The 230,686-nt window shown below is 52.3% G+C and carries 225 protein-coding genes, 2 tRNA genes and 1 other RNA gene (2 of these 228 only partly in view); 146 read left to right on the forward strand and 82 right to left on the reverse strand.

All coding sequences use genetic code 11. The features are described from left to right. Both FOB24_RS09610 and mntS read right to left on the reverse strand, forming a co-directional pair. Window positions 1-441, reverse strand: the beginning of a protein-coding gene (locus FOB24_RS09610; RefSeq protein WP_085047461.1) for a phosphoethanolamine transferase. It extends 1,146 nt beyond the left edge of the window; only the first 441 of its 1,587 coding nucleotides appear in the window; the start codon lies at window positions 439-441; its stop codon lies off the left edge, out of view. A gap of 276 nt (window positions 442-717) precedes the next feature. After that, window positions 718-846: a manganase accumulation protein MntS gene (gene mntS, locus FOB24_RS09615; protein WP_003831584.1), complete on the reverse strand. Its 129-nt coding sequence runs from the start codon at window positions 844-846 to the stop codon at window positions 718-720. A 186-nt stretch (window positions 847-1,032) separates the two neighbouring features. On the opposite strand from mntS, the gene mntR reads away from it, so the two are divergent. Further along, window positions 1,033-1,506, forward strand: a complete 474-nt coding sequence (gene mntR / locus FOB24_RS09620) for a manganese-binding transcriptional regulator MntR (RefSeq protein ID WP_038639127.1) — start codon at window positions 1,033-1,035, stop codon at window positions 1,504-1,506. Beyond that, a complete protein-coding gene (locus FOB24_RS09625; RefSeq protein WP_085047460.1) occupies window positions 1,503-2,612 on the forward strand; it encodes an anion transporter in 1,110 nt (369 codons plus the stop codon). The genes mntR and FOB24_RS09625 overlap by 4 nt, the downstream gene beginning before the upstream one ends. Before the next feature lie 94 nt (window positions 2,613-2,706). Here the strand turns inward: FOB24_RS09625 and ldtB are convergent, their stop codons facing one another. Continuing rightward, a complete protein-coding gene (gene ldtB / locus FOB24_RS09630; RefSeq protein WP_038643088.1) occupies window positions 2,707-3,627 on the reverse strand; it encodes a L,D-transpeptidase in 921 nt (306 codons plus the stop codon). 232 nt (window positions 3,628-3,859) lie between these two features. Here ldtB and FOB24_RS09635 point away from each other — a divergent pair, with 232 nt between their 5' ends. Continuing rightward, entirely contained in the window at window positions 3,860-5,455 is a 1,596-nt protein-coding gene (locus FOB24_RS09635; protein WP_038639134.1) for an ABC-F family ATPase, read from the forward strand. 80 nt (window positions 5,456-5,535) lie between these two features. On the opposite strand, the gene FOB24_RS09640 is transcribed toward FOB24_RS09635, so the two are convergent. From FOB24_RS09640 to FOB24_RS09655, 4 genes are all read right to left on the reverse strand, one after another. Then, window positions 5,536-6,798: a DUF1479 domain-containing protein gene (locus FOB24_RS09640; RefSeq protein WP_150344826.1), complete on the reverse strand. Its 1,263-nt coding sequence runs from the start codon at window positions 6,796-6,798 to the stop codon at window positions 5,536-5,538. Between the two features lie 154 nt (window positions 6,799-6,952). After that, window positions 6,953-7,765: a Cof-type HAD-IIB family hydrolase gene (locus FOB24_RS09645; protein ID WP_038639148.1), complete on the reverse strand. Its 813-nt coding sequence runs from the start codon at window positions 7,763-7,765 to the stop codon at window positions 6,953-6,955. 222 nt (window positions 7,766-7,987) lie between these two features. Then, window positions 7,988-10,420 (reverse strand): glycyl radical protein, encoded by a 2,433-nt coding sequence (locus FOB24_RS09650; protein ID WP_150344827.1) that lies wholly within the window; start codon window positions 10,418-10,420, stop codon window positions 7,988-7,990. Window positions 10,421-10,425: 5 nt separating this feature from the next. Continuing rightward, a complete protein-coding gene (locus tag FOB24_RS09655) occupies window positions 10,426-11,325 on the reverse strand; it encodes a glycyl-radical enzyme activating protein (protein WP_150344828.1) in 900 nt (299 codons plus the stop codon). 132 nt (window positions 11,326-11,457) lie between these two features. On the opposite strand from FOB24_RS09655, the gene fsa reads away from it, so the two are divergent. Next, window positions 11,458-12,120 (forward strand): fructose-6-phosphate aldolase, encoded by a 663-nt coding sequence (gene fsa / locus FOB24_RS09660; RefSeq protein WP_087857587.1) that lies wholly within the window; start codon window positions 11,458-11,460, stop codon window positions 12,118-12,120. Between the two features lie 174 nt (window positions 12,121-12,294). Next, a complete protein-coding gene (locus tag FOB24_RS09665) occupies window positions 12,295-13,236 on the forward strand; it encodes an Rpn family recombination-promoting nuclease/putative transposase (protein ID WP_150344829.1) in 942 nt (313 codons plus the stop codon). Between the two features lie 48 nt (window positions 13,237-13,284). Here FOB24_RS09665 and moeB read toward each other — a convergent pair whose 3' ends face one another. Further along, complete coding sequence (gene moeB, locus FOB24_RS09670; protein ID WP_150344830.1) at window positions 13,285-14,034, reverse strand: molybdopterin-synthase adenylyltransferase MoeB; 750 nt, start codon at window positions 14,032-14,034, stop codon at window positions 13,285-13,287. Beyond that, entirely contained in the window at window positions 14,034-15,269 is a 1,236-nt protein-coding gene (gene moeA, locus FOB24_RS09675) for a molybdopterin molybdotransferase MoeA (RefSeq protein WP_137347390.1), read from the reverse strand. Before moeA ends, moeB begins: the two co-directional genes overlap by 1 nt. Window positions 15,270-15,444: 175 nt before the next feature. Here moeA and FOB24_RS09680 point away from each other — a divergent pair, with 175 nt between their 5' ends. The 6 genes from FOB24_RS09680 to gsiD all read left to right on the forward strand — a co-directional run bounded on the left by FOB24_RS09680 (window position 15,445) and on the right by gsiD (window position 22,694). Next, window positions 15,445-16,233 carry an aminoglycoside adenylyltransferase family protein gene (locus FOB24_RS09680; RefSeq protein WP_121528812.1) on the forward strand — a complete coding sequence of 263 codons (789 nt, stop codon included), beginning with the start codon at window positions 15,445-15,447 and terminating at the stop codon, window positions 16,231-16,233. A gap of 189 nt (window positions 16,234-16,422) precedes the next feature. Further along, the gene (gene iaaA, locus FOB24_RS09685; protein ID WP_069323360.1) at window positions 16,423-17,388 is read left to right on the forward strand and encodes a beta-aspartyl-peptidase; all 966 of its coding nucleotides are present in this window, start codon (window positions 16,423-16,425) and stop codon (window positions 17,386-17,388) included. After that, entirely contained in the window at window positions 17,375-19,246 is a 1,872-nt protein-coding gene (gene gsiA / locus FOB24_RS09690; RefSeq protein ID WP_069323224.1) for a glutathione ABC transporter ATP-binding protein GsiA, read from the forward strand. Before iaaA ends, gsiA begins: the two co-directional genes overlap by 14 nt. A gap of 28 nt (window positions 19,247-19,274) precedes the next feature. Continuing rightward, the gene (gene gsiB, locus FOB24_RS09695) at window positions 19,275-20,813 is read left to right on the forward strand and encodes a glutathione ABC transporter substrate-binding protein GsiB (RefSeq protein WP_150344831.1); all 1,539 of its coding nucleotides are present in this window, start codon (window positions 19,275-19,277) and stop codon (window positions 20,811-20,813) included. A 46-nt stretch (window positions 20,814-20,859) separates the two neighbouring features. Next, complete coding sequence (gene gsiC / locus FOB24_RS09700; protein ID WP_069323225.1) at window positions 20,860-21,780, forward strand: glutathione ABC transporter permease GsiC; 921 nt, start codon at window positions 20,860-20,862, stop codon at window positions 21,778-21,780. A 2-nt stretch (window positions 21,781-21,782) separates the two neighbouring features. Next, entirely contained in the window at window positions 21,783-22,694 is a 912-nt protein-coding gene (gene gsiD, locus FOB24_RS09705) for a glutathione ABC transporter permease GsiD (protein ID WP_150344832.1), read from the forward strand. Window positions 22,695-22,748: 54 nt separating this feature from the next. Here gsiD and rimO read toward each other — a convergent pair whose 3' ends face one another. Then, window positions 22,749-24,056, reverse strand: a complete 1,308-nt coding sequence (gene rimO / locus FOB24_RS09710) for a 30S ribosomal protein S12 methylthiotransferase RimO (RefSeq protein WP_003831616.1) — start codon at window positions 24,054-24,056, stop codon at window positions 22,749-22,751. A 232-nt stretch (window positions 24,057-24,288) separates the two neighbouring features. Between rimO and FOB24_RS09715 the strand changes: the two genes are divergently transcribed. Both FOB24_RS09715 and glgP read left to right on the forward strand, forming a co-directional pair. Further along, window positions 24,289-24,474 carry a glycine cleavage system protein T gene (locus FOB24_RS09715; protein WP_223851239.1) on the forward strand — a complete coding sequence of 62 codons (186 nt, stop codon included), beginning with the start codon at window positions 24,289-24,291 and terminating at the stop codon, window positions 24,472-24,474. Window positions 24,475-24,526: 52 nt separating this feature from the next. Then, window positions 24,527-26,977, forward strand: a complete 2,451-nt coding sequence (gene glgP, locus FOB24_RS09720; protein ID WP_150344833.1) for a glycogen phosphorylase — start codon at window positions 24,527-24,529, stop codon at window positions 26,975-26,977. A 31-nt stretch (window positions 26,978-27,008) separates the two neighbouring features. On the opposite strand, the gene FOB24_RS09725 is transcribed toward glgP, so the two are convergent. Further along, a complete protein-coding gene (locus FOB24_RS09725; RefSeq protein WP_121528816.1) occupies window positions 27,009-27,935 on the reverse strand; it encodes a LysR family transcriptional regulator in 927 nt (308 codons plus the stop codon). Window positions 27,936-28,155: 220 nt separating this feature from the next. On the opposite strand from FOB24_RS09725, the gene bssR reads away from it, so the two are divergent. Both bssR and FOB24_RS09735 read left to right on the forward strand, forming a co-directional pair. Continuing rightward, entirely contained in the window at window positions 28,156-28,539 is a 384-nt protein-coding gene (gene bssR / locus FOB24_RS09730; RefSeq protein ID WP_038639191.1) for a biofilm formation regulator BssR, read from the forward strand. 102 nt (window positions 28,540-28,641) lie between these two features. Next, entirely contained in the window at window positions 28,642-29,739 is a 1,098-nt protein-coding gene (locus tag FOB24_RS09735) for a PQQ-dependent sugar dehydrogenase (RefSeq protein ID WP_150344834.1), read from the forward strand. A gap of 5 nt (window positions 29,740-29,744) precedes the next feature. Here FOB24_RS09735 and FOB24_RS09740 read toward each other — a convergent pair whose 3' ends face one another. Then, window positions 29,745-30,371, reverse strand: a complete 627-nt coding sequence (locus tag FOB24_RS09740; protein ID WP_121528818.1) for a glutathione S-transferase family protein — start codon at window positions 30,369-30,371, stop codon at window positions 29,745-29,747. Between the two features lie 329 nt (window positions 30,372-30,700). Between FOB24_RS09740 and dacC the strand changes: the two genes are divergently transcribed. Next, window positions 30,701-31,903, forward strand: coding sequence for a serine-type D-Ala-D-Ala carboxypeptidase (gene dacC / locus FOB24_RS09745; RefSeq protein WP_032940149.1), 1,203 nt, complete (start codon window positions 30,701-30,703; stop codon window positions 31,901-31,903). A 48-nt stretch (window positions 31,904-31,951) separates the two neighbouring features. Here dacC and deoR read toward each other — a convergent pair whose 3' ends face one another. Together deoR and ybjG are read right to left on the reverse strand one after the other, a co-directional pair. Further along, the gene (gene deoR / locus FOB24_RS09750) at window positions 31,952-32,710 is read right to left on the reverse strand and encodes a DNA-binding transcriptional repressor DeoR (protein WP_085049174.1); all 759 of its coding nucleotides are present in this window, start codon (window positions 32,708-32,710) and stop codon (window positions 31,952-31,954) included. Window positions 32,711-32,773: 63 nt separating this feature from the next. Further along, entirely contained in the window at window positions 32,774-33,382 is a 609-nt protein-coding gene (gene ybjG / locus FOB24_RS09755) for an undecaprenyl-diphosphate phosphatase (protein ID WP_038639201.1), read from the reverse strand. 296 nt (window positions 33,383-33,678) lie between these two features. Between ybjG and FOB24_RS09760 the strand changes: the two genes are divergently transcribed. Continuing rightward, window positions 33,679-34,911: an MFS transporter gene (locus FOB24_RS09760; protein WP_150344835.1), complete on the forward strand. Its 1,233-nt coding sequence runs from the start codon at window positions 33,679-33,681 to the stop codon at window positions 34,909-34,911. Window positions 34,912-34,938: 27 nt separating this feature from the next. Here FOB24_RS09760 and FOB24_RS09765 read toward each other — a convergent pair whose 3' ends face one another. From FOB24_RS09765 to FOB24_RS09775, 3 genes are all read right to left on the reverse strand, one after another. After that, complete coding sequence (locus FOB24_RS09765) at window positions 34,939-35,220, reverse strand: hypothetical protein (protein WP_085049175.1); 282 nt, start codon at window positions 35,218-35,220, stop codon at window positions 34,939-34,941. Window positions 35,221-35,328: 108 nt separating this feature from the next. Beyond that, window positions 35,329-36,144, reverse strand: a complete 816-nt coding sequence (locus tag FOB24_RS09770) for a Cof-type HAD-IIB family hydrolase (protein WP_087857578.1) — start codon at window positions 36,142-36,144, stop codon at window positions 35,329-35,331. Continuing rightward, a complete protein-coding gene (locus FOB24_RS09775) occupies window positions 36,144-37,352 on the reverse strand; it encodes an MFS transporter (protein ID WP_150344836.1) in 1,209 nt (402 codons plus the stop codon). Before FOB24_RS09775 ends, FOB24_RS09770 begins: the two co-directional genes overlap by 1 nt. Window positions 37,353-37,437: 85 nt before the next feature. Between FOB24_RS09775 and FOB24_RS09780 the strand changes: the two genes are divergently transcribed. Continuing rightward, a complete protein-coding gene (locus FOB24_RS09780; RefSeq protein ID WP_069323233.1) occupies window positions 37,438-37,986 on the forward strand; it encodes a TetR/AcrR family transcriptional regulator in 549 nt (182 codons plus the stop codon). A 5-nt stretch (window positions 37,987-37,991) separates the two neighbouring features. On the opposite strand, the gene FOB24_RS09785 is transcribed toward FOB24_RS09780, so the two are convergent. Next, complete coding sequence (locus tag FOB24_RS09785; protein WP_150344837.1) at window positions 37,992-38,906, reverse strand: LysR family transcriptional regulator; 915 nt, start codon at window positions 38,904-38,906, stop codon at window positions 37,992-37,994. Window positions 38,907-39,008: 102 nt separating this feature from the next. Here FOB24_RS09785 and FOB24_RS09790 point away from each other — a divergent pair, with 102 nt between their 5' ends. Next, window positions 39,009-39,923 carry a DMT family transporter gene (locus FOB24_RS09790; RefSeq protein ID WP_150344838.1) on the forward strand — a complete coding sequence of 305 codons (915 nt, stop codon included), beginning with the start codon at window positions 39,009-39,011 and terminating at the stop codon, window positions 39,921-39,923. Between the two features lie 13 nt (window positions 39,924-39,936). Here the strand turns inward: FOB24_RS09790 and FOB24_RS09795 are convergent, their stop codons facing one another. From FOB24_RS09795 to FOB24_RS09815, 4 genes are all read right to left on the reverse strand, one after another. Beyond that, window positions 39,937-40,734, reverse strand: a complete 798-nt coding sequence (locus FOB24_RS09795; protein ID WP_150344839.1) for an SDR family NAD(P)-dependent oxidoreductase — start codon at window positions 40,732-40,734, stop codon at window positions 39,937-39,939. A 197-nt stretch (window positions 40,735-40,931) separates the two neighbouring features. Then, window positions 40,932-41,984 carry a phage integrase gene (locus tag FOB24_RS24640; RefSeq protein WP_048233327.1) on the reverse strand — a complete coding sequence of 351 codons (1,053 nt, stop codon included), beginning with the start codon at window positions 41,982-41,984 and terminating at the stop codon, window positions 40,932-40,934. Window positions 41,985-42,066: 82 nt separating this feature from the next. After that, the gene (locus tag FOB24_RS09810; RefSeq protein ID WP_048233329.1) at window positions 42,067-43,764 is read right to left on the reverse strand and encodes a DUF4041 domain-containing protein; all 1,698 of its coding nucleotides are present in this window, start codon (window positions 43,762-43,764) and stop codon (window positions 42,067-42,069) included. Window positions 43,765-43,784: 20 nt separating this feature from the next. Next, on the reverse strand, window positions 43,785-44,381 hold the full coding sequence (locus FOB24_RS09815) for a phage repressor protein CI (protein WP_150344840.1): 597 nt from the start codon (window positions 44,379-44,381) through the stop codon (window positions 43,785-43,787). A gap of 95 nt (window positions 44,382-44,476) precedes the next feature. Here FOB24_RS09815 and FOB24_RS09820 point away from each other — a divergent pair, with 95 nt between their 5' ends. The 13 genes from FOB24_RS09820 to FOB24_RS09880 all read left to right on the forward strand — a co-directional run bounded on the left by FOB24_RS09820 (window position 44,477) and on the right by FOB24_RS09880 (window position 53,089). Then, window positions 44,477-44,698 (forward strand): regulator for prophage, encoded by a 222-nt coding sequence (locus tag FOB24_RS09820; RefSeq protein ID WP_004201303.1) that lies wholly within the window; start codon window positions 44,477-44,479, stop codon window positions 44,696-44,698. A gap of 32 nt (window positions 44,699-44,730) precedes the next feature. Next, on the forward strand, window positions 44,731-45,240 hold the full coding sequence (locus FOB24_RS09825) for a phage regulatory CII family protein (RefSeq protein WP_048233334.1): 510 nt from the start codon (window positions 44,731-44,733) through the stop codon (window positions 45,238-45,240). Between the two features lie 7 nt (window positions 45,241-45,247). Then, complete coding sequence (locus tag FOB24_RS09830; RefSeq protein WP_000956168.1) at window positions 45,248-45,448, forward strand: phage filamentation protein Fil family protein; 201 nt, start codon at window positions 45,248-45,250, stop codon at window positions 45,446-45,448. Then, window positions 45,412-45,753: a DUF5347 family protein gene (locus FOB24_RS09835; RefSeq protein ID WP_000963480.1), complete on the forward strand. Its 342-nt coding sequence runs from the start codon at window positions 45,412-45,414 to the stop codon at window positions 45,751-45,753. The genes FOB24_RS09830 and FOB24_RS09835 overlap by 37 nt, the downstream gene beginning before the upstream one ends. A 67-nt stretch (window positions 45,754-45,820) precedes the next feature. Continuing rightward, window positions 45,821-46,054 carry a DUF2732 family protein gene (locus FOB24_RS09840; protein ID WP_150344841.1) on the forward strand — a complete coding sequence of 78 codons (234 nt, stop codon included), beginning with the start codon at window positions 45,821-45,823 and terminating at the stop codon, window positions 46,052-46,054. Next, window positions 46,054-46,281, forward strand: a complete 228-nt coding sequence (locus FOB24_RS09845; RefSeq protein WP_048233339.1) for a TraR/DksA family transcriptional regulator — start codon at window positions 46,054-46,056, stop codon at window positions 46,279-46,281. The genes FOB24_RS09840 and FOB24_RS09845 overlap by 1 nt, the downstream gene beginning before the upstream one ends. Continuing rightward, window positions 46,278-47,132, forward strand: coding sequence for a DNA adenine methylase (locus FOB24_RS09850; RefSeq protein ID WP_048233341.1), 855 nt, complete (start codon window positions 46,278-46,280; stop codon window positions 47,130-47,132). The genes FOB24_RS09845 and FOB24_RS09850 overlap by 4 nt, the downstream gene beginning before the upstream one ends. Next, on the forward strand, window positions 47,129-48,127 hold the full coding sequence (locus FOB24_RS09855) for a DNA cytosine methyltransferase (RefSeq protein ID WP_048233343.1): 999 nt from the start codon (window positions 47,129-47,131) through the stop codon (window positions 48,125-48,127). The genes FOB24_RS09850 and FOB24_RS09855 overlap by 4 nt, the downstream gene beginning before the upstream one ends. A 17-nt stretch (window positions 48,128-48,144) precedes the next feature. Then, window positions 48,145-50,523, forward strand: a complete 2,379-nt coding sequence (locus FOB24_RS09860) for a replication endonuclease (RefSeq protein ID WP_150345571.1) — start codon at window positions 48,145-48,147, stop codon at window positions 50,521-50,523. Between the two features lie 158 nt (window positions 50,524-50,681). Next, complete coding sequence (locus FOB24_RS09865; protein ID WP_001154444.1) at window positions 50,682-50,870, forward strand: hypothetical protein; 189 nt, start codon at window positions 50,682-50,684, stop codon at window positions 50,868-50,870. Window positions 50,871-50,881: 11 nt separating this feature from the next. After that, window positions 50,882-51,115, forward strand: coding sequence for a DinI family protein (locus tag FOB24_RS09870; RefSeq protein ID WP_019077494.1), 234 nt, complete (start codon window positions 50,882-50,884; stop codon window positions 51,113-51,115). Between the two features lie 73 nt (window positions 51,116-51,188). Continuing rightward, window positions 51,189-51,449 carry a hypothetical protein gene (locus tag FOB24_RS09875; RefSeq protein ID WP_150344842.1) on the forward strand — a complete coding sequence of 87 codons (261 nt, stop codon included), beginning with the start codon at window positions 51,189-51,191 and terminating at the stop codon, window positions 51,447-51,449. 248 nt (window positions 51,450-51,697) lie between these two features. Continuing rightward, complete coding sequence (locus FOB24_RS09880) at window positions 51,698-53,089, forward strand: hypothetical protein (protein ID WP_087052927.1); 1,392 nt, start codon at window positions 51,698-51,700, stop codon at window positions 53,087-53,089. Window positions 53,090-53,116: 27 nt separating this feature from the next. Here the strand turns inward: FOB24_RS09880 and FOB24_RS09885 are convergent, their stop codons facing one another. Then, window positions 53,117-54,148 (reverse strand): phage portal protein, encoded by a 1,032-nt coding sequence (locus FOB24_RS09885; RefSeq protein ID WP_150344843.1) that lies wholly within the window; start codon window positions 54,146-54,148, stop codon window positions 53,117-53,119. Then, window positions 54,148-55,914 carry a terminase ATPase subunit family protein gene (locus FOB24_RS09890; protein WP_150344844.1) on the reverse strand — a complete coding sequence of 589 codons (1,767 nt, stop codon included), beginning with the start codon at window positions 55,912-55,914 and terminating at the stop codon, window positions 54,148-54,150. Before FOB24_RS09890 ends, FOB24_RS09885 begins: the two co-directional genes overlap by 1 nt. A 142-nt stretch (window positions 55,915-56,056) precedes the next feature. Between FOB24_RS09890 and FOB24_RS09895 the strand changes: the two genes are divergently transcribed. The 18 genes from FOB24_RS09895 to FOB24_RS09975 all read left to right on the forward strand — a co-directional run bounded on the left by FOB24_RS09895 (window position 56,057) and on the right by FOB24_RS09975 (window position 66,313). Then, a complete protein-coding gene (locus tag FOB24_RS09895) occupies window positions 56,057-56,890 on the forward strand; it encodes a GPO family capsid scaffolding protein (protein ID WP_001528599.1) in 834 nt (277 codons plus the stop codon). Window positions 56,891-56,906: 16 nt separating this feature from the next. Then, window positions 56,907-57,971: a phage major capsid protein, P2 family gene (locus tag FOB24_RS09900; protein WP_079893545.1), complete on the forward strand. Its 1,065-nt coding sequence runs from the start codon at window positions 56,907-56,909 to the stop codon at window positions 57,969-57,971. 3 nt (window positions 57,972-57,974) lie between these two features. Continuing rightward, window positions 57,975-58,625: a phage terminase small subunit gene (locus tag FOB24_RS09905; RefSeq protein ID WP_079893544.1), complete on the forward strand. Its 651-nt coding sequence runs from the start codon at window positions 57,975-57,977 to the stop codon at window positions 58,623-58,625. Between the two features lie 93 nt (window positions 58,626-58,718). Next, window positions 58,719-59,183: a head completion/stabilization protein gene (locus FOB24_RS09910; protein WP_063886531.1), complete on the forward strand. Its 465-nt coding sequence runs from the start codon at window positions 58,719-58,721 to the stop codon at window positions 59,181-59,183. Then, window positions 59,183-59,386: a tail protein X gene (locus FOB24_RS09915; protein ID WP_000868184.1), complete on the forward strand. Its 204-nt coding sequence runs from the start codon at window positions 59,183-59,185 to the stop codon at window positions 59,384-59,386. The genes FOB24_RS09910 and FOB24_RS09915 overlap by 1 nt, the downstream gene beginning before the upstream one ends. Window positions 59,387-59,389: 3 nt before the next feature. Next, window positions 59,390-59,605 carry an HP1 family phage holin gene (locus tag FOB24_RS09920; RefSeq protein WP_000171565.1) on the forward strand — a complete coding sequence of 72 codons (216 nt, stop codon included), beginning with the start codon at window positions 59,390-59,392 and terminating at the stop codon, window positions 59,603-59,605. Then, window positions 59,586-60,095: a lysozyme gene (locus FOB24_RS09925; protein WP_019077486.1), complete on the forward strand. Its 510-nt coding sequence runs from the start codon at window positions 59,586-59,588 to the stop codon at window positions 60,093-60,095. The genes FOB24_RS09920 and FOB24_RS09925 overlap by 20 nt, the downstream gene beginning before the upstream one ends. Window positions 60,096-60,099: 4 nt before the next feature. Continuing rightward, entirely contained in the window at window positions 60,100-60,477 is a 378-nt protein-coding gene (locus tag FOB24_RS09930; protein WP_001528673.1) for a DNZ54_00345 family protein, read from the forward strand. Then, window positions 60,474-60,902 (forward strand): Rz-like lysis system protein LysB, encoded by a 429-nt coding sequence (gene lysB / locus FOB24_RS09935; protein WP_162926034.1) that lies wholly within the window; start codon window positions 60,474-60,476, stop codon window positions 60,900-60,902. Before FOB24_RS09930 ends, lysB begins: the two co-directional genes overlap by 4 nt. Continuing rightward, window positions 60,787-61,035, forward strand: a complete 249-nt coding sequence (gene lysC, locus FOB24_RS24415; RefSeq protein ID WP_223151184.1) for an Rz1-like lysis system protein LysC — start codon at window positions 60,787-60,789, stop codon at window positions 61,033-61,035. Before lysB ends, lysC begins: the two co-directional genes overlap by 116 nt. Next, complete coding sequence (locus FOB24_RS09940; protein ID WP_079894835.1) at window positions 60,998-61,429, forward strand: phage tail protein; 432 nt, start codon at window positions 60,998-61,000, stop codon at window positions 61,427-61,429. Before lysC ends, FOB24_RS09940 begins: the two co-directional genes overlap by 38 nt. Next, entirely contained in the window at window positions 61,422-61,868 is a 447-nt protein-coding gene (locus tag FOB24_RS09945) for a phage virion morphogenesis protein (protein ID WP_046669932.1), read from the forward strand. The genes FOB24_RS09940 and FOB24_RS09945 overlap by 8 nt, the downstream gene beginning before the upstream one ends. Window positions 61,869-61,936: 68 nt before the next feature. Then, a complete protein-coding gene (locus FOB24_RS09950) occupies window positions 61,937-62,515 on the forward strand; it encodes a phage baseplate assembly protein V (protein ID WP_079894836.1) in 579 nt (192 codons plus the stop codon). After that, window positions 62,512-62,871 carry a GPW/gp25 family protein gene (locus tag FOB24_RS09955; protein WP_079894837.1) on the forward strand — a complete coding sequence of 120 codons (360 nt, stop codon included), beginning with the start codon at window positions 62,512-62,514 and terminating at the stop codon, window positions 62,869-62,871. Before FOB24_RS09950 ends, FOB24_RS09955 begins: the two co-directional genes overlap by 4 nt. Beyond that, window positions 62,858-63,766, forward strand: coding sequence for a baseplate assembly protein (locus FOB24_RS09960; protein WP_079894838.1), 909 nt, complete (start codon window positions 62,858-62,860; stop codon window positions 63,764-63,766). Before FOB24_RS09955 ends, FOB24_RS09960 begins: the two co-directional genes overlap by 14 nt. Then, window positions 63,759-64,364, forward strand: coding sequence for a phage tail protein I (locus FOB24_RS09965; RefSeq protein WP_001397640.1), 606 nt, complete (start codon window positions 63,759-63,761; stop codon window positions 64,362-64,364). The genes FOB24_RS09960 and FOB24_RS09965 overlap by 8 nt, the downstream gene beginning before the upstream one ends. After that, a complete protein-coding gene (locus tag FOB24_RS09970; RefSeq protein WP_150344845.1) occupies window positions 64,361-65,842 on the forward strand; it encodes a phage tail-collar fiber domain-containing protein in 1,482 nt (493 codons plus the stop codon). Before FOB24_RS09965 ends, FOB24_RS09970 begins: the two co-directional genes overlap by 4 nt. 9 nt (window positions 65,843-65,851) lie before the next feature. Further along, complete coding sequence (locus tag FOB24_RS09975) at window positions 65,852-66,313, forward strand: phage tail protein (protein WP_079893914.1); 462 nt, start codon at window positions 65,852-65,854, stop codon at window positions 66,311-66,313. A gap of 53 nt (window positions 66,314-66,366) precedes the next feature. Here FOB24_RS09975 and FOB24_RS09980 read toward each other — a convergent pair whose 3' ends face one another. Further along, on the reverse strand, window positions 66,367-66,972 hold the full coding sequence (locus FOB24_RS09980; RefSeq protein WP_079893915.1) for a tail fiber assembly protein: 606 nt from the start codon (window positions 66,970-66,972) through the stop codon (window positions 66,367-66,369). A gap of 72 nt (window positions 66,973-67,044) precedes the next feature. After that, complete coding sequence (locus FOB24_RS09985) at window positions 67,045-67,509, reverse strand: phage tail protein (protein ID WP_396027583.1); 465 nt, start codon at window positions 67,507-67,509, stop codon at window positions 67,045-67,047. A 126-nt stretch (window positions 67,510-67,635) separates the two neighbouring features. Here FOB24_RS09985 and FOB24_RS09990 point away from each other — a divergent pair, with 126 nt between their 5' ends. The 10 genes from FOB24_RS09990 (at window position 67,636) to FOB24_RS10035 (ending at window position 75,439) form a co-directional block, all read left to right on the forward strand. Next, window positions 67,636-68,193, forward strand: a complete 558-nt coding sequence (locus FOB24_RS09990) for a recombinase family protein (protein ID WP_053264365.1) — start codon at window positions 67,636-67,638, stop codon at window positions 68,191-68,193. An 83-nt stretch (window positions 68,194-68,276) separates the two neighbouring features. Next, on the forward strand, window positions 68,277-69,449 hold the full coding sequence (locus FOB24_RS09995) for a phage tail sheath protein (protein WP_045334072.1): 1,173 nt from the start codon (window positions 68,277-68,279) through the stop codon (window positions 69,447-69,449). A 9-nt stretch (window positions 69,450-69,458) separates the two neighbouring features. Next, window positions 69,459-69,974, forward strand: a complete 516-nt coding sequence (locus tag FOB24_RS10000) for a phage major tail tube protein (protein ID WP_032266119.1) — start codon at window positions 69,459-69,461, stop codon at window positions 69,972-69,974. A gap of 54 nt (window positions 69,975-70,028) precedes the next feature. Next, complete coding sequence (locus tag FOB24_RS10005) at window positions 70,029-70,331, forward strand: phage tail assembly protein (RefSeq protein WP_032266118.1); 303 nt, start codon at window positions 70,029-70,031, stop codon at window positions 70,329-70,331. Between the two features lie 14 nt (window positions 70,332-70,345). Beyond that, window positions 70,346-70,465: a GpE family phage tail protein gene (locus FOB24_RS10010; protein ID WP_000763315.1), complete on the forward strand. Its 120-nt coding sequence runs from the start codon at window positions 70,346-70,348 to the stop codon at window positions 70,463-70,465. Further along, the gene (locus FOB24_RS10015) at window positions 70,458-73,202 is read left to right on the forward strand and encodes a phage tail tape measure protein (protein WP_150344847.1); all 2,745 of its coding nucleotides are present in this window, start codon (window positions 70,458-70,460) and stop codon (window positions 73,200-73,202) included. Before FOB24_RS10010 ends, FOB24_RS10015 begins: the two co-directional genes overlap by 8 nt. Next, window positions 73,199-73,684 (forward strand): phage tail protein, encoded by a 486-nt coding sequence (locus tag FOB24_RS10020; RefSeq protein WP_000980407.1) that lies wholly within the window; start codon window positions 73,199-73,201, stop codon window positions 73,682-73,684. The genes FOB24_RS10015 and FOB24_RS10020 overlap by 4 nt, the downstream gene beginning before the upstream one ends. Continuing rightward, window positions 73,681-74,781, forward strand: a complete 1,101-nt coding sequence (locus FOB24_RS10025) for a phage late control D family protein (protein ID WP_150344848.1) — start codon at window positions 73,681-73,683, stop codon at window positions 74,779-74,781. Before FOB24_RS10020 ends, FOB24_RS10025 begins: the two co-directional genes overlap by 4 nt. 67 nt (window positions 74,782-74,848) lie before the next feature. After that, a complete protein-coding gene (locus FOB24_RS10030) occupies window positions 74,849-75,064 on the forward strand; it encodes an ogr/Delta-like zinc finger family protein (RefSeq protein WP_058842448.1) in 216 nt (71 codons plus the stop codon). 27 nt (window positions 75,065-75,091) lie between these two features. Further along, window positions 75,092-75,439, forward strand: coding sequence for a hypothetical protein (locus FOB24_RS10035; protein WP_150344849.1), 348 nt, complete (start codon window positions 75,092-75,094; stop codon window positions 75,437-75,439). Between the two features lie 235 nt (window positions 75,440-75,674). On the opposite strand, the gene FOB24_RS10040 is transcribed toward FOB24_RS10035, so the two are convergent. Continuing rightward, complete coding sequence (locus tag FOB24_RS10040; RefSeq protein WP_038639225.1) at window positions 75,675-77,360, reverse strand: aspartate:alanine antiporter; 1,686 nt, start codon at window positions 77,358-77,360, stop codon at window positions 75,675-75,677. 269 nt (window positions 77,361-77,629) lie between these two features. Between FOB24_RS10040 and FOB24_RS10045 the strand changes: the two genes are divergently transcribed. After that, window positions 77,630-78,010, forward strand: a complete 381-nt coding sequence (locus FOB24_RS10045; protein ID WP_061388467.1) for an inner membrane protein YbjM — start codon at window positions 77,630-77,632, stop codon at window positions 78,008-78,010. 34 nt (window positions 78,011-78,044) lie between these two features. Here the strand turns inward: FOB24_RS10045 and FOB24_RS10050 are convergent, their stop codons facing one another. After that, on the reverse strand, window positions 78,045-78,308 hold the full coding sequence (locus FOB24_RS10050; protein ID WP_016152408.1) for a GrxA family glutaredoxin: 264 nt from the start codon (window positions 78,306-78,308) through the stop codon (window positions 78,045-78,047). A 175-nt stretch (window positions 78,309-78,483) separates the two neighbouring features. On the opposite strand from FOB24_RS10050, the gene FOB24_RS10055 reads away from it, so the two are divergent. The 10 genes from FOB24_RS10055 (at window position 78,484) to rlmC (ending at window position 87,490) form a co-directional block, all read left to right on the forward strand. Beyond that, complete coding sequence (locus FOB24_RS10055) at window positions 78,484-78,774, forward strand: YbjC family protein (RefSeq protein WP_085049182.1); 291 nt, start codon at window positions 78,484-78,486, stop codon at window positions 78,772-78,774. After that, on the forward strand, window positions 78,758-79,480 hold the full coding sequence (gene nfsA, locus FOB24_RS10060) for a nitroreductase NfsA (protein ID WP_150344850.1): 723 nt from the start codon (window positions 78,758-78,760) through the stop codon (window positions 79,478-79,480). The genes FOB24_RS10055 and nfsA overlap by 17 nt, the downstream gene beginning before the upstream one ends. 57 nt (window positions 79,481-79,537) lie before the next feature. Beyond that, window positions 79,538-80,440, forward strand: coding sequence for a 30S ribosomal protein S6--L-glutamate ligase (rimK, locus tag FOB24_RS10065; protein ID WP_038639233.1), 903 nt, complete (start codon window positions 79,538-79,540; stop codon window positions 80,438-80,440). Window positions 80,441-80,530: 90 nt separating this feature from the next. Further along, the gene (locus FOB24_RS10070) at window positions 80,531-81,007 is read left to right on the forward strand and encodes a type III secretion system chaperone family protein (protein ID WP_038639236.1); all 477 of its coding nucleotides are present in this window, start codon (window positions 80,531-80,533) and stop codon (window positions 81,005-81,007) included. Between the two features lie 433 nt (window positions 81,008-81,440). After that, a complete protein-coding gene (gene potF, locus FOB24_RS10075; protein ID WP_038639239.1) occupies window positions 81,441-82,553 on the forward strand; it encodes a spermidine/putrescine ABC transporter substrate-binding protein PotF in 1,113 nt (370 codons plus the stop codon). A 138-nt stretch (window positions 82,554-82,691) separates the two neighbouring features. Then, entirely contained in the window at window positions 82,692-83,825 is a 1,134-nt protein-coding gene (gene potG / locus FOB24_RS10080) for a putrescine ABC transporter ATP-binding subunit PotG (protein WP_069323238.1), read from the forward strand. Window positions 83,826-83,834: 9 nt separating this feature from the next. Continuing rightward, window positions 83,835-84,788, forward strand: a complete 954-nt coding sequence (gene potH / locus FOB24_RS10085; protein ID WP_069323239.1) for a putrescine ABC transporter permease PotH — start codon at window positions 83,835-83,837, stop codon at window positions 84,786-84,788. Then, complete coding sequence (potI, locus tag FOB24_RS10090; protein WP_038639247.1) at window positions 84,785-85,630, forward strand: putrescine ABC transporter permease PotI; 846 nt, start codon at window positions 84,785-84,787, stop codon at window positions 85,628-85,630. Before potH ends, potI begins: the two co-directional genes overlap by 4 nt. A 59-nt stretch (window positions 85,631-85,689) precedes the next feature. Further along, window positions 85,690-86,178 (forward strand): YbjO family protein, encoded by a 489-nt coding sequence (locus tag FOB24_RS10095; protein WP_038639250.1) that lies wholly within the window; start codon window positions 85,690-85,692, stop codon window positions 86,176-86,178. A 184-nt stretch (window positions 86,179-86,362) separates the two neighbouring features. Beyond that, complete coding sequence (gene rlmC / locus FOB24_RS10100; protein WP_150344851.1) at window positions 86,363-87,490, forward strand: 23S rRNA (uracil(747)-C(5))-methyltransferase RlmC; 1,128 nt, start codon at window positions 86,363-86,365, stop codon at window positions 87,488-87,490. 141 nt (window positions 87,491-87,631) lie between these two features. On the opposite strand, the gene FOB24_RS10105 is transcribed toward rlmC, so the two are convergent. The 4 genes from FOB24_RS10105 to FOB24_RS10120 form a co-directional block, all read right to left on the reverse strand. Beyond that, a non-coding RNA gene (locus FOB24_RS10105) (RtT sRNA) lies at window positions 87,632-87,770 on the reverse strand. Window positions 87,771-87,997: 227 nt separating this feature from the next. Beyond that, a tRNA-Ser gene (locus tag FOB24_RS10110) sits at window positions 87,998-88,085 on the reverse strand. A 149-nt stretch (window positions 88,086-88,234) separates the two neighbouring features. After that, a complete protein-coding gene (locus tag FOB24_RS10115; protein ID WP_032939929.1) occupies window positions 88,235-88,912 on the reverse strand; it encodes an isochorismatase family protein in 678 nt (225 codons plus the stop codon). 16 nt (window positions 88,913-88,928) lie between these two features. Continuing rightward, window positions 88,929-89,789 carry a pirin family protein gene (locus FOB24_RS10120; RefSeq protein WP_150344852.1) on the reverse strand — a complete coding sequence of 287 codons (861 nt, stop codon included), beginning with the start codon at window positions 89,787-89,789 and terminating at the stop codon, window positions 88,929-88,931. A 108-nt stretch (window positions 89,790-89,897) separates the two neighbouring features. Between FOB24_RS10120 and FOB24_RS10125 the strand changes: the two genes are divergently transcribed. Continuing rightward, window positions 89,898-90,809 (forward strand): LysR family transcriptional regulator, encoded by a 912-nt coding sequence (locus tag FOB24_RS10125; protein WP_069323241.1) that lies wholly within the window; start codon window positions 89,898-89,900, stop codon window positions 90,807-90,809. 81 nt (window positions 90,810-90,890) lie between these two features. Here FOB24_RS10125 and infA read toward each other — a convergent pair whose 3' ends face one another. The 5 genes from infA to trxB all read right to left on the reverse strand — a co-directional run bounded on the left by infA (window position 90,891) and on the right by trxB (window position 96,715). Further along, entirely contained in the window at window positions 90,891-91,109 is a 219-nt protein-coding gene (infA, locus tag FOB24_RS10130) for a translation initiation factor IF-1 (protein ID WP_002211347.1), read from the reverse strand. A gap of 285 nt (window positions 91,110-91,394) precedes the next feature. Next, on the reverse strand, window positions 91,395-92,099 hold the full coding sequence (gene aat / locus FOB24_RS10140; protein ID WP_038639268.1) for a leucyl/phenylalanyl-tRNA--protein transferase: 705 nt from the start codon (window positions 92,097-92,099) through the stop codon (window positions 91,395-91,397). A 44-nt stretch (window positions 92,100-92,143) separates the two neighbouring features. Continuing rightward, complete coding sequence (gene cydC / locus FOB24_RS10145; protein WP_069323242.1) at window positions 92,144-93,865, reverse strand: heme ABC transporter ATP-binding protein/permease CydC; 1,722 nt, start codon at window positions 93,863-93,865, stop codon at window positions 92,144-92,146. Continuing rightward, window positions 93,866-95,632 carry a heme ABC transporter permease/ATP-binding protein CydD gene (cydD, locus tag FOB24_RS10150; protein WP_150344853.1) on the reverse strand — a complete coding sequence of 589 codons (1,767 nt, stop codon included), beginning with the start codon at window positions 95,630-95,632 and terminating at the stop codon, window positions 93,866-93,868. It lies immediately after the preceding gene. A 114-nt stretch (window positions 95,633-95,746) separates the two neighbouring features. After that, window positions 95,747-96,715, reverse strand: a complete 969-nt coding sequence (gene trxB, locus FOB24_RS10155) for a thioredoxin-disulfide reductase (protein WP_003831889.1) — start codon at window positions 96,713-96,715, stop codon at window positions 95,747-95,749. 547 nt (window positions 96,716-97,262) lie between these two features. Here trxB and lrp point away from each other — a divergent pair. The 8 genes from lrp (at window position 97,263) to FOB24_RS10195 (ending at window position 109,435) form a co-directional block, all read left to right on the forward strand. After that, window positions 97,263-97,757: a leucine-responsive transcriptional regulator Lrp gene (gene lrp / locus FOB24_RS10160; protein ID WP_002439523.1), complete on the forward strand. Its 495-nt coding sequence runs from the start codon at window positions 97,263-97,265 to the stop codon at window positions 97,755-97,757. Window positions 97,758-97,891: 134 nt separating this feature from the next. Further along, the gene (gene ftsK, locus FOB24_RS10165) at window positions 97,892-101,830 is read left to right on the forward strand and encodes a DNA translocase FtsK (RefSeq protein WP_150344854.1); all 3,939 of its coding nucleotides are present in this window, start codon (window positions 97,892-97,894) and stop codon (window positions 101,828-101,830) included. A gap of 111 nt (window positions 101,831-101,941) precedes the next feature. Continuing rightward, the gene (gene lolA / locus FOB24_RS10170) at window positions 101,942-102,553 is read left to right on the forward strand and encodes an outer membrane lipoprotein chaperone LolA (RefSeq protein WP_150344855.1); all 612 of its coding nucleotides are present in this window, start codon (window positions 101,942-101,944) and stop codon (window positions 102,551-102,553) included. Window positions 102,554-102,563: 10 nt separating this feature from the next. Continuing rightward, window positions 102,564-103,907: a replication-associated recombination protein RarA gene (rarA, locus tag FOB24_RS10175; RefSeq protein ID WP_150344856.1), complete on the forward strand. Its 1,344-nt coding sequence runs from the start codon at window positions 102,564-102,566 to the stop codon at window positions 103,905-103,907. A gap of 91 nt (window positions 103,908-103,998) precedes the next feature. Further along, window positions 103,999-105,291: a serine--tRNA ligase gene (gene serS, locus FOB24_RS10180; protein ID WP_003035737.1), complete on the forward strand. Its 1,293-nt coding sequence runs from the start codon at window positions 103,999-104,001 to the stop codon at window positions 105,289-105,291. 206 nt (window positions 105,292-105,497) lie between these two features. Beyond that, complete coding sequence (gene dmsA, locus FOB24_RS10185) at window positions 105,498-107,942, forward strand: dimethylsulfoxide reductase subunit A (protein WP_150344857.1); 2,445 nt, start codon at window positions 105,498-105,500, stop codon at window positions 107,940-107,942. Between the two features lie 10 nt (window positions 107,943-107,952). Next, window positions 107,953-108,570, forward strand: a complete 618-nt coding sequence (locus FOB24_RS10190) for a DMSO/selenate family reductase complex B subunit (protein ID WP_038639290.1) — start codon at window positions 107,953-107,955, stop codon at window positions 108,568-108,570. A 1-nt stretch (window position 108,571) separates the two neighbouring features. Further along, window positions 108,572-109,435, forward strand: a complete 864-nt coding sequence (locus FOB24_RS10195; protein WP_087857564.1) for a dimethyl sulfoxide reductase anchor subunit family protein — start codon at window positions 108,572-108,574, stop codon at window positions 109,433-109,435. A 108-nt stretch (window positions 109,436-109,543) separates the two neighbouring features. On the opposite strand, the gene ycaC is transcribed toward FOB24_RS10195, so the two are convergent. Beyond that, the gene (gene ycaC / locus FOB24_RS10200; protein ID WP_016152433.1) at window positions 109,544-110,170 is read right to left on the reverse strand and encodes an isochorismate family cysteine hydrolase YcaC; all 627 of its coding nucleotides are present in this window, start codon (window positions 110,168-110,170) and stop codon (window positions 109,544-109,546) included. A gap of 385 nt (window positions 110,171-110,555) precedes the next feature. Between ycaC and FOB24_RS10205 the strand changes: the two genes are divergently transcribed. Next, window positions 110,556-111,704 carry an MFS transporter gene (locus tag FOB24_RS10205; protein ID WP_150344858.1) on the forward strand — a complete coding sequence of 383 codons (1,149 nt, stop codon included), beginning with the start codon at window positions 110,556-110,558 and terminating at the stop codon, window positions 111,702-111,704. Between the two features lie 122 nt (window positions 111,705-111,826). Here the strand turns inward: FOB24_RS10205 and pflA are convergent, their stop codons facing one another. The 4 genes from pflA to ycaO form a co-directional block, all read right to left on the reverse strand. Then, window positions 111,827-112,567 (reverse strand): pyruvate formate lyase 1-activating protein, encoded by a 741-nt coding sequence (gene pflA, locus FOB24_RS10210; RefSeq protein WP_003035751.1) that lies wholly within the window; start codon window positions 112,565-112,567, stop codon window positions 111,827-111,829. A gap of 185 nt (window positions 112,568-112,752) precedes the next feature. Next, complete coding sequence (gene pflB, locus FOB24_RS10215; protein WP_006685273.1) at window positions 112,753-115,035, reverse strand: formate C-acetyltransferase; 2,283 nt, start codon at window positions 115,033-115,035, stop codon at window positions 112,753-112,755. A 59-nt stretch (window positions 115,036-115,094) separates the two neighbouring features. Beyond that, window positions 115,095-115,952: a formate transporter FocA gene (focA, locus tag FOB24_RS10220; RefSeq protein ID WP_032939923.1), complete on the reverse strand. Its 858-nt coding sequence runs from the start codon at window positions 115,950-115,952 to the stop codon at window positions 115,095-115,097. Window positions 115,953-116,356: 404 nt separating this feature from the next. Further along, window positions 116,357-118,117 (reverse strand): 30S ribosomal protein S12 methylthiotransferase accessory factor YcaO, encoded by a 1,761-nt coding sequence (ycaO, locus tag FOB24_RS10225; protein ID WP_150344859.1) that lies wholly within the window; start codon window positions 118,115-118,117, stop codon window positions 116,357-116,359. A gap of 135 nt (window positions 118,118-118,252) precedes the next feature. On the opposite strand from ycaO, the gene FOB24_RS10230 reads away from it, so the two are divergent. The 13 genes from FOB24_RS10230 to FOB24_RS10290 all read left to right on the forward strand — a co-directional run bounded on the left by FOB24_RS10230 (window position 118,253) and on the right by FOB24_RS10290 (window position 133,223). Continuing rightward, the gene (locus FOB24_RS10230) at window positions 118,253-118,945 is read left to right on the forward strand and encodes a DUF421 domain-containing protein (RefSeq protein ID WP_038639302.1); all 693 of its coding nucleotides are present in this window, start codon (window positions 118,253-118,255) and stop codon (window positions 118,943-118,945) included. Between the two features lie 213 nt (window positions 118,946-119,158). Next, complete coding sequence (gene serC, locus FOB24_RS10235) at window positions 119,159-120,247, forward strand: 3-phosphoserine/phosphohydroxythreonine transaminase (RefSeq protein ID WP_061381866.1); 1,089 nt, start codon at window positions 119,159-119,161, stop codon at window positions 120,245-120,247. Window positions 120,248-120,314: 67 nt separating this feature from the next. Beyond that, window positions 120,315-121,598 carry a 3-phosphoshikimate 1-carboxyvinyltransferase gene (aroA, locus tag FOB24_RS10240; protein ID WP_085049195.1) on the forward strand — a complete coding sequence of 428 codons (1,284 nt, stop codon included), beginning with the start codon at window positions 120,315-120,317 and terminating at the stop codon, window positions 121,596-121,598. Window positions 121,599-121,769: 171 nt separating this feature from the next. Then, window positions 121,770-122,453, forward strand: coding sequence for a (d)CMP kinase (gene cmk, locus FOB24_RS10245; RefSeq protein ID WP_032939922.1), 684 nt, complete (start codon window positions 121,770-121,772; stop codon window positions 122,451-122,453). Between the two features lie 113 nt (window positions 122,454-122,566). Beyond that, complete coding sequence (gene rpsA / locus FOB24_RS10250; RefSeq protein ID WP_003035776.1) at window positions 122,567-124,240, forward strand: 30S ribosomal protein S1; 1,674 nt, start codon at window positions 122,567-122,569, stop codon at window positions 124,238-124,240. Between the two features lie 159 nt (window positions 124,241-124,399). After that, on the forward strand, window positions 124,400-124,684 hold the full coding sequence (gene ihfB / locus FOB24_RS10255) for an integration host factor subunit beta (protein ID WP_003035780.1): 285 nt from the start codon (window positions 124,400-124,402) through the stop codon (window positions 124,682-124,684). A gap of 205 nt (window positions 124,685-124,889) precedes the next feature. Then, a complete protein-coding gene (locus FOB24_RS10260; RefSeq protein WP_150344860.1) occupies window positions 124,890-127,154 on the forward strand; it encodes a ComEC family protein in 2,265 nt (754 codons plus the stop codon). 36 nt (window positions 127,155-127,190) lie between these two features. Then, window positions 127,191-128,939, forward strand: coding sequence for a lipid A ABC transporter ATP-binding protein/permease MsbA (gene msbA, locus FOB24_RS10265; protein ID WP_038639312.1), 1,749 nt, complete (start codon window positions 127,191-127,193; stop codon window positions 128,937-128,939). Further along, entirely contained in the window at window positions 128,936-129,913 is a 978-nt protein-coding gene (gene lpxK / locus FOB24_RS10270; protein WP_150344861.1) for a tetraacyldisaccharide 4'-kinase, read from the forward strand. Before msbA ends, lpxK begins: the two co-directional genes overlap by 4 nt. Before the next feature lie 41 nt (window positions 129,914-129,954). Beyond that, window positions 129,955-131,187 (forward strand): winged helix-turn-helix domain-containing protein, encoded by a 1,233-nt coding sequence (locus FOB24_RS10275; RefSeq protein ID WP_150344862.1) that lies wholly within the window; start codon window positions 129,955-129,957, stop codon window positions 131,185-131,187. 51 nt (window positions 131,188-131,238) lie between these two features. Further along, complete coding sequence (ycaR, locus tag FOB24_RS10280; RefSeq protein WP_038639323.1) at window positions 131,239-131,421, forward strand: protein YcaR; 183 nt, start codon at window positions 131,239-131,241, stop codon at window positions 131,419-131,421. After that, window positions 131,418-132,164 (forward strand): 3-deoxy-manno-octulosonate cytidylyltransferase, encoded by a 747-nt coding sequence (kdsB, locus tag FOB24_RS10285; protein ID WP_087857558.1) that lies wholly within the window; start codon window positions 131,418-131,420, stop codon window positions 132,162-132,164. The genes ycaR and kdsB overlap by 4 nt, the downstream gene beginning before the upstream one ends. Window positions 132,165-132,329: 165 nt before the next feature. Beyond that, a complete protein-coding gene (locus FOB24_RS10290) occupies window positions 132,330-133,223 on the forward strand; it encodes a YcbJ family phosphotransferase (RefSeq protein WP_038639330.1) in 894 nt (297 codons plus the stop codon). Window positions 133,224-133,315: 92 nt separating this feature from the next. Here the strand turns inward: FOB24_RS10290 and elyC are convergent, their stop codons facing one another. Continuing rightward, a complete protein-coding gene (gene elyC, locus FOB24_RS10295) occupies window positions 133,316-134,080 on the reverse strand; it encodes an envelope biogenesis factor ElyC (protein ID WP_150344863.1) in 765 nt (254 codons plus the stop codon). Window positions 134,081-134,215: 135 nt separating this feature from the next. Here elyC and cmoM point away from each other — a divergent pair, with 135 nt between their 5' ends. The 7 genes from cmoM (at window position 134,216) to FOB24_RS10330 (ending at window position 144,893) form a co-directional block, all read left to right on the forward strand. Beyond that, window positions 134,216-135,019, forward strand: a complete 804-nt coding sequence (cmoM, locus tag FOB24_RS10300; protein ID WP_150344864.1) for a tRNA uridine 5-oxyacetic acid(34) methyltransferase CmoM — start codon at window positions 134,216-134,218, stop codon at window positions 135,017-135,019. Further along, window positions 135,012-136,334 carry a chromosome partition protein MukF gene (gene mukF, locus FOB24_RS10305; RefSeq protein WP_038639340.1) on the forward strand — a complete coding sequence of 441 codons (1,323 nt, stop codon included), beginning with the start codon at window positions 135,012-135,014 and terminating at the stop codon, window positions 136,332-136,334. The genes cmoM and mukF overlap by 8 nt, the downstream gene beginning before the upstream one ends. Next, a complete protein-coding gene (mukE, locus tag FOB24_RS10310; protein WP_038639343.1) occupies window positions 136,315-137,019 on the forward strand; it encodes a chromosome partition protein MukE in 705 nt (234 codons plus the stop codon). Before mukF ends, mukE begins: the two co-directional genes overlap by 20 nt. Further along, window positions 137,019-141,479, forward strand: coding sequence for a chromosome partition protein MukB (gene mukB / locus FOB24_RS10315; RefSeq protein WP_038639346.1), 4,461 nt, complete (start codon window positions 137,019-137,021; stop codon window positions 141,477-141,479). Before mukE ends, mukB begins: the two co-directional genes overlap by 1 nt. A gap of 260 nt (window positions 141,480-141,739) precedes the next feature. Then, entirely contained in the window at window positions 141,740-143,491 is a 1,752-nt protein-coding gene (gene ldtD / locus FOB24_RS10320; RefSeq protein ID WP_085049198.1) for a L,D-transpeptidase, read from the forward strand. Window positions 143,492-143,668: 177 nt separating this feature from the next. Further along, window positions 143,669-144,217: a YcbK family protein gene (locus FOB24_RS10325; RefSeq protein ID WP_003831948.1), complete on the forward strand. Its 549-nt coding sequence runs from the start codon at window positions 143,669-143,671 to the stop codon at window positions 144,215-144,217. Between the two features lie 28 nt (window positions 144,218-144,245). Further along, on the forward strand, window positions 144,246-144,893 hold the full coding sequence (locus FOB24_RS10330; RefSeq protein ID WP_038639351.1) for an MBL fold metallo-hydrolase: 648 nt from the start codon (window positions 144,246-144,248) through the stop codon (window positions 144,891-144,893). A gap of 54 nt (window positions 144,894-144,947) precedes the next feature. Here the strand turns inward: FOB24_RS10330 and aspC are convergent, their stop codons facing one another. The 4 genes from aspC to pncB form a co-directional block, all read right to left on the reverse strand. Next, window positions 144,948-146,138, reverse strand: coding sequence for an aspartate transaminase (gene aspC / locus FOB24_RS10335; protein ID WP_042309427.1), 1,191 nt, complete (start codon window positions 146,136-146,138; stop codon window positions 144,948-144,950). Between the two features lie 183 nt (window positions 146,139-146,321). After that, on the reverse strand, window positions 146,322-147,398 hold the full coding sequence (ompF, locus tag FOB24_RS10340) for a porin OmpF (protein ID WP_121528839.1): 1,077 nt from the start codon (window positions 147,396-147,398) through the stop codon (window positions 146,322-146,324). A gap of 605 nt (window positions 147,399-148,003) precedes the next feature. After that, the gene (asnS, locus tag FOB24_RS10345) at window positions 148,004-149,404 is read right to left on the reverse strand and encodes an asparagine--tRNA ligase (protein ID WP_038639361.1); all 1,401 of its coding nucleotides are present in this window, start codon (window positions 149,402-149,404) and stop codon (window positions 148,004-148,006) included. A gap of 166 nt (window positions 149,405-149,570) precedes the next feature. Continuing rightward, complete coding sequence (gene pncB, locus FOB24_RS10350) at window positions 149,571-150,773, reverse strand: nicotinate phosphoribosyltransferase (RefSeq protein WP_069323257.1); 1,203 nt, start codon at window positions 150,771-150,773, stop codon at window positions 149,571-149,573. 265 nt (window positions 150,774-151,038) lie between these two features. Between pncB and pepN the strand changes: the two genes are divergently transcribed. Then, window positions 151,039-153,651 carry an aminopeptidase N gene (gene pepN / locus FOB24_RS10355; protein ID WP_150344865.1) on the forward strand — a complete coding sequence of 871 codons (2,613 nt, stop codon included), beginning with the start codon at window positions 151,039-151,041 and terminating at the stop codon, window positions 153,649-153,651. Between the two features lie 96 nt (window positions 153,652-153,747). Here pepN and ssuB read toward each other — a convergent pair whose 3' ends face one another. Genes ssuB through ssuE form a run of 5 tightly spaced genes read right to left on the reverse strand, consistent with a single transcriptional unit; the run spans window position 153,748 to window position 157,998 of the window. Next, a complete protein-coding gene (gene ssuB, locus FOB24_RS10360; RefSeq protein WP_087857551.1) occupies window positions 153,748-154,515 on the reverse strand; it encodes an aliphatic sulfonates ABC transporter ATP-binding protein in 768 nt (255 codons plus the stop codon). After that, the gene (gene ssuC / locus FOB24_RS10365) at window positions 154,512-155,303 is read right to left on the reverse strand and encodes an aliphatic sulfonate ABC transporter permease SsuC (protein WP_038639375.1); all 792 of its coding nucleotides are present in this window, start codon (window positions 155,301-155,303) and stop codon (window positions 154,512-154,514) included. Before ssuC ends, ssuB begins: the two co-directional genes overlap by 4 nt. A 10-nt stretch (window positions 155,304-155,313) precedes the next feature. After that, window positions 155,314-156,459 (reverse strand): FMNH2-dependent alkanesulfonate monooxygenase, encoded by a 1,146-nt coding sequence (gene ssuD, locus FOB24_RS10370; RefSeq protein WP_038639379.1) that lies wholly within the window; start codon window positions 156,457-156,459, stop codon window positions 155,314-155,316. After that, a complete protein-coding gene (locus FOB24_RS10375; protein WP_087857549.1) occupies window positions 156,456-157,430 on the reverse strand; it encodes a sulfonate ABC transporter substrate-binding protein in 975 nt (324 codons plus the stop codon). Before FOB24_RS10375 ends, ssuD begins: the two co-directional genes overlap by 4 nt. Continuing rightward, a complete protein-coding gene (gene ssuE, locus FOB24_RS10380) occupies window positions 157,423-157,998 on the reverse strand; it encodes an NADPH-dependent FMN reductase (protein WP_038639389.1) in 576 nt (191 codons plus the stop codon). Before ssuE ends, FOB24_RS10375 begins: the two co-directional genes overlap by 8 nt. A 242-nt stretch (window positions 157,999-158,240) precedes the next feature. Between ssuE and pyrD the strand changes: the two genes are divergently transcribed. Both pyrD and zapC read left to right on the forward strand, forming a co-directional pair. Then, window positions 158,241-159,251 carry a quinone-dependent dihydroorotate dehydrogenase gene (gene pyrD, locus FOB24_RS10385; protein ID WP_038639394.1) on the forward strand — a complete coding sequence of 337 codons (1,011 nt, stop codon included), beginning with the start codon at window positions 158,241-158,243 and terminating at the stop codon, window positions 159,249-159,251. A gap of 165 nt (window positions 159,252-159,416) precedes the next feature. Further along, window positions 159,417-159,959 carry a cell division protein ZapC gene (gene zapC, locus FOB24_RS10390; protein ID WP_150344866.1) on the forward strand — a complete coding sequence of 181 codons (543 nt, stop codon included), beginning with the start codon at window positions 159,417-159,419 and terminating at the stop codon, window positions 159,957-159,959. On the opposite strand, the gene FOB24_RS10395 is transcribed toward zapC, so the two are convergent. After that, on the reverse strand, window positions 159,956-161,062 hold the full coding sequence (locus FOB24_RS10395) for a YcbX family protein (RefSeq protein ID WP_061381848.1): 1,107 nt from the start codon (window positions 161,060-161,062) through the stop codon (window positions 159,956-159,958). The genes zapC and FOB24_RS10395 overlap by 4 nt on opposite strands. Before the next feature lie 98 nt (window positions 161,063-161,160). Between FOB24_RS10395 and rlmKL the strand changes: the two genes are divergently transcribed. The 6 genes from rlmKL (at window position 161,161) to rmf (ending at window position 169,086) form a co-directional block, all read left to right on the forward strand. Continuing rightward, window positions 161,161-163,269, forward strand: a complete 2,109-nt coding sequence (rlmKL, locus tag FOB24_RS10400) for a bifunctional 23S rRNA (guanine(2069)-N(7))-methyltransferase RlmK/23S rRNA (guanine(2445)-N(2))-methyltransferase RlmL (protein ID WP_085048601.1) — start codon at window positions 161,161-161,163, stop codon at window positions 163,267-163,269. A gap of 12 nt (window positions 163,270-163,281) precedes the next feature. Continuing rightward, window positions 163,282-165,189, forward strand: a complete 1,908-nt coding sequence (locus FOB24_RS10405; RefSeq protein WP_121528844.1) for an ABC transporter ATP-binding protein — start codon at window positions 163,282-163,284, stop codon at window positions 165,187-165,189. 15 nt (window positions 165,190-165,204) lie between these two features. Further along, on the forward strand, window positions 165,205-166,458 hold the full coding sequence (gene pqiA, locus FOB24_RS10410) for a membrane integrity-associated transporter subunit PqiA (protein ID WP_038639412.1): 1,254 nt from the start codon (window positions 165,205-165,207) through the stop codon (window positions 166,456-166,458). Window positions 166,459-166,462: 4 nt separating this feature from the next. Next, entirely contained in the window at window positions 166,463-168,103 is a 1,641-nt protein-coding gene (pqiB, locus tag FOB24_RS10415; RefSeq protein ID WP_038639416.1) for an intermembrane transport protein PqiB, read from the forward strand. Then, window positions 168,100-168,663: a membrane integrity-associated transporter subunit PqiC gene (gene pqiC, locus FOB24_RS10420; RefSeq protein WP_038639420.1), complete on the forward strand. Its 564-nt coding sequence runs from the start codon at window positions 168,100-168,102 to the stop codon at window positions 168,661-168,663. Before pqiB ends, pqiC begins: the two co-directional genes overlap by 4 nt. Before the next feature lie 255 nt (window positions 168,664-168,918). Beyond that, window positions 168,919-169,086: a ribosome modulation factor gene (gene rmf, locus FOB24_RS10425; RefSeq protein ID WP_071888121.1), complete on the forward strand. Its 168-nt coding sequence runs from the start codon at window positions 168,919-168,921 to the stop codon at window positions 169,084-169,086. A 114-nt stretch (window positions 169,087-169,200) separates the two neighbouring features. On the opposite strand, the gene fabA is transcribed toward rmf, so the two are convergent. Beyond that, entirely contained in the window at window positions 169,201-169,719 is a 519-nt protein-coding gene (gene fabA, locus FOB24_RS10430) for a bifunctional 3-hydroxydecanoyl-ACP dehydratase/trans-2-decenoyl-ACP isomerase (RefSeq protein WP_003035875.1), read from the reverse strand. 68 nt (window positions 169,720-169,787) lie between these two features. Beyond that, window positions 169,788-171,548, reverse strand: a complete 1,761-nt coding sequence (locus FOB24_RS10435; RefSeq protein WP_150344867.1) for an AAA family ATPase — start codon at window positions 171,546-171,548, stop codon at window positions 169,788-169,790. A gap of 185 nt (window positions 171,549-171,733) precedes the next feature. Between FOB24_RS10435 and matP the strand changes: the two genes are divergently transcribed. Next, entirely contained in the window at window positions 171,734-172,186 is a 453-nt protein-coding gene (matP, locus tag FOB24_RS10440; protein WP_042314187.1) for a macrodomain Ter protein MatP, read from the forward strand. 98 nt (window positions 172,187-172,284) lie between these two features. Here the strand turns inward: matP and ompA are convergent, their stop codons facing one another. Together ompA and sulA are read right to left on the reverse strand one after the other, a co-directional pair. Continuing rightward, window positions 172,285-173,343 (reverse strand): porin OmpA, encoded by a 1,059-nt coding sequence (ompA, locus tag FOB24_RS10445; RefSeq protein ID WP_038639429.1) that lies wholly within the window; start codon window positions 173,341-173,343, stop codon window positions 172,285-172,287. 357 nt (window positions 173,344-173,700) lie between these two features. Further along, window positions 173,701-174,210, reverse strand: coding sequence for an SOS-induced cell division inhibitor SulA (sulA, locus tag FOB24_RS10450; RefSeq protein ID WP_038639432.1), 510 nt, complete (start codon window positions 174,208-174,210; stop codon window positions 173,701-173,703). Window positions 174,211-174,426: 216 nt separating this feature from the next. Here sulA and FOB24_RS10455 point away from each other — a divergent pair, with 216 nt between their 5' ends. Then, window positions 174,427-175,041: a TfoX/Sxy family DNA transformation protein gene (locus FOB24_RS10455; RefSeq protein ID WP_087857544.1), complete on the forward strand. Its 615-nt coding sequence runs from the start codon at window positions 174,427-174,429 to the stop codon at window positions 175,039-175,041. On the opposite strand, the gene yccS is transcribed toward FOB24_RS10455, so the two are convergent. Both yccS and FOB24_RS10465 read right to left on the reverse strand, forming a co-directional pair. Continuing rightward, window positions 175,010-177,172: a YccS family putative transporter gene (gene yccS / locus FOB24_RS10460; RefSeq protein ID WP_150344868.1), complete on the reverse strand. Its 2,163-nt coding sequence runs from the start codon at window positions 177,170-177,172 to the stop codon at window positions 175,010-175,012. The two genes, FOB24_RS10455 and yccS, sit on opposite strands and share 32 nt — an antisense overlap. 18 nt (window positions 177,173-177,190) lie before the next feature. Further along, entirely contained in the window at window positions 177,191-177,637 is a 447-nt protein-coding gene (locus FOB24_RS10465; protein WP_150344869.1) for a YccF domain-containing protein, read from the reverse strand. A 125-nt stretch (window positions 177,638-177,762) separates the two neighbouring features. Here FOB24_RS10465 and helD point away from each other — a divergent pair, with 125 nt between their 5' ends. Continuing rightward, window positions 177,763-179,817 carry a DNA helicase IV gene (gene helD / locus FOB24_RS10470; RefSeq protein WP_150344870.1) on the forward strand — a complete coding sequence of 685 codons (2,055 nt, stop codon included), beginning with the start codon at window positions 177,763-177,765 and terminating at the stop codon, window positions 179,815-179,817. Between the two features lie 32 nt (window positions 179,818-179,849). Here the strand turns inward: helD and mgsA are convergent, their stop codons facing one another. Continuing rightward, on the reverse strand, window positions 179,850-180,308 hold the full coding sequence (mgsA, locus tag FOB24_RS10475) for a methylglyoxal synthase (protein WP_038639442.1): 459 nt from the start codon (window positions 180,306-180,308) through the stop codon (window positions 179,850-179,852). A gap of 94 nt (window positions 180,309-180,402) precedes the next feature. Then, a complete protein-coding gene (gene csgI, locus FOB24_RS10480) occupies window positions 180,403-181,065 on the reverse strand; it encodes a curli synthesis inhibitor (RefSeq protein ID WP_038639445.1) in 663 nt (220 codons plus the stop codon). Window positions 181,066-181,237: 172 nt separating this feature from the next. Between csgI and FOB24_RS10485 the strand changes: the two genes are divergently transcribed. Further along, the gene (locus FOB24_RS10485) at window positions 181,238-181,651 is read left to right on the forward strand and encodes a CoA-binding protein (protein ID WP_150344871.1); all 414 of its coding nucleotides are present in this window, start codon (window positions 181,238-181,240) and stop codon (window positions 181,649-181,651) included. Window positions 181,652-181,754: 103 nt separating this feature from the next. Here FOB24_RS10485 and hspQ read toward each other — a convergent pair whose 3' ends face one another. Together hspQ and rlmI are read right to left on the reverse strand one after the other, a co-directional pair. Beyond that, window positions 181,755-182,072, reverse strand: a complete 318-nt coding sequence (gene hspQ / locus FOB24_RS10490; RefSeq protein ID WP_038639447.1) for a heat shock protein HspQ — start codon at window positions 182,070-182,072, stop codon at window positions 181,755-181,757. 57 nt (window positions 182,073-182,129) lie between these two features. Continuing rightward, window positions 182,130-183,341 (reverse strand): 23S rRNA (cytosine(1962)-C(5))-methyltransferase RlmI, encoded by a 1,212-nt coding sequence (gene rlmI, locus FOB24_RS10495; RefSeq protein ID WP_150344872.1) that lies wholly within the window; start codon window positions 183,339-183,341, stop codon window positions 182,130-182,132. 214 nt (window positions 183,342-183,555) lie between these two features. On the opposite strand from rlmI, the gene FOB24_RS10500 reads away from it, so the two are divergent. From FOB24_RS10500 to yccX, 3 genes are read left to right on the forward strand one after another with little or no spacing between them, the layout of a single operon-like run. Beyond that, window positions 183,556-184,107, forward strand: coding sequence for a YbhB/YbcL family Raf kinase inhibitor-like protein (locus FOB24_RS10500; protein ID WP_150344873.1), 552 nt, complete (start codon window positions 183,556-183,558; stop codon window positions 184,105-184,107). 13 nt (window positions 184,108-184,120) lie between these two features. Beyond that, window positions 184,121-184,909 (forward strand): AraC family transcriptional regulator, encoded by a 789-nt coding sequence (locus FOB24_RS10505; protein ID WP_038639456.1) that lies wholly within the window; start codon window positions 184,121-184,123, stop codon window positions 184,907-184,909. Window positions 184,910-184,954: 45 nt separating this feature from the next. Then, the gene (gene yccX / locus FOB24_RS10510) at window positions 184,955-185,236 is read left to right on the forward strand and encodes an acylphosphatase (RefSeq protein WP_085048613.1); all 282 of its coding nucleotides are present in this window, start codon (window positions 184,955-184,957) and stop codon (window positions 185,234-185,236) included. Here the strand turns inward: yccX and tusE are convergent. The 6 genes from tusE to FOB24_RS10540 all read right to left on the reverse strand — a co-directional run bounded on the left by tusE (window position 185,233) and on the right by FOB24_RS10540 (window position 191,467). Next, window positions 185,233-185,562, reverse strand: a complete 330-nt coding sequence (tusE, locus tag FOB24_RS10515) for a sulfurtransferase TusE (RefSeq protein ID WP_038639458.1) — start codon at window positions 185,560-185,562, stop codon at window positions 185,233-185,235. The genes yccX and tusE overlap by 4 nt on opposite strands. Window positions 185,563-185,631: 69 nt before the next feature. Then, window positions 185,632-186,183, reverse strand: a complete 552-nt coding sequence (locus tag FOB24_RS10520) for a LuxR C-terminal-related transcriptional regulator (protein ID WP_150344874.1) — start codon at window positions 186,181-186,183, stop codon at window positions 185,632-185,634. A gap of 10 nt (window positions 186,184-186,193) precedes the next feature. Beyond that, a complete protein-coding gene (locus FOB24_RS10525; protein WP_150344875.1) occupies window positions 186,194-187,351 on the reverse strand; it encodes a CfaE/CblD family pilus tip adhesin in 1,158 nt (385 codons plus the stop codon). A 1-nt stretch (window position 187,352) separates the two neighbouring features. Next, complete coding sequence (locus tag FOB24_RS10530) at window positions 187,353-190,070, reverse strand: TcfC E-set like domain-containing protein (RefSeq protein ID WP_150344876.1); 2,718 nt, start codon at window positions 190,068-190,070, stop codon at window positions 187,353-187,355. 72 nt (window positions 190,071-190,142) lie between these two features. Further along, window positions 190,143-190,649 (reverse strand): CS1 type fimbrial major subunit, encoded by a 507-nt coding sequence (locus tag FOB24_RS10535; protein ID WP_069323274.1) that lies wholly within the window; start codon window positions 190,647-190,649, stop codon window positions 190,143-190,145. Between the two features lie 74 nt (window positions 190,650-190,723). Further along, complete coding sequence (locus tag FOB24_RS10540; protein WP_190971853.1) at window positions 190,724-191,467, reverse strand: fimbrial protein; 744 nt, start codon at window positions 191,465-191,467, stop codon at window positions 190,724-190,726. A gap of 308 nt (window positions 191,468-191,775) precedes the next feature. On the opposite strand from FOB24_RS10540, the gene FOB24_RS10545 reads away from it, so the two are divergent. Then, complete coding sequence (locus tag FOB24_RS10545) at window positions 191,776-192,531, forward strand: winged helix-turn-helix domain-containing protein (protein ID WP_085048587.1); 756 nt, start codon at window positions 191,776-191,778, stop codon at window positions 192,529-192,531. After that, window positions 192,528-193,004, forward strand: a complete 477-nt coding sequence (locus FOB24_RS10550) for a hypothetical protein (RefSeq protein WP_038639481.1) — start codon at window positions 192,528-192,530, stop codon at window positions 193,002-193,004. The genes FOB24_RS10545 and FOB24_RS10550 overlap by 4 nt, the downstream gene beginning before the upstream one ends. Window positions 193,005-193,060: 56 nt before the next feature. On the opposite strand, the gene yccA is transcribed toward FOB24_RS10550, so the two are convergent. Beyond that, window positions 193,061-193,720 (reverse strand): FtsH protease modulator YccA, encoded by a 660-nt coding sequence (yccA, locus tag FOB24_RS10555; protein WP_003035917.1) that lies wholly within the window; start codon window positions 193,718-193,720, stop codon window positions 193,061-193,063. Between the two features lie 269 nt (window positions 193,721-193,989). On the opposite strand from yccA, the gene FOB24_RS10560 reads away from it, so the two are divergent. Beyond that, window positions 193,990-195,618: an ABC transporter substrate-binding protein gene (locus FOB24_RS10560; protein ID WP_150344878.1), complete on the forward strand. Its 1,629-nt coding sequence runs from the start codon at window positions 193,990-193,992 to the stop codon at window positions 195,616-195,618. 142 nt (window positions 195,619-195,760) lie between these two features. Beyond that, window positions 195,761-195,848 (forward strand) — tRNA-Ser (locus FOB24_RS10565). 246 nt (window positions 195,849-196,094) lie between these two features. On the opposite strand, the gene FOB24_RS10570 is transcribed toward FOB24_RS10565, so the two are convergent. From FOB24_RS10570 to FOB24_RS10580, 3 genes are read right to left on the reverse strand one after another with little or no spacing between them, the layout of a single operon-like run. Next, entirely contained in the window at window positions 196,095-197,537 is a 1,443-nt protein-coding gene (locus FOB24_RS10570) for a glucosyltransferase domain-containing protein (protein ID WP_150344879.1), read from the reverse strand. A gap of 1 nt (window position 197,538) precedes the next feature. Then, window positions 197,539-198,462: a glycosyltransferase family 2 protein gene (locus tag FOB24_RS10575; RefSeq protein ID WP_087857513.1), complete on the reverse strand. Its 924-nt coding sequence runs from the start codon at window positions 198,460-198,462 to the stop codon at window positions 197,539-197,541. Then, window positions 198,459-198,821: a GtrA family protein gene (locus FOB24_RS10580; protein WP_038639494.1), complete on the reverse strand. Its 363-nt coding sequence runs from the start codon at window positions 198,819-198,821 to the stop codon at window positions 198,459-198,461. The genes FOB24_RS10575 and FOB24_RS10580 overlap by 4 nt, the downstream gene beginning before the upstream one ends. A 271-nt stretch (window positions 198,822-199,092) precedes the next feature. On the opposite strand from FOB24_RS10580, the gene deoD reads away from it, so the two are divergent. The 3 genes from deoD to FOB24_RS10600 all read left to right on the forward strand — a co-directional run bounded on the left by deoD (window position 199,093) and on the right by FOB24_RS10600 (window position 201,925). Further along, the gene (deoD, locus tag FOB24_RS10590; RefSeq protein ID WP_150344881.1) at window positions 199,093-199,800 is read left to right on the forward strand and encodes a purine-nucleoside phosphorylase; all 708 of its coding nucleotides are present in this window, start codon (window positions 199,093-199,095) and stop codon (window positions 199,798-199,800) included. 38 nt (window positions 199,801-199,838) lie between these two features. Beyond that, window positions 199,839-200,993, forward strand: coding sequence for an MFS transporter TsgA (gene tsgA, locus FOB24_RS10595; protein WP_038639500.1), 1,155 nt, complete (start codon window positions 199,839-199,841; stop codon window positions 200,991-200,993). Between the two features lie 95 nt (window positions 200,994-201,088). Next, window positions 201,089-201,925 (forward strand): nucleoside-specific channel-forming Tsx family protein, encoded by an 837-nt coding sequence (locus tag FOB24_RS10600; RefSeq protein ID WP_069323282.1) that lies wholly within the window; start codon window positions 201,089-201,091, stop codon window positions 201,923-201,925. 42 nt (window positions 201,926-201,967) lie between these two features. On the opposite strand, the gene FOB24_RS10605 is transcribed toward FOB24_RS10600, so the two are convergent. The 4 genes from FOB24_RS10605 to dsbA form a co-directional block, all read right to left on the reverse strand. After that, window positions 201,968-202,654, reverse strand: coding sequence for a Crp/Fnr family transcriptional regulator (locus FOB24_RS10605; RefSeq protein WP_038639506.1), 687 nt, complete (start codon window positions 202,652-202,654; stop codon window positions 201,968-201,970). 107 nt (window positions 202,655-202,761) lie between these two features. Beyond that, window positions 202,762-203,055: a chaperone modulator CbpM gene (cbpM, locus tag FOB24_RS10610; protein WP_038639509.1), complete on the reverse strand. Its 294-nt coding sequence runs from the start codon at window positions 203,053-203,055 to the stop codon at window positions 202,762-202,764. Then, window positions 203,055-203,975, reverse strand: a complete 921-nt coding sequence (gene cbpA / locus FOB24_RS10615; protein ID WP_085048559.1) for a curved DNA-binding protein — start codon at window positions 203,973-203,975, stop codon at window positions 203,055-203,057. The genes cbpM and cbpA overlap by 1 nt, the downstream gene beginning before the upstream one ends. A gap of 206 nt (window positions 203,976-204,181) precedes the next feature. Continuing rightward, window positions 204,182-204,805 carry a thiol:disulfide interchange protein DsbA gene (gene dsbA / locus FOB24_RS10620; RefSeq protein ID WP_038643102.1) on the reverse strand — a complete coding sequence of 208 codons (624 nt, stop codon included), beginning with the start codon at window positions 204,803-204,805 and terminating at the stop codon, window positions 204,182-204,184. A 420-nt stretch (window positions 204,806-205,225) separates the two neighbouring features. On the opposite strand from dsbA, the gene FOB24_RS10625 reads away from it, so the two are divergent. The 7 genes from FOB24_RS10625 (at window position 205,226) to agp (ending at window position 211,630) form a co-directional block, all read left to right on the forward strand. Next, entirely contained in the window at window positions 205,226-205,588 is a 363-nt protein-coding gene (locus FOB24_RS10625) for a copper resistance protein (RefSeq protein ID WP_150344882.1), read from the forward strand. A 48-nt stretch (window positions 205,589-205,636) separates the two neighbouring features. Beyond that, window positions 205,637-207,517 (forward strand): protein-disulfide reductase DsbD family protein, encoded by a 1,881-nt coding sequence (locus FOB24_RS10630; protein ID WP_150344883.1) that lies wholly within the window; start codon window positions 205,637-205,639, stop codon window positions 207,515-207,517. Then, entirely contained in the window at window positions 207,514-208,137 is a 624-nt protein-coding gene (locus FOB24_RS10635) for a DsbA family protein (protein WP_150344884.1), read from the forward strand. The genes FOB24_RS10630 and FOB24_RS10635 overlap by 4 nt, the downstream gene beginning before the upstream one ends. Continuing rightward, complete coding sequence (locus FOB24_RS10640) at window positions 208,127-208,633, forward strand: protein disulfide oxidoreductase (RefSeq protein WP_150344885.1); 507 nt, start codon at window positions 208,127-208,129, stop codon at window positions 208,631-208,633. The genes FOB24_RS10635 and FOB24_RS10640 overlap by 11 nt, the downstream gene beginning before the upstream one ends. A gap of 136 nt (window positions 208,634-208,769) precedes the next feature. Next, window positions 208,770-209,525, forward strand: coding sequence for a sulfite exporter TauE/SafE family protein (locus FOB24_RS10645; protein ID WP_150344886.1), 756 nt, complete (start codon window positions 208,770-208,772; stop codon window positions 209,523-209,525). 68 nt (window positions 209,526-209,593) lie between these two features. Beyond that, on the forward strand, window positions 209,594-210,301 hold the full coding sequence (locus FOB24_RS10650; RefSeq protein ID WP_137347915.1) for an ArsR/SmtB family transcription factor: 708 nt from the start codon (window positions 209,594-209,596) through the stop codon (window positions 210,299-210,301). 87 nt (window positions 210,302-210,388) lie between these two features. Then, a complete protein-coding gene (gene agp, locus FOB24_RS10655) occupies window positions 210,389-211,630 on the forward strand; it encodes a bifunctional glucose-1-phosphatase/inositol phosphatase (RefSeq protein ID WP_038639533.1) in 1,242 nt (413 codons plus the stop codon). Between the two features lie 38 nt (window positions 211,631-211,668). On the opposite strand, the gene FOB24_RS10660 is transcribed toward agp, so the two are convergent. After that, on the reverse strand, window positions 211,669-211,896 hold the full coding sequence (locus tag FOB24_RS10660; RefSeq protein ID WP_038639537.1) for a YccJ family protein: 228 nt from the start codon (window positions 211,894-211,896) through the stop codon (window positions 211,669-211,671). Window positions 211,897-211,916: 20 nt separating this feature from the next. Then, window positions 211,917-212,513 (reverse strand): NAD(P)H:quinone oxidoreductase, encoded by a 597-nt coding sequence (gene wrbA, locus FOB24_RS10665; RefSeq protein ID WP_003036019.1) that lies wholly within the window; start codon window positions 212,511-212,513, stop codon window positions 211,917-211,919. A 386-nt stretch (window positions 212,514-212,899) separates the two neighbouring features. Between wrbA and FOB24_RS10670 the strand changes: the two genes are divergently transcribed. The 3 genes from FOB24_RS10670 (at window position 212,900) to rutR (ending at window position 214,847) form a co-directional block, all read left to right on the forward strand. Further along, a complete protein-coding gene (locus tag FOB24_RS10670; protein WP_003036022.1) occupies window positions 212,900-213,073 on the forward strand; it encodes a con-10 family general stress protein in 174 nt (57 codons plus the stop codon). Window positions 213,074-213,235: 162 nt separating this feature from the next. Beyond that, window positions 213,236-214,150: a DMT family transporter gene (locus FOB24_RS10675; protein WP_150344887.1), complete on the forward strand. Its 915-nt coding sequence runs from the start codon at window positions 213,236-213,238 to the stop codon at window positions 214,148-214,150. Between the two features lie 58 nt (window positions 214,151-214,208). Continuing rightward, window positions 214,209-214,847: an HTH-type transcriptional regulator RutR gene (gene rutR / locus FOB24_RS10680; RefSeq protein ID WP_038639547.1), complete on the forward strand. Its 639-nt coding sequence runs from the start codon at window positions 214,209-214,211 to the stop codon at window positions 214,845-214,847. Here the strand turns inward: rutR and FOB24_RS10685 are convergent. Beyond that, window positions 214,844-215,239: a lysozyme inhibitor LprI family protein gene (locus tag FOB24_RS10685; protein ID WP_085048551.1), complete on the reverse strand. Its 396-nt coding sequence runs from the start codon at window positions 215,237-215,239 to the stop codon at window positions 214,844-214,846. The two genes, rutR and FOB24_RS10685, sit on opposite strands and share 4 nt — an antisense overlap. Before the next feature lie 58 nt (window positions 215,240-215,297). Beyond that, the gene (gene putA / locus FOB24_RS10690) at window positions 215,298-219,260 is read right to left on the reverse strand and encodes a trifunctional transcriptional regulator/proline dehydrogenase/L-glutamate gamma-semialdehyde dehydrogenase (protein WP_150344888.1); all 3,963 of its coding nucleotides are present in this window, start codon (window positions 219,258-219,260) and stop codon (window positions 215,298-215,300) included. 421 nt (window positions 219,261-219,681) lie between these two features. Between putA and putP the strand changes: the two genes are divergently transcribed. The 6 genes from putP to phoH all read left to right on the forward strand — a co-directional run bounded on the left by putP (window position 219,682) and on the right by phoH (window position 226,759). Further along, window positions 219,682-221,190 carry a sodium/proline symporter PutP gene (gene putP / locus FOB24_RS10695; protein WP_038639556.1) on the forward strand — a complete coding sequence of 503 codons (1,509 nt, stop codon included), beginning with the start codon at window positions 219,682-219,684 and terminating at the stop codon, window positions 221,188-221,190. A gap of 950 nt (window positions 221,191-222,140) precedes the next feature. Further along, the gene (gene efeU / locus FOB24_RS10705; RefSeq protein WP_137347912.1) at window positions 222,141-222,974 is read left to right on the forward strand and encodes an iron uptake transporter permease EfeU; all 834 of its coding nucleotides are present in this window, start codon (window positions 222,141-222,143) and stop codon (window positions 222,972-222,974) included. Between the two features lie 58 nt (window positions 222,975-223,032). Further along, entirely contained in the window at window positions 223,033-224,160 is a 1,128-nt protein-coding gene (efeO, locus tag FOB24_RS10710; protein WP_150344889.1) for an iron uptake system protein EfeO, read from the forward strand. A 5-nt stretch (window positions 224,161-224,165) separates the two neighbouring features. Then, window positions 224,166-225,449, forward strand: coding sequence for an iron uptake transporter deferrochelatase/peroxidase subunit (efeB, locus tag FOB24_RS10715; protein ID WP_087856992.1), 1,284 nt, complete (start codon window positions 224,166-224,168; stop codon window positions 225,447-225,449). Window positions 225,450-225,695: 246 nt separating this feature from the next. Further along, window positions 225,696-225,992 carry a hypothetical protein gene (locus FOB24_RS24280; protein ID WP_170973269.1) on the forward strand — a complete coding sequence of 99 codons (297 nt, stop codon included), beginning with the start codon at window positions 225,696-225,698 and terminating at the stop codon, window positions 225,990-225,992. Continuing rightward, complete coding sequence (gene phoH, locus FOB24_RS10720) at window positions 225,971-226,759, forward strand: phosphate starvation-inducible protein PhoH (RefSeq protein ID WP_006685183.1); 789 nt, start codon at window positions 225,971-225,973, stop codon at window positions 226,757-226,759. The genes FOB24_RS24280 and phoH overlap by 22 nt, the downstream gene beginning before the upstream one ends. 50 nt (window positions 226,760-226,809) lie before the next feature. Here the strand turns inward: phoH and FOB24_RS10725 are convergent, their stop codons facing one another. Further along, the gene (locus FOB24_RS10725; RefSeq protein ID WP_121528864.1) at window positions 226,810-227,103 is read right to left on the reverse strand and encodes a YciI family protein; all 294 of its coding nucleotides are present in this window, start codon (window positions 227,101-227,103) and stop codon (window positions 226,810-226,812) included. A gap of 374 nt (window positions 227,104-227,477) precedes the next feature. Here FOB24_RS10725 and ccmA point away from each other — a divergent pair, with 374 nt between their 5' ends. The 6 genes in view from ccmA to FOB24_RS10755 are tightly spaced (at most 36 nt apart) and all read left to right on the forward strand, a layout consistent with a single transcriptional unit that may run on beyond the window. Further along, the gene (gene ccmA / locus FOB24_RS10730) at window positions 227,478-228,101 is read left to right on the forward strand and encodes a cytochrome c biogenesis heme-transporting ATPase CcmA (RefSeq protein WP_121528865.1); all 624 of its coding nucleotides are present in this window, start codon (window positions 227,478-227,480) and stop codon (window positions 228,099-228,101) included. Next, a complete protein-coding gene (ccmB, locus tag FOB24_RS10735) occupies window positions 228,098-228,757 on the forward strand; it encodes a heme exporter protein CcmB (protein WP_121528866.1) in 660 nt (219 codons plus the stop codon). Before ccmA ends, ccmB begins: the two co-directional genes overlap by 4 nt. 36 nt (window positions 228,758-228,793) lie before the next feature. Next, window positions 228,794-229,540, forward strand: a complete 747-nt coding sequence (locus tag FOB24_RS10740) for a heme ABC transporter permease (protein WP_087856994.1) — start codon at window positions 228,794-228,796, stop codon at window positions 229,538-229,540. Further along, window positions 229,537-229,749, forward strand: coding sequence for a heme exporter protein CcmD (gene ccmD / locus FOB24_RS10745; RefSeq protein WP_085048543.1), 213 nt, complete (start codon window positions 229,537-229,539; stop codon window positions 229,747-229,749). The genes FOB24_RS10740 and ccmD overlap by 4 nt, the downstream gene beginning before the upstream one ends. Further along, entirely contained in the window at window positions 229,746-230,222 is a 477-nt protein-coding gene (gene ccmE / locus FOB24_RS10750; RefSeq protein WP_042309391.1) for a cytochrome c maturation protein CcmE, read from the forward strand. The genes ccmD and ccmE overlap by 4 nt, the downstream gene beginning before the upstream one ends. Beyond that, a protein-coding gene (locus FOB24_RS10755) for a heme lyase CcmF/NrfE family subunit (protein WP_150344890.1) crosses the window boundary here: on the forward strand, window positions 230,219-230,686 show its 5' end (the start). 1,488 nt of this gene lie beyond the right edge of the window; only the first 468 of its 1,956 coding nucleotides appear in the window; it begins with the start codon at window positions 230,219-230,221; the stop codon falls past the right edge of the window. The genes ccmE and FOB24_RS10755 overlap by 4 nt, the downstream gene beginning before the upstream one ends.

Consider the following 230,686-nt stretch of genomic DNA (forward strand, 5'->3'; position numbering starts at 1 on the left):
CAACAAACACAGACTGTCGTACTTATTCCAACTGCGCTTCTGCGCTTCTTTTTTACGGCGTACGGCGATAACGCCGAGGGCAAAAATAAATACCCCAACCAGATAATTGTACCAGGGGAAGATGGTCAGGATCTCGGTGGACTCTTCCATATTGGTTGAATGCAGCGCCAGCAACGTATTGAAGTTAGGCGAACCGTAAGCCTGACCAAACGGAAAGTACATTGCCGCAATAAGTGAGCAAATGCCGATCAGCACTTTCTGCGCGCGCGGCGCGCTGCGCCACAGCAGTATTAATATACAGGTGAAAGCAACGCTGTAGAGCAAGCTAAGCGGATAGCCCAACGCCAGGTTGATCAGCATAGACTGTAAGAAATAGAGGCCAGTCCACGGACTAATGGCCCGGCTACGAGCAATGATTGAATCTTTGAGGGTTAAATTCATACGCCACTAATGCAAAAACGCCATGTGCTTACCCTGGCGTTAAGGGTCATTGCCTGCCTGAGAGAGCGAGAAGAGGGATAGGGTCCGCATCCGCGAGCCGCAATATACGCAGGGCTGCGAAAAGATAGAGTGTGCATGAGAGAAGGTCAACTACTACAAGGAAATTGTTTTGCGAGAGAGGTGGCAAAACTGACAAAAAGCAGGGTTATTGGGACGAAAAACACTACTGTACCCAGATGACAGCAGGGAAAGGAAGCGGCGTACCGCGACGCCGCATTATTTTTCTGAAGGTTTATCCTGCTCTGGTTTGCTGTTGATCATGTCACACAGCATAGAGATAAGCATCAACCGTACTTTAAAGGGAGAATGGCTAAACACGCGTATACACCTCTTAAATTCATTCATATAAACCTCCTGACTTCACGATCCCATCAGTCCTTGAGGGATGTCTTTATTATATACAGATATAGCACAGGCTATATTATATAGCTATTGCTAAAACGTTAATTTTTTGTGCCCACGCAACTCTGGTTTACAATGAGCGCTCTCTAATCAGATGCCGTTAACGCGTCACAGTAACGAGGAAGCAGAATGAGTCGTCGCGCAGGTACGCCAACAACAAAAAAAGTGACGCAATTGGTGAATGTCGAAGAACACGTTGAAGGATTTCGTCAGGTCCGGGAGGCGCATCGCCGCGAGCTGATTGATGACTACGTAGAGCTGATTTCCGATCTCATTATTGAGGTAGGTGAAGCGCGCCAGGTTGACATGGCTGCCCGACTCGGGGTTTCCCAGCCGACGGTTGCCAAAATGTTGAAGCGCCTTGCTTCCGTCGGGTTGATTGAAATGATCCCCTGGCGCGGTGTGTTTTTAACCGCAGAAGGCGAACGTCTGGCCCAGGAGAGCCGGGAGCGTCATCAGATTGTGGAAAATTTCCTGTTGATGTTAGGTATCAGCCCGGAAATTGCCCGCCGTGATGCAGAGGGAATGGAGCACCACGTCAGTAAGGAAACGCTGGAGGCTTTTAGCCGTTTTACGCAACAGCAAGGATCTGGCTCTGAATGAGTTTTCCTTTACTACGCGCCTTGCAGCGCGATCGTTTTTTCCAGCTGTTAATCATCGTCGGGGTTGTACTGAGCGTGTTCACGCCATTTACGCCCCGTTCCTGGCCTGGAGCGATTGACTGGCACACCATTATTACGCTTAGCGGCCTGATGTTACTGACCAAAGGCGTTGAATTAAGCGGTTACTTCGATGTGTTAGGGCGCAAGATGACCCGCCGCTTTCACACTGAACGCCAATTGGCGATATTTATGGTGCTGGCGGCGGCGCTGCTGTCGACGTTTCTGACCAACGATGTGGCATTGTTTATTGTTGTCCCGCTGACCATCACCCTGAAAAAATTGTGCGCCATTCCGGTGAATCGCCTGATTATCTTTGAGGCGCTGGCGGTAAACGCCGGATCGTTGCTGACGCCAATCGGCAATCCGCAAAATATCCTGATGTGGGGGCGCTCCGGGTTGTCATTTACCGCGTTTACGTGGCAAATGGCGCCGCTCGCGGGTGCCATGATGCTGACGCTGGTGGTGCTGTGCTGGTTCAGTTTCCCGAACAAAGCATTGCACTATCATACCGGGACGCGCGCGCCAGACTGGCAACCACGCCTGGTGTGGAGCTGTCTGGCGCTGTATATCATCTTTCTGACGGCGCTGGAGTTAAAACAAGAGCTGTGGGGTCTGGCGATTGTGGCGGCGGGGTTCATGGTTCTGGCGCGTCGCGTCATCCTCAGCGTGGACTGGACGCTGCTGCTGGTATTTATGGCGATGTTTATCGATGTGTATTTGCTGACGCAGCTACCGGCATTGCAGGGGATAACGCACCAGATTGGCACGCTCTCAGCGCCGGGTCTCTGGTTGACGGCCATTGGCCTGTCGCAGTTTATCAGTAATGTTCCCAGTACGATTTTGTTGCTGAACTACGTTCCGCCGACGCTGCTGCTGGCCTGGGCAGTTAATGTGGGTGGGTTTGGTCTGCTGCCGGGATCGCTGGCGAATCTTATCGCTTTACGCATGGCAAACGATCGACGGATCTGGTGGCGTTTTCATTGGTATTCGTTGCCGATGCTGATATGGGCGGCGCTGGTAGGGTATGTTTTGCTGCAGATGATGTAATTGATATGGTGTGCCGGATGGCGGCTGGCGCCTGATCCGGCCTACTGCGTTGGTAGGCCCGATAAGCGTAGCGCCATCGGGCATGTATAGCAGATTAGTTCAGACGAACCGGCATACCAGAACGGTTCTGTACCGCCTGCTCAACGACGGACTGATCGACATCAGACTGACCGGTGACGCTGGTAATGCTCTTGTTCAGCGTAATCGGTACGATTTCCCCGCCTTCAAACTGTGCTTCCGTGGTGGACAGCGGGTTGTGTACCTCGATGTAGCGGCTGCCGTCTGGTTCGGTAGTGGCTTTCACCGGCTCATCGATAAACTGTACGCGAGTGCCGACCGGCACATTTTCAAACAGGAATTTGATGTCGTCGTTACGCAGACGGACACAACCGTGGCTGACACGTAAACCAACGCCGAAGTTAGCATTGGTGCCGTGAATAGCATACAGACGGCCGATATACAGTGCGTACAGCCCCATCGGGTTATCCGGGCCTGCCGGAACCACGGCTGGCAGCGGTTCGCCCGCAGCGCGGTATTCCGCATGCATTTTCGCCGTTGGCGTCCAGGTTGGGCCCGCTTTCTTACGTTCTACTTTGGTGGTCCAGTTGATCGGCGTGTCTTTGCCTAACTGGCCGATACCGATCGGCAGAACGATAACGGTGTTGGTGCCTTTCGGGTAGTAGTACAGACGCATTTCAGCGCTGTTGATAACAATACCTTCATGCACGGTATCCGGCAGGATCAACTGCTGAGGAATGTTCAGTACGGTGCCGCCCTTCGGCAGGAAAGTATCCACGCCAGGGTTCGCTTCCAGCATGTTAGACAGACCCATCTGATATTCTGCCGCAAAATACTCCAGCGGTTGGGTATTGCCTTCAGGAATGGTGATGACCTGGTTTTGGCCAATCAAACGGCTACCATCGGTAGGCAGCGGGTACGTGACGGCTGAGGCAGTGTTGCAAAAACCAACTACCGCAAGTGCCGCCGCGAAAAGCGTTGTCAATTTCATATTCATCTTCATGTATGCGAGATTCAGTGCCAGGCAGGCGAGTGGGTTGAGATTTATGTAGTGTTGGGCACGCATTATATGTGCAATCTGAGCAACAAGGAATTCGGATGTGTACTAAATCACATTTTTTTCCTTTTGCTTTCACTTTCCCCCTTCAGTATGAAGGGGCGATCTTATCGTAGACTTATGGCATAATAAGCGGTTTGTCACATATTTCTTTCTCTTTCAGGATACGCCAGTGTTAGTTTCCAGCAACGTCACCATGCAGTTTGGCAGTAAGCCGCTGTTTGAAAATATTTCCGTCAAATTTGGCGGCGGCAACCGTTACGGCCTGATTGGCGCGAACGGTAGCGGTAAATCCACTTTTATGAAAATTCTCGGCGGTGATCTCGAACCGACGCTGGGTAACGTTTCCCTCGATCCGAATGAGCGCATCGGTAAGCTGCGTCAGGATCAGTTCGCCTTTGAAGAGTTCACCGTGCTTGACACCGTGATCATGGGGCATGCTGAACTGTGGGCAGTGAAGCAGGAGCGCGATCGTATATACGCGCTGGCCGAAATGAGTGAAGAAGACGGCTATAAAGTGGCTGACCTCGAAGTTCAGTACGGTGAAATGGACGGTTATTCTGCTGAAGCGCGTGCGGGCGAACTGCTGCTGGGCGTGGGTATTCCGGTAGAACAACATTACGGCCCGATGAGCGAAGTCGCACCCGGCTGGAAGCTGCGTGTGCTTCTGGCGCAGGCGCTGTTCTCTAACCCGGATATTCTGCTGCTCGACGAACCAACGAACAACCTGGATATCGACACCATCCGCTGGCTGGAGCAGACGCTGAACGAACGTGACAGCACCATGATCATCATTTCGCACGACCGTCACTTCCTGAACATGGTCTGCACGCACATGGCGGATCTGGACTACGGCGAACTGCGTGTTTATCCGGGGAACTACGACGAATACATGACGGCGGCCACCCAGGCGCGTGAACGCCTGCTGGCCGATAATGCCAAGAAGAAAGCGCAGATTGCTGACCTGCAATCTTTCGTCAGCCGCTTTAGCGCCAACGCCTCAAAATCTCGTCAGGCGACTTCCCGCGCCCGTCAGATAGATAAAATTAAACTGGAAGAAGTTAAAGCTTCCAGCCGTCAGAACCCGTTCATTCGCTTCGAACAGGATAAGAAACTGTTCCGTAACGCGCTGGAAGTGGAAGCGCTTACTAAAGGTTTTGATGAAGGCCCGCTGTTTAAAAACTTCAATCTGCTGCTCGAAGTGGGTGAGAAGATTGCCATTCTGGGCGCCAACGGCGTGGGTAAATCCACTATGCTGAAAACGCTGGTCGGTGATTTGCAGCCGGATAACGGTACCGTGAAGTGGTCCGAAAACGCGCAAGTTGGTTACTACGCGCAGGATCATGAATATGAGTTCGAAAACGATCTGACCGTATTCGAGTGGATGAGCCAGTGGAAACAAGAAGGCGATGATGAACAGGTTGTGCGCAGCTTCCTCGGTCGTCTGCTGTTCAGCCAGGACGATATCAAGAAGCCTGCAAAAGTGCTCTCCGGTGGTGAAAAAGGGCGCATGCTGTTCGGTAAGCTGATGATGCAGAAACCGAATATTCTGGTAATGGATGAACCAACTAACCACCTGGATATGGAATCGATTGAGTCGCTGAACATGGCGCTGGAAATGTATCAGGGCACGTTGATTTTCGTTTCTCACGACCGTGAGTTCGTCAGTTCTCTGGCAACCCGTGTGATTGAAATTACGCCGGAGCGCGTGATCGACTTCACCGGTAACTACGAAGATTACTTGCGTAGTAAAGGTATCGACGGCTAATTTCCCGTCGTCTTCCGCGTTACAGGTGTGATGGCTGCACCTGTAACGTGAAATACTTAGGAAATGGCGTCAGTGACACATTAAATAATACCCAGCGCGCGTTTACCGTGGATATTCAAATCCTCCAGCGTGAAGCGTCCTTCCCAGCCAGTTTCATAATCCTCGCGCGGGAAATCCCCCGGCGACGCGCCTTTTTCCAGCGCGGCCTTCACTTTGTGGGCGTAGGCCAGATTCTTTTCGCACATCGGCGCGGCAGGGATATACATCACATTGCCCCAGCCTTGCTGATTTTCCACCGGCGCGACGGAGTGGATCACATCGCAATGCCACCAGACGGAGTCTCCGGCGTCCAGTTGCGGAATACTGGTTAACGCCTCTATCAGCAGCGGATGCCATTGCGTGGAAATCGGCAGAACTCTGCCGGGCGCGACGCCGCAAAGCTCATCTTCCGGCACATCGTCAAGCAATGGACGTAATAGCACATAGGCCATCGCTTCAGGAATCGGGACTACGTGCAACAATCCCTGACCTGGCAACATATCGGACAGTGCCGTCCAGCCCTGGAAGGTACGAAATACTGAACATTTAGTGGTGTTATCTACCGTGTACTCTTCAACTTCTGTGCGATGCGCCGCCTGCCATGGATCGTAATCTTCCAGCTTGCCATTGAAAACATTCGCAAAGACCTGCTGATATGCCGGCAGAAGCCAGCGCTCCAGCGCGCCGGAATCCGTATGCGCGCCCAGCCCTTTGGACGTTGTTCCCGGCGGACGACGACGTATGCGGTCAGGATAGATGACGCTGATGTCCGGGTTAAACCATTGTTTCCCTTCGCTTGTAAACGTCCACAGGCGATTAAGGAATGACTGCGCATTGGCCATTTCTTCGCTCTGACGGGCCTGCATTTGCGCCTGGGACCAGTAGATGGGGTAGATCTCCGGTCGGGATGCGCTGAGGGTGCCAAAGAAGTTATCACCGGGGCCTTTGTAGACCTCATCGAAATGGTTTCGATCCAGGTAATCGAGCATCGACTGATCCCATGCCAGCGCCTGTTCGCGGGGGAAATGTCCCTTGATGACCACGCATCCGCGACGCTTAATCTCTTCACGCTGCTCTGCGTTTACGCGTCCCGCCTTGATATCCGCATAGGACAACGTTGGCCAAACTGGGGAACCTTGCGCTTTGAGGGCGTTGATTTCCGCCACGCGAGTGGCAATGGCATCGCTCAACTGATTGAAAATCAACTGAACATCCCCAAGCTGTGCCCGCAATTGCTGTTTCATCTGACGGATTGCCGCTTTGTGATCGACGGGCAATGTGTCGCTGGTAAACGTAAAAGCCATAACCACCTCGCATTAACTTTCATTCGAAACTAATTTATCTTACACATGCAATATAAGTTAAAAATAGGTTAATGCAAGTTTAAAAACTTGATGGTGTGCACGGAATGCATTAAGCGTGAGAACCGGAGCACGCCCCGGTTAGCAGGATTAGACGTTAGTTAAAAGGAGAGGTGTTATCCAGCACCGCCTGAATCACATTCAGCGCGCCCTGATGGTTATTGTCATCGGTCTGATAGCGGGCAATCGCTTTGATGCTCTCTGCCGCATTGGCCATGGCGAAAGAGTAATGCGCCATTTTCAACATTTCTGCATCGTTGCCGCTATCGCCAATGGCGACGACGTTTTGTGGAGACAGGTTCCAGCGTTTCAGCAGGCGGCTGATACCGTTGGCTTTATGTAAGCCCGGAATAATCAAATCGATAAACCCAAAGCCGCTGGTGACGGGCTTCATTATGCCATCCAGAGCGGTATGCAGGTGATCGATAACCAACGGGATTTGTTGGTCGGGTAAGTTCAGCGAAAACTTAAACAGCACATCATCAATGTCCTGATAATCCTTCACCGGTTTCAGGCGATGGTAGTGTTTCGACATCAATGCCACGAAAGACTCAGGAGCATTCTCACTGACGTAGGCGCTTTGCAGACCACAGGCAACAAAATTGAGCTGCTTGTCTTTGAGGAGTTCGCCAATAACAATGCGTGATTCGTGACGGGTAAGCTCGCCGTGAAACAACTGTTTGCCATGCTCATAAACCAGTGCGCCATTCTCAGCGACAAACGATATTTCGTCTTTAAGCTCCGGGAAAAAGGAGATCAGTTGGAAATACTGGTTGCCGCTGGCCACGACAAATTCAATATCTCGTTTTTTCAGTTCCTGATACTGCGCCATAAAACGTGCACGATCGTATTTCTTGGCGTCGTCGAGAAAAGTTCCGTCCATATCGGTGACGATAACTTTGATGGTCATACTTGCTCCTGGCTCATAACTGCGACCAGAAACATTCTAATAACAATGTGACCTGAAGCACAAATTTAATTTCGAATGAAAGTAAAAGGCCGGGTGGCAGCTTCGCCTTACCCGGCTAAGGGGAGAGCAGTTGTAGGCCGGATAAGCGTCAGCACATCCGGCAATGGGGAGGGTAGCGTGCTGGATGGCGGCGTGAACGCCTTATCCGGCCTACAATATTGCTTACAGCATATGCTCAGTACGCGCGATGATATCGTCCTGCGCATCCGGAGACAGGGCAGTGAAGAAGGCGGAATAGCCTGCGACACGCACCACCAGGTCACGGTATTGATCCGGGTGTTTTTTTGCTTCCAGCAGCGTTTCACGGGACACAATGTTGTACTGAATATGCCAGCCTTTGTGCTCTTCAAAGAAGGTGCGCAGCAGGATCATCAGTTTTTGCTTATCTGATTCATTCTCCAGCGTGGCCGGATTCAGCTTCTGATTTAACAACACACCGCCGAGAATGGAGCCGGTAGGCAGTTTACCCACCGAGCCAATCACCGCCGTCGGGCCGAGATGGTCCGTCCCGGAAGCCGGACTTGCGCCTTCCGCCAGCGGGGTGTGAGCTTTACGGCCATCCGGCGTTGCCATGGTTGCCGCGCCAAACGGCACGTTGGCGGAGATAGAAGAGGTCCCGGCGTAGTAATTGCCGCCAACCGGACCGCGACCATAACGTGGATTATGGTACTGTTTCAGTTCATCAATATAGGTCTGATAAGCGCGGGCTAGCAGCGTATCAACGCTATCGTCATCGTTGCCGTATTTCGGCGCGCCGTTGATCAGTCGTTGGCGTAACTGCTCATGGGTCAGACCGTCAAAATCATCGGCCAGCGCAGCGGCCAGCTGTTGTTGACCAATAGCGCCCTGTTCAAAGACCAGTTTCTTCACTGCTGCCAGGCTGTTACCGAGGTTGGCAATACCCACCTGCAAACCCGATACCCAGTCATACTTCGCGCCGCCTTGCTTAATGCTTTTCGCCCGTTCAATGCAGTCGTCTACCAGCGCGGAACACAGAATATCGTGCACGTTCTCTTCCAGCATGGTGTCGACGACATACTCAATTTCTATGGATTTACGCGTGTAGTAGCGAATCTGTGTATCCCAGGCGTCCATCACTTCATCGAAATTGTTGAAATTACCGGCCGAGAGCGCTTTTTCCTGCGGCAGGAAGACCTTGCCGCTGGTGGCATCGCGTCCGCCTTCCAGCGCCGCCAGCATCACACGGGCAAAGTTAATAAAGCTCATACCGGTACAACGATAGCCCCATTTGCCGCCAACGGCGGTTTCGATGCAACCAATGGCCGCATAGTCGTAGGCATCCTGCGGTTCAATGCCAAGCTTAATAAATTCAGGTATGACGATTTCATCGTTGTTAAAGGCTGGCATCCCGAAGCCGCAGCGAATGACCTGAACACAGGCATCAAGGAAATCGTTACTCATCCCCGCATGATAGCGCACGCTCAGGTTAGGCTGAGTAGAGCGCAGGCGGCCGCAGGATTCGAGAATGGCGTAGGAGAGCGGGTTGACGGCATCCACCGCCTGACCGTTAACCAGATTCTGTCCGCCAATGGTCACGTTCTGATACAGCGGGCTACCTGCCGATGCTTTGGAGTGGGAGCCGGAGCGGATTTTGTTCACTTCCAGCAGCTTCAGCCAGCAGCTGTGCAGCAGCTCAATGGCGTGTTCGCGATCCAGCGATTGATTCAGCTCCACATCACGACGGTAGAAAGGATAGAGATACTGGTCCATGCGACCAAACGACACTGAATGGCCGTTCGACTCAATTTGCAGGATCAACTGGATGAAGTAGCACAACTGCAGCGCCTGCCAGAACGTTTTAGGCGGCTCATGGGCAATCACATCACAGTTTTCCGCCATGGTCAGCAGCTCTTCGCGACGGCTGGCGCGGGTCTCCGTGGACGCCATTTTACGTGCCAGAGCGGCAAAGCGCTCAATATGCAGACTGACGGCCTCCAGCACGATATCAATCGCTTTCAGGAACTGATCGCCATGGAGGTCTTCCAGACAAGTCAGATTGATGCGGGAGCGACGTTCATCAACTTTGTGGCGCAGGCCGTCGAGACCTTTTTCCAGCAGCAGCGGGAAGTTTACCGCCAGGTGTGCGTCGCCGGAAGTCATATTGCCTTCGGCTTTGATAATGCCGGTTTCCAGCAGACCTTTCTGCTCGTCGGTAAACATCCCGTAGCAGCGATCCTGTACGGTCTGGCCGCGCCACCACGGGCACACCTCGTGCAATACGCGTTTGTTCTCTTCACTTACCGAAAAGCCAGCGCCCGGCCTGTCGGCGAGGTCATCGATCTCTTTTTCAATCCAGGAGACGGTGTATTCCGGGAAGATCGGTGCAGCGCGCACTTCGCTCGCCTGGTTGCCGATAATCAGTTCGTCATGCTTGATCCAGATAGTACGTTCCGCCAGATGATGGGCCAGCGCCAGCGCGCGGCGTACTGGGATCGGCTTATCCAGATGTTGTTGATACATCTCGGTATAGTGCTGGGCGCGCTCGGTGCAAACCGGCGGCTTCACGATGTGGATCAGGGCTGTTTTATGCGCTTTGATACGGTCGCTGAGTGTGTCCAGTTTCAGAGTGGTCATGGCGATTATCCTCGTAGGGTCGCGGTTAAACCTTTATGGCGGGCATACTGCTGAGCAAATTCGAGCAGGGCAGGCGCCTCAAGCGGTTTATCCGGTGCGTTGTAGGGTTGACTGAGTAAGTGGTATTTATTGATGCCCAGGGTGTGATAGGGCAAAAAATGGATCTCTCCGACGTGAAGCTCGTCGGCAGCAAAATCGGTAATAGTCTGGATGGCGGCTTCGTCAGCGTTGAAACCCTGAATCAGCGGTACGCGGATAATCATTTTTTTACCCGCAGCGGCCAATTTTTTCAGATTGTCTAATACACGAGAGGCACTGCCATCGGTCCACTGCTTAAACGGCGCGTCGGCGACATGTTTTAAATCAGCCAGGAACAGATCAACGTAAGGTAATGACGGCTCGATATACTTCCACGGCACATGCAGACAGGTTTCGATCGCCGTATGAATGCCCGCATCGTGGCTGGCCTTGAATAATTCTGCCGCCAGTTCTGGCTGCATAAACGGTTCGCCACCGGAGAGGGTGAGCCCGCCACCGCTACGATCGTAAAACGGTTTATCACGCAGTACGGTCGCCATGATGTCGTCCACGCTTTTTACCTCTCCGCAGACGGTCAACGCCTGGGTTGGACAGCAGTCCGTCAGGGCGGCGAAAGCGTCATCGGTCAGTTTTTCGCGATGAATAAGCAGACCGCTCAGCGCTCGCTCAATCACCGCAGGTGCCGCCTGAGCACAGAGATCGCAACCGTCGAGACACAACCGTGCGTCGTAGAGCAGGTCCCGTGTGCGGGCGCGGCTTTCCGGATTCTGACACCAACGGCAGCCCAGGGAGCATCCCTTAAGGAACACCACGGTACGGATACCGGGACCATCATGCGTGGAATAGCGCTGGATATTGAAAATCATAAGCGGCCTCTCTTCTTTCGTATAAAGATTAAATTACTTTCGAATGAAAGCTATATTGACGTGCGTCAACTAACCGTGAGGTTTCGCCGTGCTACCTTTTATTCATGCTAATTATTCGTTTGAGGAAAGGTTATGGAACTCTATTTAGATACGTCTGATGTTGCCGCTGTCAAAGCTCTGGCGCGTGTTTTGCCGTTGGCTGGGGTGACCACTAACCCGAGTATTGTGGCGGCTGGTAAAGAGAGGCTGGAAGTGTTGCTGCCGCAACTGCAGGAAGCGATGGGGGGACAAGGCCGGCTGTTTGCACAGGTGATGGCGACGACCGCCGAAGGCATGGTCAATGATGCGCGTAAACTGCGGGCAATTATCGCGGATATCGTGGTCAAAGTACCGGTGACGGCAGAAGGTCTGGCGGCAATTAAACTATTGAAAGAAGAAGGGATCCCGACGCTGGGTACCGCGGTATACGGTGCTGCTCAAGGGCTGTTAGCGGCGCTGGCGGGAGCGGAATATGTTGCGCCATACGTAAACCGCGTGGATGCGCAGGGGGGAGATGGTATTCAGACGGTGACCGAACTGCAAACCTTACTGAACATGCATGCGCCGCACGCCAAAGTACTGGCAGCCAGCTTCAAAACGCCGCGTCAGGCGCTGGATTGCCTGCTGGCAGGCTGCGAGTCCATCACGCTGCCGCTGGACGTGGCGCAGCAGTTTATGACCTCTCCGGCTGTGGATGCGGCGATTGTGAAGTTTGAGCAGGACTGGCAGGGGGCGTTTGGACGGACGTCGATCTAGTTTTAGGTCGGATTACTCCGGCATATTTGCGTAGGTGATTCCGTTAAAATGAATCTGTTGCAGTTAAGAGCAATAAACTGCGAATCCCCCTCGTAAAACCGGTAAAGCCTGCATGCTACCCGTCATCGCGACGGGTACATTCACGTCATCATGTTTATCAGGTGACGGACCGCCATGAAAAAAACACCTACAGCCACACCGCACGATGCGCTGTTTAAAACATTTTTAAAATACCCTGCCACAGCCCGTGATTTTATTGAAATTCATCTTCCTCCCACGCTACGGGCGCTTTGCGATCTGGCGACGTTAGAACTGCAACCTACCAGTTTTATTGAAGAAAACTTACGCGCATATTATTCAGATGTGCTTTGGTCGATGAAAACCAGTGAAGGGGAGGGTTATATCTATGTCGTGATTGAACATCAAAGTCGTCCTGATGTGCATATGTCGTTTCGCCTGATGCGTTATGCGATAGCGGCAATGCAAAGCCACCTTGACGCCGGGCATACCCGCTTACCGTTAGTCGTGCCGATGTTGTTTTATCATGGCGTCGATACGCCTTATCCCTTCTCTTTATGCTGGCTGGATGAGTTTGATAATCCGCTCCTGGCGCGCCAGCTTTATTTGTCGGCATTTCCATTGGTGGATATTACCGTGATCCCGGATGAAGAAATTATGCAGCACCGGCGTATCGCACTGCTGGAATTGATTCAAAAGCATATTCGCCAGCGCGATTTATTAGGACTGGTGGACAATCTGGCTACGCTGCTGGTTACAGGAAGTGCTAATGACAGCCAGCTAAAAGCGCTGTTTAATTATCTGCTGATCCAGCATGGTCACAAACCGCGCTTTGGGCGATTTATGCGTAAGCTGGCGCAGCAGGTACCCGAACACAAGGAGCGTACAATGAATATTGTTGAAAAAATACGTAGGGCAGGGGAGCGAAAGGGGCTACGGAAAGGCATGGAGCGCGGTCATGAAAAAGGTTTAGCTGAAGGTCGTCGCGAGGAAGCGCAGCGCATTGCCCACTCAATGCTGGCCGATGGTCTCCCACGGGAGCTTATCGTGAGAATCACCGGGCTATCTGAGGAAGATATTAAATCTTTGACGCATTGAATGTATGTTAATACAGCCCCGGAAAATAAATGCCGCCGGGGCTTACCGTTACTGCCCGCACACCTCACATCCCGGGTTACGCATCAGCTTCATTTCGCGAAACTGGCAGGTCATGGCGTCGTACATGACGATTTTTCCAGATGCGGGTTTACCGTAGTTTGCCAATAATTTAATGGCTTCCATGGCCTGTAATGAGCCGATCACGCCGATTAGCGGAGCCATTACGCCAGCTTCCACGCAGGTGAGGGCATTTTCACCGAACAGGCGGCTCAGGCAACGGTAGCAGGGTTCGCCTTCCTGATAGGTAAAGACGGTAATTTGTCCTTCCATGCGAATTGCCGCCCCGGAAACCAGCGGAACCTTTGCGCTAAAGCATCCGGCATTAAGCTGATTGCGGATGCTGACGTTATCCGTACAGTCCAGCACCAAATCGTGTTTGGCGATCAGCGCGTGAATTTCGCTATCATCCAGCAGCGCATTCACTGGCGTAATGGCGATATAAGGATTAATCCGCGCCAGCGCGTCGCGGGCGGATAGCACTTTCGGTTGCCCTACGGTTGCATCGCTGTGCAGCGTCTGACGCTGGAGGTTCGACACGGAAACGGTGTCAAAGTCGAGCAGCGTTAAATGTCCGATGCCTGCGCCTGCCAGGTATTGGGTCGCGGCGCAGCCAAGTCCCCCCAGACCAACGACCAGTACCCGCGCTTCCTTCAGCGCTTCCTGACCTTCAAAATCGAAGCCGCGCAGAATGATTTGCCGGTTATAGCGCATCATCTCCTGGTCGCTGAGTTCCGCCATTACAGACCTCCAAACAGCGCGTTAAACGGCTCGACTTCAACCCACTCTCCGGCTTCAACGTTACCACGATCGCGTTCCAGCACGATAAAACAGTTGCCGAGGCTAAAGGAGCTAAAAATATGTGAGCCCTGGTGTCCGGTGGTGGTGACTTCCAGTTCGCCTTCTGCGGTGCGCTGCAATACGCCACGTTGAAAATCCAGACGGCCTGGCGTCTTCTTCAGACGTGACGCGGTGCGTACGCGTTGACGAGGAGGCAACCCACAGCCCGTGTTGCCGCTAAGCTTCGCCAGCATTGGTTGCACCAGTTGATAAAAGGTGAGGGCTGCTGACACCGGGTTACCCGGCAGGCCGCAAAACCAACTGTTGCTTAGTTTGCCAAAGGCGAACGGTTTGCCCGGTTTGATGGCCAGCTTCCAGAAGGCAATTTCTCCCAGTTCCTCCAGAATGGTTTTGGTGTAATCCGCTTCACCGACAGAAACGCCACCGGAGCTGATAACGACATCGGCCTGGCTGTCGGCTTCAATAAACGCCGCGCGTAGCGCGTTGGGATCGTCGCGAATAATCCCAAGGTTGATCACCTCGCAGCCCAACTGTTGCAGCATCAGGTGAACGGCCAGACGGTTGGTGTCATAAATCTGTCCGTCGCCCAGCGGTTGACCCGGCAGTTGCAGTTCATCACCGGTGGAGAACAACGCCACCCGGACTTTGCGCACAACAGGCACATCAGCAATACCGAGCGAAGCCAGAACCGGGAGCTCGGCGGTTGTCAGGCGGGTCCCGGCGGGGAAGACGACTGCACCGTTTGCAATATCTTCACCGCGCAGACGAATATTTTGTCCGCCGCGGACTTCGGCGGTAAAACGTACACCGTCATCGGTTTGTTCCGTTTGTTCCTGCATGACCACCGCTTCACAACCGGCAGGCACCGGGGCACCGGTCATGATGCGGATACAGGTCCCCGCGGGCCATTCGCCGTGAAAAGGCTGTCCGGCAAAGGCTTTGCCTGCTACCGCAAGCGGCAGACCCGAGCGTAAATCGTCTAATCGCACCGCATAGCCATCCATTGCCGAATTATCGAATCCTGGTACATCAATGGGGGAAACGACGTCGGCGGCCAGAATGCGGCCAAAGCATTGAACCAGCGGCAGCGTTTCGACGGCGGTGAGCGGGGTAATACGCGACAGCATCTGAGAGAGAGCCGTTTCAAGCGGCATCAGTCCGGCGGTAAATTCCATGAGAAGACTCCTGCGGGCAAAATCGAATCCGGCCATTATGTCAGAAAATGGCCGCGGACAGTATGCTACCTCAGGCTTAGAATCAGATCTGATCAAGGTTTCATGCCAGAGGATAGCGCCACAGGAAAAATGCAGTATAGACTCAATATTTCCGCTCTTTTCCCCAGGGGGCTAAATGGCTACTCCTATTCCGGACGCAATTCGACGACAGGTGAATGCCGCCAGTGCGCTCATCCGCCAGCTTTTCGAAGAGAATCTCGTGGCTATTCATCTGTATGGTTCTGCTGTCGACAGCGGTTTAAAACCTCTCAGCGACATTGATTTGTTGGTCACCATACGGGAACCAATGGATGCCCGGTTAAGAGAAACCGTGATGCGGGAATTGCTGACCATTTCAGCGCCGCCCGGGACTTCAGAGCGTTATCGCGCGCTGGAAGTCACCGTTGTTGTGTACTCGCTGATCGTACCGTGGCAATTCCCACCCGTAAGAGAAATGCAGTTTGGCGAGTGGTTGCGTGAGGAGATCGGCGCCGGCGTGTTTGAACCGGCGCTGGCGGATGCTGATCTTGCCATTTTGCTGACCCAGGCCCGGCGCGCCAGCGTACCGTTGTTCGGTGACCCCGCTGATATATTTTTCAACGCCATTCCTGCCAATGATGTCTTGAAAACGTTTCGACATACTCTTGAACAGTGGCAAGAACCCGCAGATTTAGAGGGTGATGAGCGCAATATTATTCTGGCTCTGGCGCGTATCTGGTACAGCGTCGTGACCGGCGATATTGTCGCTAAGGATGAGGCCGCGTCGTGGCTCATGCCTAAATTGCCCGTTGAGCATGCTGACACGCTGCAAGCTGCATGTGCGGAATATCTGGGGGGGGCCAAAACGAACTGGGTTGAATCCATGCCGTCAGTACAACGGTTTGTATGGTATGCAAAAAAACAGATTACCGATCTGCTTGAATAGGTTATTCAACGTCGTCGGGGATTCATTCCTGTTAACTCCATCTGAATGACCTGACAGCATCGATTATGAGAGGCAGGCCTTTACCTTTACATGACGTCTGCATCTTTCTATATTCAAAAATCGAATCAATAAGTCACCGAAATTCTGATATTTATAACCCCGGAACCGGTCACCTTAATGGACGAAAAAATGGGTAAAGCAGTTATTGCAATTCACGGCGGCGCCGGGGCTATTACCCGTGCACAGCTGAGCCAGGAGCAGGAGTTGCGTTATATACAGGCGCTGTCAGATGTTGTCGAAACCGGTCAGCGGATGCTCGAAGAGGGGCGTAGCGCACTGGATGTGGTGACCGAGGCCGTACGTCTGCTGGAAGAGTGCCCGCTGTTTAATGCCGGAATTGGCGCAGTATATACCCGTGATGAAACCCATGAGCTGGACGCCTGCGTGATGGACGGTAATACCCTGAAAGCGGGAGCCGTCGCGGGAGTAAGTCATCTGCGAAATCCAGTTCTCGCGGCACGCCTGGTGATGGAACACAGCCCACACGTCATGATGATAGGTGAGGGGGCAGAGAATTTTGCCATTGCGCAGGGTATGGAGCGCGTTTCGGCGGATATTTTCTCGACGCCAGAACGCTACGCTCAACTGCTGGCGGCGCGAACGGCGGGTGAAATGGTGCTGGATCATAACGCTACCCCACTGGATGAGAACAACAAAATGGGTACCGTGGGGGCGGTTGCGCTGGATATGTCTGGTAATCTGGCGGCGGCGACATCGACTGGCGGGATGACCAACAAATTGCCGGGCCGGGTGGGTGACAGTCCACTGGTTGGCGCAGGCTGTTATGCCAATAACGCAAACGTGGCGGTTTCCTGCACCGGAACCGGAGAAGTCTTTATTCGTGCGCTGGCGGCTTATGACATTGCGGCATTGATGGATTATGGCGGCCTGAGTTTATCTGAGGCGTGCGAGCGTGTGGTGATGGAAAAATTACCGGCGTTGGGCGGCAGTGGCGGCTTAATTGCTATCGATCATGAGGGCAATGTCGCCTTACCGTTTAACAGTGAAGGCATGTACCGTGCCTGGGGATACGCGGGCGATACGCCAACCACCGGTATTTATCGGGAAAAAGGAGATACCGTTGCCACACAGTGATGAGCTTGACGTCAGTGACGTGCTGGCGGTGAGTAACCTGAACATTGCCTTTGAACAGGAACAGCAGCGCGTAAGTGCGGTGCGTAATCTGTCATTTCGCCTGAAGCGTGGCGAAACGCTGGCGATAGTTGGTGAGTCCGGTTCAGGAAAGTCGGTCACGGCTTTGTCGCTGATGCGTCTGATAGAACAGGCTGGCGGTGAGGTGAGCTGTGATGAAATGCTCCTCCGACGCCGCAACCGCCAGGTTATTGAGCTGGGTGAACAGAGCGCATCACAGATGCGCCACGTGCGCGGCGCGGATATCGCGATGATCTTTCAGGAGCCGATGACATCGCTAAATCCGGTGTTTACCGTGGGTGAGCAGATTGCCGAGTCTATCCGTTTACACCAGGGGGCCAGTCATGAAGAGGCGATGCTGGAAGCTAAACGGATGCTCGATCAGGTCCGTATCCCTGAGGCGAAGGCGATTTTATCGCGTTATCCGCACCAGCTTTCCGGCGGCATGCGCCAGCGCGTGATGATCGCCATGGCGCTGTCGTGCCGCCCTGCGGTACTGATTGCCGATGAGCCGACCACCGCGCTGGATGTCACTATTCAGGCGCAGATCCTGCAACTCATAAAAGTGTTGCAGCAGGATATGTCGATGGGGGTGATCTTTATTACCCACGATATGGGTGTGGTGGCGGATATTGCCGACCGTGTGCTGGTAATGTATCAGGGTGAGGCGGTTGAAACCGGCAGCGTTGAGCAGATCTTTCATGCTCCCCAGCATCCCTATACTAAAGCGCTGCTGGCAGCCGTACCGCAGCTTGGCGCCATGAGCGGACAAGAGTATCCGCGCCGTTTCCCACTTATTTCTTTACACGATCCCAGTCATGTTGAACCGCAAACCGAGCAGGACACCGTGGTTGAAGGCGAGCCTATCCTACGGGTACGCAATCTGGTGACGCGTTTTCCTCTGCGCAGCGGCATTCTTAACCGGGTAACCCGTGAGGTGCATGCGGTGGAAAACGTCAGCTTTGACCTGTGGCCGGGAGAAACACTCTCGCTGGTGGGCGAGTCGGGCTGCGGCAAGTCCACCACAGGGCGGGCGTTGCTGCGCCTGGTTGAGTCTCAGCGTGGAGAGATCATCTTCAACGGACAGCGGATTGATACCCTCGCCGCCAGCAAACTGCAGCCGCTGCGCCGGGACATTCAGTTCATCTTCCAGGACCCTTATGCATCGCTCGATCCTCGCCAGACGGTGGGATATTCCATTTTAGAGCCGTTACGGGTGCATGGATTACTGCAAGGCGATGCGGCGGCAAAACGGGTTGCCTGGCTGCTGGAGCGCGTAGGATTGCTCCCTGAGCATGCCTGGCGCTATCCGCACGAGTTTTCCGGCGGTCAGCGTCAGCGTATCTGCATTGCCCGGGCGCTGGCGCTCAATCCCAAGGTAATTATTGCCGATGAGTCGGTCTCGGCGCTGGATGTCTCGATTCGTGGGCAAATTATCAACTTGTTGCTCGACCTGCAGCGCGAAATGGGGATCGCATACCTGTTTATTTCCCACGATATGGCGGTAGTGGAGCGGATCAGTCACCGTGTGGCGGTGATGTATCTGGGGCAGATCGTCGAGATCGGCACCCGGCGGGCGGTATTTGAAAATCCACAGCATCCGTATACGCGCAAACTGATGGCGGCAGTACCGGTTGCCGATCCATCACATCATCGGCCCCAGCGCGTGCTGTTATCGGATGATATCCCCAGCAATATCCGCAAGCGCGGCGAAGAGATTTCCCCCGTGTCACTACAATTAGTTGGCCCGGGGCATTATGTCGCGCGTCCACAACCAGAAAATGCGCTTTCGCGTTTATAACAGGCAGACAGGGTTTAAGGAGAATAACATGACAAAAATTGTTGCTCGAAAATGGCTGGTTGCTGTGGGAGTGGCCTCGGCGCTGGCCGCCGCACCGGGCTGGGCCGCCAAAGACGTGGTGGTGGCAGTGGGATCTAATTTCACCACGCTCGACCCCTATGACGCGAACGACACGTTGTCGCAGGCGGTAGCAAAGTCGTTTTATCAAGGACTGTTTGGCCTTGATAAAGAGATGAAGCTGAAAAATGTGCTGGCGGAGAGTTATACGGTTTCTGATGATGGCCTGACTTACACCCTTAAGCTGCGTCAGGGCGTGAAGTTTCAGGATGGCACTGACTTCAACGCCGATGCGGTCAAAGCTAACCTCGATCGGGCCAGTAATCCGGAAAACCATCTGAAACGCTACAACCTGTATAAAAATATTGATAAAACCGAGGTTGTCGACCCGTCGACGGTGAAGATTACGCTGAAGCAACCGTTCTCGGCATTCATCAATATTCTGGCGCACCCGGCAACGGCGATGATTTCGCCTGCCGCGCTGGAGAAATACGGTAAGGAGATCGGCTTTCATCCTGTCGGCACCGGACCGTATCAGCTTGAAACCTGGAATCAGACGGATTTTGTCAAGGTTAAGAAGTTCGCGGGCTACTGGCAGCAAGGGTTGCCAAAGCTGGACACGATTACCTGGCGTCCGGTGACCGACAACAACACGCGAGCGGCCATGCTGCAGACCGGGGAAGCGCAGTTTGCCTTCCCGATCCCTTACGAGCAGGCGGCGTTACTGGCGAAGAACAAAAACCTGGAACTGGTGGCCAGCCCGTCTATCATGCAGCGTTATATCAGCATGAACGTCACGCAAAAACCGTTCGATAACCCGAAGGCGCGTGAGGCGCTGAATTATGCCATCAACCGTCAGGCGCTGGTGAAAGTCGCTTTTGCCGGGTACGCGACGCCTGCCACCGGTGTTCTCCCGCCATCGATTGCCTATGCGCAAAGCTATACGCCGTGGCCTTACGATCCGGCGAAAGCGCGCGAGTTGCTGAAAGAAGCGGGTTACCCTAATGGTTTTACCACCACGCTATGGTCTTCGCATAACCACAGTACCGCGCAGAAAGTACTGCAATTTACCCAGCAGCAGTTGGCACAGGTGGGCATTAAGGCGCAGGTAACGGCGATGGACGCTGGTCAGCGAGCGGCGGAAGTTGAAGGTAAAGCGCAGAAAGAGAGCGGAGTGCGGATGTTCTACACCGGCTGGTCTGCTTCTACAGGTGAAGCGGACTGGGCGCTGTCGCCGCTATTTGCATCACAAAACTGGCCGCCGACGCTGTTTAATACGGCGTTCTACAGCAATAAGCAGGTGGACAGTGATTTAGCCGCGGCTCTGCAAACCAACGATCCGGCGCAGAAAGCGAAGCTCTACAAAGATGCGCAGGATATCATCTGGAAAGAGTCGCCGTGGATCCCGCTGGTAGTGGAAAAACTGATTTCGGCGCACAGCACCAGGTTGACGGGATTCTGGATCATGCCGGATACCGGATTTAGCTTTGATGATGCGGATTTAAAATAAGCGATGCATTCGGCCCCGTAATGTAGGGGCCGGCGAAGGGAGCGTGATGCTTAACTATGTTTTCAAGCGCCTGCTGGGGTTGATCCCAACGCTGTTGATTGTGGCGGTGCTGGTGTTTTTATTTGTTCACCTGCTACCCGGCGATCCGGCCCGGCTGATTGCCGGACCGGAAGCTGACGCTGAGGTGATTGAACTGGTGCGTAAGCAACTGGGCTTGGACCAACCGCTGCATATTCAGTTCTGGCATTACATGACCAACGTGTTGCAAGGCGATTTTGGAACCTCGATGGTTTCTCGCCGCCCGGTTGCGGAAGAGATTGCCAGCCGTTTTATGCCATCGCTATGGCTGACAATTGCCAGTATGGCGTGGGCAGTGTTATTTGGCATGACGGCGGGGATTATCGCCGCCGTGTGGCGTAATCGCTGGCCGGACAGGTTAAGTATGACGCTGGCGGTCACCGGGATCTCTTTTCCGGCTTTTGCGCTCGGCATGCTGCTTATGCAGATATTTTCCGTTGAACTCGGCTGGTTGCCCACCGTGGGCGCTGACACCTGGCTGCACTATATCCTCCCGTCTATTACGCTGGGGGCGGCGGTGGCTGCGGTGCTGGCCCGCTTTACCCGTGCTTCGTTTGTCGATGTGCTCAGTGAAGATTATATGCGCACCGCGCGAGCTAAAGGGGTGAGTGAAACCTGGGTGGTGTTGAAACATGGTCTGCGTAACGCGATGATCCCGGTGGTTACCATGATGGGGCTACAGTTTGGTTTTTTACTCGGCGGCTCAATCGTGGTTGAGAAGGTGTTTAACTGGCCAGGGCTTGGACGACTGTTAGTGGACTCAGTCGAAATGCGCGACTACCCGGTGATACAGGCCGAGGTGCTGTTATTCTCTCTGGAGTTTATTCTTATTAATTTAGTGGTGGATGTACTCTACGCCGCCATTAATCCGGCTATCAGGTATAAGTAAGGATGCGATTTTTTAACTGGCGCCGACAGGCGATTTTAAATGCGATGCCCCTTGTTAAGCCAGAGCATATTCGCACGCCGTGGCATGAGTTCTGGCGTCGTTTCCGCCGCCAGCGCATGGCGATGATCGCGGGATTGTTTGTCCTTATCCTGATTATGGTGGCGATTTTTGCCCGCTGGCTGACGCCATTTGATGCCGAAAACTACTTCGATTATGACCGTCTGAATGACGGGCCGTCGATGCTGCACTGGTTCGGCGTTGACTCCCTGGGACGGGATATCTTTAGCCGTGTGCTGGTTGGGGCGCAAATCTCGTTGGCGGCAGGGGTCTTTGCCGTATTTATTGGCGCGACGATTGGCACCGTGCTGGGGTTACTGGCGGGATACTACGAAGGCTGGTGGGATCGACTGATTATGCGCATCTGCGATGTACTGTTCGCCTTTCCGGGTATTTTGCTGGCGATCGCTGTGGTGGCAGTGCTGGGCAGCGGTATTGCCAACGTGATTATTGCCGTGGCTATTTTTTCTATTCCGGCCTTCGCGCGCCTGGTGCGTGGGAATACGCTAGTGCTGAAGCAGCAGACCTTTATTGAATCTGCGCGCAGTATTGGCGCCAGCGATGCAACCATCATCTTTAACCATATTCTGCCGGGAACGGTCTCATCGATTGTGGTCTTTTTTACCATGCGAATTGGCACGTCGATTATCTCTGCCGCGAGCTTGTCATTTCTGGGATTGGGCGCGCAGCCGCCGACCCCGGAGTGGGGGGCAATGCTCAATGAGGCGCGGGCCGATATGGTGATTGCGCCGCATGTGGCGATTTTCCCGGCGGTGGCGATATTTCTGACGGTGCTGGCGTTTAACTTACTGGGCGATGGCCTGCGCGACGCGCTGGACCCGAAGATAAAAGGATAAACCACAGGCCGGATAAGACGTAACGCTTATCCGGCCTACGTTGGGTTACGCTATTTAAACGCGGGTGCCCCACAGATCGTATTCATCTGCGTTTTCGACCTTCACGCGGATGATATCGCCAGGTTTCACCTTGGTTTCGCCATTCAGGTATACCGCGCCATCGATTTCCGGGGCGTCAGCCATACTGCGACCAATCGCGCCTTCTTCGTCAACTTCATCAACGATAACCAGAATTTCGCGGCCCACTTTCTCCTGCAAGCGTTCAGCAGAGATCTGCTGTTGCAACTGCATAAAGCGGTTCCAGCGTTCTTCTTTCACCTCTTCCGGGATTTGATCCGGCAGGTCATTGGCGCCAGCGCCTTCTACCGGGCTGTACTTAAAGCAGCCGACGCGATCCAGGCGTGCTTCCTTCAGGAAGTCGAGCAACATCTGGAAGTCTTCTTCTGTTTCACCCGGGAAACCAACAATGAAGGTGGAGCGCAGCGTCAGTTCAGGACAGATTTCACGCCACTGCTTGATGCGCGCCAACTGTCTGTCCACGGAGCCTGGGCGTTTCATCAGCTTGAGAATACGCGGGCTGGCATGCTGCAGCGGGATGTCCAGATACGGCAGGATTTTGCCTTCCGCCATCAACGGGATCACGTCATCAACGTGCGGGTAGGGATAGACGTAATGCAGACGCGTCCAGATCCCCAGTTTTGATAACTGTTCGCACAGATCAACCATGCTGGTTTTGACCGGCTCGCCGTTATGGAAACCGGTGCGATGCTTCACATCCACGCCGTACGCGGAGGTATCCTGAGAAATGACCAGTATCTCTTTCACGCCCGCATCTACCAGACGCTTGGCTTCGCTGAGTACGTCGCCGATCGGACGACTCACCAGATCGCCACGCATCGACGGAATAATGCAGAACGTGCAGCGGTGGTTGCAGCCTTCAGAAATTTTCAGATAGGCATAATGGCGCGGAGTCAGCTTGACGCCCTGCTCAGGAACCAGACTCTGGAACGGGTTATGCTTTGGTTTTGGCACATAGTGATGAACGTGCTCCAGAACCTGTTCATAGCTGTGCGGACCGGTGATTTCCAGCACTTTCGGGTGGACTTCACGGATCTGATCGACTTTCGCGCCCAGACAGCCGGTAACGATCACCTTGCCGTTTTCGTTCAACGCTTCGCCGATTGCTTCCAGGGACTCCTGAACCGCGCTGTCGATAAAGCCGCAGGTGTTAACGATAACCATATCCGCGTCGTCGTAGCTTGGCACAACATCATAGCCTTCGGTACGAAGTTCGGTCAGGATGCGCTCAGAATCGACGAGGTTTTTCGGACAACCTAGTGATATAAAACCAATTTTTGCCATTTTCTTATACTGTACATTGCTCGTAATCGGGGGATTATACAGATGCCGTCACGGTACATCTATATCTGATCGGCATAAGACCGGGAGAATAAAGACCAATACCTATAAATAGTGGATCGGTTAGCGGAAGGTGTTTAGCGAGTCTAATTCCGGCTTTAAGTGTCACTTCTTGGCTGTAGAAATTAATTAGCGTAAATTTTTATCTCGTCGAGCGTTATTAATGAGGTTAAATTTGAAAGATATTGTTTTGCAGTCGAAACTTGAAATGGCTAAAACTCTTTATGCTAATGGTGTGAGTTTATATTATATCTCACTGGCCACAGGCTTAAGTTGGCGTGCATTAATGACAGAATTAACGTTTATCGCCAGTCATGAAATTATTCGGCAAAAAACTGACGCTCGCAAACCCGGAGTTTAAATAATTCACCTGTCTATTACCCATCCTGCAAAATTTGAAAGGTAACGTTAATATGTATATTTCGCCACTGCCGCTCGCGGCGGACTCTGATGTTGATAAACTGAGAGATGATATTGCTAATAAACTTTTATTTACTATTGGCAAAGATCCCGCCATCGCCACGAAACGGGAGTGGCTTAATGCGACGTTATATGCGGTACGCGATCGAATGGTCGAGCGCTGGCACCGTTCTAATCGGGCACAATTCTCTCAGGATGCGCGCCAGGTTTATTATCTGTCGATGGAATTTTTAATTGGCCGTACGCTGTCTAATGCGTTGCTCTCGTTAGGTATTTACGACGAAGTCAGAAGCGCGCTTGAGGCAATGGGGCTGGAACTGGAAGAGCTGATTGACGAGGAAAATGATCCCGGACTTGGGAATGGCGGCCTTGGACGACTGGCGGCTTGTTTCCTTGATTCGCTGGCAACGCTTGGCCTGCCGGGATGCGGATACGGCATTCGCTATAACTACGGTATGTTTAAACAAAATATTGTCGATGGCGTGCAAAAAGAGTCGCTGGACTATTGGTTAGAATATGGTAATCCGTGGGAATTCAAACGTCATAATACGCATTATAAAGTGCGCTTTGGCGGGCGACTGCAACAAGAAGGGAATAAAACCCGCTGGCTAGAAACTGAAGATATTCTGGCGGTGGCCCATGACCAGATTATTCCCGGCTATGCGACGGACACCACCAATACATTGCGGTTGTGGAACGTTCAGGTAAATAGTGAGGTCAATGCGGGCAAACTGAATCAGCAGGAAGACTTTGCTACGGAAGTGGAAAACAAATATCACTTCGAGCGGATCTCGCGAGTTTTGTACCCGGATGATTCGACTGATGCAGGGCGAGAACTGCGTTTACGCCAGGCCTATTTCCTGGCCTCGGCCACGATTCAGGACATCCTGAGCAGACATTATCAGTTGCACCGCACATACGATAATCTGGCCGATAAAATCGCTATCCACCTCAATGATACGCATCCGGTGCTGGCGATCCCTGAGCTGATGCGTTTGTTGATCGATCATCACCAGTTTAGTTGGGATAACGCGTTTGACGTGACCTGTCAGATTTTTTCTTATACCAACCATACGTTGATGAGCGAGGCGCTGGAAACCTGGCCGGTAGAAATGTTAAGTCGAATTTTACCGCGTCATTTGCAGATTATTTTTGAGATTAACGACCGCTTCCTGAAGACGTTACAGGAGCGCTATCGCGATGACAGTGAACTGTTGCAGCGCGTATCGCTGATTGATGAATCTAATGGGCGCGTGGTGCGCATGGCCTGGCTGGCGGTGGTTGTCAGCCATAAGGTAAATGGCGTGTCGGCGTTGCATTCAAAACTGATGACCGACTCTCTGTTTGCTGATTTTGCGCGTATCTTTCCTCTGCGTTTCACCAACGTAACCAATGGTGTCACGGCGCGGCGTTGGCTGGCGCTGGCTAATCCTCCGCTTGCCAATGTGCTGGATGAGAATATTGGTGAAAGCTGGCGGACCAAATTAATGCAATTGGGCGAGTTAAAGCAATACATAGATTATCCGACGGTGAATGAGGCGGTACGCCGGGCGAAGTATGAAAATAAGCAGCGACTGGCGCAACATATTGCCGCCCATTACGGCGTGGTGGTGAATCCAGATGCGTTGTTTGATGTGCAGGTGAAACGTATTCACGAATACAAGCGGCAGCTTATGAATGTGCTGCATGTGATCACGCGCTATAACCGGATTAAAGCCGCGCCGGATGCCAACTGGGTTCCACGGGTGAATATTTTTGCCGGAAAAGCCGCCTCGTCTTATTATATGGCGAAGCAAATTATCCGCTTAATTAACGATGTGGCGCAGTTAGTCAACAATGACCCGCAAACAGGCGGCAAACTGAAGGTGGTTTTCATCCCGGATTACAGCGTCAGTCTCGCACAGCTAATTATTCCGGCTGCCGATCTGTCAGAGCAAATTTCCCTGGCCGGGACGGAAGCCTCCGGGACCAGCAATATGAAGTTTGGTATGAATGGCGCGTTGACCATCGGTACGCTCGACGGTGCGAATATTGAAATGCGCGAGTACGTTGGGGAAGATAACATCTTCATCTTTGGTAATACGGCTAATCAGGTTGCAGCCTTACGACGCGATGGCTATGACCCGCGACGCCTCTTTGAAAATGATGAGGAACTGCGCCTGGCGCTGACGCAAATCGGTACGGGTATGTTCAGTCCTCAGGAGCCCGGACGTTACAGAGACGTGCTGGATTCATTAATCAATTTTGGCGACAACTATCAGGTGTTGGCGGATTACCGCAGCTATGTGAACTGTCAGGATGCGGTGGATGAGCTGTATCGAACTCCCCGGGAGTGGACGACCAGGACGATGCACAATATTGCCAACATGGGGTATTTCTCATCGGACAGAACGGTGCAGGAATATGCCGACCATATCTGGCGCATAGCTAAAATTCACGTATAGCAATTTTCCCAACGCTGAGCCTCCCTGGTTTTCATAACAGGGAGGCGGTTTGCAAATCGGCCAGAATGGGGGAGAGGATCTTATGGGTATTGCTGTCTTTGCGCGATGAAGCAAACACGCTAAATTGCGGCAGGGGAAACGGCGTGTTTATTTTTTTCAGCCCATACAGATGAGCATGTGTTGCAAATACCTTTTCCGGGATCACACCTATACAATGGGTATTGGACACAATCGTCAGTATCGCCGTAAATGATGAGGTCAGCAGGCAGCGATCCCCGGATCTGAATTTTTTATCCACAATACTGCGATGGTAAATGATTTTTTCATTCTTGGTATTATAACCCACCAGGTTCGCGTTTCTGAATTGTGCTTCGCTAATGGAACTACCGTATAAATCGTTATTCTGCGACGCTACCAGTACCAGGCGCATATCGCATATTTTCTGGCATGAAAGGCTTGCTGACTCAACGGAAAAAGTTGAAAAAATGGCATCCGCCTGGCGCATATTTAATAACTCAATAATGCTCTGTTCATTCAGGTCGGCGGTGAGATGCAAGAGACTGATATCGGCGTCGGTATCGATTATCCTCGCGGTAACGTCGGGAATGACGATAGGGGAAATAAAGGATTCCGTATAGAGCGTTAGCCTTTTTTTGGCGGCAGGCGTGGAAAGCGGCATCAGCAACGACAGTTTGTCGATAATAGGGATCGTTTTATCATAAAGCTCATCAGAGTAGACCGTCGGTAACAGCGCATTTCCGCTGCGGACAAACAGATTATCTCCCATCATTTCGCGCAGTTTTCTCAAGGACTGGCTGACGGCAGAGGGTGAGATATTCAACATATCTGCGACTCGGGAGATACTGCCTACGCTATAGATCAAACAGAAAATCGTCAGCAGATTGAGATCAATTTTTGAGAGCGTGCGAATTTTCTCTGCATCATTTGCTTTCGACATAGACCCCTCATAATCAGCACTACGGCAGTAATCACATCAGGTATAGCAAAAAATGTCATGCCAGCGGGAAACTGACTCTTTTCGCTAAGCGCATCGCCTGGAGTTGTAACATTGTAAATTATGTTAATCAATTGAGCTTTGTTGATGTAGGACATCTATTTGTTCAAAAAACAACCATACTATTAAGTTGCACCATGGTTGGAAAGAGGAGGAACAAAGTATGGTTGTTGACAGACTGAGAACCGATCTTCTCAACAAATTGATAAACGCCCGTATCGAACTTGCCGCTTATCTGCTGTTGAGAAAAGCGAAAGGCTACATGTCAGTCAGCGAGAGCGATCGTCTGCGTGATAATTTTTTTGTGCTGAATCGCGAATTGCACGAGCAATCACAGCTTCACGGTATGCATCTTGATCAGGAAGAGTGGAATGCCCTTCATCGTGCTGAAGGGGCGTTAGCCGCCGCCGCTGTTTGTCTTATGAGTGGACATCACGATTGTCCAACTTTTATTGCCGTTAACGCAGATAAACTGGAAAACTGCCTGACAACGCTGACGCTGAGCATCCAGTGTTTGCAATCTTATCCAACGCTGGAACACGTCTGAATCAGGGGGAGGGCGCTCCCCCTTTTCGTTAAGATTATGTAAATGTGAAGGGGTAATTCCCCCTGCTGGCTACGCTTTATGCAGAGCCATTAAGGAGGTGTTATGCGTCGACTCTTTCTCTGTGCTATCCCACTTGCGCTATTTTCCTCTTATGCCGCCGCGGTAAAGGTGGAGGTGCTGCAAACCAAACTTGATCACCCGTGGTCGCTGGCTTTTTTACCCGATAATCGCGGTATATTAATTACCCTTAAAGGCGGTCAGCTTCGACTTTGGCAACCTGATAAGGGGCTTTCCGACCCGCTGACCGGCGTACCTAAAGTCTGGGCGAATGGTCAGGGAGGATTGTTGGATGTGGCGTTAGCGCCTGATTTTGCACAATCCCGGCGAGTGTGGCTCAGCTTTGCTGAAGCCGACAGTGAAGGTAAAGCCGGCACGGCGGTAGGTTACGGACGCCTGAGCGACGATCTCAAACACCTGCAAGCGTTCCAGACCGTTTTTCGCCAACAGCCGAAGCTCTCAACCGGAAACCATTTTGGCGGGCGCATGGTGTTTGATGGCCATGGCTATCTGTTTATTGGCCTGGGTGAAAATAACCAACGTGCAACCGCGCAGGATCTGGATAAATTGCAGGGCAAGGTGGTACGTCTGACCGACGAGGGCAAAACACCGCCGGATAATCCGTTTGTGAATCAGGCGGGGGTGCGGGCAGAAATTTGGTCGTATGGCATCCGTAATCCACAAGGTATGGCGATGAATCCATGGAGCGATGCGCTGTGGCTCAATGAGCATGGTCCGCGCGGAGGCGATGAAATCAATATCCCCGCAAGAGGCAAAAACTACGGTTGGCCGATCGCGACCTGGGGGATTAACTATAGTGGTCTCAAAATTCCCGAAGCAAAAGGCCAAATTGTTGCGGGTACTGAGCAACCCATCTTTTACTGGGAAAAGTCACCGGCGGTCAGCGGGATGGCTTTTTATCATAGCGATACCTTCCCGCAGTGGCGGCAGAAGTTATTCATTGGCGCATTGAAAGATAAAGAGGTGATCGTGCTGAGCGTCAAAGGGAATGCGGTCACGGAGGATGGTCGCATTTTACAGGATAGAGGGCAGCGGATCCGCGATGTGCGCGTCGGACCAGACGGCTATTTGTACGTGTTAACCGACGAGTCCGACGGGGAATTATTGAAAGTGAGTCCCTGAGCTGATTAGCTGACCGGGATCATTACCACTTTTTGAAATGCCGGGCGTTCAGTCAGTTGCTGATACCAGCGTTCCAGGTGTGGACGCGGGGTCCAGGTGAGACCAACGTTGAACAGGTTATAGACGAATGGCGCAATGGCGATATCCGCCGTGCCGAATTCCGCTCCGGAGAACCACGGCTGGTCCGCCAGCGCGTTATCCAGAATAGCAAACAGGTTATCGCAAACCTGAGTACTTGCCTCAATGGCTGCCATGTCGCGCTGATCGACCGGCGTTCTGACCAGACCAAATAAGATAACCCGGTGCGTAGGACTCAGCGTCTGGTTCGCCCAGTCCATCCATTTTTCGCCGACAGCACGCGCGGCCGGGGCGTCAATCCATAAGCGATTTTGTCCGTACTGAGCCGCCAGATAACGGACTATAGTATTGGATTCCCACAGGACAACGTCCGTTTCATCATCGCGTAGCAGTGGGACCAACCCGTTCGGGTTCATCGCCAGATAGCCGGCGTCGCGGTTACCGCCATGCTGCCCGCCCGCCAGAATTTGGTTATACGGCAGTTCCAGTTCTTCAAGCGTCCACAATACTTTTTTTACGTTGGTCGAGTTATTGCGACCCCACAGTGTAATCATAGTAACCCCGCAAATTAATTGAGCAGCTTCATGGCTGCAGATACCCTCTGACTCGCTCACATGGTGGGGTAAACCTAATATTTACGCAACAACGTCTAAAAAAATCGTGCCAGGGGCAGCGCTGCGCGGCGTTATTGCATAAACTTTAAAAACTTTACCAACTTACGGTTTCTTTAAGCTCGTTAGTGCGTTATTACTCACCGCACTTATTTTACACGTCATCCATCAGACTTTTTCTGCAATGGGTTGGCCGAGGTTGTCTGGCCAGTTTTGTGTAAACACGGTGTGGTATGACGTGGTTTTTTAGAATGGATACTCGGGTGGCATTTATGACGCAATACTTCTCTTCACTTCGCAGCTTTGCTGCAGGTTCTGCACTCTTAATCCTTTTGGCGCCGACCGTACAGGCGGCGGAGCAACCCACGGCTCCTCCGAGCGTGGACGCGCGTGCATGGATCCTGATGGATTACGCCAGCGGCAAGGTGCTGGCGGAAGGTAATGCTGATGAGAAACTGGATCCTGCCAGTCTGACCAAGATTATGACCAGCTATGTGGTCGGTCAGGCGCTGAAGGCCGGAAAAATTAATCTCAACGACATGGTCACCGTGGGCAAAGATGCCTGGGCGACCGGTAATCCGGCCCTGCGCGGTTCGTCGGTTATGTTCCTCAAACCTGGCGATCAGGTTGCGGTATCCGATCTGAACAAAGGCGTTATCATTCAGTCTGGTAATGATGCCTGTATCGCACTCGCTGATTACGTTGCCGGGAGCCAGGAGTCCTTCATCGGTCTGATGAACGGTTACGCGAAAAAGCTGGGACTGACCAATACCACGTTCCAGACGGTGCATGGCCTGGATGCGGCAGGGCAGTTCAGTACCGCGCGTGATATGGCGTTGCTTGGCAAGGCGTTAATCCACGATGTGCCCGAAGAGTACGCTATTCACAAAGAGAAAGAGTTTACCTTTAATAAAATTCGCCAGCCGAACCGCAACCGTCTGTTGTGGAGCACCAACCTGAACGTGGACGGAATGAAAACCGGTACCACAGCGGGCGCAGGTTATAACCTCGTCGCTTCCGCGACCCAGGGGGATATGCGCCTGATCTCCGTCGTGCTGGGAGCAAAAACCGACCGTATCCGTTTTAATGAATCCGAAAAGCTGCTGACCTGGGGCTTCCGCTTCTTTGAAACCGTTACGCCGATCAAGCCGGATGCCACCTTCGTGACTCAGCGCGTCTGGTTTGGCGATAAGAGCGAAGTCAATTTGGGTGCCGGGGAAGCGGGTTCGGTTACCATCCCGCGCGGTCAGCTTAAGAACCTGAAAGCCAGCTTTACGCTGACCGAGCCACAGTTAACCGCGCCGCTGAAAAAGGGGCAGGTTGTGGGGACTATCGACTTCCAGTTGAACGGTAAATCTATCGAGCAACGTCCGTTGATGGTGATGGAAGCGGTGGAAGAGGGTGGTTTCTTTAGCCGGATGTGGGATTTTGTGATGATGAAGTTCCACCAGTGGTTTGGCGGTTGGTTCTCTTAATCTAACCGATTGCCGGATGGCGCTACTATCGCTGTCCGGCAGTATCACCTAATACAACAGCTTTATGCGTTGCGCCTTAGCGTATTCCACAAACTCATCGTCGGGGCGGCTATCACTGATGATGGTATCAAAACGTTTTAATTCCCCCATCCTCGCAGGACGTACCTTCCCAAACTTGCTGTGGTCGACCACCAGAACGTGATGCTGCGCCATCGACATTGCCCAGTGTTTTACTGCTAACTCTTCCAGATTAAAACAGGTCGCGCCTTTCTCAATGTGCACGCCTGCCGCGGAATAAAAGGCGATATCCGGGCACAGATTATTCAGTGTTTCCTGAAAATCGAGCGGTTTGAAGATGGCGTTACTGGCATGAAATTCCCCGCCACACAGAATGACGCGACACTGCGGTTTTTCCTGCAATACCAGAAACGTATTTAGCGAGTAGCAGATTGCGGTGAAAGGCAGGTCATTGTCGATAGCCTCAATAATCCACGGCGTGGTCGTGCCGCAGTCGAAAAAGATGGTCTGATGCGCCTGTACGAGGCTCGCCGCCTGCTGGGCGGCACGGCGCTTTTCATCAACCAGACGGGATTTTTGATCGCTGATTAAATAGTGGTTGGCGCTGCGGGGCTCCAGAACAATATAGCCCCCGAGCAAGACGACAGGCGCATTGTTATTATTCAGGTCGCGACGAATGGTCATCTCAGATACGCCCAGCAGCGTCGCGGCTTCTTTGAGGTGTAATTTATCGCTGCGTTTCAGCGCCTGTAGCAACTGACCAATACGCTCGTCGCGTCGAGTTTCCATAGTTCCCCTGGAGAGTAGTATAAGTGCTCGTATTGCGCCTAATACTACTCTTTTTACCGTGGGTTAGTCACGCACCCAGCCTTTACGGATGGGCAGAGCGAAACAGGTGCGATAGCAGGTCTGCAAGCCGAAATATAGGGTGGCGCCGAACCGTTGCCAGATCATCTGGGCGCTCAGGCAGCCGATCAGCCCAGCCAGGAATCCACCCAGCATATCCAGCGGCCAGTGTACGCCAAGGTAAACGCGCGACCATGCAATCGCCACGGCGACAACCATCAGCAGCGCGCCAGTCCACAGACGATGCCAGAACAGGAAAGCCAGAGCAAAAGTAAAGATAACCGTGCCGTGATCGCTCGGGAAAGAGTCATCCGCCGCATGGTGGAGGAAGTTGTACCCAATGTGGTTAACGAACGGACGATCGTGGGGGAACAGATGCCCCATCAGCCATGAAATAGTCAGGCCGACTGCCAGCGCTATCGCCATTTTTATGACCAACTGGCGCTGGAGAGTAACCTGAGCGCGCGGTCCCCAAAGCCAGAGAATAACGGCTAACAGCGGGACAATGCTGATTAAATCTTTGGCAATAAATATGGCGAGCGAGATAGCCCATTGCGCAGAGTCCGGCGTGGCATTGATGAGATAAAAAAGCGAGTTGTTCAGATTTTCCAGCATAACGTCCAGACTCAGTGTAATTGTTAAAAGGCCCATAGGGGGAGAGCATAAAATTGCTGTTACAGGATAAAAAGCGGTCTTGTCTTATTTGTCTGCTAAATGACTATTTTTAAGACAATTAATGGGACTTATTGAGCATGATAGCGGCCTCAACTTAAATTAACCTTAAAGCAAAATGTTCTTGAGCAAATGAATGTAAAAATGTGCGCATTTTGCTTTCAAATCACATAATTCACTATCACCGGTACGGCGCATTTATTACACTTTGCGCGTTTTTTCCTTTCCTAAGAGACTGCATGCAAAACCGTTTATCTTCAGGCGCCCGGTTGGGGCGTCAGGCATTACTTTTTCCTCTCTGTCTGGTGCTTTACGAATTCTCTACTTATATCGGTAACGATATGATCCAACCTGGAATGTTGGCGGTGGTGGAGCAATATCAGGCCGGATTAGACTGGGTACCCACTTCCATGACTGCCTATCTGGCGGGTGGCATGTTTTTACAGTGGCTGTTAGGACCGCTGTCGGATCGTATTGGTCGTCGCCCGGTGATGTTAACCGGTGTGCTGTGGTTCATCGTGACCTGCCTTGCGACTCTGCTGGCACAGAATATTGAGCAATTTACCTTTCTGCGTTTCTTGCAGGGGATAAGCCTGTGCTTTATCGGCGCGGTAGGTTACGCCGCAATTCAGGAATCTTTTGACGAAGCGGTATGCATTAAAATTACCGCGCTGATGGCAAACGTGGCGCTGATTGCGCCGCTGCTGGGACCGTTAGTTGGCGCGGCCTGGGTGCATGTTCTGCCGTGGGAAGGGATGTTTATCCTGTTTGCCGCCCTCGCAGCTATCTCCTTTTTTGGCCTGCAACGCGCGATGCCGGAAACGGCGACCCGGCTTGGTGAAAAACTGTCCATTAAAGATCTGGGTAAAGATTATAAGCTGGTGCTAAAAAATGGGCGTTTTGTTGCCGGCGCGCTGGCGTTGGGTTTTGTCAGCCTGCCGTTACTGGCGTGGATTGCCCAGTCGCCGATTATTATCATCAGCGGAGAACACCTCAGCAGTTACGAATATGGCCTGTTGCAGGTGCCGATTTTTGGGGCGCTGATTGCCGGTAACCTGGTGCTGGCGCGTCTGACTTCGCGCAAGACCGTGCGTTCGCTGATTATCATGGGTGGCTGGCCTATCGCCGTCGGGCTGGTGATTGCCGCGGCGGCCACGGTGGTGTCATCCCATGCGTATTTGTGGATGACGGCGGGTTTGAGTATCTATGCGTTTGGCATTGGCGTGGCGAATGCGGGGCTGGTCCGCCTGACGTTGTTTGCCAGTGAAATGAGTAAGGGTACGGTTTCTGCCGCCATGGGCATGTTGCAGATGCTGATTTTTACCGTCGGTATTGAGTTGAGCAAACATGCTTATCTGCTGGGAGGAAACGGCTTGTTCAGCCTGTTTAATCTGGCAAGCGGCGTACTGTGGCTGATATTGATGGTTATCTTTCTGAAAGATAAACGGGTAGGGAATTCCCGGGAAGGCTGAAGCCCGGTTGCCCGGGCTTCGCAAAACTTAGTGGTGATCGTCAATCTGATGTTCGATGATCATCCCTTCACCTACGCTGGCAACATGTCGCGCATAAGGATGCGCGCGATAGACCGGGGCCGGGGCAGGTGCCGGCGCAACATACACCGTTTGCGGCGCGGTCGTCACGCTGACCGCCTGCGGAACGCTGACGGAAGAGGGCACGACCACCACTTTATAACCGCTTGGCACATCCACGGTAACGCTTTGCGCAAATGTTGTTCCGGTAAAGCCCAGCAACAATGTCGCCATCAGTACACTTTTCTTCATGATCCGCTCGCCTGAAGTAATCACCGGAGGTAATAATCCAGTGGAGTTAATTTGAGGCGGATTATGAATAGATCATATCATCATTTTGTTGCCGTCTGTGCTGAGGCGTTAATGCGTAAACGGCGCTTCGTTTTTTAATACGCGGTCGATAACATCCAGCACACCCTCTTCATTGTTCGATCCCGCGCGATATTTTGCCGCCTGGACAACCGGTTCGTGAGCGTTGGCCATTGCGAAACTAAATCCCGCCTGACGCAGCATCTCAATATCATTTCCGCCATCGCCAAACACAACAACCTCGTCGTCGCTAATATTCCAGCGTTGTTGCAGCAGGCGCAGACCGTTTGCCTTATGCACACCTGGAATAATTAAATCGATGCTGCCGTAGCCGGTATGCACCGGTACCATGATATCGCCAATTGCCTCATGGAGATCGGCCTGCACCTGCGGGATACGGTCGTCTGAAATATTCAGCCCGAATTTGAAAAAAACGTCGTTGAGATTGTCAAAATTATCTACAAACTCAAGACGATGATAGTACATGGCGGAAACGGATTTATGCTCATCGCTGTATTTTTTGAGCGTATAGGCGCTGTTTTTACCGCAGGCGATAATGTCGATGTCCGTACGGGTCAACAGATGATCCACGATGGCCTTGAAATCGTCTTTTGCCAGTTCACCGTTAAAAATATCTTTCCCTTCACTGACTACCCAACCGCCGTTTTCAGCGACAAATGAGATTTCATTGGCCAGTTCAGGGAAAAAGGAGATGAGCTGGTAATACTGGTTGCCGCTGGCGACGACAAAACGGATGCCTTGTTTTTTCATCTGATGGTATTGCGCCATAAACCGCTCACGGTTATAGGTTTTTTGGTCGCTTAAAAAAGTGCCGTCCATGTCGACCGCAATTAATTTGATGCTCATTAGCTGTTCTCCATCACAGGGGTATTTTTGAGATCCGGTTTCGCCACCGCTTTCGCGACGATGGCGGCGATAAGCACCAGCGCCAGCACCACCAGCATAGCGCTGCGCAGGCCGTAGTGTTCACCCAGATAGCCGAGCAGCGGCGGCCCTACCAGGAACGCCAGGTAGCCGGTGGTCGCCACAACGCTGACGCGGGTTGGCGCATCGGGACCGGTGTCGCTGGCGGCTGAAATGGTCAGCGGGAAGCCGAGCGATGCGCCAAGCCCCCAGAGAATAACGGAAACACCCGCGACCCATGTGCTATCGACAAAAATAATCAGACTGATGCCAAGTGCACCCATCAGCGCGCTGGCACGCACTACCGCGACGCGGCTGTAGCGGTCGATGAACCAGCCGCCGGTGAATCGACCCACGGTCATCCCCAGCGTAAAACCAGCATAAATCAGCGAGCCTGATGTCGGGCTAAACCCGTGGCCATCCACCATTAGCAGTGGCAGCCAGTCGTTGGCCGAACCTTCAGCAAACGCCATTGCCAGCACTACGACGCCAATCAGCAGCAACTGAATGTCGCGATAAAAAGGCACGCCTTTTTCGCTGGAGTGAGCGCCGTCAGAGGCATTCTTGCCCGTGCCGTCTGGAATGGCCTTGATGGCGATAAAGATAGGCGTGATTGCCACCATTGCCGCCAGTAAAATATGTAAAGTCGCTGGAACGCTGAAGGCGGTAAGCATCATCCCGACCCCGGCACCCGCCAGCGTTCCCAGACTGTAAAAACCATGCATCATCGGCAGCACGGTTTTGTTCATTTCGCGCTCAACTGCCGCGCCTTCGACGTTGATGGCGACTTCCGCCGAGCCAAAACTGGCGCCAAACACGCCCAGGCCAAACGCGAAAAGCCATGCGGAATGCAACCAGAGCGCTGCGCTGAGGATAGCCATCCCGAGGACTGCACAGGACATGGTGGTGCGGATCACTTTACGCGTGCCAAATCGTTTCACCAGCCAGGCCGAACAAAGAATGCCACTCATCGAACCAATTGAGAGTCCAAACAATACCGCGCCCATTTCGGCGGTGGAGATGGAGAGGATATCTCGGATGGCAGGAGTACGCGTTGCCCAGGAAGCCATTAGCAATCCGGGTAAAAAGAAAAACGTGAAAAGCGCCCAGGTGCGACGTCTTAAGGCTTTGCGTGATGAGATGCCAGTCATGAATTCGAGCCAAAGAAAAGAGGGAAGAAGACAACATTAGCAAGACTGTGTACATTTGTACACAAATGCAAGGAGAGGAAATGCAGTGCGACGCGCGAACGATCCGCTACGGCGGGAAAAGATAGTTCAGGCCACCCTGGAGGCGGTAATAGCCTACGGTGTCCATGGGGTTACGCATCGAAAAATCGCCATGATTGCCGGGGTGCCGCTGGGTTCAATGACCTATTATTTCTCAGGAATAGATGAGCTTTTAATGGAGGCGTTCGGGCGCTTTACTGACACAATGTCTCAGCAGTATCAGGCTTTTTTTGCCGACGTTGCGGATGCGCAGGCAGCCTGCCATGCCATTACCGAGATGATTTACAGCTCCCAGGTTACGACGCCCGATAATATGGAACTTATGTACCAGCTGTATGCTTTCGCCAGTCGCAAACCGACGTTGAAAATGGTGATGCAAAACTGGATGTTACGCAGTCAACAAACGCTGGAACAATGGTTTGAACCGGTAACTGCGCGGGCGCTGGATGCGTTTCTCGAAGGAATGACGCTGCATTTTGTCACCGACAAAAAACCGCTGTCGCGGGAGGATATTCTGGTGATGGTGGAGCGTATTGCCGGATTGCCGCAGAGATAACATTATCAAAATGGTTTGTCGAGGCGGGTAACGGCCTGACGTAAAAAATCGATGACTTTCATCGCCGCTGGCGTCAATGGTCGGGCGGCTATTTTTACCGTCCCGACATCCATATAAGTAATAAAATCATCAATCGTTCTGTGCATAACGCGCAGACCATCCAGTGACCACGGGCGATACACCAGGTCGGATAAAATGGTTATGCCTCTGCCTTTTGCAACCAGGCTTCTTATGGCTTCAAAAGAGTTGCTGCGAAAACTGATATTGGGCGTATAGCCACGCTGCTGCCAGTAATCGATGATTACGTCAGGGTACTTATCGGTTTCCAGCAGTAAAAATGGAAGCTTCTCGACGTCTTTTAAACGGATCGATGCCTGGCTCTGTAGCGGATGCCCAATAGACGTCCACAGGCGGCGCTGTGAACGAATAAATGTTTCGATCTCCAGGTCGTTATCATGGCTGATATTTGAGGTCAGAAGCAGACAAAAATCGACCTTGTGTTCCCGGAGCGCCTGTACCAGTTCCGGTGCTGTAGCTTCATAAAACACGATCTCCAGCAAAGGAAAACGTCGTTCAATATCGTTGAGTATATCCGGGATAAGATAAGCAGAGAGCGTTTCGGCAATGCCTATGCGCACCGTGCCGGTAAGAATTTCACTCCTGTCATGCAGGTCGTCAACAGCCGAGTGGCTACTGTTGATGATGTTGCAGGCATGTGCCAGAAAGCGCTCGCCCTCGGCGGTGAGCTTCACCCCTTTGGGGTAACGTACAAATAGCTGCACGTCTAATGCTTCTTCCAGATTCCGCATGGCAATAGTCATTGATGACTGAGAAATATGACAGCGCGCAGCAGCTTTGGAAATTTGTAATGTTTCTGCAAGTGCGATGTAAAACTCAAGTTGCCTTAGCGTAAATTTCATAGTTTTAATCTATGCACATGGATAAAAACGTTATATTAGCATTCATTTTCACGCCGCCGTAGCCTTGTGGTCATACCGTACAACTGACAATAAGGCGCATTTATGCCCTATCTTTTACTCAGTCTGGCTGCCTGTTTTTGGGGTGGAAATTATGTGATTGGTCATCTATTGGTCGCTGAAGTTGATCCCATTGTTTTATCAGCGGCACGCTGGATATTTACCGCGTTATTATTGATGGCGCTCTATTTTCGTCAGGTCGCAGATCAATGGCCGGTGATAAAAAAATCCTTTGGTACTATCGTCTTCCTCGCGCTTTGTGGTCAGGTTCTTTTTCCCTTAACGCTGTATATCGGCCTGCAATATACAACCTCGCTCAATGCGGCGATTTATATGTCCACCACCCCGGCGCTCGTTCTGTTAATCAATAAGTTCTTTTTTAAAGAGCGGATTTCTGCGCGAAATATAGCCGGTGTGATCCTGAGTACTGTTGGTGTTATCTGGCTGGTGTCGCAGGGCGATATGATACACGCGCGGGTATTTGCACATCTGAATCAGGGCGATGTCTGGACCATGGGGTCGGCGGTAAGTTGGGCTGTTTATTGTGCTTTTTTGCGCATTAAACCGCGTGAGGTGAAGGGAAACGCCTTTGTCGCCGTGAGCGCGCTGCTCGGTGCGATGGTGCTTATTCCGGTACTGGCTGTGGAGCTGATGCGCAATGGTATGCCGGGCTGGGATAGCTATGCCAATACAGGCGTTATTACTGGGCTGGCATACCTTGTTATTTTTCCTTCCTGGCTGTCATATCTGTTATGGAACAAAGGGATTAGCGCCATTGGCGCAACCCGCGGAGAGATATATTCACACTTGATCCCACTGAGTGGCGGATTATTTAGCGTTATGTTTTTGCACGTCACTCTGCATTCATATCATCTGGTGAGCGCGTTGGTTATTATGTGCGGTATAGCATTGTGTTCCCGCCCGAGTGCAAAAAAAGGCTCGCAGCAGCGCACGGCGTAAAAAAGCGAGTAAATTAGCTTACAGTTGCGCCCCCGGTAATATTTACTACTGTGGCGGTTATTGCTCCGGCATGGTCTGAAGTCAGAAAGGTTGTAATCTCAGCGATTTGTGCCAGCGTAGGCAGGCGTCCGATCATGGTGCCTTGTGCCGCACCGCCTAACCATTGTTCGACGGTTAAACCCATTGACTGCGCTTTCGCGGTGAAAATCTCCCCGGTATAGGAACCGGCCGCTACCGCATCCACAATCGCATGCGAGCGCACGCCGACGACACGAATGTTTTTTGGTCCCGTCTCGCTGGCAAGCGCTTTAATAAACGCTTCTGTCCCTGCACAGCCGACGATATGGCCGAGATGCCCGGGCATCGCCATCGGGGCGGCGGGCGCAACGATGGTGAGAATGACGCCAGCTCGATTGCCGCCCATGTGCGGCGTTACGGCTTTTGCGATATTGAACTGCGCCGCAAGGAAAGGGGTGATACCACTCATAAACTCAGAGAGGGATAATGCGTCGATGCGCTTGCCCTGTTCATGCATAAAGCCGGTCGCGTTAACCACCACATCAATTCCACCGGTTTGCTGTACCAGGCGGGTAACTTGTGTTGAGGTGTCGTGCTCGTCGAGCACATCGGTGATAAACGTATCGACGGTACCCCCCGCCATTCGCAGGCGACTGGCCGCCCAATCAAGCTTTTCCTGACAGCGCGCGCCCAGGCATACATGGCCACCTTCGCGTGCCATCGCCTGTGCAACCGCGCTACCAATAGCACCGCTGCCGCCGAAGATCACCGCAACCTTTCCAGTAAGCAACATAGTAAACTCCCGTCACCTTTAAGCACCGATTAAAAGTATGTGCCATAACCGGCGTGCTGCAAATTTTGGAGGGATGGCGGGGAGAAGGGGGGGATAGCAAATTTCAGGCAACAAAAAACCCATTTATGTAAATGGGTTAGTGAAAACAATGAGTTGCAAGATAATCAATAAGTTAGTTTGGTGATGAGAAGTGACGATTACGGGGTATTGCCAGCCGCTGCCGCCACTTTGTCGCCACTTGGCAACGTAGCCAACGGGTTAAAGCGCAGGGCGGTTTCAAGGTGGTCAGGCGCAAGATGAGCATAGCGCATGGTCATTTTTATGTCGTGGTGACCCAGGATTTTCTGGAGGGCAAGGATGTTCCCACCTGACATCATAAAGTGTGCTGCAAACGTGTGGCGCAGAACGTGGGTAAGCTGCCCGCGAGGAAGCACGATGGAAGTTTTATCCATCACAGATAAAAACTGAAAGTAGCAGTCAGTAAAGAACTTGAAGCCGTCCAGGGCAATGATTTCCTCATACAACTCTTTGCTGATAGGAATGCTGCGGTTTTTTTTGCCTTTGGTCCTGACGAACGTGATTCGATACTTTGTAACTTGAGAGCGAGTGAGGTTCACTGCCTCGCGCCAGCGTGCTCCGGTGCTCAGACAGATTTTAACGACCAGAGCGAGCAGGGGGCTTTGGCGGTTGCAGTCGTACAAAAGCTCAGTAATTTGTTCATGCGTCAGCCAGGCCATCTCCTTTTCTGCGATGGTAAATTTGCGCATGTTCTCCAGCGGGTTGGGCGCTGTCCATTCACCTAGTCGGGCCAGCTCGCTAAAAACGCCGCTAAGGTAGCTTTGCTCAAGGTTGATAGTTACCGGGCTGGCACCTTTCTTCCACTTGTCGCTAAAGTAGATTTCCCCTGTAAGGCGTTTATCGCGGTAGTGCGCGAACAATTTGGAACTGAGATCGGTTGCGAGAGGGTTTCCGAGTGCATCGACCATCAGGACCAATTTGTCGTAAACATGCTCGCCAGCTGTCAGGGATTTGCCGTGCAGTTTGAACCAGAGTTCAACCACGTCTTTCAGAGTTCGACGGTCTACCGATTCACCCAGCCAAGGCTTAGCTTCTGCCTCATCCATCGTGTGACGCTCAAAAGCTAATGCTTCGCCTTTGGTAGCGAACTGTTTACGCACACGACGCCCGCTGCGTCCGGCAGGGTAGCATTCACAAATCCATTTTCCGGTGTCGAGTTTACGTACTGCCATAAAAAAGCCCTCATGTCTGAGGGCTAAATTTAACTGTATATTCAACCAGTGGTCAATGTATGATTAACGTAAATCATACATGCTATGCAACGATTAGTTCTTCGTTTTCTTCTGTTACTGCGTTGCGCGCATTCTCAATGGCTAAAGACTCTCTATACTCTTTAGCTTCTGCAAACATTGTCCAATGTGCATTAATGTTCATGTTTTCAATAGTAGACTTAATATCCTTTATGCCAACATTGAAGAACTCTTTGCGTGAGTTAACCTTGTTCAATTGCTTGTCGTTAAATACTTTATGCAAGTGGTTTTCTAATGATGGAGCATCATCACTGTAGATCATTGCATGTACATCGAATGAGAATGGCACACTGGCATCGCCAAGTTCACGAATGCGATCCAATGGCTCAAGGCGGCGTGTCATCCCAATTTTATATACATTTTCGCCGAAGGAACCGATGTTACTAATAACATAAACATGGCCTGAGCGTGTTTGCTGTGCCATTGAAATAGCTCGCTGGTTTTTGGCTTCAGCCTCTTCATATTTAGCTTGTAATTCAGCCAATTTCTGTTCGAGAACTAAGCGTTGCTCTTCTCCAGCGAGCATTAATTCTTTGGTCGCCTTATCAATGGCCTGCTGAATGGCTTTTTCTTCTTTTTCAGCTTCTTTTATTGCTTTTTCATACTCTCTGCGAGCTCTTTCCTCTTCGCGAAGTTGTTCTTTAATTCTTCTTTGTTCTTCTTTCTCTTCAAGCATAATTTCATTAACTGCAACACCCCATTTTAGTTCATTAAGTCGTGCTTGAAGATATATGTCACTTATTTTAGCCGACCTAAATGCAGAACCGTTATAATTAACTAGCTGAAAGGCATCTTTTATTTCCTGGGATAGTTTACCGAAGTTGTTATGTTTTATTTTTGATAGAATAGTGTCTACTTTTCCATTGAAAGCATCCAAAACAAAGTTGATTGCAGTAGTGCGTCTATTCTGTTCAACATAATCACACGAGGCTGCTTTATTAGTTCTTATTAATGAATCTGTTAATTCTCTAGCTTTTTTCAACTCCTTACCTGCATCTGTAAACTCATAATTTTCCGCCAACTCATCAAGTACACTGCGATTAGGAATTATCCATTCATCCCCATAGCCATCAATTTTATTCTTCATTGATTTGGCAACGGATTCATATCTTTCTGCAAATTCTTTCGCTTCATAAGCTGACCCAGCAATCTCCTTTGCCCTTTCTTCAGCATTTGAAATTATTTTTACTGCATTATCATTAGCATTTGAGATCAGTTCATTCGCTTTACTGTTTGCATTATCAAGGCGTTCTTTGGCTTTCAAGCGTGCATCGCGAGCGTCTTTGGTGATAGCTATTGCTTCGCTATTTGCATTGCTTATTGTGAGCTGAGCTTGATTATGTGCTTCGTTTACTGTTTTAGCTGCCATTATTTGAGCTGCTTCTATTTTCTGTTTAGCTATAGAGTCGGCTGTCTTAATCTTTTTCTCTGCATCCTGTACCGCGCTGTGTAATTCTGCATATTGCCATAGGGGGGCAGCTCTTCCTTCTAACTCAGAGTGCTCACGTATAGCTTGAGCTATTTTTTTATCGGACTCGATCAATTGATTTGTTAGAGAGTCTCTTTCTTTTTTTAAGTTATCATTCTCTAATGATAAGTTTGTGACGGTTAACTTATTTTTCTTGGCTATTTTGTACAAGATAATAGCCAAGACGGGCGAGGATAATGCTAAAAATAATACTATTATAAGAAATAAATCCATTTCTAAGTCCTTTTATTCTATCAATTTGAAACAGTTGTGCTTCTCACATATGCGATAACTTCTATATCTGAAAAAGCACATTCAAAACTATTATCTACAGTAGAAATTTTAATCATGCTCTTAGGCAGCCTGGTGATGAGCCTAATGGAATAAGTTCCATCAATGTTGATCAACCAGTACCCATCAAGCACTTCTGCAAATTTTTGCTCACAGATGTATGTAGTAGGTCCGTCCAGAACAACAATCGGTGCAGAAAGCTTCGCGGGAAGAAATGACGCGTCAAATACACATGAGCCATCTTCAACCATTTTTCCCGCAACCAGACGAAACTTCACGAGCTCTTCAGTGGTTGCTGTTTGAGAACTTAGCTTAAGACCTTGCCCGGTGGTCAACCAATTGAGCGAAGTGCCTGTTTCCAGGGCACATTGAATTATCCAATCTGCGGGGAAGGTATCTCGCAGGTATCTATTAGCCAATGTGCTTTTTGACACTCCTAAGTGGTCAGCAAGGGCCTGCCGAGTTGTAAATCCATATGCCTCGACCAGTCGCTCAATCGCAGCCTTGCCACCCTGATTGGGATTTATTTTGATCTCATTTGGGTACTTTGATGTTGACATATCTCTTATGCGATCCTAGTATCAATTTCGTTCCCATTTGGGGACTTGTCACGATTACTACCGGCTCACCACAAGCCAATAGGAGATGTTGCATCATGACCCCTAACATTTCAATCACTCTGAATACACCGCACGTCACAATTGAACGCTACAGCGAGCTAACAGGACTGCCTGTAGACACCATTAACGACATGCTCGCTGATGGTCGTTTGCCTCGCCACCGTCTGCGTAAGGACAAGAAGCGCGAGAAAGTGATGATTAACATCGTCGCGCTTACTGTTGATGCGCTTTCTGATTGCAATGTAGCTATTAGTTAGTTCCATTTTGAGATACATCGGAGTCTCTTGCTATGTTTGACTATCGAGTTTCCAAACACCCGCATTTCGATGATGCCTGCCGTGCCTTTGCCTTACGTCATAACATGGCGAAGTTGGCAGAACGCGCTGGCATGAATGTCCAAACCCTGCGCAACAAGCTAAACCCGGAGCAACCTCACCAGCTTACCGCGCCGGAAATCTGGTTACTTACCGATCTTACTGAGGACTCAACTCTGGTTGACGGTTTTCTGGCGCAGATTCATTGCCTGTCTTGTGTCCCAATAAATGAAGTAGCAAGCGAGAAAATGCCGCATTACGTGCTGAATGCAACAGCAGAGATTGGCCGGGTTGCTGCCAGCGCAGTTTCTGGTGAGCTACAAACCACCGCCAGCCGGCGCCAGGTTATCGACAGCATCAACTCTGTCACTCGTTTGATGGCACTCACCGCTGTTTCATTGCAGGCGCGTTTGCAGGCTAACCCGGCGATGGCAAGCGCGGTAGATACCGTGACGGGCCTCGGCGCTTCGTTCGGTCTGATCTGAGGTGGTTATGCTGACTAAAGAACCATCTTTTGCATCACTGCTCGTTAAGCAAAGTCCTGCAATGCACTGCGGTCATGGCTGGATTATGGGGAAGGATGGCAAGCGCTGGCATCCATGCCGCTCTCAGGATGCGCTGCTGGCTGAGCTGTCCACTAAAAAGCAGGGGAAACCATGGCTATTGAAGGCGATGCTGCGACTGTTCCGCTAAGCGCTGGCCTCCGCCTTAATGGGTTAAACCACATCGCGGAATTAAGGGCGAAAGTGTTTGGCTTAAATATTGATTCAGAACTGGAGCGCTTTATTAGCGATATGCGGGACCAACGGGATATTAACCATGAGCAGAATAAACGCGCACTAGCCGCAATATTCTTTATGGCAAAGATTCCGGCGGAACGTCATAGCGTCAATGTTAGTGAGCTGACGACTGACGAAAAGCGGGAGCTGATTAAAGCAATGAACCATTTCCGTACAGTGGTGAGTTTATTTCCAAATCGGCTAGCCATGCCGAATTAACCCACAACCGAAATTAAAGGCGTAAACCCGCCGGGCTTCTTATTGCCCAAATTCAGGAGAAACAACAATGCGAAATATTGAAACCCGAATCACCAAAACAGGACCAGATGATGCTGGCCTTAACCAGATGCTGACTGATGCGCGCTTGGAAGAACGCCGTGCACGTGCTGCGGCAATGGCAGCCCGTCTTGATAGCCTGGCTTGCCATATCACGTCACGCCAGCTTAATCACGTTGAAGCGGCGGAGCTGCTGCGTATTGCGGCTGAAAACATTCAAAACGAAGCGCAGGAGATCCACTGATGGCTGATTCAATGGACCTTGTACAGCAGCGCGTTGAAGAAGAACGTCAGCGCCACATCCACACCGCCCGCAACAGAACGCCAGGCGTTTCCCGTGTGCTTTGCATTGATTGTGAGGCACCGATCCCGCCAGAACGTCGCCGCGCTATTCCGGGCGTGCAGTGCTGTGTCACTTGTCAGGAGATTACGGAGCTGAAAGGCAAACATTACGTAGGGGGTGCTGTATGAGCACTATCCTGAAATGGGCGGGTAATAAAGCCGCTATCATGGCGGAACTGAAAAAACACCTTCCAGCAGGCCCGCGACTGGTTGAACCTTTCGCGGGTTCCTGTGCTGTGATGATGGCGACAGATTATCCTCATTATCTTGTCGCAGATATTAATCCTGATTTGATTAATCTTTATCTGATGATTCAGAAAGACCATGAGGCTGTCATTCAGATAGCTAGGGAGTTATTTAAAGATTTTAATTCGGATGTTCAGTATTACCGTGTCCGCCAGCATTTCAATTACTCAATTTCTAATGAAGTAGAAAAAGCAGCATATTTTCTATATTTAAATCGCCATGGCTATCGTGGCCTTTGCCGTTATAACCAGAAGGGTGAATATAACAATCCATACGGACATTATAAAAAGCCGTACTTCCCCGAAAACGAAATACGCGCTTTTGCCGTGAAAGCTAAACGTGCAATGTTTATTTGTGCCAGTTTTGAGGAAACACTGGCGCTGCTGCAGGCTGGTGATGTTGTTTATTGTGATCCGCCATACGATGGCACATTTAGCGGTTATCACACTGCCGGTTTTACAGAGGACGACCAGTATCATCTGGCGTCTATTCTTGAGCGCCGGTCATCAGAAGGTCATCCGGTTATCGTGTCCAACAGCGACACGTCCCTGACCCGTTCTCTCTATCGCAATTTCTCCCGCTATCAGCTGACGGCAAAGCGCAGCATGGGTGTGGCTGCCGGTGATGGTAAGTCCGCCGTGGAAATCATCGCTACTTCTAAACCTCATCACTGGATTGGTTTTGACCCTGCTGGCGCTCCTGATTGCTGCGTTAAGTATGAGGTGCGGGCGTGAGTGCGTGGGCTTATTACAACGAGATAGACCCGTTTGCAGCTGCGCGGCTGCGTGTACACATGGCTGCCGGTCGCATTATGCCGGGTGTTGTAGATGAAAGGAGTATTGAAGATGTCAGACCCGATGATTTACGAGGATTTGCTCAGGTCCATTTCTTTGCAGGGGTTGGCATTTGGTCATATGCCCTGCGCCGTGTGGGCTGGGAAGACAGCAGAGAAGTCTGGACAGGTTCCTGCCCATGCCAGCCTTTCAGCGCGGCAGGCAAAGGAAAAGGATTTGCTGACGAGCGGCACTTATGGCCCGCCATGCATTGGCTGGTCGGGCAGCGTCGCCCTGTCGTTGTCTTTGGCGAGCAATCTGCAAGTGCTGACGCAAATGACTGGATCGACCTTGTACAGACTGACGTGGAAGCCCTGGGTTATGCCTTCGGGGCGAGTGCGTTTCCGGCTGCGAGCGTCGGTGCCCCGAACATCCGGGACAGAACTTATTGGGTGGCCCACACCCACAGCGAATGCCTGGAAGCATCCCAGCAACGCGGGCCGTCAGGGAGGATTGAACTTGCAGACAGCTGCGCAGCTTTCGGGCTGGACAACTCCGAGCGCCAGCGACAGCAGGCGGGGAGGGCGGGGGATTACCGCGGGCATGTCCGGCAGCAGCCTTGCGCAACAGGTAAAAATGGCTGGCTGGCCTACGCCAACAGCCAGCGACCACAAGGGGGGATATCCTGGGGGGAGGATTCGCAACGGGAAAATATCGACAGATCGTCTGGATGTGGTGGCACAGATTGCAGGCCCGGTCCGGTTAACGGCTTCTGGAAAGATGCTGACTGGCTCAAATGCACAGATGGAAAATGGAGGCCAGTTAAATCCGGCCTTGAGCCTTTGGTTAATGGGGCTGCCTCCAGAGTGGGACGAATTCGAACCTACGGAAACGCCTTAAACGCAGAGGCGGCAGTAGTATTCATCAAGTCTTACATGATGGGGGCTGGACTGTGAAGTTGACCAGCTTCGAAATGGTGGCGGCCGGCGGTTCGAATGAGGCCGCCGCAGCCTTTCCATGGAATACCCCAAAAAAAGCGGTTAACCCCTATCTGGACCCGGCGGAAGTTGCGCCGGAGTCTGCGCTTTCAAACCTCATCGCTCTGTACGCTGCGGATAACGAGCAGGAGCATCTGCGCCGTGAGGCGCTGAGTGATAAGGTTTGGGAACGTTATTTCTTCAATGAATCCCGCGATCCTGTCCAGCGTGAAATGGAGCAGGATCGGCTGATTAGCCATGCCAAAATGGCCCGCGAACAGCAGCGCGTTAATCCCGATTTGGTGATTATTGCCGATGTTAGCGCCATGCCTGCCCATATCAGCAAGCCTTTGCTGGAGCGGATTAAATACTTCCATAGCCTGGGCAGGGCTAAAGCTTATTCCCGCTATCTGCGCGAAACAATCAGGCCTTGTCTGGAGCGGCTGGAGCGCGTGCGTGACAGCCAGGTGTCTGCGTCTTTCCGGTTCATGGCGAGCCAGGACGGGCTGGAGGGGCTGCTGGTACTGCCTGAAATGAATCAGGAGCAGGTCAAGCGCCTTTCCACGCTGGTTGCGGCACATATGAGCATGTGTCTTGATGCGGCCTGCGGTGATCTGTTTGTCAGTGACGATGTTAAACCAGAAGAAATCCGCCAGGCATGGGAAAGGGTTGCTGCAGAAGCCATGCGCCTTGAGGTCATCCCGCCTGCCTTTGAGCAGTTGCGCCGCAAAAAGCGCCGCCGCAAGCCGGTGCCTTATGAACTGATCCCACCGTCGCTGGCGCGCATGCTGTGCGCGGACTGGTGGTATCGCAAATTGTGGCAGATGCGCTGCGAGTGGCGGGAGGAGCAGCTGCGCGCCGTCTGCCTGGTCAACAAGAAAGCGTCCCCGTATGTCAGCTATGAAGCCGTGATCCACAAACGCGAGCAGCGCCGCAAATCGCTGGAGTTCTTCCGCTCGCATGAACTGGTCAACGAAGACGGTGACACGCTGGATATGGAAGATGTGGTGAACGCCAGCAACAGCAACCCGGCGCACCGCCGTAATGAAATGATGGCCTGTGTTAAAGGGCTGGAGCTGATCGCGGAAATGCGCGGAGACTGCGCCGTGTTCTATACCATCACCTGCCCGTCACGCTTCCACGCAACCCTCAACAACGGCAGACCTAATCCGAAATGGACCAGCGCCACGGTCCGGCAGAGCAGTGACTATCTGGTTGATACATTCGCCGCTTTCCGCAAGGCCATGCACAAAGCAGGGCTGCGCTGGTACGGCGTCCGCGTTGCAGAGCCGCACCATGACGGCACTGTGCACTGGCATCTTCTGTGCTTTATGCGCAAAAAAGACCGTCGTTCCATCACCGCGCTGCTGCGTAAGTTTGCCATCCGTGAAGACCGCGAGGAGCTGGGCACCAATACCGGACCGCGCTTCAAGTCCGAGCTAATCAACCCGCGCAAGGGCACACCGACAAGCTACATCGCCAAATACATCAGTAAGAACATCGACGGGCGCGGGCTGGCTAAAGAAATCAGCAAAGAAACCGGCAGATCACTGCGTGACAGCGCCGAGCATGTCAGCGCCTGGGCGTCACTGCACCGTGTCCAGCAATTTCGTTTCTTTGGTATTCCGGGGCGCCAGGCATACCGCGAGCTGCGCTTGCTGGCTGGTCAGGCGGCGAGAGTACAGGGCGAACGCAAAGCGGGGGCGCCTGTACTGGATAATCCACGTCTGGATGCGGTACTGGCGGCTGCAGATGCGGGTTGCTTTGCCACCTACATCATGAAGCAGGGCGGTGTACTGGTTCCCCGCAAACATCACCTTGTCCGCACTGCTTATGAGCTTAACGACGAACCGAGCGCCTACGGCGATCACGGTATCCGTATCTATGGCATCTGGTCCCCGATTGCAGAGGGCAAGATTTGCACGCACGCGATGAAGTGGAAAAAGGTTCGTAAGGCCGTTGACGTTCAGGAGGCGGCAGCCGACCAGGGCGCTTGCGCCCCTTGGACTCGTGGCAATAACTGTCCCCCTGTTGATAATCTGAACAAATCAGGGGGTGATTTACCCGATATTAAAACCATGGGTGAGAAGGAGCTGCAGGAATATCTCCACAACATGGGCCAGAAGGAACGGCGGGAGCTGACAGCCAGGTTGAGACTGGTAAAACCGAAGCGGAAAAAAGCATACATACAGAGTATTTCGGAGCAGCAGCGCCTGCAGCTTGAGGCAGAACTGACTGCCAGAGGGTTTGAAGGTAGTGCATCTGAGATTGATTTGCTTCTGCGTGGCGGCAGCATTCCATCCGGTGCCGGTTTACGTATTTTTTACCGTAACCAGAGGCTGCAGGAAGATGACAAATGGCGTCAATGGTACTAAGGATGCTGTTTAACATTTCGTGCTTTATTGACTGGAGTCAGTACATCCAATTAACTGACAAAAAAGAGTTTTACATTTTTTCTTTCCTACTATACTGTTTATATAAACAGTGGGTATATATACAGTGTTTGTGTATCCGTGTAATGATAGGAGGGAAGATGCAGGACTATCTTTTGGAGTCATTGAAGCTCCAGCGTATTGATTTTTTTATCAAGCTTGTAGCGGCTAGTGAGTGCAGCGACGAAGAAAAGCGGCTGGCTATCCAGTGGGTGTCCGAACTGACAGACGAGTTGATGGCGAAAATTCGCAGCCATGAATACAGCCGGTCAATGGACGTTACCAGTTAAAGGGAATCTGTATGCGCATTGAAATAATGATCGATAAAGAGCAGAAGATAAGCCAGGCCACACTGGAAGCCCTTGAATCCGAGCTTTACCGTAATTTGCGCCCTCTGTATCCCAAAACAGCAATTCGTATCCGTAAGGGCAGTGCCAATGGTGTTGAACTGAGCGGGTTAAAACTGGATGAAGACAAAAAGCGAGTGATGGAAATTATGCAGCAGGTCTGGGAGGACGACAGCTGGTTACATTAGATAACGTTGTGAGAGGCAGAACGTAGTTCTGGCGCTCGCAAGGTTGAACAACGAGCTATGCGAGGCGTTAGCTATGGGGTCTAAAGACAACAAGTATCAAATTGTATATCGCGGTCAAACGCTGGAAACAATCATTCCAGGTCAGTGGGTTTTCTTTCAACGCCCAAAAGAGTGCGGCGGCGGATACTGGATGGGAAGAACTTATGATGACTTTTTCTGGCTTGAGCTGGAGTATCCGGTGTCTTTATCTGATGGACTTGGTTACTTGATAGTTATTACGAAAGTCGAAGCCACAAGTCATGAATTTGATGCAAATTATTCTCTGTTTGACTGATTTCGTCGTAGTGCATGACTATGCCGCATGAAAACGCATGATCGTTTAAGGATCGTTTATGCTGAGGCCCGCCAGAACTGGCGGGCTTTTGCCCGTCTCATGCAGGTGCATGAAAACCACTACATAAAGCGGGCAGGCGTGGCGGGGATACGAGCGCGCGGAACGGGTAGTTATACCAAAAATTTGGTCTTATGATATCTTTATCAGATTACTCTGGAAGTTCTATATCGTCATAAAGGATTTTTTGAATGAACGAAAAACTAATCGAATTAAAAGAAAAGCTAGATAACTTGCATACAACACTTAATGGCCTTGTCTTCCCGATAGAAAATTTTATAGAACTTGGGCCATACACTTTTCCTTTTATGCATAAAGAGGACCTTATAGAGCTGCCTAAAATGTTATCTGATAAAATTAATCAGATGCAGGAGTTTGTGCCGTCTTCAGATGATATAGAAGTTATTGATGCACTCATTTACACTCTTGATCATGCTCAACCGAATATTGATCATATAAATCATGGCAATCCACCAGTTCTGCAGACAGCAATTCCATCTTATGTTATTTCAATGTTGTATATCTCTCAGAGACTTAATGAGCTTTTTTCATTCGAACGACTTAAAGATAGAAATTTATTGCCGAAACAAATATTGCGCAGATTAGAATTATATAATTCCGGAATATCTGCAATAGAAATGAAAACTGGCAATATAGAAGAGAAGATTAAGACTATAAATGAGGCATACGATGCTGCGGAGAATTTGCCGACAACAGTAAAAATGCTTCGTGAAACAAATGATGAAGTCAAAGAGGTTCACAATAGCGCTGTCGAATATTGTAAGAATATTAATGGAATGCTTAAAGAAACTGAGGAAAGTTTCAAAGTTGTAGAAGAGGCAAGACAGGAAGTTTTGGCATTAAAAGAAAACGCAGCTGGTGATGCTAAAGATTATTTGTACTCTTTGCGTGAAGAGGCCCAGGGTTATATAAATAAATGCGAAGAGGCATTTAGGACTACAACTTCAAAAGGCTTAGCAGGGGCATTTCAAGATAAAGCAGAAAAATTAAACCGGAGTATACGATGGTGGGTAGGTGGGCTGGTAGGAGCATTGGTTGCCGGTGCCGCTGTGGGCTATACGCGTTTACATGCTCTTGAAGCATACCTGTCAAATCCTGATTCATCAGGTATAAAGTTAACTATTCAACTCTTACTCTCAATTTTGAGTGTTGGGGCACCATTATGGTTTGCGTGGTTAGCAACGAAACAAATTGGTCAGCGGTTTAGATTGGCTGAGGATTATGAATTCAAAGCATCTGTATCCAAGGCTTATGAAGGGTATAGAAGAGAAGCGGTTCAGCTTGATAGCGATTTTACCCAAAGGTTATTTGGTAATGCACTGACTCGACTGGAAGAACCGCCATTAAGATTTGTTGAAGAAGCCACTCATTCGTCACCAATAATGGAAATGCTATCATCCGAGAATTTTAAGATATTCTTAGCAAATGGTGGTGATAAAGTTGACTCGATTTTAGAAGGCGTTGGTCTTTCTAGAAAAAATAAAGTAGAACATGTGCACAAAGTAAATAAGGATGTTCCTCAGCCTGTAAATGAAACCTCTACTAAACCAGGAAATGAATAGGGAAAGGGGGCTTAGCCCCCTTTTACATCAGAGAACATACTCATTAAATTTAATTATTTCATCGTCTAACCAGGTGTTCAGTTCAAGTATTTTTTTTTGTAAAGGTATTAACTCATTTCTAACAAAGACTTTGCTTGCTTTTTCTACATCACCAAATCCGCCAACATTACTTGGCATTATGCCCATCATCTGCGGCGGTACGCGGTGTGCTGCCATCATGTCATCACGGCTCACATTCTTGATGTTCAGAAACTCATCCTTTGCAGCAACCTCCGATAACGGGATGATCTGGATGCCGTCCTTTTTACCGTTGGGTGAATACATAAACAGGTTGCGGAAGTTACCCGGTCCTTTGGCGCTTTTCATTGCCTGGCGGATATTGTTCACATCCTCCTGGTTCTGTGCAGCGTCGGTCATGTACATGATGAAACCCGCGTGGCTGCCGTTGATGTAATACTTCCGGCGGAACAGCGTTGCGGACTCGTTGAGCAAGGTTGACGGAATGGCGGAGAGATAGCCGGGCAGCCCGTAGATCTCCTGGTTAATATCCGGCTCCATAAGGTGAAAGATGTTGCCCTGTGTAAATTCATAGGGCTGCGTGGTCAGGCCGTACTGCACAAACCAGTAGGTGTCGAGGTCCACGCCACGGCGTGTGTACTTCGCCAGTGCTGGCTCCAGTGAGAGAACGCCGCCGAGCCGGTTGGTGCGCTTTTCCAGATAGGCGTTACCGAATACCAGATAATCCTGAACGAAACGGGCAAAAGCCTGCTGGCTGAGCAGGCGGTGCGGGATGTACGTACTGCTGAGAATGTCACGTTTAACCGCTATCGGTGAGCTGTGATGCACAGCGGCGCGGTAGGTTCGCGCCAGCCCGTCAAAGCTTACTGGCGGCTCATACCATCTGTCCATCTGTACGCATTCCACATAGTCCAGCAGCTCGCGGCGGTCCAGCACCGGGATCGGGTCACCAAAGCTGAAAGCCTCGGCAGTTACGCCTGCGTTTTCAGGCGCCGTAGCTTCTGTTGGCGTTGAGCTGGTTAAGGCTTCGGGTTCACTCATCAAAAAATCTCCACAATATTGCTGGTATTGGCGGATTCGCCCTGCAGCGGTTCGTTAAACAGTGCGTGCATCGTTGCCCAGGCCAAATCTGCGTGGCTGGCTTCTTCGCTGCGGCTGGCTTCGTAGGTAGGGCGGTTGCCGCTGGCGGTGGTGGCCCGGCGGATAGCCATAAAGGACTGCGCGATGTCAGTGTGTCCGGCATCAAACTCCAGACGGCGGTGGCTGATGATGTCGTAGGCCTTGAGCACCAGGGCGTTTTTGACGTTGGGGTTGTAGACAAACTCCCGCACGGCAGGAAAGAACGCTTTCACGTTCTCGTAGACACCGTGACCGACGCCGGTCGAGTCGATGCCGATATAGGTCACGTTGTACTGCTGCGTCAGTTTTTTAATGGCGTCAGCCTGGGCGCGGAAGTCCATCCCGCGCCACTGGTGTCGCTCCAGAATGCGGAACTTGCCGCCCGGCACGGTTGGCGGTGCCACCACCACGCACCCGGCGCTGTCACCGTTCTGCGTGCCTTTCGCCGGGTCGTATCCGATCCAGACTTCGCGCCAGCCAAACGGGCGCAGCGCCAGAGCCTGAAAATCGGTCCAGACTTCCCAGCTGTCCACCATGCACGCCTGCAGTTCGCTGAGCGGGAATACTGACGCCAGATCGTCAATAAATTCGCACATCAGCAGGTTCTGGTATTCGTCCGGGCTGTACTCCATGCGCAGCTGGTCGAGGTCGAACAGGTTACAGCCGCCGCGCACCGCATCCTCCACGGTGACGATCTGGCGGTACTGTCCGTCAGGGCAGAGCAGGCCGCGCGCAAGGTTGCTGTGGGTCAGGTCAATATCCACTTTGTCCGCTTTGGCACGGCCCCGGTTAAACAGCGCGCCGGACCAGAACGGATAGGCACTGTGGGTCAGGCTGGACGGCGTGGAGAAGTAGGTTTGTCGCCATTTCTTGTGAATGGCCATACCGGAGGCAACCTTGCGCAGATCCTGGAATTTCGGTATCCAGAAATATTCATCAAGGTACAGATTGCCGTGGTAGCTCTGCGCCGTGCGGGCGTTTGTGCCGAGGAAGTACAGGCACGCGCCGTTGCTGAGCGTCATCGGGTCGCCTTTCAGTTCAACATCCACCTCTTTTGCAAAGTCGATGATGTACTGCTTAAAGACGTGCGCCTGCGCCTTACTGGCTGAGAGGAAGATCTGGTTGCGCCCGGTGGTGATGGCATCAATCAGCGCTTCGCGGGCAAAAAAGTATGTTGCCCCAATCTGACGTGATTTAAGCAGGTTGCGAATGCGGTGTTTTACGCCTGCCTGCCACCAGTGGCGCTGATATTCAAACATGCCGTTGCGGAAGATTTCTTCCAGCTTTTCGGTCTGTTCATCGGTGAAAACATTCTTTTCGGGCTGGCGGCGCGGCCCTTTGTTACGGTTGGCAACTTTCGGGTTTAAGTCTGCTTCGTTGCCGCCATCGTTAAATTTACCGATCCGGGCGTGGCGCTCTGACTGGCGCGCCAGCAGGTCAATTTCCTTGAAGTCTTTCCCTTCTTTCTGCTCCTTCATAATGAGCTGGCAGTAACGTGCGGCGGTGGTGAGCTGCATCTGATCCAGCGGCCCATAGTCGCCCCACTTGTCGCGCTTCTTCCAGCTGTGAACGGTTGCAACTTTCTCGCCCAGCATTTCAGCAATGCGGGCTACGCGGTATCCCTGAAAGTACAGCAGCATGGCCTGCCGACGGGGATCGAGGTCTGCGGGGGTCAGTGTCGTGTTCATGGCCCAAACATACGGCCTTGGATGGAGGCTTTCCCCGGCTGCGGTTTGTGTGGTTTACCGTACAAATACAGCGCGTTGTCTCACTCCCCCCATCACCGCAAACATAAGGCTCCAGTAAGTTATTTCTAACGGAGCACGGCTCATGACAGTGAAAGCAAAGCGTTTCCGTATCGGGGTGGAAGGTGCCACCACTGACGGGCGCGAGATCCAGCGTGAATGGCTGGTACAGATGGCTGCCAGCTACAACCCGACGGTCTATACCGCGCTGATTAACCTTGAGCACATCAAGTCTTATCTGCCGGACAGCACCTTTAACCGCTACGGCAGGGTGACGGGGCTGGTTGCAGAAGAAATCCAGGACGGCCCACTGGCGGGCAAGATGGCGCTTTATGCCGATATCGAACCCACGGACGCCCTGGTGGAACTGGTGAAGAAAGGCCAGAAGCTTTTCACCTCCATGGAGGTCAGCACGAAGTTTGCCGACACCGGCAAAGCCTATCTTGTGGGGCTGGGTGCGACGGACGATCCTGCGAGCCTGGGCACCGAAATGCTGGCTTTCAGCGCCAGTGCAGCACATAACCCGCTGGCAAACCGTAAGCTGAACCCTGAAAACCTGTTTTCGGAAGCGGTTGAAACGCTGATTGAACTGGAAGAAGCCCAGGACGAAAAGCCGTCCCTCTTTGCCCGCGTCACCGCGCTGTTCACCAAAAAAGAGCAGACCGACGATGCGCGATTCTCTGATGTGCATAAAGCCGTGGAGCTGGTCGCTACTGAGCAGCAGATCCTGAGCGAGCGCACTGACAAATCCCTGTCCGATCAGGACCAGCGCCTTTCTGAGCTGGAGTCCTCCCTGCAGGAGCAGCAGACCGCCTTTGCCGAGTTACAGCAGCAGCTGAGCCGTGAAGACAGCCGCAAAGATTACCGCCAGCGCGCGCCGGGCGGTGACGCACCGGCAGGCACCCTGACCAATTGCTGATGGAGCATAAAACCCGATGAAAAAGAAAACCCGCTTTGCCTTTAACGCTTACCTGCAGCAACTGGCGCGCCTGAACGGTGTGGAAGTTGAAGAACTGTCCAGCAAGTTTACCGTGGAGCCGTCCGTGCAGCAGACGCTGGAAGACCAGATCCAGCAGTCCGCCGCTTTCCTGACGGTTATTAACATCACGCCGGTCACTGAGCAGTCCGGTCAGTTGCTGGGGCTGGGCGTTGGCAGCACCATTGCCGGAACCACCGATACCACCACCAAAGAGCGCGAGCCTACCGATCCGACGCTGATGGAAGACGTGGAATACAAATGCGAGCAGACCAACTTTGATACGGTGCTGACCTACGCAAAACTGGACATGTGGGCGAAATTCCAGGACTTCCAGGTGCGTATTCGCAACGCCATCGTCAAGCGTCAGGCGCTGGACCGCATCATGATCGGCTTTAACGGCGTGAAGCGCGCCAAAACCTCCAACCGTGCTGAAAATCCGCTGCTGCAGGACGTCAATAAAGGCTGGCTGCAGAAAATCCGCGAAGACGCGCCGGATCACGTCATGGGCAGCAAAACCGCAGAAGACGGCACCACTACTGCAGAACCAGTAAAAGTAGGTCCGGGTGGTAAGTATGTAAATCTTGACGCGGTGGTGATGGATACCGTCAACGAGCTGATCGATGTGGAGTATCAGGATGATGACGAGCTGGTTGTTGTCTGCGGACGTGAACTGCTGTCTGACAAGTATTTCCCGCTGGTCAACAAAGAGCAGGACAACAGCGAGAAAATCGCCGCCGATCTGATCATCAGCCAGAAACGCATGGGCGGCCTGCAGGCTGTGCGCGCGCCTTTCTTCCCGGCAAATGCCCTGCTGATCACCCGTCTGGATAACCTGTCCATCTACTGGCAGGAAGATACCCGCCGCCGTTCAGTTATCGACAACCCGAAACGCGACCGGATTGAAAACTTTGAATCCGTCAACGAGGCGTATGTGGTCGAGGACTACCGCTGCGCGGCGCTGGTAGAAAACATCGAAATCGGTGATTTCAGCGCGCCTGCCGCACAGGAAAGTGGGGAGTAACGCATGAGCCTGAGTCCCGCACGGCAGCACCGCCTGCGCATTCAGGCTGAACAGGCCGCCCGTGAGGGCGGCAGTGTTCGCCATGCGTCGGGCTATGACCTGATGCTGCTGCAGCTGGCAGAAGACCGCCGCCGCCTCAAGGGCGTCCAGTCCACGGTGAAAAAGGCGGAAATCAAGGTGGAACTGCTGCCGAAATATTCCGCCTGGGCGGAGGGCGTGCTGGCTGCCGGAGGTGCGCAGCAGGATGACGTGCTGATGTACGTGATGCTGTGGCGTATTGACGCCGGTGATTATGCCGGTGCGCTCGAAATCGGGCGCCATGCGCTGCGCCATGGCTGGGTGATGCCTCTGGGCAACCGTAACGTGCAGACCGTGCTGGCAGAAGAAATGGCAGACGCGGCGCAAAGCGCTCTGCTTGCCGTTGCCGGTTTTGATGCCGATCTGCTTCTGCAGACGCTGGACCTGACCACCGATCTGGATATGCCGGACCAGTCGCGGGCGCGCCTGCATAAAGCCATCGGCGCTGTACTGAGCGAAAGCAACCCGGCGTCTGCCCTGAATCACCTTAACCATGCGCTGCAGCTTGATCCCCGCTGCGGTGTGAAAAAAGAAAAGCAGCAGCTGGAGCGCAGACTGCGCAATGACAGCCGCTAACGAACGTGCCCCGCGCACGGGCGGCACGGGATGGCGAAAGGCACTGCCACATCAAAATTCCGTCCACCGCCCACTTATTCAGGAGAAAGCTGCATGAAGTTTGTTGCGCCAGAACAGGCACCGGAACAGGCGGAGGTCATCAAAAATACGCCGTTCTGGCCTGATGTGGATCTGTCGGAATTTCGCAGTGTGATGCGCACTGACGGCACGGTGACGCCGCCACGTTTAAAGCAGGTCGTGCTGACGGCAATTTCTGAGGTTAACGCTGAGCTGTTCGACTTCCGCAACCGTCAGCAGATGCTGGGCTGGCGGACACTTGCTGAGGTTCCCGCAGAAATGCTGGACGGCAAAAGCGAGCGTATCCGGCACTACCACAACGCTGTTTTCTGCTGGGCGCGCGCCGTGCTCAATGAGCGTTATCAGGACTATGACGCCACGGCGTCAGGTGTGAAGCGAGGGGAGGAGCTGGCGGAGGCCAGCGGCGATCTGTGGCGTGATGCCCGCTGGGCCATCAGCCGGGTGCAGGATGCACCGCACTGTACGGTGGAGCTTATCTGATGAAAGTGCGTGCGCATCAGTATGACACGGTGGACGCGCTTTGCTGGCGTCATTACGGGCGTACGCAGGGTGTTACTGAGCAGGTTCTGCAGGCAAATCCGGGGCTGGCTGAGTACGGCCCATTTTTACCGCACGGGCTGCAGGTGGAGCTGCCGGACATTACGGCGTCAACCACGGCGCAGACCGTCCAGTTATGGGACTGAATTATGACGCTTGAACGAATCAGCGCCTTTATCACTTACTGCATCGCCGTGCTGCTGGCATGGCTGGGCGATCTGTCGCTCAAGGATGCGTCAACGGTTGGCGGCGTACTGATTGGTGTGCTGATGCTGGCTATCAACTGGTACTACAAACACCAGTCTTTCAAATTGTTACGTGGCGGCAAAATTTCGCGGGGGGAATATGAATCCTTCAATCGTTAAGCGCTGCCTTGTCGGGGCGGTGCTGGCTATCGCCGCCACGCTGCCCGGTTTCCAGTCGCTTCATACCTCCGTCGAGGGGCTGAAACTGATTGCCGATTACGAGGGATGCCGCCTGCAGCCTTATCAGTGCAGTGCGGGCGTGTGGACTGACGGGATCGGCAATACGTCCGGTGTGGTGCCGGGCAAAACTATCACGGAACGGCAGGCGGCGCAGGGACTTATCACCAATGTGCTGCGCGTGGAGCGGGCGCTGGAAAAATGTGTGGTGCAGCCGGTGCCGCAAAAGGTCTATGACGCGGTGGTGTCGTTTGCTTTCAACGTGGGCACCGGCAACGCCTGCAGCTCCACGCTGGTTAAGTTGCTGAACCAGCGGCGCTGGGCGGATGCCTGCCATCAACTGCCGCGCTGGGTATATGTCAAAGGTGTGTTTAATCAGGGGCTGGACAACCGCCGCGCGCGGGAAATGGCCTGGTGCTTAAAAGGAGCATAACGGAATGAAAAAGAAAGTCATGAGCGTTTTTTTCCAGCTGGCATGGGCTGCGCTGTTGGTTATCAGCCTGCTGTATCCGCGCAGCGTTGCGCCGGTTCTGGTTGGTGCGTCTGTCTGGGTATCATGCTTCCTCGCCTGGCTGCTTGCTGCGCTGTGCGCTGTGGGGTGGTTCGCCGGAGATCGGGCGCGCGATGAGGTCAGGGCGGCATTGCTGAAATTCAGGGCGCACCCCGTAAAACCCGTGCGTACATGGGTAATCAGGCTGCTTATTGTTCTGTGCCTGGCGTTTTCTGGATGGGTGATCACCCTGGTGTTTTACCTGCTGACGCTGGTTCTGTATCAGATTGCCCGCGCGCCGCTTCATGAGCCGATGGCGGCCTGATGCGTGCGCTGGCGGTAGTGCTGGCGCTGGCACTTGCGGCGCTGGGCTGGCAGTCGTGGCGGCTTAACAATGCCAGCCACACTATCGAGACGCAGGGCGCGGCGCTGAAAAGCAAAACGCAGGAGCTGACGAAGAAAAACAGCCAACTGATCGGCCTGTCCATTCTGACCGAAACCAACAGCCGGGAGCAGGCGCGGCTTTATGCGGCAGCGGAACAGACCACCGCACTTCTGCGCAGCCGCCAGCACCGGATCGAGGAACTGAAACGTGAAAACGAGGATTTGCGCCGCTGGGCTGATACTCCTTTGCCTGCTGACATTATCCGGCTGCGGGAGCGTCCGGCCCTCGCCGGAGGTGCAGCTTACCGTGAGTGGCTGTCCCAGAGTGACGCAGTGCCGTCTGGAAAGGTCAGCGCCGCGCAGTAACGGCGATCTGAACGCGGTGCTGGATGAAACCGAGGCCGCCTGGGCGGTCTGTGCTGACAAAGTGGACACGATTATTGCGTGTCAGGAGCGAGACAGTGAACAAACCGCAGTCCTTACGCAGCGCCCTGAATAAAGCGGTTGCTTATGTCCGCGACAACCCGGACAAGCTGCACCTTTTCGTTGATAACGGCTCACTGGTGGCAACCGGTGCCAGCTCTATGTCATGGGAATACCGCTACACCCTGAACGTGGTGATCGAGGATTTCAGCGGCGACCAGAATCTGCTGATGGCTCCTGTGCTGCTGTGGCTAAGTGCCAGCCAGCCGGACGCCATCAACAACCCGGAGCTGCGCGAAAAACTGTTCACCTTTGAAGTGGATATTCTGCGCAACGATGTGTGCGATATCAGCCTGAACCTGCAACTGACGGAGCGCGTGCTGGTCAGCACTAACGGCAGCGTGTCAAGCGTTGAAGCGGTGCCGGAGCCGGACGAACCCGAAGAAATGTGGACGGTGAAACGTGGATGAACTGCAGAGGGTGGACGACTGGCTGACGGCGCTACTGGCGAATCTGGAGCCTGCCGCGCGCAGCCGTATGATGCGGCAACTGGCGCAACAGTTGCGCCGGACGCAGCAGCAGAACATCAGGCTGCAGCGTAATCCTGACGGCAGCGGCTATGAGCCGCGCCGGGTGACAGCCCGCAGCAAGAAGGGACGCATCAAACGCCAGATGTTTGCAAAGCTTCGCACCACAAAATACCTGAAAACCACCGCCAGTGCGGACTCCGCCAGCGTGCAGTTTGATGGCAAGGTGCAGCGCATTGCCCGTGTTCACCATTATGGCCTGCGGGATCGCGTCAGCCGAAAAGGCCCGGAGGTTCGCTACGCAGAGCGCCGCCTGCTGGGCGTGAATGAAGAAGTGGAAACCGTCACCCGTGACACCATGCTGCGCTGGCTGGCGGGGTGATCTTTGTGCCACCGCTGGTACAAGCGCCCGCGCTGCCTCCCTTTTCCCTCTGATGGCAACCTTTCGTTATGAATGCACAACTGACCGAAATTATGCGCCTTATCACCAACCTGATCCGCACCGGCACCGTGACCGAAGTGGACCGGGAAAACTGGCTGTGCCGGGTGAGAGTGGGCGAGCTTGAAACCAACTGGATTAACTGGCTGACGCTGCGTGCCGGTGGTGCCCGTACATGGTGGTGTCCGTCGCCGGATGAGCAGGTGGTGGTGCTGAGCATGGGGGGCAATCTGGAAACAGCTTTTGTGCTGCCCGCCATCTACTCCAATCAGTTTCCGCCGCCGTCGGATTCGGTGGACGGTTGCGTGACGGAGTACCCGGACGGGGGATGGTTTGAGTATGAACCCGCCACCGGACGATGGCATGTCAGGGGCATCAAATCCATGGTGATCGAGGCATCAGACAGCGTCACCTACAAAACCGGTGAGTTTGTGGTGGAGGCTGACACCACGCGCATTAACAGCGAGGTGGTGATCAATGGTGGCGTCACCCAGGGCGGTGGCGCGATGAGTTCCAACGGGATCGTTGTTGATGACCATGAGCATACTGGTGTTCTGAAAGGCGGCGCTAACACCGGAGGTCCGGTATGACATTGTATATCGGTATGAGCAGGAATGACGGGCAGGCCATTGCAGATACAGACCATCTGCGCCAGTCGGTGCGGGATATTCTGCTGACGCCGCAGGGCAGCCGTCTTGCCCGCCGGGAATATGGCTCCCTGCTGTCTGCCCTGATTGACCAGCCGCAGAACCCGGCGCTGCGCCTGCAGATTATGGCTGCGGTCTATGTGGCCCTGAGTCGCTGGGAGCCACGTCTTACGCTGGACTCCATCACCATCAACGGCAATTTTGACGGCTCTATGGCGGTTGAGCTTACCGGACACAGCAATAACGGCGCGCCAGTTTCCCTTTCCGTATCAACAGGAGCAGACAATGGCAGTCATTGATCTTTCCCAACTACCGCCGCCGCAGATTGTGGACGTGCCGGACTTTGAGGCATTGCTGGCAGAACGCAAGGCCGCCTTTGTAGCCCTTCATCCGGCTGATGAACAGGAGGCTGTTATGCGCACGTTAGCGCTGGAGTCAGAACCTGTCACTAAACTGCTGCAGGAAAATACTTACCGCGAAATCCTGCTGCGCCAGCGTATTAATGAGGCTGCGCAGGCGGTCATGGTGGCCTATTCCATGGGAAATGACCTTGAACAACTGGCAGGTAACTGCAACGTGAAGCGCCTGACAGTAGTCCCTGCCGATAATGACGCGGTGCCGCCGGTCGCCGCAGTGATGGAAAGTGATGAAGCATTACGCCAGCGCATTCCTGCAGCATTTGAGGGGCTGTCCGTTGCAGGGCCGACGGGAGCCTATGAGTTCCACGCCAGAAGTGCCGACGGGCGCGTGGCTGATGCCAGCGCAACCAGTCCTGCACCGGCTGAGGTGGTGCTTACCGTACTGAGCCGCGAGGGTGATGGTACGGCAGGGGCTGACCTGCTGGCAGTGGTTGAACAGGCGCTTAACAGTGAAAAGGTTCGCCCGGTGGCAGACCGCCTGACGGTGCGCAGCGCTGAAATTATTCCGTACAGCGTGGACGCGACGATCTTCCTTTATCCTGGGCCGGAGGCTGAGCCGGTGATGGCAGAAGCAAAAGCCAGTCTGCAGAAATACATCGCCAGTCAGACGCGGCTGGGACGTGATATCCGCCGCAGCGCCATTTATGCCGCGTTGCACGTGGAGGGCGTCCAGCGTGTGGAGCTGACGTCCCCGCAGGGTGATGTGGTGCTGGATAAGACGCAGGCGGCATCCTGTACTGAATGGAGCGTCACCAACGGGGGCACGGATGAATAGCCTGTTGCCGCCGGGTTCGTCGCCGCTTGAGCGCCGACTGGCGCAGACCTGCAGCGGGATTTCCGATCTGCAGGTATCGCTGCGAGATTTGTGGAATCCGGCAACCTGTCCGATCAGATTCCTGCCCTATCTGGCCTGGGCGTTTTCTGTTGACCGCTGGGATGAAAGCTGGACAGAAAGCGTCAAGCGCCGCGTTGTGCAGGACGCGTTTTATATCCATCAGCACAAGGGGACAACCAGCGCCGTGCGGCGCGTGGTGGAGCCGTTCGGCTTTCTGATCCGCATCATTGAGTGGTGGCAGACTGGCGAAACACCGGGGACGTTCCGTCTGGATATTGGCGTGCAGGACCAGGGCATAACAGAAGAAACCTATCTGGAGCTGGAGCGTCTGATCGGTGATGCCAAACCGTGCAGCCGTCATCTGGTTGGCATGTCCATCAACCTGCAGACAGGCGGCCCGTATTTTGTGGGTGCAGCCACTTATACCGGCGAAGAAATCACGATCTACCCGTATATAAACGAAACCATTATTTCCGGCGGCACCGCTTATGAGGGCGGCGCGGTCCATGTTATTGACACGATGAGAGTGAACCCATGAGCGCAAAATTTTATACCTTGCTGACGGATATCGGCGCGGCGAAACTGGCAAGCGCCGCTGCGCTCGGTGTCCCACTAAAAATTACCCATATGGCGGTGGGCAGTGGTGGCGGTGTGCTGCCCACACCCAACGCGCAACAGACCGCGTTAGTGGCTGAGGAACGCCGCGCAGCGCTGAATATGCTGTATATCGACCCACAGAACAGCAGCCAGATTATTGCTGAGCAGGTGATCCCGGAAAATGAGGGCGGGTGGTGGATCCGTGAAGTCGGCCTGTTTGATGAAACAGGTGCGCTGATTGCTGTGGGAAACTGCCCGGAGAGCTACAAGCCGAAGCTGGCGGAGGGCAGCGGACGCACGCAGACCGTGCGAATGGTACTGATTACCAGCAGCACCGATAACATCACCCTGAAAATTGACCCCGCTGTGGTTCTGGCAACCCGCAAATATGTGGATGACAAGGTGCTGGAACTTAAGGTGTATGTGGATGACCTGATGGCAAAGCATCTTGCTGCTGTTGATCCTCATTCGCAGTATGCACCAAAAGACAGTCCGACTCTGACAGGCATGCCTAAAACGCCAACGCCACCGGCAGGAAACAACAGCACCCTGATTGCCAGTACAGCCTTTGTACAGGCCGCTATTCTTGCCCTGATAGGTGGCGCACCGGCAACGCTGGATACGCTGAAAGAAATTGCGGCAGCTATCAATAATGACCCGAATTTCAGTACCACCATTAACAATGCGTTGGCACTGAAAGCACCACTGGCAAGCCCAGCCCTGACCGGAACGCCAACGGCTCCGACTGCGGCGCAGACTGTGAACAATACGCAGATTGCCACTACAGCATTTGTGAAGGCAGCTATTGCCGGGCTGGTTGGTTCATCGCCGGAGGCGCTGGACACACTGAATGAACTGGCAGCTGCGCTGGGGAATGATCCTAACTTTGCGACAACAGTGATGAACGCGCTGGCGGGGAAACAGCCCCTCGATGCCACTTTGACTAACCTCAGCGGGAAAAGTGTTTCAGCCCTTCTACAATACCTTGGTTTGGGGGAAGGCTCCGCGTTGCCGGTAGGTGTGCCAGTGCCGTGGCCCCTCCCGAACCCACCGGAAGGCTGGCTGAAATATAACGGCGCACCCTTCGATAAAAATACATTTCCGAAATTAGGGGCCATTTATCCGGCTGGCGTATTACCTGATTTACGGGGTGAATTTATTCGCGGCTGGGATGATGGAAGAGGGATCGATAATAGTAGGGCATTACTTAGTTTTCAGGCAGCAACATCTTTCACACAGTATGCTGGTAACTATGACGTAGGCTCCGGTCATGCAATAGGTAATCATGATGGTGTGGTCGATTACAGTCCTGGATTTTCCAGATTTCCTTATCCCGGCCCAGCTGTTGGTGATGGTGTTAATCATGTAACACTCAGACCTCGTAACATTTCATTCAACTACATCGTTCGTGCAGTTTAAAACGTTGGTTTGGGAGAAGGCTCCGCGCTACCGGTGGGCGTACCGGTTCCGTGGCCTCTCCCGAACCCACCGCAGGGATGGCTAAAATATAACGGCGCACCCTTCGATAAAAATACATTTCCGAAATTAGGTGCAGTTTATCCGGCTGGCGTATTACCTGATTTACGCGGTGAGTTTATTCGCGGCTGGGATGATGGGCGGGGAGTGGATGCAGGGAGAATCATATTAGCTCAGCAGGGTGATGCTATTAGAAATATTACAGGTTTCGTGAGTGGTTCTTCTGGCGTTTCGTTTGATAGTTTTTCTGGTGCTTTTTACGATTCGGGGGTAAGAAGCGGCAGAAGGCCTGAGAGTACGACTATTGTTGATATGAATGATGATTTTGCTTTTGATGCTTCCCGGGTAGTGCCAACTGCAAATGAAAATCGCCCGCGAAATCTTGCATTCAATTACATAGTTCGTGCAGCTTAAATGAAAAGCCGTCTTAATGTGGTCAGTCCATAATGACGGCTTAATCATCTTTATCAAATTGAGGGCGGCTCAGGTAGTATCGCAGTTGGAAAATCTGAGGGTTTAATGGCATTCAGCGCATCAATATAATCAAGCCACAGGTTAAACTTGCTTGTTTCTGTTTCGCTCATTCGATTGAGTTGTAACTTTGAAGGCCAGTTATTTTTATTAATGACCGCATTAGCCTCATCAATCAGCGCCTGAATTTTCATTTCAAATGCCTGAACGTCAGCAACTCTTTTTGCATCGATGTCCGTTATCCACTCAGTACCATTCCAGACATCAAATTCAGTTTCTGGCGCAATTGTGGTGGTATTTTCTGGAAGCTCTCCTAAAAACCGAACAGTGATTTTCTCCCCTGTATCAGTTTTATAAACTTCTGCTTCACGGTGATCTTCAACATACTCCCAGCCGTTCAGATCTTCATTACGACAAATAGCAAAGCCAGCCTTGAATTTGCCGGGTTTATCAGTACAGGAATGGGCAGGCACGCCCACGCCTTCTGCAAGATATTCAACGGTTGATGACAGGTACTCACGGGTGATGGCATCATAGTTATAAACAGTGATTTCACCTGCCGATGATGCGATCCCATATGTATTCAAAATAGCTTCACTCATTCTCTTATCCTTCGTGCTGGGGCAAGATTCTACTATACTGAGCGTCCTCACTTATTCTTGATATTGATGTTGTTACATAGCCCTCACAATGTAATTAAATGACAGGTTACGTGGGCGGTTTTCATTTGCAGTTGGAACCATCAAGGAAGCATCAAAAAAAAGCGAAGCAAATCTATCGTCTGTCGCTCCAATAGCAACATCTACTTGAGCGGCATACGATCCAAACTCACCGTCAGTGCGGAAAGCACCTGTTGCCCCTGCATTAAAAAGCCTTGCTGATGTAGCTGCATTTCGTCCCTGAACCCCACCAGTGATATTTCTAATAGCATCACCCTGCTGAGCTAATATGATTCTCCCTGCATCCACTCCCCGCCCATCATCCCAGCCGCGAATAAACTCGCCGCGTAAGTCGGGTAATACGCCAGCCGGATAAACTGCACCTAATTTCGGAAATGTATTTTTATCGAAGGGTGCGCCGTTATATTTTAGCCATCCCTGTGGTGGGTTCGGGAGGGGCCACGGCACCGGTACGCCCACCGGCAGTGCCGAACCTTCTCCCAAACCAACATTTAGCCAAAGCCAGTATTGAATCAGTTACGTAGCAAATGATTCCAGCATCTGAAAATCATGGCATGCTGTTTACCTTTTAAGAGGTTATTTTTCATGCAAATAGGCTATGTGAGGGTGTCAACAAATGACCAGAACACTGCTTTGCAACGTGATGCACTGGAACGCTCAGGATGTGAGCTAATTTTTGAAGACAAAATGAGCGGAAAAACAGCAGACAGGCCAGGGCTAAAAAGGTTGCTCAGGACGTTATCAGAGGGAGACACGCTGGTTGTATGGAAGCTCGACAGGCTGGGAAGAAGCATGCGACACCTTGTTACCCTGATAGAAGAACTCCGGCAGCGCGGAGTTAATTTCCGCAGTCTGACTGACAGCATAGACACCAGTACGCCAATGGGGCGGTTTTTCTTTCACGTTATGGGGGCACTGGCGGAGATGGAACGCGAGTTGATAGTGGAACGAACCCGTGCGGGACTGGAAGCTGCAAGAGCTAAAGGCAGGATTGGAGGGCGAAGACCAAAACTGACGCCAGAGCAATGGGCACAGGCTGGCAGGTTACTTGCTGCAGGTGAAACACGGCAGCGGGTTGCTTTAATTTTTGATGTGGGGATCTCGACGTTATACCGCAAATATCCTGCGACATTGTGTGATTAACAGGACAACGCCGCACAGCTGTCTGCGTGACGTAATCAATACAACATAGGGCGAAGCCTATTCCAATCAGGAGGTTCGCCGCTATGGCTCAGGATTACCACCACGGGGTGCGCGTTGTTGAAATCAACGAGGGCACCCGATCCATTACCACGGTGAGCACCGCCATCGTGGGCATGGTCTGCACCGGCGATGATGCTGATGCGTCTATGTTTCCCCTCAACAAGCCGGTTCTGCTGACCGATGTGCTGACCGCCAGCGGCAAAGCGGGAGAGTCCGGCACGCTGGCCCGTTCGCTGGATGCGATTGCAGACCAGGCTAAACCCGTGACCGTCGTTGTGCGCGTGGCGCAGGGCGAAACCGAAGCGGAAACCACCTCCAACATTATCGGCGGTGTGACTGCTGACGGTAAAAAAACGGGCATGAAAGCGCTGCTATCGGCGCAGTCGCAGCTCGGTGTCAAGCCGCGCATTCTCGGTGTGCCGGGACACGACACGCAGGCAGTTGCCACTGAGTTGCTGAGCGTGGCGCAGAGTCTGCGCGGGTTTGCCTATCTGTCCGCCTACGGCTGCAAAACGGTAGAAGAAGCAATTGCCTACCGTGACAATTTCAGCCAGCGCGAGGGGATGCTGATCTGGCCTGACTTTATCAACTTTGACACTGTGCTGAATGCAGACGCGACAGCTTACGCCTCCGCCCGTGCGCTCGGCCTGCGAGCCAAAATTGACGAGCAGACCGGCTGGCACAAGACCCTGTCCAACGTGGGCGTGAACGGTGTCACCGGCATTTCCGCTGATGTGTTCTGGGATTTGCAGGACCCGGCAACCGATGCGGGACTGCTCAACCAGAATGACGTCACCACGCTTATCCGCAAAGACGGCTTCCGCTTCTGGGGTTCCCGCTGCCTCAGTGACGATCCGCTGTTTGCCTTTGAGAACTACACCCGCACGGCGCAGGTGCTGGCTGACACCATCGCTGAAGCGCACATGTGGGCGGTGGATGGCGTGCTCAACCCATCGCTGGCCCGTGACATTATCGAAGGTATCCGCGCCAAGCTGCGCAGCCTTAAAACGCAGGGCTACATCATCGGTGCAGACTGCTGGCTGGATGAGTCGGTGAACGATAAAGACTCCCTGAAAGCAGGGAAACTCACTATCGACTACGACTACACGCCGGTGCCGCCGCTTGAAAACCTGATGCTGCGCCAGCGCATCACCGATCAGTACCTGCTGGATTTCTCCAGCCAGGTCAGCGCGTAAGGGGACACCATGGCTTTACCACGTAAGTTAAAACACCTGAACCTGTTCAACGACGGGAACAACTGGCAGGGGATTGTCGAGTCTCTGACCCTGCCGAAATTCACCCGCAAGTTTGAGAAGTATCGCGGCGGCGGTATGCCGGGCGCGGTGGATGTGGACATGGGGCTGGATGACGGCGCACTGGACACGGAATTTTCAATCGGCGGCACCGAACTGCTGTTATTCAAGCAGATGGGCAAGGCAACCGTTGACGGCATCCAGCTGCGTTTCACCGGCTCTATTCAGCGTGACGATACTGGCGAAGTGCAGGCCGTTGAGCTGGTTGTGCGCGGGCGTCATAAAGAAGTGGATTCCGGCGAGTGGAAAACCGGCGAGAGTAGCGCCACCAAGGTCAGCAGTACTAACAGCTACGCGAAGCTGACCATTAACGGTGAGGTGCTCTATGAGGTCGATCTGGTCAACATGGTTGAAATCGTTGACGGCGTGGATCTGATGGAAGAACACCGTAATGCCCTCGGCCTCTGATTAACCTTAACGGCGCGGGCAGCCGCGCCAGTATTTCATTAACAGGATACGAACATGAGCGACAAGCTGACTGAAAAGACCGTAAAACTGGATACCCCCATCATGCGCGGTAAAACTGAAATTACCGAAATTGTGCTGCGCAAGCCGCAGTCCGGCGCACTGCGTGGCACCCGTCTGCAGGCCATTATGGATATGGACGTGGGCGCGATGATGACTGTGATCCCGCGAATCTCCACTCCGACGCTGACCGCGCAGGAAATGGCAGAGCTGGACCCCGCCGATCTGACAGCAATGGCTGTAGAGGTGGTGACTTTTTTGTTGCCGAAGTCGGTGCTTGTCGATTTGCCGACAACCTGACGGTTGATGATCTGGTGGCAGATATTGCCACCATCTTTCACTGGTCGCCGTCCATCACTGACGTTATGCCGCTGACTGATGTGCTGGAGTGGCGGCATAAGGCAATTCAGAGAAGCGGGGCCAGCGATGAGTGATAATAACTTGCGACTGCAGGTAGTTCTGGGGGCGGTGGATAAGTTAACCCGCCCATTTAAAAATGCACATGCTGGCTCTAAGGAGCTGGCATCAGCTATTCGACAAACCCGCGATCAGATTAAAAAGCTGAGTGATGCTGGAGGTCAGCTTAAATCTTTCGATCAACTAACTAAAAGTGTTAGCCGTACTGGTGCCGAACTGGATCAGGCGAGGCTACGCGCTCAAATGATGACGCGCGAAATGTCATCTTTGGAATCCCCGACAAAAAAACAAACGCAGGCGCTGGAAGCTCAGTGGCGTGCTGTTTCACGTCTTGAACAAAAACAGCAACAGGAAACTCGCCAGATGGCGGCAGCCAGGGCTGAGCTTTATCGGCTGGGGTTATCTGCTGGGGGCGGAGCGCGTGAGACGGCACGGATTGCACGAGAAACTGAGCGGTATAACCGACAGTTGGCTGAGCAGGAGCGCAGGCTGCGTGAAGTTGGCGAGCGTCAGCGAAAGCTCAACGCCATCAAAGCCAAGGCTGAAAAGACCCGCGAGTTAAGGAACTCTCTGGCAGGTAATGGTGCAGGGGCGATGGCGGCTGGGGTAACTACTGGCATGACGTTGTTGGCTCCAGTAAAAGCCTATTCAGAATCAGAAAATGCAGCGAATCAGCTCGCCGGCTCAATGATGGGACCGGGCGGAAAGGTAGCGCCTGAATTTGAAAAAATTAACCGGCTTGCAGTTGCTTTGGGCGATAAGCTGCCGGGAACAACGGCCGACTTTCAGAACATGATGACTATGCTACGCCGTCAGGGTATGTCGGCGCAGGTCATCCTGGGCGGCTTGGGAGAGTCAGCAGCTTATCTTGGCGTGCAGTTACAGATGGCTCCCACTGCAGCAGCTGAGTTTGCGGCTAAGTTACAAGATGCTACTCAGACCTCCGAAAAAGACATGATGAATCTGATGGACGTGATCCAGAAAGGATTCTACGCGGGGGTAGATTCAGGAAATATGCTGCAGGGGTTCTCAAAAATCAGCAGCGCGATGGATATTATTCATAAAAAGGGATTGGACGCGGCTAAGACATTTGCTCCTCTATTAGTTATGGCTGATCAGGCTGGTATGGCTGGAGAGTCAGCTGGTAATGCCTACCGAAAAGTATTTCAGTCCGTCATGAATACGGAAAAAGTGAAGGATGCTAATGATGAACTAAAAGGCACTGGCGTTAGGTTCGATTTTACTGATGGAAAGGGGGAGTTTGGCGGGCTGGAGAAAATGTACACGCAATTAGCTCAACTCCAAAAGCTTAATACTGAGAAAAGGTTAGCTACGTTAAAAGGTATTTTTGGGGATGATGCGGAAACGCTGCAGGTGCTAAATATTATGATTACCAAAGGCATCTCAGGGTATCGTGAAACGGCTTCAAAGCTACAAAATCAGGCTTCTCTGCGCGAGCGTGTTGATGCCTCCTTGAATACTCTTGGTAATAAATGGGAAGCCGCTACAGGTTCCTTTACCAATGCTATGGCTAGTATCGGTGAAACAGTTGCCCCTGCATTGAAGAAGCTGGCTGACTGGTTGGGTGAACTGGCTTCGCGTCTGGATGGTTTTGTTAAACGACACCCTCAATTGACCTCTGCGCTGTTTAAGCTGGCAGCAGGCTTTGCCATTGTTGCCACCGCCGCTGGGGTTGTTTCACTGGCACTGGCGTCTGTGTTAGGGCCAATGGCAGTAGTGCGAATGAGCGCAGGGGTGATGGGGCTAAAATTTTCATCTGCATTTGGTCTTATTGGGAAAGCAATAAGTTCTGTTGGCAAGTCAGTTATATGGCTGGGCCGATTGATGTTTGCAAACCCTATACTGGCTGTCATAGGGCTGATCGCCGCTGGTGCTATTTATATCTGGCAGAATTGGGACACTCTTGGGCCAAAGTTCAAGGCCATGTGGGATGCCGTATGTAATGCCACAGGTACGGCATGGGAGGGGATTAAGTCACTGTTCTTTAATTATACCTTGCCGGGATTAATAGCTAAAAATTGGGATGCAATAAAATCTGGCGTTTCTGACGCGTGGGCCAATATCAGACAATCTATTAGTGATAAATGGAATTCGATCCTGGCTGATGTTGCCGCGCTTCCTGCGAAGTTTCAGGACATGGGCAGCGCCATTATTGACAGCATTCTCGATGGAGTTAATGCCAAATGGGAGACACTCAAAAGCAAGCTTTCCTCAGTCACCGATTATCTGCCTGACTGGATGACCGGAAATAATAAAACACAAGGTAAAGCACAGGTGCAGGTGGTTGGTGGAGCAGCAGCTGCTGCCGTTCCGTTTGCCGGGATGTATGACAGTGGTGGGATTATTCCGCGCGGTCAGTTTGGTATTGTTGGGGAGAACGGCCCTGAAATTGTGAACGGCCCCGCAAATGTGACCAGCAGGCGGCGCACTGCCGCGCTGGCTTCCGTCGTTGCAGGTGTCATGGGCGTAGCGGCAGCGCCTGCAGAGGCTGCTCCACTACATCCTTACAGTCTGCCTACTGTGGCATATAAACAAAGCCAGCCTGCGAAATCTGCCAGTGCGCCGCCAGTGATGCACTTTGAGACTCACGCGCCGATCACTATCTATGCTCAGCCAGGGCAGAGTGCGCAGGATATTGCCCGTGAAGTGGCACGTCAGCTTGACGAGCGGGAACGCAGGGCCAGGGCAAAAGCACGCAGCAATTTCAGCGATCAGGGGGGGTATGAATCATGATGATGGTGCTGGGTTTATATGTATTTATGTTGCGCACTGTCCCTTATCAGGAGTTGCAGTATCAGCGCAGCTGGCGACATGCCGCCAACAGCCGGGTGAACCGCCGCCCGTCAACGCAGTTTCTTGGCCCCGATAATGATTCACTGACACTGTCCGGGGTTCTGCTGCCGGAAGTGACCGGAGGCAGGCTGTCATTGCTGGCGCTGGAGTTGATGGCAGAGCAGGGCAAAGCGTGGCCTTTGATTGAAGGCAGCGGAACCATTTACGGCATGTTTGTTATTGAAAGTCTGAGCCAGACAAAGACGGAGTTTTTTGCAAGCGGAATGCCCAGGCGCATTGAGTTTACGATCACCCTCAAACGGGTTGATGAATCGCTGTCTGACATGTTCGGGAGCCTGAGTGACCAGCTCAGCAACCTGCAGGACTCTGCTGCCTCTGCGATTGGGGGGATTAAGAACACGGTAGGAGGATTGCTGCAGTGAACGTTAATTCTGATCTTCTGAATCTGAACAGCAAAAGCCCGGCTTTCAGTATCGTCATTGAAGGTAAGGACGTGACGACCGTGCTGGATACCCGCCTGATGAATCTGACGCTGACGGATAACCGGGGCTTTGAAGCGGACCAGCTTGATCTGGAGCTGGACGACGCCGACGGGCTGATCGCCCTGCCGCGACGTGGGGCAGTGATTCAGCTGGCGCTGGGCTGGAAAGGCCAGCCGCTTTTCCCTAAAGGGGCTTTTACTGTGGATGAAATTGAACACAGCGGTGCCCCTGACCGGCTGACCATCCGGGCGCGTAGCGCAGATTTCCGTGAAACCCTCAATACACGGCGCGAAAAATCATGGCATCAGACAACGGTGGGGGAGGTGGTAAAGGAAATAGCCGCCCGGCATAACCTCAAAATGGCGCTGGGTAAAGACCTGACGGATAAGGCGCTGGATCATCTGGACCAGACCAATGAAAGCGATGCAAGTTTTCTGATGAAACTGGCGAGACAGTATGGGGCGATTGCTTCCGTTAAGGACGGGTATCTGCTGTTTATCCGGCAGGGACAGGGAAGAACGGCGAGCGGCAAGCCGCTGCCGGTTATCACCATCACGCGCAAAGCCGGTGACGGTCATCGGTTCACCCTTGCTGATCGTGGTGCCTATACCGGTGTTATTGCCAGCTGGTTGCATACGCGTGAACCCAGGAAAAAAGAGACAACCAGTGTTAAGCGTCGTCGAAAGAAAACCACCACACCCAAAGAGCCGGAAGCAAAACAGGGCGATTATCTGGTGGGAACGGATGAAAACGTGCTGGTTCTTAATCGTACCTACGCCAACCGGAGCAATGCAGAGCGCGCAGCAAAAATGCAGTGGGAACGTCTGCAACGTGGGGTTGCTTCATTTTCCCTGCAGCTCGCTGAGGGGCGGGCTGATCTCTATACGGAAATGCCGGTGAAGGTTACAGGGTTTAAGCAGCCGATCGATGATGCAGAATGGACCATTACCACCCTGACGCATTCTGTCAGCCCGGATAATGGATTGACGACCAGCATGGAGCTTGAAGTGAAAATAGATGAGTTCGCGATGGAATGATTAGTTCCAAATTGCGAACATTGATGTATCATTATTGCGAACTGGTTAATAATGAGGGCTGATTATTATGATGAATTGTCCTATGTGCGGGCAGGCTGCACATACCCGAAGCAGCTTCCAGGTTTCCAATGAAACCAAAGAACGCTACAACCAGTGCACTAACATCGAGTGCGGGCATACTTTCGTGACGCATGAGACTTTTGTGCGCTCAGTATGCCGTCCTCAAAAAATCAGCGCAGCACCGCCTCATCCAAAAGGTATGCAGGAACAATTTGCTTACTGAACCCGACCCGCCTTTGGCGGGTTTTTTATGGCTGATGAGCAATGTGCAAAGTGGATGAGTGTCGATTTGTTAGCTGTAAACCATTTCGGATCGTCTAAGCATGCTACTTTTTCAAGCATCTGTAACGCCGAGGTGTGCAAGTATGGAGAAGCTATGAGTTCTGGTAAATATTGGATAAGCAATAACTACATTTACGGGCCGAAGGAGTCCGGTCGCTTCTGGATTTCAGGTGGGTACATCTATGGGCCAAGAAATTCAGGGAAGTATTGGATAAGCGGAAACTACATCTATGGCCCCAAGCATGGCGGTAAGTTTTGGATTAGTGGTGGTTATATCTACGGACCTTCTGGGTTGGAACTGCCTTGGTTGTCGTAGCGCTGCCGCCATTTTGTCGCCACTAACACCTAAGCAACGCTCTAACTTACTAATTATAAAGCTTACGAATTTCAGGCAACAAAAAACCCATCAACCTTGAACCAAAACGGCGGGGTTGATGGGCTCCACAAATTGGGGACATCAAAGAAAAGCAGTGGCAATAGTTATGACTGACACCTTGAAGAAAAGTTCTGCTGAACTGCAAAAAATTTTCTTTTAAGGGTAATTTTCAGTGCTAACCAAGGCCTGGCCAGACGATGACGATGAGTGTCCCCGCCAATGTCAGCAGAACGTTGGCAATGGCGTAGGTGCCAGCATAGCCTAATGCCGGGATGTTGCTGCGGGCCGTGTCGCTGATGATTTCCATTGCCGGAGCGCAGGTACGCGCACCCATCATGGCGCCAAACAGCAGGGCGCGGTTCATGCGCAATACGTAAGCGCCAAACAAGAAACAAATAACAACCGGAACCAGGCTCACAATCAGACCGGCAATCAGCATTTGACCACCCACGGCGCCAAGACCATTGCCAATGCCGCTACCCGCGCTTAAACCGACGCCTGCCATGAATACCATCAGACCAAACTCTTTCACCATGTTCAGCGCGCCCTGCGGGATGTAGCCAAACGTAGGATGGTTGGCACGCAGGAAGCCCAGCATAATCCCGGCGAACAGTAATCCAGCCGCATTCCCGATGCCGAAGCTGAAATTGCTGAACTGGAAGGTGATCATCCCAATCATCAGACCAATGATAAAGAAGGCGCAGAAGGCCAACAGATCGGTCACTTGACTGTGAATGGAAATGAAGCCGATACGATCTGCGATCGTTTTAACGCGACGGGCATCACCGCTCACCTGCAACACGTCACCTTTATTGAGCACGACGTTGTCATCAATAGGCATTTCGATCTGGCTGCGGATCACGCGGTTGAGGAAACAGCCGTGGTCGGTCAGTTTCAACTGGGCCAGGCGACGACCAACGGCATTGTGGTTTTTCACCACAATCTCTTCCGTGACGATACGCATATCGAGCAGATCGCGATCGAACACTTCTTTGCCGTTACGGAAACTGGGATCGAGGCGGGCATGCGCGTCTGGATAACCTACTAAGGCTATTTCGTCGCCCATTTGCAGCACTGCGTCACCGTCCGGGTTAGCCAGGATGCCGTTGCGGCGGATGCGTTCAATGTAACAGCCGGTCTGACGATAAATACCTAACTCGCGCAGGTTCTTACCATCAGCCCATGCTACCAGCTCCGGGCCCACGCGGTAGGCGCGGATCACTGGCAGATAAACCTTACGGTTGGCGTCAGTGTCCAGACCTCGTTCACGCGCAATTTGTTGGGCGCTGGTTTGCAGGTCCTGATGCTGAAGTTTCGGCAGGTAGCGCGCACCGACAATCAGACTGACCAGTCCAATCAAATAGGTGAGGGCGTAACCCAGACTCAGGTTATCAAGGGCGGTGGAAAGCTGCGCGCCTGCCATCCCGGAATGGCGCAAGGTATCGCCTGCGCCGACCAGCACCGGCGTGGAGGTCATCGAACCGGCCAGCATACCCGCCGTCAGGCCGATGTCCCAGCCAAATAGCTTACCCAGCCCCAGGGCGATCAGCATTGCGCTACCGACCATCACCAGAGCAAGCATTAGATAATTTTTCCCATCGCGAAAAAAAATCGAAAAAAAGTTGGGGCCGGCTTCGACGCCGACACAAAAAATAAACAGCATAAAGCCGAGATTTAATGCATCGGTGTTAATACTAAAGTGCTGCTGACCTAATAATAGGGACACCACTAAAACGCCAATGGAATTACCGAGTTGGACTGAACCCAGGCGTAATTTACCCAGGCAGAGGCCCAGAGCCAGGACCACAAATAATAACAGGATGTAATTCCCATTTAACAAATCTGCGACGTTTATATTCACTGAGGCTAACTTCTTGTTTACTAGTAAGCTATTGAAAGAAATGGCAATTTACGCTAATGTTTTTGCCAGAAATTAAGGGGCGACAGCACCGCACACAGCCCCGATTAATGCAGCATAACAATATATGCGGATAGTTTAATCTCATTACGTATCAACGGCTATAAGAATCGTGTGGGTGTGTTTTTGGCATGGAATGCCGAGTTACTTTATCTGACTGGACGCCTGCGGGCGAAAAGAGTGTTCGATAGAGAATGTGTCAGGAGGAACGATTGAAACATAAGCAAAGTTGGGCGGGGGCGATCTGCTGCTTTGTGCTCTTTATTGTGGTGTGTCTTTCATTAACGCTAAATGTGAAAGGGGCATTCAGAGCGGCAGGGCATCCTGAGGTCGGGTTGTTGTTTTTTATCTTGCCTGGTGCTGCAGCAAGCTTTTTCTCCCACCGTCGGGAGGTGCTCAGACCTCTTCTGGGTGCAATGTTGGCGGCGCCATGCTGTCTGTTGCTAATGCGGTTCGTTTTTATGCCGACGCGTTCATTGTGGCAAGAACTGGCGTGGTTATTCAGTGCGGTGTTTTGGTGCGCGCTTGGCGCATTGTGTTTTTTGTTTATCAGTAGCTTGTTCAATCAGCATCAACGACGGAAAAAGAACTGATCACGCCCTCCTGCGGAGGGCGTAGAAACAGCTATCAGGCGAACAGATTCATATTCTCTTTTGCCCACGCCTCAAAATCCGTGCAGCCGCCGATGTGTTTTTGATCAACAAAAATCTGCGGAACGGTTTCAACCGGCTTACCTACCGTCTTTTCCAGATCGGCTTTCGTAATACCTTCGGCATGAATATCAATGTAGCGGAAGTTAAAATCGTCATGCTCATTGCTTAATTTTTCTGCTAATTCTTTTGCGCGCACGCAATACGGGCACCCTGGACGACCAAAAATAACGGCAAACATCTCTCTCTCTCCTCGAACTTATCAGGCCGGATGGCGAATACTTATTATGATGCCGCGATTTGTGACGGATGGAAAGCAGGTTCGGCCTGTTGCTTTGATATCCTCAAGCTATAACTGTTAAACACGACGAGCCGGAACGTTTTATAATAAAAGCCATTTCGCCGGGAGACCGCTTATGCGCACCATTGGTGTATTACCGAAAAGCGTATTGATGCTGGAAATAATGGGGATGGTTTTGTTATCGCTGGCGCTGCTGTCGCTTAACGATTACCTGACCTTACCCGCGCCGCTTAACAGCCCGCTCGCCTTAGTTGTGATGATATTTCTGGGCGTACTGCTGATGCTCCCTGCCGCGGTGATGTTGATGTGGCGCATTGCTCAACTGCTGGCGCCGCAGCTCCTGTCGCGCGCTCCCGACGATTCTTCCCGTTCAGACAGAGAAAAAAGAGATGACGCCAACCATTGATTTAATCCGCAGCCACCGTTCTATTCGCCGTTTCACCGAAGAAGCTATTTCTGACGCACAACGAGAGGCGATTATTGCCGCCGCTCAGGGCACCTCAAGCTCCAGTTTTTTACAGTGCACAACGATTGTTCGGATAACCGATAAAACCCTGCGTGAATCACTGTCTACCTTATCTGGCGGTCAAAAGCACGTGGCGCAGGCCGCTGAATTCTGGGTGTTTTGCGCTGACTTTAACCGTCATTTGCAGATTTGCCCTGACGCGCAGTTGGGGCTGGCAGAACAACTGCTGCTGGGCGTGGTTGATACGGCGATGATGGCGCAAAATGCGCTGACGGCGGCAGAATCGCTGGGACTTGGCGGTGTGTATATAGGTGGGTTGCGTAACAATATTGAGTCGGTCACGGAATTATTGAAGTTGCCGCAGCATGTTCTGCCGCTGTTTGGTTTGTGCCTTGGCTGGCCTGCGGATAACCCGGATATCAAGCCGCGCCTGCCTGCGTCGCTGGTTGTGCACGAAAACCAGTATCAGCCGCTTGATACAGACGTTTTGTCGCAGTATGACGAACAGCTTGCGCAGTACTATCTGGCTCGCGGTAGTAATACGCGTCGTGACACCTGGAGCGATCACATTCGTCGAACCATCATTAAAGAAAGTCGCCCCTTTATCCTGGAATATTTGCATAAACAGGGATGGGCCACGCGCTAAAGATTTCAACCCAGTGTATGATACGCCTGCTTTTACCAGGTCATTGAGAGGTGCAGGGTGAAAATTGCCATTTTGTCCCGGGACGGAACGCTCTATTCTTGTAAGCGCCTGCGTGAAGCGGCGATGCAGCGCGGTCACCTGGTTGAAATTATCGATCCGCTTTCTTGCTATATGAACATCAGCCCGGCGGCGTCATCTATTCATTACAAGGGCCGCCAGCTTCCTCATTTTGACGCGGTGATCCCACGGATTGGTTCAGCGATTACCTTTTATGGTACGGCGGCACTGCGTCAGTTTGAAATGTTGGGTAGCTATCCGTTAAATGAATCGGTAGCGATTACGCGCGCGCGCGATAAGCTGCGTTCGCTGCAGTTGTTGGCGCGTCAGGGAATCGATTTACCCATTACCGGGATTGCTCACTCCCCGGACGATACCAGCGACATGATTGATATGGTTGGCGGCGCGCCGCTGGTGGTGAAACTGGTTGAAGGTACACAGGGGATCGGCGTGGTGCTGGCGGAAACGCGGCAAGCCGCGGAAAGCGTCGTGGATGCGTTTCGTGGGCTGAATGCTCATATTCTGGTTCAGGAATATATCAAAGAAGCGCAAGGGCGGGATATTCGCTGTTTCGTGGTGGGAGACGAGGTGGTGGCCGCCATTGAACGCCGGGCGAAAGAGGGCGATTTTCGTTCTAATCTCCATCGCGGCGGGGTTGCTACGATTGCGAATATCACGCCGCGCGAAAGAAAAATTGCGCTCAAAGCCGCTCAGACTATGGGGCTGGATGTTGCAGGTGTGGATATTTTGCGTGCAGAACGTGGGCCGCTGGTCATGGAGGTTAACGCTTCTCCGGGACTGGAAGGGGTCGAGAAAACCACCGGGATAGACATTGCCGGCAAGATGATCCAGTGGATCGAGCGCCATGCTACGCCTGAATTTTGTCTTAAAATCGGCGGCTAAACACAATATCGATTGCGATCGTGGTATGACACGCTCTTTTTGCGTAAGCTGTGCCGGTATTTTTTTCATCAATAGAGGTCGCACATTATTATGACATCACTGGTCGTTCCCACTCTGGATACGTTGCGTCAATGGCTCGACGACCTGGGCATGAGTTTTTTTGAATGCGATACCTGTCAGGCGCTGCATTTACCTCATATGCAGAACTTTGACGGCATCTTTGATGCAAAAGTTGATTTGGTGGATAACGTCATTCTGTTTTCTGCAATGGCGGAAGTCAGACCTTCCGCACTGTTGCCACTGGCCGCCGATTTGTCCGCGATTAATGCCAGTTCGCTGACGGTAAAAGCATTCCTGGATATGCAGGATGATAATCTGCCAAAGCTGGTGGTTTGCCAGTCTTTATCCGTTACGCCGGGCGTAACGTTTGAACAGTTTGAGTGTTTTGTTCGCCAGAGCGAAGAGCAGATATCGATGGTGATCCTCGAAGCCGGGGCGCATCAGCTGTTATTTAACGCTGAAGACGATACGCAAAACAGCAATGCTGAAGTCCATTTCCTCCATTAATTCTCCCTGAATCTGGACACATTTTGCGCAGCCGCTACCAGAGCGGTTGCGTACTGCCTGTTTTTATTCTGCGTTTAACCTTTTATTAAAGAATTATTCACTTCCATTCTGCTCCTTCCGCTTTATGTCATAGACAATTCCTGCATAAAAAATTGATAAAAGACGTTTTTTAATCTGGGCTATATCCACAAAACCTGGCTAAAGTTATTCTTGCGAAGCATATAGACGTCAATTCTCGAACTGCCCCGTGTGACCTGAGCTGTGACTACAATACGTGGTGAATGAGTGAGCGGATATCTGCGCGCGATAGCGGCATCGGGAGAGGACTCTCTTTTCATTGATACCGCATGAAAGAATATGCACGTTTCTTGCATATCATTAGAGTGTGACATTTTTGTTCGTTTGTTAACGAACTTTCAGAAGGAAAGAGATTATGACCGCCTTAAATAAAAAATGGTTATCAGGCCTGGTTGTGGGTGCTCTGATGTCCATCTCTGCCGGCACGCTCGCTGCTGAACAAAAAACGCTGCATATTTATAACTGGTCTGATTATATTGCTCCGGATACGGTGGCTAACTTTGAAAAAGAGACCGGAATTAAAGTTATCTATGACGTATTTGATTCCAATGAAGTACTGGAAGGTAAGCTCATGGCGGGTAGCACCGGTTTTGACCTGGTTGTTCCTTCCGCCAGTTTCCTCGAACGTCAACTGACCGCCGGCGTCTTCCAGCCGCTGGATAAGAGCAAACTACCGGGCTGGAAAAACCTCGATCCTGAGCTGCTGAAGCTGGTGGGTAAACACGATCCGGACAACAAGTTTGCGATGCCGTATATGTGGGCAACAACCGGCATTGGCTATAACGTGGACAAAGTGAAAGCGGTGCTGGGGCCAGATGCGCCGGTTGATAGCTGGGATCTGATCCTCAAACCGGAAAATCTGGAAAAACTCAAAAGTTGCGGTGTCTCTTTCCTTGATGCGCCTGAAGAGGTGTTTGCTACCGTGCTGAACTATTTGGGTAAAGATCCAAACAGTACCAAAGCAGATGATTACACCGGACCGGCGACCGACCTGCTGTTGAAACTGCGTCCGAATATTCGCTATTTCCACTCTTCGCAATATATTAACGACCTGGCAAACGGAGATACCTGTGTAGCAATTGGTTGGGCGGGGGACGTATGGCAGGCGGCGAACCGTGCAAAAGAAGCGAAAAATGGCGTCAATATCTCTTTCTCAATTCCTAAAGAGGGGGCGATGGCGTTCTTTGACGTGTTCGCAATGCCAGCCGATGCCAAAAACAAAGAAGAAGCCTATCAGTTCCTCAACTACCTGCTGCGTCCTGATGTGATTGCGCATATTTCCGACCACGTGTTCTATGCCAATGCCAACAAAGAAGCGACGGCTCTCGTCAGTCAGGAAGTTCGTGATAACCCTGGTATCTACCCGCCTGCGGATGTGCGCGCCAAGCTGTTCACGCTGAAAGTACAGGATCCGAAGATCGACCGTGTCCGTACCCGAGCGTGGACGAAGGTAAAAAGCGGAAAATAACCTGATGTTTGGGACATGACCCGGCAGGATTTATGCCTGCCGGGCAGTGTTGATCCTAAACACTCCTAACCCGGCAATACGCACCACCGTGGTGCGTTATTTGCACCGTTTCTTTGTTTTATGCCGGAGAGCACCTGAGTGAATGATGCAACCCCACGCCCACACGCGAAAATCCGCAAGGCGCTGACCCCGCTGCTTGAAATTCGCAACCTGACCAAGTCTTTCGACGGGCAACACGCCGTCGATGACGTCAATCTTACTATCTACAAAGGTGAAATATTTGCCCTGCTCGGCGCATCCGGCTGTGGCAAATCGACTCTGCTGCGCATGTTAGCGGGATTTGAACAGCCGACAACCGGGCAAATTATGCTTGATGGCGTCGATTTAGCGCACGTCCCGCCTTATCTGCGACCGATCAATATGATGTTTCAATCCTATGCCCTGTTTCCGCACATGACGGTAGAGCAGAACATTGCCTTTGGCCTCAAGCAGGACAAGCTGCCAAAAGCTGAAATTGCCAGCCGGGTGAATGAGATGCTGGGCCTGGTGCACATGCAGGAATTTGCCAAACGCAAACCGCATCAGCTTTCCGGCGGTCAGCGTCAACGTGTGGCGCTGGCGCGTAGCCTGGCGAAACGGCCGAAGTTGCTGCTGCTGGATGAACCGATGGGGGCGCTGGACAAAAAGCTCCGTGACCGGATGCAACTGGAAGTGGTGGATATCCTTGAACGCGTCGGCGTGACCTGCGTGATGGTAACGCACGATCAGGAAGAAGCCATGACGATGGCAGGGCGGATTGCGATCATGAACCGTGGGAAATTTGTGCAGATCGGCGAACCGGAAGAGATCTACGAGCATCCGACTACGCGCTATAGCGCCGAGTTTATCGGTTCGGTTAACGTCTTTGAAGGACTACTGAAAGAACGCCAGGAAGATGGGCTGATTATTGAGTCTCCTGGACTGGTGCATCCGCTGAAAGTAGATGCAGATGCGTCTATTGTCGATAACGTCCCAGTGTATGTTGCGCTGCGCCCGGAAAAAATCATGCTCTGTGAGGCTCCTCCCCCAGACGGTTATAACTTCGCGGTAGGCGAAGTGGTGCACATTGCCTATCTGGGCGATTTATCGGTGTATCACGTACGTTTGAAAAGCGGCCAGATGCTGAGCGCTCAGCTACAAAATGAACATCGTTATCGCAAGGGATTACCTACCTGGGGTGACGAGGTCCGTTTGTGCTGGGATGCAGACAGTTGTGTGGTGTTGACGGTTTAAGGAGCGAAGATGAGTACACTTGAACCTCCGGCGCGCGTGGATAAAGCTGGGCGATTCACGCTGCTTATGTCGCGGCTGCAAATGAACCACGGGCGCAAGCTGGTGATTGCGCTGCCGTATGTGTGGCTGCTGCTCCTGTTTCTTCTGCCGTTTCTGATCGTCTTCAAAATCAGTTTGGCTGAAATGGCGCGGGCTATTCCACCGTATACCGACCTCGTTTCATGGGCTGACGATCAGCTATCCATCACGCTCAACTTAGCCAACTTCCTGCAACTAACGGACGATCCGCTCTATTTTGATGCCTACCTGCAATCTTTGCAGGTGGCGGGGATTTCGACGATCTGTTGTCTGCTGTTGGGCTATCCGCTGGCGTGGGCCGTCGCACACAGTAAACCCTCGACACGCAATATTCTGTTACTGCTGGTGATCCTGCCGTCCTGGACGTCGTTTTTGATTCGCGTGTACGCCTGGATGGGGATCCTGAAAAATAACGGTGTACTGAATAACTTTCTGATGTGGCTGGGCGTTATCGATCAACCATTGACGATTCTGCACACCAATCTGGCGGTCTATATCGGGATTGTTTACGCCTATTTACCCTTTATGGTGCTGCCGATTTACACCGCGCTGACGCGTATTGATTATTCGCTGGTAGAGGCGGCGCTGGATTTGGGCGCCCGACCGTTGAAAACCTTCTTTAGCGTGATTGTGCCATTGACCAAAGGCGGGATTATCGCCGGATCGATGTTGGTGTTTATCCCGGCTGTGGGTGAGTTTGTAATTCCGGAACTGCTGGGCGGCCCGGATAGTATCATGATTGGTCGCGTGCTGTGGCAGGAGTTCTTTAATAACCGCGACTGGCCGGTGGCATCTGCCGTTGCCATTATTATGCTGCTGTTACTGATTGTGCCAATCATGTGGTTCCACAAATATCAGCAAAAAAGCATGGGGGAACACGGATGAATAACTTACCGGTCGTGCGTTCGCCGTGGCGTATTTTTATCCTGGTGCTGGGCTTTACCTTCCTGTACGCACCGATGCTGATGCTGGTTATCTATTCGTTTAACAGCTCGAAGCTGGTAACGGTCTGGGCGGGGTGGTCAACGCGTTGGTATGGTGAACTTTTCCACGATACCGCGATGATAAGCGCCGTTGGCATGAGCTTAACGATTGCTGCGGGTGCGGCGACGATGGCGGCAATCCTCGGCACTATAGCCGCCGTGGTAATGGTGCGTTTTGGCCGTTTTCGCGGATCGAATGGGTTTGCTTTTATGATTACCGCACCGCTGGTTATGCCGGATGTCATTACCGGTTTATCACTGCTGCTGCTGTTTGTGGCGCTGGCGCATGCCATCGGCTGGCCTGCGGATCGCGGTATGTTGACCATCTGGCTGGCGCACGTCACCTTCTGTACGGCGTACGTGGCGGTGGTGATTTCCTCACGGTTGCGCGAACTGGATCACTCCATTGAGGAAGCGGCGATGGATCTTGGCGCCACGCCGCTGAAGGTCTTTTTCGTTATCACGCTGCCGATGATTATGCCTGCGGTGATCTCCGGCTGGTTACTGGCCTTCACGTTGTCGCTTGATGATCTGGTTATCGCCAGCTTTGTCTCTGGTCCTGGCGCCACAACATTACCGATGCTGGTGTTCTCCAGCGTACGTATGGGGGTTAACCCGGAGATCAACGCGCTGGCGACGCTGATTCTTGGCGTGGTAGGAATCATCGGATTTATCGCGTGGTATCTGATGGCGCGAACAGAAAAACAACGGATTCGCGATATCCAACGTGCAAGACGCGGCTGAAAAAACTAAAATCTGCCAACCTGTCTATACGGCGCCGCTGTGGTGGCTGCGCCGTTTTCATGGAAGACGACGCGTTGGGATTTTTTAAGAAATCATCCACATCACATGCTCGCTTAAACGTCCCTGCGTTGGTGCAGGTGGCGGCGCTGGCTATTATCATGATCCGCTGTCTCGATCTGTTGATGATTTTTAATACGCTAGGGTTGCGCGGAACCAGCGAATTTATTCATCGCAGCGTGCAGACCTGGAATTTGACGCTGGTGTTTCTGGGCAGCCTGGCGCTGCTGTTTATTGAAATCTACTGCGCATTTTCGCTGGTGAAAGGACGTAACTGGGCACGTTGGGTTTATCTGTTGACCCAGATTATCGCCAGCGTTTATCTGTGGGCGGCCTCGTTGGGTTATGGTTATCCGGAACTGTTCAGCATTGCGGGAGAGTCCAGACGTGAGATCCTGCGTACGCTGGTGATGCAAAAGTTGCCGGATATGCTGGTGTTGCTGCTACTGTTTGTTCCCGCGTCCAGTCGGCGGTTCTTCCGTTTGCAGTAAATGTGGTCGGTGTTGTTTGTAGGCCGGATAAGGCGTTTACGCCGCCATCCGGCACCGACGCCGCACAATTGCCTGATGGCGACCCTAACGCGTCTTATCAGGCCTACGAAAGCTCAGGCCTGATATGCATCCCGAATGATTTTACGTATATAATCTCCGCCCTCGATCACGTAAAGGTTTTTGTATGCAGTGCGCACTCTATGACGCCGGTCGCTGTCGTTCCTGTCAGTGGATTGAACAGCCGGTTTCCCACCAACTCACCGCCAAAATGGCCGATTTACGCCAACTGCTTGCTGAACATGCGGTGGCGGAGTGGCGCGCGCCGGTCAGCGGCCCGGAACGCGCTTTTCGCAACAAAGCCAAAATGGTGGTCAGCGGCAGCGTGGAAAAACCACTGCTTGGGATGCTGCATCGTGACGGTACGCCGGAGGATTTGTGTGATTGTCCGCTCTATCCTGCGTCTTTTTCGCCCGTATTTGCCGCGCTCAAACCGTTTATCGCCCGTGCGGGGTTAACGCCCTATAATGTGGTGCGTAAACGCGGGGAGCTTAAATATCTGCTGTTAACGGAAAGCCGGTTTGATGGCGGTATGATGCTGCGCTTTGTCCTGCGTTCAGACGCCAAACTGGCGCAGTTGCGTGCAGCGTTACCGTGGTTGCAGGAACGGTTGCCACAGTTAAAAGTGATCACTGTGAATATTCAACCGGTGCATATGGCGATTATGGAAGGGGAGACAGAAATCTTCCTCACCGAACAACAGGCGCTGGCGGAACGCTTTAATGATGTGCCGCTGTGGATACGTCCGCAGAGCTTTTTCCAGACCAACCCAGTGGTGGCGGGACATTTATATGCCACCGCACGCGACTGGGTGCGCCAGCTTCCGGTTAATCATATGTGGGATCTGTTTTGCGGCGTAGGAGGGTTTGGTCTGCATTGCGCCACGCCGCAGATGAAACTGACAGGTATTGAAATCGCGCCAGAGGCGATTACCTGTGCGAAACAGTCGGCGCAGGAGCTTGGGTTGCAAAATCTGCGTTTTCAGGCGCTGGATTCGACTCAGTTTGCTACCGCCCAGGGCGAAGTACCCGATCTGGTTTTGGTGAACCCACCGCGTCGCGGGATTGGCAAATCGCTGTGCGATTTTCTTTCCCGCATGGCGCCACGTTTTATTGTCTATTCAAGCTGCAATGCGCAAACTATGGCGAAGGATATTCACGAGTTGCCAGGGTATCGCATTGACCGCGTTCAGCTTTTCGACATGTTCCCACATACCGCGCATTACGAAGTGTTAACGCTGCTCAGTCGACACTAACCCCATGCCTGATGGCGCTTCGCTTATCAGGCCTACGAGGAGGGGCATGACTGTAGGCCGGATAAGGCGCTTGCGCCGCATCCGGCAAATACAATATACGAAAAAAAAGCCCGTACTTGCGTACGAGCTCTTCTTAAAATATGGCGGTGAGGGGGGGATTGACTCGCTTTGCTCGCCCCTTCGGGGCAGCCCGTTCGCGATGCTCCCGGTCTGTCCAGCTGGCTGCGCCAGCAGTCGAACCCCGGTCGGGGCTTCTCATCCCCCCGCAGACGTGCAATATGCGAAAAAAAAGCCCGTACTTGCGTACGAGCTCTTCTTAAAATATGGCGGTGAGGGGGGGATTGACTCGCTTTGCTCGCCCCTTCGGGGCAGCCCGTTCGCGATGCTCCCGGTCTGTCCAGCTGGCTGCGCCAGCAGTCGAACCCCGGTCGGGGCTTCTCATCCCTCCGCAGACGTGCAACATGCGAAAAAAAAGCCCGTACTTGCGTACGAGCTCTTCTTAAAATATGGCGGTGAGGGGGGGATTCGAACCCCCGATACGTTGCCGTATACACACTTTCCAGGCGTGCTCCTTCAGCCACTCGGACACCTCACCATATTGTATTGCTGCCTGACCGCTTGGGGGGCAACGGGGCGCTACTATAGGGAGTTGCGCTAAAACGGTCAAGCAGAATTTACATGTTCACTGTTGTTTGGTTACGCAGTGTACATATTCCTCCGCCCGGACTGGCGCGGAGGATATAATTAACGCTGAGAGTCCAGTTTTTCGCCGTTGGTCACGACTTCCTGGGCTTTGCTGTAGCTTTCTATCAGCAACTGATACGCCGGGAAGACTTTGGTATACACTTCAGCCCATTCAGCGGCGTCTTCACGGTTCCATGTCCCCTGAATTTCAGAAGCGACGGCAGCGGTATCCATCGGCACGACGCCAGCCTGAACCACGCGTGCCAGGGTAATTTCCTGCGCCATTTTGCTGTAGGTGCCGGAGGCGTCGATTACCGCGAAGACCTTATAACCTTCAGCCACTGCGCTGATGGCCGGGAAAGCCATGCAGACGCTGGTGATCGTACCGGCGATAATCAGCGTCTTACGACCTGTTGCTTTTACCGCTTTAACGAAGTCTTCGTTATCCCAGGCGTTGATTTCGCCTTTACGCGCCACGTATTGGGCGTGGGGCGCATTGGCATGGATCTCAGGGATCAGCGGGCCATTAGGTCCCTGCGGTACAGACGCCGTGGTAATCACCGGCATTTTCGCCAGGGTGGCCATTTTAGCCAGCGCAGCAGCACGCGCACGCAGCTCTGGCATTGGCATATCGCCGACGGTCTGGAAAAGCCCGCTCTGATGGTCGATAAGCAGCATGACGGAATCATTCACATCGATGACCGGACGTGAACCATTAAAGTTTGCAGGACTGGACATATTCTTCTCCTTCGATTCAGATTTGGCCAAAACGGCCGGAGTTAAAATCGCGTACGGCTTCAGCGATTTCTTGTTTCGTGTTCATGACAAACGGGCCGTAACCTACAATTGGCTCGTTCAACGGTTCGCCAGACAGCAGCAGCACGATGGCATCGCTGGTGGCTTCAATGTGCAGCGTTTTCCCCTGCTGGCTTAGCACCACCAGTTGCGCTTCGCTGGCTGGCGTGGTGCCGTTTACGGTGATATTGCCTTTCAATACCACCAGCGCGGTGCTCCATCCTTCAGGCTGAGACAACGCGAGCTGATGATTACGTTGCAGTCGCATATCCCAGACGTTCAGCGGCGAAAAGGTATGTGCAGGCCCTTTGGTTTCCTCGTAGCTACCCGCAATAACGCGAACGCTTCCTGCTTCATCAGGCAGAGCAACCGTTGGGATAATATCGCTGGTGATGCTCTGATAACCCGGCGTGGCCATTTTGTCTTTTGCCGGCAGGTTGACCCACAGCTGTACCATTTCCAGTTCGCCGCCCCGACGGGTAAATTCCGGTGAATGGAACTCTTCGTGCAAAATTCCTGCACCTGCGGTCATCCACTGCACGTCGCCGGGACCGATAATGCCGCCGCGACCGGTTGAATCACGATGTTCAACTTCACCGCTGTAAACGATGGTCACCGTTTCAAAACCACGGTGAGGGTGTTCGCCGACGCCGCGCTTTTCGTTACCCGGTGTGAACGTATGCGGACCGGCGTAATCCAGCAGCAGGAATGGACTTAACTGCTCTGCATGAGACTGGTAAGAGAACATTGAGCGAACCGGAAATCCATCGCCAACCCAGTGCGGGCGAGGTGCGGTGTAGACGCCTGTTACTTGTTTCATTTGTGTCTCCTCAGTGGCGTTATCTTGATGTGAATAAGCTTATATTCATGACAGCGAATTGAGTAGTCGCTAAAATGGTCTTCACTGTCTCATAAATAGGACAATAAAATGACAAAGCCGGATCTCAATGATTTTGCCTGGTTTGTACATGTCGTAGAGGAAGGTGGTTTCGCGGCGGCGGGACGTGCGCTTGATGAACCGAAATCAAAACTGAGCCGACGTATTGCGCAACTTGAAGAGAGGTTGGGGGTTCGACTTATTCAGCGAACCACCCGGCAGTTTAACGTGACTGAAGTCGGACAAACCTTTTACGAACACTGTAAGGCGATGCTGGTGGAAGCGCAGGCGGCGCAGGATGCCATTGCGGCTTTACAGGTTGAGCCGCGTGGCGTTGTGAAGCTGACTTGTCCGGTCACCTTGTTGCATGTGCATATTGGGCCAATGCTTGCCCGATTTATGGCGCGTTATCCCGATGTATCCGTGCAGCTTGAGGCGACGAACCGTCGCGTTGATGTTATCGGTGAAGGTCTGGACGTGGCGATTCGCGTCAGACCTCGTCCATTTGAGGATAGCGACCTGGTGATGCGGGTACTTGCAGACAGGGGACACCGGTTATATGCCAGCCCGCGATTAATTGAACAAATGGGCGCGGTTAACTCCCCGGCGGAATTGACCCGTTGGCCGGGCCTGAGTCTGGCATCGGGTAAACATGTGCATCGCTGGGAGCTATTCGGCCCACAGGGCGCACGGGCGGAGGTGCATTTCACGCCGCGAATGATCACCACTGATATGCTGGCGTTACGTGAAGCCGCGATTGCCGGCGTGGGGGTTGTACAACTTCCGCAACTGATGGTGAAAGAGCAATTAGCGGCGGGTGAACTGGTGGCATTGCTCGACGGTTGGGAGCCCAAGCGGGAAATTATTCACGCAGTCTTTCCGTCTCGTCGGGGATTACTGCCCTCGGTACGCGCCCTGGTGGATTTCTTAACAGAAGAATATGCGCGGATGATTGAGGATTAAATACAGATCCTCAGCCTATAAAAAAGGCCGGTTAAACCGACCTTTTATTATCTGGACGCCATCATGGTGGCGTGAAAACAATCAGCGACTACGGAAGACAATGCGGCCTTTGCTCAGGTCGTACGGGGTCAGCTCAACAGTCACTTTGTCGCCCGTCAGGATGCGGATATAGTTTTTGCGCATTTTACCGGAGATGTGTGCAGTAACCACGTGACCGTTTTCTAACTCTACGCGGAACATGGTATTAGGTAACGTATCGAGAACGGTACCCTGCATTTCAATATTGTCTTCTTTGGCCATCTAATCCTCTGGGGTATCACTACCGTAATTTGAACCGGCAAGATAATGCCGAAGTTCTTTTAATAAGTAAAGATTTGTGCGTTTAAAACACAGCAAATCGGGTTTGGCGCATTACTCTGACCACCCACGGCAAAGCTGCACGTAAAGCGCAACGTATAAGGGAACGAGGAGATAAACGATAGGCGTTGCCTGGCGCGAACTGTTCCTTAACGGCGGCGGGGTAATGGGCTAAACCAACTCTGCGGCACAATTATAACACCCCGACAAAAAATGTGCCGAAAACATTCACCCCTGAGGCGAAAATAACGTCCTTGGTATCCAGAAGTGGCTCGGTAGCCGCTGCTGACGCAGTCTGCTCAGCTGCTCAAGGTACTCCCGCCGCGGGGTTTCGATGGCGCCCAGGGATGCTGTGTGGCTATTTAACACCTGGCAGTCGATTAATTTTCCGCCCTGACGGATAAATTCCGCGCAAAAAACAAGTAGTGCGGTCTTGGACGCATTTTCCTGACGACTGAACATTGATTCGCCACAAAACAGCGTACCTTGCGCTACGCCATACATGCCGCCGACTAATTCATTTTGTCGCCATACTTCAATTGAGTGCGCATGTCCCAGTTCGTGTAGCCGATGGTAAGCGTCCACCACATCGTGTGTGATCCAGGTACCTTCTTCCCGATCGTTCGCACAGCCTTCAATTACCTGACCGAACGCGTAGTTGAGCGTCACACGATAAGGCGAATTTTTATGAAAGCGTTTCATGCTGCGACTGAGGTGAAAGTTCTCAGGCCAAAGAATGGCGCGCGGATCGGGTGACCACCAGAGAATAGGGTCACCGGGAGAAAACCACGGGAAAATACCGCGCTGGTAGGCCATCAACAGGCGGGCAGGGCTAAGATCGCCTCCCAGCGCCAGTAAACCGTTAGGCTCGCGTAAAGCGCCTTCCGGTGATGGGAAGGCTATAGAATGGCGGGACAGTTGCACCAGGCGCATGACAGCGAAACTCCACTACGCGAGTTTGATCGTTCAATAATAGCTTACAGACGTTGCTTAAACTGGTAATAACGCCCCTGCCTGGCTAACAGATCTGCGTGATTACCTTGCTCAATAATTTGTCCGTTGTCCATCACTATTATTTGATCAAAACGCGACAATCCGCGCAGACGATGTGTGACCATCAGCACGGTTTTATCCCGCATCACATCGCCAATTAATTCAAGCATTTGGCTTTCTGTTGTGGCATCAAGCCCTTCGGTAGGCTCATCCAGCAGCATCAGCGGGGCATCATGCAGCAAGGCGCGGGCGATAGCCAGACGGCGGAGCTCGCCGCCGGAAAGCTGACGACCGCCTTCTCCCAACCAGGCGTTGAGCCCATCGTCTTCAAGCAGTTTTTCCAGACCGACGCGGCGCAGGATCGCGGATAATGCTTCATCGCTGGCGTGCGGAGCTGCCAGCAGCAGGTTATCGCGAAGCGTAGCGCTAAACAGATGTACGCGCTGTGGCACGACGCTGATGATTTGGCGCAACGTGGCTTCATTCAGGGCTGAAAGCGGTCGATCGTTAATCAGGATTTCGCCACTCTGCGGATCCCATGCGCGGGTCAGCAATTGCAGCAACGTTGACTTTCCGCAGCCGGTGCGACCTAAAATAGCGATGTGCTCACCGGGTTTTGCCAGTAAAGAAAGGGTGTCGAGTGCTTTTTGCGTCTGCCCCGGATAGCTGAATGAGACCTCACGCAGGGTAAGAGTGAGCTGCTCAGAAACCGGAGATTCGGTATCCGGGAAGGTGACTTCTGGCTGCTGTTCGGTCAGTTCGGTGATGCGTAATGCAGAGGCGATAACCTGGCCGAGATGCTGAAACGCGCCGGTGACAGGCGCTAATGCCTCAAACGCAGCCAGCGCACAGAAGACAAACAGCGCGATTAGCGCGCCTGGCTGGGTATTTCCGCCCACGTCGCCTGAGGCCATCCATAACATCATAATCACCGCCAGCGCGCCGATTAACAGCATGATCGCCTGCGACAGTGCCGTTAATTCGGACTGACGTCGCTGCGCTTCATGCCACTGCAATTCGGTGGCTTCCATTTGAGCCCGGTAGCGTTCACTGGCGCCGAAGATAGTTAATTCAGCCTGGCCCTGCAGCCAGGAGGTTAATTGCTGACGATATTGCCCACGCAAATGCGTCAGGTTTTGCCCGGTACTTTTGCCGGCCTGATAAAAAAGTGGAGGCAGAATGAATAAGGTCAGCAGCATAATACCGCCGAGGGTGACAGCCAGCGTGAAATCGAGAACGCTCAGTCCCAGCGTGACCACCATGATGACGACAAACGCTCCCACCAGCGGAGACAGAACGCGTAAATAAAGATGATCGAGCGTGTCGACATCAGCGACGACGCGGTTAAGTAATTCACCTTGTCTATAGCGGGACAGGCCAGCAGGGGAGAGCGGTAGCAGCTTGCTGAAGGTATAAATCCGCAGGTGTTGCAGCACTCGGAACGTGGCGTCGTGACTGACCAGGCGCTCGAAATAACGGCCTGCGGTTCGGGTGATTGCCGCACCACGTACGCCCGCGGCGGGGAGCATATAGTTAAAACTGTAAATTCCAGTGACGCCCACCACCGCAGAAGCAGACAGGAACCAACCTGAGAGCGTCAGCAAGCCAATACTGGCCAGCAGCGTAACGATCGCCAGAACGATGCCCAGCGTTAACATCCATTTGTGACGTTTATACAACGTCAGATAGGGTAGCAAAGCGCGCATTTAGATATCCTCCTGACGATGAGCCAGTAGTGTTGCAAAAGCACCGTTGGCAGCGCTAAGTTCAGCCCAGCTACCTTGTTCAACGATCTGACCATCCTGCATGACCCAGATAGCATCCCAGTCGGCAAGATCTTCAAGCTGGTGCGTCACCATCAGCGTGGTCTGGCGGCGCGATGCTGCGTTCAATGCCTGCATCACGCGTTGTTCACTGTGGGCATCAAGGCTGGCTGCGGGTTCGTCCAGCAGAAGCAACTGACATGGATTAAGTAACGCGCGCGCCACGGCCACGCGCTGCGCTTGACCAACAGAAAGTCGGGCCGCCTGATCGCCGACTGGCGTATCTACGCCCTGCGGCAGCAGCGGTAAAAACTCGCTCACCCAGGCGCTGTCGAGTGCGGCCTGAAGCTGTTCTTCACTGGCATCGGGCCGTGCCAGCAGTACGTTTTCGCGTAACGTGGCGGCAGGAAGCTGCGGGTTTTGCCCAACCCACGACAGCTGTTTGCGCCAGGAATCAGGCGACAGGTCGCGTAGTTCAAAACCGTTAATCCGCAGCGACCCTTGATAAGAAAGAAAGCCGGACAGAACATTCAGCAGCGAACTTTTTCCGGATCCGCTACGTCCTACCACTACCGCACGTTGACCTGCTGCCAGGGTAAAGTTGAGCGGTCCCGCAAGCACTTTGCCTTCCGGCGAGGTGATGACCAGACCTGCAGCCTCAATTGAAACGGCATCTTTCGTCGCCAGCTCAATCTCACCACGCTCAGGGTGCGCCAGCGGGGTTTCCATAAAGGTTTTCAGACTGTCTGCTGCTCCAACGGCTTGCGCTTTGGCGTGATAAAACGTCCCGAGATCGCGCAGGGGTTGGAAAAACTCCGGTGCCAGAATGAGCGCCAGGAAACCGGACGCCAGCGTGACGCCCATACCGTAGTGGCCGAAGTCGAGCTCGCCGAGGTAGGAAAAACCGAAGTAAACCGCGACCAGAGCGATAGACAACGACGTAAAGAACTCGAGGACCCCGGATGACAGGAATGCCAGGCGCAGGACTTCCATCGTGCGCTGGCGGAAATCCTGTGATGCTGCGCGAATACTTTCTGTTTCGGCTTCACCGCGGCCAAATATTCTCAGCGTTTCCATACCCCGGAGGCGATCGAGAAAATGACCGCTTAGTCGGGCAAGCGCCTGAAAGTTGCGGCGGTTAGCGTCGGCTGCGCCCATACCGACCATCGCCATAAACAGAGGGATTAGCGGGGCGGTTCCGAGCAGAATAAGAGCGGCTACCCAGTTTGACGGAAAAACGGCCGCCACAATCAACAGGGGAACGCATACGGCCAGCGCCATTTGCGGCAGATAACGCGCATAGTAGTCATGCATATCGTCAATCTGCTCGAGGATCAGGGTCGCCCAGCTCCCGGCTGGTTTACCCTGTATCCAGGCCGGACCCGCCTGTTGCAGGCGATCGAGAACCTGGCGACGAATCTCAAAGCGAATATGTTGCCCGGCGTGAAACCCGACGCGTTCGCGCAACCAGACGACCCATGCGCGCAGGATGAAAACCAAAATCAGCACGATGAAAGGGAGCAGAAGCGCTTCCCGGGGGATATTGCCCATGATCATATGGTCCAGAATTCGGGCCATGAGCCAGGCCTGAGCGACAATTAACAGGCCGCTCACGAATCCCAGCAGGCGTGAAATGTTCAGCCATCGTTGGGATATTACACTTTGCTGTTTTAACCAGCGGGTCAGCTCTTTTTGACGGGTTTTATTCATTGCACGCTTAGCAGGTGAGTTATTGGAATTTTTGGGCAGGACAATGTTACAACGAGGCAAAAATAAAGGCGACTTATAGTCGCCTTTTTTACTTTTGTTACTGATTTGTAAAACTTATTTGCAAGCGTCTGCCAGACCGTCGAGATAACGTTCTGCGTCAAGCGCAGCCATACAACCCGTGCCAGCAGAAGTGATCGCCTGGCGATAAATATGGTCCATCACGTCACCCGCTGCGAAGACGCCAGGAATGCTGGTTTGCGTCGCATTGCCGTGAATACCAGACTGAACTTTGATGTAGCCGTTTTCCAGTTCGAGCTGACCGTCGAAAATGGCGGTATTCGGGCTGTGACCGATGGCGACAAACAATCCCGCAACGTCAAGTGATTCAACGTTGTCAGTATTTTGCGTATCGCGCAGGCGCAGTCCGGTTACGCCCATTTGATCGCCAGTCACTTCTTCCAGCGTACGGTGCGTATGCAGCACGATGTTGCCGTTTTCCACTTTATCCATCAACCGCTTGATAAGAATTTTCTCAGCACGGAAGCTGTCGCGACGGTGAATCAAATGTACTTCAGATGCGATATTCGCCAGATACAACGCTTCTTCAACAGCGGTATTGCCACCGCCGATCACCGCAACTTTTTGGTTACGGTAGAAGAAACCGTCGCAGGTGGCGCAAGCGGAAACGCCGCGGCCTTTAAATGCTTCCTCTGAAGGCAAACCCAGGTAGCGTGCGGACGCGCCAGTGGCAATGATCAATGCGTCACAGGTGTATTCACCGCTGTCGCCGGTCAGGCGGAAAGGACGGTTTTGCAGATCAACTTTGCTGATGTGATCAAAAATGATTTCTGTCTCAAATTTGGTCGCATGTTCGTGCATACGTTCCATCAGCAATGGGCCAGTAAGATCGTGCGGATCGCCAGGCCAGTTTTCCACTTCTGTTGTTGTGGTCAGCTGACCACCTTTTTCCATACCGGTAATCAGTACCGGTTGCAGGTTAGCGCGTGCAGCGTAGACCGCAGCGGTATATCCCGCAGGGCCTGAGCCCAGAATAAGAAGTTTACTGTGTTTGGTTGCGCCCATGAGATCCCCATAGTTGTTGGCAGGCAATGAGCAGGATTGTAGGGAATTTACAGGCGTAAAAAAAGAGTATGGCGATTTTGTTAACAATATGTGTAATAGCGGAAACCGATGAACGACAGATTGAGTCGTAATACTATAACGATTTCTACTTAAAATCGGTCAGTTATAAGGTGATAAAATGACGAATTTCCATCACTGCGACTGAATAACTGGCATGTTGTACTAAAAATCGATGTTTTGCTTTGACAATCCCCTGCTGTTTTGCGAAAACATTCAAGGAAGAAAAAAACTGTGTCATGTATGTGCTGCATAATCATGCATGTAGATACCATGTTTACCGTGTTAGCGAAATCTACGCATGGTGTGGACAGATGCCATTCGTGATGTCGATAGCCGCCGACAGGCAACGGTCTTCTCACCATAAACCCAGACATTGCAAGCCGTAAATCCCTCTGGGCTGCGGTTTATTTTGATGGGGAGCGACTCTGAACAGTGATGTTAGTAGAGTCAGGCAGGAGTAGGGAAGGAATACAGAGAGACAATAATAATGGTAGATAGTAAGAAGCGCCCTGGCAAAGATCTCGACCGTATTGATCGTAACATTCTTAATGAGCTGCAAAAGGATGGGCGTATTTCTAACGTCGAGCTTTCTAAACGTGTGGGACTTTCACCGACGCCCTGCCTTGAGCGTGTGCGTCGGTTGGAAAGGCAGGGTTTCATTCAGGGCTATACAGCGCTGTTAAACCCACATTATCTGGATGCATCACTTCTGGTTTTTGTTGAGATAACTCTGAATCGTGGCGCCCCGGATGTGTTTGAACAATTTAACTCTGCAGTACAAAAACTTGAAGAAATTCAAGAGTGTCATTTAGTTTCCGGTGATTTCGACTATTTGCTGAAAACACGCGTACCGGATATGTCAGCATACCGTAAGCTGCTGGGGGAAACCCTGCTGCGTCTGCCTGGCGTAAATGACACACGTACTTATGTAGTAATGGAAGAAGTCAAACAGAGCAATCGTCTGGTAATTAAGACGCGCTAACACGGAACAGGTGCAAAATCGACGCAGTTTGATTACACTCCTGTTAATCCATACAGCAACAGTGCCGGGGCAACCCGGTGCTGTTGTCCGTTTTAGCATCGGGCAGGAAAAGCCTGAAACCTGGAGAGCCGTTTTTGAGCCAGGAATACACTGAAGACAAAGACGTCACATTGACGAAGTTAAGCAGCGGGCGCCGACTTCTGGAAGCGCTACTGATCCTTATTGCCCTTTTTGCCGTCTGGTTGATGGCTGCCTTACTCAGCTTTAACCCTTCGGATCCCAGTTGGTCGCAAACCGCATGGCATGAACCTATCCATAACCTGGGAGGCATTCCCGGTGCATGGCTGGCGGACACGCTGTTCTTTATTTTTGGCGTCATGGCCTACACCATTCCGGTCATTATTGTCGGCGGCTGCTGGTTTGCCTGGCGACACCAGGCCAGCGACGAATACGTCGATTATTTTGCTGTTTCATTGCGCATTATTGGCGTTCTGGCCCTGATCCTCACCTCCTGCGGGCTGGCCGCAATTAACGCCGATGACATCTGGTATTTCGCCTCTGGCGGGGTGATTGGCAGTCTGCTCAGCACTACGCTGCAGCCATTACTGCACAGTAGCGGCGGTACGCTTACGCTTTTGTGCATCTGGGCTGCGGGATTAACGCTGTTTACCGGCTGGTCATGGGTGAGCATTGCGGAAAAACTGGGTGGCTGGTTACTTAATATCCTGACATTTGCCAGCAACCGTACCCGCCGCGACGATACCTGGGTCGATGACGAAGAATATGAAGATGAAGAAGAGTTTGTCGACGCCGCTGATGGTAAACCCCATGAATCGCGTCGGGCTCGAATTCTGCGCGGTGCGTTAGCGCGCCGTAAACGCCTGGCTCAGAAATTTACCAATCCGCTGGGCCGTCATACTGATGCTGCGCTGTTCTCCGGCAAACGCATGGATGATGAAGACGACATTGAATACAGCGCCCGTGGCGTGGTCGCCGATCCGAACGATGTGCTGTTTTCCGGTAATCGGGCAACATTGCCTGAATACGACGAACTCGATCCACTGCTGAACGGTCATTCGGTGACAGAGCCGGTAGCTGCCGCAGCAGCAGCCACAACGGCATCGCAGGCCTGGAGCGCGCCGGTTGATCCGCTGTTGCAAACGTCGCCAGTTACCAGCACCGTTATGGAACAATCGACGCCAGCCGTTGCCTGGCAATCCGCGCCTGGCCCGCAAACCGGTGATGCGGTGATTGCGCCTGCGCCTGAAGGTTATCCGCAGTCAGCCGAATATGCTCAGCCTGCGGTGCAGCAGCCGTATGAGCCATGGCAACAGCCGGTTGCACAGGAGAATCCTCAGCCGGAATATTACGCACCGCAAACGTCTGAACCGGTGTATGCGCAACCCGCCGCGCCGCAGCCGCAGGAATTCACCGCGCAGCAAAACTGGCAGCAGGAACCTGTTTATCAGCCGGAGCCTGAGCCGCAACCGGTCTATCAGCAGGAGCCTGGCTTCCAACAATCTTCCGCGTTCCAGCAACCGGTGGTTGAACAACCTTCTGTAGTGGAACCTGAGCCAGTTGTTGAGGAGACGAAACCCTCTCGTCCGCCGCTCTACTATTTTGAAGAAGTCGAAGAGAAACGAGCGCGCGAGCGTGAGCAGTTGGCCGCCTGGTATCAGCCTATTCCAGAACCCGCTCAGGAGCCCGAGCGTGTTAAGCCGTCTATGCCATCTATGCCGACGGCTGCCTCCATTCCGCCCGTTGAGTCTGTTGCTGCCGTTGCGCCGCTGGCTGCCGGGGTGAAAAGCGCCGCTTCTGGGGCAAGTGCCGCTGCCGCAGCACCTGTGTTTAGCCTTGCGGGTAGCGGTGCGCCGCGTCCGCAGGTGAAAGAAGGGATTGGCCCGCAACTGCCGCGCCCGAATCGTGTGCGCGTGCCTACTCGTCGGGAGTTAGCATCGTATGGCATAAAACTGCCGTCACAGCGTATGGCTGAAGAGAAAGCTCGCGAAGAGCAGCTTGATACCAATGCGTACAGCGACGATGAAATTGATGCAATGCAGCAGGATGAGCTGGCACGTCAGTTTGCCCAGTCTCAGCAGCACCGTTATGGCGATGATTATCAGGACGATACCCATCAGACTGATGACGAAGATTTGGCCGCAGAAGCGGAACTGGCTCGCCAGTTTGCCTCGTCCCAGCAGCAGCGCTATTCCGGCGAACAGCCTGCCGGGGCCAATCCGTTCTCGCTTGATGACTTTGAATTTTCGCCAATGAAAACGCTGGTGGATGACGGTCCGCATGAGCCGCTGTTTACGCCAGGCGTGATGCCGGAGCCTGCGCCGCAGCACCAGGAACCAGTCGCACCGCAGCAGCATTACCAGCAGCCGGCACAGCCTGTCGCACCGCAGCAGCATTATCAGCAGCCGGCACAGCCTGTCGCACCGCAGCAGTATTATCAGCAGCCGGCACAGTCTGTCGCACCGCAGCAGCATTACCAGCAGCCAGCACAGCCTGTTACACCGCCGCCGCAGGATAGCCTGATCCATCCACTCTTGATGCGTAACGGCGACAGCCGTCCGGTTCAACGTCCGAGTACGCCGCTGCCATCGTTAGATCTGCTCACGCCGCCGCCGAGTGAAGTTGAGCCGATTGATACTTTTGCACTGGAACAAATGGCGCGTCTGGTGGAAGCGCGTCTGGCGGACTTCCGTATTAAAGCTGATGTAGTGAACTACTCTCCAGGGCCGGTCATTACCCGTTTTGAACTAAACCTGGCACCAGGGGTTAAAGCGGCGCGCATTTCCAACCTGTCACGAGATCTGGCGCGTTCGTTGTCGACCGCTGCGGTCCGCGTGGTCGAGGTCATTCCTGGTAAACCGTATGTCGGACTGGAATTACCGAATAAAAAACGTCAAACCGTTTATCTGCGCGAAGTGTTAGATAACGCGAAATTCCGTGATAACTCGTCCCCGTTGACTGTGGTGCTGGGTAAAGATATTGCGGGCGAACCGGTTGTTGCCGATCTGGCGAAAATGCCGCACCTGCTGGTGGCAGGGACTACCGGTTCCGGTAAGTCTGTTGGGGTGAACGCCATGATCCTCAGCATGCTGTATAAGGCGCAGCCAGAAGACGTTCGCTTTATCATGATTGACCCTAAAATGCTGGAGCTGTCGGTTTATGAAGGCATTCCGCATCTGCTGACTGAAGTTGTGACCGACATGAAAGATGCTGCCAACGCTTTGCGCTGGAGCGTCAATGAAATGGAACGTCGCTACAAACTGATGTCGGCGCTCGGCGTACGTAACCTTGCCGGTTATAACGAGAAAATCGCCGAAGCAGCTCGTATGGGACGTCCGATCCCGGACCCGTACTGGAAGCCGGGCGACAGCATGGACGTTCAGCATCCAGTGCTGGAAAAACTGCCGTATATCGTTGTTCTGGTGGATGAATTCGCCGATCTAATGATGACCGTAGGTAAGAAAGTGGAAGAACTGATTGCACGTCTGGCGCAAAAAGCGCGTGCGGCGGGGATCCACCTGGTGCTGGCAACCCAGCGACCATCCGTTGACGTCATTACCGGTCTGATTAAAGCGAATATCCCGACGCGTATTGCCTTTACCGTGTCCAGCAAAATTGACTCGCGTACTATCCTTGATCAGGGCGGCGCGGAATCGCTGCTGGGGATGGGCGATATGCTCTATTCGGCGCCGAACTCGACGATTCCTGTGCGTGTACACGGTGCCTTTGTTCGTGACGAAGAAGTTCATGCGGTGGTTCAGGACTGGAAAGCGCGCGGTCGTCCACAATATGTTGATGGCATTACCTCAGACAGCGAAAGCGAAGGTGGCGCTGGCGGCTTTGATGGTGGCGAAGAGTTAGATCCGTTGTTCGATCAGGCGGTGAACTTTGTTACCCAAAAACGCAAAGCTTCCATCTCCGGTGTTCAACGACAGTTCCGTATCGGCTACAACCGAGCGGCGCGCATCATCGAACAGATGGAAGCGCAGGGAATTGTCAGTGAGCAAGGGCATAATGGTAATCGTGAAGTGTTGGCTCCGCCGCCCTTCGATTGATTGCAAAGTTAAGTAATTCAGTATTATCTACTTTCCTCATGCTGTTTTTTGGCCTGAAATGGATAGCAGAGGGATCTCCCCGTTGGGAGTGACGTATTTTGAGGAATAACGATGAAAAGAATCGCAATCACCTGTGCATTACTGTCGAGCTTTGTAGTGAGCAGCGTCTGGGCTGATGCTGCCAGCGACCTGAAAAGCCGCCTGGATAAAGTCAGTAGCTTCCATGCCAGCTTTAAGCAAAAGGTTACGGACGGTAGCGGTGCGGCAGTGCAGGAGGGGCAGGGTGATTTATGGGTTAAACGTCCTAATCTGTTTAACTGGCACATGACGCAGCCTGACGAGAGCATCCTGGTCTCCGATGGTAAAACGCTGTGGTTCTTTAACCCGTTTGTTGAACAAGCTACTGCAACCTGGCTGAAAGACGCCACCGGCAACACGCCGTTCATGTTGATTGCGCGTAACCAGGCCAGCGACTGGCAGCAGTACAACATTAAGCAAAACGGCGATGATTTCGTGCTGACGCCGAAAACCAGCAACGGAAACCTGAAACAGTTTACGATCAATGTTGGGCGTGACGGGACGATCCATCAGTTTAGCGCCGTTGAGCAAGACGATCAGCGCAGCAGCTATCAACTGAAATCGCAGCAGAATGGCGCGATTGAACCATCTAAATTCACCTTTACCCCGCCACAAGGTGTAACGGTTGACGATCAACGTAAATAGAGGCGTGTGAGTGAGCAATCTGTCGCTCGACTTTTCTGATAATACCTTTCAGCCACTGGCCGCGCGTATGCGGCCAGAAAATTTAGCGCAGTATATCGGCCAGCAGCATCTGCTGGCTACGGGTAAGCCTTTGCCCCGCGCCATTGAGGCCGGGCACCTGCACTCTATGATTTTATGGGGACCGCCGGGAACGGGTAAAACCACCCTTGCTGAAGTTATTGCCCGTTACGCTAACGCCGATGTTGAACGAATTTCGGCGGTCACCTCTGGCGTAAAAGAAATTCGTGAAGCGATTGAGCGTGCGCGTCAGAACCGTAACGCTGGCCGACGCACAATACTGTTTGTGGACGAAGTCCATCGATTTAATAAAAGCCAGCAGGATGCGTTTTTACCGCATATTGAAGACGGTACAATTACGTTTATTGGCGCTACCACCGAAAACCCCTCGTTTGAATTGAATTCGGCGCTGCTGTCGCGGGCACGCGTTTATTTGCTGAAATCGTTAACCACCGATGATATTGAACAGGTGCTTGACCAGGCGATGTCTGACAAAGCGCGTGGCTACGGCGATCAGGATATTGTTCTGCCACAAGAGACGCGTCGGGCGATTGCTGAATTGGTTAATGGTGATGCGCGGCGGGCGCTGAATACGCTGGAAATGATGGCCGATATGGCCGAAGTTGATGATTCCGGCAAGCGCGTATTAAAAGCGGAATTGCTGACCGAAATTGCCGGTGAACGCAGCGCGCGCTTTGATAATAAAGGCGATCGCTTTTACGATCTCATCTCCGCCTTACACAAGTCGGTACGTGGTAGCGCGCCGGATGCGGCGCTCTACTGGTATGCGCGAATCATTTCCGCTGGTGGCGATCCGCTGTACGTTGCCCGTCGCTGCCTGGCGATTGCCTCTGAAGATGTGGGCAACGCAGATCCTCGCGCTATGCAGGTGGCGATTTCCGCGTGGGATTGTTTCACTCGCGTGGGACCCGCGGAAGGCGAGCGGGCAATCGCTCAGGCGATCGTCTATCTGGCCTGTGCGCCGAAGAGTAACGCGGTTTACACCGCCTTTAAAGCCGCGCTGGCCGACGCCCGTGAACGTCCGGATTACGACGTTCCCGTTCACCTGCGCAATGCGCCGACTAAGCTGATGAAAGAGATGGGCTACGGTCAGGAGTATCGTTACGCGCATGATGAACCAAATGCCTATGCCGCCGGAGAAGTGTACTTCCCCCAGGAAATGGCACAAACGCGCTATTATCGCCCCACAAACAGAGGTCTTGAAGGCAAGATTGGCGAAAAGCTCGCCTGGCTCGCCGGACAGGATCAAAATAGCCCTATAAAACGCTACCGTTAGTGTTATCGTTGCGGTAATGTTGTCTCTGTATCCCTGTGACCGCAGGCTGTGGTCACTTTTCCCATTTTAATTCGATAAGCACAGGATAAGCATGCTCGATCCCAATCTGCTGCGTAATGAGCCAGACGCAGTCGCAGAAAAACTGGCAAGCCGGGGCTTTAAGCTGGATGTAGATAAGCTGCGCGCTCTTGAAGAGCGTCGTAAAGTTCTGCAGGTACAAACTGAAAACCTGCAGGCAGAGCGTAACTCTCGATCGAAATCCATTGGCCAGGCAAAAGCGCGCGGGGAAGATATCGAGTCTTTACGTCTGGAAGTGAACAAACTGGGCGAAGAGCTGGATGCCGCGAAAGCTGAACTTGATACCTTACAGGCCGAGATCCGCGACATTGCGCTGACCATTCCTAACCTGCCAGCGGATGAAGTTCCGGTGGGTAAAGATGAAAATGACAACGTCGAAGTCAGCCGCTGGGGTACACCGCGTGAGTTTGATTTCGAAGTCCGCGATCATGTTACCCTGGGTGAAATGCACACGGGTCTTGATTTCGCCGCTGCGGTGAAGCTTACCGGCTCTCGTTTCGTGGTCATGAAAGGGCAGATCGCACGTATGCATCGTGCGCTGTCTCAGTTCATGCTGGATCTGCATACCGAACAGCATGGTTACAGCGAAAACTATGTTCCGTATCTGGTTAACCATGACACGCTGTACGGTACCGGGCAACTGCCGAAATTCGCTGGCGATCTGTTCCATACCCGTCCGTTGGACGAAGAAGCTGACAGCAGCAACTACGCGCTGATCCCAACGGCCGAAGTTCCGCTGACTAACCTGGTGCGTGACGAAATCATTGACGAAGATGTGCTGCCGATCAAAATGACCGCGCATACGCCGTGCTTCCGTTCTGAAGCAGGCTCTTACGGTCGTGATACCCGTGGTCTGATCCGTATGCACCAGTTCGATAAAGTTGAGATGGTGCAGATTGTTCGTCCGGAAGATTCAATGGACGCACTGGAAGAGATGACCGGCCACGCCGAGAAGGTTCTTCAACTGCTGGGTCTGCCGTACCGTAAGATCATTTTGTGCACAGGCGACATGGGCTTCGGCGCATGCAAAACCTACGATCTGGAAGTGTGGATCCCAGCGCAGAATACCTATCGCGAAATCTCATCCTGCTCCAACGTGTGGGATTTCCAGGCGCGTCGCATGCAAGCGCGTTGCCGCAGCAAATCCGACAAAAAGACCCGTCTGGTGCATACCCTGAACGGTTCCGGTCTGGCAGTTGGACGTACGCTGGTGGCGGTAATGGAAAACTATCAGCAGGCAGATGGCCGCATTCAGGTTCCGGAAGTATTACGTCCGTACATGAATGGCCTGGAATTCATCGGCTAACCTATCTTTCTATGCTAAAAAGCGCCTCAGGGCGCTTTTTTTATGCCCGTTTGACGTCGGACAATAACCCTTACCTACATAGGAGTAATACTGCCTTCGAATGAAAGTCAGTATCTACCAGTCTGTATAGTGATACTAGCGATATATAAAAATATATACAACGAGTATTTATTTTTTGTTTATTGTGAGCAGCAGAGTGAGCCCCTATGAAAACTAAGATCCCCGATGCCGTGCTGGCAGCTGAGGTTAGTCGCCGCGGTTTGGTAAAAACGACGGCGATAGGCGGGCTGGCGGTGGCCAGTAGCGCGTTTACCCTGCCATTTACCCGTATTGCAAACGCTGCAGAAGCCATTAATCCCACGCAGCGCAATGAGAAAGTCATCTGGAGCGCGTGTACGGTGAACTGCGGTAGCCGCTGTCCACTGCGGATGCATGTGGTAGACGGTGAAATAAAATATGTCGAAACCGACAACACAGGTGATGATAACTATGACGGCCTGCACCAGGTGCGTGCTTGTCTGCGTGGTCGCTCCATGCGTCGTCGCGTTTATAATCCCGATCGTCTGAAATACCCGATGAAACGTGTCGGTAAGCGCGGCGAAGGTAAATTTGAGCGCATCAGTTGGGATGAGGCGTACGAGATTATTGCCAGCAACATGCAGCGTCTGATTAAAGACTATGGTAACGAATCTATCTACCTGAACTACGGCACCGGCACGCTAGGTGGCACCCTGACACGCTCCTGGCCGCCGGGTAAAACCCTGGTGGCACGTCTGATGAACTGCTGTGGTGGGTACCTGAATCACTACGGGGACTACTCTTCGGCACAAATCGCTGCCGGGTTGAACTACACCTACGGCGGCTGGGCCGACGGTAACAGCCCGTCCGATATAGAAAACAGCAAGCTGGTGGTGCTGTTCGGTAATAACCCTGGTGAAACCCGTATGAGCGGGGGCGGGGTAACCTACTACCTTGAACAGGCGCGCCAGAAATCCAATGCCCGGATGATTATTATCGATCCCCGATATACCGACACCGGCGCGGGGCGTGAAGATGAATGGATCCCGATCCGTCCTGGTACAGATGCGGCGCTGGTTAATGGTCTGGCGTATGTTCTGATCACCGAAAACCTGGTGGACCAGGCGTTCCTCGACAAATACTGCGTGGGTTACGACGAGAAAACCTTACCGGCCGATGCGCCGAAGAATGGCCACTATAAGGCGTATATTCTTGGGGAGGGGACAGACGGTATTGCCAAGACCCCGGAATGGGCGGCGCAGGTTACCGGTATTCCCGCTGACCGTATCATCAAACTGGCGCGTGAAATTGGCAGCGCTAAACCGGCATACATCAGCCAGGGTTGGGGGCCGCAGCGTCATGCTAACGGTGAAATAGCGACCCGCGCTATTTCTATGCTGGCCATTCTGACCGGTAATGTTGGTATCAACGGCGGCAACAGCGGTGCGCGTGAGGGTTCATACAGTCTGCCGTTTGAGCGTATGCCTACGCTGGAAAATCCTGTTGAAACCAGCATCTCAATGTTTATGTGGACGGACGCTATTGAGCGTGGCCCGGAGATGACGGCGCTGCGTGACGGCGTTCGCGGCAAAGATAAGCTTGATGTTCCGATTAAAATGATCTGGAACTATGCTGGTAACTGCCTGATTAACCAGCACTCTGATATTAACCGTACGCACGAAATCCTGCAGGATGAGAAAAAGTGCGAGATGATCGTGGTCATCGACTGCCATATGACCTCCTCGGCGAAATATGCGGATATTTTGCTGCCAGACTGTACCGCTTCCGAACAGATGGACTTCGCGCTGGATGCGTCCTGCGGAAACATGTCCTATGTGATTTTCACCGATCAGGTGATCAAACCACGTTTCGAATGCAAGACTATCTACCAGATGACCAGCGAGCTGGCGAAACGCCTTGGCGTCGAGCAGCAGTTTACCGAAGGTCGTACTCAGGAAGAGTGGATGCGTCATCTGTATGAGCAGTCGCGTAAAGCCATTCCTGAACTGCCTGGGTTTGAAGAGTTCCGCAAACAAGGCATCTTTAAGCAGCGAGATCCTGAAGGGCATCACGTGGCGTACAAAGCGTTCTGTGAGGATCCCAAAGCCAATCCGCTCACCACGCCGTCGGGTAAGATCGAAATTTATTCGCAGCAGCTTGCCGAGATCGCGGCAACCTGGGAACTGCCGGAAGGGGATGTGATCGATCCATTGCCGATTTATACCCCTGGCTTTGAAAGTTTAGACGATCCGCTGGTAGAGAAATTCCCGCTGCAACTGACCGGCTTCCACTACAAATCTCGCGTTCACTCGACCTATGGCAACGTAGATGTTCTGAAAGCATCCTGCCGCCAGGAAATGTGGATCAATCCGTTGGATGCGCAGCGACGTGGCATTAACAACGGCGACAAAGTACGCATCTTTAACGATCGTGGCGAGGTGCATATCGAAGCGAAAGTGACCCCGCGTATGATGCCCGGCGTGGTGGCATTAGGCGAAGGGGCCTGGTACGACCCGGACACGAAGCGTGTGGATCAGGGCGGCTGTATTAACGTCCTGACGACTCAGCGTCCTTCTCCTCTCGCGAAGGGGAATCCGTCACATACGAACCTTGTTCAGGTTGAAAAGGTGTAAGGAGTAACCGATGACAACCCAGTATGGATTTTTTATTGATTCCAGCCGTTGCACCGGTTGCAAAACCTGCGAACTGGCCTGCAAAGACTTCAAAAATTTAACCCCGGATGTCAGTTTCCGCCGCATTTACGAGTACGCGGGTGGCGACTGGCAAGAAGACAATGGCGTCTGGCATCAAAACGTCTTTGCCTATTACCTCTCTATTGCCTGTAACCACTGTGAAGACCCGGCCTGCACCAAGGTGTGTCCGAGTGGCGCGATGCACAAACGTGAAGATGGCTTTGTCGTCGTGGATGAAGATGTGTGCATTGGCTGTCGGTATTGCCACATGGCCTGTCCTTACGGTGCGCCCCAGTACAATGCTGAAAAAGGACATATGACCAAATGCGATGGCTGCCATGAACGCGTCGCTGAAGGTAAGAAACCTATCTGCGTTGAGTCCTGCCCACTGCGTGCGCTGGATTTCGGTCCGATTGACGAACTGCGCAAAAAACACGGTACTCTGGCCGCGGTTGCGCCACTACCGGGCGCGCACTTCACCAAACCGAGCATTGTTATCAAACCTAACGCCAATAGCCGCCCGACCGGGGATACCACGGGTTATCTGGCCAATCCGAAGGAGGTGTAAGATGGGAAGTGGATGGCATGAATGGCCGCTGATGATCTTCACGGTCTTCGGACAGTGTGTGGTTGGTGGCTTTATCGTTCTGGCGTTGGCGTTAATGAAAGGGGACTTACGTCCTGAATCACAGCAGCGGGTAATCGCCTGCATGTTCGGGCTGTGGGTACTGATGGGTATTGGCTTTATTGCTTCTATGCTCCATCTGGGCTCGCCGATGCGTGCCTTTAACTCGCTCAATCGCGTAGGCGCTTCTGCGCTGAGCAATGAAATCGCCAGTGGTTCAGTGTTCTTTGCCATTGGCGGCGTCGGCTGGCTGCTGGCGATGTTGAAAAAAATGCCGCCCGCACTACGCAATCTGTGGTTAGTTGTCACCATGGTGCTGGGCGTCGTTTTTGTCTGGATGATGGTACGTGTGTATAACACCATTGATACCGTGCCGACCTGGTACAGCGTCTGGACGCCGCTGGGTTTCTTCCTGACGCTGTTTATGGGCGGTCCGCTGCTGGGATATCTGCTATTGAGAATTGCCGGTATTGACGGTTGGGCGATGCGTCTGCTGCCTGCCATTTCGGTTCTTGCTCTGGTCATAAGCGCCATTATGTCTGTAATGCAGGGGGCCGAACTGGCGACGATCCACAGTTCGATTCAACAGGCGTCTGCGCTGGTTCCGGATTATGGCTCACTGATGGCCTGGCGGATCGTGGCACTGGCGTTAGCGTTGTGCTGCTGGATTGTACCGCAAGTCAAAGGTTACCAACCCGCAATACCACTGCTTTCCGTCGCGTTTATTCTGTTGATAGTCGGCGAGCTGATTGGTCGTGGCGTGTTCTATGGCCTGCATATGACTGTCGGTATGGCGGTTGCAAGCTAATTCATAATATGCCGGATGGCGGCTCGTGCCTTCTCCGGCCTACAGATCCGTAGGCCTTAACGCGCGCGCCATCAGGCATTATGTTACGCCAGGTTTTTCCCCGGTTTTTTATTTCTGTTTCGTTAACGTATCGTAGCTGGTCATCAGATTGCGATAATCCGGAATGTGATTAGAGAACAACGTCGCCAGCCCTTCGATATCGTTACGCCAGTCACGGTGTAGTTCACACGCGACGCCGAACCATGTCATCAATTGCGCGCCAGCCTGCGACATCCGATCCCATGCTGAATGGCGGGTGATTTCGTTAAATGTACCTGAAGCATCAGTGACGACAAAAACGTCAAACCCTTCTTCTATCGCGGAGAGCGCAGGGAAGGCGACACAAACTTCCGTCACGACCCCAGCAATGATCAACTGCTTTTTACCAGTCGCTTTCACCGCCTTCACAAAATCTTCGTTATCCCACGCGTTGATGTTTCCCGGGCGAGCAATATAAGGCGCATCGGGGAATTGAGCTTTCAGTTCCGGTACCAGCGGTCCGTTCGGTCCTGTTTCAAAACTGGTGGTCAGAATAGTCGGGAGCTTGAAGTATTTTGCCAGATCACCCAGGGCAAGCACGTTATTCTTGAATTTATCGGGATCGATATCCCGAACCAGAGAGAGCAAGCCAGCCTGATGATCGACCAGCAATACTGCCGCATTATCTTTATCAAGTCTTACGTAAGGTTTCGTCATGATATTTCTCCTGTTCGGCATCGGTGCGGGAAATTTGATGAGTTTAAGTCTGGAGAAAGAACGGTATCCGGACTGGAAGTATAAATAAGAACTGACTGTTCTATTTCGAAGACAATACCGCTCTGCATCTCGCATAGAGTTTAGTAAGAAATAAAAGTAAGGGGAGTCCATGAAATTTTTCGACTGAACGTAACGTGAGATTTTTGTTTTAGATCAATAAAAACAAGCAGATGTGTTTTTGTATTTTTTATCTATTCACATTAAGAATCAGTAATGCAAATCGATCGTCAGAAAAGCGCCTCAGCCCTTTGATTACGCCGATTGACAATGTTTTTGGCAGTGGCATGATGCGCATGAAATTTGAACTTCCTCACGGTTTTTATTCATGTCCATCTATACCCGTCCCGTCATGCTTCTGCTGTGCGGGCTGCTTCTGTTGACCCTGGCGATCGCCGTGTTAAACACGCTCGTCCCGCTTTGGCTCGCCCATGCAAATCTGCCAACCTGGCAGGTCGGTATGGTGAGTTCGTCCTACTTTACCGGTAATTTGGTAGGGACGTTGCTGACCGGGTATTTAATTAAACGCCTTGGATTTAACCGCAGCTATTACATCGCCTCGTTTATTTTTGCCGCGGGCTGTGTTGGGCTGGGGGTTATGGTTGGATTCTGGAGCTGGATGAGCTGGCGCTTTATTGCCGGCGTTGGCTGCGCCATGATTTGGGTGGTAGTGGAAAGTGCGCTGATGTGCAGCGGGACTTCGCGCAATCGCGGACGTTTGCTTGCCGCCTATATGATGATCTATTACGTGGGGACGTTCTTAGGACAATTGCTGGTCAGTAAGGTATCAACAGAATTGATGAATGTGCTGCCGTGGGTGACGGGAACCATCCTGGCTGGCGTTCTACCGCTGCTCTTTGCGCGCATCGCCAATCAGCAGAGTGATGAACAGCACTCAACCCCTATTGTATCGATGCTGAAGCTGCGACAGGCGCGTCTGGGCGTTAATGGCTGCATTATTTCCGGGATTGTGCTGGGCTCTTTGTACGGCCTGATGCCGCTGTATCTGAACCATCAGGGAGTAAGCAATGCCAGCATTGGTTTCTGGATGGCGGTTCTGGTTAGCGCCGGTATTCTGGGGCAATGGCCGATTGGCCGCCTGGCGGACAAGCTGGGACGCCTGCTGGTCTTACGCGTCCAGGTGTTTGTGGTGATCGTCGGAAGTATTGCTATGCTGAATCAGGCGGCGATGGCCCCTGCATTATTTATGTTGGGTGCGGCAGGTTTTACTCTCTATCCGGTCGCGATGGCCTGGGCCTGTGAAAAGGTGGAACATCATCAACTGGTCGCCATGAATCAGGCTTTGCTATTAAGCTATACCGTTGGCAGTCTGCTTGGCCCTTCGTTTACCGCAATGCTGATGCAGAATTACTCAGATAGCTTGCTGTTTATCATGATTGCCAGCGTATCGTTTATTTATCTACTGATGCTGCTGCGCAAGACGGGCCATACGCCCAATTCTATCGCGCATATTTGACCTGTTTTAACAGAATGCGAACAGGTGTACTTGTTGGCTGGGATTGATTTTCCCGCTGCTGGCGAGAAGAGGGCGTTAAGAAGGCATGAGGTGGGTAACTGGTTTGTTACCCACCTTAAGACTTAATACATCACTTTATGACCATACTGCTCAAGGATGCCTTTCACTCGCTCCATGGTCTCTTTCTTCGGCGGCTTCACACCATCGAGTTTGTACTCTTCGCCCATCGCTACCCATTTGTGTTTGCCCAGTTCGTGGTAAGGTAGCAGCTCGATTTTTTCAACGTTGCCCATATCGCGGGTAAATTCGCCCAGACGGTGCGCGGAGTCGTCATCGTCAGACCAGCCTGGCACTACCACGTAACGGATCCACACTTTAATGTCTTTGTTCGACAGGTAACGAGCAAATTCCAGCGTGCGATGGTTAGACACGCCGACCAGATTCTGGTGGATTTCGTCGTTCATCTGTTTGAGATCGAGCATCACCAGGTCGGTGACTTCCAGCAGTTCATCAATTACCGGATCGTAGCGGCGAACAAAACCGTTGGTGTCCAGGCAGGTGTGAATGCCTTCTTTTTTACAGGCGCGGAACCAGTCACGTACGAACTCAGCCTGCAGGATGGCTTCACCGCCGGATGCCGTCACGCCGCCACCGGAGGCGTTCATAAAGTGGCGATAAGTCACCACCTCTTTCATTAATTCGTCGACAGTGACTTCTTTACCGCCGTGCGTATCCCATGTGTCACGGTTATGGCAATACAGGCAGCGCATCAGGCAGCCCTGGAAGAAGGTAATAAAACGGATGCCCGGGCCGTCTACAGTGCCACAGGATTCAAAGGAGTGAATGCGACCAATAACTGACATTGCGGTGTTTCTCCAGATGTGGCCCATCCGGGGCCTGTGTTAGTGCACAGTTATTAACTGTGTCGAGTCTGTTTTGGCTGCTATCCATAAGTATAGATAGCTGACAAAGCAGGCTATTAAAAAGGCCCCACTTACGTGGAGCCTTTATTGTACGCTTTTTAAAGTACGATTTCAGTCAAAACCAATTACATGGTCTGAGTGAAGGTACGAGTAATAACGTCCTGCTGCTGTTCTTTAGTCAGGGAGTTAAAACGTACTGCGTAGCCAGAAACGCGGATGGTCAGCTGCGGATATTTTTCCGGATGTTCCATCGCATCCAGCAGCATTTCACGGTTCATGACGTTCACGTTCAGGTGCTGACCACCTTCGATGGACGCTTCGTGGTGGAAGTAACCATCCATCAGACCAGCCAGGTTAGTCTTACGAACTTCGTCGTCTTTACCCAGTGCGTTCGGAACGATAGAGAAGGTATAAGAGATACCATCTTTAGCGTAAGCAAACGGCAGTTTAGCTACGGAGGTCAGAGAGGCAACAGCACCTTTCTGGTCACGACCGTGCATTGGGTTAGCACCCGGTCCGAACGGCGCGCCAGCACGACGACCGTCTGGGGTGTTACCCGTTTTCTTACCATAAACCACGTTAGAGGTGATGGTCAGAACAGACTGAGTCGGGATAGCGTTACGGTAAGTAGTCAGTTTCTGAATTTTCTTCATGAAACGTTCTACCAGGTCAACCGCCATGTCATCTACACGAGAGTCGTTGTTACCAAACTGCGGGTATTCGCCTTCGATTTCGAAGTCGATAGCCAGACCGTCTTCGTCACGAATCGGTTTAACTTTCGCATATTTGATTGCAGACAGGGAGTCAGCAGCAACGGACAGACCAGCGATACCACACGCCATGGTGCGGATAACGTCACGGTCGTGCAGCGCCATCAGAGAGGCTTCGTAGCTGTACTTGTCGTGCATGTAGTGGATTACGTTCAGCGCGGTGACGTACTGCTTCGCCAGCCAGTCCATGAAGTGATCCATGCGGTCCATCACTTCGTCGAAGTTCAGAACGTCGCCTTTGATCGGTTCAGATTTAGGACCAACCTGCATTTTCAGTTTTTCATCAACGCCGCCGTTGATTGCGTACAGCATGGTTTTCGCCAGGTTTGCACGCGCACCGAAGAACTGCATTTGTTTACCAACAACCATCGGGCTTACGCAGCAAGCGATAGCGTAGTCGTCGTTGTTGAAGTCCGGACGCATCAGGTCATCGTTCTCGTACTGCAGAGAAGAGGTGTCGATGGACACTTTAGCGGCGAATTTCTTGAAGTTCAGAGGCAGTTTTTCAGACCACAGAACGGTGATGTTCGGCTCCGGAGAAGGACCCATGGTGTACAGGGTGTTCAGGAAGCGGAAGCTGTTTTTGGTAACCAGAGTACGGCCATCAACGCCCATACCACCGATAGATTCAGTTGCCCAAATCGGGTCACCGGAGAACAGTTCATCATATTCCGGAGTACGCAGGAAGCGAACCATACGCAGTTTCATGACCAGGTGGTCAATCATTTCCTGAGCGTCTTGTTCAGTGATTTTGCCTGCTTTGATATCACGTTCGATGTATGCATCCAGGAAGGTGGATACGCGACCGAAGGACATTGCTGCGCCGTTCTGAGATTTAACCGCGGCCAGGTAGCCGAAGTAAGTCCACTGGATAGCTTCCTGAGCGTTGGTAGCCGGACCAGAGATATCGCAGCCATATTTCGCTGCCATTTCTTTGATCTGACCCAGCGCGCGGTGCTGTTCAGCGATTTCTTCACGCAGACGGATAGTCGCTTCCAGGTTTACGCCGTTTTCCAGATCAGACTGCAGGGAAACAAACTGTGCGTATTTGTCTTTCATCAGGAAGTCGATACCGTACAGCGCAACGCGACGGTAGTCACCGATGATACGGCCACGGCCATACGCATCTGGCAGACCAGTCAGAACACCGGATTTACGGCAGTTCAGAATGTCTTTGGTATAAACATCGAATACGCCCTGGTTGTGGGTTTTACGGTATTCGGTGAAGATTTTTTTCAGCATCGGGTCCAGTTCGCGATTGTACGCTTTGCAGGAACCTTCAACCATTTTGATGCCGCCGAACGGAATGATCGCACGTTTCAGCGGAGCTTCAGTCTGCAGACCAACAATTTTCTCCAGCGCTTTGTTGATGTAACCAGCGTCGTGAGAAGTGATGGTAGAAGCAACGGAGGTGTCAAAGTCAACAGGCGCGTGAGTGCGGTTTTCCTGTTTAACGCCTTCCATTACGCTGTCCCACAGCTTGGTGGTCGCGTCAGTAGCGCCAGCCAGGAAGGACTCGTCACCCTCATACGGAGTGTAGTTTTTCTGAATGAAGTCACGTACGTTTACTTCATTCTGCCAGTCACCTTTGGTAAAACCTTCCCAGGCTGTGGCTAACTTTTCATTAAGCTCGGACATGTAACACCTACCTTCTTAAGTGGATTTTTTATTTACTGCGTGTAATGGGCATCAACAGATTAATGATGATCGTTACCACGCAGGTAAATGACCCAGTATGTCAACCCGACCAACAAACCGCCGCCGATAATATTACCGATCGTAACCGGAATCAGGTTATCGGTGATGAAATTCATCACGGTCAGGTGAGAAAAATTCTCCGGAGAAGAACCGACAGCGGTCCAAAATTCCGGGGTGGCGAAATCGCGTATTACAATACCCATAGGGATCATAAACATGTTTGCGATACTGTGCTCAAAACCGCTGGCAACAAACATTGCGACCGGTAATACCATGATAAACGCTTTGTCCATCAGGCTGCGACCTGAGTAGCTCATCCATACGGCCAGACACACCATCAGGTTAGCCAGGATACCGAGGCTCACCGCTTCAACAAAAGTATGGTGTACTTTGTGGTCGGCTGTTTGCAGGACGTTGAGTCCCCACGCGCCGTTGGCGGTCATATACTCGCCGGAAAGCCACATAAGTAACACGAAGATCAGGGCGCCAATCAGGTTGCCGACATAAACGTTAAGCCAGTTTTTAGCCAACTGTCCCCAGGTAATACGACCACTGGCTTTAGCAACAACAATCAGTACGGTTGAGGTGAAGAGGTCTGCACCACAGATAACACAAAGGATCAGCCCCAGGGAAAAGCAGATACCACCTATTAATTTTGCCATGCCAAAAGGCATGGTGCCGGTACCGGTTGTGGCGGTGATATAGAAAACAAAGGCAATTGAAATGAATACACCGGCAGTAATTGCCAGATAGAACGTCTTAAGCGGATGTTTCGTTGCTTTATAGACGCCTGCTTCTTCGGCAACTTTGGCCATTGCAGCAGGAAGTAAAAGATCAAAAGGGTTGTCAGCTTTCACACTAACTCTCTCTTTATTAAGTCGGCGACGAGATACTAACAAAGCATTATAGATGAGAATTTGATATAGATCATATCTCGCCTGGCTTATAGGCCCGCAAGACGCATGGTTTTTATGCAAATGCGGAGTAAATTATTGATTATCCATGTAAAAATAAATTTTAAAAATTATAAAGTGAGTTGAATTTTTTCTTTCAGCCTCCTGCTGGACAGTTAATTAATATGGAGTAATTGAGATAAAAAGCCACATTAATAAGCTAATTTTTTTAATATCAACTACTAATATTTAACCTTGCTTTTACATTTATTTTTTGATTTGACCAAAATAAAAAACAGGGCGCTTAAAGCGCCCCGTAATATAGCCCAGACAATACATTTAGCCTACTTAACGCAGGCTGTTTGGCACTATTTTGACCAGTGCGCCGCTTTCGCGCGCTGCAGTTTTTCATAGGCTTTCAGCAGAGACTGATGCGCCGGGAATGCGTGCAGATCGTTGTCTACTGGCTGAAGGCCATAAAAAGCGGCTTCACCACTCAATGCCGCACTTGCCGCTTCAACCGCATCGGCGCCGTACATGCGGACAAAGGCGTTCAGATATTGCAGCGGCTGACGCTCCTCTTCCTGCGACAATAGCAGCAGCGTTTGCAGGCAACGGTAGTAGTTTGCACGTTCAGCGCTAAACACGGAGGCGTTGAATTCCATCGTCCATTCTGTCCATACCAGCGCTTGCTCCAGGTCACCACCGGCCAGCGCCAGCATTACTTTGAGCTCGCCAATGCGCAGGGTATACCAACCGTTATCTGCGCCGGTCGCCAGACCAAGCAGTTCGCGTACGCGGGTGAAGTCGTCAAAACCTTCTTCATCCAGTTGTTCGAGCAGATTGAGATAGTCTTCTTTATCCCACTCACTGCCTGGCAGAGAGAGGATCGTTTCGCGCAGATGCGTACCCATTGCGTTGTTGGCTAACCACAGATCTTCAGCCGGGTAGATGTCAGACATCCCCGGAACGATAATGCGGCAGGCGTATACCCCCAGATGTTCGTAGTCGGCGATATACACTTCTTTATCTTCTGCGTTGAAGATGGTCATCAGGGTGGCGAACTCTTCTTCCGTAGTGCCGGAGAAATTCCAGTCAACGAACGGATAATCAGCATCCTGCTTGAACAGATCCCAGGAGATCAGACCGCTGGAATCAATGAAGTGGGTTTCAAGGTTAGTGTGTTCAGCCACTTCTTCATCGTCGAAGGTTGGCGGGGTGAAGACATCAAGATCTTTCAGACCACGACCCTGCAGCAGTTCGGTAACGGTACGCTCCAGCGCAACGCCGAAATCCGGGTGCGCGCCGAAGGACGCAAAGCAGGTACCGTTGGCCGGGTTGAACAGGACAACGCAAATCACCGGGTATTTGCCGCCCAGCGAGCCATCGTAGGCGAAAATTGGGAAACCTTCCGCTTCCAGTGTGGCGATGGACTCCACTACCGCCGGGTAACGCGCCATCACCTCGGCCGGGATTTCCGGCAGGCTGATGCTTTCCGCGATAATGCGGTTCTTCACATAACGTTCAAAGACTTCAGACAGGCCCTGAACGCGCGCTTCGTTAGGCGTGTTACCCGCAGACATACCGTTAGAAACGTACAGATTGCCGATAATATTCATCGGAATATAGATAGTCTGGTTATCAGACTGACGGGTAAACGGCAGGCCGCAGACGCCACGATCTTCATTTCCGGATTGCAGGTCGATAAGCATGCTTCCGGTCAATTCGTTTTCTGGATCGTAAAACGCGCGCAGACGCGCATCCAGCAGACCTTCCGGCACGTCATCGTCTTCCGTCAGCGGGAACCATTTTTCGTTCGGATAATGCACGAACGGGCCGTTGGCGATGGTTTCGCCCAGCCAGAAATCCGCAAAGAAGTAGTTCGTAGACAGACGCTCAAAATATTCGCCCAGCGCGGAGGCCAGCGCCGCTTTTTTCGTCGCACCTTTACCGTTGGTAAAGCACAGCGCGCATTCTTTGTCGCGAATATGCACAGACCAAACGTTAGGCACAGGGTTCAACCAGGAGGCTTCTTCAATCTGAAAACCAAGGTCGAGTAATTTTTGCTGGAAGCGAGCGATGGAGTCTTCCAGAGCGGCATCTTTGCCGGGAATAAATGTTTGCGTCATGAAAATCACTTTTGTCGTACGGAAAGCGCGCAATGATACGGGTTTTCAATGAACGGCGCTATCGCCGCCGGAGCCCAGGCGTAAATAAAACTATTGGCTATGCTTTCACACAGTCAACAATGTTAAGAGCACAAAATGAAAGCATTCGATTTACAGCGTATGGCACTGGATAAGGTGCCAATGGAGTTTCTTGGTGAGGTTGCGCTGCGCAGTCTCTATACCTTTATATTGGTTTTTCTGTTTTTAAAGCTTACAGGGCGGCGTGGCGTACGGCAGATGTCGCTTTTTGAAGTGCTGATTATTCTTACGCTGGGCTCAGCGGCGGGCGATGTGGCGTTTTATGACGATGTGCCGATGATTCCGGTGCTGGTGGTTTTTATTACCCTGGCGCTGCTGTATCGTCTTGTCATGTGGCTGATGTCACACAGCGAAAAGCTGGAAGATCTACTGGAAGGTAAGCCAGTGGTCATCATTGAAGACGGTGAATTGTCATGGTCAAAGCTTAATCGCGCCAATATGACGGAATTCGAATTCTTTATGGAGCTGCGTTTGAACGGCGTAGAGCAACTGGGGCAGGTGAAACTCGCTATTCTGGAGACGAATGGGCAGATCAGCGTTTACTTCTTTGCCGATGAAGACGTAAAACCGGGACTCAGCATTCTGCCTAAACACTGTACACAGCGATTTAAGGTGGTGCCTGAAACAGGCGACTATGCATGTGTACGGTGTAGTGAAGTGGTGCAAATGAGCGCGGGGGATCATCAATTATGTCCGCGCTGCGCAAATCCAGAATGGTCGAAGGCCAGTCGGGCAAAACGGGTCACCTGACAGCGAAAATCTCGGTTTTTACCCGTCAATCCGATAGATTCTGTTGTGTGACCTATGACTCATTTTTACCCCGCTCAGTTTTACCCATTGCGGCGCGTGTCACTGAATGATAAAACCGATATCCACAGGAATAACTTATACCCAATGTCTGTCACAGGATTATCGTCAATGACAGGATGTTGATTGGATAACAACACAACGTGGTGAGGGGAAATGGCTCAGGTCTTCAATTTTAGTTCAGGTCCGGCAATGCTACCGGCGGAAGTACTTAAACTGGCTCAACAGGATCTTCGCGACTGGAACGGTCTTGGCACGTCGGTCATGGAAATTAGCCACCGGGGCAAAGAGTTTATCCAGGTGGCAGAGGAAGCAGAGCAGGATTTTCGCGATCTCCTCAGCATCCCCTCTAACTATAAAGTGTTGTTCTGTCATGGCGGTGGCCGTGGGCAATTCGCCGGTATCCCGTTAAATATTCTCGGTGATAAAACGACAGCGGATTACGTCGATGCCGGTTACTGGGCCGCCAGTGCGATTAAAGAAGCGAAAAAGTACTGCACGCCAAACGTTATCGATGCCAAAGTCACCGTTGACGGTCTGCGCGCTGTTAAGCCAATGAGCGAATGGCAGCTTTCTGACAACGCCGCGTACCTGCACTATTGCCCGAATGAAACCATCGATGGCATTGCGATTGATGAAACGCCGAACTTTGCCAGCAATGTGGTGGTTACGGCGGATCTCTCTTCTACCATCCTCTCCGCGCCGCTTGATGTTAGCCGCTATGGCGTAATCTATGCCGGGGCGCAGAAAAACATTGGTCCCGCCGGACTGACGATTGTTATTGTACGCGAAGATCTGCTGGGTAAAGCGCATGTTTCATGCCCGTCAATCCTTGACTATACCGTGCTAAATGACAACGACTCCATGTTCAACACGCCGCCAACCTTTGCCTGGTATCTGTCTGGCCTGGTCTTTAAGTGGCTCAAAGAGCAGGGCGGTGTTAATGCGATGAATAAAATTAACCAGCAAAAAGCAGAGCTGTTGTATGGCGTGATCGACAACAGCGACTTCTATCGTAACGATGTCGCGAAGTCGAACCGTTCACGTATGAACGTCCCGTTCCAACTGGCTGACAGCGCCCTGGATAAACTCTTCCTGGAGGAGTCTTTCGCTGCGGGTCTGCATGCGCTGAAAGGGCACCGTGTGGTCGGCGGTATGCGTGCGTCTATCTATAATGCGATGCCGCTCGAAGGCGTAAAAGCACTGACCGATTTCATGGTCGATTTCGAACGCCGCCGCGGTTAATCTGCTGTACTTTCATCCCCACAGTCCGCCTGTGGGGTTTTTATATCTGTTTTGAGAGTTGAGTTTCATGGAATCCCTGACGTTACAACCCATTGCGCGGGTGGATGGCACCATCAATCTGCCTGGATCCAAAAGTGTTTCTAACCGCGCTTTGCTGCTGGCCGCATTAGCAAATGGCACCACTGTCCTGACCAACCTGCTGGACAGCGACGATGTCCGCCATATGCTCAATGCACTCAATGCGTTAGGGATTAGCTATACCCTTTCCGCCGATCGCACCCGCTGCGAGATTATCGGCAACGGCGGCGCATTACATGCCGAAAGGGCAGTGGAACTGTTTCTTGGCAATGCCGGAACCGCAATGCGTCCGCTGGCCGCTGCGCTGTGCCTTGGCAGCAATGACATCGTGTTGACAGGCGAACCGCGCATGAAGGAGCGCCCGATTGGCCATCTGGTTGATGCGCTGCGCCAGGGGGGAGCCAACATTGAGTACCTGGAACAGGAAAACTATCCGCCACTTCGTTTGCGCGGTGGTTTTAGCGGCGGTCAGGTTGAGGTGGACGGCAGCGTATCCAGCCAGTTCCTCACTGCGCTACTGATGACTGCACCGCTGGCGCCGCAGGATACAACGATCGCCATTAAAGGCGAGCTGGTATCTAAACCTTATATTGATATCACCCTGAATCTGATGAAGACGTTTGGTGTTGAAATTGAGAATCAGAACTACCAGCGCTTTGTCGTGCAGGGGCAGCAGCAGTATCAGTCTCCGGGCGCCTATCTGGTTGAGGGCGATGCTTCTTCTGCTTCATACTTCCTCGCGGCGGGCGCCATTAAAGGCGGCACGGTTAAAGTCACCGGGATTGGCCGCAACAGTATGCAGGGCGATATTCGCTTTGCTGATGTACTGGAGAAAATGGGCGCGACCATTACCTGGGGTGATGATTTTATTGCCTGTACTCACGGCGAACTGAACGCAGTGGATATGGATATGAACCATATTCCCGACGCGGCGATGACTATTGCCACGGCCGCGCTGTTTGCTAAAGGCACCACGACCCTACGCAACATCTACAACTGGCGCGTCAAAGAGACCGACCGTCTGTTTGCGATGGCGACGGAATTACGCAAAGTGGGCGCGGAAGTTGAAGAGGGGCATGACTTCATCCGCATCACACCACCAGCGACGCTGAAGTTTGCGGATATCGCAACCTATAACGATCACCGTATGGCGATGTGTTTCTCGCTGGTGGCGCTGTCTGATACCCCTGTGACCATTCTTGACCCCAAATGTACCGCCAAAACTTTCCCGGATTATTTCGAACAGTTGGCGCGTATTAGTACACCTGCCTGATTTTATTGCCGCACTACCCGGTGCGGCACATTCTGCCATCTCCGATTGTCTATTTCTTCTACACTCAGCTTCAATGATTCTGCATTTTTCACACAAAGATAACGATCGTTGTCGTTGGCGCGTATAATGCGCGGCGTTCACGTTAACGTATGCCCGTTTAAGGAGAAAAAGATGACGGCAATTGCCCCGGTTATTACCATTGATGGCCCAAGCGGTGCAGGTAAAGGCACCTTGTGCAAGGCAATGGCGGAAGCATTGCAGTGGCATCTGTTAGATTCAGGCGCGATCTATCGCGTACTGGCGCTCGCAGCGTTACATCACCATGTCGATGTCACCTCTGAAGATGCTCTGGTACCGCTTGCCTCACACCTGGATGTGCGTTTTATCTCAACGGACGGCAACCTGGAAGTCATTCTGGAAGGTGAAGATGTTAGTGGCGAAATCCGCACTCAGGAAGTGGCGAATGCCGCATCCCAGGTGGCTGCTTTTCCCCGCGTGCGCGAAGCGCTTTTACGTCGTCAACGCGCGTTTCGCGAAGCACCTGGACTGATTGCCGACGGACGCGATATGGGAACCGTCGTGTTCCCGGATGCGCCGGTGAAAATTTTTCTGGACGCCTCCTCGCACGAACGTGCGCATAGACGTATGCTACAGTTGCAGGAGAAGGGCTTTAGTGTTAACTTTGAACGCCTTTTGGCCGAGATCGAGGAACGCGATTACCGCGATCGTAACCGTGCTGTAGCGCCGCTGGTTCCCGCTGCTGATGCTTTAGTTTTGGATTCAACCCGATTAAGCATTGAGCAAGTGATTGAAAAAGCGTTACAATATGCGCGCCAAAAACTGGCACTCGCTTAAGCGCGACCGAATTTGCAGTACCCCCGTTGCAATGGACTGACAGCGGGTATGTTAAACAACCCCATCCGGCATGGAGCCAGGTGGACGTTAAATATGAAACCTGAAGATTAAACATGACTGAATCTTTTGCTCAACTGTTTGAAGAATCCTTAAAAGAAATCGAAACCCGTCCGGGTTCCATCGTTCGTGGTGTTGTTGTTGCTATCGACAAAGACGTAGTACTGGTTGACGCTGGTCTGAAATCTGAGTCCGCCATTCCGGCAGAGCAGTTCAAAAACGCCCAGGGCGAGCTGGAAATCCAGGTTGGTGACGAAGTTGACGTTGCTCTGGATGCAGTAGAAGACGGCTTCGGTGAAACCCTGCTGTCCCGTGAGAAAGCTAAACGTCACGAAGCTTGGATCACGCTGGAAAAAGCTTACGAAGAAGCTGCAACCGTTACTGGTGTTATCAATGGCAAAGTCAAGGGTGGCTTCACTGTTGAGCTGAATGGTATTCGCGCGTTCCTGCCGGGTTCCTTGGTAGACGTTCGTCCGGTCCGCGACACGCTGCACCTGGAAGGCAAAGAGCTTGAGTTCAAAGTCATCAAGCTGGATCAGAAGCGTAACAACGTTGTTGTTTCCCGTCGTGCCGTTATCGAATCCGAAAACAGCGCAGAACGCGATCAGCTGCTGGAAAACCTGCAGGAAGGCATGGAAGTTAAAGGTATCGTTAAGAACCTCACTGACTACGGTGCATTCGTTGATCTGGGTGGCGTTGACGGCCTGCTGCACATCACCGACATGGCATGGAAACGCGTTAAGCATCCGAGCGAAATCGTAAACGTTGGCGACGAAATCACTGTTAAAGTGCTGAAGTTCGACCGCGAGCGTACTCGTGTATCTCTGGGCCTGAAACAGCTGGGCGAAGATCCATGGGTAGCTATCGCTAAGCGTTATCCGGAAGGTACCAAACTGACTGGTCGCGTGACCAACCTGACCGACTACGGCTGCTTCGTTGAAATCGAAGAAGGCGTTGAAGGCCTGGTTCACGTTTCCGAAATGGATTGGACCAACAAAAACATCCACCCGTCCAAAGTTGTTAACGTTGGCGATGTAGTGGAAGTTATGGTTCTGGATATCGACGAAGAACGTCGTCGTATCTCCCTGGGTCTGAAGCAGTGCAAAAACAACCCATGGCAGCAGTTCGCGGAAACCCACAACAAGGGCGACCGTGTTGAAGGTAAAATCAAGTCTATCACTGACTTCGGTATCTTCATCGGCCTGGACGGCGGCATCGACGGCCTGGTTCACCTGTCTGACATCTCCTGGAACGTTGCAGGCGAAGAAGCAGTTCGTGAATACAAAAAAGGCGACGAAATCGCAGCAGTTGTTCTGCAGGTTGACGCAGAGCGTGAGCGTATCTCTCTGGGCGTTAAACAGCTCGCAGAAGATCCGTTCAACAACTGGGTTGCACTGAACAAGAAAGGCGCAATCGTAAACGGTAAAGTCACTGCAGTTGACGCTAAAGGCGCAACCGTAGAACTGGCTGACGGCGTTGAAGGTTACCTGCGCGCTTCTGAAGCTTCCCGTGACCGCGTTGAAGATGCAACTCTGGTTCTGAGCGTAGGCGACGACGTTGAAGCTAAATTCACCGGCGTTGATCGTAAGAACCGTGCAATCAGCCTGTCTGTTCGTGCTAAAGACGAAGCTGATGAGAAAGATGCAATCGCAACTGTTAACAAACAGGAAGATGCAAACTTCTCTAACAACGCAATGGCTGAAGCTTTCAAAGCAGCTAAAGGCGAGTAATATCAAGTTCTCTAAATCCTTTGTGCCGTTAACAGCACAAAGGGTGACGAGTAGCTTGACAGATTACAGGATTCGTCCTGTAATCAATGACAAAGGGCGGCTACGGCCGCCCTTAATCAATGCAGCAGCTAATTATGCCTTTAAGGAACCGGAGGAATCATGACCAAGTCAGAATTGATTGAAAGACTTGCAACCCAGCAACCTCATATTCCCGCGAAAGCGGTTGAAGATGCAGTAAAAGAGATGCTGGAACATATGGCCTCGACTCTTGCGCAGGGCGAGCGTATTGAAATCCGCGGTTTCGGCAGCTTCTCTTTGCATTACCGCGCACCTCGCACCGGACGTAATCCGAAGACCGGCGATAAAGTGGATCTGGAAGGGAAATACGTTCCGCACTTTAAACCAGGTAAAGAACTGCGCGATCGCGCCAATATTTACGGTTAAGTTTTTAGCGAGACTTAACGCCGAGGAAAGCACCTGCATGGGTGCTTTTTTCATTTCTGCAGGCCCATACTGGAATCCCCATCCCAATTAATTCGCATGTTACATCCGCCGCCAAAGATCAGCGGAACGCGTGCCGTATAACAGTAAATTGTCGCCAGACAACCGTTGAGTATTACTACACACTCCCCGCAACAGGGAGGTATTGATGAAAATAACAACGGTGAGTACGTGTGCATTGTGCGGCATTCTTCCTCTGATGCTATTACCCGCGCTACCTGAGATGCTGAGCATCAGCGTTGTATTTTGTCTGGCATGTCTGCTCTGCCTTTTTCCCCACAAACATATGCGTTTCGCCGGGTTGACCCTGCTGTTTTTTCTTTGGGGAATAATGGCGGCGAAAGATGCACTTTGGGCGGGTAATACGCTTCCTGCTAAAAACCAGCAGGCAATTGTGCGCATAACCGGAACCGACAATATGACCACGCACTATGGTCAGATCACGCACCTGCAGGGGCGGCGAATCTTTCCTGCGCAAGGAATTGTGCTGTATGGGCAGTACCTGCCCGGCGACGTTTGCGCGGGCCAGACATGGGCGATGACGCTAAAAGTTCGCGCCGTACACGGTCAATTAAATGAGGGAGGATTTGACAGTCAACGTCACGCGTTAGCACAGCATCGGCCGCTGACGGGACGGTTCTTACAGGCTTCGGTCATCGCGCCACACTGTAGTTTACGTTCGCGATATCTTGCCTCGCTGAAAATGGCACTCGCCGACTATCCCTGGCAGCAGGTCATACTGGGGCTGGGAATGGGAGAGCGCTTGTCCGTGTCACAAGAGGTAAAAGCCATTATGCGTGATACCGGCACGGCGCATTTGATGGCTATCTCCGGGCTGCATATTGCGTTTGCCGCACTTTTGGCGGGAGGACTGATTCGCGGTGGACAATTTTTTATGCCAACCAGATGGATTTGCTGGCAGGTTCCATTGATTGGCGGGATTATCTGCGCGACATTTTATGCATGGTTAACGGGGCTTCAGCCCCCTGCATTGCGCACGATTGTCGCGCTGATGGTCTGGGGGGCGCTGAAGCTAAGCGGCAGGCAGTGGAGCGGATGGTCGGTCTGGGTCTGTTGTCTCGCAGCCATCGTGGTGGCTGATCCTCTCGCTATTCTGTCACAAAGTCTGTGGTTGTCTGCTTTTGCCGTCGCGGCGCTGATATTCTGGTATCAGTGGGTACCTTTACCTGCCTGGTCGCTCTCTCGCATTGGACGCATACTGCTGGCGCTCGCTCATCTGCAACTGGGTATCACGATTCTGCTTTTGCCTGTGCAAATTTCGATGTTTCACGGCATAAGCCTGACTTCATTGGTGGCTAATATATTTGCCGTACCGCTGGTCACGTTTATTTCCGTACCGCTGATACTAGCCGGCATGCTCGTACATTTAACCGGTCTGGGAGGGCTGGAGTCGGGGTTGTGGTATTTAGCCGATCGGTCTCTGGCGCTGTTATTTTGGGGACTTAATGCTCTGCCTCAAGGCTGGATTAATATAGATGCCCGCTGGCAATGGCTTGCATTGGCACCTGGGCTGATGCTCATTGCATGGCGACTGACTGCCTGGCGTACTCTACCGATGCTTTGTTTCACGGCGCTATTTTTGCTGAGTGAACCGCTCTGGCGAGCGCCACGCACGGACGCATGGCAAGTGCATATGCTGGACGTCGGGCAGGGACTGGCGATGGTGATCGCCCGCAATGGGAAAGCGATTCTTTATGATACGGGTCTGGCATGGCCCGAGGGCGATAGCGCACAGCAACTGATCATTCCCTGGTTACGCTGGCACAACCTCGAGCCTGAAGGGGTTATTTTAAGTCACGAGCATATGGATCATCGGGGAGGGTTGCGCTCGCTGCAACAAGCATGGCCATTCTTATGGATAAGAAGCCCACTAGGCTGGAAAGGTCATCTCCCGTGTTTTCGCGGGGAACGCTGGCAATGGCAAGGATTAACGTTCAGTGCGCACTGGCCGGTGCGCGGAAATACAGCGCAAGGGAATAACCAATCCTGCGTGGTTAAAGTCGATGACGGACATCAGAGTATTCTTCTGACCGGGGATATTGAGTCTCCCGCTGAACAAAAAATGCTAAGTCACTACTGGTCGCATCTGCAGGCTACTGTTATGCAGGTTCCACACCATGGCAGCAATACATCATCATCACTGGCGCTGATTCAGCGAGTTGGCGGACAGGCGGCATTAGCCTCGGCATCCCGTTATAATGCATGGCGACTGCCTTCCTGGAAGGTGAAGCGGCGCTATCGGCAACAAGATTATCAATGGCTGGATACGCCACATCAGGGGCAGATTACGCTGGATTTTTACCCGAAAACCTGGCAAATACGCAGCATGCGGGATCAGATTTTACCCCGTTGGTATCATCAGTGGTTTGGCGTGTCGGAGGATAACGGGTAGAATATGCGGCTATTCTAACAAATGCTGGTTTTTTGAATGCATAACGATAAAGATCTCTCTACGTGGCAGACGTTTCGCCGACTATGGCCAACCATAGCGCCTTTTAAATCGGGTCTGATCGTGGCGGGTATAGCGTTAATCCTTAACGCGGCCAGCGATACCTTCATGTTATCGCTCCTTAAGCCATTACTGGATGATGGTTTTGGTAAAACTGACCGCTCGGTGCTGTTGTGGATGCCGCTGGTGGTCATTGGGCTGATGATAGTTCGTGGCTTAACCAGCTATGTCTCCAGCTACTGTATCTCATGGGTGTCAGGCAAAGTGGTTATGACCATGCGCCGCCGCCTGTTTGGTCACATGATGGGCATGCCAGTCTCCTTTTTTGATAAACAGTCTACAGGTACGTTGCTGTCACGTATTACCTATGATTCAGAACAGGTTGCGTCATCGTCTTCCGGTGCGCTGATCACCGTGGTACGTGAAGGGGCGTCAATTATTGGCCTGTTCATCATGATGTTCTATTACAGCTGGCAGCTGTCATTGATCCTGATAGTACTGGCGCCAATTGTGTCAGTGGCGATTCGTGTGGTTTCTAAGCGCTTTCGTAGCATCAGTAAAAATATGCAAAACACCATGGGGCAGGTTACGACCAGTGCGGAGCAGATGCTGAAAGGCCACAAGGAAGTTCTGATTTTTGGTGGTCAGGAAGTCGAAACCAAACGCTTTGATAAAGTCAGCAACAAGATGCGCTTACAGGGGATGAAGATGGTTTCCGCCTCTTCTATCTCCGATCCTATCATCCAGTTGATTGCGTCTCTGGCTCTGGCCTTTGTGTTATATGCAGCCAGTTTCCCAAGCGTCATGGAAAACCTGACGGCAGGGACCATTACCGTTGTCTTCTCGTCAATGATCGCGCTGATGCGTCCGTTGAAATCGCTGACTAACGTCAACGCGCAGTTCCAGCGTGGTATGGCGGCATGCCAGACCTTATTTACGATTCTGGATAGCGAACAGGAGAAAGACGAAGGTAAACGTGTTATCGAACGCGCTACCGGCGATCTGGAATTCCGCAATGTGACCTTTACTTATCCAGGACGTGAAGCCCCTGCGCTGCGTAACATCAACCTGAATATTCCGGCGGGTAAAACCGTCGCTCTGGTTGGGCGTTCGGGTTCAGGTAAATCCACCATCGCCAGCCTGATCACGCGCTTCTACGATATCGATGAAGGGCAGATTCTGATGGACGGACACGATCTGCGCGAATATACCCTCGCATCCCTGCGCGATCAGGTTGCTTTGGTTTCGCAGAATGTGCACCTGTTTAACGATACGGTAGCCAATAACATCGCCTACGCGCGTACCGATTTATACAGTCGCGAACAGATTGAAAAAGCGGCGCAGATGGCCTATGCCATGGATTTCATCAATAAGATGGATAATGGTCTGGATACGGTGATTGGCGAAAACGGCGTACTGCTTTCCGGTGGACAGCGCCAACGTATCGCTATCGCCCGTGCCTTACTGCGTGACAGCCCGATCCTGATCCTTGATGAAGCTACGTCGGCTCTCGATACTGAATCCGAACGCGCGATTCAGGCGGCACTGGATGAGCTACAGAAAAACCGTACTTCTCTGGTCATTGCACACCGTCTTTCTACCATTGAGCAGGCGGATGAAATCATCGTGGTGGAAGACGGGGTGATTGTTGAGCGCGGAACCCATAACGAGCTGATTGAGCAACGCGGCGTGTATGCGCAATTACACAAAATGCAATTTGGTCAATGATCGCACGTATCTGGTCTGGTGAATCGCCGCTGTGGCGCTTATTACTTCCACTCTCCTGGCTGTATGGCCTGGTGAGTGGGGGGATCCGCTTATGCTACAAACTTGGGCTCAAGCGCGCATGGCACGCGCCGGTACCAGTTGTCGTAGTGGGAAACCTTACCGCAGGCGGGAACGGTAAAACGCCGGTGGTGATTTGGCTGGTTGAACGACTACAGCAACGTGGTATCCGCGTGGGCGTGGTTTCTCGTGGTTATGGCGGAAAAGCCGCGGCTTACCCGCTGTTGCTGACAACGGATACCACGACTGCAGAAGCGGGCGATGAACCGGTGCTCATCTACCAGCGCACCGGCGTGCCTGTAGCGGTCTCTCCGAACAGAGCGGATGCGGTAAAAGCTATTTTGGCGCATCATGATGTGCAGATTATTGTGACGGACGATGGTCTACAGCACTATCGTCTGGCGCGAGATGTTGAAATCGTGGTGATTGACGGCGAGCGTCGATTTGGCAATGGCTGGTGGCTTCCTGCCGGTCCAATGCGGGAACGCGCAGGTCGGCTTAAATCGGTGGATGCGACAATCGTTAACGGCGGCAGTCCACAGCCGGGGGAGATTCCCATGCGACTTGAACCAGGGCTGGCCGTTAATTTACGCACGGGTGAACGCCGTGATGTGGCACAGCTAACCAATATTGTCGCCATGGCGGGTATTGGTCATCCGCCACGTTTTTTTGCCACGCTTGAAGCGTGCGGAGCCAAACCACAAAAATGTATTGCGCTGGCAGATCATCAATCTCTGACCTACAGTGACGTCAGTGCGTTTTCAGACGCAGGGCAAACGCTGGTGATGACGGAAAAAGATGCGGTTAAATGCCGCGCATTTGCTGATGATAACTGGTGGTATTTACCTGTGGACGCACATTTGTCAGGCGAACGGCCTGATGTGTTGCTGGATAGCTTAATCTCGCTGACTCGCTAACGGATTCAAGCTGCGGCAGCGAATCATTTATGAGGTCATAAATGTCGTTGCCGCACCTTTCTCTGACGGATGCTCGTCATCTTCACCTTGCCGCTCAAGGTCTGCTGAAAAAAACACGCCGCCGGGCATCTCCTGCCGATATTCTTGCCACCATTTCGCGCATGTCTTTATTGCAAATCGATACCATCAATATTGTGGCGCGCAGTCCTTACCTGGTGCTGTTCAGTCGTTTAGGTGATTATTCCCCGCAATGGCTGGATGACTCGCTACGGCAGGGTGAACTGATGGAGTACTGGGCGCACGAGGCCTGCTTTATGCCGCGCAGTGACTTTATGCTGATACGCCACCGCATGCTGGCACCGGAGAAAATGGGCTGGAAATATAAAGCGGCGTGGATGGCAGAACATGCCCATGAGATTGAGCAGTTACTCCAGCATATCCATCATAACGGACCGGTACGCTCAGCCGATTTTGAACATCCCCGTAAGGGGGCTAACGGTTGGTGGGAATGGAAGCCGCATAAGCGACACCTTGAAGGACTGTTTACTGCCGGGAAAGTCATGGTGGTGGAGCGGCGTAATTTCCAGCGAGTCTATGATTTAACCCATCGCGTCATGCCGCATTGGGATGATGAACGTGACAGGCTTTCACAAGAGGAAGCCGAAATTGTCATGCTGGACAACAGCGCCCGTAGTCTGGGGATTTTTCGCGAACAGTGGTTGGCAGACTACTATCGTTTGAAGCGTCCGGGATTAAAAAACTGGTGTGATGTGCGCAAGGAACAGCAACAAATTATTCCGGTCGACGTTGAAGGGCTGGGAACCCTGTGGTTGCATAGCGATCTTCAACCGCTGCTTGAGCAGGCATTGTCGGGTAAATTAACAGCAACGCATAGCACGGTTTTATCGCCGTTTGATCCGGTGGTCTGGGATCGTAAACGGGCAGAGCAGTTATTCGATTTTAGCTATCGGCTGGAATGTTATACGCCAGCAGCGAAACGACAATACGGTTATTTTGTCCTGCCTTTACTGCATCATGGGCAGTTAGTGGGGCGGATGGATGCCAAAATGCACCGTAAAACAGGTGTACTGGAGGTGATTTCGCTATGGTTACAGGATGGGGTCAAACCTGGCATTACTCTGCAAAAAGGGTTGTTCCAGGCGATTGATGATTTTGCCCGCTGGCAGCAGGCAACGCGCGTGACGCTGGGGCGCTGTCCTGAAGGTATATTTGCTGGTGTACGTCATGGCTGGGAAATAGCCCCAGCCCGTTAAGCGATTATGTTAATATTTACGGATTCACAATCCGGTCCATCTGGAGGAACTATGGATCATCGTCTGCTTGAAATCATTGCCTGCCCGGTATGCAATGGCAAACTCTGGTTTAACCAGGAAAAACAGGAACTAATTTGTAAACCGGATAACCTTGCTTTCCCACTGCGTGATGGCATTCCCGTTTTACTGGAAACCGAAGCTCGCGTTCTGACTGCGGATGAGAGTAAATCATGAGTTTTGTGGTCATTATTCCTGCGCGTTATGCGTCCACCCGTTTGCCGGGCAAGCCGCTTTTGGATATCAACGGCAAGCCGATGATCGTGCATGTGCTGGAGCGTGCGCGTGAATCTGGCGCTGAGCGCATTATCGTTGCCACCGATCATGAAGATGTCGCTCGTGCGGTAGAAGCGGTGGGAGGGGAAGTTTGCATGACCCGGGCCGATCACCAGTCTGGTACCGAGCGTCTGGCGGAAGTCGTCGAGAAATGTGGCTTTAGCAATGATACCGTTATTGTGAACGTTCAGGGTGATGAGCCGATGATCCCAGCGGTCATTATTCGTCAGGTGGCCGAAAATCTGGCGCAACGCCAGGTTGGCATGGCGACCCTTGCGGCTCCCATTCATAATGCGGAAGAAGCATTCAATCCGAATGCGGTTAAAGTCGTTCTGGACAGCGAAGGCTATGCGCTCTATTTTTCGCGCGCAACGATTCCCTGGGATCGCGACCGTTTTGCCAAAAGCCTGGAAACGGTAGGCGATACCTTCCTGCGTCACCTCGGTATTTACGGTTATCGCGCCGGTTTTATTCGCCGCTATGTTAACTGGCAGCCCAGCCCGCTTGAGCATATTGAAATGCTGGAGCAACTGCGTGTGCTGTGGTACGGCGAAAAAATTCACGTGGCCGTCGCTAAAGAAGTACCGGGTACTGGCGTAGACACTGCTGAGGATCTTGAACGCGTTCGCGCTGAAATGCGTTAGTTTTTCTCATGGCACTCCACCCATAATACCGCCTATTTTTGGGAGGAGTGTCGTATCGTTACGTTTTCCCTGTGCTTTTCTTTTCATCAATTGATCTCATCCGGGTGACATCTGTCTGCGCGACGCTCATTATGAAAGCAGTAGCTTTTATGAGGGCAATCTGAAATGGAACAGTTGCGTGCCGAACTCAGCCATCTGCTGGGTGAAAAACTCAGTCGTATTGAATGCGTGAATGAGAAAGTGGATACCGCCCTGTGGTCACTGTACGACAGTCAGGGTAATCCGATGCCGCTGATGGCGAGAAGTTTCACCACGCCGGGGATGGCGCAGCAGCTGGCATGGAAAACCTCCATGCTGGCGCGCAGTGGCACGGTACGTATGCCGGTCATTTATGGCGTCTTAACGCATGAGGAGCATCCCGGTCCTGATGTGCTCCTGCTTGAGCGTCTACGCGGCGTGCCGGTGGAAGCGCCTGCCCGAACGCCCGAGCGCTGGGAACATTTAAAAGATCAAATCGTAGAAGGTTTGCTGTCATGGCATCGGCAGGACAGCCGCGGCTGCGTGGGAGCGGTGGATAACACGCAAGAGAACATCTGGCCGTCCTGGTATCGCCAGCGTGTCGAGGTATTGTGGAGCACGTTGAATCAGTTCAACAATACTGGGCTGACGATGCAGGACAAGCGGATTCTGTTCCGCACCCGTGAATGTTTACCCGACTTATTTGCCGGATTTAATGATAACTGCGTGCTGATCCACGGCAATTTCAGTTTACGCAGCATGCTCAAAGATGCTCGTAGCGATCAGCTCCTGGCGATGGTGGGACCGGGCTTGATGCTGTGGGCGCCAAGAGAATATGAATTGTTCCGCTTAATGGATAATGCGCTGGCGGAAAGCCTGCTTTGGCAATATCTGCAACGCGCGCCAGTGGCGGAGTCATTCATCTGGCGGCGCTGGTTGTATGTGTTATGGGATGAGGTGGCGCAACTGGTCAATACCGGACGCTTTAATCGTTCCAACTTTGATCTGGCGACAAAATCCCTGCTGCCGTGGCTCGCCTGATCAACACGTGAACACCGTATCCGGCCTGGAATTCTGCGCTGACCCGTAGGCCTGATAAGACGCGATAGTGTCGCCATCAGGCAATATTTCGGTCAATGTTCCGCTCCCTTCAGCCACTGCCAGATGCGCCCCAGCGTTTCGTATCCGGCACGATCGCTGTGCATCAGCCAGACCGGCGAGGGAATTGCCCGCTCCCATGGATTAAGCGGGGAATCAATCGCTAACTGATTGGCAGGTGCTGGCAGCGGATGTAGCCCGGCCTGCTGGAAGAAAATCATGGCACGCGGTAAGTGCGATGCGGAGGTCACCAGCAGAAACGGCGCGTTGCCGATGGCCTGCTTTACTGCCGCTGCTTCTTCTTCAGTATCTTTGGGTTGATCCAGCGTGATGATGTCACCAGCCGGCACCCCCAGCGACTGCGCTACGCGGGCGCCAGCTTCCGCGGTACTAACGTTATTCGTTTTTGCGGCGGCACCGGTAAAGATAAGTTTCGACCCTGGATTCGCGCGCCATAGGCGAATACCTTCATTCAGGCGTGGAAGGCTATTGTTAATCAGGTTTGAACTCGGCGCCCACTGAGGGTTCCAGGTATATCCCCCGCCCAGCACCACAATGTATTCCACTTTTTGCGTATCCTGCCAGGTGGGATAGCTGTCCTCAATGGGCTTCAGCAGACTGTCGGCGACGGGTTGTAAACTCAGGAGTAATAGCGCCAGCCAACTCAGGCTGATACACACTTTCCCTGTTTTTTGAAAGCGGCTAAACCAGACCAGCGCCAGGCCAATACCCATCATTGTTAGCATCAGCGGAAGCGGCAGCATCATACCGCCAATCACTTTCTTCAGCGTAAAAAGCATCCTTTTTGGTTCCTTTTTTAACCATACAGCAGGGGATCTGCAGGGATATTACACCAGGAAGGTTCATTCTCGGCGCGGGTGTGACAAAATAGCGGTTTTACTTAGTCACCCTAAAGCCAGTATGTGGAGAGCCCGATGCGGGATCGCAATTTTGATGACATTGCAGAGAAGTTTTCCCGTAACATTTACGGCACCACCAAAGGCCAATTAAGACAGGCTATTCTTTGGCAGGATTTGGATCGATTATTGGCGACATTCGGCGAGCAGCAATTGCATATTCTGGATGCTGGCGGCGGTGAAGGGCAAACGGCCATCAAGATGGCGCAACGTGGGCACTTCGTGACATTATGCGATCTGTCAGGCGAAATGATCGCCCGTGCGCGACAGGCGGCAGAGGCAAAAGGTGTGAGCGGAAACATGCATTTCATACAATGCGCCGCTCAGGACGTTACTGCGCATTTGGAAACCCCGGTTGATCTGATATTGTTTCATGCTGTGCTGGAATGGGTGACGGATCCCGTCAGCGTGTTGCAGACGTTGTGGTCAGTATTGCGTCCCGGCGGCGCGCTGTCGTTAATGTTCTACAATGCTAACGGTCTGTTGATGCATAACATGGTCGCAGGGAACTTTGACTATGTGCAGGTGGGGATGCCGAAACGTAAAAAGCGTACGCTTTCACCGGACTACCCACGCGATCCGGGGCAGGTTTACCAGTGGCTGGAACAGATCGGTTGGCAGATAACGAGTAAAACGGGCGTCCGAGTGTTTCATGACTATCTGCGGGATAAGCATAAACAACATGACGACTATGAAATGTTACTTGAGTTAGAAACGCGCTATTGCCGCCAGGAACCGTATATCAGCCTTGGGCGCTATATTCATGTCACCGCGATTAAAAGTCCGGCCCGAGCCGCAGATGCAAGGATAACCTATGAGTGAATTTTCCCAGACAGTCCCCGAACTGGTTGCCTGGGCCAGAAAAAATGACTTCTCCATCTCTCTGCCGGTAGACAGACTTTCGTTCCTGCTGGCGGTCGCCACTCTGAACGGCGAGCGACTTGACGGCGAGATGAGTGAAGGTGAGCTGGTGGATGCGTTCCGCCATGTGAGTGATGCGTTTGAGCAAACCAGCGAAACCATTGGCGTACGTGCTAACAACGCGATTAACGATATGGTGCGTCAACGTCTGCTGAACCGCTTTACCAGCGAGCAGGCGGAAGGCAATGCCATATATCGTTTAACGCCGCTCGGGATTGGCATCACGGATTACTACATACGTCAGCGCGAATTCTCTACGCTGCGTCTTTCAATGCAACTGTCGATTGTTGCAGGCGAACTGAAGCGCGCGGCGGATGCGGCAGCGGAAGGCGGCGATGAGTTCCACTGGCATCGCAATGTTTACGCGCCATTGAAATATTCGGTGGCGGAGATTTTCGACAGTATCGATCTCACCCAGCGCATCATGGATGAACAGCAGCAGCAGGTGAAAGACGATATCGCGCAGTTGCTGAACAAAGACTGGCGGGCGGCGATTTCCAGCTGTGAACTGCTGCTTTCTGAAACTTCCGGGACGCTGCGCGAACTGCAGGATACGTTGGAAGCGGCGGGGGATAAGCTACAGGCAAACCTGCTACGAATCCAGGATGCCACGATGGCGCATGACGATTTGCATTTTGTCGACAGGCTGGTGTTTGACTTACAAAGTAAGCTCGACCGTATTATCAGTTGGGGCCAGCAGTCTATTGATTTGTGGATCGGTTACGATCGCCATGTGCATAAGTTTATCCGTACCGCGATTGATATGGATAAAAACCGCGTCTTTGCCCAGCGTTTGCGCCAGTCCGTGCAGACTTATTTTGACGATCCATGGGCGCTGACTTATGCCAACGCCGACCGTCTGCTGGATATGCGTGATGAAGAGATGGTCCTGCGTGACGAAGAGGTCACCGGTGAGCTTCCGACAGATCTGGAATATGAAGAATTTAACGAGATCCGTGAGCAACTGGCGGCGATCATCGAAGAACAGTTGGCTATCTACAAATCCAGACAAACGCCACTGGATCTCGGTTTGGTAGTGCGCGAGTATCTGGCGCAATATCCACGTGCGCGTCACTTCGACGTCGCGCGTATTGTTATCGATCAGGCGGTACGTCTTGGCGTAGCGCAAGCAGATTTCACCGGACTGCCAGCCAAATGGCAGCCGATTAATGATTACGGAGCCAAGGTACAGGCGCATGTCATTGACAAATATTGAACAAGTGATGCCGGTAAAGCTGGCGCAGGCGCTGGCGAATCCGTTATTTCCGGCGCTGGATAGCGCCTTACGTTCGGGCCGACATATCGGCCTGGATGAACTGGATAATCATGCCTTCCTGATGGATTTTCAGGAATATTTTGAAGAATTTTATAGCCGCTATAACGTGGAACTGATCCGCGCGCCGGAAGGATTCTTCTACCTTCGTCCGCGTTCAACGACGCTCATTCCGCGTTCGGTTCTGTCCGAACTGGACATGATGGTGGGTAAAATTCTTTGCTATCTCTATCTCAGCCCGGAACGCCTGGCGAATGAAGGGATTTTTACCCAGCAAGAGTTATACGACGAGTTGTTGACGCTGGCGGATGAAGCGAAACTGCTGAAGCTGGTGAACAATCGTTCAACCGGTTCGGACGTTGACCGTCAAAAGCTACAGGAAAAGGTACGTTCTTCGCTAAACCGTCTGCGTCGCTTAGGTATGGTGTGGTTTCTGGGTCACGACAGCAGCAAATTCCGTATTACGGAATCGGTCTTCCGCTTTGGCGCGGACGTACGCACCGGTGACGATCCGCGCGAAGCACAGCGTCGCTTAATTCGTGATGGCGAAGCAATGCCGGTCGAGAACCGCCTGCAGCTCAACGATGAGCCCGAAGAGAATCAGCCGGACAGTGGAGAAGAAGAATAATGATTGAACGCGGTAAATTTCGCTCACTTACGCTGATTAACTGGAATGGCTTTTTTGCCCGTACGTTCGACCTGGATGAATTGGTCACCACGCTGTCCGGTGGTAACGGTGCGGGAAAATCCACGACCATGGCGGCATTTGTTACGGCGCTCATCCCGGATTTAACCCTGCTGCATTTCCGTAATACCACCGAAGCCGGTGCGACCAGCGGTTCACGTGACAAAGGTCTGCACGGTAAGCTGAAGGCGGGGGTCTGTTACTCAATGCTCGACGTCCTCAACTCCCGCCATCAGCGCGTGGTTGTCGGCGTTCGTCTGCAACAGGTTGCCGGTCGCGATCGTAAAGTGGATATCAAGCCGTTTGCCATTCAGGGGCTGCCGATGTCGGTGCAGCCCACTCAGTTGGTTACGGAAACGCTGAACGAACGCCAGGCGCGCGTCCTGTCTCTCCCTGAGCTGAAAGAAAAGCTTGATGAGATGGAAGGCGTGCAGTTTAAGCAGTTCAACTCGATAACGGATTATCACTCGCTGATGTTCGATCTGGGCATCATTGCCCGTCGTCTGCGCTCTGCGTCCGATCGTAGTAAATTCTATCGTCTGATTGAAGCCTCGCTGTATGGCGGTATCTCCAGCGCTATTACTCGCTCGCTGCGTGATTACCTGCTGCCAGAAAACAGCGGCGTACGCAAAGCGTTCCAGGATATGGAAGCCGCGCTGCGTGAAAACCGCATGACCCTGGAAGCGATTCGCGTAACCCAGTCTGACCGCGATCTGTTTAAGCATTTGATCAGCGAAGCGACCAACTACGTGGCAGCGGATTATATGCGCCATGCCAACGAGCGCCGTATTCATCTGGATAAAGCGCTGGAATATCGTCGTGAACTGCATACCTCACGCAAGCAGTTGGCTGCTGAGCAGTATAAGCACGTGGATATGGCGCGCGAACTGGGCGAGCACAACGGCGCGGAAGGCGATCTGGAAGCTGATTACCAGGCGGCGAGCGATCACCTCAATCTGGTGCAAACCGCGCTGCGTCAGCAGGAAAAAATTGAACGCTATGAAGCGGATCTCGAGGAATTACAGATCCGTCTCGAAGAACAAAATGAGGTCGTCGCGGAAGCCGTTGACCGCCAGGATGAAAACGAAGCCCGTGCGGAAGCCGCTGAGCTGGAAGTGGATGAGCTGAAAAGTCAGCTTGCCGATTATCAGCAGGCGCTGGATGTCCAGCAAACGCGAGCTATCCAGTATACCCAGGCGATTCAGGCGTTAAGCCGGGCCAAAGAGTTGTGCCACTTACCGGATCTGACAGCCGACAGCGCTGCCGAATGGCTGGAAACCTTCCAGGCCAAAGAGCAGGAAGCCACAGAAAAACTGTTGACGCTGGAACAAAAAATGAGCGTGGCGCAAACCGCGCACAGCCAGTTCGAACAGGCTTATCAGCTGGTGGCGGCGATCAACGGCCCACTGGCGCGTGGTGAGGCCTGGAGCGTGGCGCGTGAACTGCTGCGGGAAGGCGTTGAGCAGCGTCACCTGGCGGAACAGGTTCAGCCGTTGCGTATGCGTCTTAGCGAACTGGAGCAGCGTCTGCGCGAGCAGCAGGACGCCGAGCGGCTGTTGGCTGAATTCTGCAAACGCCAGGGTAAACAGTTCGATATCGATGAACTGGAAGCGTTGCATCAGGAGCTGGAAGCGCGCATCGCCGCCTTGTCGGACAGCGTATCCTCAGCCAGTGAACAGCGAATGACGCTGCGTCAGGAACAGGAACAACTGCAGTCGCGTATCCAGCATTTGATGAAACGCGCGCCGGTCTGGCTGGCCGCGCAAAATAGCCTGAATCAACTTAGCGAACAGTGCGGCGAAGAGTTTACCTCCAGCCAGGACGTGACCGAGTATCTGCAGCAATTGCTGGAGCGCGAGCGTGAAGCCATTGTTGAGCGCGATGAAGTTGGCGCGCGCAAAAACGCGGTTGATGAAGAAATTGAACGTTTAAGTCAGCCGGGCGGGGCGGAAGATCAGCGTCTGAACGCGCTGGCGGAACGCTTCGGCGGCGTGCTGCTGTCTGAAATTTATGACGACGTTAGCCTTGAAGATGCGCCGTACTTCTCCGCGCTGTACGGTCCGTCGCGCCATGCTATCGTGGTGCCGGATCTGTCGCTGATTACCGAACAGCTTGAAGGACTGACGGATTGTCCGGAAGATCTCTATTTTATCGAAGGGGATCCGCAGTCGTTTGATGACAGCGTTTTCAGCGTTGATGAGCTGGAAAAAGCGGTGGTGGTGAAAACCGCCGAACGTCAGTGGCGTTATTCCCGCTTCCCGACGGTGCCGATTTTTGGCCGCGCCGCGCGCGAAAGCCGTATCGAAACCCTGCATGCCGAGCGTGAAGGGCTGTCTGAACGTTTCGCCACGCTCTCTTTTGACGTCCAGAAAACCCAGCGTCTGCATCAGGCGTTCAGCCGCTTTATCGGCAGCCATTTGTCGGTGGCGTTTGAAGCCGATCCAGAAGCGGAAATTCGTCAGTTGAACAGCCGCCGCGTTGAGCTGGAGCGTGCGCTGACCAATCATGAAAATGATAATCAGCAAAGCCGTATGCAGTTTGAACAGGCGAAAGAGGGGGTTTCCGCGCTGAACCGCCTGCTGCCGCGTTTGAATCTGCTGGCCGATGAAACGCTTGCCGATCGCGTGGACGAAATTCGCGAGCGTCTGGATGAAGCTCAGGAAGCGGCGCGTTTTGTGCAGCAGCACGGCAATCAGTTAGCCAAACTGGAACCGATGGTTTCGGTTCTGCAAAATGACCCTGAGCAGTTTGAACAACTGAAGGAAGATTACGCCTATTCCCAGCAGATGCAGCGTGATGCGCGTCAGCAGGCGTTTGCGCTGACAGAGGTCGTACAACGTCGGGCGCACTTTAGCTATTCCGATTCAGCCGAAATGCTGAGCGGCAACAGCGATCTGAACGAAAAACTGCGCCAACGCCTGGAACAGGCGGAAGCTGAACGTACCCGCGCTCGTGAAGCGCTGCGCAGCCACGCCGCGCAGTTAAGCCAGTACAACCAGGTCATGGCGTCGCTGAAAAGCTCCTATGACACTAAAAAAGAACTGCTCAACGATTTACAACGTGAACTGCAGGATATCGGCGTTCGTGCTGACAGCGGTGCGGAAGAGCGTGCTCGTATTCGTCGGGATGAACTGCACGCGCAGCTCAGTAACAACCGTGCGCGCCGTAACCAGCTGGAAAAAGCGCTGACCTTCTGCGAAGCGGAGATGGACAACCTGACCCGCAAACTGCGCAAACTGGAACGCGATTATTTTGAGATGCGCGAACAGGTAGTGATGGCGAAAGCCGGCTGGTGTGCCGTGATGCGCATGGTGAAAGACAACGGTGTTGAACGCCGTCTGCACCGTCGCGAGCTGGCATATCTTTCTGGTGATGAACTGCGTTCGATGTCGGATAAGGCGCTCGGCGCGCTGCGTCTGGCGGTGGCGGATAACGAACACCTGCGTGATGTGTTGCGCATGTCTGAAGATCCGAAGCGCCCGGAGCGTAAAATTCAGTTCTTTGTCGCGGTTTATCAGCATCTGCGTGAACGTATTCGTCAGGATATTATTCGTACCGACGATCCGGTGGAAGCGATTGAACAGATGGAGATCGAACTGAGCCGTCTGACGGAAGAATTAACCTCGCGTGAACAGAAGCTGGCGATCAGCTCCCGCAGCGTGGCAAACATCATTCGTAAGACGATTCAGCGCGAACAAAACCGTATTCGTATGCTGAACCAGGGGCTGCAAAACGTGTCGTTTGGCCAGGTCAACAGTGTACGTCTGAATGTCAATGTGCGTGAAACGCATGCCACCTTGCTGGACGTACTTTCCGAGCAGCATGAACAGCACCAGGATCTGTTTAACAGCAACCGTCTGACCTTCTCTGAAGCACTGGCGAAGCTGTATCAGCGACTGAATCCGCAGATTGATATGGGGCAACGCACGCCGCAAACCATTGGTGAAGAGCTGCTGGACTACCGTAACTATCTGGAAATGGAAGTCGAGGTTAACCGTGGATCTGACGGTTGGCTGCGTGCTGAATCTGGCGCACTGTCCACCGGTGAAGCGATCGGGACCGGGATGTCTATTCTGGTGATGGTTGTGCAAAGCTGGGAAGACGAAGGTCGCAGACTGCGTGGGAAAGATATCTCGCCATGCCGACTGTTGTTCCTTGATGAAGCCGCACGACTTGATGCCCGCTCCATCGCGACCCTGTTTGAACTGTGCGAGCGTTTGCAGATGCAACTGATTATCGCGGCACCGGAAAACATCAGCCCGGAGAAAGGCACCACCTACAAACTGGTGCGTAAAGTCTTCCAGAACACCGAGCACGTTCACGTGGTGGGGCTACGCGGGTTTGCCCCGCAGTTACCTGAACCACTGCCGGGAACTGAAGACGCTTCCTCACAGGCAAGCTAACGAAGAAGGCGGCTAAATAGCCGCCTTCTGCTTTTCTGAAAAGCACGTAATGCCTGGTGTGATTTCTTTAGACTTCTTTACATTAGGTTAGGCAAAAACTATTTGATGTTTATATACTAAAGGTAAGCCTAACGCATCGCAGGCTTGCTCGTCATACTTCAGCGTGTATTGGCGTTTTACAGGTCCGACCCCAACTAACTTAGGGGGAATGCATACGGCCTGGCTATTCAAAGTATGATAAAGAAAACAGGGGGCAAGGGATGTTGCTTAATAAAATGTGTGGTCGTCGGCTCTCGGCAATCAGTTTGTGCCTGGCCGTAACATTCGCTCCACTGTTCAATGCGCAGGCCGATGAGCCTGAAATGATCCCTGGCGATAGCTCAGCGTCCGTCAGTGAACAGCCTACGGCGTTATCGCAACCGCAGGTTCAATCTTCCGCCACTGCTATTATGGCGGGTATTCAACCGCTGCCAGAGGGCATGTCTGTCGATAAGGCGCGCGCCGACTTACAATCTCAACTTCCAGCGGGCTTCACGCCGGTATACATGAGTCAGTTGGAGCTGCTGTACGCTGCGCGCGATATGAAACCGATGTGGGAAAATCGTGATGCGGTAAAAGCATTTCAGCAACAGTTAGCCGAGGTGGCGATTGCTGGTTTCCAGCCGCAATTTACCACTTGGGTCGCATTGCTGACTGATCCGGCGGTAACCGGTCAGGCGCGAGACATCGTACTTTCTGATGCCCTGATGGGATATCTGCACTTTATCGCGAATATTCCTGTCAAAGGTAATCGCTGGCTCTACAGTAACAAGCCCTATGCGCTGGCAACTCCGCCGATTTCCGTGATCAACCAATGGCAGGTGGCGCTGGATAATGGCCAGCTGACGTCGTTTATTGCCAGCCTTGCGCCTCAGCATCCGCAGTATGCAGCCATGCATGAATCGTTGCTAAAACTGGTGAGCGATACGCGTCCCTGGCCGCAGTTAACCAGTACCGCGACGCTGCGTCCTGGCGAGTGGAGTAACGACATCCCCGCGTTGCGTGAAATTTTACGCCGTACCGGGATGCTCGAATCAGTCGTCAGTACGGCAGCTAAAGAAGGGCGTAGCGCTTACGGCAGTGAACTGGTCGAGGCGGTGAAGCGGTTTCAGACCTGGCAGGGGCTGGGGGCTGATGGCGCAATTGGACCCGCGACACGTGACTGGCTGAACGTAACGCCCGCGCAGCGTGCGGGGGTGCTGGCGTTGAATATTCAGCGTTTGCGCCTGCTGCCGAGTGACTTATCTACCGGTATCATGGTCAATATTCCTGCCTACTCGCTGGTCTATTACCAGAACGGTAATCAGGTGCTGGCCTCCCGCGTCATCGTCGGGCGTCCCGATCGTAAAACGCCGATGATGAGCAGTGCGCTGAATAATGTGGTCGTGAACCCGCCGTGGAACGTCCCGCCGACGCTGGCACGAAAAGATATTCTGCCTAAGTTGTGGAATGATCCGGGATACCTTGAGCGTCACGGCTATACCGTAATGCGCGGCTGGAATAGCAAAGAGACAATAGATCCGTGGCAGGTTGACTGGGCGACCATCACCGCATCCAATCTGCCGTTCCGCTTCCAGCAGGCGCCGGGCGCGCGTAACTCACTCGGACGTTATAAATTTAATATGCCGAGTTCAGATGCTATTTATTTGCACGATACGCCGAATCACAATCTGTTCCAGAAAGATACGCGGGCGCTTAGTTCAGGCTGCGTGCGTGTGAATAAGGCATCTGAGCTGGCGAATATGCTGTTACAGGATGCGGGATGGAATGATTCGCGCATCTCGGACGCCCTGAAGCAAGGGGATACACGGTACGTGAATATTCGCCAGAATATTCCGGTCAATCTCTACTACCTGACCGCGTTTGTGGGAGCGGATGGTCGGACGCAGTATCGTACAGATATTTACAATTACGATCTGACAGCGCGATCCAGCGCACAAATTGTGTCAAAAGCCGAACAATTAATCAGATAAATGAAGCAGTTCGAGGAAAATGATTGTCGTAAGTTATGTCGGAAACGGGGCAAAATGGCTGTAAGCCCCGTATTTCCTGGGGTTGGGAGCCTTGACGTAGACTACTTAGCCAGATAAGGTTTCCCGCGTGCGCTAGAGCATACATACGATAACATTGACCTTGTAGATCTTAATACCATGGACAAATTTGACGCTAATCGCCGCAAACTGCTGGCGCTTGGTGGCATTGCCCTCGGCGCTGCCATCCTGCCTACGCCCGCGTTTGCCACACTCTCTACCCCACGTCCGCGTATCTTGACTCTGAATAACCTGCATACCGGTGAGTCAATAAAAGCAGAGTTTTTTGATGGCAGGGGCTATATTCAGGACGAATTAGCAAAACTTAACCACTTTTTCCGTGATTTTCGGGCCAATAAAGTGAAATCCATTGACCCGGGATTGTTTGACCAACTCTTCCGTCTGCAGGGCCTGCTGGGCACGCGTAAACCCGTACAGCTGATCTCTGGCTATCGCTCAATCGATACCAATAATGAACTCCGTGCGCGCAGCCGTGGTGTCGCTAAGAAAAGCTACCACACGAAAGGCCAGGCTATGGATTTCCATATTGAAGGCATCGCATTAAGTAATATTCGCAAAGCTGCGTTATCTATGCGCGCAGGTGGTGTAGGATACTACCCCAGCAGTAACTTTGTGCATATTGACACCGGACCTGCACGGCACTGGTGATCCGTAAGCTTAATGAAACAGGAGCTGTATGAACTATCGTATTATTCCGGTCACTGCATTTGCCCAGAACTGCTCGTTAATCTGGTGTGAGCAGACTCGTCTGGCCGCGCTGGTCGATCCCGGCGGCGATGCCGGGAAAATCAAACAGGAAGTGGATGCCAGCGGTCTGACGCTTATGCAGATCCTGCTCACTCATGGTCATCTTGACCACGTTGGGGCGGCGGCTGAACTGGCACAGCATTATGGTGTCCCGGTTATTGGCCCGGAAAAAGAAGATGAGTTCTGGCTACAGGGGCTGCCTGCTCAGAGCAGGATGTTTGGCCTGGGAGATTGTGAGCCGCTGACGCCCGATCGCTGGTTGAATGAAGGCGACCGGATAAGCGTGGGCAATGTGACGTTACACGTACTGCATTGTCCGGGCCACACGCCGGGGCATGTGGTCTTCTTTGATGAGCAGTCAAAATTACTGATTTCGGGTGACGTGATTTTCAAAGGCGGCGTAGGACGCAGCGACTTCCCGCGCGGCGATCACAGCCAATTGATTGATTCAATTAAACGTAAACTGTTGCCGTTGGGCGATGACGTGACGTTTATTCCGGGCCACGGTCCACTTTCTACGCTGGGTCACGAACGGTTGCATAACCCGTTCCTGCAGGATGAAATGCCTGTCTGGTAAAAGCGCAGATAAATAAAAAGGCCGCGATTGCGGCCTTTTTTTGTGCGCTATTGATTACAGTACTGCGACAATCGCTTCGCACAGCGGCGCCATGTTATCTGGCGTCATTCCGGCTACGTTTACACGTCCGGAAGCGACGGCATAGACACCAAACTCTTCACGCAGACGCAGAACCTGTTCTTTAGTCAGGCCGCTGAATGAGAACATGCCGTTCTGTTTGATGATAAAGCTGAAGTCGCGGCTTGCACCTTTCTCCTGCAGCGTATTCACGAACAGTAAACGCATGCGCTGAATGCGTTGGCGCATATCAGTCAGCTCTTGTTCCCAGATGGCGCGCAGCGCGTCGTTGCTCAGAATCGTAGCGACTACGGATGCGCCGTGTGCCGGCGGGTTGGAATAGTTAGCACGAATGGCTGATTTCATCTGGCTAAACGCGCGGTCAACGGTTTCAGCATCGGCTGCAACCAGCGTACAGGCGCCTACGCGCTCATTGTACAGACCAAAGTTCTTGGAGTAGGAGCTGGCGACGATCAGCTCTTTGTGCAGCGCCGCGAATGCGCGCAGACCTTCCGCATCTTCTTCCAGACCACGGGCAAAACCCTGGTAGGCGAAGTCAAACAGCGGCAACCAACCTTTATCGACGGAAAGCTGAGCCAGCGTTTGCCACTGCTCCAGTGTTGGATCGATACCGGTTGGGTTATGGCAGCAGCCGTGGAATAACACCACGTCGCCGGCCTGCGCTTCGCTGAGGCTTGCCAGCATCGCATCAAAGTCTAAAGAGTGGTTTGCCGCATCGTAATAATTGTATTCACGAACTTCCAGACCGGCAGAGTTAAAGACGCTCTTATGGTTCGGCCAGCTTGGATTGCTCACCCAAACGCGTTTAGCCGAGGTGTTTTTTGCCAGGAAATCAGCTGCTACACGCAGTGCGCCAGTACCACCAGGGGTCTGTGCTGTACGTGCGCGTTTGTCGTTGATAAGCGAACTCTCTTTACCAAACAGTAATTCCTGAGTGCAGCGACCAAACTCTGGAATACCGTCAATGCCAAGGTAGTTTTTGGTGGTTTCATTTTCCAGTATATATTGCTCGGCTTTTTTAACGCTGGTCAGTACCGGCGTTTTGCCTGTCTCATCTTTATATACACCGATCCCGAGGTTTATTTTTCCTGGGCGGTCATCGGCACGAAACAAATCAGCCAGACCCAAAATAGGGTCGGCAGGAGCGGCGGTAATGTTCTCAAACATGACGAGGTTCCATAGTGATTACAGAAGGGAAGTCCGCTATCAGGTTAACGGTAGATTTACAAAATGCCAACCGTTACTGACGAAAAGCTGAGGTGTTTTTTTAAGACGCAAGAATCCGCTAGCAGAGATAAAAAAACAGGACCGAAGTCCTGTTTTTTAGGCATTTAACAAAGAGGTCTGCTATTAGAACTGGTAAACGATACCTACTGCGACGGTGTCGTCAGAGCCTACGCCCAGTTTGTTGTCAGAATCGATCTGGTTGATGATGTAATCAACATAGGTGGACATGTTTTTGTTGAAGTAGTAAGTCGCACCCACTTCGAAGTAGTTCACCAGATCTACGTCACCGATACCTTCAATGTCCTTACCTTTAGATTTGGTATAGGCGAGGGACGGACGCAGGCCGAAGTCGAACTGATACTGGGCAACCAACAGCACGTCTTCAGTTTTGTTGGCATAACCGTTAGCGATACGGGTAGCGTTGTGGGTTTCGCTGTAGTTCGCCGCCAGGTAGATGTTGTTCGCATCGTACTTAACGCCGGTCGCCCACTGCTCAGCTTTGTCGCCATGGCCGCGCAGAGCCGGGTTTTGTTGAGCATCGGTACGGTCAGCCGCACCGTAAGCACCTACGATACCGAAGCCGTCGAATTCGTAGCTGATAGAACCGCCAACGCCATCACCGTTAGAGCGACGAACGTCATCACGCTCATTTTTGCCCAGGTACTGAACGGCGAAGTTCAGGCCTTCAACCAGACCGAAGAAGTTGGAGTTACGGTAGGTTGCGAGACCGCCGTTACGCTGGGAGAAGAACTGGTCAGAAGCAGCGGTATCACCACCGAATTCTGGCAGCATATCGGTGTAACCCAGCGCATCGTATACGACGCCGTAGTTACGACCGTAGTCGAAGGATCCCGCGTCGCCGAATTTCAGACCAGCGAACGCCAGACGGGTTTTGTTGCCTTTCTGGGCATCGTCACCGCCTTCTGGGTTATTGCCGCTGAACTGGTATTCCCACTGGCCGTAACCGGTCAGTTGGTCGTTAATCTGAGTTTCCCCTTTGAAACCAAGACGGGCATAGGTCTGATCGCCGTTAGGCGCGTAGGCGTTATCACCGTTGTTCTTGGAAAAATAGTGCAGACCCACAGCTTTACCGTAAATGTCTACTTTGTTGCCATCTTTGTTATAAACTTCTGCAGCGTTAGCTGCCCCGGCTACCAGCAGAGCAGGGATAACCACTGCCAGAATATTGCGCTTCATCATTATTTATTACCCTCATCGGTTTTTATATGACACCTGCCACTGCCGCCAATAAATTCCGTCAATTAAAATTTACGGAACTATTGATGAGAGTTTGGTGTCTTTATGTGTCTGACAGGCATCTTTCCATTCAAACTATCGTTTCGCTACTCTCAAAGTGCTACAAATATAAAGATTTGGTTTCAAAAAGAAAAAATGTGTAACAAAACGTTATTTTTATGCAACTTTGTGAACAACTTCAAACTTCAGATGTCTCTGCGCTAAAAATCACCCCTGTTATTTCTATTTATATGATTTTCTTATATTTAATTTTGCTAAGACCGCTTTTTCTTCGCGATGACTAAAAGAACTGATTTAACTGAAGGTGATTTATGGACATCTGGACAGCCATGTGAAAGGTTAAAAAATGTACTATTTAATCAGAAAATGCTAATCCACAATAAAACTGCTGATTATTTTTTGTTCGAATGTGTTGCTGTGAAATATTACGTAACAGGAAGAGGGGAGGCGAAGGGTTGTATTTAACGTGTTATGGGGATCCCTGTAACGTGGCGCGGTTACAAAAAAGGCCAGCAATGAATGCTGGCCTTTGGATTAAAAATTCAGTTTTAGAAGCTGGCGTTACGCGGAGTACGCGGGAACGGAATGACATCACGGACGTTCTGCACGCCAGTAACGTAGGCAATCAGACGCTCGAAGCCTAAGCCGAAGCCGGAATGCGGAACGGTACCGTAGCGGCGCAGGTCGCGATACCACCAGTAATCTTCTTTATTCAGACCCATCTCCAGCATACGGGCATCCAGCACGTCCAGACGCTCTTCACGCTGAGAACCACCGATGATTTCACCGATTCCCGGAGCCAGTACGTCCATTGCCGCAACGGTTTTACCGTCTTCGTTAAGGCGCATATAAAACGCTTTGATATCTTTCGGGTAGTTTTTAACCACGACCGGCGCTTTAAAGTGCTCTTCAGCAAGATAACGTTCGTGCTCGGAAGAGAGATCCACACCCCAGTAAACCGGGTTTTCAAACTGTTTGCCGCATTTTTCGAGAATGCTTACCGCGTCGGTGTAGTCCACCTGCGCGAAGTCGGCGTCAATGAAACGTTCCAGGCGTGAAATCGCGTCTTTGTCTACGCGTTCAGCGAAGAATTTCATATCATCCGCACGCTCTGCCAGTACGGCCTTGAAAGCATACTTCAGCATGGCTTCAGCGAGGCCTGCCACGTCGTCCAGATTGGCGAAAGCCACTTCTGGCTCCAGCATCCAGAACTCTGCCAGGTGACGGCTGGTGTTAGAGTTTTCTGCACGGAACGTCGGGCCAAAGGTATAAATTTTGGACAGGGCGCAGGCGTAGGTTTCGCCGTTCAACTGACCAGAAACGGTCAGGAAGGCTTCTTTACCGAAGAAGTCCTTATCGAAGTCGACTTTTCCCTGATCGTTACGCGGCAGGTTTTCCAGATCCAGCGTAGAAACACGGAACATCTCACCAGCGCCTTCCGTATCGGAAGCGGTGATCAGCGGCGTGGATACCCAAAAGAAACCCTGCTCGTGGAAAAAACGATGCAGTGCTTGCGCCAGCGTATGACGTACACGCGCTACCGCACCAATCATGTTGGTACGCGGACGCATGTGCGCCACTTCACGCAAATACTCAATGCTGTGACGCTTGGCCGCCATCGGGTAGGTGTCAGGATCTTCAACCCAGCCCGCGACTTCAACCTCAGTGGCCTGAATTTCAAAGCTCTGTCCCTGTCCAGGCGACGCAACGACTTTACCCGTTACGATAACTGAACAGCCGGTTGTCAGGCGCAATACGTCCTGATTGTAATTGGGCAGAGAATTATTGATGACGGCCTGTACAGGATCAAAGCAGGAACCGTCATAAACGGCGAGGAAGGAGATGCCAGCTTTTGAATCTCGGCGGGTACGTACCCATCCGCGCACGGTGACTTCGCTGTCAACGGCTACGCGGCCCTGGAGTACGTCGGCTACAGGCACAACGCTCATAATATTCTCTCTGTTAATAGTCGGATATATAAACACATGTCCACCCGTAATGGGGGGGATACCTATGTTACCTGGCATCTGCAATCAGACAAGCAGAATTCGTTGCTGGAGTGAAAGATTTCGGAAATAAACGCGAAAAGGGAGCCGATGTGGCTCCCTGTGAAGATTAACTGGCTTTTTTAATATGCGGCAAATCGAAAGCTTTGCGCAACGCACGAACAAACGCTTTATCGTGGCAGATGGTTTTACCGGGGCTATCAGATAACTTCGCTACCGGTTTGCCGTTACATTCCACCAGCTTGATAACAATATTGAGCGGCTTAACCTGCGGAATATCACACGTTAGCCGTGTACCAATGCCAAAACTCAACTGTACGCGAGAAGAGAAGTGGCGGTAGAGCTCAATCGCTTTTTTCAGATCGAGGTTATCGGAGAACACCAGCGTTTTGCTCAGCGGATCAATCCCCAGTTTTTCATAGTGGGCAATGGCTTTTTCACCCCATTCAACCGGATCGCCAGAGTCGTGACGTAAGCCCTGGTAACGGGTCGCAAATTCAACGCCAAAGTCGCGTAAAAACGCATCCATGGTGATGCAGTCCGTCAGCGCAATCCCGAGTTGGTCAGGATACTCATTTAACCATGCGGCCAGCGCAACGCGCTGGCTGGTGGCAAGCTCCGGGCTGATTTGCTGATGAGCCTGGAACCACTCATGCGCTTGCGTACCCATCGGGGTTAATGACAGACGACGGGCGAGATCGTAGTTGCTGGTGCCGACAAACCAGGATTCTTGCTGCAGGCGTTTAACAATGGCCTGCTGTACTTCGCGTGAAAAACGACGGCGCGTACCGAAATCCATCAGATGGAAGCGGGACATATCGACATCTTTCGTTAAAGCAGAGAATTCGACTAGTTTGCTTTCCAGCTCATGGAGTGCCTGTGGGACGCCTGATTCGGGCGAACGGTAACGGTGCACCAGTTCGCTGATAACCGCCAGCAGCGGGACTTCCCACATGATCACTTCACGCCATGGACCGGTTAAGCGGATGTTCAGCTTGCCGTTATCGTTGGTGACGCACACCTGTTCCGGGTTATAGCGGAAATCACGTAACCAGGCGAGGTAATCAGCTTTAAAGAAAGGCAGGCCGGAGAGCCACTGGTACTCGTCCTCCTGCAGTCGCAGGTGCTGCATGGCATTCACCTGCTCACGAATAGCATCGGCATAAATACCGAGCAGGTCATCGCCACGGCAACGAAATTCAGCCGCTACTTGTACATCATAGTAGTGGTGAAAAACGGCTTGCTGCATATGCAACTTATAAGCGTCTGTATCCAGCAGCGAGTGCAGAACAGGAGAAGCGAATTGTGTCATAGGTGCGCAGTAGCATCCTCTCACGGGAGCGTTTAGTACAATAAACAACTAAGAAAACCGCTGGAGTATACCCTGTTTAGCGATTTATTGAACCCCGATCACACCATAAGCTGTCTTTCTGGTCGAGGGCAATTCGTGCCGCGTGTTATGAAAATGTAGCAAAAAGGGTGTTTGTGCCTGAAAAGATGAACATTCTGCGTAGCGCGATTTACGCAACAGGAATAGACTGAAGCCGAGACTCTACAAAGATGCTAAAGGTTTTTTTATGACACAACAGCCACAAGCCAAATACCGTCACGACTATCGTGCGCCGGATTACCAGATTACTGATATTGACTTGACCTTTGACCTGGATGCTGAAAAAACCGTGGTCACCGCCGTGAGCCAGGCTGTCCGTCATGGTGCGTCCAGTGCGCCGCTGCGCCTGGATGGCGAAGATCTGACCCTGGTGACAATCCACGTGAACGACGAGCCGTGGACAGAGTATAAAGAAGAAGAGGGCGCTCTGGTCATCAGTCAGTTGCCGGAACGTTTTACGCTGCGTATCGTGAATGAAATTAGCCCGGCGGCCAATACCGCGCTGGAAGGACTGTATAAGTCTGGCGATGCGCTGTGCACCCAGTGTGAGGCAGAAGGGTTCCGCCATATTACCTGGTATCTCGACAGACCCGATGTTCTGGCGCGTTTTACCACCAAAATTATCGCCGATAAAACCCAATATCCGTTCCTGCTCTCTAACGGCAACCGCGTGGCGCAGGGTGAACTGGAAAACGGTCGTCACTGGGTGCAGTGGCAGGATCCGTTCCCGAAACCGTGCTATCTGTTTGCGCTGGTAGCCGGTGATTTCGACGTCCTGCGTGACACCTTTACCACCCGCTCAGGACGTGAAGTGGCGCTGGAACTGTATGTCGATCGCGGCAATCTGGACCGTGCGCCGTGGGCAATGACCTCGCTGAAAAACTCCATGAAATGGGATGAGGAGCGTTTCGGCCTTGAGTATGACCTCGACATCTATATGATTGTCGCCGTCGACTTCTTCAATATGGGCGCGATGGAGAATAAAGGTCTGAACATCTTTAACTCCAAATATGTGCTGGCCCGCACCGATACGGCCACCGACAAAGACTATCTCGATATTGAACGCGTTATTGGTCACGAATATTTCCATAACTGGACCGGCAACCGTGTGACCTGTCGCGACTGGTTCCAGTTGAGCCTGAAAGAAGGTTTAACCGTGTTCCGCGATCAGGAGTTCAGTTCCGATCTCGGCTCACGTGCGGTAAACCGTATCAGCAATGTACGTACCATGCGCGGCCTGCAGTTTGCCGAAGACGCCAGCCCGATGGCGCACCCGATCCGCCCGGATATGGTTATCGAAATGAACAACTTCTATACCCTGACCGTGTATGAAAAGGGCGCTGAAGTCATTCGTATGATCCACACTCTGCTGGGGGAGACTAACTTCCAGAAAGGGATGCAGCTGTACTTTGAGCGTCATGACGGCAGCGCTGCTACCTGTGATGATTTCGTGCAGGCGATGGAAGATGCGTCCAATGTCGATCTCTCTCATTTCCGCCGCTGGTACAGTCAGTCCGGTACGCCGATTCTGACCGTGCGTGATGACTACAATCCGTCAACGGAACAATACACGCTGACTATCAGCCAGCGTACGCCAGCCACGCCGGATCAGGCCGAGAAACAACCGCTGCATATTCCTTTCGCCCTCGAGTTGTATGACAACGAAGGGAAAGTGATCCCGCTACAAAAAGGCGGGCATCCGGTGAATGCTGTGCTCAACGTGACCCAGGCAGAACAGACGTTTGTCTTTGATAACGTGTACTTCCAGCCGGTTCCGGCACTGCTGTGCGAATTCTCCGCACCGGTAAAACTGGAATACAAATGGAGCGATCAGCAACTGACCTTCCTGATGCGTCATGCGCGTAACGATTTCTCTCGTTGGGATGCGGCGCAAAGTCTGCTGGCGACCTATATTAAGCTCAACGTTGCCCGTCATCAGCAGGGTCAGCCGTTGTCGCTGCCGGTACATGTGGCCGATGCTTTCCGCGCGATTTTGCTCGATGAGAAAATCGATCCGGCGCTGGCGGCAGAGATCCTGACGTTGCCTTCGGTAAATGAAATCGCCGAACTGTTCGATATCATCGATCCGGTCGCGATAACGGAAGTTCGCGAAGCATTGACCCGCACGCTGGCGGCTGAGCTGGCGGATGAATTCCTCGCTATCTATAACGCTAATCATCTTGACGAGTACCGCGTTGAGCATGCTGATATTGGTAAGCGTACGCTGCGCAATGCCTGCCTGCGCTTCCTGGCCTTTGGCGAAACCCATCTGGCTGACACGTTGGTTAGCAAGCAGTACCGCGAAGCGAACAATATGACTGACGCCCTGGCGGCGCTGTCCGCTGCGGTGGCGGCGCAACTGCCATGCCGTGACGCATTGATGCAGGAGTATGACGATAAATGGCATCATGACGGTCTGGTGATGGATAAATGGTTTATCCTGCAATCCACCAGCCCGGCGAGAAACGTGCTGGAAACGGTACGCGGTCTGCTGGAGCATCGTTCCTTCAGTATGAGTAACCCGAACCGTATTCGTTCCCTGATTGGTGCTTTTGCGGGCAGCAACCCGGCGGCTTTCCATGCGGAAGATGGCAGCGGCTATCAGTTCCTGGTCGATATGCTGACTGAGCTGAACAGCCGCAATCCGCAGGTGGCGTCACGTCTGATTGAGCCGTTGATTCGTTTGAAACGTTATGATGCCAAACGTCAGGCGAAGATGCGTGCGGCGCTGGAACAGTTGAAAGGCCTCGAGAATCTCTCCGGCGATCTGTTCGAGAAGATTGACAAAGCGTTAGCCTGAAACGTTGACCTGTAATTTTGTAGGCCGGATAAGGCGGTAACGTCGCCATCCGGCAAAAGGCCCGGTAATCGCTATCGGGCCTTGTTTTCTGAGTGGTTATCCATGCCGACGGATCGGTTGTTCCGTCTCGCCGCGTTTCATCACCCGGTTCAACACTTCCGCTTCCAGCTCGGCTAACCGCACCGATCCCAAACGGCGGGGGCGCTGAATATCCACCGTCAGATCCAGCCCGATTTTACCCTCTTCGATCAATAGCACGCGGTCTGCCATTGCGACGGCCTCACTGACATCGTGCGTCACCAGCAGCACCGTAAAGCCGTGGTCCTGCCATAGCGAGACGATCAGATCCTGCATCTCAAGACGGGTTAACGCATCCAGCGCGCCGAGCGGTTCATCCAGTAACAGCAGGCCAGGGCGGTGAATTAATGCCCGCGCCAGGGCCACGCGCTGTTTTTGGCCGCCAGACAGGGCGGCAGGCCACTCCTGTGCCCGGTTTTCGAGGCCAACAGCGGCCAACGCATTACGGGCCGCATCGCGCCATTGACCTTTCAGCCCCAGACCAACGTTATCGATAACCGTTTTCCATGGCAGCAGGCGCGCATCCTGAAACATCATGCGCGTATCATCCTGAATCTCTGCCAGCGGGGTAGTTCCGGCAAGTAATGCGCCTGAAGTGGGCGATTCCAGCCCAGCCAGCAGGCGCAGCAAGGTGCTTTTGCCACCGCCACTGCGGCCCACTACGGCAACAAATTGCCCTGCCGGAATATGCAGATCTAATTGATTCAGCACTGTATTGGCGGCGTATTGTTTGGTCACGGCGCTCAGCAAAAGCGGCGTACCCTGATTCAAGCGAGCGGTATTCATACAGTAGCCTCCTTCACATGGTAAGCCGGGTTCCAGCGCAGCCAGACTCGCTCCAGCAGTTGGGCGCTGACATCGGCAAGTTTGCCGAGCAGGGCGTAGAGAATGATGGCCACTACCACCACGTCGGTTTGCAGAAATTCTCGCGCATTCATCGCCAGATAACCAATGCCGGCATTGGCGGAAATGGTTTCCGCAACGATCAACGTCAGCCACATCAGTCCGAGAGCAAAACGTACGCCAACCATAATCGAGGGCAGGGCGCCGGGGAGGATCACATGGATAAACAGTGAAAAGCCGGACAATCCATAGCTGCGCGCCATCTCCACCAGGCCGCGATCGATATTGCGGATCCCGTGCCAGGTGTTGATGTAAATCGGGAACAGTGTGCCCAAGGCGACGAGAAAGATCTTCGCCGATTCATCAATGCCGAACCACAAAATCACCAGCGGGATCAGCGCCAGATGGGGAACGTTGCGCAGCATCTGTATCGACGTATCCAGCAGGCGTTCCCCCCAGCGTGAAAGACCGCTGATGAGTCCCAGCGTCAAACCCAACGATCCACCGATCGAGAATCCGATCAGCGCGCGCCAGGAACTGATCGCCAGATGCTGCCAAAGCTCGCCACTGGCGGAAAGTGTCCAGAAGGCTTCGACAACGCCTTCCGGGGAGGGCAGGATGCGGGTGGATAGCCAGCCCATTGACGAGGCTATCTGCCAGAGCGCCACCAGACCTACCGGCAAAAACCAGGGTGCGAGGCGCAATAGCCACCTGTTTTTCGGTGTTGTCATCAGCGTGTCCTTAGCTTTGCGCGACCTTACGGGGAATAAATTCGTTAGCCACCGCTTCGCCTTGTTGGTGCAGACGCTGTGGCTGTGGAATTTCAGGTATCGAAACATCCAGATGCGGGAACAGTAGCTCGCCAACTTTGTACGCCTCTTCCAGATGCGGATACCCCGACAGCACAAAGCTGTCGATACCCAGCGCGGCGTACTCGTTTATGCGCGCTGCGACGGTCGGGCCGTCGCCGACCAGCGCGGTTCCGGCGCCGCCACGCACCAGCCCAACGCCTGCCCACAGGTTCGGGCTTATTTCCAGTTTGTCGCGTTTACCGTTGTGCAGCGCGGCCATCCGCTGTTGGCCAACCGAATCTGTTCTTGAGAAGGCGGCCTGGGCTTTGGCAATCGTGTCGTCATCAAGATGCGAAATCAGACGCTCCGCTGCCTGCCACGCCTCATCCGTCGTCTCCCGCACGATCACATGCAAACGAATACCAAAGCGGATCTTGCGTCCAAGCGCTGCTGCTTTGGCTCGCACTTGCTCAATCTTCTCTTTCACCTGTTCAGGCGGTTCGCCCCAGGTCAGATAGAGATCAACCTGCTCGGCAGCCAGGTCTTGCGCGACATCGGAAGAACCGCCGAAATAAAGTGGCGGCCAGGGTTGTTGTACGGGAGGAAAAAACAGCTTCGCGCCGCGGACGTGCATATGTTTGCCGTTGAAATCCACCGTTTCCCCCTGTAACAGCCGACGCCAGATCTGGGTGAATTCAGCAGAAGCTTCATAGCGCTCGGTGTGATCAAGAAACACGCCGTCGCCAGCCAGCTCCTGTGGATCGCTGCCGGTCACCAGGTTAAACAGCGCCCGGCCGTTAGAGAGTCTGTCGAGCGTTGCAGCCTGGCGTGCGGCAACCGTTGGCGAGGTTACGCTTGGACGCAGCGCGACCAAAAACTTGAGCCGCTGAGTAACAGGGATCATGGAGGCGGCTACCAGCCAGGCATCTTCACAGGAGCGACCGGTTGGGATCAACACGCCGGTAAATCCCAGGCGATCGGCAGCCTGCGCGATTTGCTGCAGATAACTGTGATCGACCGGACGCGAGCCTTCTTCCGTCCCCAGATAGTGGCCATCCCCGTGGGTGGGTAAAAACCAGAACATGTTCAGACTCATAATTTTGCTCCTGTCTGCTGAGTGGGTTGCCAGATACGCTGGCGAATATCGATTTTTTTCGGCACCAGACGATTGTCATAAAACAGATCGGCGGTTTGTTGTTGCAGGGCGGCAACCGAGGCGCTGACGGGTGAGATGGTCGTTGGCGGCCGGTGATCAAGATAAGACGCAATCACCGGCTCTGGCAGTCCCATGGTTTTGGCCAGCAGGGTAATACTTTGCTGGCGCTGGCTGAGAGTTAACGCATCAGCCTGGCTAAAGGTATCCAGCACGCCAAGAACAAACGCGCCATTTTTCTCGGCATAAGGACGCGCGGCGAGATAAAAGGAGCCGGTCTGTTTGAGGTCTGAGCCATCTTTTAGCACGCGCACATCACCCTGCAGCAACGCGGCGGAATAGTAAGGATCCCAGATAGCCCACGCATCAACGTTACCTTGCTGGAAGGCTGCTCTGGCATCTGCGGGTGTCAGATATGTTGGTTGAATATCGGTAAATTTCAGCCCGGCCTGTTGTAAGGCTCGCAGCAGTAAATTGTGGGCGCTGGAACCTTTCTGGAAGGCGACTTTATGCCCTTTGAGCTGCGCAACGCTCTGGATCGGGCTGTTTTTGGGCACCAGAATCACTTCGGCTTTTGGTTTGGGCGGCTCGACGCCAACGTAAACCAGATCGGCTCCGGCGGCCTGGGCGAAAATCGGCGGAATGTCACCGGTACTGCCGAGATCGATACTGCCAATATTGAGTGCTTCCAGCATTTGCGGCCCTGCCGGAAACTCAATCCACGAGATTTTGGTCTGTGGGTAGCGTTTCTCCAGTAACTGATGGCTTTTTGCCAGCACCATACTGACGCTTCCTTTCTGGTAGCCTATGCGCAGCGCGTCTGGTGCAGACTCTGCGGCATGGACGAGCGTTGAAAGTGACAGCAATCCGGTCAACGCCAACCACGGCGTGTGACGCTTGAGCAGATTAAGCATGGGCGGCACCTCGCAGAGCATTCAATTGAGGAAGTTGGACATCACGACGATGCAACGCCAGCCAGAAGGTGTCGAGCGCATTGTCCAGACGCAGTTGCAGGTTGGGCGTAAACTGCGGTTTATGCTGATAATCAATGACCTGTGAATCATCAGCAAAAACACCGTGCAGGATTTCCTGGGCTTTTAACGCGCTCAGCACCGGCTTAAGCGCGTAATCAACGGCCAGTAAATGCGCCACGGTACCGCCTGTTGCCAGCGGCAAAACCACTTTTCCTTCCAGTGCGCGTTCGGGAAGCAGATCGAGCAACGTTTTCAACGCTCCGGAGTAAGCTGCTTTGTAGACCGGCGTTGCAACAATCAATCCGTCGGCGTCGTGCAGTTGTTCGACAAAGGTTTTCAGCGCCGGGCTGTCGAAGCGCGCATAAATCAGGTCTTCTGGGGCAAAGTTGTGCAGATTCCAGTGACAGACTTCAACATCCTGGTCGTTCAGTTTTTCCCGGGCGTATTCCAGTAAGGCGCTGGAGCGAGAGGGGAAGCGTGGGCTTCCCGCCAGAGTAATGACGCGCATAATTTCAATCTCCACTTATAACTAATTGTTCGCTTTTATTTAACATTGATAACAATTTGTGCAGTCTGGCAGAGAGATTTTGTTTATCGAAATGATTTATACGGGATAGAAAAGTTGAAAAATGAATAAAACGGCAGAAGCAGGAAAACGATTGCTATTTATTGCCGCAGGTCAATTCCCTTTTTGCTCGCGATCGCACATAATACGCCCCCGGTTTGCACACCGGGAATCCAGGAGAGTTCATGTACTACCCCTTCGTTCGTAAAGCCCTTTTCCAGCTCGATCCTGAGCGCGCTCATGAATTGACATTCCAGCAGTTACGTCGCATTACCGGCACGCCGCTCGAAGCGCTTGTCCGCCAGAAAGTACCCGCAAAACCGGTTACCTGTATGGGGCTGACGTTTAAAAATCCGCTCGGGCTTGCTGCCGGACTGGATAAAGACGGGGAGTGCATTGATGCGCTCGGTGCGATGGGATTCGGTTCAATTGAAATTGGTACCGTGACGCCACGCCCTCAGCCCGGGAACGATAAACCACGTCTGTTCCGTCTGGTGGATGCGGAAGGTTTGATCAACCGCATGGGATTCAATAACCTGGGTGTTGATAACCTGGTAGAGAACGTTAAGAAATCACATTTTGACGGCATTCTCGGCATTAATATTGGTAAGAATAAAGATACTCCGGTAGAAAACGGCAAAGATGACTATCTGATTTGTATGGAAAAAGTCTATGCTTATGCCGGTTATATCGCGATTAATATCTCTTCACCGAATACGCCGGGATTACGCACGCTGCAATACGGTGAAGCGCTGGATGATCTGCTGACGGCAATTAAAAATAAGCAAAACGATCTGCAAGCGATCCACCATAAATATGTTCCGGTGGCCGTAAAGATCGCGCCGGATCTTTCCGTCGAAGAACTGATCCAGGTTGCCGACAGTTTAGTTCGGCATAATATTGATGGTGTAATTGCAACTAACACCACTCTCGATCGTTCTCTCGTACAGGGAATGAAAAATTGCGATCAAATGGGGGGACTGAGCGGTCGTCCGTTACAATTAAAAAGTACAGAAATTATTCGCCAGTTGTCTCAGGAATTAAATGGTCAGTTACCGATTATTGGCGTTGGCGGTATTGACTCGGTGATTGCCGCGCGCGAGAAAATAGCCGCCGGCGCAACCCTCGTACAGATTTATTCGGGCTTTATTTTTAAAGGCCCGCCGTTGATTAAAGAAATCGTCACCAATATCTGAATGCTACCATAATCACAATCCAGGGCTTTATTTCTAGCCCTGGTTGTTTTATATTCCTTTACTGTTGCTTATTTAAACATTCTGAGCTTTTATTATTAGGGCAATAAACGAAGCGGCAAAAGGATACTGTCGTAACGGCGATGATTAAGGAAAGGAGAGAAACTGATGCGAATTAAACCCGACGATAACTGGCGCTGGTATTATGATGAAGAGCACGATCGTATGATGCTCGATTTAGCCAATGGTATGTTATTCCGTTCGCGTTTTGCTCGTAAAATGCTCACGCCTGATGCCTTTACTCCTTCCGGATTTTGCGTTGATGACGCCGCGCTTTATTTTTCCTTTGAAGAAAAATGCCGCTATCTGGATTTAGCGAAAGAACAAAAAGCGGAACTGGTGCTCAATGCGCTGGTGGCTATTCGTTATCTTAAGCCGCAGATGCCAAAAAGTTGGCACTTTGTCGCCCACGGCATTAACTGGACGCCAGTGCCAGGGGACGCTGCCTGTGTCGATTTAAGCGATACCGATGAACAGGTAAACCTGTTAGTGGTTGAGCCGGGTGAAAACGCCGCGCTTTGTCTGCTGGCGCAACCGGGCGTGGTGATTGCCGGACGCACCATGCAGCTTGGCGACGCAATTAAAATCATGAATGACAGACTGAAACCGCAGACAATTGTTGACAGTTTCAGCCTTGAGCAGGCGGTTTAACTTTCCAGCCTGATTGCCGTTTTGGGCACACAACTGCAGCACAGAATTGTCCCGTCATCTCCCATCGCTGATTTTTTCAGCGGGCTCACTTCGCCTTCTACCAACCGAATTCGACAGCATCCGCAAATTCCCGCCCGACATGAGTAGGGAACCCGGATACCCTGGTTTTCCAGCTGTTCAAGCAATACCTGCTGATTATTTCCGCGAAAGGTCTGTCCCTGCCACTCGATAAGCACCGTGGCATCGGGTTGTTGCACCGGGGCAGTATCATCGGTTTCTGCCGCGCCATATACTCTGGCCGGACCGGTGGACAGAATTTCAACCTCGTCGCCGACGCGAATCACGCCACTGTTACGCGCAATGAGATTCTGACCAAAATCGACATCGCCGTTATCCGTCGCAGTGCGAAAGCTTTGCAGCGTGGCCAGCGGTTCGCCGGACGGATGCTTCTGACCTTTTTCAGGGCTGACGGTGGTGAAAATGCAGCGGCTACAAGGTTTAGCCACGTCAAAAATAACCTCGCCAATGCGGATCACTTTCCAGGTATCTTCTTCCCAGGCGGCAGCGCCTGAAACCACCAGATTGGGGCGAAACTGCTCCATTTTTACGCTTGCCGGGCAGCGCTGTTGCAAATCGCGCAATGACGCTTCGTTAGTTAAAAGGTAGGGATAACCATCGGCAAAGGATAACGGAACATCATCGCGGCGCTTCACTCGGCGCGTCAGCTGCGGACCAACCCAGCGAAGCTGCACGTCACGGGAGAAAAAACCGCTCAGCCACTGGTTGATAGCCGCTGGCGCAATACGCGCGGTAAAATGGTTGCCCCACACTTCCGTCGGCGCATCCTGCAGGGCGAAGTCGGCAAATCGCACAAGCGCGCTGCTACCGTCTGGCGCCGTAAGATGCAATCCATCGTGGAAAGGGGAAGGGGTAAAACGCACCATCTGTGGGAACTGTCGGGCGGTAATGAACGTCCCGTCGGGTTCGGTAATCATAAATATGCGATCAAAGGCGAGACCACTAACGTCTGCCAGAGCGTGGGTAAGCCCAATACCGCGCATTGATTTAACCGGATGAATAAAAAGTCGGGTTAACGTGACCACTGTACAGCCCCTCGAGCGAAAATAAGCCTTCAACTTTATGACATACCGCCCATATTAGCTATAATGCGCAGCAATTTTCTCGGAGTAAAAGTGACATTATGAATTCTCTGTTTGCCAGTACGGCCCGCGGGCTGGAAGAGCTGTTAAAAACTGAACTGGAAAACCTTGGCGCGCTGGAGTGTCAGGTCGTTCAGGGTGGGGTCCATTTTAAGGGCGACACGCGGCTTGTTTACCAGAGCCTGATGTGGAGCCGCCTGGCCTCGCGCATTATCCTGCCGATGGGAGAGTGCAAGGTCTACAGCGATCTTGATCTGTACCTCGGTGTTCAGGCAATCGACTGGACAGAGATATTTAATCCGGGCGCTACATTTGCGGTGCATTTTAGCGGCCTGAACGAAACCATTCGTAATAGTCAGTACGGGGCGCTGAAGGTAAAGGATGCGATTGTCGACGCCTTTACCCGTAAAAATCTGCCGCGTCCGAATGTGGATCGTGAATCTCCGGATCTGCGCATTAACGTGTGGCTGAATAAAGATACCGCCAGTATTGCGCTCGATCTGAGCGGTGATGGCCTGCATCAGCGTGGGTATCGCGATCGCGCAGGTCAGGCGCCGATTAAAGAAACGCTGGCTGCCGCCATTGTGATGCGTTCAGGTTGGCAACCGGGCACGCCGTTACTCGATCCGATGTGTGGCTCCGGTACACTGCTGATTGAAGCGGCGATGTGGGCAACCGATCGTGCGCCTGGTCTGCACCGTGGTTATTGGGGCTTTAGCGGTTGGGCGCAGCACGATGACGCTGTGTGGCAAGAGGTTAAAGCCGAAGCGCAGGTGCGCGCGCGTAAGGGTCTCGCAGACTACACCTCGCACTTCTATGGATCTGACAGCGATGCTCGCGTAATTGAAAAAGCACGCAGTAACGCCCGTCGCGCCGGCATTGCCGATCTGATGACGTTTGAAGTTAAAGATGTCGCCAAACTGAGCAACCCGTTACCGAAAGGACCGTACGGGACGGTTATCAGCAACCCGCCGTACGGCGAACGTCTGGATAGCGAACCGGCGCTGATTGCCCTGCACAGCCTGCTGGGGCGCACAATGAAAAACCAGTTTGGCGGCTGGAATCTGTCCCTGTTTAGCGCCTCGCCGGATTTGCTCAGCAGCCTGCAATTACGTGCTGATAAGCAGTTTAAAGCGAAAAATGGTCCGCTGGATTGCGTGCAGAAGAACTATCACGTTGCAGAAACCACCGCCGACAGTAAGCCTGCCACGGTCGCGGAAGATTATGCCAACCGCCTGCGTAAGAATCTTAAGAAGCTGGAAAAATGGGCGCGTCAGGAAGGTATTGAATGCTATCGCCTGTACGATGCCGACCTGCCGGAATACAACGTGGCGGTAGATCGCTACGGTGACTGGGTCGTGGTGCAGGAATACGCGCCGCCGAAAACGGTCGATGCGCAGAAAGCGCGTCAACGCCTGTTCGACATCATTGCCGCTACGCTCTCGGTACTTGAGATTGCTCCGAATAAACTGGTGCTGAAAACCCGTGAACGTCAAAAAGGCAAGAACCAGTATCAGAAGATGAATGAGAAGGGTGAATTCATTGAGGTAAGCGAGTACAACGCTCGTCTGTGGGTGAACCTGACTGACTATCTTGATACCGGTTTGTTCCTCGATCACCGCATTGCGCGTCGCATGCTGGGTCAGATGAGTAAAGGTAAGGATTTCCTCAATCTGTTCTCCTACACCGGTAGCGCCAGCGTTCATGCCGGACTGGGCGGCGCGCGGAGCACCACGACGGTTGATATGTCGCGTACCTACCTGGAATGGGCTGAACGCAACCTGCGTTTGAACGGCCTGAGTGGTCGCGCTCACCGTTTAATTCAGGCCGATTGTCTGGGCTGGCTGCGCGATGCCAATGAACAGTTCGATCTGATTTTCATCGATCCGCCAACGTTCTCTAACTCTAAACGCATGGAAGATTCGTTTGATGTGCAGCGCGATCATCTGGCGCTGATGAAAGATCTGAAACGTCTGTTACGTAAAGACGGGACGATCATGTTCTCCAACAACAAACGTGGATTCCGTATGGATCTCGAGGGTCTGGCTGAGCTGGGATTGAAAGCACAAGAAATTACCCAAAAAACGCTTTCCCAGGACTTTGCCCGTAACCGTCAGATCCACAATTGCTGGCTGATTACCGCAGCCTGAAAGGATAAGTAAATGTCATTGATCAGTATGCATGGTGCATGGCTGTCGTTCAGCGATGCGCCCCTTCTTGATAATGCGGAACTGCATATCGAGGATAACGAACGCGTCTGTCTGGTAGGCCGTAACGGCGCGGGCAAATCGACGCTGATGAAGATCCTGAACCGTGAACAGGGTCTTGACGACGGGCGTATTATTTATGAGCAGGATCTGGTCGTCGCGCGTCTGCAACAGGATCCGCCGCGTAATGTCGAGGGCAGCGTGTATGACTTCGTTGCCGAAGGTATTGAGGAACAGGCTGAATACCTGAAGCGGTATCATGATATTTCGCGCCTTGTCATGACCGATCCCAGCGACAGAAATCTGAATGAGATGGCGCGGGTTCAGGAAATGCTCGATCACCACAATCTGTGGCAGCTCGAAAGTCGCATTAATGAAGTGTTGGCGCAACTGGGGCTGGATCCTAACGCCGCGCTTTCGTCGCTGTCTGGTGGTTGGCTGCGTAAAGCGGCGCTGGGCCGCGCGTTGGTGAGTAATCCGCGCGTATTGCTGCTCGATGAACCGACGAACCATCTGGACATTGAAACAATCGACTGGCTGGAAGGGTTCCTGAAATCCTTCAACGGGACAATCATTTTCATTTCCCACGACCGTTCATTTATTCGCAACATGGCGACGCGTATTGTTGATCTTGACCGCGGCAAACTGGTGACCTATCCGGGGAACTACGATCAGTATCTGCTGGAGAAAGAAGAAGCGCTGCGGGTAGAAGAGTTACAAAACGCGGAGTTTGATCGCAAGCTGGCGCAGGAAGAGGTTTGGATCCGCCAGGGTATCAAAGCGCGTCGTACCCGTAACGAAGGCCGTGTGCGCGCCCTGAAAGCGATGCGTCGCGAGCGCGGGGAACGTCGCGAAGTGATGGGCACGGCGAAGATGCAGGTTGAAGAGGCGAGCCGTTCGGGCAAGATTGTCTTCGAAATGGAGAATGTGGATTATCAGGTTGATGGTAAGCAACTGGTAAAAGATTTCTCTGCACAGGTGCAGCGCAGCGACAAAATTGCGTTAATTGGCCCTAACGGTTGCGGCAAGACGACGCTGCTCAAACTGATGCTAGGCCAACTGCAGGCTGACAGTGGACGTATTCATGTTGGGACCAAGCTGGAAGTGGCTTATTTCGATCAGCACCGGGCTGAACTGGATCCGGATAAAACCGTGATGGACAATCTGGCCGAAGGTAAACAAGAGGTGATGGTCAACGGTAAACCCCGCCATGTGCTGGGCTACCTGCAGGACTTCCTGTTCCACCCGAAACGGGCGATGACGCCAGTACGCGCGCTCTCCGGTGGGGAACGAAATCGTCTGTTGCTGGCGCGTTTGTTCCTGAAACCCAGTAATCTTTTAATTCTCGATGAACCAACGAACGATCTTGACGTCGAAACGCTGGAACTGCTTGAAGAGCTGATTGACAGCTATCAGGGCACCGTACTGCTGGTGAGCCACGACCGTCAGTTTGTGGATAATACCGTTACGGAATGTTGGATCTTCGAAGGCGGTGGTAAAATTGGTCGTTATGTCGGCGGTTACCATGACGCGCGCAGCCAGCAATCGCAGCATGTGGCGTTTAAACAGCCCGTTGTGAAAAAAACAGAGGAAGCTGTTGCTCCTAAAGCAGAAATTGTCAAACGTGGCACGAGCAAACTAAGCTATAAACTGCAGCGCGAACTGGAGCAGCTCCCCGCATTGCTTGAAGAACTGGAAGCTAAGCTGGAAACATTACAAGCTCAGGTTGCTGACGCCGCTTTTTTCAGTCAGCCGCACGAGCAAACGCAACAAGTTTTAGCTAATCTGAACGAAGCGGAACAAGAACTTGAGCAAGCCTTTGAGCGCTGGGAGTATCTTGAATCTTTGAAGAATGGCGCATAATTTAAAGGAGCACATATGTGCGAACATCACCATGCCGCGAAGCATATTTTGTGTTCGCAGTGTGACATGCTGGTGGCGTTACCGCGCCTTGAGCATGGTCAGAAAGCGGCATGTCCACGATGTGGCACTACGTTAACGGTTGAGTGGGACGCGCCGAGGCAGCGTCCTACTGCCTATGTTTTAGCAGCGCTGTTCATGCTGCTTTTATCAAACCTCTTCCCTTTTGTGAATATGAACGTCGCAGGGGTAAGCAGCGAAGTGACGTTGCTGGAAATCCCCAGCGTGCTCTTCTCTGAAGATTACGCCAGCCTCGGCACGTTTTTTTTATTATTCGTCCAGTTGGTTCCCGCGTTTTGTTTACTGACTATTCTGCTGCTGGTGAACCGTGCCGAAATGCCTGGCTGGCTAAAGGCCAGGCTTGCGCGCGTCCTGTTCCAGTTGAAAAGCTGGGGGATGGCGGAAATCTTCCTCGCCGGAGTGCTGGTCAGTTTCGTTAAGCTGATGGCTTATGGTGATATCGGCGTGGGCAGCAGTTTCATCCCATGGTGCTTCTTTTGTGTACTACAGCTACGGGCGTTTCAGTGCGTTGACCGCCGTTGGCTGTGGGATGATATTGCGCCAATGCCTGTCATTAACCAGGAATTAAAGCCAGGCGTGCCCGGCATCCGGCAGGGGTTGCGTTCTTGTTCCTGCTGCACCGCGATTCTTCCCGCTGACGAACGGGTGTGCCCGCGCTGCGAGACGAAAGGCTACGTGCGTCGCAAAAACAGTCTGCAATGGACGATGGCGTTATTGTTCACGTCAATCATGCTTTATCTTCCTGCCAACATCCTGCCGATCATGATTACCGATTTGCTCGGATCCAAGTTGCCGTCAACGATTCTTGAAGGCGTGGTTTTGATTTGGAGCGAGGGCTCTTATCCGGTGGCGGCGGTTATCTTTATCGCCAGTATTATGGTGCCGACGTTGAAAATGATTGCCATTGCCTGGCTATGTTGGGATGCCAAGGGGCACGGCAAACGTGACAGTGAACGTATGCACTTGATTTATGAAGTGGTGGAATTTGTCGGTCGCTGGTCAATGATCGACGTTTTTGTGATTGCGGTACTCTCTGCGCTGGTGCGCATGGGAGGGTTAATGAACATTTATCCTGCAATGGGTGCTTTGATGTTTGCTTTAGTCGTCATTATGACAATGTTTTCTGCGATGACATTTGATCCGCGTCTGTCGTGGGACCGTGAACCAGAACCAGATCATGAGGAGTCCTGACAGCATGGAATCTAAAAGTGGGGAAGCCAAAGTGCAGAAGGTGAAAAACTGGTCGCCCGTGTGGATATTCCCGATCGTTACTGCGCTTATTGGCGCGTGGGTCCTGTTTTATCATTACAGCCATCAGGGGCCGGAAGTCACGCTGATTACCACCAATGCCGAAGGGATTGAAGGCGGCAAAACGACGATTAAAAGCCGCAGCGTGGATGTCGGCATCGTCGAGAGCGCGACTCTGACGGATGATTTGACCCATGTGGAGATTAAAGCTCGTCTTAACTCCGGAATGGAAAAGCTGCTGCATAAAGACTCTGTTTTTTGGGTGGTGAAGCCGCAGGTTGGTCGTGAAGGTATCAGCGGCCTGGGCACGCTATTGTCCGGGGCATATATTGAACTGCAGCCCGGCAATAAAGGGAATAAGCTGGAAAATTACCAACTACTGGATTCACCGCCGCTGGCACCGCCAGATGCGAAAGGGATCCGCGTGATACTGGACAGTAAAAAAGCCGGGCAGTTAAGCCCCGGCGATCCGGTATTGTTCCGTGGATATCGTGTGGGGTCGGTTGAGACCAGCACCTTCGATGCGCAAAAGCGTACTATCAGCTACCAGCTTTTCATTAATGCGCCTAACGATCGTCTGGTGACCAGCAATGTGCGTTTCTGGAAAGACAGTGGGATCGCCGTGGATCTTACCTCCGCAGGTATGCGTGTGGAAATGGGATCGCTCTCCACGTTGTTTGGCGGTGGCGTAAGTTTTGATGTGCCAGAAGGTTTAGAACAAGGTGAGCCGGTTGGGCAACAGTCCGCGTTTAATCTTTATGACGATCAAAAAAGTATTCAGGATTCCCTGTATACCGATCATATTGACTACCTGATGTTCTTTAAGGATTCGATTCGTGGTCTGCAGCCAGGCGCGCCGCTGGAATTCCGCGGCATTCGTCTGGGGACGGTGAGTAAAGTACCTTTCTTCTCACCGAACATGCGTCAGGTATTTAACAATGATTACCGCATTCCGGTGTTGGTACGCATCGAGCCTGAGCGCCTGAAAGCACAGCTGGGCGAGGACACTGATGTTGGCGCTCATCTGGAGCAATTGCTCAAACGCGGATTACGCGCATCGCTGAAAACCGGGAATCTGGTGACCGGCGCGCTGTATGTCGATCTCGACTTCTACCCGAAAGAACCACCGATTAGTGGTGTACGAGAATTTAATGGTTATCAGATTATCCCGACGGTGAGTGGCGGTTTAGCGCAGATCCAGCAGCGCCTGATGGAAGCGCTGGATAAGATTAATAATCTGCCGTTGAACCCGATGATTGAGCAGGCGACCAATACGTTGTCAGAAAGCCAGCGTACGATGAAGCATCTGCAAACCACGCTGGATAATATGAATAAGATCACATCCAGCCAGTCAATGCAGGATCTTCCGGCGGATATGCAAAATACGTTGCGTGAACTTAATCGTAGCATGCAGGGCTTCCAGCCGGGCTCGGCAGCCTACAACAAGATGGTGGCGGATATGCAGCGTCTTGATCAGGTACTGCGCGAACTGCAACCGGTACTGAAAACGTTGAACGATAAGAGCAATGCGCTGGTATTTGAAGCGAAGGACAAAAAAGATCCAGAGCCGAAGAGGGCGAAACAATGAAAAAGTGGCTAGTGGTGATGATGGCGGTCTGGCTGACGTCATGCAGCTCCAGCGGAGAAAATAAAAGCTATTACCAGCTTCCTATCGCGCAAGGGGGCGTCCAAAGCTCCGCCAACCAGGGTAACCGGCTGCTGTGGGTTGAGCAGATTGCGGTGCCGGACTATCTGGCGGGTAATGGGGTGGTTTACCAGACCAGCGATGTGCAATATGTGATAGCGAATAATAATCTCTGGGCCAGTCCTTTAGATCAGCAATTGCGCAATACGCTGGTGACGAACCTCAGTATGCAATTACCTGGCTGGGTTGTCGCTTCGCAGCCGCTGGGAAGCACACAGGACACGCTGAACGTCACTGTGACCGGCTTCCACGGTAGGTACGATGGGAAGGTTATTGTCAGCGGAGAATGGTTACTGAATCACCAGGGGCAGTTGATCAAGCGTCCGTTCCACATCGAAGCAGTGCAGACCAGGGACGGCTACGATGAGATGGTGAAGGTTCTCGCCAGCGCCTGGAGTCAGGAAGCGACGGCCATAGCTCAAGAGCTGAAACGCATCCCTTAAGCTTAAATAATTGTAAATTATGCCGCCCCTGGTTCATTGCCCGGGGCGGTTTTTTTTATTTTTTAGCCGTGGAGATAACTGTTCTGTCTGATTTTTTTTGTACAAATGATTTCGCGGGTAGCTCACAAATATGACACTGGCGTGAATTTTGCGCATTGACGAGCCTGATGTTTAGGGGTATTCGTTTAGTGTGATTGCACACTTAGTAATCACTGTTTTCTTTTCCACCAGAACTAAAGATGAGGGAAACGAGGCATGAAGAGACAAAAACGAGATCGCCTGGAACGGGCACATCAACGTGGATATCAGGCCGGCATTGCCGGACGCTCAAAAGAAATGTGTCCCTATCAGGCGCTGAATCAGAGATCATACTGGCTGGGAGGCTGGCGAGAAGCCATGGGGGATAGGGTTTTAATGGCCTGATTCTGTCTCTTTAGATAAAAGAAACCTCCGCAGAGCGGAGGTTTCGCCTTTTTGCAGACCGGATAAGGCGTTTACGCTGTCATCCGACAACGACGCAACGCCTGATCTCTGCGATTAGAACGCGGAAGTGTCCTGGAAAAGACCCACTTTCAGATCGTTTGCGGTGTAGATCAGACGACCATCAACCAGCACTTCGCCATCAGCCAGGCCCATGATCAGGCGACGGTTAACGATACGTTTGAAGTGAATGCGGTAAGTGACTTTCTTCGCAGTCGGCAGAACCTGACCGGTGAATTTCACTTCGCCTACGCCCAGCGCACGGCCTTTACCTTCGCCGCCCAGCCAGCCGAGATAGAATCCAACCAGCTGCCACATGGCATCCAGACCCAGGCAGCCTGGCATCACCGGATCGCCGATGAAGTGGCATCCGAAGAACCACAGGTCCGGGTTAATATCCAGTTCAGCTTCAACATAACCTTTGTCAAAGTTGCCACCGGTTTCGGTCATCTTAATGACACGGTCCATCATCAGCATGCTTGGTGCAGGCAGTTGCGGGCCTTTTGCGCCAAACAGCTCACCGCGACCAGAGGCAAGAAGGTCTTCTTTTGTATAGGATTCGCGTTTATCTACCATGTTCTCTGTAAGCCTTATTTTATTGAAGCACGCAGGATAGCTAACACGTGTACGCTGAACAAGTCCGATCAGTTCGGAATAATCCAGTTCAGCCAACGTAGCGGCCATGGAAAACGGTGACGGCCTTCCTGTTGCGTTGCTGTCGCAATACGTTCCTGGATGGTTTGCATCAGCGTTGTCTGGCCTTCGCCATCCCACACCAGATTTAGTAATAGCGGCAATGCATCGGTTACGTCGTCCACCGCCCAGATAGTGAATTTTTCTTCTTCTATGGCCTGTAGCAGTGCCGGTTGCAGGCTCAGGTGTCTGACATTAGCTGATGGAATGATAACGCCCTGAGTACCTGTCAGCTCACGCTGCTGGCAGATGGCGAAGAAACCTTCAATTTTCTCGTTAAGACCGCCGACAGGTTGCGCCCGACCAAATTGATCGACAGAACCCGTAATGGCGATGCTTTGATTCACAGGGACGTCGGCGAGGGCGCTAATCAATGCGCACAATTCCGCCATGGACGCGCTGTCACCATCAACTTCGCTGTATGATTGTTCAAAGGTCAGCGAGGCCGAGAAGGGAATTTGCTGCTCAAGCTGGAGTTCAGACATCAGGAACGCCTGCATAATCATCATCCCCTTGGCATGAATATTTCCTCCCAGCTCGGCTTTGCGCTCAATATCTGTGAATTCGCCATCGCCAATATGCACCACGCAGCTGATACGTGATGGTTCTCCAAACGCGCGAGGATGACCCGGAAACTCAATGACCGACAGGGCGTTGATCTGACCAATTCGCTCGCCTTCCGTTTCAATAAGGATTTGCTCTTGCAGGATCTCATCCTGCATACGTTCGGCCAGGAATCCTTCTCGCCATTCGCGCTGCGCCAGCATCAGGCTGAACTGTTCCGCTGTGCAGGTTTCGCTCTCGCATAGCGGGGCCACTTCTTTGAACTGTCGGATGATCCACAAGGGGTTAAGCGGCAACGTATCCTGTTCGCCGGTATAGCGCACCGCTTCGCGGATTAGAACCTGCCAGGCATCAGGCGCGGGGTAGGGCAAATTGTTGCGCGTGGCGGTATGCGTTACCCACTGGCACCACTGTGTCATGGTTTCGGCATCGACTATCTGCAGGTTGTCTTCAAATTCGCTGTAGATGGCCTGCTCAGCCAGTTCTGGCTCCATGTCCTGAAAATCTGCCAGTGATTCACGCTCCCCGACTAAAATCACTTTCAGTTTAAGCGGCATCGGCGGAACGGAAACGGGCAATGGGCGAGACTCATCAAAAGCTACCCAGTCAAAGCGCTCGTGGCTGACAATGGCTTTCAGACGCATCCACAACAGCGGTTGTGCCAGCAGAGTGCGTAATGAGATAACCAACACCCCACCATTCGCCTGATGCACCAGACCTGGTTGCAGGGAAATATCGCCATTGAACTGACGCAGGCAGCCAAACAGTTGCTCGGCTTCAACCCAGTCAGCGTTGACCACCTGAGTTAGCGTCGCAAAATTGTCTTCTGCTTTTTCCGCTGTACGATAGCGGATAGTGTGACCAGAGATATCATAATGACCCCCAGTCAGGCGTCCTGCGTCCGTGTGCAGTGTATGTGCAGCAGTTGCAATAAGGTTAAGGTATTCAAGCTCTTCCGGTGCTTTTACCAGCATGAACGAGGACGTCGTCCAGTGCTGCAGAAGCTGCTCTAGCGCGAATTGTAAACGTGGCTGAGTATCACTAAGTAAGGTATCGGTGTCGTCAGTGACGTGCGGCTGTGCAAATACTTCCTGATAACTGTCGGTATCAGGAACCAGATCACGCCATGCAAGTTTCGTAATGGTCAAAGTTGATGTTTTTTAGTCTGTTGTTAAAAACGAGATTATACCGTAACCCTCATCACTACACACCTGGAAAGCACCGCGAAACGGAAGTGATGACGCGCGGCAGTTCACAGGCTGGATATTCTTTTCTTCAGTTGCTCAAAAAGCTGATATTCTGATAAGAGTTACACGGTAACATTGAGATCGCAATGAAATATCAACAACTTGAAAATCTTGAAAGCGGCTGGAAGTGGAAGTACCTGGTGAAGAAGCATCGTGAGGGGGAATTAATAACCCGTTACGTAGAGGCCAGCGCTGCCAAAGAAGCCGTTGATTTATTGCTAACCCTCGAAAATGAACCGGTTCGGGTCAATACCTGGATTGAAGAACACATGAACCCTGCGCTACTCAATCGTATGAAACAGACCATACGGGCGAGGCGCAAGCGGCATTTTAATGCTGAGCATCAGCATACACGAAAGAAATCTATCGATCTGGAATTCATGGTTTGGCAACGCTTAGCAGGCCTTGCGCAGCGGCGCGGTAAAACGCTTTCTGAAACCATTGTGCAACTGATTGAAGATGCGGAGCATAAAGAGAAGTACGCGAATAAAATGTCAACCTTAAAACAGGATTTACAGGCACTGCTGGGAAAAGAGTAGTGGCAGGGTGGTTTAATGGGTGACGTAGTAGTGTGCTTTGATTAAAACACAGATGAAAAAAAACCCCGCGATGCGGGGTTTTTTTATAAGACGATAACTTAAGCCTGAGGCTGAGTTACAACGTCTTTGATACCTTTAACTTCGATCTCAACACGACGATCCGGAGCCAGGCAGTCGATCAGTGCAGCGCGAGCTTTCACGTTGTCACAGGTGTTGCCAGTAACCGGGTTAGATTCGCCCATGCCACGTGCAGAGATTTTGTCAGAAGGAATACCTTTAGAGATCAGGTAATCAACAACGGACTGAGCACGTTTCTCGGACAGACCCTGGTTGTAAGCGTCAGAACCGATGCGGTCAGTAAAGCCCAGAACCACTACGGAACCGTCTTTCGGATCCAGGTTGCTCAGCTGGCTGTACATCTGGTCCAGAGCCTGCTGGCCTTCTGGTTTCAGAGTTGCTTTGTTGAAGTTGAACAGAACGTCAGACTTCAGAGTGAAGTGCTTGGTCTGTACTTCTGGAGCCGGAGCTGGAGCAACAACTACTGGAGCTGCTTCTTCCTGCTGGCCGAAACGGTAAGAAACACCAACGCTTAACAGACCGTTATCCGGACGACCGCCAACGGTGTTCGCGTCACCGATGTTGTTGGTCCACTGGTATTCCAGACGGGTAGCGATTTCAGGAGTAATTGCATACTCTACGCCACCAGCGAATACTGGGGATACACCAGTGTCGTGGTCTTTGAAGCCGGTGTTGTTTTTAGCGTCTGCACGCCAAACCATACCACCCAGACGGGTATAAACGTCCAGATCGTCAGTGATTGGGTAACCCAGTTTAGCGGTCAGCTGAACGCCCTGAGCTTTGAAAGCGCCGTTGTTGTGAGTCTGGTCAGTGTAGCCTTTGTACGGCATACGGCCTAACCAGTCATAACCCATTTCGAAACCAACGTACGGGTTAACCTGATAACCACCGAACGCACCAGCACCCAGTTGGCTTTCGTGGGTAGGGCCGGCGTTGTTGATCTGGTTGTTGCCAATATCATGGTACTGAGACCAGCCCAGTTTAGCACCAGCGTACCAGGTGTTATCTTTCGGAGCGGCCTGCGCCACGGTAGCGAAACCAGCCAGTGCCACTGCAATTGCGATAGCTGTCTTTTTCATTTTTTGCGCCTCGTTATCATCCAAAATTCGCCATGAATATCTCCGAAGAGAGATAACACGGTTAAATCCTTCACCCGGGGACCAGTTCAATAGTTACTCTACCGATATCTGCGGCTTACGCCGAGCACCCCTGGCGATGTAAAGTCTACAACGTAGTTGAAAACTTACAAGTGTGAAGTCCGTCAGGCATATGAAAAAAAAAGGCTTGTATACATAATATTTAACATTTATTGATGTCTAAATGCACTGGAGATTTCCTGAAAACCGCTTGAGACAGGCGTTCGCACGAAAAACGCGTTAAAGCTCAAAGGCAAATTGAAGCATGAAAAAAAATTCCAGGATAAATCCTAATTTTACTCAATGATACAAATTCGAGTGAATTTTTAGCCCGGAATGCTGTCTCCCCGCAAGTGACTGTGCGCGAACAGGACGCATGATAAATCCCATAGCATTTCCTTCTTCAGCCGCTTTAACCAGTTCAGCGTGTTCGTCTTCCGTTAACTCTTCTCCCAGCCAGCCGATAACGACGCTGTAATTACCTGTGCGCAGCGCACGGATCATCGATTCCAGCGTATTGCAGGGGGAGAGTTGGCGAATCTGCATCACTTTTGTCAATGGAAGCCCGGCCGACTGTACCCACTCCCGACTTAATTTTTGCTGAGGCGTCAGCCACAGCTGCCAGCGTGATTGCTGCCCTAACTGCTGCAGCAGGGGAAGCAGCAGTAGTTGCGTCATCATGGGCTGGTCCTCGCGATAGACCACTTCACTGATAAGCCCAGCGGTTGCGTTCTCTGATGAAACGCGCGCAATGTTGCTTGATGTGGAAGAGAACGACGAAGAACGATTTGCATAGCCTGAAGTGTACATAATCAATCCAGCCCTGTGAGTTACTGTATGGATATACAGTAACCCTGCTATCAATAAAGATCAACCTTATTTTCGGAAACAGGTTCGCAATTTTTAGTCGTAGTTACGGGAAAAATAAAATTCATCTTGCCCCGTACGAATAAGTTGCCTATTTTCGTCATTAACGGATCTGTTATTGAAAATCATTTGCTTACGTTATGATTTAAAAGGATTTTTATGAAAGAACTTTCTTATGCAAAGATCTATAAATCACAAGAATATCTGGCGTCTCTGGGAACAATTCACTATCGCTCATTATTTGGCAGCTACAGTTTGACGGTTGGGGATACGGTCTTTGCTATGGTCGCCAGCGGTGAGTTATATCTTCGGGCCTGCGAACAGAGCGTACAGTACTGTGTAAAAAATTCGCCTGTCTGGCTGACATTTATAAAGCGCGGGCGTCCGGTGGTACTCAACTACTATCAGGTGAATGATGCGCTGTGGCAAAACCAGCAGCAGTTGGTGTCGTTATCGCGGTACTCATTAGATGCTGCTGTTAAGGAAAAACAGAGTCGCTTTGCTCAACATCGTCTGCGGGAACTACCAAATATGACGTTTCATCTGGAGACCCTGCTAAATGAAGCAGGAATTAAAGATGAGGGAACATTGCGAACGTTGGGCGCCCAAATGTGCTGGCTGAAACTGCGGCAAAATAATCCAGCCCTGACGGTAAAAATACTTTATGCCCTTGAAGGCGCGGTCGGTGGCGTGCATGAAGCTGCGCTCCCGGCGGTCCGTCGCCAGGAACTGGTGGAGTGGGTCAGTTCCCTGACGCCGAAGCCGGGGTATTAGAAGGCAGCACGGCAATTTGCTGTTGTAATCGCCGGATTTCCGGTAGCAGGGCGATCAATAGCCCAACTTGCTGTATAACAAGCGGTTCTTTACTATCCGGACTTGGCTCAAGATGCTGAATTCGATGCTTCAGCCCCTCCAGCGCCTGGTAGACGCGCTGTTCGTCTGCGGGTTGATAGTGAAGCGCGTCATCAACATAGCAGACGGCATCATCCAGTAATGCCAGAACTTCCGGGTTGGTTAACTGTTCGCGGTGTGCGCCAAGGGCGGAAATGTAACTGGTAAACGTATGATTGAGGCACAGCAAGCGAAATGCTGTTTCTCGCGTTTGGGCCGTGACATCCGGTTCACTCGACATGTTCGACACCACGGAGGCAAGCTCTGCATCACGATTGTGCGCGTCACGACGGGCGATACGGTATGCCATACGGTTATCACGACCCTGATGATATTGTTCGAGAATAGCATCAAGGTAACGACAGTTTGCGTCAGTGGCCCGCTCAATGACACGCGGCAGGTTACGAAAACGCCAGTCAGGCCAGATGAAACTCACGGCAGCCCATGCGATGGCACACCCTATCAGCGTATCGATAACGCGCGGCAGCGCAACTTCGAAACCTTCACCGAGCAGATTAAAGCACAGCAGTACCAGCAGCGTGATAAACATCGTGGCGTGCGCATACTGGACGTTGCGAAAGGCAAAAAACAGTACGCCAGTGATCACCAAAAGTATCAACTGACCTTCCAGAGAGGGAACGAACCACAGGATAGGTAAACCAATGGCGATTCCTACCAATGTACCGATAATCCTTAGCGCCAGGCGATGTCGGGTAGCGTTGTAGTTTGGCTGACAGACAAACAGACTGGTCAGCAGGATCCAGTATCCGTGGTTCATCCCGGTAATCTGGATAATGGCATAGCCGACACAAAGCACCAGCGACATGCGTACTGCATGGCGAAACAGGGCTGACTCAGGCGTAAAATTACGGCTCAGACGTAACCAGATATCGCTGAACCCATGCGGACTGTCATCGGCAAGCTGATTTTCAGACTCATTACGCGAGAGTACCTGAGCCTGTTCTGACTCGATGGTGGCCAGTTGGGCGTCGATAGCTCGCAGGTTTGAGAGTAAAAATCCCAGCGTGTTGAGCAGGTCTGCAGGCGCACCGCTCGCACGCATACGCTCCAGGGCGGCATCTATATGCGTGAAGACGCGCTCAAAGTGCGGATCGTGCTGGTAAGGCGTGCGTAATAAAATACAGCGGGACAACTGGGTGCAGGCTTGCCCCTGCATCGACATCAAGCGCTGGAAGCGAAACATCACGTCGCTGTGACGGAAATGGTCGCGTAGCGTTTGATACTGAATATGGGAGGAGCTGGCGCGTTCGTGAATATCCTGCGCTACAAAATAGTAATGTAGCGTGCGACGCGTTCCGCGCTGACCGCGGTCGCCGCGCAGGCGAGTCAGTAACGATACCTTTGTCTGGTTTAGCGTCGCCATCAATTGCCCATTAGCGAGGGCCAAATCATACAACGGCGCCTGGCTTTCATCTTCAATGTCGGGATCAAAAAGGCGTGATTTCAGTTCCAGGTAGTGCGCTAACTGTTCGTAGCTACGCGCCAGATTGTCCTGCAGTGGGCGGATGGGGAACAGAAGATGCCCGGTCAGCGTCAGAAGGTTGTACCAGATAGCGCCAGCGAGCAACAGGATCGGCTGCTGATACCACTGATCGTAAAGCGACGTTCCCAGCATGGTATAAATGGCAATCAACAACGCCCCAAAGGCGATGGTTGCATAGCGCTGGCCCAAGCCCCCCAGCAGAATGAAGCCGCTGGTGGAAAGCGTTAACCCAATGGCAAACAGCCATGGCCATGGGAAGAGCAGTTCTACGGAAGCCGAGGCAATAAAAAAGCAGATCAACGTAATGATCAAATTGCGCAGTCGGCCAGCGAGGCGATCGTCCAGATCGGTCAGCGCGGCAGCGACCATACCCAGCGTGAGCGGGATGGTCAGCTTAACATCGCCCAGCCACCAGGGTAGCGCTGTTGTGCCACAAAGCGCGATAAAAATTCTGACGTAGTACAGCCAGGTGCTGTTCCAGGTATAGCGTTTAAGCAGCGGACTTAACATAAAGGCCATCAGTCCTGATTATTCAAAGCGACGGCGCGCATTGGCTTCACGCGCAGCGCGGGCAACTTCGACTGAAACCACCCGACGCCCCACCGGCCAGAGCGCAATAGCGGCAATTTTAAAGTTCGCAATGCCCACCGGAATACCAATAATCGAAATGCACTGGGCAATGCCGGAAACAATGTGCATCAGGCACAGCCACCAACCGAAGAAAATCAGCCAGAAAATATTGAGCAATGTGCCACTGGTATTAAGAAGCACATTTTTCCCTGCCGGATTAAGTTCATCGACATGAATCGCTTCGTTGCCATAGGGAAATAGCGAGAGTCGGGTTATTTCCCAGCATGACCGGGTCAAGGGTAAAGTAAAAATAAGCACAATACTGACCAGCGTAGCCAATAACCAGGCTAAGGTGGTGGCGAACCCACCTAGCACAAAATTTAAAATATTCAGAACAGTACGCATAAACCCTCGATTAACTCTGGTTTTCTGTGAATTCGGCAATTGTAACGTTTTTTTGGGCTGGAGCACGTTTTCTCTGGCGGTTACACTGATATGCAAACCTCTTCGTGTGGATCCGCTTGAGTCTTATGGAACTGAAAGCAACTTCTCTTGGAAAACGTCTGGCGCAACACCCTTACGATCGGGCCGTTATTCTCAATGCCGGGATTAAAGTTTCCGGCGATCGTCACGAGTATCTTATTCCCTTCAACCAGTTATTGGCTATTCATTGCAAACGCGGCCTGGTGTGGGGAGAGCTGGAGTTTGTGCTTCCGGATGATAAGGTGGTACGGCTTCACGGCACAGAATGGGCGGAAACCCAACGCTTCCATCACCATTTAAATACGCTCTGGCAGCAGTGGAGCCAGGAAATGAGTGAGGTGGCTGCTGGAGTGTTACAGCAACAATTGGATGCGATTGCAGCCCGGACAAGTGAAAATAAATGGCTGACACGTAGCCAAACCTCAGGATTGCAACAGCAGATCCTCCGTGCCTTTGCGGCGTTGCCGCTACCGCTGAAGCGGCTGGAAGAATTTGAAAATTGTCGTGAAGCGTTACGCCAATGCCAGGCATGGTTGCAGGATATTGAGGCCTGTCGTTTACAGCACAATCAGGCCTATACCGATGCGATGCTGGCAGAGCATGCCGAGTTTTTCCAGCACATTGAATCTTCGCCGCTGAACCCTGCCCAGGCTCGCGCGGTGGTGAATGGTGAGCAAGCCTTATTGGTACTTGCCGGGGCGGGAAGCGGCAAAACATCGGTTCTGGTTGCCCGTGCGGGCTGGCTGTTGGCGCGAGGCGAGGCGGCGGCAGAACAAATTCTGTTGCTGGCGTTTGGTCGTAAAGCGGCTCAGGAGATGGATGACCGCATCCGTGAACGTCTGCATACGGATGAGGTCACCGCGCGGACGTTTCATTCACTGGCGCTGCATATCATTTCGCAGGGCAGCAAAAAAGTCCCGACAGTTAGCAAGCTGGAAAATGACGCCGTTGCGCGCAGCAAACTCTTCATTACTACCTGGCGTCAGCAGTGCAGCGAGAAAAAAGCGCAGGCCAAAGGTTGGCGACAATGGTTAGAAGAAGAGATGCAGTGGCCAGTACCCGAAGGTAACTTCTGGGACGACGAAAAGTTACAGCGGCGTTTGGCCTCCCGGCTCGATCGCTGGGTTAGCCTGATGCGTATGCATGGCGGAGCGCAGGCGGAGATGATTGCCAATGCTCCGGAGGAGATCCGCGACCTGTTCAGTAAACGCATAAAGCTCATGGCGCCCCTGCTCAAAGCCTGGAAGAGCGCCCTGAAGGACGAGAATGCCGTCGATTTTTCCGGGTTAATCCATCAGGCCATTGTTATTCTGGAAAAAGGGCGGTTTATCAGTCCCTGGAAGCATATTCTGGTCGATGAATTTCAGGATATTTCTCCTCAGCGTGCCGCCTTGTTGGCCGCGCTACGCAAGCAAAACTCGCAGACTACGCTGTTTGCCGTAGGCGATGACTGGCAGGCCATTTACCGGTTTAGCGGGGCGCAACTTTCGCTGACCACGGCATTCCAGCAAAACTTTGGCGAGGGCGATCGCTGTAATCTGGATACGACTTACCGTTTCAATAGCCGTATTGGTGAAGTCGCAAATCAGTTTATTCAGCAGAATCCCCATCAGCTTACGAAACCGCTCAACAGCCTGATGACAGGGGATAAAAAAGCCGTCACCTTGCTTGATGAAAACCAGTTGGATCTGTTGCTGGATAAACTGTCGGGTTTTGTGAAAACAGAAGAGAGAATTCTGGTCCTGGCGCGATACCATCATCTGAAACCGGCCAGTCTGGAGAAAGCCGCTACCCGCTGGCCTAAGCTACAGCTGGATTTTATGACTATCCATGCCAGTAAAGGACAGCAAGCGGACTACGTTATTGTCGTCGGTCTTCATGAGGGTAATGATGGCTTTCCTGCGCCAGCCCGCGAGTCGATTATGGAAGAGGCGCTGCTCCCGGCGGTTGAAGATTTTCCGGATGCCGAAGAGCGAAGGTTGCTGTATGTGGCACTAACGCGCGCACGTCACCGGGTGTGGTTGCTGTTCAATAAAGAAACACCATCGTGTTTTGTTGATGAGCTTAAGCGACTGGATGTCTCGGTGACGAGGAAACCCTGAAACGCAGGCGGTAGTTGCCGCCTGCCTGGGCATTATTTGAGGCGTTCTGCCAGATAACGGGCGTAATCCGGGATCAGTATGTCCGTCTCATCGTTGAAGTTTGGCGACTGGATAATAAAATCTGCCGTCGACACGTTGGTGGCGACCGGAATGTTCCAGACTGTGGCAAGGCGCAGCAGGGCTTTGACATCAGGATCGTGGGGAACGGCGTTGAGCGGATCCCAGAAGAAGATCAGCACATCTATTTTCCCTTCTGAAATCAGCGCGCCCACCTGCTGATCACCCCCCATTGGACCGCTCAGCATTGCGTTGACGTCCATTCCTGTCGCGCGTTGAATTAAGTTTCCTGTTGTTCCCGTGGCATACAGAACGTGTTTTTCCAGTAACGGCTGGTGGCGTTCCACCCAGCTCATCAACATATTTTTACAGTGATCGTGTGCCACCAGCGCAATATGCTTACGCGCTGGCAATGTGCGAGTCGTTAATTCCATAGTACAGCTCCCAAGTTAACCTTGTTACAGAGTACTGGAAGCACTTGACGCTGCAAGAGAAAGACAAAAAAAAATGCGTCTGTGAACATAAATGTCATGAAGAAGGCTGTTTCTGGGCCCATTGCAGAAAGTTACTTCGCGTTTGGGCGTCGGCCTGCTCAAACCAAAATTTTAATCGTTGCTCGGTCAGCGTTTGCGACTGAGGCGGCACCCGATCCAGTTCAGATACCCCAGAAAGCAGCGAGCTGTCGTCGGCCATCATGGTGGCGAATTGTGGCAATGACGCATGTTTAGCCGCTTTGTTATAGCGCTCAGTTTCCATTTCATAATCCACGATTTTCGCCGTGGAGGTGATTGACAGAATATCCAGCTTAACGGGGATGGGCATGGCGTCCCCATCCAGCAGTTCCACACGCGGTGCATCATCGAAATGTGATGCGTCCCGCTCATTGTTCAGACGCGGAAGGTGAAAATTAACCTGGCTGACGAGCTGGGTATCAAAGCTGATAACCAGCGGAGGGGAAATATACAGACGTTCTTCGTGGCTGGACAGGCGAAGGGTTTTTTCTACGCGAAATACAAGCTGGTGCCGACCATTTTCCAGCTCAATACTGTCGGCGCCACGCAGTAATGAGCTGGAGACTTTTTTTCCATCCAGCACCAGAAGATCAATTTCACTCGACAGACGCAAAGAGGTGGCAAAAACAGTTACCGGCAAACACAGAGCAATCAAGGCTGTCATAATGCCGGCTTTCATAGGTTTCTCCTGTCCAGAAAATATCTGCATCAGATGTATCTAATTTTTTCACTGGTCACGTTTACTAACATATAGACATATTTTTGAGTTTAGCTCTCATGCGCCAGTATGGGATGAATGGTTGCAAGGCCAGGTTTGTCGTACACTTTGTTAAACAGCCTGGAGGAAGACGATGAAAGAGACCGATATTGCTGGCATTTTGAGATCTACCCGTACGATTGCACTGGTTGGTGCAAGCGATAAACCCGATCGTCCAAGCTATCGGGTAATGAAGTATTTACTCGATCAGGGCTATCACGTTATCCCCGTTTCGCCAAAAGTTGCCGGGAAAACGCTGTTGGGGCAGCAGGGGTACGCGACGCTGGCGGATGTGCCGGAGAAAGTGGATATGGTTGATGTCTTTCGTAATTCTGAAGCGGCGTGGGGCGTTGCTCAGGAGGCTATCGCCATCGGTGCGAAGACCTTATGGATGCAGCTTGGCGTAATTAACGAGCAGGCAGCCGTACTGGCACGTGACGCGGAGCTGGCGGTGGTCATGGATCGCTGTCCGGCGATTGAGATCCCGCGGCTGGGACTGGCGAAGTAAGGTTGTGTTGTTGCCTTAGGCACGTTGCTCATCCGGCCCGTGTTGCTGGGCGGATGAGCAGCATAAACCCGATACGCGAATGGCCATCGGGCTTGTGTTCGCATCAATTACGCAGACGCGGAGCCTGAAGCTGTTTACGGATTGTTCGCGCCAGTTCATCCATCGACGGTTGCTCCGGATGTTCTTCCTGTAGCTCGCCACTCAGCTGTGCTTCGGCCAGATACGTATGCACCGGCAGACCATTATCGTCTTCCATCACCACGTGATACCAGGGAGCGGCGCGAAGTTCGTCGTTAACCGCCAGCTCATCGGCTGACGGTTCATCAAGCGAATATTCCGGGTCGATATCCACGACCACTCCGAGGTAACCTAACAGGGAATGGCGGACCTGCTGGCCGATACCGAATTTGCTGGCAATCATAGTCACCTCCCGGGAAATAGATACCCTCTATGTAAGGGTAATATTCCACTTTTCAAGTTACATGATGCGACAGGCAAACCCTTTCAGATACAGCCCTTCCGGGTAGGTAGCGATCACCGGGTGATCGGCGGCCTGACGGAACTGCTCTATAAATTGTACATCACGACCAGCATCTATTGCGGCATCAGCGATGATTTTCTGAAATAAATCGGTGGTCATCAGTCCGGAGCAGGAGAATGTCAGCAATACGCCGCCGGGGTTGAGCAACTGAATAGCCAGCATATTGATGTCCTTATAGCCGCGGCAGGCGCCCATTAACTGGCTTTTGTTTTCGACGAACTTCGGCGGATCCATCACAATGACATCAAATTTCTCACCGCGATCGCGATAAGCGCGCAGCAGTTTGAATACGTCATCACGCACAAATTCGGCTTTGCTCAGATCCAGCTTGTTCAGTTCTACGTTCTGGCGGGCAATATCAAGCGCTTCCTGAGAGGTATCGACGCTGACCACCTGACGGCATCCGCCCATTAATGCCGAGACCGCAAAGCCGCCGGTATAAGAGAAACAGTTCAGAACCCGTTGATTTTCTACATAACGACGTGTGGCCAGACGGCTGTCGCGTTGATCAAGGTAATAACCGGTTTTGTGACCGTGCTGAATATCAACCAGCAGCTTCATCCCGTGCTCTTCGATAGGCAGCAGGGCTGGCGGCAATTCGCCCGTTACTGGCCCTTGGGTCAGCTCCATACCTTCTTTTTTACGCACGGCCACGTCGCTACGGTCATAAATAGCGCAGTCCGGGAACACAATTTGCAGAGCGCTAATCAGCGCGGCGCGTTGAAATTCAGCACCGGCGCTGAGCAGTTGCAATACCAGAAAGTTGGCAAAGCGGTCAATGGTGATGCCCGGCAGACCATCGGATTCTCCTGCGATCAGACGATAGCTGTTCAACCCGTCTTTTTTCGCTAGCCAGTCGCGCCATGTTTGCGCCTGTTGCAGACGACGGGTGAAGAAATCAATATCGATGGATTCAGACTTGTCGAATGTCCAGACGCGGGCACGGATCTGCGACGCAGGTGAGTACGCGCCGCGTGCTAACCATTTACCCTGATGGTCAACAATATCGATGGTTTCACCGAGGTTGGCTTTACCTTCCATACGTGCGACAGCACCGGAAAATACCCACGGATGGCGGCGCAGTAATGATTTATCGCGCCCTTTGGCTAACACTAAACGAGGATAATGTGGAATTGTAGATTCAGTCATGCGGAGCAACCTCTCACAAACAGTGACGCGGGCTGGAGTAAAGTACCAACCTGAAACCATTAAAATAAAATGGCGCGTAGAGTAGCACAGATGATGAGGTCAATCATCAGCGTATGGCGCTGGGCGTTTCGGCACAAAACGCTATCACAGAGGCACAGTTTCTTTTATACCCACCGTTTACATTGCTATTTCTTAATCAGAAAAAGGAAATGTAATGAAAGCTGTCTACTCTCTGGCTACCGCCGCTATTGTCGCGTTGAGTTTTGATGCCTCTGCCGCCTCGACATTTCGCCTCAGCAGCGCCGATATACCCGCTAACCTGCAATTAACTCAAAAACAAGTGTTTAAGGGGTTTGGCTGCAGTGGCGACAATATTTCCCCGCAGCTGAGCTGGCAAAATCCGCCAACTGATGCCAAAAGTTTTGCCATTACGCTGTTTGATCCTGATGCGCCAACGGGAAGCGGCTGGTGGCACTGGACCATCGTAAATATTCCGGCTCAGGTCCACACGCTTCCTGGCGGAGCCAGCATGGATAAGTTACCCGCTGGAGCAGTTCAGGGACGCAATGATTTCGGTTATGCTGGATTCGGCGGCGCCTGTCCACCACCGGGCGATAAACCTCATCGCTATCAGTTTACCGTGTGGGCGTTAAATACCGACGCGTTGCCAATTGACAGTAACGCCAGCGGTGCGCTGGTCGGTTTTATGCTGAACAGCCACGTGATTGCCAAAGCGGAATTAACCGCCACTTACGCAAGAAAATAAAGAGGATAAACTGGTGCAGGATGTCCATTTTCGCCATAACAACCTTACCACCGCTGAGGTGCGTTCCGGCCATCTGCACCGCCTGCACCAGGTTAAACTGTTTTCTGCTGCTATTTGCCATATTACGCAGGGAAGTAAGGTCATTATTCAGGATGACAATCGTCTGGTTGCAGGGCCGGGTGAGCTGATTATCATCCCGGCGAATACGCCTCTGGAGATTATTAATCAGCCGGAGCAGGGAGCATTTCGCTCGGATTTGCTGTTGCTGTCGGCGAGCATCATTAGCACGTTTAAAAATAACTGGGTCAAGGATTTCCCTCCGGCAAAATTGACGTCGCTATGCACGCCCATGAGTAACGGACTGGCATTTATGTGGGAAAGCCTGCTGGACGCTGTACGCCAGGACTTACCTGCAAAATTGCAGGAGCATCAGGCGATGGGATTATTGCTGGCGCTACTGCATGATGGTGTGGCGGGGCCTCTGCTTATCGAGCGACGGTTTAATCTGACTGAACAGGTGCGACAACTTATTATGTTATCCCCTGCTAAGCTATGGACAGCTCAGGAGATTGCCGGTCACTTGTCCATCGGTACTTCAACATTACGCCGACGATTACAGATGGAATCGCAGAGTTACCGGCAGATAGTCGAAGAGGTGCGCATGTCCTGTGCGCTCTCTCAACTACAATCGACCACGCTGCCGATTGGCGAAATTGCGTTACGCTGTGGCTATCTGTCAGGCTCACGATTTACCGCAAGATTCCGCCAGCATTACGGATGCCTGCCGAAACAGGTGCGCTGAGGCCTTGTAACTGTTCCTTCATTTATGTTGATTAGGAGAACCGCAATGTCGAAAGTCTGCATAATCGCCTGGGTCTATGGTCGGGTTCAGGGGGTAGGATTTCGCTACACCACGCAGCATGAAGCGCAACGACTGGGATTGACCGGATACGCTAAAAATATGGATGATGGCAGCGTAGAGGTTGTCGCCTGCGGCGAAAGCGAGCGGGTGGAACAGCTAATGAAGTGGTTAAAAGCCGGAGGCCCGAGCAGCGCCAGGGTAGAACGGGTTCTCAGTGAACCACACCGCCCTGGCGACGAGCTAAAGGGATTTAGTATCCGCTATTAAATACATTTGACCGGTTTCGGCAGGCCGGCAATTTTAGTCGCCTGCTTGGCCGGACCTTTTGGGAACAGACGGTAAAGATAACGGCTGTTGCCTTTCTCTTCGCCAAACTTGTTGGCCATCGCTTTTACCAGCATGCGGATAGCGGGGGAAGTATTAAACTCCAGATAAAACTCGCGTACGAAACGCACCACTTCCCAGTGTTCAGGGGAGAGGTCGATACCTTCGTTTTCGGCGATTTTCTCCGCCAGCGGCTCGCTCCACAGCGTGGTATCTTTCAGATAGCCTTCGCTATCGGTCTCAATTTCCTGGCCTGCAAAAATGAACATAGTGCTCTGTCGATAAAGTAAAAACCGCCCCTAGTCTAGCAAATAAGGGGCGGCGTGAGAAACCTTGCCCTACAGAAGAAGCTGTAGCAGATTGTTGGCATTAAGCTTCTTCAGCGCGTTACATTTATACGTCGATACCTGCTTTTCGCTAATCTGCGTCATATGTGCAACATGTTTTACCGATTGTCCGTTAACCAGCCTGTCGAGAACATTGAACTCCATGCCTGTCAGACAACAGTTCAGGCTGCGTACCCGACGGGGCTCTTTTGCGAACATATACGCCGCATCCACGACGGCAAGTCGGTCATCAATGATATACAAGATCAGCGTGGTAAAACGCTTTCGCAAATGCGTTGCCAGTGCCCAGCCTTTTTCATTGCACACCAGATAAACGCTTCCCTCCCAGCACCTGGCCTCCAGTTGCAGCAGAATGTCGACCAGCGCCAGATGCGTTCTCGTGACGGAAAAGCGGCAACGTACAACGAGGGTGTCGCAGGCCAGCAGCGAACGACGCCACTTTACCGTGCCGCACTTCACCTGAGTGGGCGCGTTACGACGCAGAAGGGCATAGCGCAACCCTTCGGCATAAAAACGATTATTATCAAGAATGACGTAATTCACGGCGGCCTCTTTATAACGTACTGGGCGTGTAAATAATGCGTAGCGTACCGGTGTAATCCCCGGCATTTTTGCTGCTGGCGGCAAAGGCAGGCGTTTTCAGGATAATAGGGGCGGGTACGCACAGTACGCCCTCGCGCCCGCCGGGCAGCACGACCTGACGCAGATACTGTGGATCGTTGGTGCCTTGCCAGACCACGGTTTTACCGTTAGCGACAGTTTCGGTTGCGCCAGTGATGGGATTGGTGACAAGGACCTGATAGTCGAGACGATCCCGCGCATCGGTCTGACTTCCGCCACGTCGCCGGATTGAAAACGCGCCTTCGGTACGGCCTGAAGCGTTGAGCTCGTTGTCCTCAAACCGCAGATAAGTGCGAGTGCTGGTACTGTTTTTTCCGTCGTACAAGCACATATCCAGCGTGTTTTCCCCCTGGATCTCGCTGCCGCCGGGCCGCCCCGGGAAGTTGGTCAGGTTGAGGTTAACGATAGGCGTTGAGTGTGGAAATGCGGGCAGATAAATCTGCTGATTACCCGGATCGACCACCTCAATGCGAATATTTGCCTGCCAGTTGGCGATGGTGAGATAGCCAGGACATCCGACATTCACGTCATTGTAGTCGCCGCTACAGTCGGCGCTCCCCCATTGACGCAGGTTCTGCTTCAGCGTGGCGGTCCAGATACCCGGTAGAGTGAGCTTATCCAGTTCGCTTTTCACAATATAGAAATCGAAATAGGGCTCTCTGTTCCATTCCGCAATAACTTTTGTCCCTCCCGCGACAAAACTGGCAAAGGTAAAGACTTTGTTACTGATAAACAGGTAGTGATCGCCATACACCTTGATATCTACCGTTTTGCGGGTAAGGGCATGTGTAAAACGTAAATTGATGGCATAAGGCGCGGCCGGGTTCGCCGAGAACCACACCGGGGCGGTCATACAGGCGCCATAGGTGGTATCGGTACGGGATAAGCAGGTCAAGGTATTGCGTCCCCACTTTTGCGGATCGGCGGCATCATAGCCACTTGGTTCATGAAGCCAGATATCGAAACGCGCGGGTGGTGCCATGCGATCGTAGCTTATACCGACGCTGGAGTTTCTTCCGGCCGGGGCGCCGGCCAGCGTCTGGCCAGCCCACAGGAGCAGGAAAAGTAAAATAATAAGGCTTTTGTTCACATCATTTCCCTTTAGTGAGGTTGTCTGCGTTCATGGCAGTCGGGCCGGTCGGCACGCTACGTCCGGCGAGCATTAGCTGCGCCTGTTGCTGGACCGTATCCGGCAGGGCAGAGAAGGTTAATTCCCGGCAAGGGATCGACCCGACATAACGCACGACGTCGCGCATACTCTTCACGTTTAGCGCGCACTGATAAAACTGCTGCTGACGCACCAGGTAGAGGTTATGCAGCAGAGCGTTGCTTTGGGCGCTAAACCCGCCGTTGCCAAGGTCGCTCCAGCCGTTTACGTTCAGGGGCACGCCGCCAATAAACGGCGAATGTTGTTCGTCGGTTAACTGGCCGAGCCATGTGTAGCTTGCGGTGGTTTGCACGTGCCGACGGAGCAGTTTGCCTGGCACCATAAACAATGTTCTGCTGCCGGAACCTTGTGTGATTTCACTGCTGGCACCTCGGGAGACATCCAGCGATTCGTTAATCGTCAACGTCGTCTGCTGATAGCCAGGCACGGCGAAGAGGGCGCGGCTATTGCCTGGGATATCTGCGCTGCCGCCGTTATCCAGCGACACAGCGACGCGCGGATCCTGGGAATCTTCCGGCGTGGCAACGTTAACCGCGATGGCTGAAGCAGGGCGTCCGTCGCTCCAACGGCCCAGCCACAGGCCAGAGCGAGATAGCGCGAGCGTTGAACTGTAATTGCCGCTGCTGCTCAGAGTATGACGCCCATCCTGACGATCCCAGGCGTCGCTGACGGTCAGACTACCGTTGCCATAGCGTCCGCCCTGGCGCGTATAGGCAGAGGCATTGAGCGAATCGCTGTTAATGCCTGACGCGCTCAGTCCATACTCATTTTCACCACGTGCATCGGCATACCAGTTGTGCGCCACGTTGTAGCTCAGTTGGTTTTTTTCATGCTGCTGGTGCTGCCACGTCGCGCCAAGCGAGGTATAACTCGTCGCATCGCCCTGACGGTTATGCGCCATTGACAGGCTTACGCTCAGGTAGCCGCCTTTATCCCTACCTGCGCGGGAGTCATCGTTTCGCATGAAAAGGTTAATGCTGCTGTTGATGTTCAGGCCGCGAGCGTTGAAAGCTGTACTTAAGCCGCCCTGCCAGGCCCGCGTGCGCGAGCGGGTCATATAAACCGACTCCCATGGCAAGCCCGCATCGTGGCGATCGTCACTGTCCGGGAGTTCCCGACGAGCAACGTAACGTCCTTCGTTGCGGTTATCTGAATACCCCAGACTCGCGTACCAGGTGCCGACAGGGACGGAGAACATGACCGACAGGCTTCGGTAACAGCCATTCACGGCGTCAAACCCTGCGCTTCGGGTATTGCAGTTTTCTGCGGATAACGCGTTGCGATAGAAGCTCAGTGAAAAACCGTCGTTATAGCTGATTTGCTGAATATTGCCGCGTTGACCTTCGCTGCCGTATAGGTAGCTAAAGCGGGTACTTAGCACGCCATCGATCGGGCCGGTGTTGAAACCACGGCTCCAGTCGAGCGCATTTTCCAGAAAACGCTGGTTTTTTTTTATTGTTGCGCCGCTGGTCAGCGCCAGCGTCGGAGTGACAGGCAGGCGGATGCCCGCTTGCGCGACCGCGCTGCGTTCGTCGTTTTGATCGTTATTGTCAGTTTCGCCTGCCTGCAGGAACCACTCGACGCGATCGAAAGGTGTAATGCCGGTTCGGGTAAACGGTACCTGCTCGGTGCGCGTCAGCCGGTTATTTTCATAGACGGACAACGTCACGGTATAGCTCCCGTCCGGGAACGAACGGGTGTCCAGGGTCTGCGCCCCGGCATTCAGATAAAAACTGGCCAGCAGTTGATTACCCCGGCGGGCGTCAATACGCGCATCATGAGAAAGCAATACGGTGATAGGCGTACCCTTTGACTGCTGAACCGGATTGATCCATGCCCTTGTTGAGCCTGTGCGCAAGCCGCGAATTTTACCCAGCGGCAGTTGGCTGAGATTGATATTCCCGCCGGCATTGCTGAACAGATCGCGAGTGTCCATCTCGCCCAACTGAACATAGTATTGGCGCCAGATATCCTGACGAAACCAGGCATTGTTGACGGTTATCTCCTGTTGCTGCTGGTGCTTCGAACGTTGCCCCATCCAGGTCCAGTCGAGGTTAAAGTAGCCGTCCTGGGTGAGTGCCAGCGCGCCATTGCCCTGAACGGTGGCTGACTGGTAATCCCTGTCGGCAACAAAATTGATATTCTGCTGATGGATTAACGCATTCTCGGTGTCCTGCGTGGGCTGATACCACTGGCTTTCAGTGGTTTGTTTAGGCAGAAATTTCTTGTCGAAAAAAAGATTAATACGGGCGTTATTTTCATCATAGATAATGGCCGCGCGCTGGGTATCAAGGTAATCGCATCCCGTTGCGGAGCCATTGCTGCTGCATGCCAGATTGCCGTTACGGGCCAGTGGAACGGCCAGGGCTGCCGACACGGTGGCAACGAGGGCAGGATCGTCATTAAACTGCCGTTTGATGGCCGTGACCACGGTTTCAGGCGCGACAAAACTTACTGTTTCAAGCGTGATATCCGTTTCAAAAAGGCCAAGCGACTCGCCATAGAGATTGACTTCTGTCCACAGGCGCTGTGTTTTCGCCAGATCTTCAAAACCTGCCGGGACGGCCATCTCTGCGCAGGCGAGTTGGATGGATGCGGGTAACAAAGCAACTAAGAGGAGAGTATTTCTGTGAAACGCCATGACCGAGCCTCGACATCATCCTGACGTCAGAGGGTGGGCACCCTCTGACGTTATTCCTTAGGTACTGTGGTGTTACGCACCGCCTTCCGTGGTTGTCGCCTGCGTCAGCATCAGGCTGACAACGCCGCTGTACTGACCGGTTTTCAGAATGCCTTTGGTGGTTTGCGAAATGGTCAGCGGCAGTACTGCGGAACCGTTTTCAATGCTGCCAGGGAACAGTTCAGTTCCGGTAAATTCAGCATCGGTGGTAGACAGTGTTTTATCACCCAGAATGACCGTCATCGGTACAATCTGGTCACCATCCGTGTTGGTGAGTTTTGCCGCACTAACGAGGCGCACTTTGACGTTGCTGGTGGCGGAGTTAGACCACACCTTGGTGTTAAGACGGTAGCTTTCCAGACCACGACCAGGCAGGTACTGCATATCGATGCTGGCCGGCAGCGGCGTGTTATCGGCCTGGGTCATATCCAACTGTGAGTCAACGCTGGCGTTAACGGTAATATCTTTTTGAATTGCCAGCGCGCTAAAGGACGAGGTCATCGCGGCAACGATCATCAGAGGTTTAATATACTTACGCATTGATATCTCCATATTTACAAATGAGCACCTTGGCTCTTTCAACGAACTACGTGGGTTTTTACTGTGATGTCGTGTTATTGCACGACGGGTAAGTCAGCTTCTTCAGCGGTTTTATTTACCCAGTTGAAGTAGCGGAATTTATATTTCTGGCCATGGCTCATTGTGAGTGTTTTTAATTTCCGTTCAGTGTCCGGATAAATCGTCGCGTCTTCTTTTATCCATTTACACGATGAATTTGCATCACAAATACCAATCTCTCTGAGCGGTACACGCAGCGTGCCATTGTTTTTTAACGTCCCGCGGCGAGGGTCGAACGACAGTGAAATTACGTTTTCTTCTGGAGCAATATGGACCAGTGCGCCCCAAATCACGTTGACGCCCAATGTCGCCATCGCGGCAGGGCTTTCTGCCTTGCCCGGAATAATGCTGTCTGGTTGTTTTACCCCTTCAAAATAGACGCGCCAGGTGGTCTCTTTTTTCGGAGGCATAAGCGATATCAACCGAACTACGCGCATCGCGCCGGCCGCGAGGGCAAATTTTTCGGGCGTAACCACCACGCCATCTTCTTTCCATGACGCCACGTCAATTTCTTTTTCCTGAGCCGTGCCGGGATTAAGAATTTTCTTTTGCCTCACCCGAATGAACTGAATATCATCCGTTTTTGAAGCCACCTTAATTTGCGCCGCACCGGAACTGTCTACATTCAGTTCCATGGGATACACGCTCATATTGGCCATTGTCATTTCTGAGAAAAATGGCAATGACAGCGCGGCGACATAAAAGGCGGTTATCATGCTCACTCTTTTTTTCTGTTTCACAATCAGTCTGCCTGCTCTGAGTTTAAAGGCGGCGCGTTAACACCAGGACACCGTCTGCTTTCGTATCGCTTCAGGGCAGGGAAACTTTAACCAGAACAGCGGTTTGTGAAAATTTGTATTAGTTAACTCGTTATATACAGTTTTTTATCCTGCTTTTTTGGCTTTAAGGTTGTATAGTTAAGCGAAAATACCGCGGCCAAGGATGGGAAGAAAATTCCTTCTGATGAAAAAACAAGCAGATCAGGAGGTGGTTTTCATGTCGATGTACCAGGGAATAAAAAGCATGCGGTTACAGCCGAGAATAAAAGATGTTTTTTATATGCAATAATTCGTTGTTATTTGATCCTGAAGCACATGCAATAAGCCTTGTTGGACAACCTGAGACTGTATTAACACTTTCGGCGCCAGCCGTTCGTCTTTTACAGGAATTTATTAAACACCGAGGACGCGACCTGAGCCGGGAGGAATTGATCACTCGCGTATGGGAAGAGTTTGGCTTTACGCCATCCGGAAATAATCTTAATAAAGCGGTAAGCGAACTGCGTAAAAGCTTCCAGTCTCTGGGAGAGGGGCACGAATTTATCGTCACTGTCCCGCGCTATGGATTCCGTTTTGATGCCGATGTGATTTTTCAGCCTGGTGAGAACATTCAAACCGCTGAGCCGCAATCCCCTTCCATGCAACCAGACATACAGCCCCGGCGCACTTACCTGAAAAGGTGGTTGATTATAGCGACATTGATCGTCGCAGCGTTGGGGGCGGGCATTTACCTTAGCCGTCCGCAGGAGATAACCGTTCCGGCGAAATTAAAGCCGGTCGAGGAAAAAATCGCACGTTGTAGTGTCTGGATTATCAACGATCATGGACGACCGTTAGTGCTCTCGAAATTAGCTGAGCGACTGGAGGCCAATAACGTGGCTTGTGAGCGCGAGGAGTACGATATTTATTATTTCAGCGCTCGTTTTTCGCTCGCCACCGCCGATGAAATGTTCATCGGTGCCTGCCCGGTCAGTAAAACCAGCCTGTGCAAGACTATTCGCTATAAAAGTGGGGCCGAAAAATGAAAATAAGGCTTCTTTTTGGATTGGGCGGTGCTGTGGTTGGCGGCGCGCTGGCGCTTTTCTACTATTGCGGCGCGGTCGGCAAAAGCGATGTGCTGGCCTGCAGCACTGAATTTAACTTTACGCGCAATGAGGGAAAAACAAGTGAAGTGAAGGTCAATACCATTGCCCAGTTCTATTTTCATCGGGACGGTACAGGCTTGACCACCTACAAAGGTGCGGCAAGAGCTGGGGGGCAAAATTTGATTATTGACAGGGATGTAGACTTTACGTGGGAGCGGCGGGACGATGACAACGTCATTGTATTGAGTTACACCAAAACCTGGCGTCGACACAATGACAATACCCCCGATGCCCAGTGGGGAAGCTTCGCCTGGCCGACCGCTCGCTACTACCTGACGATTTCTGAACTTTCACCCGCCGTGTGGCTGATTCAGGACCGGCGTTATCCTACCTATATCTGCCGGAGTGAATAAGGTATAAAAAAAGAGAATGCCATTGGCATTCTCTTTTTTCGTATCAGTGATGCTGCTTAATCGCGGCTGGCGAAGCCCAGAATGCTCAGCAGGCTGACGAAGATATTGTACAGCGAAACGTACAGGCTAACAGTGGCGCGGATGTAGTTGGTTTCACCGCCACGGATGATATTGCTGGTTTCAAACAGGATTGCGCCTGAAGAAATCAGAATAAACACCGCGCTGATCGCCAGATGCAGTGCCGGCAGTTGCAGGAAGATATTCGCAACCATACCGATCAGCACAACCACGATACCTGCCATCAGCATCCCGCCGAGGAAGGACATATCTTTCCGTGTGGTCAGCACATACGCAGAGCAACTGAAGAAGACCAGCGCCGTACCACCCAGCGCCATGCCGATAACGTCACCCATCCCTGCAGACAGGTAGGTATTCAGAATTGGCCCCAGAATGTAGCCCAGGAAGCCGGTAAAAGCGAAAGCTGACAGAATACCAACGGGTTTATCCGCCGTTTTATAGGTCAGGAACATCAGACCATACATACCCACCAGCGTCAGGATCAGTCCCGGAGAAGGCAGCATCAGCACCGTACTGGCGGTCGCAGTGATCGCCGAAAACGCCAGCGTCAGGCTGAGCAGGAAATAGGTGTTGCGCAGCACCTTATGTGTGCTGAGTAGCGATGTACGATCGCGCGAAGAACTAATAATACGATCCATGAGTCACTCTCTTATGACAGATGTAATTAATGATGAAGGATAATGAAATCAAGGGGAATGACACAGCGGTTTTACCCATCTTTACGCAGTTTAACCCGCCAGGCTTAAGCATATTATTTCAGCAAAAGCTCCCGAATCAGATGTTAGCACTGTATGTGTAAAAATGCCTGTTAGATATCGGCCAGGTTACTGAAAAATATTGCGTAATTCCCGTTTCTCTCTGACAGTGACAGCGGTGTCATCATAAACAGAGCAATAAGGTAAAGGGAATGACTCAAGATAAAACGAAGAGATTTACATTTACGCTGTTGGCTGTCTGTTTGATGTCGGTAAACGGCGCGGCGAGGGCGGCAAATGTTCCGGCAGGAACAGTACTTGCAGAAAAACAGGAACTGGTCAGAAATAACGGCAGCGAACCGGCGTCGTTGGATCCGCATAAAGTCGAAAGCAACGTGGAGTTTAATTTAATCAGCGATATGTTCGACGGACTGGTAGCGGTTAAGCCGGATGGGTCTATTGAACCCCGTCTTGCCGCCTCCTGGGAGAATAAAGGTAACACCGTCTGGACCGTTCATTTACGTCCGGGCATAACCTGGTCGGATGGATCGGCTATCACCGCACAGGATGTCGTCTGGAGCTGGCAGCGCCTGGTCTCGCCGCAAACGGCTTCACCATATGCCTCGTATCTGGGCAATATGCACGTGGCGAACGCGGTCGATATTGCTCAGGGTAACAAAGATCCCGCTACGCTAGGGGTCAAGGCCCTGGATGATACCACGCTGGAAATTACCTTAACGCAACCGACGGCGGCATTTTTGGCGATGCTGGCGCACCCGTCGTTGGTCCCGCTCGATAAAGTGCTGATTGGCCGTTTTGGCGATAAGTGGACCCGCCCAGAGCATATTGTCAGCAGCGGAGCGTACAAATTATCGCAGTGGGTGGTCAATGAGCGCATCGTTGCCGAGCGTAACCCGCATTACTGGGACGATCGGCACACGGTCATTAATAAAGTCACTTACCTGCCTATTAGTTCAGAGTCTGCTGACGTGAACCGCTATAAGGCGGGTGAGATTGACATTGTGTATAGCGTACCGGTCAATCAGTTTGCACAGTTGAAAAAGACCATGGGCGATGAACTCCATGTCTCGCCTCAGCTTTCAACCTATTACTATCAGTTCAATACGACCAGAGCGCCCTTTAATGACCCGCGCGTGCGTCGTGCGCTGAATATGGCGTTGGATAAAGACATCATTGCGCAAAAGGTGATGGGCCAGGGGCAACGTGCGGCGTGGGTTATCAGCCAGCCTGAAATAGGTGGGGTACAACTGCATGCGCCAGAGTATGCGTCGTGGCCACTCGACAAACGCATTGCTGAAGCTAAAAAACTGCTCACGGAGGCCGGGTATGGTCCTGACCATCCGCTAAGCTTAAATCTGCTCTACAACACCTTCGAAACGCACCAGCGTATTGCGATTGCCGCATCGTCAATGTGGAAGAAAAATCTTGGCGTTGAGGTGAAGCTGCAAAATCAGGAATGGAAAACCATGCTGGATACTATGCACACCGGTAATTTTGACATTGTGCGCTATGCGTGGATAGCCGACTATGACGATGCCTCTAGTTTCCTCAATATTTTCCGCACCGGGGACAGTGAGAATACCACCGGGTACAGTAGCCCCGCCTTTGATGAAGCGATGCATAATGCAGCGAAAGCAAGTTCACTGGAAGAGCGAGGTAAAGACTACCAGCAGGCTGAAGATCTGTTAGGTGAGGATGTACCTGCTATTCCGATTTATCACTATGTTCGCACTCATCTGGTGAAGCCGTGGGTAGGAGGATTTGCGCCGGATAACCGCGGAAATTACTACACCAAAGATATGTACATCAAAAAACATTAAGCGTGGTAGCCGCTACTTGTGCTGAATAAATGGCCAATTTGTTTTTATTTCAGTCGATTAACACTATTTTGGCTGTTTTTCAGGCAAACGAACACATTGGTACTTTACAGGTCCGTTCGGGATGTTTATAGTGCGCCTCATTGGAAGCGTGGCCGAGCGGTTGAAGGCACCGGTCTTGAAAACCGGCGACCCGAAAGGGTTCTAGAGTTCGAATCTCTACGCTTCCGCCAAACATGAAAAGGGGTTACCGAAAGGTAACCCCTTTTTGCTTATAAGGGAAATGCGAAAACTGTTACTGTGAGAGTTGGTAATGTTACGTCGCCTGGAATTGGTAACTGAAGGGCATAACCGAGTAACCATCATACTTACCACTTCAGCCCAGGCGAGCTCTGGGTAACTTCTTTTTCGCTGGATATGATTGCTGCTGACTCTTCGAAAATAAAGCCCTCAACATTAAGTGTGAGGGCTGGTAATAATTAATTGTTATATTTTCCTAAAAACACGATGGCGTTATTGTCCGAAATGAATAATGTATAATATTCATTTGATGATACCGGCTTAATACCTTTTTTTATCATATCAGATAGTCTATTTTTGTTTTCTTGCTCATCCCCATAACCATGAAGGGTTTGCGTGAACCCTTTGTTGACCAATTGATATGACGCTAAAAACTCAGTGGCGGGAAAAACGAAATAGCCTATAAGTGGTTTATTATCTATTAATAATTTTGCTCTTTCATTTTTATTCAATTGGCCTACAGTACCAATGGAAGCGATGTCTTTATGAGTGGCAATGTCTTGCGCAATCATGTTAAAAACAAAATCTTCATATTCTTGTTGTGACTTCATAGCGTTGCTTAATTGAGCGCTAAAAGCAAGCGAAGCAATGACTGGGATCAGTGCAGCGTATTTAAAACGAGGAGCGAAACGCATAATCGGTATAGCAATTATAACCAGTATAACTGAAAACGAGACTAAAGTACGGGGAAGTACTGGTGCGTCCTGAAGTAATAATGTTGGTCCCATAAGTGAAATAATGAATATTAAAAAGGAGATAGCGCCATACAAAATAAATGTTGCTATTTGCTTAATATTAGTACGGTAAGCAATGAGCATAAACACGCAACTGATAAGTATTGGGATTGCGAAGTAAATGTAAACCGGGTGATAGAGATAAGAAAGAACCATTTCTTTTAAGGCAATTAATGTTTTGGCCAGATGCTCCAATCCACTCTGGTCTGGATGTATTAATTCTGCTCGAGAGTTATTTTTGGGCGAAAAGAAAAGCATATAGATAAGAAAAAATGATACGAATAAAATTGTTTTCTTGCATAAGAAAAATATCGATTCCTTGATCTTTATATCTTTTTTTGTTGCGATGATGATTACATCAATTGCAAGCAAGCCAATAAAAATATTGGCACATGGTTGATATAAGGTTAAAGATAATACGCCAGTTACTAATTTTGTTGCAATCTCTATCCTCTGGTTTTTATTTTTATAGGTATATGCAATCACCGCAAGGAAAAAGGCAATCGACATTCCGAGACTATCATATCTGTACGCAATATTCTGCAAAATGAATGGATTGAATATTAAAAGTGCTGCCACCATGTTTGCGTTCGAAATGTCTGATTTAGACAGGTGCTTACTGAGCGCAAGCGAAGATGCACCTAAGAAAATACATGATGCGAGCATTGTATAAGGAAACAGGTCAAGATTATAGTGCCCACTGGCAGAAAAAAACCTTGTTAAAATATCTGCAAAAGGTCGACCTAAACCACGCCAGCCGTAATATCCAGTTATAGATCTATCTAAGTCATCTCTATAATATATGCCTGCCTGGATTAAGGGATAGATAAACAACAGGGCTAATCCTGAGTAAATAAACAATACTTTTTTATCGTATCTGGAGAACATTTTAAATCCTGTCTTGTTTTTTAACTATATAGCGTGGCCGTTGTTTGGTTTCGATGTAGATTCTACCTATGTACTCACCGAGCACACCGATACCAATTAACTGAATCCCACCCAGGAAAAGGATTGAAACAATAATAGATGGGTATCCCGCAACCGGATTTCCCCAAAAAATCTTGTCTATAATCATCCATGCACCGAACAAGAAGGATACGGCGGCTACAAAAAAACCAATGTAGGTCCATATCCGCAATGGAAACGTTGAAAAACTGGTAATACCCTCCAGGGCAAGATTCCACAATTTCCAGCCATTAAATTTTGATTTACCAGCAATGCGTCCTGCTCGTGTGTACTCAACAACATCAATACTGCCACCGACCCAGCTAAGCACACCTTTCATAAAGAGATTACGTTCCGGCATAAGTTTGATGTTATCAACTACATCGCGGGACATAAGTCTAAAGTCACCAACGTTTTCTTCGATCTTCGGATCGCTTATTTTATTGTGTAATTTATAGAACCACTCAGCGGTTTTACGCTTCAGTTTTCCATCCGTGGAGCGGTCTGCACGCTTTGCCAGCACAATATCTGCGCCCGCAAGCCACTTATCGACCATCAATGGAATTATTTCGATTGGATCCTGTAGGTCAACATCGATCGGAATAACTGCTTCACCAGAGGAACGCTCAAGGCCTGCAAAAATTGCTGGTTCTTTTCCAAAGTTGCGCGTAAATGAAATGGGGACGACGAGCTTATCAGATACGGCGAGAGCATTAATGATGGATTCTGTAGCGTCTTTGCTACCGTCGTTGATAAACACAATTTCGACATCATATTTTTTTAGTTCTTCATGCCCACGCACCGTGTTGTAGAAAATAGGTATAGTATCTTCTTCATTGAACACCGGCACAATCAGAGAGATTTTCATTTCGGATCCCTAAAAACAATGAACCTTGAGTATAAGAAGCCACATACCAGGCTGATACAGGAGAACTCTATCAACGTTATGAGAGGGGAAATGTTGTAGTGATCGGATACCTGACCAGAGATAAAGCTCAGTAGCCCCATAAATCCAACAAATAGCACATACCCTCGGCTGGTGGCTTTTGCACTAAATGTAAATTTTGCGTTGGCAAAAAATGAAAATGTCACAGCTATCAAAAACGCCACCACGTTGCTCACGGCCTGGTCATTTTTCATGATGTATACCATGATGCCGAACACCGCCCAATGTAATGCCGTGTTTACAATCCCTACGGAAATGTAGCGTGAAAGTAGCTTTATCATAATTAAGAAAGGTCTAATAGAAAGTGTGCGAGTTTAACATTGATGCAAAACGAGAGCGACACCTCGACTTTGACCTTTCGCAGAGGCTTGTTTTGCGATACCTCCGAGCGACTGTGCCGGGGGCGCGGTTTTCCGCTGAGCCACAAGACTGCAACACTAACTCTCAGAAATGAGAGGCCGATCCTCTGAGCAGGACTTTTGTCCTCAATCCCCTGCAAACGTCTGGTTACAATCCCTGCATATTTTCAATACCCATAATTCAGGAATTGTTATGACTGCACATATTAATGCTAAACCGGGTGATTTTGCGCCAACTGTGATTATGCCGGGCGATCCGCTACGCGCGAAATTTATTGCCGAAAACTATTTAATGGATTACCGCGAAGTTACCAATGTGCGCAATATGTTGGGCTATACCGGTCTTTATTTTGGACAACCCGTTTCGGTAATGGGGCACGGAATGGGCATTCCTTCAATGACGCTTTATGCCCATGAGCTGGTACATGACTTTGGTGTGCAGAGAATTATTCGCATCGGTAGCATGGGGGCGACACAACATCATGTCAAAATGCGCGATATTATCCTTGCCGTCGCTGCCGGAACGGATTCCGTTACAAATTTAAAACGTAGCGCGGGCTACGCAATGGCGACGTCTGCGCATTTTCCACTATTACAGCAGGCGTGGATGTTGGCACAAAAGGCCGGAATCGATATTAAGGTCGGTAACGTCTTCAGTGGCGATCTTTATTATGACCCTGACGAAAATTTAATTCCGGCACTGGAAAACTTCGGTGTACTGGGGGTGGATATGGAAGTGGCAGGACTCTATGCCCTGGCGCATCAGTTTAGTATTGAAGCACTGGCTATTTTAACCGTATCCGATCATTGCCTGACAGGAGAAGAAACGACGGCAGAAGAACGACAGTTAACCTTTAAAAATATGATTGAGCTGGCGCTAAATACTGCCGTTACGGCTTAGCCCTGACTTCTAATTGAACCAATCAGAGATGGCATTATATGAAGAATAAAATAGCACTTACGCTGATTAGTTTTCTGGCAAATTTTATAATGGCAGGGTTTGCCAGTCAGTTCGGCATGCTGATTGAACCGATTGCAGTACGCTACAGTGCCGATGTAAATACAGTCGCCTCGATATTTTCGTTACTCAATGGCGGAGCATTAGCCGGGACTATCGCCGCCTTTTTCCTGATAGAAAAAATTGGTGTGAAGCGTATGACGCTCATTATCTACTCGATAGTGTTCCTCTGCGCGCTGGCGATGCACGTAAGCCCCGGCTTATGGCCGGTGATGGTCGCCATGGCCTTAGTGGGATTCTGTGGGGGGATTGGCCTGTGCGTGGCGGGAACGATCGTGGTTTCGGTTTGGCAGGATCGCATTCAGAGCACAATGCTGGTGGTACAGGATGCCACCTTTAACGTGGCGGGCGTGGTTTTTCCGCTGATCACTACCTTTGCCCTGACGCATAATATGTCGTGGAGTTATAGCTACCTTAGCGTTGGCATAGTGGCCTTACTCACGCTGGGGGTTGTGATGCTAACCCGCTTCAATGCCTGTGAAACGGCTCCTGAGGCGGATCGCACAGACGCAGTGAAATCAGAGTGGAATCCTGGGATTATTAGCGGCGGTATAGGTCTGTTTTTAGGCATGCTGGCGCTGTACACCTTCCTCACCTGGGCGCCGTTATTTGTGAAGAACAAGTTTGGTATTCCGTTTGAAGAGGCCGGGAATATTATTACCCAATACTGGGGGGCTGCGCTGGTGGGGGCGTTAGTCTCTACCGTGATTGTTGCCCGGGTGAAGATCCATTATTTTCTGCTCAGTATTATTCTGCTGGCGTGTGTGATTACCACTATTATCGTTACGAAAGAACAGATCTCTGGGCTTGATTATCTTGCCTACAGTTATGGGTTTGTCTGTGCGGCATTGTATAACTCCTTTATTGCTTATGGTGTTTCTTTTGTGAAGCGCGCGAGTAGTCAGAACGTTTCATATATTTTAATTAGTGGTAGTGCCGGGGCCATGTTTAGTCCGGCGATCAGTGCCCTGATGGAAAAAACGATGGGACTGCAGAAAATTATGTATGCAATACCGGTGTTGTATTTAATTATCTTCGTCATGCTGATGGGGACACTCAAACTCAAACGTAAATAAATACAGTAATAACGCTTACCTCCTTAATTAGATAGCCAGCCGCCACACCCTTTATCGGGTGGGGCGACTCACAACCTTACTCAAAGGAATTGAAAATGCTGAAGAAAAATATATCAATGCTTAAAAAAACAGTTCTGGGTACTGTATTTGCTATCAGCTGCACGCAAGCACTTGCGGCTGATTATACTGATGGCAATATTCGCAAAAATGATTTTAACTGGATGCAATTGAATTTAATGCAAAGTGTGGATGCGAAAGTACCGTATGGTATTCGTAATGACACCTATCTGGAACTGGAGTTCGGTGCACGTTCCGGGATTATCGACCTGTATGGTTATGTCGATTTTTTTGATATTTTAGACAGCAAGCAGGACGACCGTCACGGTGGCGATAACTTCTTCGCCAAGATTTCCCCGCGGTTTTCCCTGGATGCTATTTTTAATAAAGATTTATCCGTGGGGCCGTTTAACGAATTCTATATCGCGACGGTGAATAACATTGGCGATCGGGAATTGTTTGAGCATTACGTTGGTTTAGGTACGGATGTTAAGGTTCCATGGTTTGGTATGATGGGAATGAACATCTATGCACACTACGTTCGTGAAAACTACGGCGCGGATAACGAAGGTAAGTGGGATGGTTACATGTTCTCGACCAACTGGTCGACGCCGTTCTATACCTTCGCCAACGGCAGTTATCTCAATTATCAGGGATACTTTGACTATCAGTTTGCCGCTAACAAGATAGCTAACCAGCCGCTATACAGTAATAACGCGATTGAATGGTATAACGGCATTTACTGGCATTCAGAGCACTACGCGGTAGGTTATGGATTGAAGTATTTCCGCAATATGGCATTGATGGAAAACCATGGTGGAGCAGGGCGCACCACCGGTCTTGGTCACTATTTCAATCTCACCTATAAGTTCTGATAGCGACCCGACGGCACACCAACACTCAGAATGGTTGGTGTGTCAGTCAATGATGTCGTTGCCGAGAAATTGGCGTAAACCTTCCAGATCCTTAATTTCCAGACCTTGTTTCGTGCGCGTTACCAGCCCGGCATCCGTCAACGCTTTTACCGCCCGTCGATATACCCTGTCGGTGGTGCCGAATCGCTCCGCTTCCTGATATTTTTTATGAAAACCATCCATCGGTTGCTTGTTCTGATGCTGGCGATACAGGTCGTACGCGACGTTGTGTACGATCGGGTAGAGCATCCGGTGCAGGAAAATTTCTAACATATCCTGATAGTCAACGGCCATCGCGCTGGCGAAAAATATCGCCAGTCTGGGGTGTTGGTTCAGCGCCTCTTCCAGGCGTTCACAGCTACACACCGCAACGGTCAGCGGCTCTTCGGCTACGATATCCAGTTGGCAGCGGTAACCGGTAAAAAACTCCATTTCTCCAAACAGTTGCTCATCACATTCCATTGCGCCCAGTTGAAAACGGCGCCCATTCTCAGCGCTGTAGCGCAAAGAAATTCTGCCCGACTGCACCATAATCAGGCGATCAACAATTTGTCCCTGGCGATAGAGATATTCATCTTCCTGGATAATCTGGGTTTCAGAGAGCAACTCCAGGAATATTTTCTCGATTAAGGCATCATCCTGCTGCCAGATATTGTGAAAACGACCTTTGGTAAGGGGTTTTAGCTGCATGGCCTAACGTCTTATGGTTTGAGATATTTCTTTTTCTGACTGTATGCCATCTGTTGAGTAATGTCATTAAACGTGAGCAGGGCCAGCGCGATGCTGACCCCGACGTATTAAGGATGGCTGATAAAGCGAGACAGGCGTTGGCGCAACACGCGGTTTTCCTGACGCAACTGCGCGTTCTCTTCTAACAATGTCAGCGCAACGGCGATTCCCGGCCAGTCAAGCTCCAGCTCCTGGCGCAGGCGCATTGCGCGTCGCATTACGGTCAGGGCATGATCGTCAAAGGTCTCGTCTTCATGGGGTTCAATCACCCCTAAGCCGACAATCTCATGCAGTTCCTCTTCTGATACACCGGTGTACAGACAAAATTCGGTAATGCTAAAGGTGACGGTGACGTTAGCCATTATGCTTTCCCCCACTCTTTGCGCGGATCAAAGGTCTTTTGTGCATCTGCCAGCTGTTGCCACAGGGTGGCTGTGTTGTCGTCAGGTTTCGGCGGCATCACGATTTTGATCACCGCGTACAAATCGCCGGTATGTTTTTTACTCACCAGACCTTTGCCTTTAATGCGTAACCGCTGCCCGGCCTGACTGCCTGCAGGGATGGTTAACAGGATGCTTTCTTTCAGCGTAGGTACGGTCACTTTCGCGCCCAAAGCGGCTTCCCACGGTGCTACGGGAACGACAACTTCCAGATCCTGATTGACGATATCAAACAGTGGGTGCGGTGCGATATGAATCACCAACCACAAATCACCGTTCGGCCCTCCGTTTTCACCAGGGGTACCCTGGCCTTTCAAACGGATACGCTGACCGTTGCCCACGCCTGCCGGGATTTTCACGTTCAGTGTTTTGGGAATTTCCCGTTCAACCATGCCGAAGGCATTGTAAACCGGCAGGTTGTAACTGATAGTGCGGCTGTGCTCAGTGAGCGTTTCTTCGAGGAATACGGCAACTTCAATTTCAATATCATGTCCGCGACTGGCATGGCGCTGTCGCGTGTGGTGTGCATGCTGACCAAAAATGGAGGAGAAAATATCGTCGAAATCTTCGGCGCTGTAGTTTTGATTCTCTCCTTGCTGGAATTGACGGTTGAACTGAGGGTCGTTGCGGTGCTGCCACAACTGGTCGTACTCGGCGCGTCGCTGTTCATCACTCAGTACTTCCCAGGCTTCAGCGACCTCTTTGAACCGGGCCTCTGCGTCAGGCTCTTTGCTGACATCAGGATGGTATTTACGGGCGAGTCGACGATAGGCGGTCTTGATTGTCTTGAGATCGTCTGTCGGTTTCACGCCCATAATGGCGTAATAATCCTTTAATTCCATAGCGTTCTCTCGTGTAAATCAACACTTGCAGAAGGTGAACCCTGACAAAAGGTGTCACCGCTAAGTTTAGGGTAATCCTGATAACGGCGAATGCCAACCGGGAAGAAAGGATATCGGTATAAACGATGCTGTCGTCGCACCACCAACAGCGCGTTGCAAGGTGGTGGCGTCTGTTGTGTGGTGCGAATAGTCGGATTAGCGAAATATCAGGATTTGGTCATCAGGAAGCGGACCGTGTCTGCATAGTTCTGTACGAAAGAATTAAGGTCATCTGATTTCAGTCCCTTCGGATTGATCATATATTTACCGTTAATAAAAATGGCAGGTACACCTTTTAAATCCACAGCTTTAGCCATTTCCTGTTGTTTGGCGGTGAGTGATTTCACGGCAAAGCTATTCCACGCAGCATCATAATCGCTGGCGCTGACGCCGGCGTTGATAAATACGTTACGAATATCGTCTGCTGTCTTAATCGTTTGTTTTTTCTGCACGGCATCAAAAAGCAATGGTTTCACTTTGTCCTGCACGTTCAGGAGAATGGCGACTGACCATGCATGCGTCATGTCTTGCCCCAAAGGGCCTAAAAAATCGACGTGATACTCGGTGAGTTTGACATCAGCAGGCAGAACTTTTTTTACGTTATCAGTCACTTTAAACACTTCATCATATTGATAGCATGAAGGGCAGTAAAACGAGAAAAACTTCAGCGCTGCCGGTGCTGTAGCGACGGGTTTTTCCAGTGAGATAAATTCTTTGCCGTCGGTAAATGTTGCGGCCTGAGCGCTGACTGTGAAAAGTAATCCAATCAGGGGTAATAAATATTTTTTCATTTCCATATACTCTAAATAACATTTATTAAACATGTTGTTCTTGAAATGAACGGGTGTCCATTACGTTATGCTATAATACGATACTCACATTGAAAATGTGCTGAACCTTACTTTCATTTACGCATCAATACATGGCAGTACATTCGAAGTGTCTTTTTTCTGCTGGTGTTAAATATTATCGGGTACCCTTTATAAATGATGAATAATAACTGGTGTAACATTTTAAGGGGGTATTTAATCCGCAATGTTATATTGTAATAAGTAATGCTGAAAATATGATGAATAATCATTTCACATATAGCGTTTTTATTGCGCGAGGGCGTGTATGACCTTCAAATAACAGGACATAACTTTACAGCGCAAAGGTTGCTAAAACCTGGCGAGTGGTTAAGATAACCCGCATCAATCAGTGAGGGTAGAATGGCGAAACGTCAACGGCTGGGATGGTGGTTCCTCTGTCTGGCATGTGTTGTGGTGATGGTTTGCACCGCGCAACGCATGGCGGGCCTGCACGCGTTGCAGATGAACACCGTTGCCACCAGCGTTGTCACAAGCGAACAAGCGCAACCTGATGAGGCTGCCCCGGTTACCCCTTGTGAACTGAGCGCGAAGTCGTTACTGGCTGCGCCGCCGGTACTGTTTGAGGGCATTATTCTGACTCTGTGTCTGCTGCTGTCGCTACTGGCACCAGTGCGGGCGTTTCGTTTACCTTTTTTCCCACCGCGAGCCATCTCGCCGCCCACTCTCAGGGTACATCTCCGATTTTGCGTCTTCCGTGAATGACAGAACAGCCGTTGCTGACTGTTAGATAATTATTCACGGAGAAAAACTATGATGACTGTTTTCAGGCAGGCGCTGCTCTGTCTGTTATTACTCTGGCTGCCCGTATCCTGGGCGGCTGACCCCGGCTGGCTACGTTCACCCGATAACGATCACGCCAGCGTGCGATTACGCGCCGATACCTCAGCCGCCGGTGAAACCCGTTTGCTGCTGGATGTTAAACTGGAAGATGGCTGGAAAACCTACTGGCGTTCGCCGGGTGAGGGGGGCGTTGCGCCGTCTATCGCCTGGAAGGGCGAAATGCCGACGGTCGACTGGTTCTGGCCAACCCCTGCGCGTTTTGAGGTCGCCAATATCACCACCCAGGGGTATCACGATCGGGTGACGTTCCCGATGATGGTGCGCGGCAGATCGCCCGCCACGCTTAGCGGCGTGTTGACACTATCCACCTGTAGCAACGTTTGCCTGTTGACGGATTTTCCTTTTTCCGTGACGCCCACCGCCGAGGATCCGACTTTTGCGCATGACTATGCTCAGGCGATGGGGCAGATCCCGCTCGCCAGTGGCCTGACTGATTCTCTTCATGCCGGGGCGCGTGCTGGAGAACTGGTCGTTGAGGCGCAGCGCGCCGGAGGCTGGACTGCGCCAGGGCTGTATCTGGATGCCGTAGATGATGCGGATTTTGGTATGCCGCAAATCCAGGTTGACGGGGAAACGCTACGCGCCACGGTACCTGTCCATGATGGCTGGGGGGAAGGCGCGCCGGATCTGCGCGGTAAGTCGGTCACGCTGGTTTTGGCTGATAATGGCGTGGCGCAGGAAAGCCGTCTTGCGATTGGCGAAGCGCCAGCCATCGATAACGCTTCGCTTCCGCTGTGGCAGGTGGCGCTAATGGCGTTACTGGGCGGGTTGATTCTCAACCTGATGCCCTGCGTGTTACCGGTGCTGGGTATGAAGCTGGGTTCGATTTTACTGGTTGAGGAAAAAAGCCGCCGCCAGATTCGCCGTCAATTCCTCGCATCGGTAGCCGGAATACTGGTCTCCTTTATGGCGCTGGCGCTATTGATGACGGTACTGCGGTTAACCAATCAGGCGCTTGGCTGGGGGATCCAGTTCCAGAATCCGTGGTTCATCGGTGTCATGGTACTGGTGATGCTGACGTTCAGCGCCAGCCTGTTTGGGTGGTTTGAGTTCCGCTTGCCTTCAGCGATGACCACCACGCTGGCGACACATGGCGGCAACGGCCTGGCGGGACATTTCTGGCAAGGCGCATTTGCGACCCTGCTCGCCACGCCATGCAGCGCCCCGTTTCTGGGCACGGCTGTGGCGGTGGCGCTGACGGCCTCATTGCCGACGCTGTGGGGACTGTTTATCGCGCTAGGTCTGGGGATGAGCCTGCCGTGGCTGCTGGTGGCCCTGCGTCCCGGTCTGGCGCTGCGCCTGCCGCGACCGGGGCGCTGGATGAATATCCTGCGGCGTTTGCTTGGCGTGATGATGCTGGGTTCGGCTATCTGGCTTGCGACATTGCTGCTCCCGCATTTAGGGCTGGCAGGGCAAAGTAGCGCTAAAGAGAGCGTGAACTGGCAACCGCTTAGCGAGCAGGCGATTGAAGAGGCGCTGGCGCAACACAAGCGTGTGTTTATTGACGTCACGGCGGACTGGTGTATTACCTGTAAGGTAAATAAATACAACGTCTTGCATAAAGATGACGTCCAGGCCGCGCTGCAGCAGCCGGATGTTGTGGCGCTGCGCGGCGACTGGACCCTCCCTTCTGAAACCATCACCGAATTTTTGAAAAAACGCGGCCAGGTTGCTGTGCCGTATAACCAAATTTATGGCCCCGGTCTGCCGGAAGGTCAGGCGTTGCCAACGTTGTTAACCCGCGATGCGGTACTGCAAATGTTGAATGATGCTAAAGGAGTCACCCCATGAAGATGATGATTGTTCTGTTGTTAAGCCTGTTTTCCGCCGTCAGCGTGGCGAAAGAGCCTGCGCCATTTACCCCGGAGCAGGAAAAACAAATCGAAGCGCTTATTCAGGAAGCCCTGTTTAACGATCCCAACAGCCCACGAATTGGTGCAAAGCAGGCGAAACTGACGCTGATAAACTTTACCGATTACAACTGTCCATACTGCAAACAGCTCGATCCGATGCTGGAGAAAATTGTGCAGAAATACCCTGACGTGGCGGTGGTCATTAAACCGCTGCCATTTAAAGGGAAAAGTTCGGAACTGGCGGCGCGGACCGTGCTGACTACCTGGCATCAGCATCCGCAACAGTTTCTGGCGCTGCATGAAAAGCTGATGCAGAAGAAGGGCTATCATACTGACGTGAGTATCAAGCAGGCCCAGGAAAAAGCGGGTGCCACTCCGGTGACGCTGGACGCGCAAAGCGCTGAAACCCTGAGTACGAATCTGCAACTGGCGCGACTGGTCGGGGTGCAAGGTACTCCTGCAACGATTATTGGCGATGAACTCATTCCGGGCGCAGTACCATGGGAAACGCTTGAGGAAGTCGTAAAAGAAAAACTGGCGGCAGCCAATGGTCAGTAAGCTACGCCGCTGGCTGCGCGAAGGGGTGATCTTACTGGCGTTGTTGGCCGGTGTGATGCTGCTGATGGATGCCTGGCGTGCCCCGCAGCTCCCTGCCTCTTTTGACAGCACACCTTTACAAACGCTGGATGGTGAAACCGTCACGCTGGCGGCGCTGAGTCAACACGAGCCAGTATTGCTCTATTTCTGGGCCAGCTGGTGCGGCGTGTGTCGCTTCACGACGCCGGAAGTCGCCAGGCTACGTTCGCAAGGGGAAAACGTGATGACCATTGCGCTACGCTCCGGCAATGAAGCTGAGGTATCCCGCTGGCTGTCGCGAAAAGGCGTGGACTTTCCGGTCATCAATGATGCAAACGGGGCAATTTCCCGCAGTTGGGCAATCAGCGTCACGCCCACGCTGGTGGTAATGTCGCAAGGCCGGGTGGTGTCTACAACCAGCGGCTGGACCAGCTACTGGGGCATGAAGCTTCGGTTGTGGTGGGCGAAAATGTTCTAATATTTGTGCCGGGGAACCCCGGCATTTTTTTATGCTGCCGCCGCTAAAACGGGAGGACATATTTCGTTGTCTGGCGAAGCAAGCAGAGTGATTGATGTTCAGAATGAGTCACCTTCTCTTTGCAGGAAAGTGCAATATGACGAGTTCTGTAGCGTTTGGACCTTCTCTGGTAATGATGATTGCCGCCACATTTGTCCTCGCCGGCATGGTGAAAGGGGTCACCGGTATGGGGTTACCCACCGTGGCGATGGGGATCCTCGGATCGCTTATTTCGCCGGTTGCCGCGGCGGCAATGCTGCTCTTACCCTCGCTTATAAGTAATTTGTTCCAGTTTGGCGGCGGCGGTAATACACGCAGATTGCTCAAACGGCTGTGGCCAATGCTGTTGACGGTAGTGGTGGCGACCCTGCTTGCCAGCGCCTGGATTACCGGCGGCGACACGGCCCGTACCCAGTTTGCGCTCGGCGTAGCGCTGGTGGCTTACGCCATCTGGACGTTGGCGGGTAAGACGATCGCGGTGGCCGCGCACCGTGAAAAAACATACTCCCTTGTTGTTGGATTCGTTACCGGCTTGCTGACCGGCGGAACCGGCGTATTTGTGATGCCTGCGGTGCCCTGGATCCAATCCCTGGGTTTTGAGAAAGATGAACTGGTGCAGGCGCTGGGGATCTCTTTCACATTTTCAACGCTGGCGCTGGCGCTCGGACTGTGGTGGCATAATGCGCTGCCCGCACAGTCGCTGAGCTTATCGGCGTTGGCCATTGTGCCTGCGCTGATTGGTCAGTGGATGGGGACTCGTGTGCGACGGGTTATATCTCCGCTGGTGTTTAAACGCAGTTTTCTGTTGTGTTTGCTTGGACTGGGTGTAGAGATGATGGTGCGTGCGGCGTGACCCTTCGGTGACTTTCGCGCGTTTTCATGGCATCGTTAATTCAGATATTTAGCGCCAACGAGGTCACTATGGCATCCGTGATGTTAAAGGAAGAAGAGGGCGAGCTGGAGTCGCGCATGGCGCTCACTGCGGCAGTCATGGCCGATAAATCGCGCTCGCGTATGCTGTGTGCGCTGATGGATGGCCGCGCCTGGACCGCGACCGAACTTAGCGCCGTAGCGGATGTATCCGCTTCGACCGCCAGCGCGCATCTGGCGCGTTTGTGCGAACAACATTTTGTGGTGGCGCTCGCTCAGGGAAGGCATCGTTATTTTCGCCTCGCAAGCGCGGAGATTGCTGAACTGCTGGAACGACTGATGGGGGTGGCGTGGGCGACATCTCCCCCTCGAAAAATCACCACGCCCCTAAGTTTGCGGCATGCCCGCACCTGCTACGACCATCTCGCCGGAGAAGTGGCGGTGAGACTGTTTGACACGTTCGTTTCCCGTCAGTGGTTAACGCCGGATGGTGAAACGCTAACTGAACTCGGGCAGGAAAAACTGACGGAAATGGGGATCGTCCTCTTTACCGGCTCGTCACGGCGGAAATTAGCCTGCGGTTGTCTGGACTGGAGTGAGCGACGTTACCATCCTGGCGGCGTGCTTGGCGCAACGCTGTTACGTTGGTTTACCGAACAAAAGTGGATTAAAACGCAGACCGGTAGTCGCCATGTCACCTTTACCCCACCAGGGATCCGTAAACTCAATAGCGAGTTCGGTATTAAAACAACACGGTAGATGCCCTGTTTTGCGAAAGCGTTCCCGGAAAAATGTCCTGTTTCTGTCACACTCTGTTGTGATTGATAACAACAAGAGGTCGTAGGGATGAATAAATCGTTAATCGCCGCAGCCGTGGCAGGGGCTGTATTAGTGTCAGGCGCCGCGTACGCGCAGACCGCGCCGGAAGGCTACCAGCTTCAGCAAGTATTGATGATGAGTCGGCATAACTTACGTGCACCTTTAGCCAATAACGGCAGCGTTCTTGAGCAGTCCACGCCTAAACAATGGCCGGAATGGGATGTTCCTGGCGGGCAACTCACCACCAAAGGCGGCGTGCTGGAAGTCTATATGGGTCACTACATGCGTGAGTGGCTGGCAGAGCAAGGGATGGTAAAAACGGGCGAATGTCCGGCTCCGGACACGGTCTATACCTATGCGAATAGCCTACAGCGTACGGTTGCTACGGCGCAGTTCTTTGTCACCGGCGCATTCCCGGGGTGCGATGTTCCAGTTCATCATCAGGAAAAAATGGGCACTATGGATCCCACCTTTAACCCGGTGATCACCGATGATTCTGCCGCCTTCAGCCAGCAGGCTGTCCAGGCGATGGAAAAAGAGCGCAGCAAAATGCAGCTCAGCGACAGCTATCAATTGCTTGAGCAAATGACAGACTACAAAGACTCGCCATCCTGCAAAGAAAAACAGCAGTGTTCCCTGACCGACGCCAAAGATACGTTTAGCGCCAAATACCAGCAGGAGCCGGGGGTGTCAGGACCATTAAAGGTGGGGAACTCGCTGGTCGATGCTTTCACGCTGCAATATTACGAAGGATTCCCGATGGACCAGGTCGCCTGGGGGGAAATTAAGTCCGATCAACAGTGGAAGGTGCTGTCGAAGCTGAAAAATGGCTATCAGGACAGCCTGTTCACCTCGCCGGAAGTGGCGCAGAACGTCGCCAAACCGCTGGTGAAATATATTGATAATGCGCTGGTCACCGAACGCATGAAAGCACCGAAAATAACCGTGCTGGTGGGGCATGACTCAAACATTGCTTCGCTGCTCACCGCGCTGGATTTCAAACCGTACCAGCTTCACGATCAGAACGAGCGTACGCCGATCGGCGGGAAGATTGTCTTCCAGCGCTGGCATGACAGCAAGGCGAATCGTGATCTGATGAAAATCGAATATGTCTATCAAAGCTCGCAGCAGTTGCGTAATGCGGATGTTCTGACGCTGAAATCCCCGGCGCAGCGCGTGACGCTGGAGCTGAAAGGGTGTCCGGTAGATGCGAACGGCTTTTGCCCAATCGATAAGTTCGATAGCGTGTTGAATGAGGCGGCGAAGTAAAAGAAAAACTCCCCCGTGCGAGCGGGGGAGTCAGAGCGCTAGACGTTTTTGCGTTCGATAGTCTGTTCACCCCAAAAGAGCGAATCTTTGTCTGTTTTCTCAAAGGCTTTGATGAGCACCTCATCGCTACCTTCTTCCCAAATTTTTTCCGCCAGTTTCTCGTCATAATGCGCGACTTCAAAAATGGCTTCGGCTATTTCCGGCGATGTATTGCGCAGACTTGCCCATTCACCGACGTGATGGGCTTTCGCTTCTTGAGTTGGCATTCGAATCCTCCTGTTGAAGATTAGCCGTTGAGTTTTACTGCCAGACCTGCGACATATTCACCCTGATAGCGGGCGATAGACAACTCTTCCTGACTTGGCTGACGGGAGCCGTCGCCTCCGGCGATAGTGGTTGCGCCGTAAGGCGTACCGCCGCGAACCTGTGAGACATCAAACAGCTCTTGCGCTGCGTAGCCGATCGGCACAATCACCATCCCATGATGGGCAAGCGTCGTCCAGGTTGAGGTAATGGTTTGTTCCTGACCGCCGCCGGTCCCCGTTGAGCTGAATACGCTGGCGAGTTTGCCGTACAGCGCGCCGGAAGCCCACAGCCCGCCGGTCTGGTCAAGGAAAGTACGCATCTGGCCGGACATATTGCCAAAGCGTGTGGGGGTACCAAAAATGATGGCATCGTAATCAGCCAGTTCTTGCGGGGTGGCGACTGGTGCATTTTGTGTTTTACCGCCCGCCTTGAGGAAAATCTCAGGCTGCATGGTTTCCGGTACACGCTTAATGATGACTTCCGCGCCGTCTACCTTATTCGCGCCTTCTGCAACTGCATGGGCCATAGTTTCAATGTGTCCGTACATGGAATAATAAAGCACCAGAACTTTTGCCATTTTACACTACTCCTCGAGTTAACCGTGTCCGTAGCGATTCGCTACCTACCTATAAAGATATGACGTACTGTCAGGAGTGCAAATTTCACAAACACTTCTTTGATTTATAACAATTTTTATAACATCCTCTTTTGTTGCAAAATGATACATATTTAACCGCGCGATATTTGTTAGTCATAAGAAAGGCTTATTGATTTCTTCTTGTTATTATTTTGATCATGCAGCGGATCCTGTTGCAGGATATTACAGTTTGCTGGTCAACAGGCCGGTCTTCGCTAAGCTTAATTCCACGCAGTGAAAACAAGGGCCTCGCCCAGACGCTGCGTTGAGGTATCACTCCTCAGTACCTATGCAATATGATGTCTAATCAATGACGGAGGTCAGTAATGGCAAACCATCGAGGCGGTTCCGGTAACTTTGCGGAAGACCGCGAAAGAGCATCAGAAGCAGGTCGAAAAGGTGGCCAGCATAGCGGGGGCAACTTCAAGAATGACCCGCAACGCGCTTCAGAAGCAGGCAAGAAAGGGGGCAAAAATAGCCACGGCAACAATAAATCGTAATTATTGCATTGCCTGTTAGTTATGTCGTGACGGTCTCGTGTTTCATCTTAGCCGTCACGAAGCCACCGCCGCCGGGAGCATCCGGCGGTTTTTTTTGTCAGCAAGGTTGAACTGTAACAAAACGCAACGCAGACTAATGACATTCTGTTAATCGGGTGTCTCATGTCTTTACTTTCTCGTTATTCCTTTTCTGTTAAACCTCAGGAGGCGATCCTCATTGTGATCACCATGTTCTGGGGTGGAACGTTTTTGGCGGTGCAATATGCCGTTACTTTGAGCGGGCCCTTTTTCTTTGTCGGTGTGCGTTTTGCTACTGCCGCGCTGGCCGTTGCGCTTCTGTCGTGGCGAACGCTGCATAAGCTGACCTGGCTGGAGTTTAAAGCTGGCGTGGCGATCGGCATTGCGATAGCGCTGGGCTATAGCCTGCAAACCTGGGGCTTGCAGTTTATTCCCAGCAGTAAATCGGCGTTTATTACCGCGATGTACGTACCGCTGGTGCCGCTGTTGCAATGGCTGTGCCTGGGGCGTATGCCTGGCCTGATGCCGTGTGTCGGGATTGTACTGGCCTTTATCGGGTTGATTTTTCTTGCCGGACCGGGGGGAAATTTACTGGCGCTGGGTGAAGGTGAGTGGATCACGCTCGCGGGCGCGGTGGCGATTGCGGCAGAAATTATTCTGATTAGCGCGTGGGCGGGAAAAGTAGATGTGCGTCGGGTAACGGTGGTGCAACTGGCAACCGCTTCTGTGGCGGCGTTTATTGCCATGGCCCCGGCAGGAGAGTCTGTACCGCCGATGTCGACAGGATTGCTGGTGGTCGCGCTGGGATTAGGAATTTTTAGCGCGATTATTCAGGTCACCATGAACTGGGCGCAGCGCAGCGTTTCGCCGACGCGGGCGACGGTCATCTACACCGGAGAGCCGGTGTGGGCGGGGATCTTTGGTCGTCTGGCGGGTGAACGCCTACCGCTACTGGCTTTGTTAGGCGCAGCATTCATTATTGTTGGCGTGCTGGTCAGCGAACTGAAGTTCAAGGAGAAAAAAGCGCAGCCGCAGGCGGCGCCTCCTGAATCGCTTTAATTTAACCATTCACCGTGTGATTTGGTATGCTGACGCCCTCACAAGAAGGAGAGGGCGCATGGTCCAACGCGCAGAGAAAAAAAACGGTAAACGCTCGCAGGCCGTCAGTGCAAAACGTCAGGCTATTTTAACCGCGGCATTAAATATCTTCTCCCAATATGGGATCCATGGTACGCGTCTGGAACAGGTAGCAGAGCAGGCGGGGGTGTCAAAAACGAATCTGCTCTATTACTACCCGTCAAAAGAGGTGCTCTATATTGCCGTTTTACGGCAAATCCTCGACATCTGGCTGGCACCGCTAAAGGCGTTTCGCGAAGACTTTGCGCCGCTGGTGGCCATTAAAGAATATATTCGCCTGAAGCTGGAAGTGTCGCGCGATTACCCGCAGGCTTCCCGGTTATTCTGCATGGAGATGCTGGCGGGCGCGCCATTGTTGATGGCTGAATTAACGGGCGATCTTAAAACGCTGATTGATGAGAAATCGGCGTTGATTGCCGGATGGGTCAGCAGTGGGAAACTGGCTCCTGTCGATCCGCACCATCTGATTTTCATGATTTGGGCTTCAACACAGCATTATGCAGACTTTGCCCCACAGGTAGAGGCGGTAACGGGCGCAACGCTGCGTGATGAAGCCTTTTTTAACCAGACCGTTGAGAGCGTACAGCGGATGATTATCGAAGGGATCCGCGTGCGTTAGCTGGCAGGCGGTAGCGGACAGCTTAAATCGCCTTCTTCACACTGTAGAAGCGAGGCGAGAAACGCTTCGCGCTCGTTGGTCTTATCCGTTAAACACTGGCTGGAAATCATCGCCTGGGCGCTTCCGCCTTCGGTACCGGAACTGATTAACGCACAGTCTGCATCGCGCAGGGTTATCCACGAAGTTTGCGCTTTTTTCAGTAAATCGCGCTGGGTCGGGGCGGCGCGCTTCAGCGCATTCTGATACGTTTCATTAAGTTTGGCGTCGGCCGCTTTAAACTGCTCTGCCGCACAGGTGTTCATTTCAGCTTGATTATTCGCGTTGGCGCAGTCATCTGCCAGCGCCTGGCCGCTCAGCAGCAGCGCTGCACATGTCAGTAAAATTCGTTTCATGTTTCCCTCTGACTTTATAAAAAAGGCCCCGTTACCGGAGCCTTAATTAACCACAACCTTAGCCGATTGTCATCAGGCTGGCGTTGCCTCCGGCGGCGGCGGTATTGACGCTCAGGGAGCGTTCAATATACAGCCTTTCAAGCAGGATATTGCTTTCGCCGCGGGCAAAGCCCTGAACCGACACAATCGCTCCTTCACGGGCCGCCACCGCTTCACACAGCGCGCGAAGCTGATCGGAATCGCCATGGAAAATCACGGCATCAAACGGCTGCATGGCGATGTTGTCCGCTTTGGCAAACTGAATCCGCCCGGAGACTGCAACTGGCAGACGTTTTGCCAGTTCACGATGGAACGCATCATCCGGCCACAGGATCAAGCTTCCCACCGAAGTCACAGCGGCAACCTGCACCAGCGCATCCTGCTCGTCATCAGCGATACACAGTACGCGCTCGCGCGGTAACAGCGTCCAGGTATTGCGCTCGCCGGTTGGTCCTGGCAGCAGACGTTGCGTTCCGGCCTGCGCCAGTTCACCAAACTGCTGGCAAAGCGCACGCAGCGACGGACGATCGGCGGCCCATTCGGTGAGTGCTTCCAGCGGTTGCACGAGAGCCGCTTTGAGCTGCGCATCGACAGGATAGTCTGCATCCTGACGGGCAAGCGTAATGCCCAGCGCATTCTCCGGGCGATTAGCCAGCAGGCGGTACAGGTACAGCGGTCCACCTGCTTTTGGTCCGGTTCCTGACAAGCCTTCGCCACCGAATGGTTGCACCCCGACGACGGCGCCAACCATATTACGGTTAACGTACAGGTTCCCCACATGTGCAGATCCCGTGACCTGAGCGATGGTTTCATCGATACGGGTGTGGACGCCCAGCGTCAGGCCGTAGCCGGAGGCATTAATTTGTTCAATCAGGCTGCCCAGATTGTTACGGGTGTAACGCACGACATGCAGTACCGGACCGAACACCTCTTTTTGTAATTCATCGAAGCTTTCCAGCTCGATAAGCGTCGGAGCGATAAAGGTACCGGTTTGCCATTCCCGCGCATCGTCACTGTTCTCACGCACGGCCTGGAATACCGGACGTCCTTTGGCGCGCATGGCCTGAATATGGCGCTCAATATTGGCTTTGGCTTCTTCATCGATAACCGGCCCAATATCGGTAGTCAGGCGACCCGGATTACCCATGCGGCATTCCGCCATCGCCCCGCGCAGCATTTTCAGCGTGTGGTCGGCAATATCATCCTGCAGACACAGGACGCGCAGCGCGGAGCAGCGCTGTCCGGCACTGTCAAAAGCAGAAGCCAACACGTCGACCACCACCTGTTCCGTTAACGCTGAGGAGTCGACGATCATCGCGTTCATGCCACCGGTTTCGGCGATAAGTGGGATTGGACGGCCCTGAGCATCAAGGCGGGTCGCAATATTGCGTTGCAACAGCGTGGCGACTTCCGTCGAGCCGGTAAACATCACGCCGCGTACGCGCTCATCGGAAGTGAGCTGCGCCCCGACGGTTTCGCCCTGGCCTGGCAGCAGTTGTACCACGCCTGGCGGTACGCCCGCTTCGAGTAAAATAGCGATACCCTGGGCGGCAATCAGCGGGGTTTGTTCCGCTGGTTTTGCCAGTACGCTGTTGCCTGCGGCCAGCGCGGCGGCAATCTGTCCGCTGAAAATGGCCAGCGGGAAGTTCCACGGGCTGATACAAACTACCGGGCCTAACGGACGGTGGGTTTCATTATCGAAGTCATCGCGTACCTGGCCTGCATAATAGTGCAAGAAGTCTACCGCTTCGCGCACTTCTGCAATGGCGTTGCTGAAGGTTTTACCCGCTTCGCGTACCAGAATGCCAATTAATTGCTGCATCTGGCCTTCCATCAGAACGGCAGCGCGATGCAAAATAGCGGCGCGCTCTTGTGGCGGCGTCGCAAACCAGATTGGCGCATTATTGACGGCGTTTTGTAATGCCTGTTCCACTTCGCTGTGAGTCGCTTCACGCACGTAGCCGACAATGTCTTTTGGCTCGGCCGGGTTAACGACCGGCGTCATTTCACCGTCAGCAACCGGCTGCTCGAGAATCGGTTTGGCATGCCATTTTTGCAGCGCGCTATTGAGCAGGGCAGAGGACAGCGAGGCCAGACGATGTTCGTTAGCCAAATCCAGTCCGCCTGAGTTTTCCCGGCCTTTACCGTACAGGTCGCGCGGCAGGGGAATCTTCGGATGCGGTAAACCTGTCTGGCCTTCCTGTTGCGCCAGTTTTTCCACAGCTTCGACCGGATCAGCAACCAGTTCGTCCAGCGGCAAAGTGGTGTCAGCAATGCGGTTGACGAACGAGGTGTTGGCGCCGTTTTCCAGCAGACGACGCACCAGGTACGCCAGCAGGGTTTCGTGTGTACCTACCGGCGCATAAATACGGCATGGACGGTTCAGTTTGCCATCCGCGACTTTGCCCGTAACCTGCTCGTACAGGGGTTCGCCCATACCGTGCAGGCACTGGAACTCATACTGACCAGGATAATAGTTTTGCCCCGCTAACTGATAAATCGCCGCCAGCGTGTGGGCGTTATGGGTGGCGAACTGCGGGTAGATCAGATTCGGTACGGCCAGCAGTTTTTTCGCACAGGCCAGATAGGAAACGTCGGTATACACCTTACGGGTATAAACCGGATAGCCTTCCAGACCGTCCATTTGCGCACGTTTGATTTCGCTATCCCAGTATGCGCCTTTAACCAGACGGATCATCAGGCGGCGGCGACTGCGGGTGGCGAGATCGATCAGATAGTCGATAACAAATGGGCAGCGCTTCTGGTAGGCCTGGATAACAAAGCCGATACCGTTCCAGCCCGCCAGTTCGGGTTCGAAGCACAGTTTTTCCAGCAGATCGAGGGAGATCTCCAGTCGGTCAGCCTCTTCGGCGTCGATATTAATACCGATGTCGTACTGACGGGCCAGCAGTGTTAACGATTTCAGGCGCGGATAGAGTTCATCCATCACGCGGTCATATTGCGCGCGGCTATAGCGCGGGTGCAGCGCCGACAGCTTAATAGAGATACCGGGCCCTTCATAAATGCCGCGTCCGTTAGACGCTTTACCAATGGCGTGGATCGCCTGCTGGTAAGAAACCAGATAAGCCTGAGCATCAGCGGCGGTTAGCGCCGCTTCGCCCAGCATGTCGTAGGAGTAGCGGAAACCTTTTTCTTCCAGTTTACGTGCGTTAGCCAGCGCTTCGGCGATGGTTTCTCCGGTGACGAACTGTTCGCCCATCAGGCGCATCGCCATGTCGACGCCTTTACGCACTAAAGGTTCGCCGCTCTTGCCGATAATACGGTTGAGCGAGCGGGAGAGGCTGGCTTCGTTATGCGTAGAAACCAGACGACCGGTAAACAACAGTCCCCAGGTCGCCGCGTTAACGAACAGAGACGGGCTACGCCCAATGTGCGACTGCCAGTTACCGTTGCTGATTTTGTCGCGGATCAACGCATCGCGGGTTGCCTTATCGGGAATACGCAGCAGGGCTTCCGCCAGACACATCAGCGCCACGCCTTCCTGCGAAGAAAGGGAGAACTCCTGCAATAAACCTTGTACCATTCCGGCGCGACCGCTGGCGGTCTTCTGGTTACGCAGTTTGTCGGCCAGATCGTACGCCAGCTTATGCGCCTGCTCGGCGATGGGTTGCGGCAGACGTGCCTGCTCCATCAGCATTGGCACGGCGTCGGTTTCGGCGCGGCGGTACGCGGCGGTGATTGCCGCACGGGAAACGGACTGCGGCAGAATTTGTTCGGCAAATTCCAGAAAAGGCTGATGCGTTTCATTCTGCGGCGTGGTTGACTCCTCGCCCTCATTCGCCGCGCCTGCCAGCAGTGCCGGCAGTTCAGGAAGCGCATCGTCATTTTCCAGTCTTTCAAGATAATTAAAGATGGCTTGTTTAATCAGCCAATGCGGTGTGCGATCGATTCGTGATGCGGCTGTTTTAATACGCTCGCGAGTGGCGTCATCCAGCTTAACCCCCATCGTGGTGGTTCCCATGCCGTTTACTCCTGTTGTACTGAAATACGGGTCTGATAGTTACCGAGAAATATCCACTATGTTGCAACTTTGTGCAACCGTGTTAAATGTGACGTGGTTTGCAAGCTTGAAAATGAATGAAATGTTAATAAAGTTGGTGTTCGTGACAGGGCGAATAAAAATTACGGAATCTTTTTCTCTGCGGTAGTTAACACTTTTCAAAGGTGCAACCAAGAAAAGTGTGAGAGAGTGCAACCTACAGAAAAATGCTATCTACTCTGGATCAATTTTGATGTAAATGGTGTGTTAAATCGATTGTGAATGACCATCGCTTCCGGCAGGATACGGTCGCCTGGTAAACATAGATATCTTTGCCACGTTCCGGCAGGGTAATAAAACGGCAAGCCACGGCATTGCTGATACATAATTTTGGAGAGTTTTGATGGCTATTAGCACACCGATGTTAGTGACATTCTGTGTCTATATTTTCGGCATGATATTGATAGGGTTTATTGCATGGCGTTCAACCAAAAACTTTGACGATTACATTCTGGGTGGACGCAGTCTGGGTCCATTCGTGACCGCGTTATCCGCTGGCGCATCCGATATGAGTGGCTGGTTGCTGATGGGGCTGCCAGGCGCAATTTTCCTGTCGGGGATTTCAGAAAGCTGGATCGCCATTGGCCTTATTTTGGGCGCATGGATCAACTGGAAGCTGGTGGCCGGACGTTTACGCGTACACACCGAATACAATAACAATGCGCTGACGTTACCGGATTACTTTACCGGTCGCTTTGAAGATAAAAGCCGCATTCTGCGGATTATCTCCGCGCTGGTTATTCTGCTGTTTTTCACCATCTATTGTGCTTCAGGGATTGTGGCAGGGGCGCGTCTGTTTGAAAGCACCTTTGGCATGAGCTACGAAACAGCACTGTGGGCGGGGGCGGCTGCGACGATCATTTATACCTTTATCGGTGGTTTTCTGGCGGTAAGCTGGACTGATACCGTTCAGGCCAGCCTGATGATCTTTGCTCTGATCCTGACACCGGTCATGGTCATTATCGGCGTGGGGGGATTCGATGATTCGCTGGAAGTGATTAAACAAAAGAGCATTGAGAACGTAGACATGTTCAAAGGGCTGAATTTTGTTGCCATCATTTCTCTGATGGGCTGGGGCCTGGGCTACTTTGGCCAGCCGCATATTCTGGCGCGCTTTATGGCGGCAGATTCTCACCATAGTATTGTGCATGCACGTCGTATTAGCATGACCTGGATGATCCTGTGTCTGGGCGGCGCAGTTGCCGTTGGTTTCTTCGGTATCGCTTACTTTAATAACAACCCGTCGCTGGCAGGTGCCGTTAACCAGAACGCTGAGCGTGTGTTTATTGAACTGGCGCAAATCCTGTTCAACCCGTGGATTGCCGGTATTCTGCTGTCTGCGATCCTCGCGGCGGTGATGTCGACCTTAAGTTGCCAACTGCTGGTGTGTTCCAGCGCAATCACCGAAGATTTGTACAAAGCGTTCCTGCGTAAAAATGCCAGCCAGAAAGAGCTGGTGTGGATTGGTCGTATCATGGTGCTGGTTGTGGCCCTGGTGTCCATCGCGCTGGCGGCCAACCCGGAGAACCGTGTGCTGGGTCTGGTAAGCTACGCCTGGGCAGGCTTTGGCGCGGCGTTTGGTCCGGTGGTTCTGTTCTCGGTAATGTGGTCGCGCATGACCCGCAACGGCGCGCTGGCAGGGATGATCATCGGCGCGGTGACGGTAATCGTCTGGAAGCAGTTTGCCTGGCTGGGTCTGTATGAAATCATCCCTGGCTTTATTTTCGGCAGCATCGGTATTGTCGTCTTTAGTCTGTTGGGTAAAGCGCCATCAACCGCAATGCAGCAACGTTTTGCCGAGGCTGACGCGCATTATCACTCCGCGCCGCCGTCTCGTTTACAGGCAGAATAATCTACCTTTGTCCTCAGGCCCGCCGCATGCGCAATACTGTTCGGTTAAGCATGTATGGAGAACGTTTTACCCTGAATTAGTTTCCGTTCACCTTATGTGCATTGCTTCTCTGATATCGCTATACCTGTGAACGTGCAAGGGAGGCTCACCGCCGCCTCCCTTGCATCCCAGGCTCCCGGCGGGAAAATCGTCGCTGCGCGAGCTATTCGTCTTATGCCGTCTGCCTGTCGGGTCGGGGCCGAGCCTGCGTCCCTGCAGGCCGTCCCCTCTGTCCGCATCCCTGCGGACAGACCCGGTCAGCCGTCAACGCCTCATCGATTTTCAGCCGGACCGGGGTCATCGCTTCAACGCTCTGACTTTCAGTAAAATCTTTTTTGCTGTTCAACATATTCAAATAAAAACACAGGATGTCAGGTGTGGCTGGTCCGGCTGAAAATTGCCGACGTGTTTCCGTAAGGCCGGGAGAGCCAGCATGGATGCTGGCTCAGGGCGCGCTTTGCAGGGACGCTACCTCGCGCCCGGCCCGGTCGCCTGGAGGAATAAACGGAGGGGACCGCGGAGCGGCAATTTTCCCGCCGGGAGCCGGGATTGTAAAGGGCGTGGCGGAGAACGCCCTTTACACGTTCACAGGAATCGGTGTTTCAGAGAAACGATGTACATGAGGTGAACGGAATCCTTTCTCTGAAATAGTATGTTCATTACCTTCGCGAATACAGGTTGATGCTTTCTGATATAGAGGCGTTAACTTAATGACATTGACGCATGTGGGGGGCTTTTATTACCTACGCTGCAAGCTCGCTATAACCATTACCTGCCTAACCTTTTACATTCAGTCATCATTCTCAAAACATTCTGCTTGAGTTTTTCTTTTCTGTAATGATAATCACTATCACTGTAATTTACTTTTCTTTGCATCAATTGACTGAGAATAACGTTTAAGGGTTCTTCGCATGTTTGTTCCATTTCTAATTATGTTGCGCGAAGGGTTAGAGGCCGCGCTGATTGTCAGCCTGATTGCCAGCTACCTGAAACGGACTCAGCGTGGCCGTTGGATTGGTGTGATGTGGATTGGTGTGCTGCTGGCGGCGGCGTTATGCCTGGCGTTAGGGATTTTCATCAACGAAACCACCGGGGAATTTCCGCAAAAAGAGCAGGAGCTGTTCGAAGGCATCGTGGCGGTCATTGCTGTGGTGATCCTCACCTGGATGGTGTTCTGGATGCGTAAAGTTTCACGTAACGTCAAAGTCCAGCTTGAACAGGCTGTCGATAACGCGTTGCAGCGCGGCAACCATCACGGCTGGGCGCTGGTGATGATGGTCTTTTTTGCCGTCGCCCGCGAGGGGCTGGAGTCGGTGTTCTTCCTGCTGGCGGCGTTTCAGCAGGATGTCGGCATCTGGCCGCCGCTGGGCGCGATGCTGGGGCTGGCCACCGCGGTGGTACTGGGTTACCTGATTTACCTCGGCGGTATTCGTCTCAATCTCGGGGCATTCTTCAAGTGGACCAGTCTGTTCATTTTGCTGGTGGCCGCCGGACTTGCCGCTGGAGCCATCCGCGCCTTCCACGAAGCCGGGTTATGGAATCATTTTCAGGATGTGGCGTTTGACATCAGCAGCGTACTTTCGACGCACTCGCTGTTTGGCACGTTGATGGAAGGAATCTTCGGCTATCAGGAGGCGCCAAGCGTGAGTGAAGTGGCTGTCTGGTTTATCTACCTGATTCCGGCATTCATTATTTTTGCGCTACCGCCGCGTTCAGGCACTACGGCATCGCGTACCGCACCTTAAAAACAACGCGATGCGGAATACTTTTTAGTTACAACATACTTATTCAAAGGACCAGGTTATGACGTTTCATTTTCGCCGTAGTGCGCTGCAGTTGGGTATTGCCACGCTGTTTGCATCCGTTTTTTCTGCACAAGCCGCCGATATTCCGCAGGTGAAAGTCACGGTTAACGATAAACAGTGTGAGCCGATGACGATCACGGTTAACGCCGGGAAAACGCAGTTCATCATCCAGAACCACAGCCAGAAAGCGCTGGAGTGGGAGATCCTCAAAGGCGTTATGGTGGTTGAAGAGCGCGAAAACATTGCGCCGGGCTTTACCCAGAAAATGACGGCCAACCTGCAGCCTGGCGAATATGATATGACCTGTGGTTTGTTGACCAACCCGAAAGGCAAACTGATTGTAAAAGGAAGCGCTACAGCGGATGCCGCGCACAGTGATGCTCTGTTGAGTCTGGGCGGCGCGATTACCGAGTACAAAGCCTACGTGACGGCAGAAACCGTGCAACTGGTAGCGGGTACTAAAGCCTTCACCGATGCGATTAAAGCCGGCGATGTGGAAAAAGCAAAATCCCTGTATGCGCCAACGCGTCAGCACTACGAGCGTATTGAACCGATTGCCGAACTGTTCTCCGATCTCGATGGCAGTATTGATGCGCGGGAAGATGATTACGAACAAAAAGCCGCTGATCCGAAATTTACCGGCTTCCACCGTCTGGAAAAAGCGCTGTTCGGTGACAATACCACCAAAGGTATGGACAAGTATGCCGACCAGTTAAACCACGATGTCCTTGACCTGCAAACGCGTATTAGCGAGCTGGCCTTCCCACCGTCTAAAGTGGTAGGTGGCGCGGCAGGGCTGATCGAAGAAGTCGCAGCCAGCAAAATCAGTGGGGAAGAAGATCGCTACAGCCATACCGATCTGTGGGATTTCCAGGCCAACGTTGATGGCGCGCAGAAAATTGTCGATCTCCTGCGTCCTCAGTTACAAAAATCCAATGCTGAACTGTTAGCGAAGGTGGATGCGAACTTCAAAAAAGTCGATACCATTCTGAGCAAGTACCGTACCAAAGACGGTTTTGAAACCTATGACAAACTGACCGATGCCGATCGCAATGCGCTGAAAGGGCCAATCACGACGCTGGCGGAAGACTTGTCTCAATTACGCGGTGTTCTGGGTCTGGATTAAGCACTATGCAGCAAGATAATGAAAACGGCGTGAGCGAACCGTCACGCCGACGTTTGTTGAAAGGGATGGGCGCTTTGGGCGGCGCGCTGGCGTTGGCCGGCGGATGCCCGGTTGCCCATGCGCAAAAACCGCAAAGCGCGCCGGGAACGTTGTCTCCTGATGCGCGCAGTGAAGTGCAGCCGTTTTATGGCCAACATCAGGCGGGGATCCTGACGCCGCAGCAGGCATCCATGATGCTGGTGGCGTTCGATGTTCTCGCCAGCGATAAGGCCGATCTTGAACGTCTGTTCCGGTTGCTAACCCGTCGTTTTGCGTTTCTGACTACCGGTGGGCCTGCGCCGGATACGCCGAATCCGCGGTTACCGCCGATGGATTCCGGTATCCTTGGCGCATACATCGCACCAGACAATTTGACGATCACGTTGTCGGTCGGATCCTCGCTGTTTGACGAGCGCTATGGTCTGACACCGCAGATGCCGAAAAAGCTGCAAAAAATGACGCGCTTCCCGAATGATTCTCTGGATGCAGCGCTGTGCCATGGCGATCTGCTGTTGCAGATTTGCGCCAACACACAGGACACCGTCATCCACGCGCTGCGCGATATCATCAAACATACGCCCGATCTGCTCAGCGTTCGCTGGAAACGTGAAGGATTTATTTCCGATCACGCCGCGCGCAGTAAAGGGAAAGAGACTCCGGTCAACTTACTTGGCTTTAAGGACGGTACCGCGAACCCGGACGCTACAGATGCGAAGCTGATGCAAAACGTGGTGTGGGTTACGGACGGGCAGGGCGAACCTGCATGGGCGCAAGGCGGCAGCTATCAGGCCGTGCGGCTCATTCAGTTCCGCGTGGAGTTTTGGGATCGCACGCCGCTGAAAGAACAGCAAACGATTTTTGGTCGCGATAAACACACCGGTGCGCCGCTGGGTATGCAGCATGAGCACGATGTGCCTGACTATGCCAGCGATCCAGAAGGTGAGGTGATTGCGCTCGACAGCCATATCCGTCTGGCAAACCCGCGTACGAAGGAGACCGAGTCCAGCCTGATGATGCGTCGCGGTTATAGTTATTCGCTCGGCGTGACCAATTCCGGTCAACTTGATATGGGACTGTTGTTCGTCTGCTATCAGCACGATCTGGAAAAAGGTTTTCTGACAGTGCAGAAACGCCTGAACGGTGAAGCGCTTGAGGAGTATGTCAAACCAATTGGTGGCGGTTACTTCTTTGCGTTGCCGGGTGTCAAAACCGCAGATCATTATCTCGGACAGAGTCTGCTCGAAGCTTGATATCTATGCCCCGCAGCGCGGCGGGGCTTTTACTGACATCTTCATGAATGAACGAATTATTTTTTATGATCGGTCTGTGAATGAAATAATTTTGTCATCTTTCTGCAAGAGACTGTCTGTAGCGACAAGTCAAAATCAAGTTAATGGCAAGTAAAAATATTGTTGCATTAGCGAAAGATTATGATGTACTTATAAGTAACAGCGGTAGTTCCCGGCGGTGATAGTTGTTCACTATGGAGATCGCGAATGGAAAAGTCCTGTACTGGACACGTTTTTCACAGTAACAGCAGTACCTTACGCGGACGTTTCTCTTCCGGTAGCCACTTCGTCACCGCTAAATCTCTCCCCCTTTCACTTTTTATCCTTGTAACTGACGCCCTGTACGGTGCGCGTAGCCGTGGGTGGCGTCTTATCCAAAAGCAAGCAATGGCTTACAAGGAAGCCAACCCTCAGATGTTCGTGCGCATAATCGTGCCGCTAACGGCGCGTGTGATGTATACCTACAACTCAAGGTGCTATCCATGGGAAGACAAAAAGCAGTGATCAAAGCTCGTCGCGAAGCAAAACGGGTGCTGAGGCGGGACTCGCGTAGCCATAAGCAACGTGAAGATGAATCGGTCACCTCGCTTGTGCAGATGGGCGGCGTAGAAGCGATCGGAATGGCGCGTGATAGTCGCGATGCCACGCCAATCACGGCGCGAAATGAGGCTCAGGCGCACTACCTGAATGCTATCGAGAGTAAACAGCTGATCTTCGCCACCGGTGAAGCCGGGTGTGGTAAAACCTGGATCAGCGCGGCAAAAGCAGCAGAGGCGCTGATCCACAAAGATGTGGACAGGATTATTGTAACCCGTCCGGTTCTGCAAGCTGATGAAGATCTAGGCTTCTTACCTGGAGATGTTTCCGAGAAGTTCGCTCCCTATTTCCGCCCGGTGTATGACGTGCTGGTGAAACGTCTGGGAGCCTCCTTTATGCAATATTGCCTGCGACCTGAGATTGGTAAGGTGGAAATCGCGCCGTTCGCCTATATGCGTGGACGAACATTTGAAAATGCCGTGGTCATTCTTGACGAGGCTCAGAATGTTACTGCTGCGCAAATGAAGATGTTTTTGACTCGCCTCGGGGAAAATGTGACGGTGATTGTGAATGGGGATGTAACCCAGTGCGATCTACCCGCCCACGTTCGCTCAGGGCTAAGCGATGCGCTGGCCCGTTTCGAAGAAGATGAAATGGTTGGGATCGTTCGTTTCAATAAAGATGATTGCGTTCGCTCGGCGCTCTGTCAGCGAACGCTCAACGCTTACAACTGATGAGTACGCCGTCTTCAAGGCCCGGGAAACCGGGCTTTGTTTTTGCGGTATTACAGAATATCTTTTAAGGCGGCAGTCGTCATGGTCGCTTCAAATGGGATCAACTCAACTTTCGCGACGCCAGCCTGCTGGAAGGGATCCTGACTCAGATAGTGTTCTAATTTCTCATCGTCATCACATTTTGCCAATATCACACCACCGGAACGTGGAATTTTGCGGCCTGATGCCAGGAATAAACCTTCCGCATAGCCTTTTTGCAGCCAATCCACGTGGGCAGGAAGTAGGCTATCAACGTCATTCAACGGTTTTATATAGGTTAAAACAACAACATAAATAACACTCATTTTATTGTCCCTGCTTTTTGAAAGTGTATTAACGTAGCATACAACCAGGGAGAGAAAAGATTAATATCAGCACTGTCCTTCCTAAGTTTTAATATTAAAAATGCATATGCAGCATTTATGTCTGTTAATTGTACACTTGTAGGGTGCGGGTGGGTTGGCATGGTTGATGACTGGCGAAAAAATGGCGGCTATCGCTTAATTGGCGAGTTATTATTAATAATCATGAAACATTCGTGATGAGATAAATATTACGATAATGTTCCAGATCATGAGCGTTTTATATTTTTTAACATATTTGGCAAACTGAAACGCATACTTTCGCTATACTGTAGATCCTTGAATACGCTGCGCTCCCGAACTGGATCCGCCTTCTAATGCTTGAATTAAAAAATATTGCGTGCCTGCGGGATGAACGTCTGCTCTTTTGCCGCCTATCATGTTCTATTCAACCCGGCGAAGTTGTCCAAATATCGGGGCCTAATGGGGCAGGAAAAACCTCTTTATTACAGCTACTAACCGGATTATCAACGCCGAGCGAAGGGCAGATTTTGTGGCAGGGAAAACCGCTGCATCGGATGCGTGACGACTGGCATCGTCAACTGTTGTGGCTTGGCCATCAGGTTGGCGTAAAAGGGGGGCTGACGGCGGAGGAAAATTTGCGTTTTTATCACCCGCAGGCGTCGCTTGAGACGCGCTGGCAAGCGCTGGAGCAGGTCGGACTGGTCGGTTTTGAAGATGTGGCTGTGGCTCAGCTTTCTGCCGGGCAGCAGCGGCGCGTAGCGCTGGCCAGGCTGTGGCTCAGCCGCGCAATGTTCTGGATTTTAGATGAACCTTTTACTGCGCTGGACGTGGCTGGCGTGCAAAAACTGACCACACGACTGGAGCAGCATGTCGTCCATGGCGGCGCAGTTATTCTGACAACCCATCAACCTTTACGGCCTCTCTGCGTCCCGTTGCGCACGATTACGCTCAATGAGTATGAGGCGGCTATGGCATGATCACGCAGATTTTCTGGCGCGACCTGCGTCTTGCCTTTCGTAACTGTGCCGAAATTATCAACCCGCTGTGGTTTTTCATGATTATCGTCACGCTGTTTCCACTCAGTATTGGCCCGGAGCCGCAGTTGCTGCGGCAAATTGCCCCCGGCATCGTCTGGGTAGCAGCGCTACTCTCCTCGCTGCTGGCAATGGATCGGCTGTTTCGTGATGACTGGCTGGACGGTTCGTTGCAGCAGATGATGCTAATGCCAGTCCCGCTTTCGCTGGTGGTGCTGGCGAAAGTCGCCGCGCACTGGGTGGTTTCCGGGCTACCGCTGTTAATCATTTCGCCGCTTATCGCCACGCTGTTCGGCCTCTCCGTTGCGGAGTGGCAAGTGCTGGCGCTTACGCTATTGTTGGGTACGCCCACGCTCAGTTTTATTGGCGCGATTGGCGTCGGGCTGACCGTCGGATTGCGGCGCGGCGGCGTATTGCTCAGCCTGCTGGTGCTGCCGCTGATGATCCCTTTATTAATTTTTGCAACCGCCGCCGTGGGCGCGGCGCAGATGCTGCTGCCGGTTGACGGCTATCTGGCGATTCTCGGGGCCTTCCTGGCAGGAAGCGCCACCTTAAGTCCGTTCGCCACTGCGGCAGCGTTACGAATCAGCGTGCAATAACTTCCGTCATCTCCGGGAATATGAGGCAAAGAAAAAATGTGGAAAGCGTTACACCAACTCGCCATTCCAGAGCGGTTGTATAAGGTCTGCGGGCGATTTATTCCGGCAATGGCACTCCTGAGCGCGCTGTTTCTGGTGGTGGGCTGCATCTGGGGCTTTGTCTACGCCCCAGCGGATTATCAGCAGGGCGAAAGCTATCGCATCATGTATCTGCATGTGCCCGCGGCTATCTGGTCGATGGGGATTTATGGCTCGATGGCGGTGACCGCCTTTGTGGGCCTGATTTGGCAAATGAAAATGGCGGACAACGCGGTGATTGCGATGGCGCTTCCCGGCGCTGTCTATACCTTCATCGCGCTGGTCACCGGTTCGGCCTGGGGCAAACCAATGTGGGGAACCTGGTGGGTGTGGGATGCGCGTCTGACCTCCGAGCTGGTGCTGCTGTTCTTATATGTCGGCGTGATTGGCTTGTATCACGCCTTTGACGACCGCCGCCTGGCCGGGCGCGCCGCCGGGATCCTCGTTCTGGTCGGGGTAGTCAATTTGCCGATTATTCATTTTTCCGTTGAATGGTGGAACACCCTGCATCAGGGGTCGACCAATATGCAGAAAACCATCGATCCATCTATGCGTATGCCGTTGCGTTTAACGATTTTCGGCTTCTTATTCCTTTTTATTACTCTGACATTAATGCGTATGCGTAATTTGATTCTGCTGCAGGAACGTCGTCGCCCATGGGTGGCGCAGCTGGTTTCCGGGCGCAAGAGCGAGGTTAATCCATGACCAGCGCTTTCCACTCCTGGAGTGATTTCTGGCAGATGGGCGGCTACGCCTTTTATGTCTGGCTGGCGGTTGCCGTGACGGCGCTCTCGCTGCTGGTTGTGGTCTGGCATGCCTGCTGGCAGCGCAGGGCGCTGCTGGCTGACGTACAGCGTCAAATGGCGCGCGAGCGCCGGATGCAGGCGGCGCGTAAAAAAGGAGAGGCGTTGTGAATCCGCGGCGTAAGGTACGACTCTGGCTTGCCTGTAGCGTGTTGGGAGGACTGGCGCTGACGGTCGGACTGGTGATGTATGCGCTCAGCGCCAATATCGATCTCTTCTATACGCCGGGGGAAATCATTTACGGCAAGCGGGAAAATGGCCAGAAGCCGGAACCGGGACAGCGCCTGCGCATTGGCGGCATGGTGATGCCCGGCAGCGTGAAGCGTGACGATAAAACGCTGGACGTGACCTTTAAGCTCTACGATGCGCGCGGCGTGGTAGAGGTGAGCTATACGGGGATCCTGCCAGCGCTGTTCAGAGAAGGGCAGGGAGTGGTGGCACAAGGAACACTGCAAGACGGTACCCATATTCGCGCCAAAGAGGTGCTGGCGAAACATGATGAAAACTATACCCCTCCGGAGATTAAAGAGGCGATGGATGAAAATCATCACCCTGCCGGGAATCAACAAGGAGCCGCGCAATGATCCCTGAAATTGGGCATTTTCTGCTGTGCCTGGCGCTGGGTATTTCCTGCCTGCTCGGGCTGTATCCGACCTGGGGCGCGATGCGCCAGGATACGCGGATGATGGCGCTGGCGAAACCGCTGTCGTTCGCCATGTTTGCGGCGATCCTCGGGTCATTCCTGATACTGGTTTATGCTTTTGTGGTGAATGATTTCACCGTTCAGTATGTCGCCAGCAACTCGAATACGCTGCTGCCAGTATGGTATCGCGTGGCGGCTACCTGGGGGGCGCACGAAGGGTCGCTGCTGCTGTGGGTGCTACTGATGAGCGGCTGGACCTTTGCCGTGGCGGCGCTGAGCCGCAACATTCCCCTGGAAGCATCTTCCCGCGTGCTGGCGGTGATGGGGATGATCTCCTTCTGCTTCCTGGTGTTCATCCTGCTGACCTCGAACCCGTTTGTTCGCACGCTGCCGGACTTTCCGATC

The sequence above is a fragment of the Citrobacter werkmanii genome (assembly GCF_008693645.1).
GTDB classification, from domain to species: domain Bacteria; phylum Pseudomonadota; class Gammaproteobacteria; order Enterobacterales; family Enterobacteriaceae; genus Citrobacter; species Citrobacter werkmanii.

Coding starts and splice junctions, on each gene's coding strand:
- FOB24_RS09925 (WP_019077486.1), top strand. CDS start 59,586: ATGAATCCTTCAATCGTTAAGCGCTGCCTTGTCGGGGCGGTGCTGGCT.
- FOB24_RS09960 (WP_079894838.1), top strand. CDS start 62,858: ATGGCAGTCATTGATCTTTCCCAACTACCGCCGCCGCAGATTGTGGAC.
- FOB24_RS10685 (WP_085048551.1), bottom strand. CDS start 215,239: ATGAAACGAATTTTACTGACATGTGCAGCGCTGCTGCTGAGCGGCCAG.
- FOB24_RS09895 (WP_001528599.1), top strand. CDS start 56,057: ATGACAGTGAAAGCAAAGCGTTTCCGTATCGGGGTGGAAGGTGCCACC.
- ycaC (WP_016152433.1), bottom strand. CDS start 110,170: ATGACGAAACCTTACGTAAGACTTGATAAAGATAATGCGGCAGTATTG.
- trxB (WP_003831889.1), bottom strand. CDS start 96,715: ATGGGCGCAACCAAACACAGTAAACTTCTTATTCTGGGCTCAGGCCCT.
- infA (WP_002211347.1), bottom strand. CDS start 91,109: ATGGCCAAAGAAGACAATATTGAAATGCAGGGTACCGTTCTCGATACG.
- FOB24_RS24280 (WP_170973269.1), top strand. CDS start 225,696: ATGGAAAAGTCCTGTACTGGACACGTTTTTCACAGTAACAGCAGTACC.
- FOB24_RS09850 (WP_048233341.1), top strand. CDS start 46,278: ATGAGCACTATCCTGAAATGGGCGGGTAATAAAGCCGCTATCATGGCG.
- FOB24_RS09835 (WP_000963480.1), top strand. CDS start 45,412: ATGGCTATTGAAGGCGATGCTGCGACTGTTCCGCTAAGCGCTGGCCTC.
- aat (WP_038639268.1), bottom strand. CDS start 92,099: ATGCGCCTGGTGCAACTGTCCCGCCATTCTATAGCCTTCCCATCACCG.
- FOB24_RS10545 (WP_085048587.1), top strand. CDS start 191,776: ATGTTTTTTATATGCAATAATTCGTTGTTATTTGATCCTGAAGCACAT.
- FOB24_RS10645 (WP_150344886.1), top strand. CDS start 208,770: ATGACGAGTTCTGTAGCGTTTGGACCTTCTCTGGTAATGATGATTGCC.
- FOB24_RS09880 (WP_087052927.1), top strand. CDS start 51,698: ATGAACGAAAAACTAATCGAATTAAAAGAAAAGCTAGATAACTTGCAT.
- cbpA (WP_085048559.1), bottom strand. CDS start 203,975: ATGGAATTAAAGGATTATTACGCCATTATGGGCGTGAAACCGACAGAC.
- fabA (WP_003035875.1), bottom strand. CDS start 169,719: ATGGTAGATAAACGCGAATCCTATACAAAAGAAGACCTTCTTGCCTCT.
- lpxK (WP_150344861.1), top strand. CDS start 128,936: ATGATCGCACGTATCTGGTCTGGTGAATCGCCGCTGTGGCGCTTATTA.
- FOB24_RS10050 (WP_016152408.1), bottom strand. CDS start 78,308: ATGTTTGCCGTTATTTTTGGTCGTCCAGGGTGCCCGTATTGCGTGCGC.
- FOB24_RS10260 (WP_150344860.1), top strand. CDS start 124,890: ATGAAAATAACAACGGTGAGTACGTGTGCATTGTGCGGCATTCTTCCT.
- FOB24_RS09625 (WP_085047460.1), top strand. CDS start 1,503: ATGAGTTTTCCTTTACTACGCGCCTTGCAGCGCGATCGTTTTTTCCAG.
- FOB24_RS10535 (WP_069323274.1), bottom strand. CDS start 190,649: ATGCGTAAGTATATTAAACCTCTGATGATCGTTGCCGCGATGACCTCG.
- FOB24_RS09900 (WP_079893545.1), top strand. CDS start 56,907: ATGAAAAAGAAAACCCGCTTTGCCTTTAACGCTTACCTGCAGCAACTG.
- phoH (WP_006685183.1), top strand. CDS start 225,971: ATGGGAAGACAAAAAGCAGTGATCAAAGCTCGTCGCGAAGCAAAACGG.
- ihfB (WP_003035780.1), top strand. CDS start 124,400: ATGACCAAGTCAGAATTGATTGAAAGACTTGCAACCCAGCAACCTCAT.
- ccmA (WP_121528865.1), top strand. CDS start 227,478: ATGCTTGAATTAAAAAATATTGCGTGCCTGCGGGATGAACGTCTGCTC.
- FOB24_RS10290 (WP_038639330.1), top strand. CDS start 132,330: ATGGAACAGTTGCGTGCCGAACTCAGCCATCTGCTGGGTGAAAAACTC.
- FOB24_RS09860 (WP_150345571.1), top strand. CDS start 48,145: ATGGTGGCGGCCGGCGGTTCGAATGAGGCCGCCGCAGCCTTTCCATGG.
- rpsA (WP_003035776.1), top strand. CDS start 122,567: ATGACTGAATCTTTTGCTCAACTGTTTGAAGAATCCTTAAAAGAAATC.
- yccS (WP_150344868.1), bottom strand. CDS start 177,172: ATGTTAAGTCCGCTGCTTAAACGCTATACCTGGAACAGCACCTGGCTG.
- moeA (WP_137347390.1), bottom strand. CDS start 15,269: ATGGAATTTACCGCCGGACTGATGCCGCTTGAAACGGCTCTCTCTCAG.
- mntS (WP_003831584.1), bottom strand. CDS start 846: ATGAATGAATTTAAGAGGTGTATACGCGTGTTTAGCCATTCTCCCTTT.
- FOB24_RS09995 (WP_045334072.1), top strand. CDS start 68,277: ATGGCTCAGGATTACCACCACGGGGTGCGCGTTGTTGAAATCAACGAG.
- lrp (WP_002439523.1), top strand. CDS start 97,263: ATGGTAGATAGTAAGAAGCGCCCTGGCAAAGATCTCGACCGTATTGAT.
- cmk (WP_032939922.1), top strand. CDS start 121,770: ATGACGGCAATTGCCCCGGTTATTACCATTGATGGCCCAAGCGGTGCA.
- FOB24_RS09665 (WP_150344829.1), top strand. CDS start 12,295: ATGAAAAAAACACCTACAGCCACACCGCACGATGCGCTGTTTAAAACA.
- matP (WP_042314187.1), top strand. CDS start 171,734: ATGAAATATCAACAACTTGAAAATCTTGAAAGCGGCTGGAAGTGGAAG.
- potF (WP_038639239.1), top strand. CDS start 81,441: ATGACCGCCTTAAATAAAAAATGGTTATCAGGCCTGGTTGTGGGTGCT.
- FOB24_RS24640 (WP_048233327.1), bottom strand. CDS start 41,984: ATGGCAGTACGTAAACTCGACACCGGAAAATGGATTTGTGAATGCTAC.
- FOB24_RS09815 (WP_150344840.1), bottom strand. CDS start 44,381: ATGTCAACATCAAAGTACCCAAATGAGATCAAAATAAATCCCAATCAG.
- putP (WP_038639556.1), top strand. CDS start 219,682: ATGGCTATTAGCACACCGATGTTAGTGACATTCTGTGTCTATATTTTC.
- FOB24_RS09865 (WP_001154444.1), top strand. CDS start 50,682: ATGCAGGACTATCTTTTGGAGTCATTGAAGCTCCAGCGTATTGATTTT.
- FOB24_RS10120 (WP_150344852.1), bottom strand. CDS start 89,789: ATGAAACAAGTAACAGGCGTCTACACCGCACCTCGCCCGCACTGGGTT.
- FOB24_RS10575 (WP_087857513.1), bottom strand. CDS start 198,462: ATGAAAATCTCTCTGATTGTGCCGGTGTTCAATGAAGAAGATACTATA.
- rlmKL (WP_085048601.1), top strand. CDS start 161,161: ATGAATTCTCTGTTTGCCAGTACGGCCCGCGGGCTGGAAGAGCTGTTA.
- FOB24_RS10275 (WP_150344862.1), top strand. CDS start 129,955: ATGTCGTTGCCGCACCTTTCTCTGACGGATGCTCGTCATCTTCACCTT.
- FOB24_RS10190 (WP_038639290.1), top strand. CDS start 107,953: ATGACAACCCAGTATGGATTTTTTATTGATTCCAGCCGTTGCACCGGT.
- FOB24_RS09990 (WP_053264365.1), top strand. CDS start 67,636: ATGCAAATAGGCTATGTGAGGGTGTCAACAAATGACCAGAACACTGCT.
- FOB24_RS10725 (WP_121528864.1), bottom strand. CDS start 227,103: ATGAGTGTTATTTATGTTGTTGTTTTAACCTATATAAAACCGTTGAAT.
- gsiB (WP_150344831.1), top strand. CDS start 19,275: ATGACAAAAATTGTTGCTCGAAAATGGCTGGTTGCTGTGGGAGTGGCC.
- FOB24_RS10095 (WP_038639250.1), top strand. CDS start 85,690: ATGGAAGACGACGCGTTGGGATTTTTTAAGAAATCATCCACATCACAT.
- FOB24_RS10015 (WP_150344847.1), top strand. CDS start 70,458: ATGAGTGATAATAACTTGCGACTGCAGGTAGTTCTGGGGGCGGTGGAT.
- asnS (WP_038639361.1), bottom strand. CDS start 149,404: ATGAGCGTTGTGCCTGTAGCCGACGTACTCCAGGGCCGCGTAGCCGTT.
- efeB (WP_087856992.1), top strand. CDS start 224,166: ATGCAGCAAGATAATGAAAACGGCGTGAGCGAACCGTCACGCCGACGT.
- pncB (WP_069323257.1), bottom strand. CDS start 150,773: ATGACACAATTCGCTTCTCCTGTTCTGCACTCGCTGCTGGATACAGAC.
- rimO (WP_003831616.1), bottom strand. CDS start 24,056: ATGGCAAAAATTGGTTTTATATCACTAGGTTGTCCGAAAAACCTCGTC.
- FOB24_RS09915 (WP_000868184.1), top strand. CDS start 59,183: ATGAAAGTGCGTGCGCATCAGTATGACACGGTGGACGCGCTTTGCTGG.
- ycaO (WP_150344859.1), bottom strand. CDS start 118,117: ATGACGCAAACATTTATTCCCGGCAAAGATGCCGCTCTGGAAGACTCC.
- kdsB (WP_087857558.1), top strand. CDS start 131,418: ATGAGTTTTGTGGTCATTATTCCTGCGCGTTATGCGTCCACCCGTTTG.
- FOB24_RS10020 (WP_000980407.1), top strand. CDS start 73,199: ATGATGATGGTGCTGGGTTTATATGTATTTATGTTGCGCACTGTCCCT.
- yccX (WP_085048613.1), top strand. CDS start 184,955: ATGTCGAAAGTCTGCATAATCGCCTGGGTCTATGGTCGGGTTCAGGGG.
- ldtB (WP_038643088.1), bottom strand. CDS start 3,627: ATGAATATGAAATTGACAACGCTTTTCGCGGCGGCACTTGCGGTAGTT.
- deoR (WP_085049174.1), bottom strand. CDS start 32,710: ATGGAAACTCGACGCGACGAGCGTATTGGTCAGTTGCTACAGGCGCTG.
- FOB24_RS09650 (WP_150344827.1), bottom strand. CDS start 10,420: ATGACCACTCTGAAACTGGACACACTCAGCGACCGTATCAAAGCGCAT.
- bssR (WP_038639191.1), top strand. CDS start 28,156: ATGGTTGTTGACAGACTGAGAACCGATCTTCTCAACAAATTGATAAAC.
- FOB24_RS09965 (WP_001397640.1), top strand. CDS start 63,759: ATGAATAGCCTGTTGCCGCCGGGTTCGTCGCCGCTTGAGCGCCGACTG.
- FOB24_RS10195 (WP_087857564.1), top strand. CDS start 108,572: ATGGGAAGTGGATGGCATGAATGGCCGCTGATGATCTTCACGGTCTTC.
- ssuC (WP_038639375.1), bottom strand. CDS start 155,303: ATGACAACACCGAAAAACAGGTGGCTATTGCGCCTCGCACCCTGGTTT.
- ycaR (WP_038639323.1), top strand. CDS start 131,239: ATGGATCATCGTCTGCTTGAAATCATTGCCTGCCCGGTATGCAATGGC.
- FOB24_RS10030 (WP_058842448.1), top strand. CDS start 74,849: ATGATGAATTGTCCTATGTGCGGGCAGGCTGCACATACCCGAAGCAGC.
- fsa (WP_087857587.1), top strand. CDS start 11,458: ATGGAACTCTATTTAGATACGTCTGATGTTGCCGCTGTCAAAGCTCTG.
- FOB24_RS09845 (WP_048233339.1), top strand. CDS start 46,054: ATGGCTGATTCAATGGACCTTGTACAGCAGCGCGTTGAAGAAGAACGT.
- dmsA (WP_150344857.1), top strand. CDS start 105,498: ATGAAAACTAAGATCCCCGATGCCGTGCTGGCAGCTGAGGTTAGTCGC.
- FOB24_RS09680 (WP_121528812.1), top strand. CDS start 15,445: ATGGCTACTCCTATTCCGGACGCAATTCGACGACAGGTGAATGCCGCC.
- ssuB (WP_087857551.1), bottom strand. CDS start 154,515: ATGAATACCGCTCGCTTGAATCAGGGTACGCCGCTTTTGCTGAGCGCC.
- FOB24_RS10670 (WP_003036022.1), top strand. CDS start 212,900: ATGGCAAACCATCGAGGCGGTTCCGGTAACTTTGCGGAAGACCGCGAA.
- gsiD (WP_150344832.1), top strand. CDS start 21,783: ATGCGATTTTTTAACTGGCGCCGACAGGCGATTTTAAATGCGATGCCC.
- yccA (WP_003035917.1), bottom strand. CDS start 193,720: ATGGATCGTATTATTAGTTCTTCGCGCGATCGTACATCGCTACTCAGC.
- potI (WP_038639247.1), top strand. CDS start 84,785: ATGAATAACTTACCGGTCGTGCGTTCGCCGTGGCGTATTTTTATCCTG.
- putA (WP_150344888.1), bottom strand. CDS start 219,260: ATGGGAACCACCACGATGGGGGTTAAGCTGGATGACGCCACTCGCGAG.
- FOB24_RS10600 (WP_069323282.1), top strand. CDS start 201,089: ATGCTGAAGAAAAATATATCAATGCTTAAAAAAACAGTTCTGGGTACT.
- FOB24_RS09875 (WP_150344842.1), top strand. CDS start 51,189: ATGGGGTCTAAAGACAACAAGTATCAAATTGTATATCGCGGTCAAACG.
- FOB24_RS10560 (WP_150344878.1), top strand. CDS start 193,990: ATGACTCAAGATAAAACGAAGAGATTTACATTTACGCTGTTGGCTGTC.
- elyC (WP_150344863.1), bottom strand. CDS start 134,080: ATGCTTTTTACGCTGAAGAAAGTGATTGGCGGTATGATGCTGCCGCTT.
- FOB24_RS10740 (WP_087856994.1), top strand. CDS start 228,794: ATGTGGAAAGCGTTACACCAACTCGCCATTCCAGAGCGGTTGTATAAG.
- FOB24_RS10455 (WP_087857544.1), top strand. CDS start 174,427: ATGAAAGAACTTTCTTATGCAAAGATCTATAAATCACAAGAATATCTG.
- FOB24_RS10125 (WP_069323241.1), top strand. CDS start 89,898: ATGACAAAGCCGGATCTCAATGATTTTGCCTGGTTTGTACATGTCGTA.
- zapC (WP_150344866.1), top strand. CDS start 159,417: ATGCGAATTAAACCCGACGATAACTGGCGCTGGTATTATGATGAAGAG.
- FOB24_RS10580 (WP_038639494.1), bottom strand. CDS start 198,821: ATGATAAAGCTACTTTCACGCTACATTTCCGTAGGGATTGTAAACACG.
- FOB24_RS09820 (WP_004201303.1), top strand. CDS start 44,477: ATGACCCCTAACATTTCAATCACTCTGAATACACCGCACGTCACAATT.
- FOB24_RS10405 (WP_121528844.1), top strand. CDS start 163,282: ATGTCATTGATCAGTATGCATGGTGCATGGCTGTCGTTCAGCGATGCG.
- cmoM (WP_150344864.1), top strand. CDS start 134,216: ATGCGGGATCGCAATTTTGATGACATTGCAGAGAAGTTTTCCCGTAAC.
- pyrD (WP_038639394.1), top strand. CDS start 158,241: ATGTACTACCCCTTCGTTCGTAAAGCCCTTTTCCAGCTCGATCCTGAG.
- FOB24_RS09970 (WP_150344845.1), top strand. CDS start 64,361: ATGAGCGCAAAATTTTATACCTTGCTGACGGATATCGGCGCGGCGAAA.
- dacC (WP_032940149.1), top strand. CDS start 30,701: ATGACGCAATACTTCTCTTCACTTCGCAGCTTTGCTGCAGGTTCTGCA.
- rutR (WP_038639547.1), top strand. CDS start 214,209: ATGGTCCAACGCGCAGAGAAAAAAAACGGTAAACGCTCGCAGGCCGTC.
- rmf (WP_071888121.1), top strand. CDS start 168,919: ATGAAGAGACAAAAACGAGATCGCCTGGAACGGGCACATCAACGTGGA.
- efeO (WP_150344889.1), top strand. CDS start 223,033: ATGACGTTTCATTTTCGCCGTAGTGCGCTGCAGTTGGGTATTGCCACG.
- FOB24_RS10055 (WP_085049182.1), top strand. CDS start 78,484: ATGCGCACCATTGGTGTATTACCGAAAAGCGTATTGATGCTGGAAATA.
- dsbA (WP_038643102.1), bottom strand. CDS start 204,805: ATGAAAAAATATTTATTACCCCTGATTGGATTACTTTTCACAGTCAGC.
- FOB24_RS09950 (WP_079894836.1), top strand. CDS start 61,937: ATGAATGCACAACTGACCGAAATTATGCGCCTTATCACCAACCTGATC.
- wrbA (WP_003036019.1), bottom strand. CDS start 212,513: ATGGCAAAAGTTCTGGTGCTTTATTATTCCATGTACGGACACATTGAA.
- msbA (WP_038639312.1), top strand. CDS start 127,191: ATGCATAACGATAAAGATCTCTCTACGTGGCAGACGTTTCGCCGACTA.
- FOB24_RS10640 (WP_150344885.1), top strand. CDS start 208,127: ATGGTCAGTAAGCTACGCCGCTGGCTGCGCGAAGGGGTGATCTTACTG.
- serC (WP_061381866.1), top strand. CDS start 119,159: ATGGCTCAGGTCTTCAATTTTAGTTCAGGTCCGGCAATGCTACCGGCG.
- FOB24_RS09920 (WP_000171565.1), top strand. CDS start 59,390: ATGACGCTTGAACGAATCAGCGCCTTTATCACTTACTGCATCGCCGTG.
- FOB24_RS10625 (WP_150344882.1), top strand. CDS start 205,226: ATGGCGAAACGTCAACGGCTGGGATGGTGGTTCCTCTGTCTGGCATGT.
- mntR (WP_038639127.1), top strand. CDS start 1,033: ATGAGTCGTCGCGCAGGTACGCCAACAACAAAAAAAGTGACGCAATTG.
- FOB24_RS10530 (WP_150344876.1), bottom strand. CDS start 190,070: ATGGCGTTTCACAGAAATACTCTCCTCTTAGTTGCTTTGTTACCCGCA.
- glgP (WP_150344833.1), top strand. CDS start 24,527: ATGTATATTTCGCCACTGCCGCTCGCGGCGGACTCTGATGTTGATAAA.
- cbpM (WP_038639509.1), bottom strand. CDS start 203,055: ATGGCTAACGTCACCGTCACCTTTAGCATTACCGAATTTTGTCTGTAC.
- pqiB (WP_038639416.1), top strand. CDS start 166,463: ATGGAATCTAAAAGTGGGGAAGCCAAAGTGCAGAAGGTGAAAAACTGG.
- aroA (WP_085049195.1), top strand. CDS start 120,315: ATGGAATCCCTGACGTTACAACCCATTGCGCGGGTGGATGGCACCATC.
- FOB24_RS09890 (WP_150344844.1), bottom strand. CDS start 55,914: ATGAACACGACACTGACCCCCGCAGACCTCGATCCCCGTCGGCAGGCC.
- pepN (WP_150344865.1), top strand. CDS start 151,039: ATGACACAACAGCCACAAGCCAAATACCGTCACGACTATCGTGCGCCG.
- serS (WP_003035737.1), top strand. CDS start 103,999: ATGCTCGATCCCAATCTGCTGCGTAATGAGCCAGACGCAGTCGCAGAA.
- lolA (WP_150344855.1), top strand. CDS start 101,942: ATGAAAAGAATCGCAATCACCTGTGCATTACTGTCGAGCTTTGTAGTG.
- FOB24_RS10605 (WP_038639506.1), bottom strand. CDS start 202,654: ATGCAGCTAAAACCCCTTACCAAAGGTCGTTTTCACAATATCTGGCAG.
- FOB24_RS09980 (WP_079893915.1), bottom strand. CDS start 66,972: ATGAGTGAAGCTATTTTGAATACATATGGGATCGCATCATCGGCAGGT.
- potH (WP_069323239.1), top strand. CDS start 83,835: ATGAGTACACTTGAACCTCCGGCGCGCGTGGATAAAGCTGGGCGATTC.
- FOB24_RS09785 (WP_150344837.1), bottom strand. CDS start 38,906: ATGAAATTTACGCTAAGGCAACTTGAGTTTTACATCGCACTTGCAGAA.
- FOB24_RS09770 (WP_087857578.1), bottom strand. CDS start 36,144: ATGAGCATCAAATTAATTGCGGTCGACATGGACGGCACTTTTTTAAGC.
- mgsA (WP_038639442.1), bottom strand. CDS start 180,308: ATGGAATTAACGACTCGCACATTGCCAGCGCGTAAGCATATTGCGCTG.
- FOB24_RS09790 (WP_150344838.1), top strand. CDS start 39,009: ATGCCCTATCTTTTACTCAGTCTGGCTGCCTGTTTTTGGGGTGGAAAT.
- agp (WP_038639533.1), top strand. CDS start 210,389: ATGAATAAATCGTTAATCGCCGCAGCCGTGGCAGGGGCTGTATTAGTG.
- FOB24_RS09930 (WP_001528673.1), top strand. CDS start 60,100: ATGAAAAAGAAAGTCATGAGCGTTTTTTTCCAGCTGGCATGGGCTGCG.
- ssuD (WP_038639379.1), bottom strand. CDS start 156,459: ATGAGTCTGAACATGTTCTGGTTTTTACCCACCCACGGGGATGGCCAC.
- FOB24_RS09760 (WP_150344835.1), top strand. CDS start 33,679: ATGCAAAACCGTTTATCTTCAGGCGCCCGGTTGGGGCGTCAGGCATTA.
- FOB24_RS09955 (WP_079894837.1), top strand. CDS start 62,512: ATGACATTGTATATCGGTATGAGCAGGAATGACGGGCAGGCCATTGCA.
- mukE (WP_038639343.1), top strand. CDS start 136,315: ATGTCATTGACAAATATTGAACAAGTGATGCCGGTAAAGCTGGCGCAG.
- rlmC (WP_150344851.1), top strand. CDS start 86,363: ATGCAGTGCGCACTCTATGACGCCGGTCGCTGTCGTTCCTGTCAGTGG.
- FOB24_RS10630 (WP_150344883.1), top strand. CDS start 205,637: ATGATGACTGTTTTCAGGCAGGCGCTGCTCTGTCTGTTATTACTCTGG.
- FOB24_RS10325 (WP_003831948.1), top strand. CDS start 143,669: ATGGACAAATTTGACGCTAATCGCCGCAAACTGCTGGCGCTTGGTGGC.
- FOB24_RS09775 (WP_150344836.1), bottom strand. CDS start 37,352: ATGACTGGCATCTCATCACGCAAAGCCTTAAGACGTCGCACCTGGGCG.
- ccmD (WP_085048543.1), top strand. CDS start 229,537: ATGACCAGCGCTTTCCACTCCTGGAGTGATTTCTGGCAGATGGGCGGC.
- FOB24_RS09885 (WP_150344843.1), bottom strand. CDS start 54,148: ATGAGTGAACCCGAAGCCTTAACCAGCTCAACGCCAACAGAAGCTACG.
- FOB24_RS10660 (WP_038639537.1), bottom strand. CDS start 211,896: ATGCCAACTCAAGAAGCGAAAGCCCATCACGTCGGTGAATGGGCAAGT.
- FOB24_RS09830 (WP_000956168.1), top strand. CDS start 45,248: ATGCTGACTAAAGAACCATCTTTTGCATCACTGCTCGTTAAGCAAAGT.
- pqiA (WP_038639412.1), top strand. CDS start 165,205: ATGTGCGAACATCACCATGCCGCGAAGCATATTTTGTGTTCGCAGTGT.
- FOB24_RS09645 (WP_038639148.1), bottom strand. CDS start 7,765: ATGACCATCAAAGTTATCGTCACCGATATGGACGGAACTTTTCTCGAC.
- pflA (WP_003035751.1), bottom strand. CDS start 112,567: ATGTCAGTTATTGGTCGCATTCACTCCTTTGAATCCTGTGGCACTGTA.
- aspC (WP_042309427.1), bottom strand. CDS start 146,138: ATGTTTGAGAACATTACCGCCGCTCCTGCCGACCCTATTTTGGGTCTG.
- hspQ (WP_038639447.1), bottom strand. CDS start 182,072: ATGATTGCCAGCAAATTCGGTATCGGCCAGCAGGTCCGCCATTCCCTG.
- mukF (WP_038639340.1), top strand. CDS start 135,012: ATGAGTGAATTTTCCCAGACAGTCCCCGAACTGGTTGCCTGGGCCAGA.
- FOB24_RS09910 (WP_063886531.1), top strand. CDS start 58,719: ATGAAGTTTGTTGCGCCAGAACAGGCACCGGAACAGGCGGAGGTCATC.
- FOB24_RS09740 (WP_121528818.1), bottom strand. CDS start 30,371: ATGATTACACTGTGGGGTCGCAATAACTCGACCAACGTAAAAAAAGTA.
- FOB24_RS10675 (WP_150344887.1), top strand. CDS start 213,236: ATGTCTTTACTTTCTCGTTATTCCTTTTCTGTTAAACCTCAGGAGGCG.
- mukB (WP_038639346.1), top strand. CDS start 137,019: ATGATTGAACGCGGTAAATTTCGCTCACTTACGCTGATTAACTGGAAT.
- FOB24_RS09825 (WP_048233334.1), top strand. CDS start 44,731: ATGTTTGACTATCGAGTTTCCAAACACCCGCATTTCGATGATGCCTGC.
- nfsA (WP_150344850.1), top strand. CDS start 78,758: ATGACGCCAACCATTGATTTAATCCGCAGCCACCGTTCTATTCGCCGT.
- moeB (WP_150344830.1), bottom strand. CDS start 14,034: ATGGCGGAACTCAGCGACCAGGAGATGATGCGCTATAACCGGCAAATC.
- FOB24_RS10465 (WP_150344869.1), bottom strand. CDS start 177,637: ATGCGTACTGTTCTGAATATTTTAAATTTTGTGCTAGGTGGGTTCGCC.
- FOB24_RS09795 (WP_150344839.1), bottom strand. CDS start 40,734: ATGTTGCTTACTGGAAAGGTTGCGGTGATCTTCGGCGGCAGCGGTGCT.
- FOB24_RS09765 (WP_085049175.1), bottom strand. CDS start 35,220: ATGAAGAAAAGTGTACTGATGGCGACATTGTTGCTGGGCTTTACCGGA.
- deoD (WP_150344881.1), top strand. CDS start 199,093: ATGACTGCACATATTAATGCTAAACCGGGTGATTTTGCGCCAACTGTG.
- FOB24_RS09840 (WP_150344841.1), top strand. CDS start 45,821: ATGCGAAATATTGAAACCCGAATCACCAAAACAGGACCAGATGATGCT.
- FOB24_RS10570 (WP_150344879.1), bottom strand. CDS start 197,537: ATGTTCTCCAGATACGATAAAAAAGTATTGTTTATTTACTCAGGATTA.
- FOB24_RS10500 (WP_150344873.1), top strand. CDS start 183,556: ATGAAAGCTGTCTACTCTCTGGCTACCGCCGCTATTGTCGCGTTGAGT.
- FOB24_RS10550 (WP_038639481.1), top strand. CDS start 192,528: ATGAAAATAAGGCTTCTTTTTGGATTGGGCGGTGCTGTGGTTGGCGGC.
- ldtD (WP_085049198.1), top strand. CDS start 141,740: ATGTTGCTTAATAAAATGTGTGGTCGTCGGCTCTCGGCAATCAGTTTG.
- FOB24_RS10115 (WP_032939929.1), bottom strand. CDS start 88,912: ATGTCCAGTCCTGCAAACTTTAATGGTTCACGTCCGGTCATCGATGTG.
- FOB24_RS09655 (WP_150344828.1), bottom strand. CDS start 11,325: ATGATTTTCAATATCCAGCGCTATTCCACGCATGATGGTCCCGGTATC.
- csgI (WP_038639445.1), bottom strand. CDS start 181,065: ATGAAAGCCGGCATTATGACAGCCTTGATTGCTCTGTGTTTGCCGGTA.
- efeU (WP_137347912.1), top strand. CDS start 222,141: ATGTTTGTTCCATTTCTAATTATGTTGCGCGAAGGGTTAGAGGCCGCG.
- FOB24_RS10000 (WP_032266119.1), top strand. CDS start 69,459: ATGGCTTTACCACGTAAGTTAAAACACCTGAACCTGTTCAACGACGGG.
- rlmI (WP_150344872.1), bottom strand. CDS start 183,341: ATGACTGAATCTACAATTCCACATTATCCTCGTTTAGTGTTAGCCAAA.
- FOB24_RS09735 (WP_150344834.1), top strand. CDS start 28,642: ATGCGTCGACTCTTTCTCTGTGCTATCCCACTTGCGCTATTTTCCTCT.
- sulA (WP_038639432.1), bottom strand. CDS start 174,210: ATGTACACTTCAGGCTATGCAAATCGTTCTTCGTCGTTCTCTTCCACA.
- ssuE (WP_038639389.1), bottom strand. CDS start 157,998: ATGCGCGTCATTACTCTGGCGGGAAGCCCACGCTTCCCCTCTCGCTCC.
- ybjG (WP_038639201.1), bottom strand. CDS start 33,382: ATGCTGGAAAATCTGAACAACTCGCTTTTTTATCTCATCAATGCCACG.
- tsgA (WP_038639500.1), top strand. CDS start 199,839: ATGAAGAATAAAATAGCACTTACGCTGATTAGTTTTCTGGCAAATTTT.
- FOB24_RS10035 (WP_150344849.1), top strand. CDS start 75,092: ATGGCTGATGAGCAATGTGCAAAGTGGATGAGTGTCGATTTGTTAGCT.
- FOB24_RS10330 (WP_038639351.1), top strand. CDS start 144,246: ATGAACTATCGTATTATTCCGGTCACTGCATTTGCCCAGAACTGCTCG.
- FOB24_RS10650 (WP_137347915.1), top strand. CDS start 209,594: ATGGCATCCGTGATGTTAAAGGAAGAAGAGGGCGAGCTGGAGTCGCGC.
- FOB24_RS10205 (WP_150344858.1), top strand. CDS start 110,556: ATGTCCATCTATACCCGTCCCGTCATGCTTCTGCTGTGCGGGCTGCTT.
- FOB24_RS10485 (WP_150344871.1), top strand. CDS start 181,238: ATGAAAGAGACCGATATTGCTGGCATTTTGAGATCTACCCGTACGATT.
- FOB24_RS09725 (WP_121528816.1), bottom strand. CDS start 27,935: ATGTCGAAAGCAAATGATGCAGAGAAAATTCGCACGCTCTCAAAAATT.
- ccmB (WP_121528866.1), top strand. CDS start 228,098: ATGATCACGCAGATTTTCTGGCGCGACCTGCGTCTTGCCTTTCGTAAC.
- ompF (WP_121528839.1), bottom strand. CDS start 147,398: ATGATGAAGCGCAATATTCTGGCAGTGGTTATCCCTGCTCTGCTGGTA.
- FOB24_RS09810 (WP_048233329.1), bottom strand. CDS start 43,764: ATGGATTTATTTCTTATAATAGTATTATTTTTAGCATTATCCTCGCCC.
- cydC (WP_069323242.1), bottom strand. CDS start 93,865: ATGCGCGCTTTGCTACCCTATCTGACGTTGTATAAACGTCACAAATGG.
- cydD (WP_150344853.1), bottom strand. CDS start 95,632: ATGAATAAAACCCGTCAAAAAGAGCTGACCCGCTGGTTAAAACAGCAA.
- pflB (WP_006685273.1), bottom strand. CDS start 115,035: ATGTCCGAGCTTAATGAAAAGTTAGCCACAGCCTGGGAAGGTTTTACC.
- ompA (WP_038639429.1), bottom strand. CDS start 173,343: ATGAAAAAGACAGCTATCGCAATTGCAGTGGCACTGGCTGGTTTCGCT.
- FOB24_RS10375 (WP_087857549.1), bottom strand. CDS start 157,430: ATGCTTAATCTGCTCAAGCGTCACACGCCGTGGTTGGCGTTGACCGGA.
- helD (WP_150344870.1), top strand. CDS start 177,763: ATGGAACTGAAAGCAACTTCTCTTGGAAAACGTCTGGCGCAACACCCT.
- FOB24_RS10635 (WP_150344884.1), top strand. CDS start 207,514: ATGAAGATGATGATTGTTCTGTTGTTAAGCCTGTTTTCCGCCGTCAGC.
- gsiC (WP_069323225.1), top strand. CDS start 20,860: ATGCTTAACTATGTTTTCAAGCGCCTGCTGGGGTTGATCCCAACGCTG.
- pqiC (WP_038639420.1), top strand. CDS start 168,100: ATGAAAAAGTGGCTAGTGGTGATGATGGCGGTCTGGCTGACGTCATGC.
- FOB24_RS10005 (WP_032266118.1), top strand. CDS start 70,029: ATGAGCGACAAGCTGACTGAAAAGACCGTAAAACTGGATACCCCCATC.
- tusE (WP_038639458.1), bottom strand. CDS start 185,562: ATGTTCATTTTTGCAGGCCAGGAAATTGAGACCGATAGCGAAGGCTAT.
- FOB24_RS10230 (WP_038639302.1), top strand. CDS start 118,253: ATGAAAGCATTCGATTTACAGCGTATGGCACTGGATAAGGTGCCAATG.
- iaaA (WP_069323360.1), top strand. CDS start 16,423: ATGGGTAAAGCAGTTATTGCAATTCACGGCGGCGCCGGGGCTATTACC.
- FOB24_RS10070 (WP_038639236.1), top strand. CDS start 80,531: ATGACATCACTGGTCGTTCCCACTCTGGATACGTTGCGTCAATGGCTC.
- FOB24_RS09870 (WP_019077494.1), top strand. CDS start 50,882: ATGCGCATTGAAATAATGATCGATAAAGAGCAGAAGATAAGCCAGGCC.
- FOB24_RS09640 (WP_150344826.1), bottom strand. CDS start 6,798: ATGGCTTTTACGTTTACCAGCGACACATTGCCCGTCGATCACAAAGCG.
- FOB24_RS09905 (WP_079893544.1), top strand. CDS start 57,975: ATGAGCCTGAGTCCCGCACGGCAGCACCGCCTGCGCATTCAGGCTGAA.